At 56.5% G+C, this 226,237-nt stretch carries 203 protein-coding genes, 1 tRNA gene and 1 riboswitch (2 of these 205 only partly in view); of the genes, 121 read left to right on the top strand and 83 right to left on the bottom strand.

Annotated features, from left to right (window positions below; all coding sequences use genetic code 11):
- The 5 genes from ACZ46D_RS05625 to ACZ46D_RS05605 form a co-directional block, all read right to left on the bottom strand.
- Nucleotides 1-1,333, bottom strand: partial view of a sigma-54-dependent transcriptional regulator gene (locus ACZ46D_RS05625; protein ID WP_464929059.1) — the 5' portion only. The gene continues 53 nt to the left of window position 1, outside the view; 1,333 of the gene's 1,386 nt are visible here — the first part of the coding sequence; its start codon is at nucleotides 1,331-1,333; its stop codon lies off the left edge, out of view.
- A gap of 63 nt (nucleotides 1,334-1,396) precedes the next feature.
- Nucleotides 1,397-3,688 carry a chemotaxis protein CheA gene (locus tag ACZ46D_RS05620; protein WP_464929058.1) on the bottom strand — a complete coding sequence of 764 codons (2,292 nt, stop codon included), beginning with the start codon at nucleotides 3,686-3,688 and terminating at the stop codon, nucleotides 1,397-1,399.
- Nucleotide 3,689: 1 nt separating this feature from the next.
- The gene (locus ACZ46D_RS05615; RefSeq protein WP_464929057.1) at nucleotides 3,690-4,112 is read right to left on the bottom strand and encodes a response regulator; all 423 of its coding nucleotides are present in this window, start codon (nucleotides 4,110-4,112) and stop codon (nucleotides 3,690-3,692) included.
- A 171-nt stretch (nucleotides 4,113-4,283) separates the two neighbouring features.
- Nucleotides 4,284-5,045 carry a nucleotidyltransferase family protein gene (locus tag ACZ46D_RS05610; protein WP_464929056.1) on the bottom strand — a complete coding sequence of 254 codons (762 nt, stop codon included), beginning with the start codon at nucleotides 5,043-5,045 and terminating at the stop codon, nucleotides 4,284-4,286.
- Between the two features lie 201 nt (nucleotides 5,046-5,246).
- Entirely contained in the window at nucleotides 5,247-6,110 is an 864-nt protein-coding gene (locus ACZ46D_RS05605) for a PHP domain-containing protein (protein WP_464929055.1), read from the bottom strand.
- Between the two features lie 168 nt (nucleotides 6,111-6,278).
- Between ACZ46D_RS05605 and ACZ46D_RS05600 the strand changes: the two genes are divergently transcribed.
- Nucleotides 6,279-7,361, top strand: a complete 1,083-nt coding sequence (locus ACZ46D_RS05600) for a type IV pilus twitching motility protein PilT (RefSeq protein WP_464929054.1) — start codon at nucleotides 6,279-6,281, stop codon at nucleotides 7,359-7,361.
- 22 nt (nucleotides 7,362-7,383) lie between these two features.
- Here ACZ46D_RS05600 and ACZ46D_RS05595 read toward each other — a convergent pair whose 3' ends face one another.
- Entirely contained in the window at nucleotides 7,384-9,870 is a 2,487-nt protein-coding gene (locus ACZ46D_RS05595) for a DNA internalization-related competence protein ComEC/Rec2 (RefSeq protein ID WP_464929053.1), read from the bottom strand.
- A 107-nt stretch (nucleotides 9,871-9,977) separates the two neighbouring features.
- Nucleotides 9,978-11,330, bottom strand: coding sequence for a sigma-70 family RNA polymerase sigma factor (locus tag ACZ46D_RS05590; protein ID WP_464929052.1), 1,353 nt, complete (start codon nucleotides 11,328-11,330; stop codon nucleotides 9,978-9,980).
- Nucleotides 11,331-11,950: 620 nt separating this feature from the next.
- On the opposite strand from ACZ46D_RS05590, the gene rho reads away from it, so the two are divergent.
- The 5 genes from rho (at nucleotide 11,951) to murA (ending at nucleotide 16,940) form a co-directional block, all read left to right on the top strand.
- Complete coding sequence (gene rho / locus ACZ46D_RS05585; protein WP_464929051.1) at nucleotides 11,951-13,210, top strand: transcription termination factor Rho; 1,260 nt, start codon at nucleotides 11,951-11,953, stop codon at nucleotides 13,208-13,210.
- 141 nt (nucleotides 13,211-13,351) lie between these two features.
- The gene (gene rpmE, locus ACZ46D_RS05580; protein WP_464929050.1) at nucleotides 13,352-13,564 is read left to right on the top strand and encodes a 50S ribosomal protein L31; all 213 of its coding nucleotides are present in this window, start codon (nucleotides 13,352-13,354) and stop codon (nucleotides 13,562-13,564) included.
- 90 nt (nucleotides 13,565-13,654) lie between these two features.
- Entirely contained in the window at nucleotides 13,655-14,722 is a 1,068-nt protein-coding gene (gene prfA, locus ACZ46D_RS05575; RefSeq protein ID WP_464929255.1) for a peptide chain release factor 1, read from the top strand.
- A 54-nt stretch (nucleotides 14,723-14,776) separates the two neighbouring features.
- Nucleotides 14,777-15,634, top strand: coding sequence for a peptide chain release factor N(5)-glutamine methyltransferase (prmC, locus tag ACZ46D_RS05570; RefSeq protein ID WP_464929049.1), 858 nt, complete (start codon nucleotides 14,777-14,779; stop codon nucleotides 15,632-15,634).
- Nucleotides 15,635-15,683: 49 nt separating this feature from the next.
- Nucleotides 15,684-16,940, top strand: a complete 1,257-nt coding sequence (murA, locus tag ACZ46D_RS05565) for a UDP-N-acetylglucosamine 1-carboxyvinyltransferase (RefSeq protein WP_464929048.1) — start codon at nucleotides 15,684-15,686, stop codon at nucleotides 16,938-16,940.
- Nucleotides 16,941-17,133: 193 nt separating this feature from the next.
- Here murA and ACZ46D_RS05560 read toward each other — a convergent pair whose 3' ends face one another.
- A complete protein-coding gene (locus ACZ46D_RS05560) occupies nucleotides 17,134-18,930 on the bottom strand; it encodes an ATP-binding protein (RefSeq protein WP_464929047.1) in 1,797 nt (598 codons plus the stop codon).
- A gap of 398 nt (nucleotides 18,931-19,328) precedes the next feature.
- On the opposite strand from ACZ46D_RS05560, the gene ACZ46D_RS05555 reads away from it, so the two are divergent.
- A complete protein-coding gene (locus tag ACZ46D_RS05555) occupies nucleotides 19,329-19,754 on the top strand; it encodes a periplasmic heavy metal sensor (RefSeq protein WP_464929046.1) in 426 nt (141 codons plus the stop codon).
- A 127-nt stretch (nucleotides 19,755-19,881) separates the two neighbouring features.
- Here the strand turns inward: ACZ46D_RS05555 and ACZ46D_RS05550 are convergent, their stop codons facing one another.
- Complete coding sequence (locus ACZ46D_RS05550; protein ID WP_464929045.1) at nucleotides 19,882-20,232, bottom strand: hypothetical protein; 351 nt, start codon at nucleotides 20,230-20,232, stop codon at nucleotides 19,882-19,884.
- 120 nt (nucleotides 20,233-20,352) lie between these two features.
- On the opposite strand from ACZ46D_RS05550, the gene ACZ46D_RS05545 reads away from it, so the two are divergent.
- Nucleotides 20,353-21,345, top strand: coding sequence for a DUF3108 domain-containing protein (locus ACZ46D_RS05545; protein WP_464929044.1), 993 nt, complete (start codon nucleotides 20,353-20,355; stop codon nucleotides 21,343-21,345).
- Here the strand turns inward: ACZ46D_RS05545 and ACZ46D_RS05540 are convergent.
- The 4 genes from ACZ46D_RS05540 to tsaD are packed head-to-tail and all read right to left on the bottom strand — an operon-like array spanning nucleotide 21,293 to nucleotide 24,900.
- Entirely contained in the window at nucleotides 21,293-22,456 is a 1,164-nt protein-coding gene (locus ACZ46D_RS05540) for an iron-containing alcohol dehydrogenase (protein ID WP_464929043.1), read from the bottom strand. The two genes, ACZ46D_RS05545 and ACZ46D_RS05540, sit on opposite strands and share 53 nt — an antisense overlap.
- Nucleotides 22,457-22,462: 6 nt before the next feature.
- Nucleotides 22,463-23,332, bottom strand: a complete 870-nt coding sequence (gene rsmA / locus ACZ46D_RS05535; RefSeq protein ID WP_464929042.1) for a 16S rRNA (adenine(1518)-N(6)/adenine(1519)-N(6))-dimethyltransferase RsmA — start codon at nucleotides 23,330-23,332, stop codon at nucleotides 22,463-22,465.
- A gap of 6 nt (nucleotides 23,333-23,338) precedes the next feature.
- Nucleotides 23,339-23,839, bottom strand: a complete 501-nt coding sequence (locus ACZ46D_RS05530) for a DUF2062 domain-containing protein (protein WP_464929041.1) — start codon at nucleotides 23,837-23,839, stop codon at nucleotides 23,339-23,341.
- Nucleotides 23,836-24,900 (bottom strand): tRNA (adenosine(37)-N6)-threonylcarbamoyltransferase complex transferase subunit TsaD, encoded by a 1,065-nt coding sequence (gene tsaD / locus ACZ46D_RS05525; protein ID WP_464929040.1) that lies wholly within the window; start codon nucleotides 24,898-24,900, stop codon nucleotides 23,836-23,838. Before tsaD ends, ACZ46D_RS05530 begins: the two co-directional genes overlap by 4 nt.
- Nucleotides 24,901-25,132: 232 nt before the next feature.
- Here tsaD and moaA point away from each other — a divergent pair, with 232 nt between their 5' ends.
- Entirely contained in the window at nucleotides 25,133-26,218 is a 1,086-nt protein-coding gene (moaA, locus tag ACZ46D_RS05520; protein ID WP_464929039.1) for a GTP 3',8-cyclase MoaA, read from the top strand.
- A gap of 56 nt (nucleotides 26,219-26,274) precedes the next feature.
- Here the strand turns inward: moaA and pheA are convergent, their stop codons facing one another.
- Complete coding sequence (gene pheA / locus ACZ46D_RS05515) at nucleotides 26,275-27,363, bottom strand: prephenate dehydratase (RefSeq protein ID WP_464929038.1); 1,089 nt, start codon at nucleotides 27,361-27,363, stop codon at nucleotides 26,275-26,277.
- A 337-nt stretch (nucleotides 27,364-27,700) separates the two neighbouring features.
- Between pheA and ACZ46D_RS05510 the strand changes: the two genes are divergently transcribed.
- The 5 genes from ACZ46D_RS05510 (at nucleotide 27,701) to ACZ46D_RS05490 (ending at nucleotide 31,045) form a co-directional block, all read left to right on the top strand.
- Nucleotides 27,701-28,300: a CBS domain-containing protein gene (locus ACZ46D_RS05510; protein ID WP_464929037.1), complete on the top strand. Its 600-nt coding sequence runs from the start codon at nucleotides 27,701-27,703 to the stop codon at nucleotides 28,298-28,300.
- Nucleotides 28,301-28,345: 45 nt separating this feature from the next.
- Nucleotides 28,346-29,515, top strand: a complete 1,170-nt coding sequence (locus tag ACZ46D_RS05505) for a homocysteine biosynthesis protein (RefSeq protein ID WP_464929036.1) — start codon at nucleotides 28,346-28,348, stop codon at nucleotides 29,513-29,515.
- Nucleotides 29,516-29,526: 11 nt separating this feature from the next.
- The gene (larE, locus tag ACZ46D_RS05500; RefSeq protein WP_464929035.1) at nucleotides 29,527-30,318 is read left to right on the top strand and encodes an ATP-dependent sacrificial sulfur transferase LarE; all 792 of its coding nucleotides are present in this window, start codon (nucleotides 29,527-29,529) and stop codon (nucleotides 30,316-30,318) included.
- Between the two features lie 206 nt (nucleotides 30,319-30,524).
- Nucleotides 30,525-30,797, top strand: coding sequence for an HU family DNA-binding protein (locus tag ACZ46D_RS05495; protein WP_464929034.1), 273 nt, complete (start codon nucleotides 30,525-30,527; stop codon nucleotides 30,795-30,797).
- 171 nt (nucleotides 30,798-30,968) lie between these two features.
- Nucleotides 30,969-31,045, top strand: a tRNA-Pro gene (locus ACZ46D_RS05490).
- Nucleotides 31,046-31,132: 87 nt separating this feature from the next.
- On the opposite strand, the gene xseA is transcribed toward ACZ46D_RS05490, so the two are convergent.
- Entirely contained in the window at nucleotides 31,133-32,476 is a 1,344-nt protein-coding gene (gene xseA, locus ACZ46D_RS05485; protein ID WP_464929033.1) for an exodeoxyribonuclease VII large subunit, read from the bottom strand.
- A 203-nt stretch (nucleotides 32,477-32,679) separates the two neighbouring features.
- Here xseA and ACZ46D_RS05480 point away from each other — a divergent pair, with 203 nt between their 5' ends.
- The 15 genes from ACZ46D_RS05480 (at nucleotide 32,680) to ACZ46D_RS05410 (ending at nucleotide 45,513) form a co-directional block, all read left to right on the top strand.
- The gene (locus ACZ46D_RS05480) at nucleotides 32,680-33,354 is read left to right on the top strand and encodes a YfgM family protein (protein WP_464929032.1); all 675 of its coding nucleotides are present in this window, start codon (nucleotides 32,680-32,682) and stop codon (nucleotides 33,352-33,354) included.
- 54 nt (nucleotides 33,355-33,408) lie between these two features.
- Nucleotides 33,409-34,254 carry a pantoate--beta-alanine ligase gene (gene panC, locus ACZ46D_RS05475; protein ID WP_464929031.1) on the top strand — a complete coding sequence of 282 codons (846 nt, stop codon included), beginning with the start codon at nucleotides 33,409-33,411 and terminating at the stop codon, nucleotides 34,252-34,254.
- A 10-nt stretch (nucleotides 34,255-34,264) separates the two neighbouring features.
- Nucleotides 34,265-34,654 carry an aspartate 1-decarboxylase gene (gene panD, locus ACZ46D_RS05470; protein ID WP_464929030.1) on the top strand — a complete coding sequence of 130 codons (390 nt, stop codon included), beginning with the start codon at nucleotides 34,265-34,267 and terminating at the stop codon, nucleotides 34,652-34,654.
- Between the two features lie 93 nt (nucleotides 34,655-34,747).
- Entirely contained in the window at nucleotides 34,748-35,395 is a 648-nt protein-coding gene (gene mqnB / locus ACZ46D_RS05465; protein WP_464929029.1) for a futalosine hydrolase, read from the top strand.
- Nucleotides 35,396-35,410: 15 nt separating this feature from the next.
- Entirely contained in the window at nucleotides 35,411-36,286 is an 876-nt protein-coding gene (locus ACZ46D_RS05460) for a 1,4-dihydroxy-6-naphthoate synthase (protein ID WP_464929028.1), read from the top strand.
- Between the two features lie 224 nt (nucleotides 36,287-36,510).
- Nucleotides 36,511-38,211, top strand: a complete 1,701-nt coding sequence (gene ilvB, locus ACZ46D_RS05455) for a biosynthetic-type acetolactate synthase large subunit (RefSeq protein ID WP_464929027.1) — start codon at nucleotides 36,511-36,513, stop codon at nucleotides 38,209-38,211.
- 13 nt (nucleotides 38,212-38,224) lie between these two features.
- Nucleotides 38,225-38,707, top strand: coding sequence for an acetolactate synthase small subunit (gene ilvN / locus ACZ46D_RS05450; protein WP_464929026.1), 483 nt, complete (start codon nucleotides 38,225-38,227; stop codon nucleotides 38,705-38,707).
- Between the two features lie 128 nt (nucleotides 38,708-38,835).
- A complete protein-coding gene (locus tag ACZ46D_RS05445) occupies nucleotides 38,836-39,480 on the top strand; it encodes a phosphatidylserine decarboxylase family protein (protein WP_464929025.1) in 645 nt (214 codons plus the stop codon).
- A 94-nt stretch (nucleotides 39,481-39,574) separates the two neighbouring features.
- A complete protein-coding gene (pssA, locus tag ACZ46D_RS05440; protein ID WP_464929024.1) occupies nucleotides 39,575-40,348 on the top strand; it encodes a CDP-diacylglycerol--serine O-phosphatidyltransferase in 774 nt (257 codons plus the stop codon).
- A gap of 58 nt (nucleotides 40,349-40,406) precedes the next feature.
- Complete coding sequence (locus ACZ46D_RS05435; protein WP_464929023.1) at nucleotides 40,407-41,939, top strand: 2-isopropylmalate synthase; 1,533 nt, start codon at nucleotides 40,407-40,409, stop codon at nucleotides 41,937-41,939.
- Between the two features lie 85 nt (nucleotides 41,940-42,024).
- Complete coding sequence (locus ACZ46D_RS05430; RefSeq protein WP_464929022.1) at nucleotides 42,025-43,053, top strand: aspartate-semialdehyde dehydrogenase; 1,029 nt, start codon at nucleotides 42,025-42,027, stop codon at nucleotides 43,051-43,053.
- Nucleotides 43,054-43,635: a 16S rRNA (guanine(966)-N(2))-methyltransferase RsmD gene (gene rsmD, locus ACZ46D_RS05425; RefSeq protein WP_464929021.1), complete on the top strand. Its 582-nt coding sequence runs from the start codon at nucleotides 43,054-43,056 to the stop codon at nucleotides 43,633-43,635.
- Nucleotides 43,632-44,156 carry a pantetheine-phosphate adenylyltransferase gene (gene coaD / locus ACZ46D_RS05420; RefSeq protein ID WP_464929020.1) on the top strand — a complete coding sequence of 175 codons (525 nt, stop codon included), beginning with the start codon at nucleotides 43,632-43,634 and terminating at the stop codon, nucleotides 44,154-44,156. Before rsmD ends, coaD begins: the two co-directional genes overlap by 4 nt.
- 75 nt (nucleotides 44,157-44,231) lie before the next feature.
- Nucleotides 44,232-44,669, top strand: coding sequence for a Rieske 2Fe-2S domain-containing protein (locus ACZ46D_RS05415; protein ID WP_464929019.1), 438 nt, complete (start codon nucleotides 44,232-44,234; stop codon nucleotides 44,667-44,669).
- Nucleotides 44,656-45,513 (top strand): cytochrome b N-terminal domain-containing protein, encoded by an 858-nt coding sequence (locus ACZ46D_RS05410; protein WP_464929018.1) that lies wholly within the window; start codon nucleotides 44,656-44,658, stop codon nucleotides 45,511-45,513. Before ACZ46D_RS05415 ends, ACZ46D_RS05410 begins: the two co-directional genes overlap by 14 nt.
- Before the next feature lie 46 nt (nucleotides 45,514-45,559).
- Here ACZ46D_RS05410 and ACZ46D_RS05405 read toward each other — a convergent pair whose 3' ends face one another.
- From ACZ46D_RS05405 to ACZ46D_RS05380, 6 genes are all read right to left on the bottom strand, one after another.
- Nucleotides 45,560-47,215: a two-component system sensor histidine kinase NtrB gene (locus ACZ46D_RS05405; RefSeq protein ID WP_464929017.1), complete on the bottom strand. Its 1,656-nt coding sequence runs from the start codon at nucleotides 47,213-47,215 to the stop codon at nucleotides 45,560-45,562.
- Nucleotides 47,216-47,227: 12 nt separating this feature from the next.
- A complete protein-coding gene (locus ACZ46D_RS05400) occupies nucleotides 47,228-48,604 on the bottom strand; it encodes a sigma-54-dependent transcriptional regulator (RefSeq protein ID WP_464929016.1) in 1,377 nt (458 codons plus the stop codon).
- A 161-nt stretch (nucleotides 48,605-48,765) separates the two neighbouring features.
- Nucleotides 48,766-50,343 carry a solute symporter family protein gene (locus ACZ46D_RS05395; protein ID WP_464929015.1) on the bottom strand — a complete coding sequence of 526 codons (1,578 nt, stop codon included), beginning with the start codon at nucleotides 50,341-50,343 and terminating at the stop codon, nucleotides 48,766-48,768.
- Between the two features lie 42 nt (nucleotides 50,344-50,385).
- Nucleotides 50,386-50,697, bottom strand: a complete 312-nt coding sequence (locus tag ACZ46D_RS05390; RefSeq protein WP_464929014.1) for a DUF485 domain-containing protein — start codon at nucleotides 50,695-50,697, stop codon at nucleotides 50,386-50,388.
- Nucleotides 50,698-50,911: 214 nt separating this feature from the next.
- The gene (locus ACZ46D_RS05385) at nucleotides 50,912-51,622 is read right to left on the bottom strand and encodes a 3'-5' exonuclease (RefSeq protein WP_464929013.1); all 711 of its coding nucleotides are present in this window, start codon (nucleotides 51,620-51,622) and stop codon (nucleotides 50,912-50,914) included.
- Between the two features lie 2 nt (nucleotides 51,623-51,624).
- Entirely contained in the window at nucleotides 51,625-53,565 is a 1,941-nt protein-coding gene (locus ACZ46D_RS05380; protein WP_464929012.1) for a putative nucleotidyltransferase substrate binding domain-containing protein, read from the bottom strand.
- Between the two features lie 180 nt (nucleotides 53,566-53,745).
- Here ACZ46D_RS05380 and ACZ46D_RS05375 point away from each other — a divergent pair, with 180 nt between their 5' ends.
- The 11 genes from ACZ46D_RS05375 (at nucleotide 53,746) to ACZ46D_RS05325 (ending at nucleotide 64,724) form a co-directional block, all read left to right on the top strand.
- Nucleotides 53,746-55,173, top strand: coding sequence for a mannose-1-phosphate guanylyltransferase/mannose-6-phosphate isomerase (locus tag ACZ46D_RS05375; RefSeq protein ID WP_464929011.1), 1,428 nt, complete (start codon nucleotides 53,746-53,748; stop codon nucleotides 55,171-55,173).
- Nucleotides 55,174-55,404: 231 nt separating this feature from the next.
- Nucleotides 55,405-56,403 (top strand): NAD-dependent epimerase/dehydratase family protein, encoded by a 999-nt coding sequence (locus ACZ46D_RS05370; RefSeq protein WP_464929010.1) that lies wholly within the window; start codon nucleotides 55,405-55,407, stop codon nucleotides 56,401-56,403.
- A gap of 235 nt (nucleotides 56,404-56,638) precedes the next feature.
- Nucleotides 56,639-57,313 carry a TetR/AcrR family transcriptional regulator gene (locus ACZ46D_RS05365; protein WP_464929009.1) on the top strand — a complete coding sequence of 225 codons (675 nt, stop codon included), beginning with the start codon at nucleotides 56,639-56,641 and terminating at the stop codon, nucleotides 57,311-57,313.
- A complete protein-coding gene (gene mqnE / locus ACZ46D_RS05360) occupies nucleotides 57,313-58,407 on the top strand; it encodes an aminofutalosine synthase MqnE (protein ID WP_464929008.1) in 1,095 nt (364 codons plus the stop codon). Before ACZ46D_RS05365 ends, mqnE begins: the two co-directional genes overlap by 1 nt.
- A 5-nt stretch (nucleotides 58,408-58,412) precedes the next feature.
- Nucleotides 58,413-59,468, top strand: a complete 1,056-nt coding sequence (mqnC, locus tag ACZ46D_RS05355) for a cyclic dehypoxanthinyl futalosine synthase (protein WP_464929007.1) — start codon at nucleotides 58,413-58,415, stop codon at nucleotides 59,466-59,468.
- Nucleotide 59,469: 1 nt separating this feature from the next.
- Nucleotides 59,470-60,672: an amidohydrolase family protein gene (locus ACZ46D_RS05350; protein WP_464929006.1), complete on the top strand. Its 1,203-nt coding sequence runs from the start codon at nucleotides 59,470-59,472 to the stop codon at nucleotides 60,670-60,672.
- Nucleotides 60,647-61,516, top strand: coding sequence for a menaquinone biosynthetic enzyme MqnA/MqnD family protein (locus ACZ46D_RS05345; protein WP_464929005.1), 870 nt, complete (start codon nucleotides 60,647-60,649; stop codon nucleotides 61,514-61,516). The genes ACZ46D_RS05350 and ACZ46D_RS05345 overlap by 26 nt, the downstream gene beginning before the upstream one ends.
- A 4-nt stretch (nucleotides 61,517-61,520) precedes the next feature.
- Nucleotides 61,521-62,228 carry a bifunctional demethylmenaquinone methyltransferase/2-methoxy-6-polyprenyl-1,4-benzoquinol methylase UbiE gene (gene ubiE / locus ACZ46D_RS05340; protein WP_464929004.1) on the top strand — a complete coding sequence of 236 codons (708 nt, stop codon included), beginning with the start codon at nucleotides 61,521-61,523 and terminating at the stop codon, nucleotides 62,226-62,228.
- Nucleotides 62,225-62,800: a UbiX family flavin prenyltransferase gene (locus ACZ46D_RS05335; protein ID WP_464929003.1), complete on the top strand. Its 576-nt coding sequence runs from the start codon at nucleotides 62,225-62,227 to the stop codon at nucleotides 62,798-62,800. Before ubiE ends, ACZ46D_RS05335 begins: the two co-directional genes overlap by 4 nt.
- Before the next feature lie 40 nt (nucleotides 62,801-62,840).
- On the top strand, nucleotides 62,841-63,692 hold the full coding sequence (locus tag ACZ46D_RS05330; protein ID WP_464929002.1) for a UbiA-like polyprenyltransferase: 852 nt from the start codon (nucleotides 62,841-62,843) through the stop codon (nucleotides 63,690-63,692).
- 30 nt (nucleotides 63,693-63,722) lie between these two features.
- Entirely contained in the window at nucleotides 63,723-64,724 is a 1,002-nt protein-coding gene (locus tag ACZ46D_RS05325; protein ID WP_464929001.1) for a peptidylprolyl isomerase, read from the top strand.
- Between the two features lie 123 nt (nucleotides 64,725-64,847).
- On the opposite strand, the gene glgP is transcribed toward ACZ46D_RS05325, so the two are convergent.
- Complete coding sequence (glgP, locus tag ACZ46D_RS05320) at nucleotides 64,848-67,010, bottom strand: alpha-glucan family phosphorylase (RefSeq protein WP_464929000.1); 2,163 nt, start codon at nucleotides 67,008-67,010, stop codon at nucleotides 64,848-64,850.
- A 452-nt stretch (nucleotides 67,011-67,462) separates the two neighbouring features.
- Between glgP and pal the strand changes: the two genes are divergently transcribed.
- Together pal and ACZ46D_RS05310 are read left to right on the top strand one after the other, a co-directional pair.
- On the top strand, nucleotides 67,463-67,996 hold the full coding sequence (gene pal / locus ACZ46D_RS05315; RefSeq protein ID WP_464928999.1) for a peptidoglycan-associated lipoprotein Pal: 534 nt from the start codon (nucleotides 67,463-67,465) through the stop codon (nucleotides 67,994-67,996).
- A 136-nt stretch (nucleotides 67,997-68,132) separates the two neighbouring features.
- Entirely contained in the window at nucleotides 68,133-68,687 is a 555-nt protein-coding gene (locus ACZ46D_RS05310) for an OmpH/Skp family outer membrane protein (protein ID WP_464928998.1), read from the top strand.
- Nucleotides 68,688-68,735: 48 nt separating this feature from the next.
- Here the strand turns inward: ACZ46D_RS05310 and ACZ46D_RS05305 are convergent, their stop codons facing one another.
- Complete coding sequence (locus tag ACZ46D_RS05305; RefSeq protein WP_464928997.1) at nucleotides 68,736-70,256, bottom strand: MFS transporter; 1,521 nt, start codon at nucleotides 70,254-70,256, stop codon at nucleotides 68,736-68,738.
- A gap of 212 nt (nucleotides 70,257-70,468) precedes the next feature.
- Between ACZ46D_RS05305 and ACZ46D_RS05300 the strand changes: the two genes are divergently transcribed.
- Entirely contained in the window at nucleotides 70,469-71,224 is a 756-nt protein-coding gene (locus tag ACZ46D_RS05300) for a PilZ domain-containing protein (RefSeq protein WP_464928996.1), read from the top strand.
- 98 nt (nucleotides 71,225-71,322) lie between these two features.
- Here the strand turns inward: ACZ46D_RS05300 and dxs are convergent, their stop codons facing one another.
- From dxs to ACZ46D_RS05285, 3 genes are read right to left on the bottom strand one after another with little or no spacing between them, the layout of a single operon-like run.
- Entirely contained in the window at nucleotides 71,323-73,215 is a 1,893-nt protein-coding gene (dxs, locus tag ACZ46D_RS05295) for a 1-deoxy-D-xylulose-5-phosphate synthase (protein WP_464928995.1), read from the bottom strand.
- Between the two features lie 29 nt (nucleotides 73,216-73,244).
- On the bottom strand, nucleotides 73,245-74,135 hold the full coding sequence (locus tag ACZ46D_RS05290) for a polyprenyl synthetase family protein (RefSeq protein WP_464928994.1): 891 nt from the start codon (nucleotides 74,133-74,135) through the stop codon (nucleotides 73,245-73,247).
- Between the two features lie 38 nt (nucleotides 74,136-74,173).
- On the bottom strand, nucleotides 74,174-74,422 hold the full coding sequence (locus ACZ46D_RS05285; RefSeq protein ID WP_464928993.1) for an exodeoxyribonuclease VII small subunit: 249 nt from the start codon (nucleotides 74,420-74,422) through the stop codon (nucleotides 74,174-74,176).
- Between the two features lie 189 nt (nucleotides 74,423-74,611).
- Between ACZ46D_RS05285 and xerA the strand changes: the two genes are divergently transcribed.
- Both xerA and ACZ46D_RS05275 read left to right on the top strand, forming a co-directional pair.
- Entirely contained in the window at nucleotides 74,612-75,526 is a 915-nt protein-coding gene (xerA, locus tag ACZ46D_RS05280) for a site-specific tyrosine recombinase/integron integrase (protein WP_464928992.1), read from the top strand.
- A 168-nt stretch (nucleotides 75,527-75,694) separates the two neighbouring features.
- Nucleotides 75,695-76,213, top strand: coding sequence for a zinc ribbon-containing (seleno)protein DG (locus ACZ46D_RS05275; protein WP_464928991.1), 519 nt, complete (start codon nucleotides 75,695-75,697; stop codon nucleotides 76,211-76,213).
- A 9-nt stretch (nucleotides 76,214-76,222) separates the two neighbouring features.
- On the opposite strand, the gene ACZ46D_RS05270 is transcribed toward ACZ46D_RS05275, so the two are convergent.
- Together ACZ46D_RS05270 and ACZ46D_RS05265 are read right to left on the bottom strand one after the other, a co-directional pair.
- Entirely contained in the window at nucleotides 76,223-76,924 is a 702-nt protein-coding gene (locus tag ACZ46D_RS05270; protein ID WP_464928990.1) for a class I SAM-dependent methyltransferase, read from the bottom strand.
- Nucleotides 76,925-76,926: 2 nt separating this feature from the next.
- Nucleotides 76,927-77,691: an ATP-binding protein gene (locus tag ACZ46D_RS05265; RefSeq protein WP_464928989.1), complete on the bottom strand. Its 765-nt coding sequence runs from the start codon at nucleotides 77,689-77,691 to the stop codon at nucleotides 76,927-76,929.
- Between the two features lie 184 nt (nucleotides 77,692-77,875).
- Between ACZ46D_RS05265 and ACZ46D_RS05260 the strand changes: the two genes are divergently transcribed.
- The 7 genes from ACZ46D_RS05260 to ACZ46D_RS05230 all read left to right on the top strand — a co-directional run bounded on the left by ACZ46D_RS05260 (nucleotide 77,876) and on the right by ACZ46D_RS05230 (nucleotide 84,545).
- Entirely contained in the window at nucleotides 77,876-79,045 is a 1,170-nt protein-coding gene (locus ACZ46D_RS05260; protein WP_464928988.1) for an exo-beta-N-acetylmuramidase NamZ family protein, read from the top strand.
- 21 nt (nucleotides 79,046-79,066) lie between these two features.
- Nucleotides 79,067-79,795: an arginyltransferase gene (locus ACZ46D_RS05255; RefSeq protein WP_464928987.1), complete on the top strand. Its 729-nt coding sequence runs from the start codon at nucleotides 79,067-79,069 to the stop codon at nucleotides 79,793-79,795.
- A 25-nt stretch (nucleotides 79,796-79,820) separates the two neighbouring features.
- Nucleotides 79,821-80,588: a transcriptional repressor gene (locus ACZ46D_RS05250; RefSeq protein WP_464928986.1), complete on the top strand. Its 768-nt coding sequence runs from the start codon at nucleotides 79,821-79,823 to the stop codon at nucleotides 80,586-80,588.
- Nucleotides 80,589-80,721: 133 nt separating this feature from the next.
- Entirely contained in the window at nucleotides 80,722-80,907 is a 186-nt protein-coding gene (locus ACZ46D_RS05245; protein ID WP_464928985.1) for an ankyrin, read from the top strand.
- Nucleotides 80,908-80,954: 47 nt separating this feature from the next.
- A complete protein-coding gene (locus ACZ46D_RS05240; protein ID WP_464928984.1) occupies nucleotides 80,955-81,377 on the top strand; it encodes an Hsp20/alpha crystallin family protein in 423 nt (140 codons plus the stop codon).
- A 58-nt stretch (nucleotides 81,378-81,435) separates the two neighbouring features.
- Nucleotides 81,436-83,829 carry an endopeptidase La gene (gene lon, locus ACZ46D_RS05235; RefSeq protein WP_464928983.1) on the top strand — a complete coding sequence of 798 codons (2,394 nt, stop codon included), beginning with the start codon at nucleotides 81,436-81,438 and terminating at the stop codon, nucleotides 83,827-83,829.
- Nucleotides 83,830-83,951: 122 nt separating this feature from the next.
- On the top strand, nucleotides 83,952-84,545 hold the full coding sequence (locus tag ACZ46D_RS05230; RefSeq protein WP_464928982.1) for a hypothetical protein: 594 nt from the start codon (nucleotides 83,952-83,954) through the stop codon (nucleotides 84,543-84,545).
- Nucleotides 84,546-84,640: 95 nt separating this feature from the next.
- Here ACZ46D_RS05230 and ACZ46D_RS05225 read toward each other — a convergent pair whose 3' ends face one another.
- The gene (locus ACZ46D_RS05225; RefSeq protein ID WP_464928981.1) at nucleotides 84,641-85,534 is read right to left on the bottom strand and encodes a DUF2156 domain-containing protein; all 894 of its coding nucleotides are present in this window, start codon (nucleotides 85,532-85,534) and stop codon (nucleotides 84,641-84,643) included.
- A 192-nt stretch (nucleotides 85,535-85,726) separates the two neighbouring features.
- Here ACZ46D_RS05225 and ispH point away from each other — a divergent pair, with 192 nt between their 5' ends.
- The 4 genes from ispH to ACZ46D_RS05205 all read left to right on the top strand — a co-directional run bounded on the left by ispH (nucleotide 85,727) and on the right by ACZ46D_RS05205 (nucleotide 89,707).
- Nucleotides 85,727-86,575, top strand: coding sequence for a 4-hydroxy-3-methylbut-2-enyl diphosphate reductase (gene ispH, locus ACZ46D_RS05220; protein WP_464928980.1), 849 nt, complete (start codon nucleotides 85,727-85,729; stop codon nucleotides 86,573-86,575).
- A gap of 12 nt (nucleotides 86,576-86,587) precedes the next feature.
- Nucleotides 86,588-87,634, top strand: coding sequence for a signal recognition particle-docking protein FtsY (gene ftsY, locus ACZ46D_RS05215; protein WP_464928979.1), 1,047 nt, complete (start codon nucleotides 86,588-86,590; stop codon nucleotides 87,632-87,634).
- The gene (locus ACZ46D_RS05210; protein WP_464928978.1) at nucleotides 87,631-88,464 is read left to right on the top strand and encodes a DnaJ domain-containing protein; all 834 of its coding nucleotides are present in this window, start codon (nucleotides 87,631-87,633) and stop codon (nucleotides 88,462-88,464) included. The genes ftsY and ACZ46D_RS05210 overlap by 4 nt, the downstream gene beginning before the upstream one ends.
- A gap of 160 nt (nucleotides 88,465-88,624) precedes the next feature.
- Nucleotides 88,625-89,707 carry a tRNA-queuosine alpha-mannosyltransferase domain-containing protein gene (locus ACZ46D_RS05205; RefSeq protein ID WP_464928977.1) on the top strand — a complete coding sequence of 361 codons (1,083 nt, stop codon included), beginning with the start codon at nucleotides 88,625-88,627 and terminating at the stop codon, nucleotides 89,705-89,707.
- Nucleotides 89,708-89,722: 15 nt separating this feature from the next.
- Here ACZ46D_RS05205 and ACZ46D_RS05200 read toward each other — a convergent pair whose 3' ends face one another.
- Both ACZ46D_RS05200 and glgB read right to left on the bottom strand, forming a co-directional pair.
- Entirely contained in the window at nucleotides 89,723-89,917 is a 195-nt protein-coding gene (locus tag ACZ46D_RS05200) for a hypothetical protein (protein ID WP_464928976.1), read from the bottom strand.
- 12 nt (nucleotides 89,918-89,929) lie between these two features.
- Entirely contained in the window at nucleotides 89,930-92,125 is a 2,196-nt protein-coding gene (glgB, locus tag ACZ46D_RS05195) for a 1,4-alpha-glucan branching protein GlgB (protein ID WP_464928975.1), read from the bottom strand.
- A gap of 346 nt (nucleotides 92,126-92,471) precedes the next feature.
- Between glgB and ACZ46D_RS05190 the strand changes: the two genes are divergently transcribed.
- From ACZ46D_RS05190 to ACZ46D_RS05175, 4 genes are all read left to right on the top strand, one after another.
- Nucleotides 92,472-93,026, top strand: coding sequence for a YqgE/AlgH family protein (locus ACZ46D_RS05190; RefSeq protein WP_464928974.1), 555 nt, complete (start codon nucleotides 92,472-92,474; stop codon nucleotides 93,024-93,026).
- 56 nt (nucleotides 93,027-93,082) lie between these two features.
- Complete coding sequence (gene speB, locus ACZ46D_RS05185; RefSeq protein ID WP_464928973.1) at nucleotides 93,083-93,940, top strand: agmatinase; 858 nt, start codon at nucleotides 93,083-93,085, stop codon at nucleotides 93,938-93,940.
- Nucleotides 93,941-94,005: 65 nt separating this feature from the next.
- Nucleotides 94,006-94,404, top strand: a complete 399-nt coding sequence (locus ACZ46D_RS05180) for a YkgJ family cysteine cluster protein (protein ID WP_464928972.1) — start codon at nucleotides 94,006-94,008, stop codon at nucleotides 94,402-94,404.
- 11 nt (nucleotides 94,405-94,415) lie between these two features.
- A complete protein-coding gene (locus ACZ46D_RS05175; RefSeq protein WP_464928971.1) occupies nucleotides 94,416-94,886 on the top strand; it encodes a 23S rRNA (pseudouridine(1915)-N(3))-methyltransferase RlmH in 471 nt (156 codons plus the stop codon).
- 11 nt (nucleotides 94,887-94,897) lie between these two features.
- Here the strand turns inward: ACZ46D_RS05175 and ACZ46D_RS05170 are convergent, their stop codons facing one another.
- Nucleotides 94,898-95,119: a NifU family protein gene (locus ACZ46D_RS05170; RefSeq protein WP_307633590.1), complete on the bottom strand. Its 222-nt coding sequence runs from the start codon at nucleotides 95,117-95,119 to the stop codon at nucleotides 94,898-94,900.
- Nucleotides 95,120-95,413: 294 nt separating this feature from the next.
- Between ACZ46D_RS05170 and rsfS the strand changes: the two genes are divergently transcribed.
- From rsfS to ACZ46D_RS05140, 6 genes are all read left to right on the top strand, one after another.
- A complete protein-coding gene (gene rsfS / locus ACZ46D_RS05165) occupies nucleotides 95,414-95,797 on the top strand; it encodes a ribosome silencing factor (RefSeq protein ID WP_464928970.1) in 384 nt (127 codons plus the stop codon).
- Between the two features lie 26 nt (nucleotides 95,798-95,823).
- Nucleotides 95,824-97,380: a 2,3-bisphosphoglycerate-independent phosphoglycerate mutase gene (gene gpmI / locus ACZ46D_RS05160; protein ID WP_464928969.1), complete on the top strand. Its 1,557-nt coding sequence runs from the start codon at nucleotides 95,824-95,826 to the stop codon at nucleotides 97,378-97,380.
- A gap of 40 nt (nucleotides 97,381-97,420) precedes the next feature.
- Complete coding sequence (gene thrC, locus ACZ46D_RS05155) at nucleotides 97,421-98,812, top strand: threonine synthase (RefSeq protein ID WP_464928968.1); 1,392 nt, start codon at nucleotides 97,421-97,423, stop codon at nucleotides 98,810-98,812.
- A 132-nt stretch (nucleotides 98,813-98,944) separates the two neighbouring features.
- On the top strand, nucleotides 98,945-100,015 hold the full coding sequence (locus ACZ46D_RS05150) for an ATP-binding protein (protein ID WP_464928967.1): 1,071 nt from the start codon (nucleotides 98,945-98,947) through the stop codon (nucleotides 100,013-100,015).
- A 108-nt stretch (nucleotides 100,016-100,123) separates the two neighbouring features.
- The gene (locus ACZ46D_RS05145) at nucleotides 100,124-100,954 is read left to right on the top strand and encodes a purine-nucleoside phosphorylase (RefSeq protein ID WP_464928966.1); all 831 of its coding nucleotides are present in this window, start codon (nucleotides 100,124-100,126) and stop codon (nucleotides 100,952-100,954) included.
- Between the two features lie 12 nt (nucleotides 100,955-100,966).
- Complete coding sequence (locus ACZ46D_RS05140; protein WP_464928965.1) at nucleotides 100,967-102,298, top strand: amidohydrolase family protein; 1,332 nt, start codon at nucleotides 100,967-100,969, stop codon at nucleotides 102,296-102,298.
- A gap of 152 nt (nucleotides 102,299-102,450) precedes the next feature.
- Here ACZ46D_RS05140 and ACZ46D_RS05135 read toward each other — a convergent pair whose 3' ends face one another.
- The 3 genes from ACZ46D_RS05135 to ACZ46D_RS05125 are packed head-to-tail and all read right to left on the bottom strand — an operon-like array spanning nucleotide 102,451 to nucleotide 104,344.
- Complete coding sequence (locus tag ACZ46D_RS05135; RefSeq protein WP_464928964.1) at nucleotides 102,451-102,774, bottom strand: c-type cytochrome; 324 nt, start codon at nucleotides 102,772-102,774, stop codon at nucleotides 102,451-102,453.
- 26 nt (nucleotides 102,775-102,800) lie between these two features.
- Nucleotides 102,801-103,145, bottom strand: a complete 345-nt coding sequence (locus ACZ46D_RS05130; RefSeq protein WP_464928963.1) for a cytochrome c — start codon at nucleotides 103,143-103,145, stop codon at nucleotides 102,801-102,803.
- A gap of 8 nt (nucleotides 103,146-103,153) precedes the next feature.
- Entirely contained in the window at nucleotides 103,154-104,344 is a 1,191-nt protein-coding gene (locus ACZ46D_RS05125) for a molybdopterin-dependent oxidoreductase (protein ID WP_464928962.1), read from the bottom strand.
- A gap of 327 nt (nucleotides 104,345-104,671) precedes the next feature.
- Here ACZ46D_RS05125 and ACZ46D_RS05120 point away from each other — a divergent pair, with 327 nt between their 5' ends.
- From ACZ46D_RS05120 to ACZ46D_RS05105, 4 genes are all read left to right on the top strand, one after another.
- Nucleotides 104,672-105,526, top strand: a complete 855-nt coding sequence (locus ACZ46D_RS05120; protein ID WP_464928961.1) for a c-type cytochrome — start codon at nucleotides 104,672-104,674, stop codon at nucleotides 105,524-105,526.
- Nucleotides 105,527-105,544: 18 nt separating this feature from the next.
- A complete protein-coding gene (locus ACZ46D_RS05115; RefSeq protein ID WP_464928960.1) occupies nucleotides 105,545-106,912 on the top strand; it encodes a c-type cytochrome in 1,368 nt (455 codons plus the stop codon).
- A complete protein-coding gene (locus tag ACZ46D_RS05110; protein ID WP_464928959.1) occupies nucleotides 106,905-108,470 on the top strand; it encodes a cytochrome c in 1,566 nt (521 codons plus the stop codon). The genes ACZ46D_RS05115 and ACZ46D_RS05110 overlap by 8 nt, the downstream gene beginning before the upstream one ends.
- 342 nt (nucleotides 108,471-108,812) lie before the next feature.
- Complete coding sequence (locus ACZ46D_RS05105) at nucleotides 108,813-109,478, top strand: class I SAM-dependent methyltransferase (protein ID WP_464928958.1); 666 nt, start codon at nucleotides 108,813-108,815, stop codon at nucleotides 109,476-109,478.
- Between the two features lie 21 nt (nucleotides 109,479-109,499).
- Here the strand turns inward: ACZ46D_RS05105 and ACZ46D_RS05100 are convergent, their stop codons facing one another.
- The 4 genes from ACZ46D_RS05100 to ACZ46D_RS05085 form a co-directional block, all read right to left on the bottom strand.
- Nucleotides 109,500-110,345: a metal ABC transporter permease gene (locus ACZ46D_RS05100; protein ID WP_464928957.1), complete on the bottom strand. Its 846-nt coding sequence runs from the start codon at nucleotides 110,343-110,345 to the stop codon at nucleotides 109,500-109,502.
- The gene (locus ACZ46D_RS05095; RefSeq protein WP_464928956.1) at nucleotides 110,332-111,111 is read right to left on the bottom strand and encodes a metal ABC transporter ATP-binding protein; all 780 of its coding nucleotides are present in this window, start codon (nucleotides 111,109-111,111) and stop codon (nucleotides 110,332-110,334) included. Before ACZ46D_RS05095 ends, ACZ46D_RS05100 begins: the two co-directional genes overlap by 14 nt.
- Nucleotides 111,112-111,280: 169 nt before the next feature.
- Nucleotides 111,281-112,189: a metal ABC transporter solute-binding protein, Zn/Mn family gene (locus ACZ46D_RS05090; protein ID WP_464928955.1), complete on the bottom strand. Its 909-nt coding sequence runs from the start codon at nucleotides 112,187-112,189 to the stop codon at nucleotides 111,281-111,283.
- Nucleotides 112,177-112,452: a ribbon-helix-helix domain-containing protein gene (locus ACZ46D_RS05085; RefSeq protein ID WP_464928954.1), complete on the bottom strand. Its 276-nt coding sequence runs from the start codon at nucleotides 112,450-112,452 to the stop codon at nucleotides 112,177-112,179. The genes ACZ46D_RS05090 and ACZ46D_RS05085 overlap by 13 nt, the downstream gene beginning before the upstream one ends.
- A gap of 221 nt (nucleotides 112,453-112,673) precedes the next feature.
- Between ACZ46D_RS05085 and tatA (ACZ46D_RS05080) the strand changes: the two genes are divergently transcribed.
- From tatA (ACZ46D_RS05080) to ACZ46D_RS05070, 3 genes are all read left to right on the top strand, one after another.
- Nucleotides 112,674-112,868 (top strand): twin-arginine translocase TatA/TatE family subunit, encoded by a 195-nt coding sequence (gene tatA / locus ACZ46D_RS05080; protein WP_464928953.1) that lies wholly within the window; start codon nucleotides 112,674-112,676, stop codon nucleotides 112,866-112,868.
- 50 nt (nucleotides 112,869-112,918) lie between these two features.
- On the top strand, nucleotides 112,919-113,146 hold the full coding sequence (tatA, locus tag ACZ46D_RS05075; protein ID WP_464928952.1) for a twin-arginine translocase TatA/TatE family subunit: 228 nt from the start codon (nucleotides 112,919-112,921) through the stop codon (nucleotides 113,144-113,146).
- Between the two features lie 193 nt (nucleotides 113,147-113,339).
- Nucleotides 113,340-115,166 (top strand): eIF2A-related protein, encoded by a 1,827-nt coding sequence (locus ACZ46D_RS05070; protein WP_464928951.1) that lies wholly within the window; start codon nucleotides 113,340-113,342, stop codon nucleotides 115,164-115,166.
- Between the two features lie 93 nt (nucleotides 115,167-115,259).
- On the opposite strand, the gene ACZ46D_RS05065 is transcribed toward ACZ46D_RS05070, so the two are convergent.
- From ACZ46D_RS05065 to ACZ46D_RS05055, 3 genes are all read right to left on the bottom strand, one after another.
- Nucleotides 115,260-115,793: a peptidylprolyl isomerase gene (locus ACZ46D_RS05065; RefSeq protein ID WP_464928950.1), complete on the bottom strand. Its 534-nt coding sequence runs from the start codon at nucleotides 115,791-115,793 to the stop codon at nucleotides 115,260-115,262.
- A 77-nt stretch (nucleotides 115,794-115,870) separates the two neighbouring features.
- A complete protein-coding gene (leuB, locus tag ACZ46D_RS05060; RefSeq protein ID WP_464928949.1) occupies nucleotides 115,871-116,950 on the bottom strand; it encodes a 3-isopropylmalate dehydrogenase in 1,080 nt (359 codons plus the stop codon).
- A gap of 236 nt (nucleotides 116,951-117,186) precedes the next feature.
- On the bottom strand, nucleotides 117,187-117,666 hold the full coding sequence (locus ACZ46D_RS05055) for a QcrA and Rieske domain-containing protein (RefSeq protein WP_464928948.1): 480 nt from the start codon (nucleotides 117,664-117,666) through the stop codon (nucleotides 117,187-117,189).
- Between the two features lie 92 nt (nucleotides 117,667-117,758).
- Between ACZ46D_RS05055 and ACZ46D_RS05050 the strand changes: the two genes are divergently transcribed.
- Nucleotides 117,759-120,872 carry a PAS domain S-box protein gene (locus ACZ46D_RS05050; RefSeq protein ID WP_464928947.1) on the top strand — a complete coding sequence of 1,038 codons (3,114 nt, stop codon included), beginning with the start codon at nucleotides 117,759-117,761 and terminating at the stop codon, nucleotides 120,870-120,872.
- A 1-nt stretch (nucleotide 120,873) separates the two neighbouring features.
- Here the strand turns inward: ACZ46D_RS05050 and ACZ46D_RS05045 are convergent, their stop codons facing one another.
- The 3 genes from ACZ46D_RS05045 to ACZ46D_RS05035 form a co-directional block, all read right to left on the bottom strand.
- Nucleotides 120,874-121,287, bottom strand: coding sequence for a hypothetical protein (locus ACZ46D_RS05045; RefSeq protein ID WP_464928946.1), 414 nt, complete (start codon nucleotides 121,285-121,287; stop codon nucleotides 120,874-120,876).
- 21 nt (nucleotides 121,288-121,308) lie between these two features.
- Nucleotides 121,309-122,343 carry a helix-turn-helix transcriptional regulator gene (locus ACZ46D_RS05040; protein ID WP_464928945.1) on the bottom strand — a complete coding sequence of 345 codons (1,035 nt, stop codon included), beginning with the start codon at nucleotides 122,341-122,343 and terminating at the stop codon, nucleotides 121,309-121,311.
- A 96-nt stretch (nucleotides 122,344-122,439) separates the two neighbouring features.
- Nucleotides 122,440-122,943, bottom strand: a complete 504-nt coding sequence (locus tag ACZ46D_RS05035; RefSeq protein WP_464928944.1) for a Crp/Fnr family transcriptional regulator — start codon at nucleotides 122,941-122,943, stop codon at nucleotides 122,440-122,442.
- 145 nt (nucleotides 122,944-123,088) lie between these two features.
- Between ACZ46D_RS05035 and ACZ46D_RS05030 the strand changes: the two genes are divergently transcribed.
- Complete coding sequence (locus ACZ46D_RS05030; RefSeq protein WP_464928943.1) at nucleotides 123,089-124,972, top strand: YgiQ family radical SAM protein; 1,884 nt, start codon at nucleotides 123,089-123,091, stop codon at nucleotides 124,970-124,972.
- On the opposite strand, the gene ACZ46D_RS05025 is transcribed toward ACZ46D_RS05030, so the two are convergent.
- Nucleotides 124,886-125,782 (bottom strand): AEC family transporter, encoded by an 897-nt coding sequence (locus ACZ46D_RS05025; protein WP_464928942.1) that lies wholly within the window; start codon nucleotides 125,780-125,782, stop codon nucleotides 124,886-124,888. The genes ACZ46D_RS05030 and ACZ46D_RS05025 overlap by 87 nt on opposite strands.
- 122 nt (nucleotides 125,783-125,904) lie before the next feature.
- Here ACZ46D_RS05025 and ACZ46D_RS05020 point away from each other — a divergent pair, with 122 nt between their 5' ends.
- Nucleotides 125,905-127,074, top strand: coding sequence for an RtcB family protein (locus ACZ46D_RS05020; RefSeq protein ID WP_464928941.1), 1,170 nt, complete (start codon nucleotides 125,905-125,907; stop codon nucleotides 127,072-127,074).
- A 72-nt stretch (nucleotides 127,075-127,146) separates the two neighbouring features.
- Here the strand turns inward: ACZ46D_RS05020 and ACZ46D_RS05015 are convergent, their stop codons facing one another.
- The gene (locus tag ACZ46D_RS05015; protein ID WP_464928940.1) at nucleotides 127,147-127,326 is read right to left on the bottom strand and encodes an ATP-binding protein; all 180 of its coding nucleotides are present in this window, start codon (nucleotides 127,324-127,326) and stop codon (nucleotides 127,147-127,149) included.
- A 51-nt stretch (nucleotides 127,327-127,377) separates the two neighbouring features.
- A complete protein-coding gene (locus ACZ46D_RS05010) occupies nucleotides 127,378-130,242 on the bottom strand; it encodes an ATP-binding response regulator (protein WP_464928939.1) in 2,865 nt (954 codons plus the stop codon).
- 452 nt (nucleotides 130,243-130,694) lie between these two features.
- Here ACZ46D_RS05010 and ACZ46D_RS05005 point away from each other — a divergent pair, with 452 nt between their 5' ends.
- Complete coding sequence (locus ACZ46D_RS05005) at nucleotides 130,695-131,012, top strand: P-II family nitrogen regulator (RefSeq protein WP_464928938.1); 318 nt, start codon at nucleotides 130,695-130,697, stop codon at nucleotides 131,010-131,012.
- 41 nt (nucleotides 131,013-131,053) lie between these two features.
- A complete protein-coding gene (locus ACZ46D_RS05000; protein WP_464928937.1) occupies nucleotides 131,054-131,527 on the top strand; it encodes a hypothetical protein in 474 nt (157 codons plus the stop codon).
- Nucleotides 131,528-131,633: 106 nt separating this feature from the next.
- Here ACZ46D_RS05000 and ACZ46D_RS04995 read toward each other — a convergent pair whose 3' ends face one another.
- A complete protein-coding gene (locus ACZ46D_RS04995; RefSeq protein WP_464928936.1) occupies nucleotides 131,634-132,917 on the bottom strand; it encodes a class II fructose-bisphosphate aldolase in 1,284 nt (427 codons plus the stop codon).
- Between the two features lie 67 nt (nucleotides 132,918-132,984).
- Here ACZ46D_RS04995 and ACZ46D_RS04990 point away from each other — a divergent pair, with 67 nt between their 5' ends.
- Nucleotides 132,985-133,173, top strand: coding sequence for a hypothetical protein (locus ACZ46D_RS04990; RefSeq protein ID WP_464928935.1), 189 nt, complete (start codon nucleotides 132,985-132,987; stop codon nucleotides 133,171-133,173).
- 2 nt (nucleotides 133,174-133,175) lie between these two features.
- On the opposite strand, the gene ACZ46D_RS04985 is transcribed toward ACZ46D_RS04990, so the two are convergent.
- From ACZ46D_RS04985 to ACZ46D_RS04955, 7 genes are all read right to left on the bottom strand, one after another.
- Nucleotides 133,176-133,550 (bottom strand): response regulator, encoded by a 375-nt coding sequence (locus ACZ46D_RS04985; protein ID WP_464928934.1) that lies wholly within the window; start codon nucleotides 133,548-133,550, stop codon nucleotides 133,176-133,178.
- A 106-nt stretch (nucleotides 133,551-133,656) separates the two neighbouring features.
- Complete coding sequence (locus ACZ46D_RS04980; RefSeq protein WP_464928933.1) at nucleotides 133,657-134,082, bottom strand: response regulator; 426 nt, start codon at nucleotides 134,080-134,082, stop codon at nucleotides 133,657-133,659.
- Between the two features lie 72 nt (nucleotides 134,083-134,154).
- A complete protein-coding gene (locus ACZ46D_RS04975) occupies nucleotides 134,155-134,955 on the bottom strand; it encodes a response regulator (RefSeq protein WP_464928932.1) in 801 nt (266 codons plus the stop codon).
- A 49-nt stretch (nucleotides 134,956-135,004) separates the two neighbouring features.
- The gene (locus tag ACZ46D_RS04970; RefSeq protein ID WP_464928931.1) at nucleotides 135,005-136,876 is read right to left on the bottom strand and encodes a GNAT family N-acetyltransferase; all 1,872 of its coding nucleotides are present in this window, start codon (nucleotides 136,874-136,876) and stop codon (nucleotides 135,005-135,007) included.
- Nucleotides 136,873-138,978: an acetate--CoA ligase family protein gene (locus ACZ46D_RS04965; protein WP_464928930.1), complete on the bottom strand. Its 2,106-nt coding sequence runs from the start codon at nucleotides 138,976-138,978 to the stop codon at nucleotides 136,873-136,875. Before ACZ46D_RS04965 ends, ACZ46D_RS04970 begins: the two co-directional genes overlap by 4 nt.
- A gap of 26 nt (nucleotides 138,979-139,004) precedes the next feature.
- Nucleotides 139,005-139,670, bottom strand: a complete 666-nt coding sequence (locus tag ACZ46D_RS04960; RefSeq protein ID WP_464928929.1) for a CBS domain-containing protein — start codon at nucleotides 139,668-139,670, stop codon at nucleotides 139,005-139,007.
- 2 nt (nucleotides 139,671-139,672) lie between these two features.
- Nucleotides 139,673-140,647, bottom strand: a complete 975-nt coding sequence (locus ACZ46D_RS04955) for a histone deacetylase family protein (RefSeq protein ID WP_464928928.1) — start codon at nucleotides 140,645-140,647, stop codon at nucleotides 139,673-139,675.
- A gap of 319 nt (nucleotides 140,648-140,966) precedes the next feature.
- Here ACZ46D_RS04955 and ACZ46D_RS04950 point away from each other — a divergent pair, with 319 nt between their 5' ends.
- The 7 genes from ACZ46D_RS04950 (at nucleotide 140,967) to ACZ46D_RS04920 (ending at nucleotide 150,057) form a co-directional block, all read left to right on the top strand.
- Entirely contained in the window at nucleotides 140,967-142,136 is a 1,170-nt protein-coding gene (locus ACZ46D_RS04950) for a deoxyguanosinetriphosphate triphosphohydrolase family protein (protein WP_464928927.1), read from the top strand.
- The gene (locus ACZ46D_RS04945; protein WP_464928926.1) at nucleotides 142,133-143,914 is read left to right on the top strand and encodes a chloride channel protein; all 1,782 of its coding nucleotides are present in this window, start codon (nucleotides 142,133-142,135) and stop codon (nucleotides 143,912-143,914) included. The genes ACZ46D_RS04950 and ACZ46D_RS04945 overlap by 4 nt, the downstream gene beginning before the upstream one ends.
- 101 nt (nucleotides 143,915-144,015) lie before the next feature.
- Nucleotides 144,016-144,732, top strand: coding sequence for a hypothetical protein (locus ACZ46D_RS04940; protein ID WP_464928925.1), 717 nt, complete (start codon nucleotides 144,016-144,018; stop codon nucleotides 144,730-144,732).
- A gap of 229 nt (nucleotides 144,733-144,961) precedes the next feature.
- Nucleotides 144,962-147,025 carry a hybrid sensor histidine kinase/response regulator gene (locus tag ACZ46D_RS04935; protein ID WP_464928924.1) on the top strand — a complete coding sequence of 688 codons (2,064 nt, stop codon included), beginning with the start codon at nucleotides 144,962-144,964 and terminating at the stop codon, nucleotides 147,023-147,025.
- On the top strand, nucleotides 147,022-147,633 hold the full coding sequence (locus tag ACZ46D_RS04930; RefSeq protein ID WP_464928923.1) for a sigma-54-dependent transcriptional regulator: 612 nt from the start codon (nucleotides 147,022-147,024) through the stop codon (nucleotides 147,631-147,633). Before ACZ46D_RS04935 ends, ACZ46D_RS04930 begins: the two co-directional genes overlap by 4 nt.
- A 96-nt stretch (nucleotides 147,634-147,729) precedes the next feature.
- Nucleotides 147,730-147,948: a hypothetical protein gene (locus tag ACZ46D_RS04925; protein ID WP_464928922.1), complete on the top strand. Its 219-nt coding sequence runs from the start codon at nucleotides 147,730-147,732 to the stop codon at nucleotides 147,946-147,948.
- Nucleotides 147,949-148,692: 744 nt separating this feature from the next.
- Nucleotides 148,693-150,057 carry a sigma-54-dependent transcriptional regulator gene (locus tag ACZ46D_RS04920; RefSeq protein WP_464928921.1) on the top strand — a complete coding sequence of 455 codons (1,365 nt, stop codon included), beginning with the start codon at nucleotides 148,693-148,695 and terminating at the stop codon, nucleotides 150,055-150,057.
- 199 nt (nucleotides 150,058-150,256) lie between these two features.
- Here ACZ46D_RS04920 and ACZ46D_RS04915 read toward each other — a convergent pair whose 3' ends face one another.
- The gene (locus ACZ46D_RS04915; protein ID WP_464928920.1) at nucleotides 150,257-150,889 is read right to left on the bottom strand and encodes a hypothetical protein; all 633 of its coding nucleotides are present in this window, start codon (nucleotides 150,887-150,889) and stop codon (nucleotides 150,257-150,259) included.
- Between ACZ46D_RS04915 and ACZ46D_RS04910 the strand changes: the two genes are divergently transcribed.
- From ACZ46D_RS04910 to ACZ46D_RS04855, 12 genes are all read left to right on the top strand, one after another.
- Nucleotides 150,882-151,814 (top strand): sulfite exporter TauE/SafE family protein, encoded by a 933-nt coding sequence (locus ACZ46D_RS04910; protein WP_464928919.1) that lies wholly within the window; start codon nucleotides 150,882-150,884, stop codon nucleotides 151,812-151,814. The two genes, ACZ46D_RS04915 and ACZ46D_RS04910, sit on opposite strands and share 8 nt — an antisense overlap.
- A 1-nt stretch (nucleotide 151,815) precedes the next feature.
- Nucleotides 151,816-152,619, top strand: coding sequence for a TIGR02186 family protein (locus ACZ46D_RS04905; RefSeq protein WP_464928918.1), 804 nt, complete (start codon nucleotides 151,816-151,818; stop codon nucleotides 152,617-152,619).
- 93 nt (nucleotides 152,620-152,712) lie between these two features.
- Complete coding sequence (locus ACZ46D_RS04900; RefSeq protein WP_464928917.1) at nucleotides 152,713-155,307, top strand: PEP/pyruvate-binding domain-containing protein; 2,595 nt, start codon at nucleotides 152,713-152,715, stop codon at nucleotides 155,305-155,307.
- A 27-nt stretch (nucleotides 155,308-155,334) separates the two neighbouring features.
- A complete protein-coding gene (locus ACZ46D_RS04895; RefSeq protein WP_464928916.1) occupies nucleotides 155,335-155,733 on the top strand; it encodes a response regulator in 399 nt (132 codons plus the stop codon).
- Nucleotides 155,734-155,735: 2 nt separating this feature from the next.
- Nucleotides 155,736-157,244, top strand: coding sequence for a sensor histidine kinase (locus ACZ46D_RS04890; RefSeq protein ID WP_464928915.1), 1,509 nt, complete (start codon nucleotides 155,736-155,738; stop codon nucleotides 157,242-157,244).
- Nucleotides 157,241-159,790 carry a PEP/pyruvate-binding domain-containing protein gene (locus ACZ46D_RS04885; protein ID WP_464928914.1) on the top strand — a complete coding sequence of 850 codons (2,550 nt, stop codon included), beginning with the start codon at nucleotides 157,241-157,243 and terminating at the stop codon, nucleotides 159,788-159,790. Before ACZ46D_RS04890 ends, ACZ46D_RS04885 begins: the two co-directional genes overlap by 4 nt.
- A 5-nt stretch (nucleotides 159,791-159,795) precedes the next feature.
- Nucleotides 159,796-162,420: a PEP/pyruvate-binding domain-containing protein gene (locus ACZ46D_RS04880; protein WP_464929254.1), complete on the top strand. Its 2,625-nt coding sequence runs from the start codon at nucleotides 159,796-159,798 to the stop codon at nucleotides 162,418-162,420.
- A 1-nt stretch (nucleotide 162,421) separates the two neighbouring features.
- Nucleotides 162,422-163,951: a DUF202 domain-containing protein gene (locus ACZ46D_RS04875; protein WP_464928913.1), complete on the top strand. Its 1,530-nt coding sequence runs from the start codon at nucleotides 162,422-162,424 to the stop codon at nucleotides 163,949-163,951.
- On the top strand, nucleotides 163,938-165,164 hold the full coding sequence (locus ACZ46D_RS04870; protein WP_464928912.1) for a GspE/PulE/PilB domain-containing protein: 1,227 nt from the start codon (nucleotides 163,938-163,940) through the stop codon (nucleotides 165,162-165,164). Before ACZ46D_RS04875 ends, ACZ46D_RS04870 begins: the two co-directional genes overlap by 14 nt.
- Complete coding sequence (locus tag ACZ46D_RS04865; RefSeq protein ID WP_464928911.1) at nucleotides 165,161-166,582, top strand: ATP-binding protein; 1,422 nt, start codon at nucleotides 165,161-165,163, stop codon at nucleotides 166,580-166,582. The genes ACZ46D_RS04870 and ACZ46D_RS04865 overlap by 4 nt, the downstream gene beginning before the upstream one ends.
- Nucleotides 166,569-166,937, top strand: a complete 369-nt coding sequence (locus tag ACZ46D_RS04860) for a response regulator (protein ID WP_464928910.1) — start codon at nucleotides 166,569-166,571, stop codon at nucleotides 166,935-166,937. Before ACZ46D_RS04865 ends, ACZ46D_RS04860 begins: the two co-directional genes overlap by 14 nt.
- A gap of 36 nt (nucleotides 166,938-166,973) precedes the next feature.
- Entirely contained in the window at nucleotides 166,974-169,553 is a 2,580-nt protein-coding gene (locus ACZ46D_RS04855; protein WP_464928909.1) for a PEP/pyruvate-binding domain-containing protein, read from the top strand.
- A 13-nt stretch (nucleotides 169,554-169,566) separates the two neighbouring features.
- Here ACZ46D_RS04855 and ACZ46D_RS04850 read toward each other — a convergent pair whose 3' ends face one another.
- The 4 genes from ACZ46D_RS04850 to ACZ46D_RS04835 are packed head-to-tail and all read right to left on the bottom strand — an operon-like array spanning nucleotide 169,567 to nucleotide 172,099.
- Complete coding sequence (locus ACZ46D_RS04850) at nucleotides 169,567-170,223, bottom strand: metallophosphoesterase (protein WP_464928908.1); 657 nt, start codon at nucleotides 170,221-170,223, stop codon at nucleotides 169,567-169,569.
- Nucleotides 170,224-170,258: 35 nt separating this feature from the next.
- Nucleotides 170,259-170,651, bottom strand: coding sequence for a hypothetical protein (locus ACZ46D_RS04845; protein ID WP_464928907.1), 393 nt, complete (start codon nucleotides 170,649-170,651; stop codon nucleotides 170,259-170,261).
- Between the two features lie 36 nt (nucleotides 170,652-170,687).
- Nucleotides 170,688-171,434 carry a pirin family protein gene (locus ACZ46D_RS04840; RefSeq protein ID WP_464928906.1) on the bottom strand — a complete coding sequence of 249 codons (747 nt, stop codon included), beginning with the start codon at nucleotides 171,432-171,434 and terminating at the stop codon, nucleotides 170,688-170,690.
- Nucleotides 171,435-171,436: 2 nt separating this feature from the next.
- Nucleotides 171,437-172,099 carry a class I SAM-dependent methyltransferase gene (locus ACZ46D_RS04835; RefSeq protein WP_464928905.1) on the bottom strand — a complete coding sequence of 221 codons (663 nt, stop codon included), beginning with the start codon at nucleotides 172,097-172,099 and terminating at the stop codon, nucleotides 171,437-171,439.
- Nucleotides 172,100-172,322: 223 nt separating this feature from the next.
- Here ACZ46D_RS04835 and ACZ46D_RS04830 point away from each other — a divergent pair, with 223 nt between their 5' ends.
- The 3 genes from ACZ46D_RS04830 to ACZ46D_RS04820 all read left to right on the top strand — a co-directional run bounded on the left by ACZ46D_RS04830 (nucleotide 172,323) and on the right by ACZ46D_RS04820 (nucleotide 177,461).
- A complete protein-coding gene (locus tag ACZ46D_RS04830; protein ID WP_464928904.1) occupies nucleotides 172,323-174,416 on the top strand; it encodes a hypothetical protein in 2,094 nt (697 codons plus the stop codon).
- Nucleotides 174,417-174,580: 164 nt separating this feature from the next.
- Nucleotides 174,581-176,758 (top strand): thioredoxin domain-containing protein, encoded by a 2,178-nt coding sequence (locus ACZ46D_RS04825; protein ID WP_464928903.1) that lies wholly within the window; start codon nucleotides 174,581-174,583, stop codon nucleotides 176,756-176,758.
- Between the two features lie 232 nt (nucleotides 176,759-176,990).
- Nucleotides 176,991-177,461 (top strand): chemotaxis protein CheX, encoded by a 471-nt coding sequence (locus ACZ46D_RS04820; RefSeq protein WP_464928902.1) that lies wholly within the window; start codon nucleotides 176,991-176,993, stop codon nucleotides 177,459-177,461.
- Nucleotides 177,462-177,479: 18 nt separating this feature from the next.
- Here ACZ46D_RS04820 and ACZ46D_RS04815 read toward each other — a convergent pair whose 3' ends face one another.
- From ACZ46D_RS04815 to ACZ46D_RS04800, 4 genes are read right to left on the bottom strand one after another with little or no spacing between them, the layout of a single operon-like run.
- A complete protein-coding gene (locus ACZ46D_RS04815) occupies nucleotides 177,480-178,388 on the bottom strand; it encodes a TIGR01777 family oxidoreductase (protein WP_464928901.1) in 909 nt (302 codons plus the stop codon).
- A 42-nt stretch (nucleotides 178,389-178,430) separates the two neighbouring features.
- Complete coding sequence (locus tag ACZ46D_RS04810) at nucleotides 178,431-178,712, bottom strand: GIY-YIG nuclease family protein (RefSeq protein WP_464928900.1); 282 nt, start codon at nucleotides 178,710-178,712, stop codon at nucleotides 178,431-178,433.
- Nucleotides 178,712-179,083, bottom strand: a complete 372-nt coding sequence (locus ACZ46D_RS04805; protein WP_464929253.1) for a translation initiation factor Sui1 — start codon at nucleotides 179,081-179,083, stop codon at nucleotides 178,712-178,714. The genes ACZ46D_RS04810 and ACZ46D_RS04805 overlap by 1 nt, the downstream gene beginning before the upstream one ends.
- Nucleotides 179,083-180,855, bottom strand: coding sequence for a M3 family oligoendopeptidase (locus ACZ46D_RS04800; RefSeq protein WP_464928899.1), 1,773 nt, complete (start codon nucleotides 180,853-180,855; stop codon nucleotides 179,083-179,085). Before ACZ46D_RS04800 ends, ACZ46D_RS04805 begins: the two co-directional genes overlap by 1 nt.
- 221 nt (nucleotides 180,856-181,076) lie before the next feature.
- Here ACZ46D_RS04800 and ACZ46D_RS04795 point away from each other — a divergent pair, with 221 nt between their 5' ends.
- From ACZ46D_RS04795 to ACZ46D_RS04770, 6 genes are all read left to right on the top strand, one after another.
- Complete coding sequence (locus ACZ46D_RS04795) at nucleotides 181,077-182,915, top strand: DNA topoisomerase IV subunit B (protein WP_464928898.1); 1,839 nt, start codon at nucleotides 181,077-181,079, stop codon at nucleotides 182,913-182,915.
- A gap of 2 nt (nucleotides 182,916-182,917) precedes the next feature.
- Nucleotides 182,918-184,981, top strand: a complete 2,064-nt coding sequence (locus tag ACZ46D_RS04790; protein WP_464928897.1) for a DNA topoisomerase IV subunit A — start codon at nucleotides 182,918-182,920, stop codon at nucleotides 184,979-184,981.
- A 660-nt stretch (nucleotides 184,982-185,641) separates the two neighbouring features.
- On the top strand, nucleotides 185,642-186,664 hold the full coding sequence (locus ACZ46D_RS04785; protein WP_464928896.1) for a glucosaminidase domain-containing protein: 1,023 nt from the start codon (nucleotides 185,642-185,644) through the stop codon (nucleotides 186,662-186,664).
- A gap of 460 nt (nucleotides 186,665-187,124) precedes the next feature.
- Nucleotides 187,125-187,271: a hypothetical protein gene (locus ACZ46D_RS04780; protein ID WP_464928895.1), complete on the top strand. Its 147-nt coding sequence runs from the start codon at nucleotides 187,125-187,127 to the stop codon at nucleotides 187,269-187,271.
- 128 nt (nucleotides 187,272-187,399) lie between these two features.
- The gene (locus ACZ46D_RS04775) at nucleotides 187,400-187,930 is read left to right on the top strand and encodes a V4R domain-containing protein (RefSeq protein WP_464928894.1); all 531 of its coding nucleotides are present in this window, start codon (nucleotides 187,400-187,402) and stop codon (nucleotides 187,928-187,930) included.
- A gap of 32 nt (nucleotides 187,931-187,962) precedes the next feature.
- Nucleotides 187,963-188,877 carry a GGDEF domain-containing protein gene (locus tag ACZ46D_RS04770; RefSeq protein ID WP_464928893.1) on the top strand — a complete coding sequence of 305 codons (915 nt, stop codon included), beginning with the start codon at nucleotides 187,963-187,965 and terminating at the stop codon, nucleotides 188,875-188,877.
- 3 nt (nucleotides 188,878-188,880) lie between these two features.
- Here ACZ46D_RS04770 and ACZ46D_RS04765 read toward each other — a convergent pair whose 3' ends face one another.
- The 3 genes from ACZ46D_RS04765 to ACZ46D_RS04755 form a co-directional block, all read right to left on the bottom strand.
- Nucleotides 188,881-189,459 carry a class I SAM-dependent methyltransferase gene (locus ACZ46D_RS04765; protein ID WP_464928892.1) on the bottom strand — a complete coding sequence of 193 codons (579 nt, stop codon included), beginning with the start codon at nucleotides 189,457-189,459 and terminating at the stop codon, nucleotides 188,881-188,883.
- A 126-nt stretch (nucleotides 189,460-189,585) separates the two neighbouring features.
- A complete protein-coding gene (locus ACZ46D_RS04760; protein ID WP_464928891.1) occupies nucleotides 189,586-192,225 on the bottom strand; it encodes a bifunctional diguanylate cyclase/phosphodiesterase in 2,640 nt (879 codons plus the stop codon).
- Between the two features lie 256 nt (nucleotides 192,226-192,481).
- Nucleotides 192,482-193,681 carry a M20 metallopeptidase family protein gene (locus ACZ46D_RS04755; RefSeq protein ID WP_464928890.1) on the bottom strand — a complete coding sequence of 400 codons (1,200 nt, stop codon included), beginning with the start codon at nucleotides 193,679-193,681 and terminating at the stop codon, nucleotides 192,482-192,484.
- 189 nt (nucleotides 193,682-193,870) lie between these two features.
- On the opposite strand from ACZ46D_RS04755, the gene ACZ46D_RS04750 reads away from it, so the two are divergent.
- The 4 genes from ACZ46D_RS04750 to ACZ46D_RS04735 all read left to right on the top strand — a co-directional run bounded on the left by ACZ46D_RS04750 (nucleotide 193,871) and on the right by ACZ46D_RS04735 (nucleotide 196,885).
- Nucleotides 193,871-195,322 carry a tetratricopeptide repeat protein gene (locus tag ACZ46D_RS04750; protein WP_464928889.1) on the top strand — a complete coding sequence of 484 codons (1,452 nt, stop codon included), beginning with the start codon at nucleotides 193,871-193,873 and terminating at the stop codon, nucleotides 195,320-195,322.
- Nucleotides 195,323-195,509: 187 nt separating this feature from the next.
- On the top strand, nucleotides 195,510-195,878 hold the full coding sequence (locus tag ACZ46D_RS04745) for a TraR/DksA family transcriptional regulator (RefSeq protein ID WP_464928888.1): 369 nt from the start codon (nucleotides 195,510-195,512) through the stop codon (nucleotides 195,876-195,878).
- A 53-nt stretch (nucleotides 195,879-195,931) separates the two neighbouring features.
- Nucleotides 195,932-196,504, top strand: a complete 573-nt coding sequence (locus ACZ46D_RS04740) for an HPF/RaiA family ribosome-associated protein (protein WP_464928887.1) — start codon at nucleotides 195,932-195,934, stop codon at nucleotides 196,502-196,504.
- A gap of 66 nt (nucleotides 196,505-196,570) precedes the next feature.
- Nucleotides 196,571-196,885 carry a hypothetical protein gene (locus ACZ46D_RS04735; protein WP_464928886.1) on the top strand — a complete coding sequence of 105 codons (315 nt, stop codon included), beginning with the start codon at nucleotides 196,571-196,573 and terminating at the stop codon, nucleotides 196,883-196,885.
- A gap of 113 nt (nucleotides 196,886-196,998) precedes the next feature.
- On the opposite strand, the gene ACZ46D_RS04730 is transcribed toward ACZ46D_RS04735, so the two are convergent.
- Nucleotides 196,999-197,163: a hypothetical protein gene (locus ACZ46D_RS04730; RefSeq protein WP_464928885.1), complete on the bottom strand. Its 165-nt coding sequence runs from the start codon at nucleotides 197,161-197,163 to the stop codon at nucleotides 196,999-197,001.
- Between the two features lie 12 nt (nucleotides 197,164-197,175).
- Entirely contained in the window at nucleotides 197,176-198,990 is a 1,815-nt protein-coding gene (locus ACZ46D_RS04725) for a putative sulfate exporter family transporter (RefSeq protein WP_464928884.1), read from the bottom strand.
- Between the two features lie 379 nt (nucleotides 198,991-199,369).
- Between ACZ46D_RS04725 and ACZ46D_RS04720 the strand changes: the two genes are divergently transcribed.
- The 3 genes from ACZ46D_RS04720 to arfB are packed head-to-tail and all read left to right on the top strand — an operon-like array spanning nucleotide 199,370 to nucleotide 203,821.
- Complete coding sequence (locus ACZ46D_RS04720) at nucleotides 199,370-201,931, top strand: c-type heme family protein (RefSeq protein ID WP_464928883.1); 2,562 nt, start codon at nucleotides 199,370-199,372, stop codon at nucleotides 201,929-201,931.
- A 24-nt stretch (nucleotides 201,932-201,955) separates the two neighbouring features.
- A complete protein-coding gene (locus tag ACZ46D_RS04715) occupies nucleotides 201,956-203,389 on the top strand; it encodes a sigma-54-dependent transcriptional regulator (protein ID WP_464928882.1) in 1,434 nt (477 codons plus the stop codon).
- A gap of 18 nt (nucleotides 203,390-203,407) precedes the next feature.
- Nucleotides 203,408-203,821: an alternative ribosome rescue aminoacyl-tRNA hydrolase ArfB gene (gene arfB / locus ACZ46D_RS04710; RefSeq protein WP_464928881.1), complete on the top strand. Its 414-nt coding sequence runs from the start codon at nucleotides 203,408-203,410 to the stop codon at nucleotides 203,819-203,821.
- Nucleotides 203,822-203,824: 3 nt separating this feature from the next.
- On the opposite strand, the gene ACZ46D_RS04705 is transcribed toward arfB, so the two are convergent.
- The 11 genes from ACZ46D_RS04705 to ACZ46D_RS04655 all read right to left on the bottom strand — a co-directional run bounded on the left by ACZ46D_RS04705 (nucleotide 203,825) and on the right by ACZ46D_RS04655 (nucleotide 217,404).
- Nucleotides 203,825-204,850: a molybdopterin-binding protein gene (locus ACZ46D_RS04705; RefSeq protein WP_464928880.1), complete on the bottom strand. Its 1,026-nt coding sequence runs from the start codon at nucleotides 204,848-204,850 to the stop codon at nucleotides 203,825-203,827.
- 26 nt (nucleotides 204,851-204,876) lie between these two features.
- A complete protein-coding gene (locus ACZ46D_RS04700) occupies nucleotides 204,877-205,455 on the bottom strand; it encodes an FmdE family protein (RefSeq protein ID WP_464928879.1) in 579 nt (192 codons plus the stop codon).
- A gap of 155 nt (nucleotides 205,456-205,610) precedes the next feature.
- A complete protein-coding gene (locus ACZ46D_RS04695; protein ID WP_464928878.1) occupies nucleotides 205,611-206,408 on the bottom strand; it encodes a heme ABC transporter ATP-binding protein in 798 nt (265 codons plus the stop codon).
- A complete protein-coding gene (locus ACZ46D_RS04690; RefSeq protein WP_464928877.1) occupies nucleotides 206,399-207,409 on the bottom strand; it encodes a FecCD family ABC transporter permease in 1,011 nt (336 codons plus the stop codon). The genes ACZ46D_RS04695 and ACZ46D_RS04690 overlap by 10 nt, the downstream gene beginning before the upstream one ends.
- Nucleotides 207,399-208,304: an ABC transporter substrate-binding protein gene (locus tag ACZ46D_RS04685; protein WP_464928876.1), complete on the bottom strand. Its 906-nt coding sequence runs from the start codon at nucleotides 208,302-208,304 to the stop codon at nucleotides 207,399-207,401. The genes ACZ46D_RS04690 and ACZ46D_RS04685 overlap by 11 nt, the downstream gene beginning before the upstream one ends.
- Nucleotides 208,301-209,662, bottom strand: a complete 1,362-nt coding sequence (locus tag ACZ46D_RS04680) for a cobyrinate a,c-diamide synthase (RefSeq protein WP_464928875.1) — start codon at nucleotides 209,660-209,662, stop codon at nucleotides 208,301-208,303. Before ACZ46D_RS04680 ends, ACZ46D_RS04685 begins: the two co-directional genes overlap by 4 nt.
- A 5-nt stretch (nucleotides 209,663-209,667) precedes the next feature.
- Nucleotides 209,668-210,063, bottom strand: a complete 396-nt coding sequence (locus tag ACZ46D_RS04675; protein WP_464928874.1) for an energy transducer TonB — start codon at nucleotides 210,061-210,063, stop codon at nucleotides 209,668-209,670.
- Between the two features lie 419 nt (nucleotides 210,064-210,482).
- Nucleotides 210,483-212,480 (bottom strand): helical backbone metal receptor, encoded by a 1,998-nt coding sequence (locus tag ACZ46D_RS04670; RefSeq protein WP_464928873.1) that lies wholly within the window; start codon nucleotides 212,478-212,480, stop codon nucleotides 210,483-210,485.
- A gap of 8 nt (nucleotides 212,481-212,488) precedes the next feature.
- On the bottom strand, nucleotides 212,489-214,519 hold the full coding sequence (locus tag ACZ46D_RS04665) for a TonB-dependent receptor plug domain-containing protein (protein WP_464928872.1): 2,031 nt from the start codon (nucleotides 214,517-214,519) through the stop codon (nucleotides 212,489-212,491).
- A 156-nt stretch (nucleotides 214,520-214,675) separates the two neighbouring features.
- A riboswitch (cobalamin riboswitch) is annotated at nucleotides 214,676-214,857 on the bottom strand.
- A gap of 77 nt (nucleotides 214,858-214,934) precedes the next feature.
- Entirely contained in the window at nucleotides 214,935-216,128 is a 1,194-nt protein-coding gene (locus ACZ46D_RS04660; RefSeq protein ID WP_464928871.1) for an ABC transporter permease, read from the bottom strand.
- A 106-nt stretch (nucleotides 216,129-216,234) separates the two neighbouring features.
- A complete protein-coding gene (locus tag ACZ46D_RS04655) occupies nucleotides 216,235-217,404 on the bottom strand; it encodes a YncE family protein (RefSeq protein ID WP_464928870.1) in 1,170 nt (389 codons plus the stop codon).
- 322 nt (nucleotides 217,405-217,726) lie between these two features.
- On the opposite strand from ACZ46D_RS04655, the gene ACZ46D_RS04650 reads away from it, so the two are divergent.
- From ACZ46D_RS04650 to ACZ46D_RS04620, 7 genes are read left to right on the top strand one after another with little or no spacing between them, the layout of a single operon-like run.
- The gene (locus ACZ46D_RS04650) at nucleotides 217,727-218,404 is read left to right on the top strand and encodes an ABC transporter ATP-binding protein (protein WP_464928869.1); all 678 of its coding nucleotides are present in this window, start codon (nucleotides 217,727-217,729) and stop codon (nucleotides 218,402-218,404) included.
- 36 nt (nucleotides 218,405-218,440) lie between these two features.
- Nucleotides 218,441-218,968, top strand: coding sequence for a TlpA family protein disulfide reductase (locus tag ACZ46D_RS04645; RefSeq protein ID WP_464928868.1), 528 nt, complete (start codon nucleotides 218,441-218,443; stop codon nucleotides 218,966-218,968).
- A 41-nt stretch (nucleotides 218,969-219,009) separates the two neighbouring features.
- Complete coding sequence (locus tag ACZ46D_RS04640) at nucleotides 219,010-219,495, top strand: nitrous oxide reductase accessory protein NosL (RefSeq protein ID WP_464928867.1); 486 nt, start codon at nucleotides 219,010-219,012, stop codon at nucleotides 219,493-219,495.
- Nucleotides 219,496-219,502: 7 nt separating this feature from the next.
- A complete protein-coding gene (locus ACZ46D_RS04635; RefSeq protein ID WP_464928866.1) occupies nucleotides 219,503-219,784 on the top strand; it encodes a hypothetical protein in 282 nt (93 codons plus the stop codon).
- A 5-nt stretch (nucleotides 219,785-219,789) separates the two neighbouring features.
- A complete protein-coding gene (locus ACZ46D_RS04630) occupies nucleotides 219,790-220,992 on the top strand; it encodes an ABC transporter permease (protein WP_464928865.1) in 1,203 nt (400 codons plus the stop codon).
- Between the two features lie 4 nt (nucleotides 220,993-220,996).
- Nucleotides 220,997-221,674: an ABC transporter ATP-binding protein gene (locus ACZ46D_RS04625; RefSeq protein WP_464928864.1), complete on the top strand. Its 678-nt coding sequence runs from the start codon at nucleotides 220,997-220,999 to the stop codon at nucleotides 221,672-221,674.
- Nucleotides 221,664-222,671 (top strand): hypothetical protein, encoded by a 1,008-nt coding sequence (locus ACZ46D_RS04620; RefSeq protein WP_464928863.1) that lies wholly within the window; start codon nucleotides 221,664-221,666, stop codon nucleotides 222,669-222,671. Before ACZ46D_RS04625 ends, ACZ46D_RS04620 begins: the two co-directional genes overlap by 11 nt.
- Before the next feature lie 45 nt (nucleotides 222,672-222,716).
- Here ACZ46D_RS04620 and ACZ46D_RS04615 read toward each other — a convergent pair whose 3' ends face one another.
- Together ACZ46D_RS04615 and ACZ46D_RS04610 are read right to left on the bottom strand one after the other, a co-directional pair.
- Nucleotides 222,717-224,225: a CARDB domain-containing protein gene (locus ACZ46D_RS04615; RefSeq protein ID WP_464928862.1), complete on the bottom strand. Its 1,509-nt coding sequence runs from the start codon at nucleotides 224,223-224,225 to the stop codon at nucleotides 222,717-222,719.
- 80 nt (nucleotides 224,226-224,305) lie between these two features.
- A protein-coding gene (locus tag ACZ46D_RS04610; protein ID WP_464928861.1) for a fibronectin type III domain-containing protein crosses the window boundary here: on the bottom strand, nucleotides 224,306-226,237 show its 3' end. 3,357 nt of this gene lie beyond the right edge of the window; the window shows 1,932 of its 5,289 coding nt (coding positions 3,358-5,289); its start codon lies off the right edge, out of view — the gene reads right to left on this strand; it ends in the stop codon at nucleotides 224,306-224,308.

Raw genomic sequence — 226,237 nt, 5'->3', positions numbered from 1 at the left:
TGATCCCCAAAGCGTCCGCCGCTTTGGTCTGGACATAGTTTGCCTTCTTGAGGGCGGAAGAAACCATTTTCTTTTCAATGCCGTCAAGCACATCGGGCAGGGGGGTATTAGCCGGGATCGCCTGCTCCAGGTCGAAGCCATTCAGCCACTGCAGGGGTTCCTTGCCGGTCATGGTTTCGGGCTGGACATCTTCCGGGCGGATCAGGTTTCTGCTGCAGAGAATGGCCGCCCGTTCGATGGTGTTTTCCAGCTCCCGGATGTTGCCTTCCCAGGGCAGAGTCGTGAGAAAACGCACGGTTTCCGTGGCAATCTCCAGTTTGGGCTTGTTCAACTGCCCGGCGTATTTGCTGACGAAATGGGCGACCAGCATGGGGATGTCATCGGTGCGCTCCCGCAGGGGGGGGAGATGGATGTGGAGCACGTTGAGCCGGTAATAGAGATCTTCCCGGAAATGATTTTTGTCCACCTCATCCTTGAGATCCCGGTTGGTTGCGGCGATGATGCGGACATCAACCCGCAGGGTCTGACTGCCGCCGACCCGCTCAAAGTTCCGTTCCTGGAGAACGCGCAGCAGTTTGGCCTGGAGCGGCATGGGCATTTCGCCGACCTCGTCGAGGAAAAGGCTGCCGGTGTCGGCCAGTTCGAACCTTCCCTTGCGCAGGGCGATGGCCCCGGTGAAGGCCCCTTTTTCATGGCCAAAGAGTTCGCTTTCCAGGAGATTTTCCGGCAACCCCGCGCAGTTGAGGGAAATGAACGGCGCTTTTTCCCGTGGGCTGTGGCAATGGATGGCCCTGGCCACCAGTTCCTTGCCGGTGCCGGATTCGCCGGTGATCAGGACCGAGGTTGAGGTCGGGGCCACCTTTTCGATGAGGTTGAAGATGGCCTGCATCTTCTGGTTTTTGCCGACCATGTTGGCAAAGGAGGTGCGGGAACGCATTTCCTCCCGAAGCCGCATGTTCTCCCGGAGTACGGCGTAGTGCTCCAGGGCCTTGGTGGTGTTCAGCACCAGTTCATCGTTGTTAAAGGGTTTGGTGAGATAGTTGAAGGCCCCGGCTTTCATGGCAGCCACGGCCATTTCCACCTCGCCGAAGGCGGTGACCATGATCACGGGTAGATCCGGGTTGAGGGTTTTTGCCGCTTTGAGCAATCCCAGGCCATCAAGCCCGGGCATGCGCATATCGGTGATGATCAGGTCGATGTCGGTCTCGCCCAGGATTTTGAGGGCCTCTTCCCCGTTTCCGGCGGTAAAGATCCCGAGACCTTCTTCGCGGAGCAGTTCGGAGAGGACTATAAGATAGTTTGGCTCATCGTCAACAATCAGTACGGTGTTCATATGCAGGTAGCCTTGCAGCAGTGGAATTTCAGGGGAGACGTCCTGGGGGTGAAAACATGCCTGCTATGCGGCATGCTCGGCAATTTCCTTGATATCGGCAATGAGGATAATATCGTCGTTGCCCATGATGGTGTATCCGTAGATCCCATTGACTTTTTGAAGTTTTTTGTACCCGTCGCCAAATTCCTTGGCCACGATCTTTTGGTGGGACAGGATGCGGTCAACCAGCAGGCCGACCCCATGGAGTTTGCAGACCACAACAATTTTACTGCGCAGGTCAGCCAGGGTCGTGGAGGCTTTCGGGTAAAAGAAGGTGTTGAGCTCCACAAGCCGCAGAATTGCGCCATCATATGCGATGCAGTGGTTTTCCGCAAGAAGCGGGATGATGTTTTCGGTTTCGATGACCGTGGTGACCTCATCGGAGGGGATGGCATAGGTCTCTTCGCCGGATTGCGCGAGCATGGCCTCTTTGGTGACCAGCGTTTTGGTGAGCGGTACGGTAAGGGAAACCGTGGTGCCTTTGCCCACGATGGAATCAAGCTGGATGGAGCCGTTGCATTCCTTGAGGCCGGACATGACCACGTCCATGCCCACCCCGCGGCCGGAGACCTCGCTGACCTTCTCGGCGGAACTGAATCCCGGCTTGAAAACGAGGTTGATCAGCTCCCGATCACTCAAGCGCTCCAGCTCTTCAGCGGCCATGAACCCCTTGTTCAGGGCGACTTCCTTCATTTTTCGCGGATCGATGCCCATGCCGTCGTCTTCAATGATAATGTAGACATTGTTTTCATCGGCCCGCGCCTGCAAGGTAAGGCTGCCCTGTTCCGGTTTGCCCGCTTTTTTTCTTTCTTCCGGCCCCTGGAGCCCGTGGTCCAGGGAGTTGCGTAGGATGTGGACCAGTGGGTTTTCGATCTTCTCCAGCAGGTCTTTATCGATAACGGTCTCCTCACCGGTGATGGTGAAGTGGACCTCCTTGGAGAGCGAGGCGGACAGCTGGCGGACCACCTTGGGGAAGCGCTGGAACAGCGATTTGACCGGCACCCTGCGGATGCTCATGATGTTGGCGTGCAGTTTTTCGAGCTGTTCGTCAAGGGCATGGATGATGCCGTCGAATCTGGCCACGAGTCCGAACTCCGCCTGCTTTGTTTCCAGCTGTTTTTTGAGGAAATTGAGGGAATCGAGGCTGATGTACAGCCCGCCCACGGAGTTGGCGAAGTTGTCGAGCAGCGCCTGATCAATGCGGATGGTTTTTGTTTGCTCGGAGGTTTTTGTTTCCTTGATGTGGGCATCCAAGGTCCGTTTGTCTTGGATTGCCAGCGCTTTTTTCAGGTCGCCTTCCTGGATAACCCCCTGCTCGATGAGCAGCTCTCCGATCTTTTTTTGCTGGCCCAGGGCTGCGGAGATCTGTGCTTCGCTGACAAGCTGCTGCTCCACCAGAATCTCTCCCAGGCGGGCGCTGCCGCCCTTTGCCCGGGCCTCAAAACAGCCGATCACCGAGTTGAGCAGGTTGCGACAGAGGGTGTTGTATTCATCGCTGGCCACCATCAGAGCGTCATCCAGGAAGTTCCGCATGGCCACAAGCTCGCCAAGCTCTCCAGTAATGGCAGGGTTGCCTTGCAGGGCTTCGCTCACTTGGGCAAGGGCCTGGGCAAAGGTGAGCAGGAGGTCTTTGTCCGCAGCCTTTTTGGTTTCAAGAAGTTGGAGAATCAGGCCGAACTGGGCCAGCTGGCTGCTGAAATCCTTGTCGCCCAGAAAGTATTGGTTGTCTGGGGAAAAGGCGCTGCTCGGCCCTTTTTGTTTCTTTGCCGCGATAATTGACTGGAGGTCGATGTTAGCTTTTTCAATTTGATCCAGCAACCCAGGGATCAGGGGGTGGGTGTGGATATTCTGGCCAAGATCGAGGAATTCATGGAGGAGATTTTCCAGGGTGATGACACTCTGGATGGAGCCGGTTGCGGCAATGGGTTGGATTGCCTCCACCTGGGTGAGGAAGCTTTTTTCTTCCGGCAGGAAGGCTACTTCGGTAGGGTTTTTCTGGGCTCGGTCGAGCATGGCTTGCAGGTATTCGATCCCTTTGAGCAGGATGTCGATGATCTTTTTGTTGATCAGGACTTCGCCTTTGCGGCAGGCATCAAGGAGATTTTCGAGGCGGTGGGAGAACTTGTTGATGTTGGTGAGGCCAAAGAAACCGGAGTTGCCCTTGAGGCTGTGTACCGGGCGGAAGATCCTGTTGATGATCTCGGCGTTGCCAGGGTCCTCTTCCAGGGCGATGAAGTCCGCCTCGATTCCCTGGAGTGAATCGTTGGATTCATCGATAAAGCCTTGGAGTGCGTCAAGATCAACGTCGTACTGCATGTCAGTTTCCTTTTTCGCTGGCCAGCACTTTGAGAATCTCGTTGATGCGGTTCAGTTTCCTGGCCGCTGCATCCACGGCGTCAATGAGGTCCTGCATGTCCTTGAACGGTTTGAAAAAGATGTCGTTTGCCCCATAGCGAAAGGCGTTGAGGGTATTGTTGATCGTGATGTAGCCGGTAATCATGATTACCTGGATGGTGCCGTTGTAGTTCTTGATCTTGCGCAACAGGGAAAGGCCGTCCAACTCGGGCATCATGATGTCGCTGATCACGATGTCGAAATGTTCGTCCTCGATCATCTCGTAGGATTTGACGGGATCGTTGCAGGTCGTGACTTCGTAAGGGGTTTCGGCAAAGGCTCTGGCAAGAGCCTTCAGGACGCTGGTTGAGTCATCGACAATGAGGACTTTGTATTTTCTGGCCATGTGGCGCGTGTCCTTGCGGAAAATATTTCTGAAAAGATAACCGTTTGTCGGGAAAAATGGGCAAACGCTATGGATATCATAGGGGTATTTGGGAGAATGGATCAAGGGAAAAAAGAGGCCCCGGCGGGAGGGATGAGGCGGCAGGGAAAGCTTTTTGCAATGGCGGGGACGCTACCAGATAATATCTTCCCAGTGCTGTTGGGCTGCTGACTTTTTTGCCTGCTCAGCGATGGTTTTCTTTTCCTCTGCCGTTAAATCGTTGGACAGCACATTGTCAGGGTTGGCCGGGTCAACAATGCATGTTGTCTCCAGCGCTTCTCCTATCGAATCCAAGACATGCAGAAGGTTAAGGGCGAGAGAATCCGTGTCTCTTCCGGTCAGGGCGTTTATCACGAAGAGTTCAAGATACAAGGAGGGCCAGTCAAGTTGGTGGATGTGCCGCCATATTTTGATCGCCTGGATTTCCCCAAGGCGCTGTGATTTGACGACGGTCTCCACGTGGAGGTTCACGTTGGTTTGCCGCAGGGAATCGGACTTGAGCCAGTACAGGTCATGATAACTCTCATAGCCTGCTTGCGTCCGGCCGGGAATCAAGTCGAGATTCAGGCCGTTTATGGAAATACCGATGGAAACATTCTGACGGCGGGGATTCCAGCCATGCAATGCGGCCAGGGTAAACAGCTCGTCATAGATTTTTTTCAAGGTTCCCGGCATCTCGGGTTTTAAAGAGATAAAAAGATCCACCTCGGTTACGCCATGGACGGCTGTCTGCTTTGCGTAGGAGCCGGAATACGACAGGGATGCCAGCCACTCTCCCGCCCAGCGTTGTATCTTGGGGGCAATGCGTCTCGCTGCTTGTTCTGCCGCAGATTCAGGCCCGTGAGGAACTTCATATTTTTTGAGGATGGAGAGGCCATATTCGTCGCCTGTCATGCAATTACCCGTTTTTGCCTGTTAGCGGTTCCTAAGGTGTAATAAGCGAAAAACCTTCTGTTTCGAGCCAATGTTCCCCTTGGTCCATACCTGCGGGAACTTATTTGTAGTACTGTCGGCTGGGCAGGAAGTCAATCCTGTTTCTTGGCAAAAAAGGCGAGTCGGGTCTTGAAGAATAGGTTTTGCGCGGGCTGGGGCCGTTTACTTGTGGGCCCCAGCACTGGTTGCCAGCCTTTGCTTGATATCATGCAGGAGTTTGATGGGGACACGGATGGTTTTGGTGTTGCCGCCCAGGGGAGTGACCGAGTGCGTGTCGCCATGGTAATCCGTGCCGCCGCTGAGGAGCAGGCCGTGTTTTGCGGCAAGCGCCTGCAGGAGGCGGCATACCTTTTGGGAATGGGTGGGGTAGAAGGCTTCCAGCCCTGCCAATCCGGAATCTTTGAGCTGGGCAACAAGGGTGGTGATTTTTTCAAGGCCCGGGTCCGAGCAGGCCGGATGGGCGAGCACCGCCAGACCGTTGGCTTCGGTGATGTGGCTGATTACTTCGTCTGCCTGGGGTTTGACATGTTCGACAAAGGCCGGACAGCCGCGCTTGAGGAAACGGGCGAAGGCGTCCTGGCTATTTTTGGCCCGGCCTTTTCGGACAAGCAGGCGGGCGAAGTGGGGGCGGCCCACCTGGTCTCCGGCAATCCGGGTCAGCTCTTCGCTGGTTATGGAGATGCCCAGTGCTTGGAGACGCGCCAGCATCCCCTGGTTGCGGTTGTGTCGGGCCTGTTGTTGTTTTTTTAGAAAGGCGAGAAAGTCGGGGTGTTCGTGGTTGAAGCCGTAGCCCAGAATATGGAGGGAAACCCCGTCGAGGTCGCTACTTATCTCTATGCCCGTGACAACCTCAACCCCGGTGACTGTGCCGTGGGCAATAGCTTCGGGAAGCCCCGCGACGGTGTCATGGTCGGTGAGGGCGATGGCCGCAAGCCCTCGGCGGGCGGCAAGAGTCAGCAAGGCCGTTGGCGTCAGCAGCCCGTCCGAACAGGTTGAGTGGGTATGCAGATCGATGAATGGCGTCATTTTTCAGGGAGATTATTTGCCCATGGCCTTATTTTTTTGCGTGGAGTAATTTTGTACGAATCTATATACTAACACTACTGGTGCATAAATGCTGTACGGATGCGTCCTCCTTTCCCGGGCTTATCCCTCCAAGAGACCTTCAACCGGCTGATTACAGGAGTTTTTTGCATGGCTCAGATCGATGCTTTTTTTAAACTGATGAACGAACAGGGCGCTTCGGACCTGCATATGGTTTCCGGGCAGCAGCCTATCCTCCGTATCCGGGGCGAGATGGAGCGGGTCAAGTACAAGGTGCTTGGCAACGATGAGCTCAAGGCCATGCTCTATGAGATTGTTTCCGAGGAAAAGGTCAAGGTTTTCGAGGAGACCGGCGATGTGGATTTCGGTTATGAGATTGCCGGGCTTGCCCGTTACCGCGGCAACTTATTCATGCAGAAATACGGGATCGGCGCAGTGTTCCGTGAGATTCCCAGCAATATCCTGGGCTGCGATCAGTTGGGTCTGCCCCAGGTTGTTTCGCAGCTCGCCACCCTGCCCAAGGGAATGGTTCTGGTCACCGGCCCCACCGGCAGCGGCAAGTCGACCACCCTGGCCGCCATTGTCGATCAAGCCAACAAGCTCCGGAAAGACCATATCCTGACCATCGAAGATCCCATCGAGTTCGTGCACAAGAGCCAGAACTGCATCGTCAATCATCGGGAGGTGGGGCTGCACACCCAGTCTTTTTCCGCAGCCCTGCGCGGCGCACTCCGTGAAGACCCGGACATCATCATGGTCGGTGAAATGCGCGATCTGGAAACCATTGCCCTGGCCATGGAAGCGGCCATGACCGGCCATCTGGTCTTCGGCACCCTGCACACCCTGAACGCCAACAAGACCGTGGACAGGATCATCGAAATTTTCCCCTCCAGCCAGCAGGCCCAGGTCCGTTCCACCCTGGCCGATGCCTTGAAGGCCGTGGTTTCCCAGACCCTGTTCAAGCGGGTGGACATCAAGGGGCGCTGCGCCGCGCTGGAGATACTGATCTGCACCCCGGCGGTGCGGAACCTGATTCGCGAGGGCAAGACCTATCAGATCCCCTCTGCAATGCAGACCGGGAAAAAATTCGGGATGCAGACCCTGGATGACGCGATCATGGAGTTGATCAAAAAAGGCTGGATTTCCGGAGATGACGCCTACATAAACTGCATTGACAAGAGCAAGTTTGTCCAGTTTCTCAAAAAGCCCCCCACGGATTTCACCGATGCCTAAAGGCAGATTGCTGCTCGTCGGCTCACAAGGGTTCCGGCGAACCATTGGTGGTTCGGTACGGCTGGGCGGTTATGGTTTTGCCGTCAGAAAGGAAAAAGATACTGCCATGCCGGGCCGTGGAAAAGATGTCGGCCCTGGAGTCCCGATACTGCGCTGGGGGAAATGGTTCTTTTTTGCCCGTTGACACCACGCAGTAACGTGGCGTAACGGCCTCCATGAACCGGGGGCTGCCAGAGGAGCCAAGGCCATGGTGGGGCATCAGGAGAACATCGGCCTTGAGCAGGTTTTCCTTTGCTAAGATGTATTCTTCGTAGTCCTTTTCGATATCCCCAGGAAAAAGAAAGGTGTTGCCGCCGTTGTCCAGGCGCAGGACGAGCCCCCTGTTGTTCGGGTTGTCTGGCATTGCTTTCTTGCTCGCCATCTGGTCTTTGCCTTCGACAAGGGCCAGATTTGCCAGGCAGGTGATGGCAAAGCCATTGCTCCCGGTGGCAAGCACTTCCCCCGCTCTGGCAATCCGCACCTGGCAACCACTCTGTTCCGCTCCATGTAGAAAAGCGGCAAAGCCTGGTTCCTGGCCGCTGGTTTCGCTGAGCCAGAGAATCTTTGGCTGAAATCTTTTGATGACCCAGGGTAGGCCGTTAAAATGATCGGCATGGCTATGAGTGAGGATAATCTGTTCCACCCTTCTGATCTGTCGGTGCCATAAAAATGGTGCGATTACCCGTTCCCCTACATTGAAAAGTCCGGTGGGTGGGCCGCCGCCGTCGATGAGGATGACGCGGTGGTCGGGTTGTTCCACGACCGTGGCGCTACCGCTTCCCACGGCCAAAAAAGAGATCTGGGTCGAGTTGTTATGCCACTTCGGCAGCGACGGATAGCCGGAAAGTAGTAGGGAAAAACAGGCAAGCATGGCCAGAATGGGAAGCGTACGCCTGCTATGGAAAATCAGGAGAAGGAGCGCATAGGAAAGGATCAACAGGGGCATGGCCGGCGTGGGGAGCCAGAGGGAGGAGAATGGCAATCCGGCAAGAAAGGCGGTCAAGGCGTTGGAAATCTGGATGCCAAGGGCACCTGTTTTTAAAAGAAATACCGCGAGCGTGGGGACAAACGGCTGGGTGAGAATGGCCATCAGGCCCAAGGGCAGTGTCCAGAAGCAGAGAAAAGGTGTGACCAGCAGGGTGGTGATGGGGCCCAGCGGGGAAAGTCTGTTGAAGTGGAGCAGGGAGAGCGGGGCGGTGGCGAGAAAAGCGGCGCAGGAGATGAATAGCCCTGAAATGAGGAGGTAGCGCAGGGTTTGCCAGGGAGAGCGGTTGTCCTTCTGGGGGTGCCAGGCAGCGAGGCGGGGCATGGCGAGTACTATTGCCGCGGTGGCTGCAAAGGAGAGCTGGAAGGAGGCGGTGTGGATGCTGAGCGGGTTGAGCAGGAGGATGCAGAAAGCGGCAATGGCAAGGTTGTTCAGGCTTGACCACTGGCGATCCAGGAGAATGGCAGTGATGAAAACGGTGGTCATGATCAGGGATCGCGCCACCGGGGGCTGAAAACCGGCAAAGCCGGTGTAGAGAAAGAGCACGGGAAACGAGAGAGCCAAGGCGATCTTGTTTGCGGGCAAGCGGAGCAGCAGCCAAGGGAAGCGGTTGACCAGAAAACGGAAGAAAACCGTGGTCAGGAAAGCCACGACAACGAGATGGCTCCCTGAAATGGCCAGGATGTGCATGATGCCGGTTGCCCGGTACATCTCCGCGATCTCAGATGAAAGGCCGCTGCTGTCGCCAATGAGGAGCGCCTGGTACAGCCCGGCGGTGGCCGGGGCAAGGTTCGCATAAAGAAAGGCCTCGAATTGCTGCCGGCATCTCTCAAGAAAATAGGGGGCCGGCAGGGGAAGGCGGCTGGCGGCCAGGGGGGAGATGGGCTGGATGAAAATGGGGGTGGCAACCCAGCCTTTGACCATGATTTCTTCGGCGGCAAGATATCCGGCATAATCAAAGGCGCCAGGGGTTGCCAGCTTTTCCGGCAGGGAAAGCCGGGCGCGCACCAAATAATCCTGGCCGGGCACGAGCCCTTGGAGCAGCGGGGCGTTGATCGTGAGTGTAATGCGGCCTGTTGTTGCAAGGGGGGCTTGGGCCGAAGGGAGCAGGATGCTGTCCGTTTCGAGAATGAGATAGGTTTTTTCATTCTTGAAAACAGGTTTTTGGATCAATTTCCCAGTCAGGCTGGCATCCTGCTTCTCCGGGATAAGGCGCGTGAGATGATGGGGGGGGAATTTAGGTGAGAGAAACGATTCTGTGTACAGCAAGCCGCAGAGAAAGAACAGGGGGAGCAGCAGGGCCAGGAGCCAGGCTTGTGCCTGTGGCCATCGGAGCAGGATGAGGGCTGCCAAAGCTGCGATCAGGGCGGTCGGCAGCCAGAGAGAAGTGACGGTCGGCAGCCAGTCGGCTCCTGCGGTCATTGTTCCCGCGGCAAAGGCCAGGAGCGTCGGCAGGAGCGGGTTGCGGTCTGTCTGGGGCAGCATGTGTCTTGTCTGCGGCCTTCCGGCTGGAAAAAATTCAGCAAACGTTGGCTGGTCTCATTGTTCGGCGTGTTGTCGCAGTCGCCAAGTGAAAAATGAAACCGGTATTCTCAGTCGAGAAAATGTTTGAGTTTTTCCCGTCTACTTGAATGCCGCAACCGATTGAGCGCTTTTTTCTCGATCTGCCGGATGCGTTCCCGCGACACGTTGAACCGCTTGCCGATCTCTTCCAGGGTGTATTCCGCGTCTTCGCCAATGCCGAAGCGCAACCGGATGATCTTTTCTTCCCGGGTGCTCAGGGTATTGAGGATGCTGGTAACCCGATCGGAGAGTTGCTGGTTCTGCACAGCCTCGTAAGGCGAAACCGATTCCTGGTTTTCCAGGAAATCTCCCAGGGTGGAGTCGTCATCGCCCACCGGGGTTTCCAGAGAGATGGGTTCCCGGGAGGCCTCCAGGATGGCGAGGATCTTGTCCATCGGCAACCCGGTTTTCTCGGAAATTTCAATGGGGGTCGGCTCGCGGCCCAGCTCCTTGAGGAGCGAGTAAAACGCCTTGAAGAATTGACTCCTGAGCTCCAGGAAATGCACCGGCAGCCGGATGGTTCTGGTTTTGTCCAGGATGGCCCTGGTGATCGCCTGTCTGATCCACCAGCTGGCATAGGTGCTGAATTTGTTGCCCTTGGTGTAGTCAAAACGGAACACGGCCCGCATCAGGCCGAGATTGCCTTCCTGGATGAGGTCGGCCAGGGTGAGACCCTGGTGCATGTAGCGCTTGGCGATACTGACCACCAGGCGGAGATTGGCCTTGATCATGGCATCCTTGGCAATCTCGATGGAGCGGTGGAACATCTCCAGCTTGCAATGCATTTCCTGGAGTTTTTTGTTGGTAGGATGCATCTCGCAAGCCTTGACAATCGCGCGCATCATGAAGTTGAGATGCTGCTTTTTAGGCTTCAGGGTCGGGTCACGTTTTTCCCACAGGTCAATGCGTTCAACAAGTTGGATCAGCTCCTCGGTCCCATGCTGATCCTGGCGAACCGAACGGATTATCCCGTCAAATCCCTCGCGGATGGTTTTGCTGTATTTCTCTTCTTCCTGCGGGGTGAGCAGTTCGAACTTCCCCATCTCCCGGAGGTAGGTGGTGGTTGTTTCTTCCGGTTCCGGGCTATCCTCCTTGGAAACAAGGGCGGCGGCGTCCATGAGCTTGTCGTCGTCATCGTCAAGGGGGGGCTCTTCGTGCTGGCCATCCCCGCTACCTTCCCAGCTCTTGCCATCGAGGGTTTTTTTCTTGCCGGATTTCTCCTGGCTGACTATTTCGATATTATTCTCATTGAGAAAATCGAAAATACCGTCAATGGCATCAGCGTCTTTTCCTTCCGGAATCAGGTCGTTCAGGAAGCTGAGGGTTACGCATCCCTCATCTTTTCCGGCTTCGAGTAATCTGGCTTTTATATCGGCAGGCACGGGCTAACCTCTCCTGGTTTCAAAGTTTTCTTTCTGTTGCGGGCAAATACCGGTCCTCTATATGACCGGGGCAGAAAACTTGACAATATACAAATAGTATCAGAATATGGCAAGGAAAAGTGAGTAAAAAAATAATTACTGGTTTTTTTGTGGTGGGGCTAAATTTTCGAAAAAAATGTTGACACTGAGGAGATTAGCCAATAGTATTGCGCATCGCATACGAGAAAATCATGTGCATATTCCTTCCTTAAATTACATAAGACCAAAATAATCCGAGAATATATATCAGCCTCCTAATTCAAATTCTCGAAAAACAACCTGTTCAATTTCACATTCACATATTGCTCTCTGTAAAATTTCCGCATCGTCAAAAAACGCCAGGCATTTCCGTCCGCTAGATCGTGGCCGTTTTCCTGATATTATCGTAATTCTGCGGAAACATTTCAAGATTTTTCATTTCAGATTTTTTCTGTTGTGATGGGGCGGGCGTGAACATCCTGCTGTTCCCGTTTTCTCATCATGTCTGATTTGAATTCTTTTTTTAAGATTGCCTGGGGCCGTCGCGGTTCAAACTCTACATTATATCAGAGCAGTATACGGGAGATGGAGAAAGGGATTGTATGAACTTATCTGAACTTAAATTGATGAAAATCACCGAGCTGACCAAGCTCGCCAAGGATTACCGGATTGAAGAATACAGCGCCATGCGCAAGCAGGAGCTGATTTTCGCCATCCTGCAGGCCGCTGGCGGGCAGTCCGAAAAAAACGGCGAGAACTGGGGCAGCGGCGTGCTTGAGGTGCTGCCCGATGGGTTCGGTTTTCTGCGGGCGCCGTATTACAATTATCTGCCTGGGCCTGATGACATCTATGTTTCCCCTTCCCAAATCCGGCGGCTTAATCTTCGCACCGGTGATACCATTGAGGGTCCGGTCCGTACTCCCAAGGAAGGTGAGCGCTATTTTGCCCTGCTCAAGGTGGATAGTGTCAACTTTGATCCGCCGGAAAAGGCCCGGGACAAAACTCTGTTTTCCAACCTTACCCCGTTGCATCCCCAGGAGCGCATACATCTTGAACGGGAGTCGGACAATTACTCCATGCGAATCATGGACATCATGTCGCCCATTGGCAAGGGCCAGCGCGGCCTGATTGTCGCCCCGCCCAGAACCGGCAAGACCGTGTTGATCAAGGATATCGCCAACAGCATTACCAAAAACCACAAAGAGATCATCCTCATTGTTCTGCTCATCGACGAACGGCCTGAGGAAGTCACCGACATGGCAAGGGGTGTCGATGCCGAGGTGATCAGTTCCACCTTCGATGAGCCACCCCAGCGGCATATCCAGGTGGCCGAGATGGTCCTCGACAAGGCCCGCCGTCTGGTGGAGCACAAGAAGGATGTGGTTATCCTGCTGGACAGCATTACCCGTCTGGCCCGGGCTTACAACACGGTGGTGCCGCCCAGCGGTAAGATTCTTTCCGGCGGTGTTGATTCTAACGCCCTGCATCGCCCGAAGCGGTTTTTTGGTGCGGCGCGGAATATTGAAGAGGGGGGCAGTCTGACCATTCTTGCCTCGGCCCTGATCGAAACCGGTAGCCGGATGGATGAAGTTATTTTCGAGGAGTTCAAGGGCACCGGCAACATGGAGCTTGTCCTCGACCGGAAGATCGCGGACCGGAGAATATTTCCTGCCATCGATATGGCCAAATCCGGAACCCGGAAGGAAGAGCTCTTGCTTACGGCGGAAGAGTTGAACAAGGTTTGGATTTTGCGCAAACTCCTGGGTTCCATGAACCCCATCGATGCCATGGAGTTTTTCCGGGATAAGATGAAGGGAACCCGCTCCAACGCCGAATTTTTTGAGTCCATGAAAGGCGGTTGATTTTGGCTGTTCCGCAATTCAGGCTTGCAAAAAAAAGAATATAAAGATATAGTCCACTGTTTTTTACTCGTTTGGTCGAAAAATGAGCCCGTCAGGGCCGTGTATAATGGATTTTTGTTAATTTATTGGAGGGTTCTGTCCATGAAAGAAGGTGTACATCCCGAATATCATAAAATCGATGCCGTCTGTGCCTGTGGCAATGCAGTTGAACTTGGTTCGGTTCTTTCTGCAATAAAAGTGGAAATCTGTTCAGCCTGCCATCCGTTTTTCACCGGCAAGCAAAAGCTGATTGACTCTGCGGGCCGGATTGAGAAGTTCAATAAGAAATATGGCAAGCAGCAAGCAGCCGAATAAGAACAACGTTTTGTGGGTCTTGATAACGCCTTTGGACCATCCCTGTAAGGGGAGATGGCTCAGGGGCGTTCCTTTTTTGACGAGATGATCATGTTTGCCCAACTTGAAAATGTTGCAGAACGCAAGCTGGCTCTTGAGGCCAGACTTTCAGAGCCGCAGTTGGCAAGTGATCAAGCCGAATTTCGCCGGGTGGCCAAAGAGCATGCACATTTGGCAAAACTTGATGATCTGTACAACAACTACAAGAAGGTAAATAAGGAGATCGCGGAAAATCGTCTTCTGCTTCAGGAAGAAGACGACGGCGAGCTCCGCGAGCTTGTCCGGGCTGACCTTGCAGAGCTGGAAATCAGCCAGGAAGAATTGATCAAGGCGCTTCGGGTTGCCCTACTCCCCAAGGATCCCAATGACGATAAAAACACCCTTCTTGAGATCAGGGCCGGCACCGGTGGGGACGAGGCGGCGCTGTTTGTCAGCGACCTGTTCAGGATGTACAGCAGGTATGCCGAGCAACAGGGGTGGAAGGTTGAGGTGATGACCAGTAACCCCACCGGGATCGGGGGGTTCAAGGAAATCATCGCCTTGATCAGCGGCGAGCATGTCTACAGCAAATTAAAGTATGAATCCGGGGCCCATCGTGTCCAGCGTGTTCCCGAGACCGAAACCCAGGGACGGATTCATACCTCCGCCGTTACCGTGGCGGTTATGCCCGAGGCGGAAGAGGTTGAGCTTGATATCAGCCCCAATGACCTGCGGTTCGATGTCTACCGTTCCACCGGTTCCGGCGGGCAGAGCGTCAATACCACCGATTCGGCGGTGCGGGTCACCCATCTGCCCACCGGGCTGGTGGTGACCTGTCAGGATGAAAAATCCCAGCACAAAAACAAGGCCAAGGCCCTGCAGGTTCTCCGTGCCCGGCTTCTCGACAAGATGCAGCGCGAACAGGACGAGAAGATGTCTGCGGACCGCAAGAGCCAGGTGGGCAGCGGCGACCGGAGTGAACGCATTCGAACCTATAATTTCCCGCAGGGCAGGGTCAGCGATCACCGGATCAATCTCACCCTGTACCAGCTTGATGAAATCCTCACGGGAAAGCTTGACGACCTCATCGACCCCCTCATTGTCCATTTTCAAACAGAAGCCTTGCAGATCATGCAATAAAATGTGCTCCGTGGACCCAGTCTCCCGCTTTTCACCGGCTCGAAAAATCCGCCCATGATTCTCAAACAGGTATATCTTGAGAGCGTCCAGCGCCTCGCCGATACCGGCGTAGCAGAGCCGGAAGTCGAAGCAGCGCTTTTGCTGGGGCATGTCTTGAGTTATTCCCGAACCCAGTTTTTCCTTGCGTTGGCGCAAGAAATCTCTCCGCAGTACCTAGCCTTTTTTAATACCCTTCTTTCCCGGCGTCTCTTGAGGGAACCATTGGCCTACATCATTGGTGAGCAGGAATTCTGGTCGTTGCCCTTTGCGGTTTCTCGCCAGGTTCTCATTCCCCGTCCCGAGACCGAGGAGCTTTTGGGAAAAATTTTTGCCACCGCGCGCCAGGAGGGCCTGCCGCCGGGCCCGGTGCTGGATCTGGGCGTCGGCAGTGGCGCGATCACCGTTGTTCTGGCCCGCGAACTCCCGGAACGTCTGGTGTTTGGGGTTGATCTTTCTCTGGCCGCCCTGAAAGTTGCCAGGGAAAATAGCGTTCGGCATCAGGTACAGTCGAGAATTTTTTTAGTAAACAGCGACTGGTTGACCGCCATCAAGCAGGAAAGAAGGTTTGCCCTGGTTGTCTCCAATCCACCTTACATAGCCGCATCGGTATTGGACACTCTGGAGCCGGAGGTGCGGGATTTCGAGCCCCATCGTGCCCTGAATGGAGGGGCTGACGGTCTCTCCGATATCCGGGCGTTGGCGGCGCAAGTGCACCGCGTAATGCTGTCCGGCGGCTTGTTTTCCATGGAGATCGGTGCGGATCAGCAGGAGGCGGTGCTGAAAATCTTTTCTTCCTTTCCCGAATATGATAGGTTGCAGGTCCATCCTGATCTGGCTGGTTTGCCGCGTATTTTCCAGGCCCGTCGCTGCTGAGCCGTAACGCCGCATTTTTTCCGCGATTTTTTTAATAAGAGAGAACTTTATGGACAAGATAGTTATTGAAGGTGGATATCCCCTGCATGGTGAAATTGCGGTGAGCGGCGCCAAAAATGCGGCCCTGCCGCTGATGGCCGCCTGTCTGCTGAGCGCTGAACCGATCATCTTGCGCAATGTGCCGGATCTTCGGGATGTCCGGACCTTTCTTACCCTGCTCGAATCTTTCGGGGTCAAGTGGCAGAAAGACGGGACGGTGCTGGTACTGGATGCGGGCACCATCACCAGTTGCGAGGCCTCCTATGAGCTGGTCAAGACCATGCGAGCCTCGGTGTTGGTTTTGGGACCTCTTTTGGCCAGGATGGGTACGGCCCGGGTTTCCCTGCCCGGAGGCTGCGCCATCGGCGCCCGGCCCATCAATTTTCATCTCCAGGGCTTGGAAAAACTCGGTTCCCAATATGAATTGAGCCAGGGGTATGTCGAGGCCAAGGCGGTGGGCAGATTGCAGGGAGGCACCGTCTGTTTCGATATCCCTTCGGTCACCGGGACGGAGAATATCCTCATGGCCGCGACCCTGGCCGAGGGCGTCACCGTGATCAAGAACGCAGCCCGTGAGCCGGAGATCGGGAACCTTGTCGATCTGCTCATTGCCATGGGGGCGCGGATCAAGGGCAAGGATTCCGACACCCTGGTGGTGGAGGGGGTGAAGAAATTGCACGGCGCCGAGATGGAGGTCATCCCCGACCGCATCGAGGCCGGAACCTATCTTATCGCCGTCGGCGCGGTTGGTGGCGAGGCCACGGTGACGCAGTGCAACCCGCAGCATCTGCCGGCCTTGTTGGAAAAATTACGGGCCGCTGGGTTGTCGGTTCAGGAGGATCAGGACCGTATTCATGTCGCCCGTAAGGGGCCCCTTAGGAGCGTGGATATCAAGACCATGCCCTATCCCGGATTCCCAACCGATCTCCAGGCCCAGATCATGGCGTTGATGACCTTGAGCGATGGCCTGAGCGTGATTGCCGAGACTATCTTCGAGAACCGTTTTATGCATGTGGCCGAACTGCACCGCATGGGAGCGGACATCAAGGTGGATGGTCACAGCGCCATCGTCACCGGCACAGGCCGGTTGAGCGGGGCGCCGGTGATGGCCACGGATCTGCGGGCCAGCGCTTCTCTGGTGATCGCGGCCCTTGCTGCCGAGGGGGAAACACATATTTCCCGGGTCTATCATCTGGATCGGGGCTATGACAACCTGGTTGGCAAACTCTCTGCGGCCGGGGCTCGCATCCGGCGCGAAAAAGAGTGATTCATCTGTAAACGCGAAGCAGCACTGCATCTGCTTCGCAGTCTCGCTGTGCTCGCTTAGCTGTCATCGGCCTGCTCATGTGCGCTCGCACTCGTTGCGGGCCTCTTCCGCGCATCTGCGGCAGCAGCGAAGCGGCGCTGCTGCGCGTTTACAATTCAGGGATTGCGCCACGTTTTTTTCCCCTGGTGACCGCTTACCCCGGCAGGACAATGGTCACCGTAGTGCCGTCCCCTTCTGTGCTCGCGATTCTGATCGTGCCCCCGTGTTCGTCGATAATTTTGTAGACCATGGCCAATCCCAGGCCGGTACCCTCCGGTTTGGTCGTGAAATACGGATCCATGACCCGTTCCAGATTATCCGCCGCTATTCCGCAGCCCGTGTCCCGCACGCTTATCTCAATGGTGTCTGGCCGGGCTCCCTCCCGCACCGCCACTCGTAATTCCCCGCCGTGCTCCATGGCCTGCAGGCTGTTGAGATAGAGGTTCAGCAGCACCTGATTGAGGCGGTCCTTGTCCAGGCGCACTTGTTTGCGTGCCAGGGCTATCTCCTGGTGCACGGTAACGCCCAGTTCCTTGGCGTCACTCTGGATAAGCTTGAGGGATGCCGCGATAAACGGTTCGATCTCCACTTCGGCGATGGTCAGCGGGAGAGGGCGGGCGTAAGTGAGCAGTTCGGTGATGCTGCGGTTGAGCCGTTCCACCTCGTTGATCAACAATCTGGCAGCCTCCCCCTCCTCACTTTGAGCGGGAAAACGGGAGCCAAGCAGGGTGGCGAAACCCTTAATGGAACTCAGCGGGTTTCTCACCTCATGGGCAACGCCGGCGGCCATCTTGCCCAGGGCGACAAGGCGGTCATGCCGCCGGACCTGGGATTCGAGTTTTTTGATCTCCGTGACATCGTACATGAGCGTGACCCTGCCGATGGTATTGCTTTGCCCATCGGTGATGGGCACGGAGCTGATATGCAGGTGGTTGGGCGCGGGAGAATCCGGGGGCAGAAGGATCTCTCTGTCGAGGACCTCCTCGTCCTGGGCGATAACTTGCGGGATGTGCGGCAAGACTGCGGTCTGAAGATGGCCAATGGCCTGTTCCGGGGTTTTGCCGGTGAATTTTGCCGCGGTGCTGTTGAAGGTCTGGATATGTCCTTCGGCATTGGTGGCGATGATGCCCACGGGCAAACGGGAAATAAGCAAGTCGGTAAAGGCCCGCATATTCATGAGGGTTTTTTGGGATGACCGGTAGCTTTGCGCGGTGAGCAAGGCGATCCAGCCGCCAATCGCCACCAGCAGCATGGCGATGGACATGTATATCATGTGGTACCGGTCCTGCTGGATAATCTTATCCTGTTCCGTCATATCGAGGCCGACAACAATAGAGAGGTTTTCCCCGGGCAGCCAGGTGTCTTTGCCTGAAAAAGATTGGCAGGCCGCCGGGTTTTCCATGTTTTCCCTGACATGGCTGTCCGGTTGTCCTGCCTGCTGCATGGCCTGCATGTGTCTCTTGAAAAAATACCCGCGTCCGCGCATGAACGGTTTGAATGGCGCGACAACTTCAAAGACCTTCTGCTTCGTTCCCTGGTCGCTGATGATCTGGTATTTGCCGATGGGGGCAAGTTGGGTATCAGTGAGCAGGGGATGGTCGAGGTCGGTGTCCACCAGATCGGGGGTGCTGTGCGCCACGATCTTACCGGCACTGTTGGCCACGGCGATATAGAGAATACTCGATTCGCCCGCAGCCTGTTCGATCAGATGCTGAAATTGTTGGGCGTTGGGGGTGCCCATCATCATCGAGGCCCTGGTGCCTGCGCCGATAAAACGGATTATGGCTTGTCCTTTATTGAAAAGACTTTCAGTCATGATCCGTTTTTCCCGCTGCAGGTTATTGGCCGCGAAGAAAAAAACAATGGCAATGAGCATGCCTATGGCAGTGGCCAGAATCCAGGGGGAGGCATAGGCAAATGGGGAGGTAACTATTTTTGTCTTTTTTTTCATGACGCCTTATCCAGGGGAGAAATCTTTGTCGGCATGGAGAGTCTGCTCGTCTCTATGAAACCATTATTATGTTGCACAAGCAATTATTGTTCCTTGTCTGTTTCACTCCTGAAAATGCAGCCACCATGCCACATATTCATCTCCTTGGCCGGTGGAGAATTTCCAGTTGGGTAAAAAATAGCCAATCAGCCCCTTGGTGCTTGGATAAAAAGTATCCAGCCAGCATCATCAGACATGCTTCCCCAAGAGTCCCTATCTTTTTGTTTAAATAAAAACCTGTTATTTCGGGAAGTTGTATTTTGTTCGGTTGTTGGCATGGTTGTTGTAATAAGAACAGGATACACAGAGAAACCATTGCAACCCATTCAATTCAACACCAAATGTTCTGGAGGCACACAATGAAAAAGACACTACTTGCAGTTGCCGCAATTGCCCTGATTGGTTTGGCCGGATATCAGCTTGCCGAGGCGCAACCCTGGGGAGGCGGACCAGGCATGGGGCCAGGCTGTGCAATGATGGGCGGCCCTGGGCAAGGTCAAGGGCAGATGAGCGAAGAGACCTTGAAAGCCAGGGAGAAATTTTTTAACGAGACAACAGATCTGCGCAAGAAGATGTTTTCCAAGAAAACCGAGCTGGACGCGGTCATGAGCGGGGAAAAGCCGGACGAGAAAAAAGCGGCAAGACTCTCCGAGGAGTTGTTTGATCTCCGTGGCCAGATGCACAAGAAAGCTCAGGATGCAGGCCTGGCCCAAGCCGGTTTCGGGTGTGGCGGCCCTGGCATGGGTATGGGCTCCGGCCCCCATCATCGTTCCTGTCGCTGGTAAGATGCGCTGATCGTTTTTTTCTTTGGGTGTTTGGGTGGGCTTCCCTGTTGAAGCCCACCTATTTTTTTGACTGCGAGCCAGGGTGTTGCGCAAAACATGCCCTGCATGCCCTAATACGCAGGGCATGTCAGTTGATTTTTGTGGTTTGCCGCTCCAGATGGTATTCTGCTTCCCGCCTCATGTCGTTGAGCAATGCCAGCCTGGCGGATTCGACCTTTTCGTATGGAAGATCAAGCAACAGGGCGATGTCGGAGATTTCGATTCCTCCTCCGAAATGTTCTTCTGCGATGATGATTTTGAGAAAATCTTCTTTGACAAAAGACTGTATCTCCTGACTGATATCAACCATGGTATTGCAGGCATGGTCATATGTCCGGCCTTGGGACAGCTCTTCCCGCATTTTTTTCACAGCCCGTTCGTATTCCCTGTGCATGACGGCAGAAAATTGTCCATACTGTTTTCTGTTGGTAAAGGACATGATCTTTTCTCTGTTTTTTAGCGCTAAGGGCTGACTCTGCTTTGTTGGCTTGCTCTGGCAACGGTGTTATTATAATTGTGTATCACAGAAAAGTTAGGTGAAAACAGCAAAAAAACGAGGATGAACAATCACGCGGCTCGGTTGGCGCAACCGGGAAACCTTTTTGACGAGGCTTTCGTGCGGATAATGGCGACAAGGAATATTTGTAACCTTCAGGTGGGCATGGTTCTTTTTTGTATCGTATCTTGCTCGTTTTTTTCTTCCCTTTCCTGGGGCGAGGAACTTCTTGATGCCGAGGGTTTCCTTGTTGTGCGTGCTCTGTCCCCACGCGCAACCGAGATGGCAAATCCTGGAACCAAACCGGATGAGGCGCTGTTGCAAACCGCCTATGCTGGTGGAGAGACCTTGCGCTATAAGGTGAGTTGGCTTGGCATAACGGCGGGCGAACTCGTCATGCAAGTCAGCAAAATTGCCGACCGCCAGGAAACATTTGCCCTTGACGTGACTGCCAGGAGCGCTGGGCTGCTTGCGGTATTCTACCCGGTGGAGGATCAGTTCCGCACCATCGTGCAGGGGCCAATGCGCTTACCAATCCGTCATGAAATGCAGCAGAAGGAGGGGCGTCGCATTAACAGCAAGATTACCAAATATGACCAGGAGAAGTTTCGCGTGTCCCACCGTAAAAATGATGAGCCCGCTGATATATATCAGGTTGATGGCCCGATGCATAACGAGTTTTCCTCATTCTTCTTCATGCGGGCTTTGTCCTTTGTCGGGGAGGCCCCGATGGTCGTCCCTACTTTCGCCGATAAAAAGCGACATGAGGTGGTCGTCACCGTAGAGGGAAAGGAAGAGCAGGAAAGCGTGCTGGGAAAGAAAAATACCATCAAGGTTCAGCCGCATCTGAAATTCAAGGGGCTGTATGAAAAGATAGGCGATCCTCTTGTTTGGCTCACCGATGACGCCTGGCGGATTCCCACCAGGATTCAGGCGAAGATCGTCATCGGTTCCTTGACGGCGGAACTGGTTGAATACACAGGCCCGGCCGGAAAATTCGCCATCACAGACACTCCCAAAGAATTGCTTCGACAAGCTCCGGCGAATACCCCGTAAGTCGCCACAGGCGTGCCTGGGCCTGGGTGTTGGCGGCAAGGGCAGGGATATCTTGCTGCGAGAGGCCCAGGTCGGCAAGCGAGGTGGGGGCGGCAATTTTTTGCAACCATTGGCTGAAAAGACGTATCCCTTCCTGGGCCAGGAGCTGCTGGTCCGTCTTCTCCACCCCAAAAACATGGGTGGCAAACAGGGCCTGGCGGGCTGGGTTTTTCCTGGCGGCAAAGGCCATGGCTCCGGGCAGGATTGCCGCGAGTCCGGCGCCGTGGGGGATATCGTGCAGTCCGCTGAGGGAGTGTTCGATCAGGTGGCAGGGAAATCCGACCCGGCCCAGACCTGCGGCGCTGATGCCGTTTAAGGCCAGAGCGCTTGCCCACATGAGTTCGGCGCGGCTCTGATAATCCTCGGGGTTGGCCAAGGCTGCCTCGCAGGCGGCCATCAGGGTTTTCATGAGTCCGGCGCTGTAATGATCCTGCAAGGGGGAAAAGGACTCTTCCCGGTTCAAGTAAAACTCAAGCAGATGGCTGAAGGCGTCCACTGCCCCGAAGGCGGTGGTGGATGGCGGAACGCTGAAGGTGACGGTGGGGTCCAGGATGGCGATGCTGGGAAAAAGGTGTCGGTTGCCGATGCCGATCTTCTGACTGGTTGCTTCATTGGTGAGCACCATGCCGTTGTTTGTTTCCGACCCCGAGCCGGCGACCGTGGGCACGGCGACAACCGGCAGGGCTGCCTTGATGCTTTTTTTTCCCTTGAAAAAACCCCAGACATCATGATTTGCCAAGGTTCCGGCGGCAATGGCCTTGGCGCTGTCAATGACGCTGCCGCCTCCCACGGCGACAATAACCCCGACCCCGTTTTTTCGCACCAGGGTAATGCCTTGTTGGACGTGGCTTACAATGGGATTCGGCTGTACCCCCTCGTGTTCGATAACCTCAATTCCGGCCTGGCGCAAGGAATGAAGGACCGCCTGGTAAACGCCAATTTTCTTCAGGTTCTCTCTGCCGGTGACCAGCAAGGCCTTGGTGCCGACGGATGCGGTCTGCTCGCCTGTCTGGCCAAGGGCGCCTCGACCGAAGATGATCTTGGTCGGGTTGTGGAAAACAAAGTCGCGCATGGCGGATCAGCTTGGGGGGCAGCCGGTCACGGCGTTGGTCAGGCGGACAAAATCTTCAATGGTCAGTCGCTCCGCCCGGGTTTCCGGGTTGATCCCCGATTGCGTCAGCAGGGCGGAGATTTGCTCCCGGGACAACCCGTTGATCATGCCGGCGCTCAAGGAATTGCGCAGAGTCTTGCGCCGCTGGCCAAAGGCGGCATTGACGATGCGCCGGAGCAGTTTCCGGTCATGGGGAGGAATCTGCGCCACCCGTGGAGGCACCGGGCGGAAAGTGATCCGCACCACCACCGAATCAACCTTGGGACGCGGATGGAACTGGCCGGGTCCTACCTGCATGATGGTTTGCACCGAGGCGCAATCGGCGAGCAGGACGGAGAGCACCCCGTATTCCTTGGAGCCCACCGGGGCGGTGAGGCGCTGGCCTACCTCTTTTTGCAGCATGAGCACGGCCCAACTCAGGGATTCGTGGCTTTCGATGAGCTTGAAAAGAAGCAGGTTGGAGATGGAGTAGGGGAGGTTGGCCAGGATCTTCAGTGGGCCATTGGTCTGGGCGGCAAGTTCGGCAAAGTCGGCTTTGAGCAGATCTTGATGGATGAGGGTGACGTTGCCGGGCAGAGACTGGTGCTCCTGGTGGTAGGCAACGATCCCGGCATCAAGCTCCAGGCCGATTACCTGTCTGACCCGTTCGGCCAGGGGCAGGGTCAGGGATCCCAGGCCCACCCCAAGCTCCAGAACAGAATCTTCTTGGGTCACGCCCGAGAGCTCGACAATGCGTTCCGCTGTTTGGCGGTGGACCAGGAAATTCTGCCCCAGTTTTTTGCTGGGGGCCAGCTGGTGCGAGGTCAGGATTTTTTTTATGGGCAGATCGTTGCTCATGGGGTCTCATTTAAGGAAGTGTTTTTCCTGTCTCTTTTTGCGGAGAGCGCGGAAGAATTTGAAAGAAAGAAGGTAGCCGGCGCAGGTAAACGGGATTGCCAGCAGGATTCCGCCGACCAGCATGACCGCAACCGCCTCAAGACCCAGTTGTCCGAGGATGGCAAGGTTTTGGGTAAAGCCTGCGTCAGAGGCAAACAACCCCAGCAGACCATGTATCCGCTCCCAGGAAAGACGCCCGGGAAGCAGCCAGTTTCCCACCCGCCAGGAAAAATAATATTGTGGCAGCCAGGTGAGGGGATTGCTGATCGCCGTGGCCGCGATCAGGGCGGCAAGGATGTTTCCCCGGAGAATCCAGGCCAGGATGATGATCAGCGCGGTGTGCAGGGGGATGGTCGGGGTAATACCGACAAAGAGACCGATGGCCACACCCAGGGCCAGGGAATGCGGGTCGCCCTGCAGGCGGAGAAATTTCAGATAATAGTATTTTGCGGCGCGGTTGGGCTTCATGGTTCGGCACGGACTGCTGGCGGAGTCGGCGAACCTCCACCGGGAACAGGCCCAGGATGCAGGAACGGCGAGCGGGAATAGGCATCGGTGTCAAACGAGGTCGTGGCTTTTTCGGCAAAATGATAAAAGCCTGCCAGGGCGATCATCGCGGCATTATCGGTACACAGCTCCAGGGAGGGCATGAATATCCGGATGTTCTTTTCGGCGCCGAGGTTCTGGAGGGCGGCGCGCAATCGGGAGTTGGCTGCCACCCCCCCGGCTAGGGCGACGGTGGAGATTCCGTGCAGTTGCGCGGCCTTGAGCACTTTTTCGCACAGCACCTCCACCACCGCTTCCTGAAAAGAGGCGCAGACATCGGGGATGCTGAACGGTTCGTTTTTCTGCTGGCGCTGGTGGACATAATTGGCCACTGAGGTTTTTAGGCCGCTGAAACTGAAATCGAGACTGTCCGGAGCAAGCCAGGCGCGGGGGAAGGGGATCGCTGCGGGGTTTCCTTGCTCGGCCAACCGGCTGATCACCGGCCCGCCTGGATATTCCAGGCCAAGAATTTTGCCCACCTTGTCAAAGGCCTCCCCTGCCGCATCATCGCGGGTTCTGCCCAGGGGTTGGATGGCGGTGTGGCCCTGAACTAGGAAGATGCTGGAATGTCCGCCCGAGGCAACCAAGGCGATATAGGGAAATTCCGGCTGCTCCTTTTCCAGAAAAGGGGAGAGGAGATGGCCGACAATGTGGTCAACCCCCACATAGGGGATGCCTTTTACCGCGGAAATGGCTTTGGCAAAGGAAAGGCCGATGAGCAATGAGCCGACCAGGCCCGGCCCTTGGGTGACGGCCAGGCCATCCAGATCGTCCAGGGTTATCCCGGCCTGTTTCAGCGCCGTATCCACCACCGGATAGATGTTCTCCAGATGCTTCCGGGAGGCAAGCTCGGGAACCACCCCGCCGTAGGGGCTATGCACGGCCACCTGGGAGTTGATGATATTGCTCAGCAGGGTGTGGCCATCGCGCAGAACCGCTGCGGCGGTTTCATCGCAGGAGCTTTCAATGCCGAGGATGAGCATGAACGGTTTTTCCCAAGGTGAATTTTAAGAGGGGGAGTGCATAAATGACGATTGACGAATGCTTCCAGGCATCGTAGTCTGACGTCCTTCACTATGTAGCAGGAAAGCCGGAAAAAATCAAAGATTGATGCAGTCGGAGCGGACGATTTCAACCGGACAGCCGGGTGGGCGTCGGCCCAGGATGGTTTCCCCTGTTTGCATTTTCATTGTTAAAGATACACGTTATGAGAGCATGACGAGCATGACAACCAACCACGACCGATATGCAATAAAGCAACCGGCCGCTCCTGCCACTCCGTCGGAACCGGTTCTTTCCGGGCAAACCCAGGGCGAGCGTTTGACGGACATGTTTGCCCGTTCCATCAGTTATCTGCGGATTTCTCTTACCGACCACTGCAATCTTCGCTGTCAGTACTGCACGCCGCAGGAAGGGCAGATCAAGTTGGCCAACGAGGAGCTGCTCAGCTACGAGGAGATTCTCAGGGTCGTGCGCATTGCCGTTTCGCTTGGCATTGAGAAGGTCCGGCTGACCGGCGGTGAACCCCTGGTGCGGCGGGATGTGCTCTCCTTTATCAAGGCGCTGGCCAAAATTCCGGGCCTCACCGACATCCGTCTTACCACCAACGGTGTTTTGCTGGCCGATTATGCCGAGGCCTTGCAACAGGCCGGGATCAGCAAGCTGAATATTAGCCTCGACACCCTGCGTCCGGAGCGTTTCCAGCAGATTACCGGGGTTGACGCCTTTGCTCGGGTCTGGGCCGGGATCAGCAAGGCTAGAGAGCTTGGTTTTTCCCCGATCAAACTGAACGTCGTTGCCCTGAAGGGGATCAATGATGACGAGTTCATCGATTTTGCCCGACTGACCCTTACCGAGCCTCTCCAGATTCGTTTTATCGAGTTCATGCCCATTGGCGCTTCGGCCCTCTGTGACCAAGGAAAATACATCAGCTCCCAGGAAATCATGGAGCTTCTCAAGCCCTTGGGTCCACTTGCGCCGGTGGAGGCCAAGCGCATGGACGGGCCAGCTCGTATTTACCGGTTTGCCGGGGCTGTCGGCAGTGTCGGTTTTATCAGCCCCATCAGCCACCACTTCTGCGACCGGTGCAACCGCTTGCGGCTCACTTCGGAAGGCAGATTGCGGTCCTGTCTTTTATCCGACCAGGAAACCGATCTTAGGGAAAGGTTGCGCAGCGGGGCAGACGATGAAGAGATCAGGGAGCTTATTGTCGCAACTATCCTGAACAAGCCGAAAGGGCATTCCATTTCGGTGGATGACCGGGGAAGCTGCCATGGGCAGATGTCACGGATCGGGGGATAAATGAGGGGAGGAAGGGGTAAGGAATTGAGATGTTACCCCTTTGCTCTGTGCCTGCGTTACTCTTCCAGCCTGGGGTAGGACCCCAGCCATTCGAAATATGAGCAGATTTCTTTTAGTCTTTCGCAGCCATCCCTGACAATGTCATCCTCAAGATGGCCAAGCATGTCGATGAAAAACAGGTAACGGCCGGGTTCGTCCTTGACCGGACGGGATTCGATCCGGGTCAGGTTGATGGAGCGCTGGGCCAGGATGCTCAGGGCATCGTTTAAGGCGCCGGGCCGGTCTAGGAGGCTGACCAGGAGAGAGGTCTTGTCCTTGCCGCTTCGGGAGGGTGATTCCTTGCCGATGAGCAGGAAGCGGGTGGTGTTGCCCCGGTAATCCTCGATTCCCTTGACCACCGTCTGCAACTGGTAGGTCGTGATGGCCAGTGAGCTGGCAATGGCTGCCACGGTAGGGTCTTCCGCCGCCATTTTCGCGGCAACGCTGGTGGAAAAGACATCCTGGACCGTGACGTTGGGAAGATGTTTTTTCAGCCATTGCCGACACTGGGCAATGGGCTGCGGATGGGAAACCACCAGCTTGATGTCATCCATGTTGCCTGATTTATTGACCAGGTTCTGGATGATCGCCAGATTCAATTCCCCACAGATTTTGACATTATATTTGATGAAAGAATCCAGGGTCGAAGTGACCGCGCCTTCGATGGAGTTTTCCACCGGGACTATGCCGTATTGGGTTCTGCCCCGCTCAACCTCGTCGAATATGTCCTCAATGGTTTCCAGGGGGAGATACTTGGCGGAGTGTCCGAAGTATTTCACCCCGGCCAGATGGGAAAAGGTTGCTTCCGGCCCCAGGTAGGCGACTTCCACATTTTTTTGCGAGAGTCGGCAGGTGGTGATGATCTCGTGGAAGATGCTCAGGAGGGGTTGCTCGGGAAAGGCGCCGTTGTTTTCCGCGAGCAGACGTTCGAAAATCTGCCGCTCCCGCAACGGATCCCATTTGGCCTTGTTGTTCTGGTTCTTGAGCTCGCCGATTTTTTTGGCGCAGAGCAACCGTTTTTTGAGAAGCTCCAAGAACTGGCTGTCTATGGCGTCGATCTGTTGCCGGACATCGGCAAGGGTGAGGTCTTTTTTGTTTTTCATCATGAGATTGCCGGGCGTTGAGGGCTGTGTCTTGGGAACATATTTGCTGTATGCCCTATTCCGGGGCAAGGCTTTTGTGATTTCAGGCAATTGCCTTTGGGCACAGTGACTTTCTTAATCGTATCCAGGGAAAAATAAAAGGGAAAAAATTCTGCTTATCCACCAGGGGCTGTTTCTTCGCGGAAAGTCGCCAAGCAAGGGGATTAACTATTTGCTTCTCCGGGTGGATAATGTATAAACGTTTTAATGAGATATTCATGGCTTTGCTGTAACGGCAAGCCCTTATTGTGTCAGTCAGAGTGAGAGAAAATAAATTCGCAATCGCTTCCCAGGCCGAATTATGAAAGTAAAAAGCTGCATGCAAAAAGACCTGATCATCATCGGGAAAAATGCCTTGCTGCAAGAGGCCGGGGCGTTGATGAAAAAACATTCCATCCGTCATCTGCCGGTGGTGGAGGAGGAGCAGCTGGTCGGCTTTATAACGGAAAGCGATCTGCGGCAGTATTCGTTCCCTGCCCAAGAGAAAGATATCCAGGTGCATGAGGTGATGGTACTGAACCCCATTACCGTCAATATCAACGCCAGCATCGAAAAGGCCGCTCGCCTCATTCACGATTACAAGATCGGCGGGTTGCCGGTTCTTGATAAGAAAAAGCTGGTGGGGATCATCACCGCCATTGATTTGCTCTCGGCCTTCATCAACATGATGGGGTTGTTGCGGGACTCATCGCGGTTGGATGTTCTGGTCGGCAAGGTCGGCGGGGTCGAGGGCGTTACCAGGATCATTAAAGAGCACGGGTGTGAGATAATCAGCGTGGCAACGGAAAGCCATTCCTCCCGGCGGAAATTGTATTGCTTCAGGCTGGAGAAGGGTGAGTTGGATAAAGCGATTGAGGCCCTGGAAAATGCCGGCCACAAAGTTGTCTCGGTGGTGGATTAAGTCCCCTGGTCATGGCATGATTATTCCCGGGAAGGAGCGGGTTATATGAGCGAGTTCAAGGTTCAGAAAACATACGAAGAAATCAATGCCAAGATCAAGGCGGGGCAGGCCGTGGTGGTCACCGCCGAAGAGATGGTCGGCATTGTGAAAAAGCACGGCCCGGTGGAGGCGGCCAGAAAGGTGGACGTGGTCACCACCGGCACCTTCTCGCCCATGTGTTCTTCCGGGGCGTTTATCAATTTTGGCCACTCCAACCCCACCCACAAGGCGCTCAAGGTGTGGATGAACAATGTCCCTGCCTATGCCGGTCTTGCCGCCGTTGATGTCTATCTCGGGGCCACAGAGCCGACCGAGGATGATCCTTTGAATAAGGTTTTTCCTGGCGAATTTCTCTATGGCGGCGGCCATGTGCTTGAAGATTTGGTGGCCGGGAAAAAGGTGCTCCTGAAGTCGGTTGGCTATGGAACCGACTGCTATCCCAATAAAAATCTGGAAAAAGAGGTGACTCTTGCCGATTTGCCGTACGCGCTCCTGGTGAATCCCCGCAATTGTTATCAGAATTACAATTGCGCCATCAATCTTTCCGAGCGGACCATTTATACCTACATGGGCACCCTGAAACCCCAGGTTAAAAATGCGACTTTTTGCAGCGCCGGTGAGTTGAGCCCCCTGCATAACGATCCTTTTTATAAGACCATTGGTCTGGGAACGAGGATATTTTTAGGCGGCGGAATCGGTTATGTGACCTGGCACGGCAGTCAGCATAACCCCAAAGCCCTGCGTTCGGAAAACGGCACCACCAGAAGGGCGGCCGGCACCATGATGGTGCAGGGAGACATGAAGCAGATGTCTGCCCGCTGGCTCAAGGGCGTGAGTATGCAGGGCTACGGCAGTTCCCTGGCCGTGGGCATCGGGGTGCCGATTCCCATCCTCAATGAGGAGATGGCCGCCTATACCGGGGTTTCAGATGCGGAGATCTTTACCCAGATTGTTGATTATTCCTATGACTATTCCCATGGTGTGGCGCGCAACTATGGCGAGGTCAGCTATGCACAGCTGAAAAGCGGTCAGATCGAGGTGAATGGCAAGATGGTGCCCACCGCACCCCTCTCCAGTGTGGTGCGGGCTCGGGAAATTGCCGAGACTCTCAAGGAGTGGATAAAAGCAGGCAAGTTTTTTCTTGAAAAGCCGATCCAAACCATGCCGTCAGAGTAAGTGCGCGCAGGGTGGAAACTTCCCTATCCGAAAAATATTGGAAGCTGCAGGAAATATTTTCACAACATAAGGAGGTTGCTGTCGCCTTTTCCGGCGGGGTGGACAGTTCCTTTCTCCTGCATGCAGCCTGTGCAACGCTGGGACCCTCCTCGGTACATGCCTTCCATGCCAAGTCCGAACTTCTACCGCCCTTTGAATCAGAGCGGGTTGAGCGCGTTATCCGGGAGCGTGGTTGCGTCTTTCACCCCATTGAGATCAAGCCGTTCAGCTGGTCAGGGTTTCTAGTCAATGGTCCCGACCGCTGCTATCATTGCAAGAAGAAAATCTATCAAACATTTTTGGCCGATCCTTTTTTTATCAAAGGCGCAGTGCTGTTCGACGGCACCAACCGCGACGATATCGGGCAGGATCGACCAGGGTTGTTGGCTGCTTCCGAATTGAATGTGCAAACGCCCTTGGCTGATGTTGGTTTTACCAAAAAAGAAATCCGGTTGCTCAGTCGGGAGTTTTCCCTGGCAACCTGGGATGTCCATGCCTCCTCATGTTTGGCCACCAGAATAGCGAAGTGGGAACCCATCACCAGAGAGAAAATTTTACTAGTGTCCCAGTGTGAGGCGTTGTTGCAAAAAAGAGGGTTTAAGGGAGTGCGGGTGCGCCTTTCCGAAGAAAATGCAACCATTGCAGTTCTGCAAAAAGATTTGGCTGAACTGCAAAAAAAACGTGTATTTTCGGACATTAAGAAAGGCTTTATGTCCTTGGGGGTGCGTGGGGTGGTGCTTGATCTGCAAGGGAGATTGGGCTGATGAGGGTGATTCTCCGTCGTAGATCAGTCGAAAAAAAATGCATCGATATGTCATTTTTTTCTTATTTCATCACATTTTTTGTTTGACAGACGCTTTTTTTTGTTTGACAATCACCTCACATAAGTTTAAATCGCCCCTAAGGCAACTGTATTACGGTGCTTGTAGAAGGCAGAGAATCTCTAAATTCACGAGGAGGAAGGAGAGGAATGAACAAAAGTGAATTAGTCGAGAACATGGCAAAGGCTGGCGGTATCAGTAAGGCTGCAGCCGAGAAGACCCTTGGCGGCATGCTGGCCGCAGTTACCACCGCTTTGAAGAAGGGTGACAAGGTAACTTTGGTTGGGTTTGGCACATTTTCTGTGACCAAGAGGGCGGCCCGTCAGGGACGCAATCCTCAGACCGGAAAGGCCATCACCATCAAGGCCCGCAAAGTTGCTCGCTTTAAGCCCGGCAGCAAGCTTGCTGAAGCAGTAAAGTAAACTGATTTTCATCAGTCGCTGTATCTGTTCAACAGACAAGGCAGGTACTCCTTGAGAAGGGAGTTCCTGCCTTCTTTTTTGTTGACGCCTTAGAAAACTCTGGGTACATATGGTCCACAATTTTCCTACCGGAGAACAGCGGGGGAGAATATGGAAATATAATGATAATGTCGGGATGTGGCTCAGCCTGGTAGAGCACGTGCTTCGGGAGCACGGGGTCGGAGGTTCGAATCCTCTCATCCCGACCAGTTACAGCGACGGTTTGCGGGTAATCCTGCAAACCGTTTTTTTGTGCAAAATTGACAACGATTGACCCCGCATACTCACGGGCAGAATCATCCGGGCGGGAGTATTTTCGTCACTTCGCAGTCAATCCCTCCCTGGGACAGGGTGATGCTGAGATTTTGTCCCAGATGTACCTCTGCGTAGCTCCGAATAACATCTCCATTTTTCTGCTGCACAATGCTGTATCCTCTGGCGAGAACCGCCAATGGACTGATGGCATGCAGGAGGCTCGCGGTTTTTCCAAATGCTGCACGCTTGCGTTCCTGTCGGCGAAGCATAGCCTGGCCCAAGCGCCTGCGCAGTTCGTGGACCTCTTGCCGTTGATATTCGAGACGCTGTTGCGGGGTATGGCGGGCCAGGACCTGACTGAGTCTGGCCAGATCGAGCTGGCGCTGATGGATGGTGCCGGAAAAGGCGAATTGCAGAGAGGCCAGCGCATGGTCTGTTGTGAGGCGGAACTGGTCAAGCAGGGAGGTTGGATCGCCCAGTGCTCTCTTGTGGGCCTCAATGGTGCGGCGAGAAACTGCCAACCTGTCCATAACCGTTCTTGCCAACCGGCGGCTGAGATTGTGTAGTTGGGCGTCCAGTTGGGCGCGGTTGGGGACAACCGTTTCGGCTGCGGCGGTTGGGGTTGGCGCCCGGAAGTCCGCGACCAGGTCGGCAATGGTGATGTCAATCTCATGGCCGATGGCCGAGACAATCGGGATGTGCGAACCGGCAATGGCCCGGGCGAGTTTTTCCTCATTAAAGGTCCACAGATCTTCCAGGGAGCCGCCTCCCCGGCAGAGAACGATTACGTCATTACGCCCTCTTTCGTTACAGAGGGTGATGGCCTCGATGATATCTTCCATGGCCCCAGCCCCTTGCACCCTGACGGGGATAATCTCCACGGGAACAGCGGCGCATCTTTTTTGAGCCATGGCGAGAAAATCATGCACCGCAGCGCCGCTGGGCGAGGTGATGAGGGCTATTCTTTCGGGCAGCAGCGGCAGGGGTCTTTTGCGTTCCCCGGCAAAGAGACCTTCGGCAGCCAATTTGCGCTTGAGAAGATCGAAGGCAAGCTGCAATGCTCCCGCGCCTTTTGTTGCAAGGATGTCCACAATCAGCTGGTATTCGCCGCGGGCCTCATACAACGAGATCTTGCCCCGGCAGACTACCTCCATGCCGTCTTCGGGGGTGCAGGCGAGATAACGCTGCTGGGGCTTGAAGAGCACGGCTTTTATCTGGGCGGTTGTATCTTTAAGGGTGAAATAGAGATGGCCGGAGTAGGGACAGCGCAGGTTGGAGATCTCGCCAGCCACGGTCACAAAAGGAAAGGAAACCTCAAGCACCCCCCGGATCGACTGGGTAAGCTCGCTGACTGTTTGGATATGGTCGCTGGTCATGCTGTGCATGTTCACTACCTAGCATGACCGGCACGGCAGCGACAAGTATTTTGTTCCGTGGTCGTGGGCTGCGGCCGGGTCTGCACGGCTGGATGCAGCGAACAACAATTTAAAATGACGGATGCTTTTTTCGGGCGGAAAAGGTATAGTGTCGGCAAATTTCGTTGTTTCAGGGGAAAAACGTAAGCAGTGTAACGGCGAGGGGTTGAAGCATGTCTGAACAAAATACTTATTTTCAACAAGAGATACTGAACAAGCCTTTACAGAAACACGGATTGCTCGAAGAGTTCAATCTGCCTCCCAAGGCAATCCTGTTTATCCGCAACAACAAGCGAAATATAATAATCGCCCTGCTCTGCTGCGTGCTGGCAATTATGGGCTGGTCCTCTCTTCGCTATTACCTCGCCAAGCAAGATGATCGGGCCGCAGCCCTCCTGGCCGAGGCGGTTGACCAGGGTGCGGCTGAGCAACGCAAGGTGCTCTTGCAGAAAGTTGTTGATGAATACGGACGGACCGGCTCTGCCATGTGGGCAAAGGTTGAGCTGGGGCATCTTGCCTTTGATGCGCAGCAGTATGATGAGGCCATAAAGGTGTATCTGGGCGTTCGTGATGATCTGGCCAAGTCGAGTCCGGTGTTCCCCCTGGTGCAGCTGAATCTGGCTCAGGCCTATGAAAATAAGAATGCCCTGCCCGAGGCCCTTGCCGCCTACAAGGGCTTGGCGGAGATCAAGGGGTTTGCCGGGGAGGCTTACCTGGCCATGGGCAGGATTTATGAGTTGCAGAAAGCCGTGCCCCAGGCAAAAGAGATGTATGGCAAGGTGCTGACCGAGGAAACCGTTTCTCCGGCGGTTAAGGAAAAAGTGCAGGCTAAGCTCGATCGGCTTTAAATTTCTGCTGTTGCGGGATAGTCCGGAAAAACTTGATACGGTACAGATTGAGCAATGGAGATCATCCGCACGCCTGCCGAGATGACGGCCTGGGCAAATAGGGCGCTTGCCGACGGACAGACAATCGGGCTGGTGCCCACCATGGGTTTTTTTCATGAGGGGCATCTGCGTTTGATGCGCAAGGCCAGCGAGAAGGCCGGACGCACGGTGGTGAGTCTGTTTGTCAACCCGATTCAGTTTGGTGTCAACGAAGACCTTGGTCGGTATCCCCGCGATTTTTCCCGGGATTGTCAGCTTGCGGAGGCCGAAGGGGTGGATGTTCTTTTTGCCCCCGAGTCCCGCGACATGTATCCTCCGGAGGCCAGCACCCGAGTGATTGTCTCGGGATTGACGGATGTCCTCTGCGGTGCGAGTCGTCCGGGTCATTTTGCCGGAGTAACCACCGTTGTTGCCAAGCTTTTCCATCTTGTCAAACCGCATTGTGCTGTTTTCGGCAGAAAGGATTTCCAGCAGCTGGCGGTGATAGAAAGAATGGTGGCGGATCTCAATTGGGATGTGGAGATCATCGGCCACCCAATTGTCCGGGAAGCGGACGGCCTGGCCATGAGCTCCCGGAACACCTATCTTTCCGGCCCGGAGCGGCAGGCGGCCCTCTGTCTCTTCCGGGCCATTAGCCATGCGAGAAGACGGGTGCGCACCGGGCTTGTTGAGGCAACGGTGCTGCTGCGGGAGGTGGAGGAGTTGTTGCAGCAGGAGGCGGTGGTTATTGAGTATGTAAGCCTTGTTGATCAGGCGACTTTGCTGCCCCAAGCCGTCTTGCAAAAAGGCGCGGTGTTGGCCCTGGCCATAAAGGTCGGGGTTACACGTTTGATCGACAACGATAATCTTTTTGACGACTGAGAGAACGACAATGTTGCAATACATGTTAAAATCAAAGATACACCGGGCCACGGTGATTGAGGCTGATCTCAACTATGAGGGCAGCCTCACGGTGGACAGAAATCTGATGGACGCCGTTGGTCTGTATCCTTATGAACGGGTGCATATCTACAACATCAACAACGGCGAGCGCTTTGATACCTATGTGATCGAAGGGGCGGCCGGTTCCGGGATGATCGGCCTCAACGGCGCGGCTGCCCGCAAGGGGATGGTCGGCGATTTGGTGATTATTGTCAGCTATGCCTTGTATGGCCCGGAAGAACTCGCAGGATACAAGCCCAGGATCGTGGTGCTTGACAAGGGCAACCAGATCAAAAAGGTGATGCATGTCGAGGAAGCGCAACATCCGTATCGTGGATAGCGTCCCTCTCGGGAGCTGTTTCGACGCGTCCTGCCTGAGCGTCATCTGTTCCCTTGCCGCTGGTGTATGTCATTTTTCCCGCTATAAACATCCATGATTCTCCTTGTTGCCGCCACAGAGATGGAAGCCTTGCCCCTGGCCGAAAAAAAGACCGGTCAGCCCCGCGAGCTTTTTGTCGCGGGCGTTGGACCGATTGAAACAGCGGTTCGTCTTACCCGGCGGCTGTGCGGGGGGAGGGAGAATGTCTCCCTGGTCCTCAATTTCGGCGTGGCCGGGGCCTATGTCGGTTCCGGCGCGGGCCTGCTCGATATCTGTCTGGCTGAGAGCGAGGTTCTGGGTGATTTCGGCATCTGCCACGCAGAAAGCGTTGAGCCCTTGGGTGGTCAATTGGTAGGAAGAGCCGTTTTCCCCCTGGACCCACGGTATGTTGCCCAGGCCGGTAAAATCTTAGCAACGCACGATTGCGGTTGCAGGAAAGGCGTGTTCGTTACAGTCAATGGGGCCACTGCCACAGCCAAGCGTGGTGCCGTGTTGCATGCTGCCCATAATGGCCTCTGCGAGAACATGGAAGGCGGGGCAGTGGCCAGGGTCTGTGAAGAGTTTGCCGTCCCCTGTCTTGAGGTGCGCTGCGTCAGCAACATGGTGGAAGATCGCAACCTGGCGAATTGGCAGCTTGCCGCTGCCGTGCATACATGTGGACAGGCTGTTTCCCTGCTTGTCGATCATCTCGTCCTCAGCTGAATCAGGCCAAAATCCGTGCCGCTTCTTTCCGAAAAAAACAAGCTCTCTCTAGGCTTCTCTCCCTGTCCCAACGATACGTTCATTTTTCATGCCTTGGTGCATGGGCAGCATGGGCAGGCGTGCGGAAGCTCTCCGGCCTTTGGGGAAGCTGCGCTTGCCGATGTCGAAACTCTGAATGAATGGGCGCTTGCTGGCCGGCTTGATGTAACCAAATTGTCGTTTCATGCCTTGGGGCATGTCCTGGATCAATATATCCTGCTCATGGCCGGAAGCGCTCTTGGTCGCGGCTGCGGCCCGTTGTTGGTTGCCCGGGAAAATTTTGCCATGGCAACACTGCCCCGGCTGACCATCGCCATTCCAGGCAAACACACCACGGCGGCCCTGCTGCTGCGGATGTATTCCCCTGCCGCTCTCACGACCAGGGTGATGCGTTTTGACCAGATCATGCCGGCCATTGCGGCAGGTGAGATCGATGCCGGAGTGATCATCCACGAGAGCCGTTTCACCTTTCAGGAGCATGGCCTGTTGCTGCTCCAGGATCTTGGCGCTTGGTGGGAGCAGGAGACCGGCTTTCCCATCCCGTTGGGCGGCATCGTGGCAAAGCGCTCCTTGGGTAAGGAGAAAATCCAGGCCATCGACCGGTGTGTCCGGGCAAGTGTTGCCTCCGCCTTTGCCAGTCCCGAGGCGGGTATGCCCTATATCCGGCAACATGCCCAGGAGCTTGACGATAAGGTCATTAAGGCGCACATCGGGCTCTATGTAAATTCGTTTTCTCTTGATTTGGGAGGAGAAGGGGTTGGTGCGGTGCGGGAATTTCTGAAGCGAGGGCGGCAGCTCGGGATTTTTCCGGAGCAGTCATCCGCTCTGCCCTTAACCAGTATGGAATTATAACGCCAGAGACCTTTTGGTAAACGAACGGGGCTATTTTTTCTTTTGTGGTGCTCTTTCGGGCTTAAGCCAGAAACGTGCTTGACAAGAAATATATTCAGAATATATTTCAAAATTCGCTGTTTTGTAAGGTTTTGGCCAGTGCGCGACTGTGCACTCGATATTTCTAGTATATAAGCCGATCTCTATCGGAAGACGAGTTGAATTTAAAGGTAAGGAATAGAGCAATGAAACTCACAGGAGCACAGGCATTCCTCAAGTGCCTGGAAGAGCATGGCGTCGAGGTTATCTTCGGCTATCCCGGCGGGGCACTCATCGATGTCTATGACGAGTTGATGAAAAATGACAAAATCCACCACGTTCTAACCCGGCATGAGCAGGCCGCAGTCCATGCCGCCGATGCCTACGGGCGGATTAAGGGCGAAGTTGGGGTTGCCTTGGTGACCTCCGGACCCGGCGCCACCAATGCGGTTACCGGCATTGCCTCGGCATATCTGGACTCGATCCCCCTGGTCGTTTTCACCGGGCAGGTACCGACCAAGCTGATTGGTAACGATGCCTTCCAGGAGGTTGATATTGTCGGGATTACCCGGCCGATCACCAAGCATAACTATCTGGTGAAAGATGCCGAGGAGCTGGTTCCTATTATTCGGGAGGCTTTCCATCTGGCCAAAACCGGCCGTCCTGGCCCCGTGCTTATTGACATGCCCAAGGATGTTCTGGCTAACCGGATAACCTATCCCGAGCTGAAACCCATCAGCATGCGGACTTACAAGCCCACCTATGAGCCGCATCCAGGTCAGATCGAAAAGGCCTGCCAGGCAATGCTCAAGGCCAAAAAACCGGTGATCTATGCGGGTGGCGGCGTTATCCTTTCCGACTCCAATGAGGAGCTGACTGAACTTGCCAGAAGGCTTAATATTCCCGTCACCATGACCCTTATGGGGCTGGGCGGTTTTCCGGGGACGGATCCGTTGTCCATGGGCATGCTGGGGATGCACGGAACCTACTTTGCCAACATGGCTGTGGCCAACTGTGACCTGCTGATCGCGGTCGGTGCCCGTTTCGATGACCGGGTGACAGGCAGGGTGGACGCCTTTGCTCCCCACGCCGAGATCATCCATATCGATATCGATCCTTCCTCCATCAGCAAGAACGTCCGGGTGGACATCCCCATCGTAGCCGACTGCAAGCATGCGCTGGATGCCATCAATGCCTGGTTTGCTCGGAGCACGGAGTTCAAGGCCGAGGAGTGCGTGGAAAAAAATCGTCCCTGGCATGAGCAGATCCGGGAGTGGAAGAACAAGCATCCCCTGGGCTATGTCGAGGAAACCGATATCATCAAGCCCCAGTTTGTTATCCAGAAGCTGCATGAACTGACCGGCGGCGATGCGATCATTACCACCGAGGTCGGCCAGCACCAGATGTGGACCGCCCAGTTCTATCATTTTAACAAGCCCCGCCAATGGGCCACCTCCGGCGGTCTTGGTGTCATGGGCTATGGCTTTCCTGCGGCCATCGGCGCCCAGATGGCCGCCCCGGACAAGGTTGTTATCGACATTGCCGGGGATGGCTCCATCCAAATGAACATCCAGGAACTGGCCACCTGCAGGCAGGAAAAATTGCCGGTCAAGGTAGCCATTTTGAATAATGGCTATCTGGGCATGGTTCGCCAGTGGCAGGAGTTGTTTTATAATAAGCAGTACTCCTCGACCGTTATGGAGGTTGCCCCGGATTTTGTCAAAGTGGCCGAGGCCTATGGCGCGGTTGGCCTGCGGGCGACCAAGCCCAGCGAGGTCGAGCCGGTTATCAGGGAGGCCCTGAAGATTAACAACACTGTATTTATGGACTTTGTCATTGCCAGGGAAGAAGGTGTGTACCCCATGGTTCCTGCTGGTAAGGCCACAACCGAGATGCTGCTGGTTTAATAAGGATAGCGCGATGAAACATACCATTTCCGTACTGTTGCAGAATAAACCCGGAGTTCTCTCCCGGGTCACAGGCCTTTTCAGCGGCCGGGGATTCAACATCGAAAGCCTGTCCGTGGCCCAGACCCTTGAGCAGGATGTTTCCTGTCTGACCCTGGTGACCTCCGGCGAGGATACCATCATTGAGCAGATCACCAAGCAGCTCCACAAGCTCATTGACGTTATTAAAGTAACCGATATGTGTGAGCATGATAATGTGGAGCGGGAGATGGCCCTGATCCGGGTAAAGGCCGAGGCGCATACCAGGGCCGAGGTCTTGCGGATAATCGATATCTTCCGGGGCAAGGTTATTGATGTCGGCCCCAAGAGCTATGTCGTGGAAGTTACCGGCAAGGCAAGCAAGCTCCAGGCGGTGATTGATATCCTGCGGCCCATCGGCATCCAGGAGATTGTCCGTTCCGGGACCATTGCCATGACCCGGGCGCAAAAATCATAATGTTTTTTGGCAGACAGGGTTAGCAGATGAACTGACAGGCTGTGATCACGGTCTGTCAGTTCATTTTTATATGGGCCGAAATGATCCGGGCCTTTTAGGAAACAATTTTGCAGTGAGACAGGAAACCCATGAAAAAACCACAAGTTCCTGTGGCCCTCGAAGGATATCCGTTCATCGGTTTTACGGCCCTGACCACCCTGGTTCTTGCCATTCTGGGTCATGGTTTCAGTGCCCTGCTGGCCTTGTTCACCACGGCCTTTGTCCTGTACTTTTTCCGGGATCCGGAACGGATCTGCCCGGATGATGAGGATGTGCTGGTTTCTCCGGCAGACGGCAAGGTCATCCTTATCGAAAAGGTTTTTGACGATAAATTTGTGAAGGAGCATGTGTATAAGGTGAGCATCTTCATGAATGTCTTCAATGTGCATGTGAACAGGGCCCCCTGTCCGGGTACCGTGACCCAGGTCCAGTATTTTCCGGGGATGTTTTTTTCGGCCAATACCGAACGCGGGGCCCTGGAAAACGAGGCCTGCGCTCTTACCATTGAAACAAGGAGCAACCGCAAAATTGCGGTGGTGCAGGTGGCTGGCCTCATTGCCCGGCGGATTGTATGTTGGGCGGGAAAGGGGGATAGATTGATGCGTGGCGAGCGCTTCGGCCTGATTCGTTTCGGTTCACGGGTTGATCTCTATCTTCCACAGCAGATTCAATTGGAAGTCGCAATCGGCCAGAAAGTAAGGGCCGGAGAGACGGTTCTTGGCTATCTTCCTTGATACTCCTATGCAGAAACGCATTTTTTCAATATACTATCCAAGATTCGAGTGCGAACTTTGCGTTGTTTGCAAATAATATCGGAAGGAGGCGCACATGAGTAAGCACCATAAAGCCAAAGATGTGATTTCCGCAAAGGGCAAAATCTGCCTCTTGCCCAGCGTTATCACCACGGCAAGTCTCTTTAGTGGATTTTATGCCATAGTTGCGGCAATCAACGGCCAGTATTTTCACGCAGCCGTGGCGATTATTATCTCCGGGGTTTTTGATGGCTTGGACGGTAGGGTTGCCCGTCTTACCGGCACGACCAGCAAGTTTGGCATGGAGTACGATTCTCTCTGCGATCTGGTTGCCTTTGGCGTGGCTCCGGCGGTGCTGGCCTATGAGTGGGTGCTGCGGCCTTATGGACGTTATGGCTGGCTGGCAGCTTTTCTCTATGTGGCGACCACGGCCCTGCGTCTGGCCCGTTTCAATACCCAGGACACCACCTCGACCAAAAATGAATTTACGGGCTTGCCCTGTCCCGCAGCCGGAGGAATGATCGCCGCCTCCGTTATGTTCTGCACTTTTTTTGAGATCACCGGCACCCTGAGAAATTTCATTATGCTGGGAACCGTCTACGGTCTTTCCTATCTCATGGTTAGTTCCGTCAAATATCTGAGCTTCAAGCATGCACAAACCGATGGTGCCAAAAAGTTCCAGGTTCTGGTCGGGCTGGTCCTGCTCATCATGGTGCTGGCCACCGAACCTCAGGTTACTCTCTTTGTCCTGGGCGCAACCTACGTGCTATCCGGACCGCTGGCGGCGGGGTACCGTTTGGTGGTGAGGGGCAAGACTTCCGTCGAGGAAGAACAGGAACATTCGGTTTAAGCTTGGTTTAAGGCGGCATTCTTCTTGCGCTGCCTTGGCTGAGAGGAGTGACGTAGCGATGTCTAATAAAATAATTATTTTTGATACCACCTTGCGTGATGGCGAGCAGTCGCCCGGCGCAAGCATGAATATGCAGGAAAAATTCCGCTTGGCTCAGCAGCTGGTCAAGCTGAAGGTGGACGTGATTGAAGCCGGGTTTCCCGTGGCCTCGCCCGGGGATTTCGAGTGTGTGCGCAATATCGCCGAACATGTTCGGGGGGCGCAGATCGCGGCTCTCGCCCGCTGTAGCGTCAAGGATATCGACCGGGCCTGGGAGGCGCTTAAGGCTGGAGAAAATCCTCGAATCCACACCTTTTTGGCCACCTCAGACATCCATCTGAAGCACAAGCTGAAGATGAGCCGGGAGCAGGTGCTGGAACTGGCCGTGGCCTCGGTGAAACACGCCGCCAAATACACCAGCAACGTGGAGTTCTCCGCCGAGGATGCCTCGCGCAGCGACCTTGATTTTGTCTGCCAGGTCTTTGCCGCGGTAATCGACGCCGGGGCCACGACCCTGAATTTCCCGGATACCACCGGCTATGCCCTGCCCGATGAGTTTGGTCGTAAAATTGCCTATCTTATCGAGAACATCCCCAATATTCATAAGGCTGTTCTCAGTGTCCATTGCCACAACGATCTCGGTCTGGCCGTGGCCAATTCGCTGGCCGCCATCAACCATGGGGCCAGGCAGGTGGAGTCCACCATCAATGGTCTGGGGGAAAGGGCCGGCAATACGGCCATGGAAGAGCTGGTCATGGTCATCCGTACCCGCGCCGACCAGATGCAGGTGCACACCGATATTGTCACCGAGCACATCTATCCCACCAGCCGGCTGGTCACCACCATCACCGGGATGGCGGTGCAGGCCAACAAGGCCATTGTCGGTGCCAATGCCTTTGCCCATGAATCCGGGATCCACCAGGACGGGGTGCTCAAGGAACGAACCACCTACGAGATCATGAATCCGGTGGATATCGGGATCTCCACCGGCAACATTGTGCTCGGCAAGCATTCCGGCCGGCATGCCCTGAAGGATCGCATTGCGGCCATGGGCTACAGCCTCAAGGACGATGAACTGGAGCGGGTTTTTGCCCGGTTCAAGGAGGTGGCCGACGTCAAAAAGGAGATGTTTGACGAGGATCTCGAGGCCATCCTGATGGACGAGGTGCTGCGGATCACCGAGACCTTCTCCCTGGTGCATCTGGGGGCGATGAGCGGCAACAAGAGTCTGCCCACCGCAGCGGTGCGGCTGCTCATCGACGGCAAGGAGCAGGAGAAGGCCTGCATCGGTATCGGTCCCATTGATGCCTGTTTTCGGGCCATTGCCGATTTGACCCAGACCAAGAGCAAGCTCCTCTATTTCTCGGTCAGCTCCATCACCGGCGGCACCGATGCCCAGGGCGAGGTGCTGGTCCGCATTGAAGATGAGGGCAAGGTTGTGGTGGGGCAGGGGGCGGACCCGGATATCATCACCGCTGCGGCCAAGGCCTATCTCAACGGTCTGAACCGGTTGGTGTTTTTGAAAAGGGAAACCACGCGGCAGGGAAACTGACCAATCTGAGTATGTTTGTAACCTGCTGATATTTTTTATAATTGCCGGGTGATCCCCGGCTGCTGTCTGTTAAGGAATTGGGACAATGACTGCTGCAAAAAAGAAATTCAATGTTGCTGTTGCCGGCGCCACCGGGGCTGTCGGCGGTGCCATGCTCGATGTTTTGGCGCGAAGGGATTTTCCCCTGGACGAACTGCGCTTGCTTGCCTCGGAGCGGTCCGTGGGCAAAACCCTCACTTTTAAGGGAAAGGAGATTCCGGTTCAGCTCTTGAGCAAGGATGCCTTTGCCGGGATTGACATCGCTCTCTTTTCCGCCGGCGCGACCCGTTCCTTCGATTTTGCTCCGGCTGCCGTAGCGGCAGGGGCGGTGGTGATCGACAACTCCAGTGCCTACCGCATGGACCCGGAAATCCCTCTGGTGGTGCCCGAGGTCAATGCCCATGCCATTGCCCAGTATAAAAAACGGGGCATCATCGCCAACCCCAACTGCTCCACGATCCAGATGCTGGTGGCCCTGAAACCGATCCACGACAAGGTGCGGATCAAGCGTATTGTGGTTTCCACCTATCAGGCGGTTTCCGGCACCGGGGCCAAGGCCATTGAGGAGCTCAAACAGCAGATTCTCGATTATGCGGCGGGCAAGCCCATGGTGCATAACGTGTACCCGCACCAGATCGCCTTCAACTGCCTACCCCAGATCGACAGCTTCCTAGAGAACGGCTACACCAAGGAAGAGATGAAGATGGTCAACGAGACCCGCAAGATGTTTGAAGACCTCACCATCGGCGTTACCGCCACCACGGTGCGGGTGCCGGTTTTTTACGGCCACTCCGAGTCGGTCAACATCGAAACCGAAAAAAAGATCACGGTAGCCGAGGTCAAGGCTCTGTTGAAGAATGCCCCAGGCGTTAAGTTGGTTGATGAGCCGACCCTGGGCCAATATCCCATGGCCATTGATTGCACGGGCAAGTTCGAGACCCTGGTGGGGAGGATTCGCGAGGATGAGTCCATCGCCAACGGGATCAACCTCTGGGTGGTGTCCGACAATATCCTCAAGGGTGCGGCGCTCAATGCGGTGCAGATCGCCGAGGAACTCATCCGGGATTATCTGTAATTGCGGATCATCAGCGGCAGCGCCCGGGGGCGCAAGCTGCTTGCGCCGGGCCAGCGGTTCGGCAACCTGATTCGTCCCACCTCCGACCGGGCCAGGGAGGCGATTTTCAGCATTCTCGGCAACAAGGTCGTGGGCGCCCGGGTATTGGATCTTTTTGCCGGCACCGGCGCTCTGGGTCTTGAAGCCTTAAGTCGGAGTGCGCTCCTGGCGGTTTTCGTCGATGGCCAGCGCTCCGTCACCGAGTTGCTTGAGAAGAATATCGAGCTCTGTGGTTTTGCCGAGCGCGCTGCGGTGTTCCATAAGGATCTGGCCCGGGGGCTTGCTTTTTTGATGCCAAAGCAGCCAGCCGAGGGCTTTGACCTGGTTTTTCTCGATCCTCCCTATGGAAAGGGGCTTGCCCTGCAGAGCCTTGAATCTTTGGCAGCCGATGATTTTCTTGCTGCCGAGGGGATTGTCGTCCTCGAAGATGCGGCCACGGCGCAATACCCGGAAATCATGGGGCCGCTTGCCTGTTTTGACCGGCGCCGCTACGGAGAGGCCGGTTTCTGGCTCTACCAACACACTGAAGGCAGGGTGCCATGACAGACTACGAGCCGTTTGTCTCTGAAAACACATCCGAATCAATCGCCGTATATCCCGGCACCTTTGACCCCATAACCAACGGGCATCTCGATATCGTGCACCGGGGGCTGCACCTGTTTGACCGGATCATCATTGCCGTTGCCAGCAACCCCGCCAAGCAGCCGCTTTTTCCCCTGGAGGAACGGCGCAAGATGATCGAGGAGTGTTTTTCCGGGGAAGAAAACCGGGTTACGGTCGAGGATGTTTCCGGGCTGCTTGTTGATTTTGCTTACAAACGCGGGGCCAAGGCGATCATCCGCGGCCTGCGGGCTGTGTCGGATTTTGATTACGAGTTTCAGTTGGCCTTGATGAACCGCAGAATCGAGCGGGAGGTGGAAACGGTTTTTTTGATGACCGGTTTTCGCTGGATATTCATCAGTTCCAGCATCATCAAGGACGCGGCCAGGCATGGCGGGGATGTGAGTGGTCTGGTGCCGGATCATGTCTGCGAGAGGTTGCGGGCTCGGTACCTGCAGCCATGATCAGCGGCGGGCTGACTGTCCGGTCGGGAGCCTGTATCCTCCCGGCCCAGTGCCAGAAAAGGATGGTTTTCTGGTATGGCTGATGCGGAGCGAAAAGAAGCGCCCCTGACCCGGCGGATATTTCTGGCTGGTTCCTGGTCCTGGCTGCGCTGGGGTGCCGGTGTCCTGCTTTTGTATCCGGTGTTCCGCTTTCTCGGCTACCGCGCCCCCAAACAGCCACGCATAGTGAAGGTGAATAAGGTCGTGCCGGTGGGCGGCTTTGTCCTAGAACATGATTTTATCCTCTTTGTCGGGCAAACCGGTCCTTGGGCTGTCTCTCGGAAATGCACCCATCTGGGCTGTCGGCTTAACTACCAGGAAAAGGAAAGCATCCTGGCCTGCCCCTGTCATCGCAGCCGTTTTAACAAGGAAGGGGTCCGGCTGAGCGGCCCGGCCCAAAAGAATCTCCCCCGTTTCCAGGTGGCCACGGTGCGGGAGGACAAGGACGGCAAAGGGTATCTTGTTACCTATTAAGGCTATGAACATCCGCACCTTTATCATCGAGACGAAATGGGGGGGCATGAGCCTGGTCTCGCTCTACCTCTCGGTTTTATCCGGGATGGTAATAGCCCTCCAGTACGACCCAACCACTCCATTTTTCTCCGCCAGCTCCCTTGATTTGCTGGCGCCCTTCGGCCAATTCTTTCGGTCCTGTCATTTTTATTCCAGTCAGATGTTTTTTCTTTTTTCCCTTTGCCATCTGGCGGCGATTATCCTGGCAAAGGCTGATCAGCAGCTGCGTTTCGGCAAATGGCTTCTGCTGATCGGTTCCGTTCTTGCCGCGCTGTTGCTCCTTTTTACCGGCTATGTTCTGCGGGCGGATGCAACCGGCGAGGCCGCAGGGGTCATTGCCGAAAATATCACCCTTTCCATTCCCTATCTGGGAGCACCGCTGAACTCGTTGCTTTTTTCCATTGAGGCCGAGGGCATGAAGCGGGTCTACGCCAACCATCTCATCGGCCTGGGGCTTGTCTGGGGGGTCTGTTGCTGGGATCATCTGCGCCGCTACCGGGTGGGCTTTGGTCAACACAGTTTACTGTTGTTTGCCACGGTGGTGGTCAGTCTCTGTCTGGCAGCGCCCATGGAACCGACCCGCCTCGGGCTGTTCCATATCCAGGGGCCATGGTTTCTGCTCGGTTTGCAGGAGCTGTTGCGCTACATCCAGCCTTTCTGGGCGGGGGTGATCTTTCCGAGCACCGTGGTTGTCGCTTTGGCTTGCGTGGGCACGAAAACTCCGGGCCGGCGAAAGTCGTTGCTGTTTATCGCAGGCTGGCTCGGGGTCTATCTCATCCTTTCCATAATTGCTGCGTTGCGATAGAGAAAGTGGGAATGAAGACTGGCAGCTCTTTATTCCCCTTTTTCCTTCACGGCAAGGGCAGGCTGACAGAAAAAATTGTGCCCTGGGGCTGATAATCGCGCAGGGAAATTTTGCCGCCATGGCTGTGCACAATCTGGCGGACAATGGCCAGGCCAAGCCCGGTCCCTGTTTCCCGAGTTGTGAAAAAAGGCTCGAAAATTCTTTCCCGAATATTTTCCGGGATGCCGTGGCCGTTGTCAACGACCTCCAGAACAACAGCGGTTTCTGGTATTTCCTCGGCTCGGAGCAGTATCCTCCCACTTTCCATATTACGGCAGGCATTGGCGCTGTTTGCAATCAGGTTGAGAAGCACTTGCCTGACCAGCTGTCGATCTCCCCAGCAGTTAAGGTCTGGCGGAATCTCCAGAGCAAGGCTCAGGACAGGGTTCCAGCCTGGGTTTTGGCCCAGGGTTTCCAGGGCCTCCCGCGCCAGGGTGAGCAAGGAAAACCATTCTTTTTCCGGATTGACCGGTTTGGAGAAGAGAAGGAAGTCGTGAATTGTTGCATCGAGCCGGTCTGATTCCCGCATGATGATGTCAAACAGCCGTTTGTTGATGGATTTGTCCCGTGTTTCCTTCTCCAACAGTTGGACGGCCCCGGAGATGGCGGCCAGTGGGTTTCTGAGTTCATGGGCAATGCCCGCGGCCATTTCGCCGATGGTTGCCATTTTTTCGGCCTGCTGTACCTGGGCCTCCATCTTTTTTATCTGACTGAGATCCTGCAGGGTATAGACATAGCCGTTTTCCTTGTCGTCCGGGGCATTGAGCCTGGAGCAGGAATATCCCACCGGGATTGTTTCCCCGTTTTTGCGGGGGATGGCGGCCATGTGCCGTCGTTCGTCGTCGAGCAGGGGGGTTTCCAGGCTGGGAAACGCTTGGGAAAGTGCTTGGCCGAGGATCTCGCCGGGCCTGTAGCCGGTGATGAGTTCTGCCGCCCGGTTGAAGGAGGTTATCCGGTTCTCGGCGTCAACGGTGATAATGCCGGTATTGATGTCCTCAAAGATCTGTTTGTAGAGAAAGGAGAGTCGGTCATAGTCGCTTGCGGTCTGGAACAGTTCTGCTTCTGCCTTTTGCAGTCTGGTCGAGAGCATGGAGCTCAAGATGGCAACCAGGAAAAAGGTGAGACTGTAAATAGTAAAATAATGAAGAAGCATTTGAAGGTTGTTCAGCTGGCTGGGGTAGGTCTGGGCAAACCGGGAGGCATATCCGCCATACTCGACAAGGAGCAGCGCGCCGAATAGCAGGGTGCTCAATGAGGCAAAGAGCAGGCTTCCCCGTCGAAAAAGCATGAAGGCCCCCATGACAATGGGAAAAAAATACACCACCGTGAAAACAGACTGACTGCCGCCGGTGGAAAACACCAGAAGCGTCACCAGAAGGGTGTCAAGGGTGATCTGCATATAGCCGAAGCGGGAATAGCATTGGATCACCCTTACCACCAGGGCGGAGAAGATGGTGAACAGGTAAAGGCCGGCAATGAAATAGGCAAGATAGTGTAGGGGAGGAAGAAAGATGGACGGCGTCTTTGTCTGGAGAAGGACGCTGACTCCCAGCATCAGGGAAAGAAAAAGCACCCGGAAAAAGAGCAGCCACTGAATCTGCTTCTTGAGATGATCATTAGCGGCAGGCGAGCCGGTATGCGGGCAAAGAGCGGAAAATATCATATGGCCTTTTAATCAGATGTTATATTTTTTCGCCTTGTAGCGGAAGGACCGGAAGCTCATCTTTAGGAGATCCGCCGCTTTCATTCTGGAATTCTTGGTTCGGGCCAGGGCCGTTTGAATCAGCCTTTTTTCAATATCGGTGATGTACTGTTCAAGCCCCAGGTCAAAGGCGGCTTCCTCCGCGGCCCCGGAGTCATCCTGGCCCCCCAGCGCGGGGTCAGGGGGGCGGCTAGTTCGATGTCCTGACAGGGTGAGGCTTTCCGGCAGGATGATATTGGAAGATTCAAGGGCAACCCCGCGTTCAACGATATTTTCCAGTTCGCGGACATTGCCGGGGAAATCATAGTCCATCAAAACCTTCAGGGCATAGGACGAGATCTGCTGCACCTCCTTGTCGAACAGGGCCGAATATTTCTTCAGGAAATGCTCGACCAGGAGCGGCACATCCCCCTTGCGTTCACGGAGCGGCGGGATGCGGATGGGGACAACTGCCAGACGGTAAAAAAGATCCTCCCGGAAGCGACCGGCCATGACCTCCTCCTCCAGGTTCTTGTTGGTGGCGGAAATGATCCGAACCTTGACCTTGATGGTCTCGGTGCCGCCGACTTTCTTGAATTCCCGTTCCTGTAAGACCCGTAGGAGTTTGGTCTGGATAAGCGGGGAGAGTTCGCCGATTTCATCCAAAAAGGCGCTGCCATGGTTGGCCAGCTCGAACAGCCCGGTCTTGTTGGCAATCGCCCCGGTGAACGAACCCTTGGCATGGCCGAACAGTTCTGATTCGATGAGGTTTTCCGGGATGGCGCTGCAGGTGATGGGGACAAAGGCGTTTGCTGCGACCTTGCTGTGCTGGTGAATGGCCTGCGCCACCAGTTCCTTGCCGGTTCCGGATTCGCCATAGATGAGGATATTGGCCTGGGTCGGGCCGATGCGCTGGATGAGGTCGTAAATCTTGAGCATCTCGGGGCTGTTGCCGATGATTCCGGCAAAAGAATCATGGTCCTTGGCCGGGGGCTTCTCCTGCCGACTTCCCAGCGCTGCCGTGATGACCGAGAGAATGTCATCAACCTTGAACGGCTTGGTGATGTAATCGTAGGCGCCGTTTTTCATGGCCAGCACCGCATCTTCCGGCGAGGCGTAAGCGGTGATCAGCACCACGGGGATGGAGAGGTCCTGCTGTTTGATGTTTTCCAGAAGGGCGAGGCCGCTGAGATCCGGCATGCGGATGTCCGAGACGATCAGGTCGAAATGGCGTTGTTGCAGAAGGGCGAGAGCCTCGGCTCCGCTTGCCGCGGCATGGGTTGCATACCCGTTTTTCTCCAGGAGAATGGTGAGGAACTCCCGCATGCTGGGTTCATCGTCAACAACAAGAATCTCGGCTGTCTCGGCCATGGTTTGTGCTCAAGGCTGGGGTGGTCTTCCGGGGTGGGGAACGCGATCGAGCTTATCTTAACAGAAAATCCCCCCCCTGAAACAACAAAAACGCGTAGAGCTTGAAAGCCCTGCGCGTTTTTGGATGGTGCGAAAAAAGCCGGAAACCGGCGTTTAAAGAATTATTCGGCGCCGACGCCGAGATAGGTCCGGAGCTTTTCATCTTCGAAAAGCTTCTCGGCGGTTTCTTCCTTGGTCAGGAGGGAAACAATGTAGCCGACCAGGAAAGAGGCGGTCATGGAGACAATCGCCGGGTTCTTCAGGGCAAACAGCTCGGAGCCTTTAGGATTATGGAGAACATCCACCCAGACCGTGGGGCTGATGATGATGAGACCCACGGCCAGGAAAGCACCGGTCAGGATGGCCCAGACCGCGCCGGCGGTGGTGAATTTTTTCCAGAAGATCGACAGGATCAGAGCTGGAAAATTGGCGCTGCAGGCGATGGCAAAGGCAAGGCCCACCATGAAGGCGACGTTCTGCCCCTTAAAGAGGATGCCCAGCCCAACAGCGAATATGCCGAACAGCAGGGTGGCGATCTTGCTGGCCCGCACCTCTTCCTGCTCGGTGGCAGTGCCCTTCCTGATAACATGCACATAGATGTCATGGGAGAAGGAGGACGCTGCTGCCAGGGTGAGACCTGCCACAACCGCGAGAATGGTGGCGAAGGCCACGGCGGCGATGAAGCCCAGGAAAGGGGTGCCGCCGAGGAATTCGGCCAGGAGCGGGGCAGCCATGTTGCCGCCCTTGTCGATATTGGTGATGACTTCACGGCCGATAAGGGCAGCGGCGCCAAAACCGACAATGGGGATGATAATGTAGAAGTAGCCGATGAAGCCGGTGGCGAAGAGCACGGAGATCCGGGCGGCCTTGGCGTCGGGTACGGTGAAAAAGCGCTGCAGGATGTGGGGAAGTCCCAGCAGGCCGAACATCAGGGCCAGGCCGAGGGAGACTGCATCGATGGGGCTGGTGATCAGCCCGCCCGGCTCAAGTGCTGCCTGGCCATATTGGTTGGCCACTGCGGCATAGAGGTCTCCGGGGTTGAAGTTGAACTTGGCCAGCACCATGAGCATCATTACGGAGACACCGCAGAGCAGCATGACCGCCTTGATGATTTGTACCCAGGTGGTTGCCAGCATGCCGCCAAAGAGAACATAGGCCAGCATGATGCAGCCAACCATGATCTCCGCGTACTCATAAGGAATACCGAACATCAGTTTGATCAGGCTGCCGGAACCCACCATCTGGGCGATGGTGTAGAAGAGCACGGTGAGGATGCCGCCGATGGCCGAGGCAATGCGCACCGGGGTCTGTTTGAGGCGGAAGGCGACCACGTCGGCAAAGGTGAACTTGCCTAAGTTCCGCAGGGGTTCGGCGATGAGGAACATCAAGGCCGGCCAGCCAACCAGCCAGCCGACGGCGTAGATCATGCCATCATAGCCCTTGAGGGCAACCATACCGGCGATGCCCAGGAAGGAGGCGGCGGACATGTAGTCGCCCGACAGGGCCAGGCCATTCTGAAAGGCGCTGACGCTGCGGCCGGCGGCGTAAAACTCCTTTGTGGTCTTGGTGCGTTTGGCGGCCCAATAGGTAATCGCCAGGGTGATGGCGACGATGATCAAAAAGAAGACAATGGCAGGCATGGTGGGTGTTCCCAGGCTGGTCTGGATGGCGCCCGCCGCCTGTTCGGTTACTGGTGGCATGTGAACTCTCCTTGGCTGATGGTAAAGGGAAGGAAATAGTGTTTATTTTCCGAACAGCTTGGCCCGCAGTCTCTTGACCTCGGGGTCGTAGATGGCGTTGGCCCAGATAACATAGATCACGGTGAGCAGCCAGGAGGCGAGGATGACGGCGACGGCCAAGGGGATCCCCAGGGTGGTTGCCGTTGCCTCGTCGAGCTTTTGGGCCAGGAAGGGTTTATTGTAGCCGATCAGGAGAACGAAACCATAGTAGGATACGAAGAGCAGCATCGTCAGCAGTATTGAGATTTTTGCTCGTTTTGCCACGAGGGATTTAAATTCACTCGATTCGAGCAGACTGTGGACGTCTTTTTGCATTGCGGCCTCCTTGGGTTGATGGTCTGACTGCGGTGATGGATTTCATGCCTGAAAAAAAATAATATTTTCGGCAGGTTACTCGGTCGTGATGTCATGCTGCACCACGATGAAACTAGGTATAATTACCCTGGGTGTTGGTGGCTGTCAACTTTTTTGGGTATTTTTTTATGCGTTTGGGAAAGGGATATTGCCGGCAGCAGAAATGTTCGGTGGATTACAGTGCCCATCGTGAACCCTGGCCGGCCCGGAAGATTTCCCGCAGGGTGCGGTACCCTTCTCCTTGGAATTTCTTGATGAGAAAGAGAAAAAGGTAGGCGGTTTGCAGGGCATCCTGCAAGGCGTCGTGGGGGACAAAGGCGGGCAGCCCGTATTGACGGCTGAGTTCGGAGAGGTTGTAGGAATGGCCGCCGTCGATCTTGTTTCGGTAAGGGGCTCCAAAGCGTTCCATGTGAATCTGGGCAAGCCGTAGAGTGTCAACGCAGGGATTGTGGAGGGGAGAGCCGAAGATCCGCTTGCAGGCACGGTTCAGAAAGGCGAGATCCAGATCGACAAAATGCCCGACCAACAGGGCTTTGCCGCAATAAGCGATGAAGCTGGGCAGCACCTCGTGCAGCGGCGGGGCAGCCTCCAGCTGTTGCGGGGTGAGGCGGTGGACCAGGGTGCTGTTTTTGGGCAGCGGCTTGTCCGGTTTGACATGGGCGTAAAAGGTTTCTCCGGCTATGATTTGCAGGTGTTTGATGCGTACCGCCCCAATGGAGACGATTTCATCCTGCCGCTCATGGAGTCCGGTTAATTCGGTATCTAAAACCACGAATTCATATTCCTCCACCGGCTGGAACTGGTCGAGGGCCTTGAAATAGCGTTTGTTCTCGGCGAACATGGGGTGGGCTGGGTGGAACAGCTCAGAGATGGAGAAAAAGGACATTGCTACCCCTCGGTCAGTCGGTATTCCTGCCGGATATGGCTTTGCAGGCGGCGGACCACCTCGAAGGCCTCCTTGAGGGTCTGTTTTTCAAGTTCGGAAAGATCCGCCGGGTTGATGTGGTTGTCCGGGGGCTGTTGCTGCTCAATCATGCGCAGCTGGTGGATAAGCCGCATCTGCATGAGAAACTCGTAGGCCTTTACGGTTTCGCTGTACAACTCATGGGAAAGATGGCCGTCTTCGTGGAGAATCTGGAGGCGGCCCAGGGTATTGTTTTCCGGGATCCCGTGTTTCAGGGCAAAGAGCCGGGCGAAATCGACAAAAGGGACCAACCCTTTTTTCTTGAGATCCAGGGAGTTTTTGTGCTCCCCGTCCTTTTCCACGATGAGGTTGCGGAAAAAAGAAAGCGGCGGTCGCGCCTCCAAGGCGTTCTGGGCCAGGTGGAGGAGAAAAACCTCCTGCTGCGGCACGTTGCGCACCAGGTATTGCCGGAGGCCTTCCGCCAGGGTCGCATCGCCATATGCGGCCCGGAAGTCAAAGAAGATGGTGGAGTGCATGACCTCAAGCGGCTCGGGCCTGTGCAGCCACTGATCAAAGTACCCGCGCCAGCCGGTAATCGGCTGCCGCCATTTGGGGTTGGAGGCCATGATCTCCCCCGGGCACAGTGGATAGCCGCAACGGACCAGATGGTCGATCGACTTTTCCCCCAGAGCCTTGAAATATGCCGCCGCCAGTTCCCCCTGCGCCTCGCTTTCCGGCTGGGCGTAGAGCAGGGCGTTGTCCTGGTCGGTGATGAAGGTCTGTTCCCTGCGGCCCTCGCTGCCCATGACCAGCCAGCAAAAGGGCAGGGGCGGGGGGCCGAGTTCTTCAATAAGCAGGGTGAGCAACCGGTCAAGGATGTGGTCGTTCAAGACCGTGATCATCCGGGTGATGTTGTTGGCCTTGGCGCCTTCCTCAATGAGGGTGCGGATAACGGCCGGGATCTTCCTGGCCAGGGGGTAAAGCCCTTCGATGGTCCGCTGCGCCACGATTTCTCGGAAGAGGTAGAGGGGCGAGGTGCCCTGGAGGAGCATGATGTCGTGAGTGGTGATTACCCCGATGATGTTTCCCTGTTGTTCCACGGCCAGATGGTGGATGGAAAGGTGCATCATCTGCAGCATGGCATCGAAACACACCTGATGGGAGGGGATGGTTTGCAAGGGCGTCGCCATGATCTGGCTTACCGGGGTCTGGTAGTCGAGCCCGGCCGCGACCACCTTGGTCCGAAGATCCCGGTCGGTGATGATGCCGACGATTTTTTTCTCCTGGTCGTGGATCAGCAGGGAGCCGATATGCAGCTCCGCCATCCGGGCCGCCGCCATCTGGACGCTGTCCGTTGCGGCAATGGTTTTTGGGGCGCCTTTGACAATATCGCCGACCTGGGCTGAGAAAAGAAACAGGGCGCTTTCGGTGCGCGGGGCAATTTTATGTTGCCGCAGCTGGGCATATGCGGTTTTTACGAGTTTTTCGGACATGCTGCGCAGAAAGTAATGGGTGACCTTGGGGGATGACTGGATGAGGTTGAGAAACGCCTCCCGTGGGAAGAGAAAGCAGAAGGTGTCCTCAACGGTCTCGACGTTGAGGTTTGCCATGTTGGTCCCCTGGATAATGGGCAGGGCACCGAAATATTCTCCCTCGCCGCGAAAATCCTTGAGGGTTATGGTTCCCTCTTCGTCCTTGAGATAGATTTTGACCCCGCCTTTCTGGATGAGATAAAAATGCTGGACCTGGGTCTGGTCCTGCCGGAAGATAACGGTTCCTTTCGGGAAAAAATCGATGAGGCAGCTGGTGGCCAGATTTCTCAGCGTGTCCGTATCAAGTTCGTTAAAAGGGAGGGTGTGAGCCAGGAATTCAAGGACGATTTCCGGGGCCACGGCATGGATATTTTTATTAGAAGACGCGCGCATGGTTGCCTCATTCGGGGTTGTTTCCCTTAATTCAGGACTACACAAAGGTGTGCCTGCGGTCAAGGAATAATCGGAAATACTCCATGTCATGGTTCCTTGACATGGAGTATTGTAACATAGTAAAAACTCAAGAGAAAATCCTTGCGTAAACCATCAGGCCTTGAAGGGGAAACCAATTTCATGATGAGAGAACACGCGGTAATTATTCCGGTTATCCTTGCCGGAGGATCCGGCACCCGACTGTGGCCTTTGTCCCGGGAGTGCCATCCCAAGCAGCTTCTCCCCCTGGTCAACGACAAGACCATGCTTCAGAATACGCTGTTACGGGTCCAGGGATTGAAGGGGGTTTCCTCGCCCATCGTCGTCTGCACCGAAGAGCACCGGTTCTTGGTGGCCGAGCAGGTCCGCGCCATTGGCGGGGCAGCGACGATCATCATCGAACCTCTGGGGCGGGATACGGCCCCGGCAGTTGCCGTCGCCGCCCTGGAGGCGGTCCGGCAGGACGAAAATGCGGTTCTCCTTGTCCTGCCGGCAGACCATGTCATCGGCAACGAGGGAAATTTTGCCGAGGCCGTGGCCAGGGGGGTAACTTGTGCCGCGCAGGGGCATCCTGTTACCTTTGGTATTGTCCCACAGAGCCCGCATACCGGATACGGCTATATCAAAAAGGGGGAGGTGGTCGGCGGGGAGGAGCCGCCGGTTTTCGCGGTGGACTGCTTTGTGGAAAAGCCTTCCCTGGAAAAAGCCAGGCAGTATCTGGACCAAGGCTATCTCTGGAACAGCGGGATGTTTCTCTTTCAGGGTGCTGGATTTCTGGCGACTCTCAAAGAGTTTGAGCCGGTCATGGCCGATTGCGTGGCGCGGGCCTATACCGCCCGCACCCATGACCTGGATTTTATCCGCCTTGATTCCGAGGCCTTTTCCGCAAGCCCCGCCAACTCCGTGGACTATGCGGTGATGGAACGGGTCCGGGATACGGTGGTTGTGCCCCTGGATTGTTCCTGGAGCGATGTGGGTTCCTGGGAGGCACTCTGGGAGATCGGCGAACAGGACAAAAACGGCAATATCTTCATCGGCAACGTCCTGGCCGAGGAGGTGACGGGTTCTTATATCCATGCCGGAGAGAGTCTTGTCGCGGCAATTGGTCTCAGCAATCTTATCATTGTCGAGACCAAGGACGCGTTGCTGGTCGCTTCCAAGGACCGGACCCAGGAGGTGAAGACCATTGTCAAACGCCTGAAGCTGGAGAAGCGGGAGGAGGTTCGGCTGCACAAAAAGGTCTTTCGCCCCTGGGGGTCTTATGAATGTGTGGATTGCGGGGAACGTTTTCAGGCGAAACGGATCATGGTGAATCCCGGCGCCACCCTGTCGCTGCAACGGCATTTTCATCGGGCTGAACACTGGGTGGTGGTAAAAGGTACCGCCCATATCACCAATGGCGATCAGGCTATTATTTTAACGGAAAATCAGTCCACCTATATTCCCCTCGGAGCAAAACACCGACTGGAAAATCCCGGCACTATCCCCCTGGAGATCATCGAGATTCAGACCGGCAGCTATCTGGGGGAAGACGATATCGAGAGATTTGAGGATCTGTACGGCCGTTGAATCGAGGTGTTTGTCCCACAGGTCAGAAAAAACAGAGTGTGGCGAGGTGTTTTTATTGATCTGAAATCTGCCGCTCCCTTTTCGGGAAAAGAATTTAAAAAACAGCAAGTTGTCCACATTATTTTATTTGCACTTTACAAATAATAGGTATATCAACGTATGTGTTGCATGAGGAGGCGTTTGGGGAGCCGTGTAGCGGAAGTGTCCATCTCTGCGAAAAGGTGACAGGGGATGCAGCGTGTTTTGGTGCTTGGCGGGAGTGGTTTTGTCGGCAGGGCGCTGGTTCAAAGCCTTGTGGGCGATGGCTTTGAGACCGCCGTGGTTGCACGGAATGCTTTTCCTGAAGCAGAGGGGTTGGGCGTTCGGTTTCTTTCCGGTGATATCGGCGATGCGGATTTTCTGAAAAATTCCCTGGCCGGGTATGACACCGTATTTCATCTTGCCTCCAAAACAGGCATTTGGGGTGATAAAGAGGAGTTTTACCGAACCAATGTCGTCGGCACCCAGAATGTTTTAGACGCCTGTCGTGCAAATAACATCCACGCCCTCATCTATGCCAGCACGCCCGGGGTTGTTTACCAGAAAGACGACCTGTGCGGGGTGAACGAACGCACTCCCTACGCCCGGGATTTCCTCTGTGACTACGCCCAGAGCAAGGCCATTGCCGAGAAAATGGTTCTTGAGGCCAACTCCAACGCCCTGAAAACCATAGCCCTGCGTCCTCATCTTGTCTGGGGGCCGGGAGACACTAACCATATCCCTCGCCTTTTGGGCCAAGCCAGATGCCGACAGTTGAAACGGGTCGGGGATGGCCATAATCTCGTGGATGTCACCTATATTGATAATGCCGCGGACGCCTTTGTTTTGGCGGCGAAGAACTTGCATGGCTCGGCCTCTGGGGCCGGAAAGCCCTACTTTATCTCCCAGGGTGAGCCGGTCAATCTCTGGAATTGGCTCAACAAGTTTTTACGGCGGCTTGATATTCCCGTTGTCGAGGAAAGTATCTCTTTCCAAAAGGCATACCTGACGGGGATGTTCATGGAAAAGGCTTTTCCCCTTGCCCGGATAAAGCGGGAGCCCTGCATGACCCGTTTCCTTGCCGTGCAACTGGCGAAGTCCCATTGGTTCTCCATCGAGAATGCCAATCGCGATCTTGGCTATTTTCCCAAGGTTTCGACAGCGGAAGGCATCAATACCATCCTGCAATGGGTTAACAAGAGCGAACTTTGATTTTCCCCCTCCCTGCGCTTTTTCCCCTCTTATTTCGATCCCATCATTATTCTGAAAGTTGTTAAGACATTGTTTGAAAAAACTTGGGCCTTTCGTAGGGATAAAACGGCAGCAGCGCCGGCGGCGGAAGGAGCCGGAAAGGAACGTCCCGAATTGTACAGGTTATTTTTAATGGCTCCTAAAAATATCTTGCAGAGAATTTCTATTTTTCATAATGTGACCGCCTGGTCATAATATGGATACCCTTCTTGCTCAGCCAAAACAAACCTTCGTGAATCTGCCGCCGGAAAAGCGCGACAACATCGTGCGTGCGGCGGCTGCCGAGTTTGCCGCGCAGGGTTACCAACGGGCAAGCCTCAATAATATCGTCAAGCAGTTGGGGATATCCAAGGGCTCGCTCTACCAGTATTTCGACAACAAGGAAGCCCTGTTCCTGCATGTGTTCGATCATTTCACCCAGCAGGTGAAGCGGTATGTCAAGGCCTCGGTTGCGGGCAATGGCCAGGATGATTTCTTTGGTGTGGCCAGACAGGTATTGCTGGCAGGCATAGCCTTCATCGACAATCACCCGGAGTATTTTCAGGTGTATCTCAAGGTGCTGTTCGAACGGGATGTGCCCCGCCGGGAGGAACTGGTGGCCAGGGTCCGTCTCTTTTCCCTGGAATATTTCGGCCCCCTTGCGGACCGGGCCATGGGGCAGGGGGTGTTGCGCTGCGATATCCCTCCGCAGAAGGTGGTTTTTATTTTGGATGCGATGCTGGATCGCTTCCTGCAAGGATATGCCCAGCCGTACCTCGATGGAGGGCTGGCGCTGGCCGGGATGTCCGTCGGCCGGCTCCATGATGAAATTGACAGTATGGTTGCAGTGTTGCGTACCGGCTTGCAACCTTCAGGTAGAGGAGATAAGTAATGGAACAGATGGTGGTTGCGGCAGGACTTGGCGATATTCTGGAGAAGGTTAAGGGCAGGGAACGGCTCAGCGCCTCGGACGGGGTTCGACTGTATAAAAGCAACGATATCCTGGCGGTGGGCTATATGGCCAACCTGGTGCGGGAGCGGCTCAACGGTAACCGCGCTTATTTCATTTACAACCAGCACATCAACTACTCCAACATCTGCACCAATCTTTGCAAGTTCTGCGCCTTCGGCAAGGACAAGGAATCGTCCCAAGCCTATGAGATGACGGTGGATCAGGTCAAGGCCAAGGTGCGGGAGCGTCTGGCCGAACCCATCACCGAGGTGCATGTGGTGGGCGGCATTCACCCGGATCTGCCGTATCAATATTATCTGGACATGCTGCGCGGCATCAAGGAAGTGCGGCCGGAGATCCACATTCAGGCCTTTACCTGCGTGGAGATTGCCCATTTGGCAGGTCTCGCCGGAAAATCCGTGACCGAAACCCTCAAGGAATTGGTTGCTGCCGGGCTTGGCTCGATCCCCGGAGGCGGGGCTGAGGTGTTCAGCCCCCGGATCAGGCAGCGGACCTGCGAGAAGAAGCTTTCCGGTGAGGGGTGGCTTGAGGTTGCCAAGGCTGCCCATCGGATCGGGCTCAAGAGCAACGCCACCATGCTCTACGGCCATATCGAAACCATGGAGGAACGGGTCGAACACCTTGCCGCCCTCCGGGAGGCCCAGGATGAAACCGGCGGTTTCCTCACCTTCATCCCCCTGGCCTTCCATCCGAAGAACACCGAGCTGCATGAGCTGGCCAAGACCAGCGGCCTTGATGATCTCAAGAATATCGCAGTGGCCCGCTGTTTTCTCGACAATTTTCCGCATATCAAGGCCTACTGGGTGATGATCGGCCCCAAGCTGGCCCAGATTGCGCTTTCCTTCGGGGCGGACGATGTGGACGGCACGGTCAAGGAGGAGCTGATCACCCACATGGCCGGCGGTGAGGCTGGCGGAACCATGGCCGACACCGAGCTGATCCGGTTGATCCGCGATGCCGGGCGGCAACCGGTGGAGCGGGATACCCTGTATAACGTCATTCAAGAGTATTGAGCGTCATGGATATGAAGCGGATTACGGAAAAAGGGCTGGCGGGCGAGCGGATTACCGCGGAAGAGGGCGTGGCGCTTTTGGAACACGGTGATCTCTACCAGCTGGGATTTTTGGCCAACGCCATTCGTCGACGCAAACACCCGGAGTCGATGGTGACCTATGTGGTCGACCGCAACATCAACTACACCGATATCTGCGTCTCCGCCTGTAAGTTCTGCGCCTTTTTCAAGGCCCCGGAAGATCCGGCCGGCTCGGTGCTCTCCTTTGCTGAGCTTGGCGAAAAGATCGAGGAAACCAAGGCGCTGGGCGGCACCCAGATCCTCCTGCAGGGCGGGCTCCATCCGGACAAGCCTCTGGAGTTCTACGAGGAGATGCTCCGTTTCATCAAGGGGCATAACATCCATATTCACGGCTTCTCCCCGCCGGAGGTCTGCCATTTCGCCACCCTGTCCGGCCTGCCGGTGCGGGAGGTCTTGATCCGTCTGCAGCAGGCAGGCCTTGATTCCATCCCCGGCGGCGGGGCGGAGATCCTCTGCGACCGGGTGCGGCAGGAAACTGCGCCGCGCAAATGCTTAACCGACGCCTGGCTCGGGGTCATGGAAGAGGCGCACCACTTGGGGATGCGCACCACCGCGACCATGATGTTTGGGCATCTGGAAACCTTGGCCGAGCGGGTCGAGCACCTTGCCCGGGTGCGCGACCTGCAGGACAAGACCGGCGGCTTCACCGCCTTTATCCCCTGGCCCTTCCAGCCGGACAACACGGCGCTTTCCCATCTTCCCAAGACCACCGCCTTTGGCTATCTGAAGATGCTGGCCCTTTCCCGGATTTTTCTCGATAATATCGACAACATCCAAGCCTCTTGGGTGACCCAGGGACCCAAGATCGCCCAGCTCTCGCTCTTCTTTGGGGCCAATGATTTCGGCAGCACCATGATCGAGGAGAACGTGGTGGCTGCGGCCGGGGTGGGGTTCCGCCTCTCCGAGCAGGAGATCCGGGCTTTGGTGGAAGGCGCCGGCTGTGTGCCCAGGCAGCGCAGAATGGATTACTCTCTGGTGTAAGATGCAGGAATACCCTCGCTACCTCTACCGGGCGCCCTTTGTTGTGCCGGGCCATGGCCCGGTCATCGTTGACGGCGCGGTACTCACCGAAGACGGGCTGGTCGTGGCGGTGGGGTCGTATGCCGACCTGAAAGATGCTGATGCCCAGGGGAAAGACTATGACGGCCACGTCATTACGCCTCCCCTGGTCAACTGCCACGCCCATCTCGAACTTTCTTGCCTAGCGGGGCTGACCGGGGATCCCCCCACGCCCGGCGACATGACCGGCTGGATCAGGGGGCTGCTCGCCGCCCGGGCTGAAAATCCCGATCCGGAAACCGTGCAGGATGCCGCCCGTCTGGCCCTGGCCCGTCTCTATGCCGGAGGCTGCCGGGCCGTGGCTGATATCGGCAACCGGCAGGAAAGCTCTTTGCTGGGCGAGGGCTTCAAGACCGAGGTGCTCTTTTTTCTTGAGTTGCTTGGGTTGTGCGGGGCTGCCGAGGAAGCGGCCCTGGCCTCCTTGTCTGGCATCGACGCCGATGTCCGCTGTATCCCCCATGCCCCGTATTCGTCCGGGCCGGCGCTGATCCGGGCCTTGAAAAAGCGGGCCGGTGCTCGCCTGTTTCCCGTGCATGTGGCCGAGTCTGCCCAGGAGATTGAATTTTTGCGCACCGGCCACGGACCGTTTGTTGATTTTCTTGGGGAGCGGGGCGTGGAGGTTGCGGCCTTCACCCCGCCCCGCATGGGCGCGGTCCGGTATCTGGATTCTCTCGGGGTGCTGGATGCGCACACCCTCTGTGTCCATGGCGTGCATGTGGAGGATGAGGAGATCGCTCTTTTGGCCGAACGCGGGGCTGCGGTGTGCTTGTGTCCCGGCAGCAACCGGTTCATGGGGGTCGGTGTTGCCCCGGTGCAAAAAATGCTCGCCCAGTCCATCCCTCTGGTGCTGGGTACAGACAGTCTGGCCAGCAATCTCCATTTGAACCTCTGGCGGGAAATGCAGATCTTGCGGGAAGACCATCCCGATCTTCCGCCCGAAGCGGTCTTTGCCATGGCCTCGGCCAATGGCGCAGATCTTCTTGGCATAAGCGGAAAGCTCGGCACCGTGGTCCCCGGTGTTTCTTCCTCTCTTTTGGCGGTGCGCTGCCCGGCAAAGAGCGAGGCTGAGGTTTTTGAATTTCTCACCTCGGTCGGCACGGATGTCCAACTTGAGTGGCTTGAGTAGCGGCATGAAGATCACGGCCAGGATCGGGATGGTGAATTACATTAACACCGCGCCCTTGTATGAGGTGTGGCGGCAGACTGTGCATCGTGCGGACTGGCGGGTTGTCGAGGCGCCGCCTGCAGTGCTCAACCGCATGCTCCATGAAAACGAACTTGATCTCGGCTTTGTCTCCTCCCAGGAATATGCTCTGCATCCTGAGGAGTACCGGATAATGAGTGACCTGTCCATCTCGGCCACCGGACCGGTGGGCAGTGTTTTTCTCTTTTCGGAAGTGCCTATTTCCAGCCTGGATAACCAGCTGGTTTTGCTCAGCTCCCAGTCCCAGACTTCGGTGAGTCTGGTGAAGATCATTCTGGAAGAGTTCCACCGGCTCCGACCCCGCTATTGCAGCGGATTGGCCAGCGAGCTGGGGCCGGACGCGGAAAAGCCTGCAGCGGTGCTGGCCATAGGCGATGAGGCCTTGCGGCTGGCGGTGGCAGGCCGATATCCCCACCGGCTTGATCTCGGCGAGGCGTGGCAGGTTCGCACCGGCCTGCCCTTTGTTTTTGCGGTATGGGCCGTGCGGGAGGATTTCTGCCGCGAAGAGGCGGACACGGTCATGGCCATTTACCAGGAACTGCATCGTTGCCTGCGCCAGGGCAAAGAGCGGCTGCGGGAGATCAGCGCCACCGTGGCCGGACGGGTGCCCATGGACGAGGATGCCTGTTACCGCTATCTTCAAGGTATTGAATATGATCTGAGCAGCGAAAAGCAGGCGGCGCTGACGAAATTTTTCGAGTATCTTATTGCACGTGGCGAGGTCCCTGCTTCGGCGCTTCCCCTCAAGGTCTGCGGAAAACACTAATTACATGAAAAATCCAGACGAAAAGAAAAAATTTGTTCAGGAAAAATTCTCCTCCATCAGTGGGAAATACGATTTTCTCAACTCGGTGTTAAGCTTTCAGATCGACCGTTACTGGCGCTGGGTCACCACCCGGGAGTTGAAGGAATTTCCCCAGGGGGTGGTGCTCGACCTCTGTGCCGGCACTCTGCCCCTGTCCTTGGAGCTGACCCGGCAGGCCAGGCAACGTCGAGTGCTGGCGGTGGATTTTTGTGAAGACATGCTGCGGGCTGGGATGCAGCATCTTCCCGCCGATGACCGAAAAGGGAGGATCGGACCGGTATGCGGCGACGGGGAGCAGATTCCCGTGCAGACCGGCACGGTCTGGGGAGTTACTGTCGCCTTTGGGGTCAGGAATCTGGCGAGAACCCAGCAGGGATTGAATGAAATGCACCGGGTGCTCAAGCCGGGCGGCAAGCTGCTGATCCTCGAATTTTCCAGGCCGCAAAACCCGGTGGTCAAGCTGCTCTATAATTTTTATCTCAACCGGGTGTTGCCGAAGATTGCCGGGTTTGTTTCCGGCGACACCGAGGCCTACGAATATCTGGCCAGCTCCATTGCCGAATTTTATGCGCCCGAAGAACTGCTGGCCATGATGCAACAGGCCGGGTTTGCCAAAACCTACCATCGGCCGCTGACCTTCGGCGTGGTGACGGTCTATGTGGGGGTGAAATGAAAAAAATTGTCCTGGCCATAACCGGCGCCACCGGGGCGGTGTATGCTCTGGAGTTTCTCAAGATCTGTCAGCCCCTTGCGGTCGAGGTGCACGGGCTTTTGTCCGAGGCCGGTGAGCAGGTGCTGGGGCTGGAGCTTGGCCTGTCGCGCACGGATCTTGATCCTTATGTTGCCCGCTGGCATGATGTGCATGATTTTGCCGCGCCCATGTCCAGCGGCTCCAGCGATTTTTCCGGCATGGCCGTTCTGCCCTGCACCATGGGGAGCCTTGCCGCCATTGCCAACGGCGTCTGCGGCAACCTGATCCACCGGGCCGCGGACGTGATGCTCAAGGAGCGGCGCCCCCTGGTGCTGGCGGTTCGGGAAACCCCTTTGAATAGAACCCACCTCACCAATATGTTGAAGGCGCACGAGGCTGGAGCCATCATCTGCCCGCCCATGCCCGCCCTGTACCATCGGCCGCAAAGCATCGAAGAGATGGCCCGTCTGTTTGCCGGCCGGGTGGCGGGATTGCTTGGGCTCGAGGTTGACTTGCCGAGATGGCAGGGCATTGCCCCGGAGAAAAAGGCATGATAACGGGGCGCAACCGGCGCTTGGCCGGAGAGGGTTGGTGATGTTGCGCAAGGTGAAGGCCCTGCTTGAGATGATCAAGTTCGGGCATACTATTTTTGCCCTGCCCTTTGCCTTGATCGGGGCATTTTTGGCAAAACGCGGGGTTCCCGATGCTGTCACCTTTGGCTGGATCATTTTGGCCATGGTTGGGGCTCGGACCGCAGCCATGGGTTTTAACCGCATCGCTGACCGGAAATTTGACGCAGCCAACCCCCGCACCGCGAATCGGGCTATCCCGGCTGGCGCGGTGCGGCTGGTGGAAGCCTGGGCCATGGTTTTTCTCTTCACCCTGCTCTATTTTGTTGCCTGCTATCAGCTCAACCCCCTTACCCTGTTGTTGTCCCCCTTCGCGCTGGGGCTTACCTTCCTGTATTCCCTAACCAAGCGTTTTACCTGGCTGTGTCATGTGGTTCTCGGTGTTGCCCTGGCTTTTTCGCCTTTGGGCGGTTGGGTCGCAGTCAAGGGAACCTTACTCGATTTCCCCCTTGTGTTGTCGTTGGGAGTGCTTTTCTGGGTGGCGGGATTTGATACGGTGTATGCCTGTCTTGATGCCGATTTTGACCGGCAAGCAGGGCTTTATTCCCTGCCCTCACGGTTTGGTCGGGAAAAAGCTTTCCGGCTTGCGGTTTTTTTTCATGCTCTGGCCTTTCTTTTGTTTGTGCTCACGGGTATAGTGTCTGGGCTGAATTTTTATTATTACCTGGGAATTGCTCTCACGGCTGGAGCCCTTTTTTATCAGCATCTTGCTGTCAACCCGAAGGATTTGTCCCGTATTCAGCTTTCTTTTTTTGCCATGAACGGGCTTATTAGTCTTACCTTGTTTGTTGCGACCTGGCTTTCGTTGGTGGTTTGACCAGAAAAACTCATAATAAAAGGAACTGTCATGCAATTTGGAAAAATTCATAAAGCCGTTCTCGTTTCGTTTGCCCTTGGGGCCACCGTTATCTTTGCAACCAGCGTCTGGTCCAAGCCGGAAAAGAAGGCAGAGGAAGTAGCGGCCCTTGTCAATGGTCAGCCCATTGTTGCTGCGGCTGTGCAGGGAGAGATAAAGGGGATTTTAGGCCGTTTTCAGGAACAGGGTCGCAAACCCAGTGAGGCGGAGATGACCACGCTCCGTCAATCGGTTCTCGAAAAGATGATCAAGCTCGAGCTGTTGAGTCAGGAGAGCAAAAAAGCCGGGGTTGTTGTCAGCAACACCGATATCGACAACGAGCTGAAAGGATACAAGAAGGGTTTTGCCGATGACAAGGCTTTTGCCAAGGCACTTGGCGAGGCAGGCATCACCGAGGCGGAGTTGCGCAAGCAGATTGGTAAGAACCTGGCCATTCAGAAATTCATCGACACCAAGTTCAAGGGCAAGGTCCAGGTGACTGAGCAGGAAGCCAAGGATTTCTACAACAGCAATCAGGATAAATTTGCCCAGCCGGAAATGGCCCATGCCCGTCACATCCTGATTGCGGCTAAAGAAGCGGAGCCCAAGGCGGATAAGGATCGCAAGCGGGCAAAACTTGTCCAGATCAAAAAACAGCTGAAGGACGGCGCTGATTTTGCCGAGTTGGCCAAGCAGTCTTCAGATTGCCCGAGCAAGGAGCGGGGCGGTGATCTGGGATTTTTCCCCAGAGGCCAGATGGTGAAGGCGTTTGATCAGGCAGTATTCAAAATGACGCCCGGCGAGATCAGTGACATTGTGGAAACGGAATTCGGCTACCACCTGATTAAGCTGGAAGAGAAAAAGCCGGCCAAGACGGTGAGCTTTGACGAGGCAAAGGCCAAAATTACCGCCTATCTCACCCAGGAAAAGATTACTGCCAATATCGAGGCCTTTATTGCCGAGGCCAAAGGCAAGGCGACCATCAAGATCCTGAGCCCCCAGGCGAAAAAATAGATTTCTGAGGCAATTCAGTTGGAGTCGGGGCCATGGTTTGTTGCAAACCATGGCCCTTTTTGTTTGTCTTTTTCTCGCGCTAGGTGGAGTCCAGTCCGAGCTGATATTGTTCTGGGCAGTCTCTTAGAAAGAGGGGTCGCTACAGTAGAGCTTGCGAAATTTTTCCATTTCCTGCTGTACCGCCGGGGCAAGATCGAGGTCATAGCGGGCGACATATTCCGCCGCCATGCGGTGGGTGTTGAATATGGGGCAGTTGAGGGTGAGGTTGGCGATGCATTTGTCGATATATTGATTATGCAGGGCCGGGTCATAAAACCGCCGCAGCATTTCCGGGAAAATAGCATAGAATGAGGCAGAATCTTCATTGTAGAGAAGGGACGAGGGCTGTTCGCTGAAATGCTCCGAGGAAACGGAATCTTCATAGCCGAATTTCCAGCCGGTTTGGCCATCGTGATAGCCTTCAACCCACCAGCCATCCATGATACTGATGTTGGGTATGCCGTTCATGGCGGCTTTCATCCCGCTGGTACCACTGGCTTCCAGCGGGCGTTTGGGGCTGTTCAGCCAGGCGTGGGAACCGGCAACCATCATTTTGGCCAGGTGCATGTCGTAGCCCGGAATGAAGACCAGTTTGGCCAGGCCATGACTTTTTCGGTACAGCTCTTCCTGAACAGCCAGGATGTTTCTGATCAAGTCCTGCCCCGGCTCATCCGAGGGATGGGCCTTGCCCGCGTAGATAAAATTCACCGGCCAGTTATTTTCCGTAATCATTGCCGCCAAACGATCCAGATCTTCAAAAATCAGATCTGCCCGTTTGTAGGTGGAAAAGCGTCGGGCAAAACCCAGGGTGAAGGTCGTGTGCTCAAGGGGCGCTTCCCCCTCGCTCCGATAGGAAAGGTAGTTTGGCGGATCAATCCAGGTCGCCAGACGTTGGTTGCGATGGGTGATGAGCATCCGGTTCACATAATCCACCAGTATTTTGGTGTCCGTCTGCCAGGCCTGCTCAAAATAGGTGCGAAACTTGTTGTTCCGCTGTAGGGCCTCCGCCCCGGCAAAAACGCTGGGATCTCTCCGCCAGTTGTGCAACTCGGGAAAGGTGTCGTACAGTTCCGCCTTGGCATCGCTTGTCCAGGTGAGATGATGCACGCCGTTGGTGATCGCCGTAATTTTGTCGGCATACTGTGGGAACTGCTTCTGGGTCACCTCCTTGTGAAGGCGGCTCACGCTGTTGGTGGCCCGGTTGAGCTTCATGGCCATGGCGGTGAAGTTGTAGACCGAGGGGTTATGTTCGTCCAGGGCCAGAAGATTCAAGATGCGCTTGCAGAACGGGTTGATTAAGTCTTCATACACGGAAATGTTGAAGCGGTCATGTCCGGCCATGACCGGGGTATGGATGGTAAAGACAAGACGCTTGGCGACCTCTGCTGCAGCAGTGAGGATATCGTGGTCTGTGGTCTTTTTTTCGTACTTGGGTCCATGTTTTTTCTGGAGGAGCTGGGTGATCAGGGCGAGAACCACACTCACGCCGTGCTGTTCGTTTAAGTGAATAGTCCGGGAAGTAATGCCCAATGCTTCCATGACCGGCATCACTCCGGTGCCCAGGAGCCTGCGCTGGGTTGCTTTTACCTTTTCGGAGCTGCTGTCATACAGGTGTTGGGCAGCGTCCTGAATCCAGGGGGGGGATTGCGGCGTCTGGTAATCAAGAAGGATTTCCGGGACAAAGGAGTCGAGCCCTTCGCTTATTTCCATTTTGAGCCATAATTGGGCGTGGGCCACGGATCGTATCCCCTGAAGATCATAAAACGGAACCTCAATGGTGAGAGGTTGTGTGGGGTCTGCCGGATCGTGCAGCAGATAGAGTCCCGGGGTGTTTTCCGGTTCCCATTGGGAGGCCCAGGCCACCTGTCCTCTTTTTGAATCGACCATCTGGGAAAAATATCCCTTCCGGTACAGCAGGGAAATCCCGACCACCGGAATTTTGCAGTCCGCGAAACTTTTCAGGGTGTCTCCGGCAAGGATGCCGAGCCCGCCGCTGTAGTTGGGGATTTTGACTGGGCCCTGCAAGAACAACCGCACAAAACGGTTGATGGATTCGTCCGGATGTTCTGTTATCTCAAGTTGCTGGAGTCTGTTGCGAACCGGATGGAAAACATCCAGATCCGCCCCTATCTCCATGGAGATGTAGGTGACGGATTCGCCGGTCGGAGAGGTGATGGCTTGCCAGACCGAATCAAGAACCTTTTGGGAAACACCGAAAAAAGTGCCGAATCTGTTTGTGGAAAGCATGTCACGAAGGCGATGTTTCCCGTTTGTCGAAAGCGTGGCTTTCGCTGATTTTTTGGGATTGGTTTTGCTGTGTGTCGGAGGGGAAGATTTCATCGGTCCGCATGGTCTCGTGAGCATAAACGAGTAAAATTTTTTTGTTTGGAATGCACAGGAAAACAGAAAACTAAAAGATCACTGTGCATGTTTGATGAAGTATAATGATATATCGTGTTCTTCCGCCCATGCAAGCGAATTATATCGACCGGCCTAAAGGAGCTTTTTGGGGGAATCAAAAAGGCAGAAATATGCCTGTGTTACAGCCTTTCGCATCGCGAAAAAACATATAAAAAAACACGTTGAAATTTAACAAAGAGTTCTGTATGATCTTCATGATTATTTAATTATACTTAATTGTATAAGGGGTTGTTTTCATATAAAAATCTGTTACAAGACGTATCAGGAGGAAGGAGAGAATGAAAAGAGGAATTTTGCAGTATCTGGCAATGGCATGTGTTGTTGTTTCCCTTTCCCTTTTGGCTGGCGGTTGTGCCAAGCAAAAGGTGCAGAGCGATAAGGACATGGCTGGCGGCGCACCCGCTGTGGGCAAGGAAGAGTCTCTTGCTTCAAAGTGGATTGGTGGCGACAGTGGTGCGGTTCTGGAAGGACGGACCACCGCCCCGATGCTGCCCATCTATTTTGACTTCGACAAGTCCGATATCCGCGCAGACCAGAAGGATCGTATCAAGAAAAATGGCGATCTCCTGATCGGTTCCGCAAATGCCCGTGTTCGGGTGGAAGGCAACACCGATGAGCGTGGCACCAACGAGTACAATATGGCCCTCGGCGAGAGACGCGCCGTGACCGCCGTGAAGTATCTTGTCAATATGGGCGTTGCGGAAGCCCGCATTGACACCCTCAGCTTTGGTGAGGAAAAACCCCTCAACCTTGGTCATGATGAAATGGCTTGGTCGCAGAATCGTCGTGACGACTTTGTTATCGTTAAGTAAGCTTCTTTTCTAAGAAGATTGTTGTAATCTGAGATGGGAGCATGTTTATGTTCCCATCTCTTTTTTTTGTTTGTAGTACTGTAGATTATGACGCGACACCTGAAAATTTTCTGCTGATAACAAACCGGAGATATGTATGAAAATGAAATTCCTTAGGGGACTGTTTTTTGTGTGTGTGGCGTTGTGTGCCTCTTCGGCGCTTGCCCTTGCGGCTCCGGAACGGGGGAAAATCGCCACCGTTAGCATCCAAAAAATTCTTGGCAGTTCCAAGGCGGCGCTGGAGGCTCAAAAAATCTTGCAGGCGGAGGTTGATAAGTTCCAGTCAAAGTTCAAGGCGGATGAAGATGGTCTGACCGCTTTGAAAAATGATATCGAAAAGAAAAGTGCTGCTTGGAGCGAAGAGGTTCGCGCGGAAAAAGAGCGTGAGTACCAGAAGAAACTTCGTGATTACGGTCTGAAAACCGAGGATGCGAAACTTGAGATGCAGCAACTTGAGAAACGTCACATGGAGCCGATTTTGAAGCATCTCAATGATATTATTGCTGAGATCGGCAAGAAAAATGGCTACACGCTGATTCTTGAGAATACCATGAAGGGGTTGCGCAACCGGACAGGGTTGCTTTATGCCGATGATACCCTTGATATCAGCGATCAGGTTCAGAAGGAGCTTGATAACCGTTTGAAGAAATAAAAATAATTTCCAAGAAGTTGCCAGCAAAAAAGAGGCGTTACGGAGGGTCTACCGTAACGCCTCTTTTTGTTGATTTTCTGCCAGTGGAATAAAAAAGATCAACCCCATACCGGGAAGCGAGAGCAGGAAGCTGATTCCGAAAAAATAACCATACCCGGCCCAAGCGGCGAGAAAGCCGCTCAATACCCCGGCATACAGGCCGCTGAAACTCATCAACGCTGTGCCGATTGCATAATGCGCCGCCTTGAACCGCGGCTTGCATAAACGCATGAGGAAGACCATGAGCACCGCGGTTCCAAGTCCTCCGGCAAACTGATCAAAGGCATGCACGCAGACAACGGCAAGAAGGTTGTTCCCGCCGATTGCGGCGGGAAGAGGACTACCGGTATTGAGCAGGACAAAGTCATTAAGTTTCAGGGCCAGAAGCATATAGGCCAGATTCGTAAGATTCTGGGCTAATAACAACGGCCAGATCATTCTTTTAAATGAATATTTCGAGATAAGCCAGCCGCCGAGCATGGCGCCGATTATGGAGAATGGCAGGCCAATCCCACCGGTAATCCAGCCGTAGTGCTGTTTTATGCCCAGATCGACCATGAACGGCGCAACCATGCTGGAGAGCATGTATTCTCCTGTTCTGATCAGAGCGATAAATGCCAGGATGGGGCCAATTTTTTCACGATCCATGAAGGAAAAAAAGGCTTCACTGAAAAAGGCGTTCCCTTTGTGCCGCAGCCATTTTCTGATTTCTTTTCGCTTGAAACCGATAACGATCAGTGCGGTGACCAGGAATATGCTGATCAGGGGGGCCGGATCGATATTGAGCAAAAAAACATGGCGCGGCAGCAGGCCTTGCTTGGGAATGGTCTGGCTCAGCAGGCGCAAGGCGAGTAAGGCAAGTGCGGCGCCAATGGCAAGTTTGAACAGGCGACCTGCTTTGGGTCTCGGCAGCAACAGATTTAGGGGAAGGGCGGCTGTTTCGTTGTGGGGCAAATACCGGAGATGGTAGGCGAAAAAAAGTGCCAGAATGAGGGCCGATGCCCCAAAGGCAACAGGCCACCCAGAGGTTGTCCCAATGGTTGCAATAATTCCGGCGCCGGCCATCATGGCAATGCGATAGGCCATGACCCGATAACCGACAAAACGAGCCTGTTCCGGAGTGTCCAAGGTCTCCAGATAAAAGCCGTCAATGGCGATATCGTGGGTGGCGGCCAGGAAGCTCCCGATAAAAAAGGCTATACCGATGAGGGGCGTGGCCTGGGGCAGGGGGGCAAGGGCAGCGGCGAGCAGCAGAAGTCCCGCCAGGAGAATCTGCATGACGAGCAGCCACTGACGTTTGGTGCCGTAACGGTCAAGATGCGGTGCCCAAAAAAATTTTAAAGCCCAGGGCAAACCGAAAAGGGAAGTAAGGCCGATGCCTTCAAGGCTTACGCCGTTGTCCCGGAAAAACACAGTGGAGACAGTGCGAATGATTGAATAGGGCAATCCTTCGCAGAAGTAGGTGGTAAAGGTCCATGCCTGGGGGAGGGCTGGTTTTGGGCCGGAGCTCTTTTTTTCTGTTGCTGTCATGGTGAAGGATACATGTGCTCGAGGAAAATATTTTCTGTCATACGGCTCGTTTTCTGTATATAGTTTTAAATAAGGTGCTGCGCCAGGGAATAACAATCCATTGCCCGTATGAAGACCTTACTTGATTGCTTACAGCGTTGAAAGGGAATGGGGGAAAATTGGCTGAGTCTTTGGCTTTTCATATGGGGATTAAATTTTTCAAGGAGTGATTTATGGCCAGAAATATCATCATCATGGACAGCTCAGCCAGCATGCGGCGCATCATCCGGACCATGATTCAGGCCACGGTAAATGACGCGGTTGTCTCCGAGGCTGTTGATGCCGAGGAGGCACAGGGCCTCATTGAAGACGCCCATTACCATCTGGTAATTTTTTCCAGGGAATCCTCCGATAAAAAATGGCTCGAATTTGCCCAAAAACGGCTTGCCTTGCCAGAGGCACAAAGAACAAATTTTATCCTGTTTACCTCAAGTAAAAAGCAAGATTATTTTCAAGAGATCAAGCGTTATGGCATTAAAGAGCATATTGTCATTCCCTGCGCACCCGATGCACTTGGTGAGCTGATTACCAGAACCTGCACCCACTTCGCCATGCGGGAGACTCGGCGTTACAGTATTCATGACGCCAGCGCCAGTCTGGCGCAGGGGAATAACAGTTTTCCCGCCGAGATCATCAATTTCAGTGAGGGTGGGGCGCTGTGCGAACTCGATGCCCCTGCGCAGTTAAACTGGTTTATGCCTGCAATGATCAGTATGGAGTTTAACCTTGATGGCGCTACGTTGAAAGTCGCGGGGCTGTATTCCGTGGCCCGGCGTCTGATGGTGGTTGAAGCGAATCCGGATTACTCACCACGACGTATCCGTCTCGCCTACCGGTTTATCAGTGTCCCTGAGGAAAGTAAAAAACAATTGACCCAGGTTTTTGGGGTGATTGAGAAATTGGAAGGTTTGCTCGGGTACGAAGATTAAGAACCGTTACGAAAGGTTTCGGCTTCGTTACAGCCCCGTTATGCCTTTTTGGTTCTGGGGTCTCCTCCAGATGGCGAGATTGTTTTGTCTCAGCGGTTCTAGCGCTGCTTTCCACAGAGGGCGAGGGCTTCGACAATGATTGCCGGGACATCGATATTTCCCTTATGACGAAGCTGGGCCTGGGTGCCGTGCTCCATGAATTTATCCGGCAACCCCAGCACCTTGGTGTGAATGCCCCAGAGATTTTTCTGGGCAAAAAGTTCAAGAATGGCGCTGCCAAAGCCGCCTTTTTTCACGTTGTCCTCGATGGTTATCACCTTGCCGGTCCGACTGGCCCACGCACAGATCAGCACATCATCCAGGGGCCTGACAAAGCGTGGGTTGATCACCGCCGCCTCAATCCCAAGTTTTTTTAGCCCTGTTGCTGCCTCCAGAGCAGCAGCAACCCTGTTGCCAATGGGGAGCAAAAGGATGTCCTTTCCTTCCCGCAGCAGTTCGCCTGTTCCCAGAGGGATGCGTTGCAGCACCTCGTCCAGGGCAACGCCTTCCCCGTTTCCCCGCGGATAGCGGACAGCCGCGGGACCTGGGTGCAGGATGGCTGTGTGGAGCATGTGCCGCAGTTCATTTTCATCCTTGGGGGCCATGATCACCAGATTGGGGATGAAGCGCAGGAAGGAAAGGTCGAACACCCCGTGGTGGGTGGGCCCGTCATCGCCGACCAGGCCGCCCCGGTCAATGGCCAGGGTAACGGGCAGATTGGGCAGGCAGACGTCGTGGATAATTTGGTCAAGGGCGCGCTGGAAGAAGGTGGAGTAGATGGCCACCACCGGCAGCAGTCCTTCCGTGGCCATGCCTGCCGCATAGGTGACGGCATGTTGTTCGGCAATTCCCACATCAAAAAAGCGCTCAGGAAACCGTTGGGAAAAATCGCTCAAGCCTGTACCTGCAGGCATGGCGGCAGTGATGGCGACCACCCGAGGGTCCTGTTCCGCGATCTGCACCAAGGTTTCACCAAAAATCTTGGTGTAGCTGGGCGGAGCAGGAGGGGAGGGCACGGGCAGGCCGGTTTCAATGCAAAATGGACCGACCCCGTGAAAATCGCCCGGATTTTTTTCCGCTGGTTCGTAGCCCTTGCCCTTGGTGGTCAGCACATGGATGAGCGTGGGGCCGGTGCTGAAATCGCGGACATTGCTCAGTGCTTCAATGAGGTTTTCCAGCTTGTGGCCGGGGATGGGGCCGATGTATTCAAATTTGAGGGCCTCGAAGAGCATGCCGGGTGTAAAAAAGCCCTTGAAGCTCTCCTCGCTTTTCTTGAGCACAGAGAGGATGTTCTCCCCCACGTTGGAAAAGGACTTGAGGAAATGTTCCATCTCCTTCTTGACCCGCACCGCGGTCTTGCTGGTCAGTTTCCTGCTTAGGAAGCTGGAAAGCGCTCCCACATTGGGGGAAATGGACATCTCGTTGTCATTGAGGATGACAATGAGATTCTTGTGGAGATGGCCTGCCTGATTGAGGGCCTCAAAGGCCATGCCGCCGGTCATGGAGCCATCGCCGATCACGGCGATGCTCTTGTGGAGATCGCCTTTCAGATCCTTGGCCGTGGCAATGCCCAGGCTGGCCGAGATCGAGGTGCTGCTGTGGCCGGTATCAAAGGCGTCAAAGGGGCTTTCCGCTCTTTTGGGAAAGCCGCTGATCCCCTGGTACTGACGCAGGGTGTGGAACTGTTTCCTCCTGCCGGTGATCAGCTTGTGGGTATAGCTCTGATGGCCCACGTCCCAGACCACCTTGTCTTCCGGGGTATCGAAAACATAATGAATGGCCAGGGTGAGTTCGACCACCCCCAGACAGGGCGCCAGATGTCCGCCGGTCTGGGAAACGGTCTGGATGATCGTCTCTCTGATTTCCGCAGCCAGCGTCCCGAGTTGTTCCACAGAGAGCTTCCTGAGGTCAACCGGGGAATTGATGGTGTCAAGTAACGGGGTATGGCTCATTGTGGCCTTTTCCTCCGGGGGTTACCCGGTTAGTTGTTCCGTTCGTAAATATACCGGGCAAGGGCGCGGAGCGGCTCGGCTTGGGCGTCAAAGATTTCCAGAGTGGAAATGGCCTCATCAACGGCCTCCTTGGCCATGATCTTTGTTTTGGCAACCCCGAAGAAGGCCGGGTAGGTGGCTTTGTTCCTTTCTGCATCGGCTCCGGCGGTCTTGCCGAGATTCTCCGTGGTTCCTTCCACATCCAGCAGGTCGTCAACTATCTGGAAGGCCAGGCCGATCTGCACCCCGTATCGGCTCAGGGCGGCAAACTGTTGGTCGTTGGCCTGGCCGAAAATCGCCCCGGCCTGCACGGAGGCGGTAATAAGGGCGCCGGTTTTGTAACCATGGATCAGCCGCAGGTGCTCAAAGGAGATTGCCTGGCCTTCCGCGGCAAGGTCCAAGGACTGACCGCCCACCATGCCCTTTGGACCGATGGCGTGAGCGATGATGTTGATCATCTTAAGCTGCGCGGCCGGGGAGATGGTCTGCTGGGCATCCGGATGGCTCAGCAGTTCAAAGGCGAAGCTGAGCAGGCCGTCTCCGGCCAGGATGGCCTCTGCTTCACCGAAGACCACGTGGCAGGTCGGTTTGCCGCGGCGGAGGGCATCATCGTCCATGGCCGGCAGATCGTCATGGATCAGGGAATAGGTGTGGATGCATTCCAGGGCGCAGGCAACGGGTAAAAGATGTTCGGTTGGGGCATGCAAAGCCTCTGCCGCAGCCAGGGCCAGGATGGGCCGGATCCTTTTGCCCCCGGCGAAAAGGCTGTAGCGCATGGCCTTGATATGGTTGGCAAGCGGCCCCTCTTCTGTAAGCATATAGCGCGTCAGAGCCTGTTCGACAACCGCGCATTGCTCTTTCAGGTATTTTTTAAATTCCATGGTTGGGAAATTCCCGATGGTCGCAAGCGAGGCAGAGGTTAGGCGTCGTCTTCATCAGAAGCCGCGCCAGAGGAGATAAAGGGAACGCTCACGAGTTTGCCGTCTTTTTTTAAGAGGAGATCAACTCTCTGCTGTGCTTCCTCCAGCTTGTGGTTGCACAACTCGGCCAGTTTGATTCCCTCGTCAAATTTTTTCAGGGATTTTTCCAGGCTCAGGTCGCCGTTTTCCAGCTCCTGGGTAATCTGTTCAAGCGACTCCAGGGCTTCTTCAAAAGATTTTTTGGACATGATCCCTCCCGAGGTTTCTCAAAAAAAGATTGGTCCTCGTCTAACGGCAGTATGAATAGAATTGTTTAAAATAAATGAAGTTGCGCTTCTGGGCAATGTCTTTCCAAAAAAACATGAGTATGGTAGGTTGCTAGGCATCGTCTTATCATGTCTGCCTGGCTCAAAACGTTTTTTTGAAGAAAGACCTTCATGCCATACTCCTTGCCGAATCTTCTCCCCCAATTCAGTCGCTGGCTTGCCGTGGAAAAGGGCTATTCCCCAAAAACTGTTGAAAGTTATGGCCGGGATCTTGCCGAATTTGCTTCGTTTGTCGAGCCTGGGCAGGATGTCCGCCAGATCGAACCCCGCGCCGTTCGTTCCTATGTCTATGCCTTAAACGGCAAGAACAAGGGCAGCTCCGTGGCCAGAAAGCTCTCGACGCTGCGCACCTTCTTCCGTCATCTTCTCCGCGAGGGCGTTATCACCCATGACCCTGTCGCGCCCATTGCCACGCCGAAACAGGAAAAACACATGCCTGTTTTTCTCACGGTGGACGAGGTTTTTACCCTGTTGGAGATGCCGGGCGGTGGCGATGCCTTTGCCTTTCGTGACCGGGCGATTCTTGAGATTCTTTATTCCACAGGTCTGCGGGTTGCCGAGCTTGCCTCCCTCGACCTGGAGCGCCTTGACGCCGAAGAAGGCATGCTCCGGGTCACCGGCAAGGGCAACCGGGAACGTCTGGTGCCGGTGGGCAACCCGGCCCTGGAAGCCCTGAACCAGTATCTGCCCCAGCGGACGCTGCTGATCCGCGAACGGATCAGTCGTGGGGATGCACCGGAAAACAAGGCGGTTTTTCTCAACCACCGCGGGTTGCGGCTCACCACCCGTAGCATCGAACGGCTGGTGAAGCTCTATGCCCTGCGGGCCGGGATCGCCGCCCGGGTAACGCCCCATGCCCTGCGCCATTCCTTTGCCACCCATCTTCTGGAAATGGGAGCGGATCTGCGAACGGTGCAGGAACTGCTGGGGCATGTCAGCCTGTCAACCACCCAGCGCTATACCCATCTGAATATGGATCATTTGAATGAGGTCTATGATCGGGCCCATCCAAAGGCGAGAATGTAAAAGGGAATGGCTGTTGGGTGTAGCCAGTAGCTGATCGTTTGCAATTTTTTTTAACGAGGCCATCATGATTGTTGAAATCGCAACTAACCGCGATTACAACGGTTATTGCTCTGTTGCTTGTTGAGTGTGTTGAGGATCTGTGCCCTTTCCTTTTTTTAGGTGACCATTTTGATTGAATACGATTTGAAGTATTGCCCGAAGTGCCGCGACGAGTATCGGTCGGAGATTGAAAAATGCGCAACCTGCGCAGTCGAGCTTGTCTGGGGGGCGGAGTTGTCGGTAATGGAAAAAAACAAAGGCGGCTCTCGCCAGAAGCGGAAAGGACCGTTGACTCCTGATGACCATCTGGCCGTCATTTTCCAGGCTCCCATGGCGGACCTCAAACATCTTAAGGCTCTGCTTGAGGCCGAACAGATCGGCGCTATGATCAGTAAGGAAGGCGGGGGTTGCGCCAGTGGCGGCTGTGCCCCCAAGTTTCAGCTTCAGGTACGGCAGGAAGAGGTGCAGGATGCTTTGCAGGTGCTCGCCCAAGAGCATCGTCGGGCAACCGCCCTGGCCGAACATGACGATACCCATGCCGGGGCGGTTTTTAACCCGGAGGCCGAGGAGGCTGTCTGCCCTGCCTGCGGCTTTTCCTTTGCGACCACTACCACGACCTGTCCGGACTGTGGGCTCTGTTTCGGTTGAGGAAGCGTATTACAAGGGCGGGCCTTTGCAGCCCTCGCCCTTTTGCCCGGAAAAGACAGCGAAGCGGTGGTGCTGGTACCAGCAATGCACCGAACTGAAACCTGCCTGTTGTAACCAGATCAACTGGGAGTCCAGGGGAGACATCCGGTCCGCCTTCATCCGTTCCAGAGCGGCATTGAGGTCGACGTCGGAGACCCCGAGGTCTTGAATCTGCCGAAGCCAGGTTTCCTGGTACACCTGTTCGATCTGCGGTGTTGGTCCCAGAATCTGCTCGGCGTTGATGAAGATACCGCCATCAGGTAACGCATCATAGATGTTCTTGAACAGCTTGATTTTGCGTGCGTCTGTGAGGTGGTGGATTGACAGGGCAGAGATGATTACCTCAAATTTCCCCCCAAAGCCGTCGGCGTAATCCCCAGCGACAAATTCCAGGCGCTCCTCCATCCCGGCAAATCGTTCCCGAGCCTTGCTCAGCATCTCTTGGGAGATGTCCATCAGGGTGATCCTGGCCTTGGCAAACTTTTTGGCGACCAGGAACGAGAGCAATCCCGTACCCGCGCCGAGGTCAAGCACCCGGAAGTTGGCTGTGGGTTGATGTGGGATCAGCGCCAGCGCCGTGCCGTAAAAATCATCGAAACAGGGGATCAGTTGTCGGCGGGCGCGGTCATAAGTCTGCGCTGCCTTGTCGAAAGCGGTTTTAATCTCGGCCATGCTCATTGTTGCGCTATGCCGAGGACGCTGTCGATGACTTGCCCTGCCGCCTCTTCGACCTCCCCCAACGCCCCGGTAATCGGTAACCCAGCCCGTTCTGTTTTCCGGATCGCGCTTGAGTCGGGGAAGCAGGCAAGGGGGGGCTGGCCAAGGGCTTCGGTCAGAAAACCCCGGTCGTCGTCATCCGTCACCAGATTGCCGACAAAGGAGATGCGGGGGATGCCTGATTCCTCGGCGAGCTTCTTGATCTTCAGCGCCGTGCGCACCCCGGACTTTGAGGGGATCACCACGATGAGCAGATGATCCACCCCGGCGATGGTGCCCCTCCCCAGGTGTTCCACCCCCGCCTCCATGTCGAGCAGCACCACCTGGGAGGGGGAGAGGAGCAGCTTGGTGAGCATTCTTTTCAGTACGTTGCTTTCCGGGCAGGCGCAGCCGCCCTTGGCGGTCTGGATGGCTCCGAGGACCATGAGCTTGATGCCGTCCTTTTCCACGATGAAGCGGGCCAGCAGATCATCCACCTGGGGGTTGATGTTGTAGAAAGGCGAGCCGTCCACCTTGCCGGAGCGCTCCACCAGCAGATCCTTCATCTCGGCGATGGGGGTGATTTTTTCGTCCTCGGCAAAGCCAAGGCTCTGGGCCATGTGCGGGCTGGGGTCCGCGTCGATAACCAGCACCTCCCTGCCGTGTTTTTGGAGATATTTTGCCAGCATGGCCATGATCGTGGTCTTGCCCACGCCGCCCTTGCCGCTGATTGCAATCTTCATCTCAAAATCCTCTGTAATTCAGTTCATGTTGCACGCCTGTCTCCTTTTTGATGCACGAAGGCGGCAGGTTCGATTATATTCCATTGACTCCCAAGGCTAAGCCTAATCAGCCGGGGGCAAAGTGCAAAGAAAAAAATACCGTCTCTTGCCGGTTATTCCATCCCTAGCCTGAAACTGGAGAACCATGGTTACCCTTGGAATTGAGAATCTCTTAGCTTCCCCCCCTGCCTCTCTTGCCGGCAAACGGCTGGCCCTGCTCTGCAATCAGGCCTCCACCGACCACCATCTCCGCCACAGCCGGGATCTGATTATAGCCGCCTTTCCGGGCCAGCTCACCTGCCTGTTCACCCCCCAGCACGGATTCTTTGCGGAAAAGCAGGACAACATGATCGAATCGGCCCATATGACCGATCCGGTCAGCGGCCTGCCGGTGTTCAGCCTCTACGGCGAGGTGCGTCGGCCCACCGCAGCCATGTACGACCATTTTGATGTGCTGCTCGTGGACATTGTCGATGTGGGGACCAGGGTCTATACCTTCCTCTACACCCTGGCCTACTGTCTTGAGGTGGCCAGGGAGTGCGGGAAAAAGGTGGTGGTGCTTGACCGGCCCAATCCCGTGGGCGGGGAGGCCATCGAGGGCAATCTGTTGCAGGATGATTGCCGCTCCTTTGTCGGGTTGTATCCTCTGCCCATGCGCCACGGTCTCACCTTTGGCGAGCTGGCCCGGCTGCTCAACGAAGAGTACGGAATCGGGGCGGATCTTGAGGTGGTGGCCATGCCCGGCTGGCAACGGCGGATGCTTTTCACCGATACCGGCCTGCCTTGGGTGTTCCCTTCGCCCAACATGCCGAATCCGACCACAGCCCTGGTTTATCCGGGCCAGGTGATCTTTGAAGGCACCAACATCTCCGAAGGCAGGGGCACCTCCTTGCCCTTTGAGCTGTTCGGCGCTCCGTTTCTTGACTGGCAGACGGTTCTGGACAGCATGCAGGGGTTGCCTCTGCCCGGTTGTTTTCTCCGCCCCCTGGCCTTTGAGCCCACGGCCAACAAATGGGCCGGGCAGCCTTGCAAGGGCTTCCAGCTTCATGTCACCAACCCACGGACCTTTTTGCCCTATCGCACCTCGCTGGCCCTGCTTCAGGCTTTTCTGCGCTGTTATCCGGAGCAGTTCGCCCTCAAAGCTCCGCCCTACGAGTACGAATTTGAGCGGACCCCCCTTGATCTGATCCTGGGCGACAGTAATCTCAGGCACCAACTGGCGGCAGGCGCGGACATCCGTGAGCTTGAGTTGGCCTGGCAGCCGGGGCTTGACGGTTTTAGCGAGATTCGGCAAAAATATTTTCTCTACCAATAGGGGGCTGCCCGCCAGCAAACCATGACCTCCGTGGATGTGAGTGATACCAGCCGGTTCATCGCCAAGCTGGCTCCATATTTTGTGGACACCCCGGCAGAGTGCCCGTACGGCCTTGACCGTTTGGCGGTCTACCACCAGGCGGGTTTCAATTTTCTGCCCCCGGCCATGCTGGAGGAGTTTCTCGCCGCCGGATACCGGCGCAACGGCAACACCATCTACGCCATGCGCTGTCCGGACTGTACGGCCTGTGTGCCCATCCGACTTGCGACGCAAACCTTTCTTCCCTCCCGGAACATGCGGCGCGTTCGGGAGCGGAATCAGGATTTGGATATCAGCGTGGGGCCGCTTGAGGTGACGCCGGAAAAGCTGCAGCTGCTGGATTGCTTTTTGAACAGCCGCTATCCTGGCCGGGCCAGCACGGCACTGGATTATTACAGCGGTTTTTTTGTCAACTCCCTGGCCCCGAGCATGGAAATTTCCTTCCGGCTCTCCGGGCAGCTGTTGGGGGTGTCCATTGTCGATCTGGCAGAACGCAGCCTGAGCGCGGTGTATTTCTATTTTGACCCGGCGTTTGAGAAAAGAAGCCTGGGAACCTTCAATATTTTGTATCTGGCCGAGCTTGCCGGGCGGGAGGACTGTGACTATCTCTATCTTGGCTACTGGATAGAACCGGTCCCGGCCATGGCGTACAAGGCCCGTTTTCGGCCCCATTATCTGTTGATAAACGGAGACTGGATACAGGTGGATTGAGGTACAGCAAAAGGAGCAGAAGATAATGTTTGGTTTTTTGTTTCGGTCCGGAAAAAGCAAAGCAGGGCATGTCCCTGGTCAGCAAGGGCTTGATCCCCAGACCCAGCACCAGCAGGAGCGGGAACAGTTCCAGGAGGTGCTGCAATCCTTCAATGCCTCCCGCATCGAAGAGCGGCTGAAGGTGCTGGATATTTTTCTCTCCGTGGAAGAGCATCTTACCCTGACCGGGCTCGAGGGTATCATCAGGGAAAAAAGGCCGGAGCTGCTGGATCGGGAGTTTCTCAAGGAAACCATGGAGATGTTCTGCCAGTTCGGTTTTGCCCAGAAACAGCTGTTTGAAACCCAGGAACCGGTCTACGAACACCACCACCTCGGCATGCACCACGACCATTTCATCTGCACCCGCTGCGGCAAGATCCAGGAGTTTGCCAACCACGACCTTGAAAGGCTCCAGCACGAAATAGCCGAGCAGTTCCAGTTCCACCCCCTTCAGCACAAGATGGAGATATACGGACTGTGCGCTTCCTGCATGGCCCAGCGGGAACCGGCCTTGTCCCTGCAGTATGCCGCCAATGGCGAACGGGTGCGGATTGTCACAATCCTGGGCGGCCGGGAGGCGCAGGCCAGGCTGAGCGATATGGGTCTTACGGTGGGGTCATGTCTTGAGATTGTCAGCAATCATTCCTCTGGGCCTCTCATCGTGGCAAGCAAGGGGACGCGTCTGGCCATCAATGCCGGTCTGGCCAAAAAGGTCATGGTGGCCCACGCCTGCCGCCATGCCGACGAATTGTAGAGGATTGTTGATCCTCTTTCCCATCCCCTTGACATCCCCCTTGACCTGTCCCATACTTTTTATATGAGGAGTGAGGAATCATGGGCCTGTGAATCTGGCAGGGCTGTCTCTAATTTCCAAGACAGGGAGGGGTATGATGAACGATACGGATAAGAAGGTGTGTCCCGAATGCAACGGCGAGAAGGTGATTCGGGGAACCTGCGAATGCAGTAGCGAGTGGCGTGGGTCCAAGGTCGGCGATGACTGGAACGATTGCCAGTGCGTGCCGCAGGTGACCTGCCCCATGTGCAAGGGGACCGGGTTTGTTGAAAGTCTCTAGCCGGGGTTGGCTTCCGAAAAAGTTGGGCGGGTAAGGGAAGAAAAGCCATGGATCAGTCCAGAAAGAAACATCCTCCTGACAGAGTGCCCGGCGGACTGCCGCGGAGCATGGTGTTGCAAGGCGTGGGCTCCATGTTTCATGCCGGAAACTGGTTTCCGGCTGCGGATGTGTATGAGACCGCATCGGCGATCATCGTTTGTATGGATATCTCCGGCATAGCGCCGGATACCCTTGCCGTAATGGTCGAGGAGTCGCGGGTTACTGTTTCCGGAAGGCGGGGATACGAGCCGCAGGAAATGGTGTCGCGCATTCACCAGCTGGAGATTGACCGCGGTTTTTTCGAGCGGTCCATCTCCTTGCCTAAAACCGTTGATGTTTCCAAGGCGGTCTCGGAAAGCAGAAACGGTTTTTTGCAGATTAACCTGCCCTTGCGGCGCAACACTGGAAAAATCAAGATCACCGTTAGGTGAGTCTAGGAATCGGCGGGTTTTCTTTTACCTGAACAAAAAACGATGCAGGTTGAAAATCATGAGCGAAGACGACAGGCAAAAAGAAACAGAGATTTCGGCCCAAAAAGCTGAACATCACGGGAATCCCACCGAGTTGCCTGTGCCGGAGATCCTGCCGGTGCTGCCCCTGCACGGCTTCGTCTTTTTTCCCGGCATGGGTTTTCCGATGAATATCCTGCATCCTGCCTCCCAAAAGCTTATCGACGAGGCGGTTCTGAAAGATCGGTTGATCGCCATTGTCAGTCACAAGGAGCCTGCCGAGGAGAAACAGGAGCGAGTTGAGCCCGAGCACCTGCACAGAATAGGGGTGTTGGGCTATATCCACAAGCTGGTCAAGGTCAGGGAGGGCGGCGGGTATCAGGTTTTGATCAGCGCCATCAAAAAGCTGGAGCTGGTTGAATTTGTCCAGAAAGAACCCTACCTGACAGCCCGGGTCGCCGTTATCCCCATGGAGGTCGAAGAGGATAAAGAGGTCGAGGCGTTGGTGCTCAATCTTCGGACCCAGTTTAAAAAAATGGCGGAGTTGCTGTCGCTTCCGGTTGAACTCATCACCACCATCGAATCCCTGTCCGACCCTTTCTATATCTCCTATCTGGTGATTTCCCAGCTCAATCTCACGCCGGTCGAGGAACAGGAACTCCTTGAGATTCAGCCGGGCAAGGCCCTGATGCACCGAACCGCCCGCGAACTCAACAAGCGCCTGGAAACGGCCCAGATGAGCCAGGATATCCAGAAAAGCATCAAGGAAGACACGGATCACAAGCAGCGGGATTTCTTTCTGCGCCAACAGCTCAACGCCATCCGCAAGGAGCTTGGCGAAGATGAGGATAATCTCGATCTCAAGGAGCTACGCGAAAAGTTTGCCAAAACCGAACTGCCCCCGGAGGCCAAGAAGACTGCGGAAAAGGAACTCGACCGGCTGGCCCGCATCTCGCCCTCCTCGCCGGAATACACGGTTTCTCGGACCTATCTCGATTGGCTCCTTGATCTGCCCTGGCTGACCTCCACCCCCGATTCCCTGGACATCGTCAAGGCCCAGCAGGTGATGGACGAAGACCATTACGGTCTGGCGGAGATCAAGAAACGGATCATCGAGTTTCTCGCGGTGCGCAAGCTCAAGCAGGACATGCACGGGCCGATTCTTTGTTTTGTCGGCCCGCCGGGCGTGGGCAAGACCTCGCTCGGCCAATCCATCGCCCGGTCCATGGGCCGAAAGTTCATCCGCATCTCCCTGGGCGGCGTGCGGGACGAGGCGGAGATCCGCGGGCACCGGCGCACCTACATCGGCGCCCTGCCTGGCCGCATTATCCAGAGTCTGCGCAAGGCCGGGGCCAACAACCCGCTTTTCATGCTGGACGAGATCGACAAGCTGGGCATGGATTTTCGGGGCGATCCCTCCTCGGCCCTGCTGGAGGTTCTTGATCCGGAACAGAATTTCACCTTTGCCGACCACTACCTGGAGATTCCCTTTGATCTCTCCAAGGTGATGTTCATCACCACGGCCAATCTGCTCGACAATATTCCCGGCCCGTTGCGCGACCGGATGGAGGTCATCGAGCTCTCCGGCTATACCCAGGATGAAAAGCTCAACATCGCCAAGCGGCACCTCCTGCCCAAGCAACTGGAGGCCCACGCCATCAGCGAGGACGACCTGAAGATCGACGACCAGGCAATCAAGATGGTGATCCGCTCGCACACCCGAGAGGCCGGGGTCAGAAACCTGGAACGGAAACTGGCCGCGATCTGTCGGGGGGTGGCCAAGGAGATTGTCACCGGCAAGACCGGCACGACCCTGATCGATGCAACCAATCTTGCCACCTATCTCGGCCCCATCCAGTTTTTTCCGGAGACCAAGGCCCGGTCTTGGGGGCCTGGCCTGGCCACCGGCCTAGCCTGGACTCCGGTGGGCGGGGAGCTGCTCTTCATCGAGGCCGCCAAGATGAAGGGCAAGGGCAATCTCACCATGACCGGCAAGCTGGGGGATGTGATGAAGGAGTCAGCCACTGCCGCGCTCACCTACATTCGCTCCCATGCCAAGGAACTGGGGGTGGACGAAGCAATTTTTGCCAAGATCGACCTGCACATCCATGTGCCCGAGGGCGCCATCCCCAAGGACGGGCCTTCGGCCGGGGTGGCCATGGTCACCGCCCTGACCTCGCTGCTCACCGGGCGCACGGTGAGCAAGGACATGGCCATGACCGGCGAGATCACCCTGCGCGGCGACGTGCTGCCGGTGGGCGGGATCAAGGAAAAGGTGCTGGCTGCGGTGCGGGCCGGGATCAAGGAGATTGTTTTGCCTGCGCTCAATGAGAAGGATGTGGTGGAGATTCCGGATAATGTGAAAGAGGATGTCCGGTTTCATCTGGTGCAGGATATCAAGGAAGCGCTTGGTTTGTTGTTGGCCAAGGAGTGACGAAGCCGTTATTGTATGAGGTAAATTTGGTATACTGTCCCCGGAATTCCTTCGGAATTTCTTGGGATGAAGATAGTTTCTTGGGAATCGGCTAGAGTCAATTCATAGTCGAGGGAGGTAATATGGTCAATGCTGTTCTTAAAGAGCAAGGTTCAGCGAGAGAAGATGTACAGAAATTAGAGCCGCTAGTTGTAATCAGGCCAAAAAACGGTACGTATATAACTATTTTATTAACAGTGATTGCTGTAACACTATTTGCTGTTTTTTTCGTCTTGATACCTGTTGTGGCACATATGGATTTTGCTGCAGTATGGCCTGTAAGTGATAACAGATACCCTGTCAAGGTGGTAATATTTTTTTCTTCTCTGGTGTGGATATATTATTTGCCGCGTAATATCCCATGGATAAATACTAAAGAAATATTGTTTTTATCTAACATGGTGATTGTTTATAGATTTATCCCTGGTAGTAATTTCTCAATTAAATACGATGAGATGTGTGTAGATGAGTATTCTGGGAATAGAGTTGGGTACGTGTTAACACGCAGTGAGAAATTCATTAAATCATCAATTAACTATAGTATTTTTTTTACAAGTAAATATTTAAATTGTATTTCGTTAAGCTTAAAAAATAAATATAATTTGTACGATCTTGGCAATATAAATAAAGCAATGAAAATTATAAAAAATAATGTGTCAGAATATAATCTGCACTAGTGGACATTGTTGATTTGTCGACTAACCTACCATAAGTCTTGGGTTATTAAGAGCACGAAGAGTAAAAGAAGGTAGGCTACTTTTTAGTTGTCGATTTACTGGTCGTTTGCCTTTCCCGTGCTCGTCCCACCCAGAACAATGCGAACCTTTTTCACTAGGTGCTCCGGAGAGTAGCTTTCCTTGGCCTGGCGCAGGCCGGGAATGCCCAAATCCTGCTCCCGGTTGACATACTCAAAATCACTAAGATTCTCTCTGGCAAACCATTGGTTGATCAACTGGGCCAACCCTTGGAACTGAGGCATGGCCTTCTCGAAATGGGTGACTGCGGTTGAGGGGCTGAGCCTCTCACCCACGGTGAACGCCTCAATCCTTCCCGCAATCCGGATGGCGCCGCCGGTCAGGGGCAATTTTTCGTAGTGGTGCAGGGTTTCTTCTATCGCCTGATCTTCTCCGCGCAATCCCGGCTCGATCTTGCACTCTCGGTCGGTGCACCAGCGGTCTTGCATGGCCAGGCATTCTGGAACTGTTTCCGGGGTGATCATCTCGTACTGGCAGTCGTACGCGGCCAGGCATTGGTTAATGTGGTTTCTTTTCTTGGTGAAATGCCTGCCCGCCAGGAAGGCAAGGTCTTCCCTGCGGTAGACATAGTCGGCATTGTCCCGATCCTCGACCACCACTGTCCCAGGCGGTAGGGCTGTCTCCGTGAGTTTTTCCTTGGGGAAGCGAGTCGCTTCCGAAATCCTGCTGCCGTATGCATCGAAAACCTCGGCCAGTGAGACCGGGCCCACGGGGTTTCCCAGGAGAACCATCCCCGTCTTTGTCTTGGCAAAAAAGAGGAGGGATTCCTTGAACTCGTCGATCCAGATCGGCCGGGTGTGCCGCCAGGCAAAGAGATTGGTGAAGGTCAGCTCGGAGATCACCGGAGGAAACTGCCGGAGATATTCGGTAACAGGCTGTCGGTCATCGAGGGTAAGCGGGCGCAGGGTCATGGGGCTCCTGTGAGAGGGTGTAGGGTAGGATCAGTATAGAGGCGTCGCAGGATTCTCGCAATTGATTCCCTTGCCAAGGGCGCGTTGCTTTTCTTGCAAATACGGAGAAATCCGTATAGATTGTCTGGTTTGTTGGCGGTTGGCGCAAGACAGGAAAATTCGGGGGTAGCCCCTCTAAGAAAAGGTGAACAGATGGAAGTGGTGCTTGCCAAGAATGCAGGCTTTTGCATGGGGGTGCGGAGGGCTGTTGAGACCACCCTCGGCATGGTCCAGAAGGGCGAGACCACCATTGCCACCTTTGGGCCCTTGATCCACAATCCGCAAGTTCTGAAACTGCTTGAGGAGCAAGGGGTGAAAATCCTTACCGAGATTCCGGCCCAGGCCACCGGCGCCATAATTATCCGGGCCCACGGCATTCCCCCGGAAGAGAAGAAAAAGCTTGAAGCCACCGGTGCTCGGGTCGAGGATGCCACCTGTCCCCGGGTGCTCAAGGTGCAGGCCATTATTGCCAGATACAAAAAAGAGGGCTACTCCACGGTGATCATCGGCGACCGTGACCACGCCGAGGTGGAAGGGCTCATGGGCTATGCCGACAACACCGGGCAGGTGGTGAACAGCGAGGAGGATGTCGCGGCCCTGCGGCTTGACGGGCCGTACATCATTGTCAGCCAGACCACCCAGAACGAGCATCTTTTTGAAAGGCTCAAAGAGATGATCCTGCAAAAATATCCTGGGGGCGAGGTGTTCAACACCATCTGCGATTCCACCCATAAACGGCAGGAGGAGGTGCGCCAGCTCTGCCAGGAGGTGGAAGCCTTGGTAGTGGTGGGTGGGAAGACCAGCGCCAACACCAAGCGGCTGGGAGAGATTGCCGAAAGCCTGGGCTGCCCGGTGTTCATGGTGGAGTCGGAAACGGATCTTGAGCCGCAGGCCTTGGCGCGCTATGGCCGGGTAGGGGTTACGGCTGGGGCCTCCACCCCGAATTGGGTGATCAGCCGGATTGTTGAAGTGTTGGAGAATATAACGGCGAAGACGCCTTGAGGGGAAAGAAGAATGCTGAGTTGGTTTAAGAAGAAAATCGGCGGCGCGCAGGCACTGCCGCCGGAGCAGGGTCCTGGAGCAGAGGTCGTCGCCCCTGCCGCAGAAGCCTCGGGGCAAGAGGAGAATGGGGCCAGTTTTTTTCTGCGGCTTAAGGATGGCCTGTCCAGAACCCGAAAAACCTTTGTCCGCCAGATTGACGCGCTTTTTCTCGGCAAGAAGCAGATCGATGCCGAGCTGCTCGATGATCTGGAAGAGATTCTGATCATGGCGGATATCGGCGCCAACACCACTCAGGAACTCCTTGAGAAGACCAGGGAGCAGGTGCGGCGCAACGAATTGGCGGATGGGCAGGCTCTTAAAAAAGCACTCAAGGAGATGATCCTCGGCTATCTGCGCAATGCGGACCGGCCTGCGGATTTTGCCCTGCCGACACAGGGGCCCTTTGTCGTCATGGTGCTGGGGGTCAACGGAGTGGGCAAGACCACCACCATCGGCAAGCTGGCCTATAAGTTCACCCAAGCAGGGCAGAAGGTGCTGCTGGTGGCCGCCGATACCTTTCGGGCCGCAGCCAGCGAGCAGTTGCAGATCTGGGGCAAGCGGGTCGGGGTGGAGCTTGTGGCCCAGCAGGCCGGGGCGGACCCATCCTCCGTGGTCTTCGATGCCTTGGATTATGCCAAGCCGCGCAATTTTGACGTGGTGCTGGTGGACACAGCCGGCCGCTTGCACACCAAGGTCAACCTCATGGAAGAGCTGAAAAAGATCAAGCGGGTCATGGATAAGAAGATCCCCGGCGCGCCCCATGAGATCCTGCTGGTGCTCGACGCCACCACCGGCCAGAATGCCATCTCCCAGGCGCGGCTGTTCAACGAGGCCGTGGATGTCACCGGCCTGGCCCTGACCAAGCTTGACGGGACTGCCAAGGGCGGCATTGTGATCAATATCTGCCACGAGTTCAACATCCCCATCCGCTTCATCGGCATCGGGGAACAGATGGAGGATCTGCGCGATTTCGAGCCGGGCGAGTTTGTCGAGGCCCTGTTTGCCGAGGGTGAGGCATGATCGTCTATCGTCGGCATAAGCCGCCGGGCTGCGGCGGGTTTTTACTGGTTGTGGCCCTGCTCCTGTTCGCCATGGGCGGCGCCCCGCTTATCCTTGACGTGTTGGGGTTTCTCTTTTTCACCGGGGTCTTTTTGGTTCTCATGGTTTTTGTCGGAATCTGGGGGTTTTCCCAGTATATCCGGAGGATGGCGGTTCGCTATGAGCGTTCCCAAACCGAAAGCCACAACCAGTTTGTCTTTCTGCTGATCAATATCCTGATCCGCATTGCCCAGGCGGACGGGGTTGTCACCAAGGCAGAGCTTGCCCCCATCGAGAATTTTTTTCGTGTGCATCTGCGCTACAACCAGAGCCAGATGTACTGGGTGCGCGACCTGATCCAGGACGCCCTTGCCTCCCAGGCCTCCCTTGAAGCCATGCTCGCCGAGTTCAAGAGCCATTTCGCATACGAGCCCCGGCTTATCCTGGTGGAGCTCATCTATCAGGTGCTCTACACCAATGCCCAGGTTTCCGCCCAGGAACTGGCCATGGTGCAGACCATTGCCGATTTCCTCGGGATTACCGCCTATGACCACCACGCCATCCGCAGCAAATATGTGAGCGGCAGCGGTGGTCGGGCCTTCCCCGGCCAGGGGAAGAGCGAGGCCCAGTACTATGAAATTCTTGGGCTGGCGCCGGGGGCAACGCCTGAACAGATCAAAAGCGCCTACCGGAAATTGAGCATGCAGTATCATCCGGACAAGGTGGCGCATCTGGGCGAGGAGTTTCGCCGGGTGGCTGAGGAGAAGATGAAGGAGCTGAATGAGGCCTATCAGCACTTAAAAAAACTGTAAACGCTCAGCAGCACCGCATCTGCTTTGTCATCGGTCTGCTTATGTGCAATAGCACACTTCGCAGGCCTCTTTCGCACATCTGCGGCACTGTTGAACGTTTACATGTCAGCTTCGAACGGTTTTGTGATTATAAATAAACAGTATAAACAGGGTGGCGGGCATGAACATCCTTGTCCTTGAGCCCTATTACGGCGGCTCGCACAAAGCGTTTCTTGCCGGTCTGACTCGGAATCTCCCCTATACCTTTGATCTGCTGACCCTGCCAGCGCACAGCTGGAAATGGCGGATGCGCCTTGCAGCCCCGCATTTCGCCGGGGTTCTTGCTGCTGATCCGCGTTACAAAGCCAAGACCTTTGACCGGATTTTCTGCTCCTCCCTGGTCGATGTCGCTGCTCTGCGCGGCCTGTTGCCGCCACACCTCCGCACCGTCCCGCTTCTGACCTACTTCCACGAGAATCAGTTCGCTTACCCGGTGCAGATTTCCGAGGCGCGGGATGTGCATTTTGGCCTGACCAATCTCACCACGGCTCTGGCGTCCGACAGGCTTGCCTTTAACTCACAGTATAATTTGGATTCTTTTCTGGCGGGCTGTCGGGAGCTTTTGGCCAAGATGCCGGACATGTCTTTACCAGGCTATGAGGAGGCGATCCGTGCCAAGGCGACTATCCTCCCTCCGGGCCTGGATTTTAGCGGGATTGACGGTTGCTCGGAGGAGAAGCAGACAGGCAGACCGCCGGTTCTTGTCTGGAACCACCGTTGGGAGCACGATAAGAACCCGGAGTTGTTCTTCAACACCCTGTACGGGTTTGCGGAGCAAGGGGTTCCCTTTGGTCTGATCGTGCTGGGAGAATCCTTCCGGAATCAGCCGCCGGTCTTTGCCCAGGCAACGCAGAGGCTTGCCCCGCATATTGTTCATTTCGGCTATGCGGAAGATCGGCAGGAGTATTGCAGGCTGCTCTGCCAGGGGGATGTCGTCGTTTCCACGGCTAACCATGAGTTTTACGGCATGGCGGTTCTTGAGGCGGTGCGTGGCGGCTGCCGGCCATTGGTGCCGGATCGCCTATCGTATCGGGAGCTTTTTGCTCCAGCCTTTCGCTACGAGGATGTGGCTTTTGCCCAGAAACTGTTGGCGAGCATGGAGACAGGAAGGCTTACGGCCCATGAGGCGCACACCCTGACCAGTCGGTTTTCCTGGCCGGAACTGGCCCGCAGTTATCAGCAATGGTTTGAAACGCAGGGATAACCGGCGGTAGGCGGATCAGCAGGGGGCGGATTCGCTAAAGTTTTTCGTCAGAAATTCGCATTCTGCCGGGGAAAGATCAAAGCGAATCTCCGCTTCCTTGATCACCGTCCCCCTTTTTTTCTGCGGATTATGGAGCAACTCTTCGCTCATCCAGCATATGGCCTTTTTCATCTTGTCGCTGCCGGTTGGCAGCCTTCCGGCACCGTCCATCTGCGTCCTCCTTTATACCGGCTTTACCATGATGCCGCCAAGGGGCGGAACCGAGACCAGGATATGGAACGGGGCCTCGCCCAAGGGCTCGGCAATGGCCTGCTTGCGATCCGGGTTGGACACATTGCTGCCGCCGAATTCAGTGTTGTCGGTGGAGAGGATTTCCTGGTACCAGCCCGCGGTCGGCACCCCGAGTTTGTAGTCGTGCAGAACCTGGGGAGTGAAGTTGAGCAGGCAGACCACATGGTCTTTGGCCTTTTTGCCCTGGCGGCAGAAGGCGATGATGCTGTTGTCCACATCCTTGAAATCCATCCATCTGAAGCCGTCGTAGGAAAAATCGATCTCCCAGAGGGGGCGGGTGTCCTTGTAGACCGCATTCAGCTGCTGGACGAATTTCTGCAGCTGCTGGTGCATGGTGTTCTGTTCGGTCAGATGCCAGTCCAGGCTCACCTTGCAGTACCATTCGGAGATTTGGCCGAACTCTCCTCCCATGAACAGGAGCTTCTTGCCCGGATGGGTCCAGAGGAAAAAGAAGAGCAACCGCAGGTTGGCGAATTTCTGCCACATGTCGCCGGGCATCTTGAAGAGCAGGGAGCGCTTGCCATGCACCACCTCGTCGTGGGACATGGGCAGGATGAAGTTTTCGGTGAAGGCGTAGAGCAGGGAGAAGGTGAGGGCGTTGTGGTGGTATTTGCGGAAGATCGGCTCCTTGCTGAAATAGCCCAGAATGTCGTTCATCCAGCCCATGTTCCACTTGTAGCCAAAACCCAGGCCTCCCCAGTCCAGGGGCTTGGAAACCCCGTAGAAGCTGGTCGATTCCTCGGCGATCATCAGGGTGTCTGGATAGCGGCTGTAGATGATGGCGTTCATGTGCTTGATGAATTCGATGGCGTCGATGTTTTCCTTGCCGCCGTAGATGTTGGGCACCCAGTCTCCGTCATTGCGGGCATAGTCTAGGTAGAGCATGGAGGCCACCGCATCGACCCGCAGGCCGTCGATGTGGAATTTGTCCATCCAGAAGAGGGCGTTGGCAATGAGGAAGTTCTGCACCTCCTTGCGGCCGTAGTTGAAGATCAGGGTGCCCCACTCGGGATGCGCCCCCTGCCTGGGGTCTTCGTGCTCGTAGAGGGCGGTGCCATCAAAGCGGCTTAAGGCATGGCCATCGGAGGGAAAGTGGGACGGCACCCAGTCGAGGATCACGCCGATCCCGTTTTGATGACACTGGTCCACGAAGTACATGAAATCCTGGGGCGTGCCGTGGCGGCTGGTCACGGCAAAGTAGCCGGTGACCTGATATCCCCAGGATTCGTCCAATGGATGCTCCATGATGGGCATCAGCTCGATATGGGTGAAACCCATCTCCTTGACGTACGGGATCAGGGAACCGGCCAGCTCCTGATAGGAGAGCAATCGTGCTGGGTCTGCCGGGTCGCGCCGCCAGGAGGCCAGATGGACCTCGTAGGTGGACATGGGTTGCTCGTAGCTTCTCCGGCTTTTTCGCTCCTTGATCCAGGCCGCGTCGTTCCAGGCGTAGCCGTTCAGCCCCCAGACAATCGAGGCGGTTTTTGGCCGAATCTCGGCGAAGAACTGGAAGGGGTCGGCCTTTTCGAGCAGCGCGTCGTGCTGGGTTTTGACCTCGTACTTGTACGGCTCTCCCTGGCCGATGTCCGGGATAAACAGCTCCCAGATGCCGGACTGGCCCAAAACCCGCATTTGATGCACCCTGCCGTCCCAGTAATTGAAGTTACCCAGGACACTGACCCTCTTAGCGCTTGGAGCCCAGACCCGGAAGATGGTGCCGCTGACGCCGTCAATGGTGACGAGCTGTGCGCCGAGAGTGTTGTAAATTTCGTAGTTGGTGCCGTTGTTGAAGAGATAGCGGTCATACTCGGACATCTGGGGCAGGAACCGGTACGGATCCTTGAAAACATGGTGGTTCTCATCGTAAAAGACAGCTTCAAATTCATAGGGGAAAGGCTCGGTGCAATCGGTAATGACAATCTCGAAAAAACCTTCCGATCTTGTCTTGTACATCTCTTTTTTTTCCCCTTTGGCCATCAGCCAGCAGGCGGTGGCGTTGGGCTGGAAGGTTCTGATAACCGAAGAGGCGGCATCGTGGTCCAGAACGTGGAAGCCCAGAACCTGAAAGGGGTCATGGTGTTCGGAGGCAATGATCCGGTTGATTTCGGAATTTATATCAGAGGTCATATGCGCGGTTTCTGCCTGGTGTGGGTTGTTGAGGCCTTTGCACGCTGTTGCAAGAGTGGATAAAGAGCCGTTTGTAATAAAAATAATGCCGTCATCTTAATTAACCAAACGGCATAAAAATCCGTAACGAAAAGGTCAAAAAGGCGCAGACCCTTTCGTAACGGTTTCTAAATTCTAGCACGGAACAGAGAGGAAACTCCAACTCTTTTCCGGTACAGGGCTAAATTTGTTGCATGTGCAGGATTTCTTGACTGACAGCCAAGACAAATGCTAAGTTGCAGGCGGATTTGCATCGGTCGCCCGTGGCGATCAACAACACAGAACCAGACATGGGGCTTTCTTCCGGATGATCGAAACCCTGCAAGGCTATTTCCTCATTGCCACCCCCCAGATGCCGGACCCCCGTTTTGCCGGGAAGGTTGTCTATCTCTGCGCCCACAACGACGAGGGGGCCATGGGGCTGGTGGTGAACGAACCCATTGTCGGTATCAGCCTGGCGGATGTTTTCAAAAGCGCCGATATTCCGCTACCGCCGGGGCTGTTGCCGACGGTGTATATGGGTGGGCCGGTGGAGGTGGCAAACGCCTTTTTTCTGTACAGCTCCGAGTACAAGGCGCCGCATTTCCTTGAGGTGAGCAAGAGTGTCCATTTGACGAGCGACCCGCAGTTGCTCTACGATCTCGCCTCGGGTCAGGGGCCGAAAAATCTGCTGGTGGCCTTGGGCTATTCCGGCTGGGGACCGGGACAGCTGGAGGCAGAGCTCACCGTGGACGGCTGGCTCACCCTGCCCGCGGATGACGACATCATCTTCCATACCCCGGACAGGTTGCGCTGGCAGAAGGCGGCGCAGCGGCACGGCATTGATATCGCCCTGTTCGGCGATGTGGTGGGTACGGCCTGAGTGGCCGGTGGGATGAAAAATACGGGCTGGTCCCGTGATTGGATACAGGAAAAACAATGACGCACATCTCGCAGTTTCTTGGGGAAGAGGCCGATCTCGGCCCGGAAAAACGCATCGCCATCCTCTCTGCGCCGCTGGCCTCTTCGGTGAGCTGGCTGGGCGGCACCGAGCTTGGGCCGCAGGCGATCATCGATGCTTCCCCGGCCTTGGAGGTGTTTGATGACGAGCTTTTGTCCGAGACCGTGCGGCTCGGTATTGCCACCAGACCGGTGCCGAATTTTACGGCAATAACCGCAAGAGAGGCCTGTCGACAGATAGAGGCAACCGTGGCCGCGGAGCTGGCCGGGGGGATGTTTCCGGTGCTGCTCGGGGGCGAGCATACCGTAACCGTGCCTGCGGTACAGGCCTGTCTGGCGCAATACCCCGATCTGCATGTGGTGCAGATCGACGCCCATCTTGACCTGCGTGACCAATATGAAGACAACCCCAACAGCCATGCTTGCGTGATGCGGCGGCTTGCCGACTTGGGGGTTCCCTTTACCCAGATCGGCATCCGCTCCTTTTCTAAGGAAGAATACGAACTTGTCCAAGCCAAGGGGTGGCACCCATTCTTTATGCATCGGATTCACACCGAACCGGATTGGATTGCCCAGGTCTGCGCCGGGATCAAGGGGCCGGTCTATCTTACCTGTGATGTGGATGGGCTGGATCCCACGATCGTGCCGGCCACCGGCACTCCGGAGCCGGACGGTCTGACCTGGCACCAAACCATCGACCTGTTGCGGGAGCTTGCCGCCAAGCACCGCATCGTGGGTATGGATTTTGTCGAATTTTCTCCGCGTGTTGGCGCGGAACATGCGGCCTTTACCGTGGCCAAACTGATCTATCGGACGCTCGGCTATATCTTTCGTTGAGGGGTGGCGGGAAAGCGCTTGAACGCGGGTGTTGCAACAAATAAGTCAAGGATTGGTGATTGAATATGTCTGAGGAACAGGAAATATTTCAGTGTCGGCAATGCGGCCATTGCTGCCAGGGCGAAACCACGGTTTCTCTCGACCCCGAGGATGTCGCCCGGCTGGTCGCCTATCTGCATCTGCCCATTGCCGAGGTGCAGGAGAAATATCTGCGCCTTACCGGCAAGGTGGTGCAGATGAAGATCGTGGACGGCCACTGCATCTTTTTTAACGAGGGCTGCACGGTGCATGAAGGCAAACCCTGGCGCTGTAGGCAATGGCCCCTGCATCCCAGCATGCTCACCGATCAGAACAATTTCGAGGCCATCCGCCAATCCTGCCCCGGCATTAAAGGGGAGCTCGGCTATGAGGAATTCCGCTCCCGGCTGGCGGAGCTTCTCAATCAGCAGGACCCAGGCAAGTAGGGGGAAAGGCGGTGAAGATCATCCTCCCGCTCCTGGGCAAAACCAAGGAACAGTACCTTGCCGCCGGAATCGATGATTTTGCCGGGCGGCTCAGACGTTTTGTCCCGCTTGATTTGCCGGTGCTCAAAGAAAAGAAGAATGCCACCAAGGAAGATGCGGCGCGGTTGCAAAATGAGGAGGGGCAGATACTTCTCGCTAGCGTACCGCAGTCCGCCAGGGTAGTGGCCCTGGCTCCGGCAGGCCAGCAACTCAGTTCGGAAGAACTGGCTGATCTGCTAAGCCGTTGGGAGGATCAGGGGGTTCGGGAGATTGCCTTTTTGATCGGCGGCCCCACGGGCCTTGCGCCGGAGCTGGTCCGGCAGGCGGATTATGTGTTGTCGCTCTCGCGGATGACCTTTACCCACGAGATGGCCCGACTGCTGGTACTCGAACAGCTGTACCGGGCTTTTTCCATCAAGGCCGGGACCGGGTACCATAAATAAACAAGGGCGGGTTAAACGGATTCCACGGAGCGGACCTCCGGAACCTCCCCTTTTAAGAATTTTTCAATCCCGTTCTTGAGCGTATTTCTGGACATGGGGCATTCCTTGCAGGCGCCGGTCAGCTGGACCGTGACCACCCCGTCCTTGCTCACATCCACCAGGGCCACATCGCCTCCGTCTGCCTGTAATGTTGGGCGAATCTTTGCCAGAGCCGCCAGAATCCTGTCGCGCATTGTTAATCCTCAAGCTGGGTTGTCAGGGTGAAAAGGTACTGCAATCTAACACAGCTCCGCTCCGCCGACAACCTTTGCCAGCAACCGGGTCAGAACTAACCGATTGCCAGATTGCCCGTTGTTGTAGTATGATAGCGCTCCCATTTTGTTCATTGCGCACAATGATGACTTCGCAAAAAGGGAAAAGGTCACAGGTTCGTGACACAATGTCAAGAAGTCACAAAGTTATACCCGTTGTTGAAATCGCGCTTTTTGCGATTTCAACAACGGGTTTTATCCCAACAAGGAGTCATAATGAAAAAGGTCCATAAGGATTTTCAGGATGCGTCAAGTCTGGAGCTGGCCCGTTTTGCCGCCCTGGCAGCCCTGGATAAAAAAGCGGAGGACCTGGTCGTTCTTGATGTGCGGGGCCTGTCTTCCTTTACCGATTTTTTTGTCATCATGAGCGGGCGTTCCACCAGGCATGTGCAGGGTCTGGCCCAGGCGGTGGATGCGGCCCTGCGTCATAAAAACGTCAAGGACGGCAACACCGAGGGCCTCAACGAGGGGCATTGGGTTCTCCTCGATTATAACGATGTGATCGTGCATGTCTTTTACAGCGAAGACCGCAGCTTTTACGACATTGAAGGCTTGTGGCACGACGCCCCCAGAGTGGAAATAGCCCCGGAAGCATCCTGAACAGGCTCTAAGACTCTGGAGAAACGATGAAGAAGATCACGCCGGTATTGCTGGCCATCCTCGATGGTTGGGGAATTGGGGAACCGTGGGAAGGCAACGCCATCCATCTTGCCCGTACACCCAACATGGACCGCTGGCAGGCACACCAGCCCGCCACGACCCTGGTTGCCCACAACGGCGCGGTGGGGCTGCCCGAAGGGCAGATGGGCAATTCCGAGGTGGGGCATCTCAATATCGGCGCCGGTCGCATTGTCTACCAGGATTTCACCCGGATCAACCGAGCCATTGAAACCGGGGATTTCTTCAAAAACGAAGCGTTGGCCGGGGTTTTTGGCCGCGCCGCCGCCCAGGGCACCGCGGTGCATCTGCTGGGGCTCGTTTCCGACGGCGGGGTGCACAGCCATATCCGCCATCTCATCGCCCTGCTGGAAATGGCTAAAAAAATGGGGCTGGTCAAGGTCTATATCCATGCCTTCATGGATGGCCGCGACACCCCGCCCCGGAGCGGGGAAGGGTACATGGCCGAGCTTGCCGAAGCCATTGCCAGGATCGGTGTGGGCCAGGTCGCCTCGGTCTGTGGCCGTTATTATGCCATGGACCGCGACAACCGTTGGGATCGGGTTTCCTTGGCCTGGCAGGCCATGGTGGATGGCCGGGGCCAATATGCGGCCACCGAGGCAGGCGAGGCAATGGCTGCGGCCTATGGGCGCGGCGAAAACGATGAGTTCATCAAGCCCACGGTGATCACGAGCAACGGGCAGCCGGTGGCCACCATCAACGATGGGGATTCGCTTATTTTCTTCAATTTCCGGGCCGACCGGGCCAGGCAGATGACCCATGCCTTTATCGACCAAGGATTTACCGGTTTTCCCGTGCAGCACCGCCCCAAACTGGCCGACTATCTTACCTTCACGGTGTATGAGAAGGATTTTCATCTGGCCGTGGCTTTTCCGCCGGTGGCCCTCACCCATATCCTGGGGGAAGAGGTCAGCAGTCACGGCTTACGGCAGCTGCGCATCGCCGAAACGGAAAAATACGCCCACGTCACCTATTTTTTCAATGGCGGCCGTGAAGCCCCCTATCCTCTGGAAGACAGAGCCCTGCTCCCGTCCCCGCGCGAGGTGGCCACCTACGACTTGAAGCCGGAGATGAGCGCGGATGCGGTAACCGAAGAGTTGCTGCGTCGCCTTGCGGACAATCCCTACAGCCTGGTGGTGCTCAACTTCGCCAACTGCGACATGGTGGGGCATAGCGGAATCATGGCCGCAGCCATCACTGCGGTGGAGACCGTGGACCGGTGCATCGGTCGGGTGGTCGAACGCTTTACCGAACTCGGCGGGGTGGTGCTGATCACCGCGGACCACGGCAATGCCGAGGTCATGATCGATAAAAAAACCTGCGGCCCGGTGACGGCGCATTCCACCAACCCGGTGCCCCTGGTGATGGTCGGCGCCCAGCCCGGCCTTGGCCTTCAGGATGGCGGCACCCTGACCAACATCGCCCCCACCATTCTTGCGCTGATGGGGTTGCCCATTCCGGCGGAGATGGAAAGCGCCAGCCTGCTGGTGCGGCATGAAAAATAAAGCTGTCAGCTGATAGCGAACAAGCAAAGGGTAATCAGTGATGCAATACATCAGCACCCGGGGCGGTATCGCCCCCATATCCTTCAAGCAGGCCGTGATGATGGGCCTTGCCACCGACGGCGGCCTGCTGCTGCCTGTGTCTATCCCCGAAATCCCAGCCGAGACCCTGACCCAGTGGCGGCAGCTCAGTTATCCGGAGCTGGCAACCGCTGTGCTCAGCTGTTTTATCGACGATATTCCGACCGACGACCTGCGTGGGTTGGTGGAAAAATCGTATAGCACCTTCAACCACCCGGAGATCACCCCGCTGGTCAAGCAGGGCGACTGTTACATCCTTGAGCTGTTCCACGGGCCGACCCTGGCCTTCAAGGACGTGGCCCTGCAGTTTCTGGGCAATGTTTTTGAGTATCTGCTCAAGGAATCCGGCGGCAGAATGAACATCCTCGGCGCCACCTCCGGCGATACCGGGAGCGCCGCGATCTACGGGGTGCGGGGCAAGGAACGGATCAACATCTTCATCCTCCACCCCCACAAGCGGGTCAGCCCCATCCAGGAATTGCAGATGACCACCGTCACCGATGCCAATGTCTTCAATCTGGCGGTGCGCGGCACCTTTGACGACGGGCAAGCAATAGTCAAGACCATCTTCAACGATCTGGCTTTCAAGGAAAAGCACCAGCTGGGCGCGGTCAATTCCATCAACTGGGCCCGGATTGTGGCCCAGGTTGTCTATTATATCTATGCCGCCCTCAAGGTTACCGCAAGCGAAGGGGTGCCCCAGGTTGATTTTTCCGTGCCCACCGGTAACTTCGGCGATATCTTTGCCGGGTATGTGGCCCGCCGCATGCTGCCTCAGCAAATCCGCCGCCTGATTTTGGCCACCAACGAGAACAACCTGCTGACCCGTTTTATCCTAAACGGCGATTATTCCCTGGGCGCTGTGGCGCAAACCTCAAGCCCCTCCATGGACATCCAGGTGGCCAGCAATTTTGAGCGCTATCTCTACTACCTTAACGGCGAGGATGCCGACCGAACCCGTCGGGATATGGACCGTTTCGGTGCCCGCGGCAGCCTTCAGTTTGACGAACTTGCCCAGGAACGGGTGCGGGCGGATTTTGCCTCGCGCAGCGTGAACGAAGAGCAAACCATCGCCACCATCCGTGATTTTTACGAGCAGCATGGCTATGTGCTTGATCCGCATACCGCCGTGGGGGTCAAGGCCGGCCTGGCGGGCAGGGAGGTGGGGGTGCCGATGATCTGCCTGGCCACCGCCCATCCGGCCAAGTTCGGCGCGGCAGTCCGGCGTGCCATCGGCCATGAGCCTGAACTGCCGGAAAGCCTTGCCGCGCTGGCCGACCAGGAAACGCGCTGTGAGGTGATACCGGCCGAGGTTGGGGCTGTGCAGGCGTTTGTCGAGCAGCATGCCCTATAGCTTTCCGGGGACGGATTTTTTTGTCGGGGTTGAGGTTGGTGTATTTTTCTGTTTTTCTCTGTTACACTGTTAGGTGCCGATGGAGTGGTCACTGCAAGAAAAACAGTTGGAAATCCATTGAACGAGGCCTCCGTGAACCAAACCGAACTCCTGCAATTCCTGAGCAAGATAGACCTGTTTCATTTCTTCCCCCCCGAAGAGCTTGCGGATTTTTTGAAAAAGGCCACGGAAGTGCCGGTCGCCAAGGGCGTCATTCTCTTTCGCGAGGGAGAACCCGGCCAGGAGATGTATATCGTGTTGCGGGGGATGCTCAAGGTCTTTAGTGGCAACCGGGTGATTGCCATCATTAAACCCGGCGAATATTTCGGCGAAATGGCCATCATTGAAAATCAGCCCCGCTCCGCCAGCGTGGCAGTCCTGGAAGATTCCCTTCTCCTGCAGGTTCCCTACGCCGTATTTCAAGAGTATTTTTCCCGACAGCCCAAATCGCTGGTCGCCATGATGCGGACCCTGAGCCAGCGGGTCCGGCGTGATCTCGAAATTCTCGGGCAAGAGTATGAGCAGATCAATATCATGGTCCATGATATGAAAAATCTGCTCACCCCCTTTCATCTTTTGGAGGTCCTGGAACGAACCGTGCCAGGTCTTGCCGGGAACAGATACCTCGCCTGCATGGTCAAGGCGCGGGGGGATCTTCTCATTCTCATGGAAAATGCCCTGGCCCAGGCGAAACGACTCCACATCGAAACCCCGATCCATACCGACTCTCTGGACCAACTGCTCGTTGATCTTCAAGAATCGTCCTGGCTGGTTCATCCGGAGATTGGTGGTCGAGGCCTTCGGGTAGAGGTCACCGGCACTCTGCCGGAATTCCCCTTTTCTTCCCTCGGCCTCTGTCGGGTGTTTTCAAACCTCGTGGTCAATGCCGCCCAGGCCAGTGAAGCAGGGGGCCTCATTACCCTTGCCCTTTCCTGTGAGGAGGGCGAAGCGGTGGTCAAGGTTATTGACCACGGTCACGGCATTCCCGAGGAGGTGCAGGAAAAAATATTCCAGCCCCATTTTACCACCAAGACCGACGGCAATGGGATCGGCCTCCTCTCCTGCAAGCAGATCATCGAAGAAACCCATCACGGCAGCCTCACCTTTACCTCCACGCCCGGCCAGGGCACGACCTTCACCATCCGTCTTCCCTTCTCTGTCTGAATCGGGTAAACATCTGCAGGCAATCGCTGTCGGCCATGGCGCGGATTTCCGCCGTGGCCTCGTATTCTGTCGAATTTTTGCTAATCAGAAATCAGCCAGCAGAGGCGGATGGTGATGGAAATTTTCAAGCAGAGGGTTGATGAGGCGGTCGGGTTTTTGCAGGAGACCATGCCGGAGCTGCCGGAGATTGTCTTGGTGCTCGGTACCGGCTTGAGCGGCTTGGGGGAAAGGATCGAATCGCCGCTTGTCCTGCCCTATGCGGAGATTCCCAACTTCCCCACAACAACCGTGGCCAGCCATGCAGGAAACCTTATCTTTGGCAGGCTCTGCGGCAGGCCGGTGGCGGTATTGCAGGGCAGGTTCCATTATTACGAAGGGTATTCCGCCCGCGAGCTGACCATGCCGATCCGGGTCCTTGCTCTGCTCGGCGCAAAAAACCTCATCGTGTGCAACTCGGCAGGCGGCCTCAACCCAGCCTTCGCGGCCGGCACCGTGATGGTACTGCGCGACCATCTGAATTTTATCCCGGACAACCCCCTGCGGGGGCCCAATGTTGATGCCTGGGGCCCTCGCTTTCCCGACCTCTCCGCCCCCTATAACCAGCGTTTTATCGACACGGCCCTGGCCTGCGCGGCCAGGGAGCAGATCGCCCAGGTCGCCACCGGCGTCTATGTGGCCATCCCCGGACCCAGCTTGGAAACCCCGGCGGAAACCCGGTATCTTAGGCAATGCGGCGCCGATGTCGTGGGCATGTCCACCGTGCCCGAGGTGATCGTGGCCATCCACGCCGGGATGCGGGTCTTGGGGCTATCGGTGGTGGCAAACGTCAATGATCCTGACAACCTCAAGCCCATCATTTTGGAAGAGATCATCGAGGAAACCAGAAGGGCGGAAGACCGTTTGGCTCGCCTGCTCCTCGCTGTGCTGCCAGAGATTTAAAAGAGGAAACCCATGAACGCCAAAGCAACTCTGCTGGTCTGTGGCCAGATTCTGACCCTGGATCCCCACAACACCGTGATCGAAGACGGCGTTGTGGTTATTGCCGGAGACACCATTGTCGAGGTGGGGGAGCGGACAGCCCTGCTGGGCAAGTACCCCGGGGTGGAGCAGCTTGTCCAGCCCCATGGCCTGGTGATGCCGGGGTTGGTCAACAGCCACACCCACGCGGCCATGGCCTGTTTCCGGGGATTGGCCGATGATCTGCCCCTGATGACCTGGCTCACCGAGTACATCTTTCCGGTGGAGGGGAATCTCAACCCCGAGATGGTGTATCAATCCTCCTTGCTCTCCATGGGTGAGATGATCAAGTCCGGCACCACCAGTTTCTGCGATATGTATCTCTTTGCCAAGGAGGTGGCCCGGGCCACGGCGGACTCCGGGATGCGCGGCTGGCTGGGCGAGGTGCTGTACGATTTCCCCTCGCCCAACTACGGCGCGCCGGAAAACGGCATCGTGTATCTGGAGGAGCTGATGGCTGAATACCGCAACCATCCGCTCATCTCCATCACCGTTGATCCCCATGCCGTGTACACCTGCTCCCCGGATCTGCTCAAGCGGCTCAAGACCGTGGCGGAAAAGCACGGGGGTGCCTATGTGATCCACCTCTCCGAAACCAGGGACGAGGTGGAGGGGTGCCGGGCCAAATACGGGCATACCCCGGTCATGCACCTTGATGCCCTGGGGATTCTCGACAGCCAGGTGGTGGCGGACCATTGCGTGGTATTGACCGAACCGGAGATCGACCTCCTCGCCGAGCGGGGCGTTAAGGTGGCCCATTGCCCGGAAAGCAACATGAAGCTTGCCTCGGGCGTGGCTCCGGTGGTGGAGCTGCTGGCGGCCGGGGTCACGGTGGGACTGGGCACCGATGGCGCGGCCAGCAACAACGATGTGGACATGTTCGGCGAGATGGACTCTGCCGCCAAGTTGCACAAGGTGCATCGCCTCGACCCCACGGTGATGAGCGCCGAAACCACCCTGCGCATGGCTACCCTGGGCGGCGCCAAGCTGCTGGGCGTGGAGAGCCGGATCGGCAGCCTGGAGGTGGGGAAAAAGGGTGATCTCATTGTGCTGGATATGAACAAGCCGCACCTGACCCCGATGTACAACATTCCTTCCCATCTGGTCTATGCGGCAACCGGTTCGGATGTGGCGCATTCGGTGATCAACGGGAAGGTGGTGATGCGAGACAGGCGGCTGCTTACCATGGACGAGGATGCGGTGCTGGACAGGTTGCGCGAAATCGGCGCGCAGATCGCCGGGATGGTCAGGCCTGGGCGCAGTTGAGCCGTCTCCGGGGAAATTGAGAGGGAGGCCGGGTCGCGATGGGGGAGAACTCTCTTTGGATAGGGCCTGCCGAGTTGTTTGCCTACGATGACGACCCGGGCGAGTTGTATGGCGAAGGGTATTTCTTTTCAGAAAATACCCTTCGCCGCGTTTTAAAACGTGTTCAGGATATACTCGGCGATCGTCTTGGCGTCGCGGTCGGGCAGGAAATTGGTGTCGAACTTCGACATGCCCGGCCCGGGATTGCGCATCTTATCGATGATCGCCTCCACGGTGTTGACCTTATTGGCCTCCCGATTTGCTTTGTGCAGAGATTTTTGAGGGTTGATGATGTTGCCGCCGTTCGGATGGCAGGCACTGCAGCGCTGTGCAAAGAGCTCTTCCCCATTGGTCGCCGCCGCCTGCGCGGTATTCGCCGTTGGTATCCACAGGCAAGCGGCTGACAGGGCAAGAGTAAGGGTAACAACTTTCTTCATTTTCAGGGGCCTCATCTGTCAAAGGTTTATTTCTCGCCGGTCCCATATTGTGCGGCAAGATAGCTGCTGATGGTTTTGGCGTCCTCCTCGTTGATCGGCGCGCCAAACACCTTGATCATCTTATGGACTTCGTTATCCCAGGTTTTCGCGGGCAGGCGGGGCTGCATGGTAATGTAATCGGGGGAGTGGCAGATGGCGCAGAAGATCATCACCTTGTCTTTGCCGGCGCCCTCTTTCAGCTCAGGCGGAATTGTCGGCAGGGTGATCGAGTGAACAGTGCCCGTTTCCTCGGCCCGCGCCATCGGGACATGATGCTGCACAAGGTACACGGCGGCTGCTACCAGCATGGCGAATACGATGATTTTTTTCATATTCCCTCCTATCCGACGGTGATGTCGACTTTTTCGATATTATTCCGCATGTAGCCGGCCGGATTCCACAGACTGTCAAGAGGCTGGGACTCGCCGATGCTGTCGGTCGCGCGCGCCATCAGGGTATATTTTCCTTTCTGCGACGGCTTCCAGGGCAGCGACCACAAGACCCAGGAATACTTACCGAGATCCTTGCCTAATCTGGCCTCTTTCCAGGTCTTGCCGCCATCCACCGAAACAACGACATCCTTGATGCCGTAGCCGCCGGAAAAGGCGAGGCCGGAGATGGTCACCTCCTTGCCCATTGGCAAACGGTTGCCCTGGGAGGGCTCGATGATAAGCGAGCGGGTATCCATCCGGTTGATGGGAACGGTCTTGTCAGGGTTGGTGCCGGGGGGGACGCAGGCACAGGGATTGGCCGGAATGCGATAGGCCGGATTCATCCAGAAAGTCTCCAGCGGTTTCGACAACACGGTCACATCGCTGAGCGCCTTTACCCAGTATGATGCATACCAGCCCGGCACCACCAATCGGGCGGGGAAGCCGTTGAGCATGGTCAGCGGCTTCCCGTTCATCTCGTAGGCGATGATGATATCTTCCTCCAGAGCCTTATCCACTGGTAACGCCTTGACCAGGTCAGGTACGGTGGGAAGCGGCCCGGAATCAAGGCCATTAAAGGACACCTCCACCGAATCGCCTTTGACTCCGGCCTTGGCCAGGATGTCCTTCAAGCGAGCGCCACCCCAGGTGACGTTGCCCATGGCGCCGTTGCCCCACTGCCCACCGGGAACACGCGGCTCAAAAAGGCTGCGGCCATTACCGGCGCATTGGATGACCGCAGTATAGCTAACCTTGGGAAGTCCTTTCAGATCGTCCATGGAAAGCTCAAACGACCGCTCGGTATTGCCGCCGACCTTGATCCGCCAGGTCCGCAGATCAACCGAGGTGGGAATGTTGGCGATATGCCAGCGGACAAAGAGCGCCTCGTTCGGGGTAATCAGCTCCTTGAAAAAATGTTTGGGTGTTTCCAGCTGCGGTGGCCGTGAGGTGAGGAGGATCAAGTCCGTCTTTTCCGGGAAACGGACTAATTTTCCCTCACTGGCAAAAAGATCAGTTGGTATCCCCCCAAAGGCGGTCACCATACCGATGGAACTTGCGGTCTTTAGAAAATCCCGACGTGAAAAAAATCTACTTTTCATGGCCCCCTCCCATAGGATTGTTTTGAAAAAGAGTACCGGCTTCAGCTCGTTACCGTAATGACGATCCGAAAAGAAAAGAGATGACCTCCTGTCGTTGCTGTGAAAAACATAGGTCGAAAACCTTGATGTACGATCCTGCGGCAATTGAATATTTATACCACGCAGGAAGCCGATAATTACAGCATTTTATTTTCTCGGCAACTCGAAATGCAGAAAGGGGAAATCCATGATACATATACTGAGGTAGGCGAGAAAAATGGACCACCAACACACCATTTTTTATCAAAATTTTTGAGATATCCTCCCGGCATGAGCAGGTGAAAGGAAATGAAAAATAACAGATTGGCTTTTGTTTTGGTCACCACTGTCGCCATCGCCATTGTCGGCGCCGGCCTGTCCCTCTTTTTTGGCAGGTTTCTCAACCTTGCCGGTGTCGGAGGCGAGACGATGCCACTGTCGCTTCCTTCGACCGTCCCCCGGCAGGAGGCGACAGCGGCAATCACCTTTGCCCCTCCCTCTCCTCAGGATGCCCCGGCATCCATCAAAGAAGCGGTGCTGCTCGGCGCCAACATCCTCACGGAAACCGGTAAATATGCCGCTCCATATGTGGGCAACAAGCTCTCTTGCACCAATTGCCACTTCAAGGCCGGCATCACCCAGGGCGGGAAAAATGGCGGCCTGTCATTGGTCGGGGTGGGAGCCGCCTATCCCCAATACCGTAAAAGGCAAGATTATGCCGTTGATCTGGTAACCCGCACCAACGACTGTTTTAAAAGAAGCATGAACGGCAAGCCATTGCCTGAAGAAAGCAAGGAAATGGCCGCCATTGTCACCTACTACCAGTGGATATCAAAGGGATTGCCGGTGTACGCGGAAATACCCTGGCTGGGCCTGCCGCATCTCAAGAGCACCCATGTCCCGGACAAGAACAATGGCGGGCAGGTTTTTGACGCCAAATGCACCGTCTGCCACGGGAAGAACGGCGAAGGCACCAACGCCGCTCCTCCTCTGTGGGGCGACACCTCCTTCAACGACGGGGCAGGCATGCATAAGTCGGCAAACCTTGCCTCCTTTGCCCACCTCAACATGCCGTTGGGCAACCCGAATCTTTCCGTTGAGGATGCCCTGGATGTGGCGGAGTATGTTGCCGCCCAGCCGCGACCCCATTTCAGCAATAAGTAATCGTCAGGAGTGTAGCGCATGGAGTTTCCAATCTTTCAGGTTCCCTATCTGGGAAACGGCATGACCATTGCGCTTGATGCCGTGCTGCATGTCATTATCAGCCACGGCCTGGCCATTGGCGCGGTTTCCATGGTGGTGGTCAGCGAATATCTCGGACAGCGCCGGGTATCCCGGGATTGGGAATGCTTTGCCAGGGATTTTCTTCGCGTTATCGTTTTTCTGACCACCAGCGTCGGCGCTGTAACCGGAGTCGGCATCTGGCTCATCACCAGCGCTCTGGCCCCGCGCGGGATCGGTTCGCTGCTCAGGGTTTTTTTCTGGCCCTGGTTTATGGAATGGGGTGTTTTTACCGCCGAGGTGGTCATCGTCCTTATTTACTACTACACTTGGCAGAGCTGGACCGGGGAGAGGAAAAAACACCACCTGCGGCTCGGCCTCGGCTATGTTGCGGCGGCCCTCTGCTCGGCTCTGCTGATCACCGGCATTCTCGGCTTCATGCTCACCCCGGACGGCTGGCCGTGGAACAAGAGCCTCTGGTCGGCATTTTTCAATGCCAGCTACTTGCCGCAACTTGTCCTGCGCCTCGGCATCGCCTATTCCCTGGGCACCCTCTTTTCCGTCGGCTACCTTGTCTTTACCCGCCGGGAAGGTAATTTTCGCAAAGAGGGTCTTGCTGTTTTCGCTAAAATCGCCCTTTTTAGCCTAACGCTTACGATTCTCAGCGCCGTCTGGTATTTCAAGGTGGTCCCCTCCACCTTCAAGACCCATTCGCTCTATGCGGTCATGACCTCCCGCTTTTCCCAGCAGCCCGAACTGTTTTGGAAGATCACCGTCGGCGGCGCGGTTTTCTTGCTGTTTTTCTGGCTTGTGGCCCTGCGCAGGTCAGTCATCGCCGTTCGAATCCTTGTGGTTCCGGCGATTGTTGTCTCGATTCTTTTTGTGGCCCAGTTTGAACGGGTGCGGGAGTTTATCCGCGGCCCGTATCTGATGCCCGGTTATATGTATGCCAACCAGGTGCTGCTTGCGGAAACGCCTCTCTTTGCCAAACAGGGCATGCTCCCGAGCTCTTACTGGTATAAGGCCACAGCCAGGCAGGGCGATCCGGTGGGCCAGGGCGCCTATCTCTTTGCCCAAAACTGTTCCGCCTGCCATACCATCGGGGGGATCAACGATATCGTTGCCCGGGTGCAGGGCAGGACAGCGGACGGCCTCTACGTCATCCTCGGCCATACCCAGGAAATGGTGCCCTTCATGCCCCCTTTTTCAGGCACCGATCAAGAGCGGCGGACCATGGCCGATTTTCTCTTTCGCCTCGGGGACGGCGCCATCAAACTTGGCGCTCCCTCTCGCTTTACCCCGCTCAACGGAGGGGCGGCACATGAATAACCTTCTTGATCTCCTTCTGCAAAAGCCCATGCCCGATCCATGGCTGCAGGGCCTTCTTTTTGTCTCCTTTGCCCTGCATCTGCTCTTTGTCCTGTTCACGCTCGGCACGGCGATCCTTGCTTTTTTCTACCTGCTGAGCGGCCATTGGGGCGGCAAGCCTCAATCCCTTCGCCTGGCAGGCCGGATTACCAAAGCCTTCATGAGCCACAAAAGTCTTGCCGTGGTGTTGGGCGTGGCCCCCTTGCTTTTGATCCAGGTTGCCTTTACCATTCCCTTTTTTACCGGGGTCAATCTCTTTGCCCCGTACTGGCTTGCCATCATCGCGCTGCTCATCGTTGCCTTCCTTGCTTTCGACGTACTGGCCCATCACCTTGACAGCCACCGTCTTATCCCGCTGATCTTGGGAATCACCGGCCTGCTCACCCTGTTGGCGGTCCCGGGAATCTTCGTCCTGATCCTGACCGCCTCCGAACATCCTGCTCGCTGGATTACCATCATTGAGCAAGGGTACCGCCTGAACGGGTCGTTGGCTGTTCACTGGTTGTTCAGATATCTGCATGTCCTGGGGGCTGCGGTGGTGTTCGGGGCGGCGTTTCATTATTTTTTCGCCGCTGAGAACAAGGAGGAGCGAAAATCCCTGCTGCACCTTCTCGTGGCCGCCACCTTGCTGCAGATTTTCCTCGGCATCCTGCTCTATGCATCACTGCCGGACAAGCCGGGGATGATTGTCAATCTCGCCCTTTTTATCGGGGTAGGCGGTGTTGCTCTTTTTCTTTGGTACCTATTCACCATCGGCAGCAAAGAGGATACGCTCCTCTCATTACAAATTACCGTTCCCGCGATGATCTGTATCCTGATCTCGATGTTACTGGGCCGCCAGCTGATTCAGAACCGGACATATCTGCCCCTCACGGTAGCGCTGCAGGAAAATACCCGGGCGCACAGCCGGGAAACCGGTGCTTTCACCCAGGAAAGCCTTGCTCGGTATCAGGCAAAGCTCAACGTTGTCTACGACAACGGCGCCACCATCTATGCCAAGAGCTGCGCCTTCTGTCATGGCGAGCTGGCGGACGGCGCGGGCCCAGAGGCGAAGAATCTGGGGGTGCAGCCGGAAAACATTGCCGCCGTGCGGACTACCGCACCCTATCTCCACAAAATTCTTACCGAGGGGGTCCCCGGCTCGGCCATGCCGTACTTCACCTTTCTGGATCGGAACAAGCTTGATGCCCTGGCCGAATATCTCAACGCCAGCCATCATCTGATAGAAAAACCAGGGCCTCCTCCGGTTGTCATTTCTGCGGCAACGCTTCAGCAGGCCGAGCAGATATATGCCCAGACCTGCACGCCGTGTCACGGCAATGACGGCAAGGGTACGGAACAATCCCGCGGCTACCGTCCGCCACCGCCTGATTTTACAGCGTATAGCCTCACCCCCCAGCGGATGTTCGAGGTGATCAGCAACGGCTACAACGGCACGTTAATGCCTGGTTTTGGAAACTTGCCAGAAATGGTCCGGTGGGGGCTAGTAGAAGTCGTCACAGCCAAACGTGATCGGTAAACAGAGGGGAAAAGATAGGTGTGACAACGGCGGAAAAAGGTTCATGATCCGGAAAATTCGCAAAGGCCTTTGTTTTCGCTCATTTCGAAGAAATCAGGCCCTGGCGGTTGTAGTTGGATAATATTTCCGCCCCTCTGGTGTATGCTGCCAGGGGGAGCGAGGCGGCGCACTCCGTGATCAATGGTCGGATTGGTGATGCGGGACCGGAAACCGCTCACCATGAATGAGGATGCAGTGCTGGATAATCTGCGCGAGATCGGCGTACGGATCTCAGGGTTGGTCAGGCCGGGGCGGCGATAACAGCCGGATCAGGGAAAAAGAATTGGGCTATTAGGGGAATTAATGACTCTGCTGACAAATATCTGGTTGCATTTGCAAGAAAAAGGAATCTCCCGCACCCTGAGCATCATGCTGAACAGGATGTTTGATTTTCATTTTGACTGGAAATACAAGACCGACACGAGGAATAAAATCAGCCTGCACGATCTCACCGTTACGGGAGAGAACAAGGAGCACGGTTCTTTTTATCAGCCGACCATGGCCCTGTCGTTTAACCGGTTGCTGGATACGATTCCCCTGCCGCCGGAAAGTGTTCTAGTGGATTTCGGCTGCGGCAAAGGGCGGGTCTTGCTGCTTGCGGTGTTGCGGGGGATTAAAAAGGCGGTGGGGATTGAATTCTCCCCGGAACTCTGCGCGATAGCGAGAAATAATGTCAGGATTGTCGAGCAGGCAACAGGCTCGCGATTGGACATTGCGGTGGTCGAAGGCGATGTCACCCATTACGAGATCGAAGACGATCAGAATGTATTTTTCTTCTTCAATCCCTTTGACGATGTTGTTTTGCAGGCGGTGGTGAAAAATATTAAGAAATCGCTGCAAAAAAAACCAAGGCAGATTGCCATCATCTATTACAATCCGGTCCACTCGCATATCCTCGATAATTCTTTTCTGCCCAAGAGCGGTTATCTCATCGGCGGTGAAGAGTACATGCTCTATGTGAATTGTTGATCCGCAGTTGCTGTGATCCGGTTAGCTTTTTCGTGTCGAAAACTGGCGCAAGCCGGTTGCCCCCAAATAGGTAATCCCTGCAATGACAATGATGGTCGGGCCGCTGGGCAGATCGTTGCTGTAGCTGATCGCCAGGCCCGAGCCGATGAAGGCGATGCAGAACAGGGTGGCCAGCACCATCATCTGCCAGAGGCCCTTGGCAAAATTGCTCGCCACCGCGGCGGGCAGGGTCAGCAGGGCAATGACCATCACGATTCCCACCACCCGAACCAGCAGCACCACGGTCAGGGCAGTCAGGCAGAGGAGCAGCAGGTAGTACAGGTCTGTGCGGACCCCGCGTAGCCTGGCATACTCCTCGTCAAAACAGACGGCCAAAAATTTGTGGTAAAACAGGGTGGCTGTTCCCACCACCAGGACGTCCAGTACCAGCACCATCCAGAGATCAAATTTTGAGATCAGCAGGATATTGCCGAACAGATAGCTCATCGGCTCGATATAGCCCGGGGTTTTGGCGATGAACAGCAAGCCGACGGCCATGCCGATGGCCCAGAGGGCGCCGATGGCCGTGTCTTCCCGCTGGTTGGCGTGGAGGCTCACCAGACCGATGATGATGGCCGCTAAAAGCGCCGCCACGATGGCCCCGGAGAGAGGCCCGAACCAGGTAAGCCCCAGCTTGTACTGGCAGTAAAGCCCAGCCCCGATGCCGCCCAGCACGCAATGGGCGATGGCCCCGGCAATGTAGGTGATGCGGCGGGCCACCACGTAGGTGCCGATGATGCCGAAGGAGAGGCTGGCCAGGATGCCGGCACCGAAGGCGTAGCGCAGGAAGGGAATGGCCGGATCGGCCAGGGCCTCAAGAAATTCCATGGTTGCAATGTCCTTCCGGGGAGCAGCGGTGATCATGGCGGATCATGCGGATATCGCCGCCGTACATGTTGCGGATCAGCTCGCCGGTCAGTTCGCTGGTGGGGTGGAGCACGACCTGGCGGTTGACGCAGACGATACTCTTGAAGAACTTCGAGGCAAAGCCGACATCGTGGGTGACCAGCATGACGGTGAGCCGTTCGTTGAGCTTGGTGAGGAGCTTGAAGAGCTGTTCCTCCGAGGCGGCGTCGATGTTGGCCGTGGGTTCGTCCAGGATCAGCAGTTCGCCTTCGGCGGCCAAGGCCCTGGCAATGAGAACCCGCTGTCTTTGCCCGCCGGAGATCTCGGCAAACAGACGGCCGGCCAGATCCGCCAACCCCATATCCGCCAAGGCTGATTGGGCAGCCTCATGGTCGGCCTTGGCGTAGGCGCCGCAGAAAATTCGATCCAGTCGGCCCATGAGCACCACATCGAGGACGGTTACGGGAAACTGCGGGTCGTAGCGGGCATACTGCGGAACATAGCCGATGCGTAAACGGCTTTTCTCCGGCGTTTGCCCCAGCACCTCAATTTCGCCCCGATTCGGTTTGAGCAACCCGAGGATGAGCTTGAGCAGGGTAGTCTTGCCGCCGCCGTTGGGGCCCACGATGCAGAGGGAATCACGGGCCATGATCTCCAGGCTGACGCTTTCGAGAATGGGCGTGCCATTGTAGGCAAAATCAAGATCCCGGATGCGGATGGCTGTTTCCTGTGTGCTGCTGGCGCTCATGGTTGTTCCTTCATTGTTTGTAACTATCCAGCTTGGGGCCGGAAAGGATCGTAAACCAAGAAACGAAACTGTTCAATAGTGCCGCAGATGCGCGAAAGAGGTCTGCGAGCTATAGCCGGCCTATGTGAGCAGGCCGATGACAAAGCAGATGCGGTGCTATTGGGCAGTTTCACTGTTGCAGCGATTGTTCGATGGCCCCGGCGATGGTGGCGAGATTGCGCAGCACCTCCTTGTCCAGCGGGTCGATGGGGACCACGGCCCCGTTGATGGCCTGGGCCACGGTGTCGGCGCTCTTGCTGTCGAATTGCGGCTGGACAAAGATGGTGCGCACCCGATCCTCCCGGGCCTGGCGGATAAGGGCGGTGAGCTGCCTCGGGGTGGGGGATTTGCCGCTGATTTCCACCGCTTTTTGTTGCAGGCCGTAGGCCTGGGCAAAATAACCGAAGGCCGGATGGAAGACATAAAAGGTCTTGCCCCGGTGCGGGGCCAGGGTGGCGGTCAACCGTTTGTCCAGAGCGCTGATCTCGCGTTGAAGGGAGGTGAGGTTTTTTTGCAAAAGCTCTTTGCGCTCCGGCATGGTGGTGCTCAGGGCACCGGCCATGTTGTCGGCCATGATTCGCAGGTTGTCCGTGGCCAGCCAGAGATGGGGGTCTGCCTCGTTGCCGGGGTGATCGTCCTTGGCGTGCGTTTCGCGGTGGGCTTCCGTGAGCGGCAAGCGGACGATCCCCCGGGTGGAATCCACGATCCGTAGATTGCGATTGCTGGCTGCTACCTTGGCTGCCAGCTGCTTCTCAAAGGGGATGTCCACCGTGAAAAACAGGCTGGCTCCGGCCAGGGCCGCTGCCTGGCGGGGGGTTGGTTCAAAAGTGTGCGGATCTTGGCCTTTTCCCACCAGGGTGTGCACCTCCACCGCCTCGCCGCCGATTTTTTCGGCAAGATATGCCTGGGGCGGCACGGTGACAAAAATCCGTACCTTCGCTGCCGCCGCTGGCGCTGCGAGGGGGCTAGTTGTCCAGCAGGTGATGACCAGCACAAGAACAATGGCTGGAAAGAGTTTGGAAAGGTTCAATGTTGGCATGGGGTTTCGTTGCTTCCGCAGACAAGATGGACGGCCTTGCACTCATCGCATTTTTGCAGGGAATGGGTGTTGAGAAATTTGGCCCAGTGGGTGCGTTGTTCCGAGGTCAAAATGCCGGTGCCCTGACAAAGGGGGCAGCCGTTTTCCAGGGCGTTTAAAATGGCGTTTCTGATAAATTCGGATTTGTTGGGTACCTTGTGTAAGGCTTTGGCCAGGGTTTCATCGGCCTTGAAGGTGATGGTTTCCGGTTTTTTGTTGCGCATGTTTTTCCCCCTGGTCGTGTAAATGCATCGTCTAATCGTAATACAAAGTATTACCTGTGTAAACGGGAATATCAGTAGGTCTCTGCATACTGGGGGGCATCCGGAATGAAAAGGGGGGTTGCTTCTTCGCCTCCGTATGGTATATATAAGCAATTGCTTTTTTTCTGGTTGTTTTGTCGGGCTAATCCATCATAAACGCCGTCAGCTGAAAGGGGTTTCTCATGTTTGGACTTGGAATGCCGGAGCTCATCGTTATTCTGGTGATAATCGTCATCATCTTCGGCGCGGGCAAGCTGCCTGAGATCGGTTCGGGGATCGGGCAGGGCATCAAAAACTTTAAAAAAGCAACCCGCGATGCTGACAAGCAGGAAAAAATCGAAGAAAAAGACAAAGAAGGGGGCTCCGGCTCCGCTTGACGAAGATATTGCACGTTTGCTTGTAACAATTTTATACAAGGAGGATGGACATGTTTGGCTTGGGTACTCCGGAATTGGTTGTTATCTTGGGAATCGCTTTTTTGGTCTTTGGCGGGAAAAAGCTGCCGGAAATCGGCTCCGGCCTTGGCAAGGCCATCTCCTCCTTTAAAAAAGGATTGCGCGAGGCGGAAGAAACCGTTCCCGGCGTGAAAGAAGTTGCTTCTCTCAAGGAGGAAGTCGGTAAAGTCAAGGAAATGGCCAGTCCATTTGCTAAATAAGAGCGGGCGTTTTTTGATTACATAGGGCAGGCGGATACCATGGTATCTGTCTGCCTTTTTTTATGCCTAATATCCTGCTTGTATTCCTGGGTGTTCTGTATATAGAATGATGCGTTGTTGGCAGAGGTTACAAGCCGTCGCAGTAGTCAATTTTTTCCTGATCCGTGTTACAAAAAAATTCGATGGAGGGGGCATGACAGTGTTGCATCGCATTTTTTCGCGCTCAAAGAATGAACCGGGTTATCAGAGGATGGTCTGTGCCTTTCTGCTGGGCTGCGTTTTCCTTGCTGTTTTTGCCCCTCCCTCTGATGCCTCGGGCAACCCTGATCTTGTGAAAACCATTCAGGGACAAAAGACGGATATCATCAATGGAGTGGCCTGTTCTGCCGACGGCAAAAAAATCGCTTCTGCCGGAGATGATGGGACCGTCAAGGTTTGGGATTTTAATTCGGGCAAGGTTATCCTCACCCTGGGCAAGGACTTGCAAAGCGCCGATGCCGTGGCCTTTTCCCCTGATGGTAAGTTGCTTGCCGCCGCTGTAATGGCGGGAGGGCGTCGTGGCAACGCCGTGCAGATATGGGATCTGGCAAACGGGCAACTTGTGCAGGACATGCGGGAGCACTCCCAGCAAATCAACGATCTGGCTTTTTCGCCGGACGGCAATCGTATTGCCTCGGTGAGCAACGACAACACCCTCCGGATCTGGAACGTTAAGTATGGGACTCTTGAGACCACCCAGAAGGAGACCAAGAATAATCTTCTGGCTCTAGCCTATTCGCCGGATGGCAAAAAGATTGTCGCCACCGAGAACTGGGACGGGAAGATCGAGATGTGGGATGCCATCAATGTGCGCCTGATTCGCTCAATCCAGGGGCATGCCGATTGGGTGCTGTGTGTGGCCTATTCCCCTGATGGTAAGGAGTTTGTCACCGGCAGCCGGGACGGATCGGTCTATGCCTGGGACGCTGAGTCCGGTGCCCGCTTAAGGGTTTTGCGCGACCCGGAACTGGACCCGGTGAACAGCGTGGCCTATTCCCCTGACGGCCGTTATGTCATGGCTGCCACCCAAAGCAGGCATATTCTGTCCTGGCAAAAAAATGGGGGCAAGCTGTTCAATTTTTATGAAGGACATGATCTTTCCGTGACCTCCCTGGCCTTTCTGTCTTCCGGCAAACATCTTGTTTCCGCTGGCTTGGATGGCACCATCCGGATATGGAACGGTCCCGGCCAGGGCGGCCCGGACTCTCTTCTTGCCCAGGGTATGAAATATGAGACAGGGACAGACCCCATGGAGCAGGACCTGGGGCAGGCCGCAAAGCTCTATCAGCAGGCAGCGGAAAATGGCCAGGTCGAAGCCATGTCCCGGCTCGGCACCCTGTACAGTCAGGGCAAGGGAGTAGCCCGGAATCCGGATGAGGCCAGAAAATGGTGGACCCTTGCTGCGGAAAAGGGAAGTGCCTCGGCCAGGGCCCAATTGCAGGCGGGGCAAAAGGTTGCCCTGGCTGTGTCGCCGCCGTCTCAAGCAAAGGTCGAAGAGGTGCGTGTTCAGGCGGAACCCAAGGCCTTGGAGCCGGAGGAGAAAAAGATCAAGGCGGTAGTGAAGGAGCAGCCAAAGCCGGAGCAGGTTGCCAAGGTTGCTCAACCGCCGATTTTCAGGGATAAAAACAGTCTGTACGAAGAAGGTCTGCGGTTCTTTAAGGGCGAAGGGGTGACTCGGGATTATGCCCAGGCCCACAAGCTCTTTGTCGAGGCTGCGGAGATGGGCCAGGCCAAGGCGCAGTACCGACTTGGCTTCATGTACAGCCTCGGTAAGGGGGTGAAGAAGAGTGACCAAGAAGCGGTCGGCTGGTGGCAGAAGGCCGCGAAACAGAACGACCCGGATGCCCAGTACTATCTTGGCTACATGTACGAGATCGGGGGCGGGGTGAAGCAGGATGTGGGCGAGGCCAAGAAGTGGTACCAGAAGGCGGCGGCCAATGGCAATGTCAATGCCGCGCAAAGCTTAAAGATGCTGCCCTGATCGGATGGTGTTGCTGAGATAATAAAAAAAGGCGGGGTTTTCCCCGCCTTTTTTTATGCCTGGAGCCGGAAGCAAACGCTCCCGGCCTCTGCCTTATTCCGCAGGGGCAAGATTGGGAAACCGCTGGCTGATCGCGAGATTCCAGGTCTTGAGCTGGTCTTTGGCTTTTTCGAAAATCTCGGTTACATCGCCTTCGATAGTCACGGTGGTAATGGTGTCGCCCTGTTTGATGCTGTCGATCACCTCCTGATCCTTGTCGCCGGCGACTTCTCCGAAAACCGTGTGTTTGCCGTCCAGCCAGGGGCAGGGGACATGGGTGATGAAGAACTGGCTGCCGTTGGTGCCAGGTCCGGCGTTGGCCATGGAGAGGATACCCGGCTTGGTGTGCCCGAGGCTTGCGTCGAATTCGTCGGCAAAGTCATAGCCGGGGCCGCTGGTGCCGGTGCCCTTGGGGCAGCCGCCCTGCACCATGAAATCCGGGATAACCCGGTGGAATTTGAGGCCGTTGTAAAAGCCGCGCCGGGCGAGGTTGGCAAAGTTCGCCACGGTTAAGGGGGTTTTCTCGGCGAACAGCCTGAGGGTGATGGTGCCTTTGCTCGTTGTCATTGTGGCGGTCAAGTCGCTCATGGTGATCCTCTTTCGTTACGAAATTCATAAAAAAATACGGAGGCCCAGAGTATTGGGCCAGTGGGTTTTTCTGCGCTTTACTGCTGCAATTCCTTGACGATGGCATCGCCCATGGCGGCGGTGCCCACGGCGCGGCTTTTGTCCACGGCAATGTCCGGGGTATGCACGCCTTTGTCGAGCACCGCGGCAACGGCCTTTTCAATGGCGTCCGCGGCCGCACCCTGATCCAGGCTGAAGCGCAGCATCATCGCGGCGGAGAGGATCTGGGCGATGGGGTTGGCGATGCCTTTGCCGGCAATGTCCGGGGCGGAGCCGCCCGCAGGCTCGTAGAGGCCGAAGCCTTTTTCGTTGAGGCTGGCCGAGGCGAGTAACCCCATGGAGCCGGTGATCATGGCGCATTCGTCGGAGATGATGTCGCCGAACATGTTGCCGCAGAGCATGACGTCGAACTGGTGGGGATTTCTGACCAGCTGCATGGTGGCGTTGTCCACGTAGATGTGGTTTAGGGTGACATCCGGGTATTCCTTGGCGATCTCGATGACCACCTCCCGCCAGAGCACCATGGTGGTCAGCACATTGGCCTTGTCCACCGAGGTGACGATCTTGCGGCGCAGCCGGGCCGCCGCAAAGGCGCGGCGGGCGATGCGCTCGATCTCCCAGCGATGGTAGATCATGGTGTCGTAGGCTTTTTCGTCGGGGCCGGAACCTTCCCTGCCCTTGGGCTGGCCGAAGTAGATATCGCCGGTGAGTTCCCGCACGCAGAGGATGTCAAAGCCGTCCCCCACGATATCGGCCCGTAGCGGGCTGGCAGCAGCCAGGGATTTGAAGATCTTGGCCGGGCGGAAGTTGCAGAAGAGCTCGAAATGTTTCCGCAGCGGCAGCAGGGCGGCGCGTTCCGGTTGTTGGGCCGGGGGCAGGGATTCCCACTTGGGGCCGCCCACCGAGCCGAAGAGGATGGCGTCGCTGGCCTCGCACACCGCTAGGGTCGAGGCGGGCAGGGCCTCGCCGTGGTGGTCGATGGCGCAGCCGCCCACATCCGCATGTTCGTAGGCAAGGCGGAAATCGAATTTCTGCTGGACCGCATCCAGAACTTTGATCGCTTCCTGCATGACTTCCGGGCCGATGCCGTCACCGGCTAAGACTGCTATCTTTTTCATCTGGCGTATCCTTGGTGTATTTAGGAGCCGTTACGAAATAACCAACGCTTCCTTGGTCATTGCGTTACGGCTCTTTATGCCGTTTCGGTCATCTGGGCGACGACATTGTTTTGTGACAACGGCTTGATTGAAAAGGCAACTCCCTCGCAAGGGAAGTACGGGGCAACACCATACCTGATCAGGGCAAAGATGCGCAAGATCAATGTGGTTGTTCCCTCTCCCCCTTTTTTACGCGATCAGCCAAAAGGGTAGGCGACATAAATCCGGTTGGCGATCAGTTGGGCGGGGTAGCTTTGCAGATTGCTCGTGGGTGGCCCCGACAGCACCCGGCCCTCCAGGTTAAAGGCTCCGCCGTGGCCGCTGGAGCAGGCCAGGATTCCCTGTTCCGGCAGGAGGATTTCGTAGCCGGCATGGGTGCATTGCGAGGAAAAGGCAGCGACCCGGGTCTCGGAAATCCTGGTGATGAGAAGCGGTTTTTCCTGACGGGTAATCTCGATTTTCAGACCGTTGCCAATGGTGTTGAGCGTACGGTAGCGGCTTTCGCCCAGGTCGAGAACCATCCTGCCTTGTTCAACCACCAGTTCGGCGAGCCGGCTTTTCCCATCGTGCTCATTGGTGCAGGCGCAGGCCAGGGCGCTGAAGGAGGAGAGCATTACCAGCAGTCTGCCGGAGTCGGAAAGAAATTTTCGGCGGTTCAGCAGATTCTCAGGCGCCATATTGTGCATTTTTCCTTAATCTCCCAAGGGGTAACGGCGTGTTTTGCCCTTGACATTGGCGGGCGGATTGTATGCAATGAAAGTGCTGAATCATGCCCGCGCTCCACACGGATACTATCAATAATACCATGGTCCACATGCAGAAAAACAAAGAAAGTATCACCCGGCCGCTGGTTTTGCCCCTGGCCTTCGCCCTTGTTCTTAGCCTTGCCGCCTCGTTGTACGGGATGCGTTGGGTGCAGCAGCAGAACACCAATCAGCGCTTATATGATGAGGCGCACCGCGGGCAGCAGCTGTTTCAATCCCTGTTGGCAACGGAAGCGAGGCAGTTGCAGAAGCGGATCGAGATCCTCCAGGCGGATAAGGCTTTGCAGGATGCCTTTCTTGCCAGGGATGGTTCCCGGCTCAAGGGGAGCATTTTCCGTTTTGAGCCCCAGGCGGCAGAACCATCCGGCATGGTGCAGCTGTTGCTTGCCGATGCGGAGAAGAAACTTGTTTTTCCCGCGGATAATCGAGCGGCCTCGGACGTGATGCTTGAGCACCAGACCCTTCGCCAGGTTTCTCTGCTGCAGGGCATGGTCCAGGGCCTGGAGCTCGACAGAAATGGCCGCTTCTTTCTACGGGTGGTTGTTCCCTGGGTCATTGCAGGGGATGGCGCGGGCTATGTGGAGATGAGTCAGGATATAGGCTTTTTGGCCCCCAGGTTGAAAGAGGCTCTTGGCGCTGAGATATTCATCACGGCGCGAAAGGCAGGGATCGACCAGAAAAAGTGGGAGGCGGAGGCGGCGGCAGGCCGAAGGGTCGGAAGCTGGGAGGGGTTGGCCCAGTGTGTGGTCTTGGCGAGGACCATGCCGACCTTACCAGAGGCGCTATGCCAGGCTCTCATGTCCGGGGCGCCACAGGGATTTGTCAGAACCCTTGATTTTACGGAGGGGGAAAGACATTTTCGGGGCGGTTTCATCGACCTTCTCGATCCCTCCCAGCAGACCATCGGCGCCCTGGTGATGTTGCAGGACGTTACCAGCGAGGTGGTTTCCCTCTGGGCCATGGCTCTCTATCTCGGGGGGGTCGGCCTTGCCATCGCGCTCTTGCTTTTTTTGTTTTTTTACCTCTACCTTGCCCGGCTGGACCGCAGGCTGGCCACGAACCAGGCAACTCTCCGGGATGCCATCGCCGGCAAGGATGTCGCCCTGTCCCAAACCTCGACTCTGCTCCAGCAAGATATTGCCCGGCGCGAAAAGGTGGAACGCGAGTTTCAGATGCTCTTTAGGCAAAACCAGCTGATCCTCGACGCCGTGGGCGAGGGAATCTTCGGTCTTGATGTCCGGGGCAATCATACCTTTGTCAACCCGCAGGCCGCCAGGATGCTGGGCTATGAACCCGGGGAGCTTGTCGGTCAGCCGAGCCACATCATCTGGCATCACAGCCGCCAGGACGGCACCTATTTTCCGGATGTCGAGTGTCCGATTTACCAGACCCTGCGCGACGGCAAGACCTATCACCTTGAGGATGATTTTTTCTGGCGCAAGAATGGCACCGGTTTTTCCGTTGCATACACCAGCACCCCCATCCTGGAAGAAGGACAGCTGGCCGGGGCCGTGGTCAGTTTTAAGGATATCTCCGAGAAGAAGAAGGCCAGGCGCGATCTTGTCGCCAGTGAACAACGCTATCGAACCATTACCAGCACGGCGCAGGACGCCATCATTCTCATGGACAACCGAGGCCGGATTGCTTACTGGAATCCGGCTGCCGAGCGGATTTTTGGGTATACCGAGGGTGAGGTGCTGGGCCGCGATCTCCATGAGTTGCTCGTGCCGACCGGGCTTGCTCCTCAGTTTAAAGAAGGACTGTCGCGGTTTTGGGCCAGTGGCGAGGGCAACGCCATTGGAAAAATCTTGGCGATGACCGCCCTCCGCAAGGGAGGCAAAGAGTTTCCGGTGGAACTCGCCCTGTCCGCCTTGCAACAGGACGATGGGTGGTGGGCCGTCGGTATTATCCGTGACATTTCAGATCGGGAGCGGGAAAGAACGGAGCGGGAGGATTTGCAGGCCCAGCTGCGCCACTCCCAGAAAATGGAGGCCATCGGCACCCTGGCCGGCGGGATTGCCCACGATTTCAACAATATCCTCGCCGCCATTATGGGCTACACGGAACTGGCCCTGCTTGAGGTGGGAGAAGGAAGCCTGCGGGCTACTCTCACCGAAGTGCGCAGGGCCAGCGGCAGGGCCAAGGATCTGGTCGCTCACATCCTTGCCTTCAGCAGACAGGGGGAGATGGCTAGGACGCCGGTCAATGTCGCGCCCATCATCAAGGAGACCCTCAAAATGCTGCGGGCCTCCCTGCCGACGACCATTGAGATCAGGCAAACCATGGGCCAGGATCTCGGCAAGATTATGGCCGACCCCACCCAGATCCATCAGGTGCTGATGAATCTCTGCACCAACGCGGCCCATGCCATGCGGGAAACCGGGGGCGTGCTTGAAGTCGAGCTTGCCCAGAAATATCTGCGGGAAGAGCCGGTCCTGCGCACCTTTGCCCTGGAACCCGGCAATTACCTCCGGCTGACGGTGCGCGACACCGGGCAAGGCATTGAACCGGCCATCCTGGAGAGAATTTTTGATCCGTTTTTCACCACCAAGAACCGGGGCGAGGGTACCGGCTTGGGGCTATCCGTGGTCCACGGTATCGTCACCAGTCATGGCGGAGGTATCGAGGTCCGGAGCGCACCGGGGCAGGGGACGATTTTCTCGCTCTATTTTCCCGTGTTGGAAAGCGTTACCGAAACCGTTGAAGCTGTGGTGGCGGATGCTCCGCCGACCGGCAAGGAGCGGGTGTTGTTTGTTGATGACGAGAGTTCCCTCATCGAACTGGGGGAAAGGATTCTTGTCTACCTCGGGTATCAGGTGACCACGCGCACCAGCAGTATCGAGGCGTTGGAGCTGTTCCGGGCCAAGCCGGATGATTTTGATCTGGTTGTCACCGATTACACCATGCCCAACATGACCGGCGGTGAATTGGCCAAGCACATCCTGGCCATCCGGCCGGAAATGCCGATTGTTCTCTGCACCGGTTTCAGCGAGGTGTTCACCGAGGACAAGGCCAGGGCCTTGGGGATTCAGGGCTATGTGATGAAGCCCATTTCCATCCATGATCTTGCCAAAATTTGCCGCAGCGTGCTTGATCAGGCGCAGGCAAATGGGCTTTAGTTTACGGTTTGACCTGTAACTGTATCAGGCGAGCGCTGGCCGGGTCCTTGTAGCGGATCTCTCCGCGGACAGCGCCGGAAGCCACGGGGTGCACCAGGTGCAGGCTTAATGTATACCTGCCTGGGCTGATATTGGTCAGCAGCCATTTCACCTCGCCTTTGCTTGCATCGTACTGGTGGAACGCCGGCGTTGCGGCTTCGATCACCGTGCCCACCGGCAGATTCTGGCTCACAATCAGGGTGCTGGGGGCTGGGCGGGAAACCGTGATTTGGAGCTGGATATCCTGGCCTGCACTGCTCAGGTACTGGCCGCTGACCTGGGCCTCGTCGGCTTGCAGGGCTGTCGGCAGGGAAAGATGCACCAGCAGCGCCAACAGCAGGCCCGACGCCAGAGTATGGATTTTTTTTGGCATCATTTTCCGTCCCCCCTTTGGTGGTTACTGGAGAATTTCATAGCTGCGCGTCTCCGGATTCCAGAGGTAGCCCTTGGCCGCCCAGATCTCCTCAATCAGCTTCTTGCCGAAATGAAGGCCTTCAATTCCCCCGTAGGTTTCGTACACCGAAAGCAGCTCCTCATCGTCTATCCTGCCATCGCTGTTGCTGTCCGCCCAATGGAAGGGGCTTACCTGCAGGGAGTCGTTCCCGGATAAGGGGATGCTGGGGTTGTCATCCGAGCGGACGGTGATGCCGCCGGCGAATTTATGCACGGTTGCCATCTTCGCCTCGGGTTTAAGCTTGGCGAGGTAGCTGTACACCGCATGTTCGTTGGTGATTTTGCCGATCCACTTGAGCACCGGGGGATCGCTTTCCTGGAAGACAAATTGCGGTTTGCCCTGCGCCGGTATGCAGTCCGGGGGGAGGGTTTCCTTGAGGATCAGGGAAAACGGGCTGGAACCGCTGGTGGTCACTTCGATGACCACCGGAAAGGGGATGCCGGGAGTCGCATGGGCGGGCAGGGTTCTGACGGCCGTCACCTGGCCTTCTCCATTGTTTGCGGTGCGCCACCAGAGCAGGGCGAGACCGACAAGGACAAACAGCAGGACGGTGGCGGAAAGAAGGACGGTTTGCGAGGCAAGGCGTTGCTTGGGTGCTGGGGCTGTGGCTGAGGCGGTTAGTGGCGGGGCTGGTTCGGGCGCGGGCGAGGCTTCCGGACCGGCAGCCGGCTCGGTTGTTTTATCTGACGGCACCGTCTGGTCTGCCGGTTTGGGTGGCTCACCGGCCTGGGCGGGCTGACCGTGATCAATAATATCCGCCATCTGGGCTTCCAGCGCTTCTGCCAGTTTGATGGCGTTTTCTTTTTTGATGTTGGGATAGCGGCGGTTTTCCCAGCGGGAAATGGTGTCGGTGGTGACCCCCACCACCGTGGCGACATAGAGTTGGGTCAACCCTTTTTCTTCCCTGATCCGGCGAATTTTGGCGCCGTCTATGTTGACCATGGGAATGCCGCCAGCCAAGGGCTTTTCTGAATCCATACCGGGTATCCTGCGGGTTGAGTTTCGGGCGTTACGCGTGAAGCGGCATACTACCAAATCCTGTGGGAAAGGAACAGGCCCTTGTGGCGTGGGGGGTCATCTCTGGTTTCGTTTCAGCTGGTCAAGCTCGGAACGCACCCTGACCAGTTCCTCGTTTGAGGCGCGCAGGCGCTGGGCGATGACCTCGGTGAACAGGCGGTACATGACCGAGACAAAAAGGGCTTGGTCCAGAGGTTCGGCCGCCTCGCTCATGAAGGAGGCGTCAATGGCCAAACAGACCGTGGGGCCGAGGGCCTGCACCGAGGCGGATCTGGACTTGCCGTCGATGGCGGCAAGCTCGCCGAAAGCGCCGCCGATATCTTCGATCCTGGCGATTTCCTTGCCGTGTTTGACAATCCGCACCGCCCCGGAAAAAAGGATGTAGACCCAGTTGTCATAAGCCCCTTCCGGGGTGAGGATTTCGCCATCCTCAAAGGTTCTGATCTTGCTGAGGCGCAGGATCTGTTTGATATACTTATCGCTCAGCGAGTCGAGAAAGGGGAGCCGGTGCAGCTTGTTGACAAGAAAGCCCTGGCCTTCCAGATATGGTGATTCCTGCATGGGGAGGACTCCGGTGCGTATGCTGGTTGGCGGAAAAGGCGAAATCCGCCTGGTCCACAGTGTCTTCTTTATATCATAACGGAATTGGATTATAAACAGGAGGTATCCCGGTCCCTCCAATTTTCCGGGAAGAGGAGAACAGACCTTGGCCCACGAAAAAACAGGACACTTTCTCCCGGCCTCCGGGGCGGAGATGGCAGCACGAGGCTGGAAATATGTTGATGTGGTGCTGGTCACCGGGGACGCCTATGTGGATCATCCCTCCTTTGGCGTGGCCCTGATCGGCCGACTGCTCGAGGCCAACGGCTACCGGGTTGCCGTGCTCTCCCAGCCCCGCCACCATGCCCCCGATGACTTCCGGCAATTCGGCAAGCCGCGCCTTTTTTTTGGTATCACCGCAGGCAACCTGGACTCCATCGTGGCCAATTACAGCGGCAACGCCAAGGTCCGTGACCGGGACGATTATTCCCCCGGCGGTAATCCCTATTTCGGCGACAAGGCGGAAAAAAAGCTGCGGCGGCGGCCGGATCGGGCCACCATCCTCTACAGCAATCTTGCGCACGCAGCCTACCCCGAGGTGCCCGTGGTTTTGGGCGGTCTGGAAGCGTCGTTGCGCCGCTTCGTGCATTATGATTACCAGCAGCAGCGGTTGCGGGGTTCGGTCCTCACCGACGCCAAGGGTGATCTTCTGGTCTACGGCATGGGGGAGCGTGCGGTGCTGGAAGTGGCGGCCCGGCTTGCCGAGGGTCGGGATCTGGCCGATATCCCCGGCACCTGCGAACGGTTGACGGAAAAGGAGCTGGAGGCGCGTGGGATTGCCGCGCCCAAGGTGCTGCCTTCCTGGGCGGAGATTCAGGCTGATCTGCCCCTGTTTCTTGAGGCCGAGCTTACTGTGGACCGTCAAGCCAGGGCCTATGCCGACGAGCCTTTGTTGCAGTACCAACAGGCCGCCTGGGTTGTGCAGCACCATCCCGCCGCGCCGCTGGACACAGCGGAGTTGGATGCCCTGTACAGCCTGCCTTTTACCCGCAGACCCCATCCAGCCTGCGGTGATGTTCCGGCCTGCCGGATGATCCGGGATTCGATCACCATTGTCCGCGGTTGTTGCGGCAATTGTTCTTTTTGCGCCATCTCCCGGCACCAGGGGCCGAAGATCATCAGCCGGAGCCGGGATTCCGTGGTGCAGGAGGCGAGGCGGCTTGCCGCACAGCAGGATTTCTCCGGCACCATCAGCGATCTGGGCGGCCCCACCGCCAACCTGTACGGCACCGGCTGTGCCAGTCCCCAGCCCTGCAAACGCCATGATTGCCTGTATCCCAAGGTGTGCAAATTTTTCAAGATCGACGAGCAGGCCATGCTCGGCCTGCTGAGCGCAGTGGCGGATTGCGAGGGGGTCAAGCATCTGTTCGTTTCCTCCGGGCTGCGGATGGAGCTGCTGCTCAAAACCCCGCGTCTGTTGCAAAAGCTGTTGCTGGAGCACACCCCCGGCGCGATGAAGATTGCGCCGGAACATACGGAGGACGCGGTGCTCCGCCTCATGCACAAGCCGAGCGTGGCGGTGCTGGAGGAATTTCTCGCCCTGTGCCGGGAGATCGGCAAAAAAGCGGGGAAGAATTTTCATTTCACCCCCTATCTGATTGCCTCCCATCCGGGCTGTACCCTAGCGGATACGGAAAGAATGGCGGCGCGCCTTGGTAATCTCGGTCTTGCGGTTCGGCAGTTTCAGGATTTCACCCCCACGCCGGGGACGATCTCCACGGCCATGTATGTCACCGGACTTGATTGCGAGAAAAAGACCCCGCTTCCCGTGGCCAAGAAGGACAGCGACCGCCGCGCCCAGCGTCAGGCCCTGGATTTCAGGGGCGCGGACTCTGAAGCGGAGAGGCGGAGGGGCAAGGCGCCAGGCGCGGGCCTAGCGCGGAAAGGCGCGGGGCGAATCCGGTCAGAGAAGGTGGGAGAGCAGCGGCAGGGTAATAAAGGAAAGCATGATGCCAAGGCCAATCAGGGCCGAGGTAAGCTGCGGCGATAGTCCGGCCATGATGGCCAGGGCGCCCGCGGAAACCATGGGCGGCATCCCAGCCTCCAATATAGCCACCTGGGCGGCAAGGGAGCCGAGGCCAAGAAAGCGGCAGAAAAGCAGGGCGATGAGCGGGGCAACGGCCAGCTTGATAATGAGGCCTGCGCCCAGAGGCTTCAAGACCTCCGGGCTGAGGCGTAGGGTTAGCTGAAAACCAACTGCGACCATGACCACCGGGACAAGGGTCGCAGCCAGAGCATTGAGCAAGGCCAGCAGTGGCGCGGGAAAGGTCAGCGAGCGGCAGGCCAAGGCCAGAAGCAGGGCGATGAAGGGCGGGAAGCTGGCAACCCGGCTGAGCACCGAGGCCGTGGTCGGTTTGCCCCCGCTGCCGTAGAGGGCAAGGATTACGGCCCCATAGGTGGCCAGGGCCAGGAACGAACCCAGCTGGTCGTAGAGCACTGCGTAGGGGATGCCGCTCTCTCCGAAAAAAGCCTGCACCATGGGGATGCCGAAAAATGAGGTGTTGCCCAGGGGGATCAAGAGCAGCAGGACGCCGACGATCTCTTTTTGCCAGCCAAGGAGCTTGCCCAGCAGGATGATCATCATCGCGGAAATCGCGAGCATGGCCCAGGGCATGATGACCGGCACCAGGATGTCGGAGGAAAAATGCAGTTGCGGCACCTTAAGCAGGACCAGGGCCGGGAGGGAAAGGGTCATGGCAAACAGGTTGAGGACCTGGGCGGTATCCTTGGGGAAGAGGGGAAGACGGCGCAACCCCATGCCCATAAGGAGAAAGGAGATGGTGAGGATGAAGTTTTCCATTTTTTCCGGCAAAGATATGTGTGCGTCGTTGTCAGGATTTTGAGACAATGGCTTTGAGGGCGTTTGAGCAATCTGCTAATCGATCATAACCATATGTTGAAAATTGGCCGGTGTCAATTCTGATGAAACAGATAATCACCACCGAAAAACAGCCGATCAAGCTCTGGCTTGACGATATTGAAGCCGGGGCCTTTGCCCAGGCCAGAAATCTCGCCAATCTCCCCTTTGTCTTCAAACATGTAGCGGTGATGCCCGATGCCCATCTGGGGTACGGCATGCCCATCGGCGGGGTGATGGCCTCGGAAGAGGTGGTGATCCCCAATGCGGTTGGCGTTGACATCGGCTGCGGCATGTGCGCCGTCCGGACCTCCCTGACCACCATCTCCCCGGAGAAGTTGAAATCGGTGCTCAGTGAGATTAGAAGAACCGTTCCCCTTGGTTTCAAGCACCACCAGCAGAGGCAACCGGCAAGCCTTATGCCGCAGACGGATGTTCCTTTGGCCGATTTGCCCATCGTTGCCAGTCAATATCAAAGCGCCCTTACCCAGCTTGGCACCTTGGGGGGAGGGAACCATTTTATCGAGATCCAGAAGGGCAATGACGGCCATGTCTGGCTGATGGTCCATTCGGGTAGCCGCAATATCGGCTTCAAGGTTGCCAATTATTATAATCGTCTGGCCATGGAGCTGAATAAGCGGTGGGGGTCAAAGATTCCCTCGAACTGGCAATTGGCCTATTTGCCCATTGACAGCCAAGCCGGGCAGACCTACCTCCAGGAGATGCGCTACTGCGTCGATTTTGCCTATGCCAACCGGAAGATGATGATGGAACGGATCAAGGATGCCCTGCTGGCGGTGACGCCGCCTGTATTTTTTGAGCCGATGATCAACATTGCCCACAACTATGCGGCTATGGAAGTGCATTTTAAAAAGAATGTCATGGTCCATCGTAAGGGGGCAACCCGCGCCCAGGAAGGGGAGATCGGCATTATCCCGGGCTCCCAGGGAACCCCCAGCTATATCGTGCGGGGCAAGGGCAACCGGGAGAGTTTTGAATCGTGCGCCCATGGCGCCGGCAGGAAGATGGGACGCAAACAGGCCCAGCGGCAGCTGAACCTGGATCAGGAAAAAAAACGGCTGGACGACCAGGGGATCATCCATGCCCTTCGTTCGGTGGGGGATCTGGAAGAGGCTGCTGGCGCCTACAAGGATATAGATGAGGTGATCGACAACCAACTGGATCTGGTGGAGGTACTGGTGGAGCTGCGCCCCCTGGCGGTGATCAAAGGGTGAGCGGGTTTGGAGGGGGATAAGTATGATACCCCCCCCTTATTTCGCTTCAACCTCCCTCACAACGGCAGGGAGTTAGATATGAAAGGTGGTTCCTTTGCCCGGTTCCGACTCCACCGTAATCGCTCCGCCGTACTTCCTGATGATTGTGTCGCACAGGGTGAGCCCTAGCCCCATGCCCTTCTGGGAGTCAAGTTGTTCGGTGGGAAAATAGGGGTCGAAGATGGGGGCAGGTTCTCTCTGCTGATGCCACACCCATGGTCCTGGATTGAAATCCTCACATAGCTGCCAGGGGAAGGGTAGCAGTTATTTTTTCTCCAAGGCTTTCCTTGCTGTCTCAAGGAGGACTTCCATCAGGATCGGTTTATTCAAATAATCGTGAATCCCCATGGCCAAGGCCTTTTCTTTGTTGATGAGTTCACTCTGGCCGGTGCAGAGAATGATAGGGATCTGAGGACGTAAGGTCAGGATTTTTTGCGCCAGTTCGGCCCCGGTCATGGAAGGCATGGTCATATCAGTGATCACCAGATCAAACCGGTCCGGTTCTTTTTGGAATTCCGCCAAGGCCTCCGTCCCATCGGCAAAGGTTGTCACCTGATAGCCGTTTTTTGACAAAATCGCGTCAATGACCGCACGAATTTGCTCTTCATCATCAACAAAGAGAATCCGTTCCCCGTGCCCCTGAAGCTCTTTTGGGGCGGTTTTGTCCGGCAAGGTTATGGCAACCTGTTCGGTCAGCGGCAGATAGACATGGAAGCTGGTGCCTTTTCCCGGTTCGCTGTACACCGTAATATGGCCATGGTGGCTTTTTACAATGCCGTGCACCACGGCAAGCCCCATTCCGGTTCCTTCCCCTGGCTTCTTGGTCGTGAAGTAGGGCTCAAAGATCTTTTCCAGTATTTCCGGCGCAATGCCGCAGCCTGTATCGCTCACCTCGAGTTTCAGATAGCCCCCTGGCGCTAAATCGGCATACCCGTAATCTTCCGTCCCTATTGCCACCTCGTCGAGAGAAATGGCAAGGGTTCCTCCTGTTTCTCGCATGGCGTGGTAGGCGTTGGTGCAGAGATTCATGATAACCTGATGGATCTGGGTGGGATCGGCCAAAATCAGGCTATTGGAGGCGATGTTCTGCCTGATTTCGATGGTGGTCGGGATGGAGGCGCGCAGCATCTTGAGCGCTTCCTTGATGATCAGCGATACCTGCAAGGGCTGTTGCTCCTGTTCCGCCTTGCGGCTGAAAGCCAGGATCTGTTTTACAAGCTCCCTGGCCCTTTCTGCGCCTTTTTTGAGTTCCTCAAGATGGCGCTGCCGATTTTCCGGGTCTTTTTCCTCCATGGCCAACTCGTTATAGCCAAAGATGATGGAGAGAATATTGTTAAAATCATGGGCAATGCCGCCGGCCAGGGTGCCGATGGCCTCCATCTTCTGGGCCTGGCGCAGCTGGGATTCAAGTTTTTGTTTTTCCTCTTCCGCGAGTTTTTGCTCGGTAATATCGGTGACCGTGCCAATCCAGTGCAGGGGGATTCCCTCCGGTGTTCTGAGGACAGCACCTCGCGCCGACCACCAATGGTAGGCATCGTCTTTACTGCGGATGCGATATTCAGCAGCAAAGGGGGCCCGTCCTTCCAGATGGGTCTGCACTGCGGCCATAACTCGAGCCTGGTCCTCTGGATGCAGGGATTCCCTCCAGCCCTCGAGGGTTCGTGGAAACTCTCCCACCTCATAGCCAAGCATTGCGTCAATCCTTCCAGACCACACTATGTTCTCCTGCAAGTCCCATTCATATACCAGATCATTTGCCGTTTCGGCGGCAACGCGAAAACGTTCCTCACTTTCGCGCAAGGCGACAGCCGATCTTTGGTTCTCGGCATCCAGATAATACTCCCGCCGATAAAAAAGCAGTAGACCTGAGATGCCGAGAAGCCAGATCACGCTGTAGGACACCGCCAGTTCGAGGCTGCTTGCCCGGGTACGCGCCAGAAAAGGGGCCAGGGGGATGGAGGTATCGATTCCGCCGCGGACATCACCCAGCTTGTAGCCCTGTTGGGCATGGCATTTGAGGCAGCCGGTCTCCACAAAAACAGGCTGCATCAGCCTCAGATGGGGCTGGCCGTCCAAATACTGCATTTCCAGAAACTCCTTACCGCCTCGCACAACGCTGGACAATGCCTTGACTTGCCAGGCATCGGGGGCGTTTGCCGGGTTGAGGACCTTCAGACTGGTGAGGCGGCTTCTGGTGCCGTATTCGTCGCCAAAATCTTGCTGCATCTCACGCAACATGTAGGCCGGGTTCATCAGGGTGAGGGGTTTGCCGGTGGTGGTTACCACATCGCGGTGAGGAACTTTGAGATAGGGGTTGGGTGGGGTGTGTTCGGTGGGGGGAACATAGACGCCTCCATGGGAGGTTGCCCACCTGCGGAAACTGAGATCCTTGTTGATGTTGACCCGAGCGGCGACGATGACTGACTCCAGAAGATGGTGTCCTTGTTGGTGCAGGCTCCAGGTGAGCGACAGGCTGAGCATTATGCTCCAGAGGGCAAATCCCAGCGTGGTTTTTCCATTGAGGGACCAGAGAGAGATGTCTTCCGGCCAGGCAGACAGAACAATCGCCGTGCTCAAGAGGGCAAACAGCGTCGCGGAGGGAAAGGACATGAGGGGCAGGCCCCAAGAGCCAAAAGCACCGCTGGTCTCCGTACAGTAGGAGAGGAAGGCTGCCAGGGACACGGTCATGGTCAGCGAGCCGAGAATCGTCGTGAGCCAGAATCTCATCAGCGTCTTGCGCGTATCGCAGGCAAGCATCAGCCCTGCCGCCAGCAGGACAAAACAGGTCGCAGTGTCAGGCGTCATGCGGCCTGGATGCGAGATGCCCACCGTGTTGCTCGGCTCGGTAAACAACCACTGGTCAAATTCTGGATTCCAAGCAAAGAGATATTCGCCCAGGGTCAGTAGGCCGATCAGGCAGCAGAGCAGCGCGCAGAGCCGTGCCAGGTGGGCCGTCCGGGTGGAGGAGGACAGAGAGAATGCCAGCAACGCCGCACCTGCCAGAATGAAACCCAGAGCGGTATTTGCCTGCATGGAAACCCAGCCGGGGAGGATGCTCTTAAAAGCAGTGATATGAAAAGCCCAGCCCACGAGAACAAGCCCCCCGGTAAAGACGGATAACGTCGCCACCAGTAAGGGAATGGCCTTCAACGCTCGACCAGAATGGCCAAGAGATTGCTGCCGTTTCTCCGGTGGAGCAGGGTTAATCGTTGGGACGTTCATACTTTAAGGCTAGCAGAAGCCATTTGGAAAATCTAACACAATATTTCTGGGTCTTTCTGGTTCTGGCGGCAGGTTGCGCTTGCTGAAATCCGACCGCAGGGATGCCGTGAGGGCAATTCTTTGACAGGTACAGGCCGAGCAGTGTCACCGGCGACGGAACTTGTCTTAACGTCTTGATGTTTTGTTGGTGTTTGGCCATCCGAAGCGCCTGTTTGCAGCAAATTTTGAGTTGTTAGGAGTCCGCCACCATTGAATGCTTGACAATATACAGCCCCGGCTTGATAATTCCTTTAAGGGCGCCACATGATAAAGCCTGGGGTTGCCGGATGACGTTTCAGTTCATAAGGAAGGGGGAGTGTATGGAAAATGTGAATCCGAATCTGATAACCTGTATCGTTCAGCGCGGCGAGGCAGACCGGGTGGTGCAAGCGGCGATGCAGGCCGGGGCGGAAGGGGCAACCCTGTATTATGGCCGGGGCACCGGCATCCGCGAAAAACTTGGGTTTGCCGGGATGTTCATCAAACCGGAAAAGGAGATCATTCTGATCATCACCAAGAATGAACAGACGGACGCAGTGTTTGATGCGGTGGTCAAGGCAGCCGGGCTTGAGAAAAAGGGGCAGGGCTTCGCTTTTCTCCATAAACTTGACCGCGCCATCGGCTTTGTGACCAAGTGACCTCCTGGTTGACGGAATCTTCGCATATGGGATCTGCATAGATGGGCCGATATTTCTTCATTTCCGGCTGCACGGTTGCGGTCTTCCATCTTGTCGGGTTTACCTCCGGAGAGGTGCTTGCCGCGGTGGTCGGCTTTCTTGCCGCCAACCGGACGGCGCTTCTGGCTTCAGGCCTGGGCGGGGCCTTCGCCTTGGTCTGCGCTTCGCTGCTGTTTGGCGGGATTGGCTTTTTTAATATCCTCTATGTGATGGCCAAGGCTGTTTATGAGCTGGTTCAACTGCTTCTTTGCGCCATGGTTGTCGGCTCTCTTGTGTTCTGGTTCGATCTCGGTGTCAATCTCTGGCTGGAGGGCGGAGGAACCCTGGTGGTTGTTCTTTACGCCTGGCTTTATGGCGCAGCCTTTAGTCTGCGCGTCTTTGATTTCAACTATCCGATCAAGGATGTGCTCCTTTCTTACAGCGCTCTTCCCTTTGTCTGTATGGCGGTGTTCTGGCTCAGCGGCCTGATCCGGTAGAGAGCCGGCCCGCAAAAAAAACGCCGTCGGTCACAAGACCAACGGCGCTCTCAATTACAAGCAACGGCGGAAAAAATAGGGGCTGGAAAAAAACGGCCCTGGCTGTTCAATCGTCAAAATCACCTTCCGGGCCTTTGTCGCCGCCGAGGCTGGCCGCCCTCCGGGCGATCTTTTCCCCGGTCCATTGGGCAGGATCCTCAATGCGGCCGACCTTGGGTCCCATGTCGTAGGATCCTTTCTCCAGGATGGCTTTGATCCCCAAGGGCGCGCTGTCCTGGGCGTTGAACACCGTGACCAGCAGGTTGTAGACAAAATCCTCCACCCGTTTCACCATCCGTTCCCGGATCGCTTTGGGCTGCCCCATCAGTTTCGGCTCAAAGGGCAGGTTCAGGCTCTTGTAGTTGCCCTTTTTCCAGCCGTTGGCCTCGGCGTAGGCAACCATCTGCTGCCACATGTTTTCGGTTACTCCCGCATCTTTCACCTTGATGAAATTGCCGTCTGCGTCCAGGATGGCGTTGCCGTAGTCGTTTACCTGCAAGCCCCAGGAAACCATCTGCAGGGCCGTGGCCACATTGGCCTTGGTGGTGGAGGTCTTGGCGGCGATCTCCCGCAATCGTTCCGAGCTGTTGCCCGAGGTGCCGTGCTGGGCGCCGGAGACATGGTATCGCGCCAGGCCGGCGTGGACTTCGGTGGTGAGCCCCACCTGGATACCCTGGCCGCTTTCTTCAATGCCGTGGGTGGTGCCGTTGTTCAAGGCGATCCAGTCGGGGAAGATGTTGTGGGCATTGAGGCCTTGGATGAGGAAGAGCGCTTCCGCCGGGGTGGAAAGCCCCTGGTCGCCCTTGATCTCGCCGATTTCGGTTTCCAGCCCGGCCCAAGCGGGCACCAGTTGTGTCAGGGCCAGGTTGGTTAAAAGATTCTTGTCGTCGGGCAGATGGGAGGCATCGATGGCAATGGAGGTGATCCCCGCCTCGAAAATGGTGGGAATCTCCACCTTGGCGAAATCGAGATCCGTTTCCTTCTTGATCCCGTAATGGTCGGCATGGATAGCCACCGGCACGGTGATACCCAGCTCGTTCATGGCTTGGTCCACCTGCATGGCCATGTTCCAGTAATTCACCGGGCAGTAGGCGCTTGCCCCGCCCTCGGAGCGGGCGATCTCGATGATGATCGCGGCATTGGCCCGCTGCGCGGCGAGCAGGGCCCCGCGGATGATGAAGTTGTTGCGGCCGTTGGCGGCGATGGTCATGGCCTTGCCCTTGGCCATGAGCGCCCGGTCGATTACCTTGCCGCTGACGATCAGGGCCTTGGAGTTTGGGAAAAGCTTGACAATATTGGGCGGTCGGCCGACGGCGAGAGCCTGTGTAAAATCTGCCTGGGAGACAGACATAATGGAACCTCCTTGAAGTGCGGATAATCTGTTGGGTTGTCTGGCGCTATTATAGTGGATACCAGGAATGAGTCATCAAAAAAAACAAGAGAGGGCGATTGGGAACGAAAATCCTGCAACAGGAAATTTGGGCATGAAAATAAAGGGCGTAGGCGGGTCGCTGATTTTTGCTGAGAATATTCTTTTGCCGGCACCACTCTTCCTGATTCCTGGGGCATTTCTCCATCCGGTGAAAAGGCGACAAGGAAGCGGGTAGCCTCAGAGCAGGGTTTTCAGCCGTTCGATGGTGGCCTGGGTGATGGGCTTGGGGATGACCGTTTCCACCGATGGCCTGCCTGACACCTCAAGAAGTTTGCCGGGATCGTCAAAACTGGTGATGACGATGACTTTTGGTTCTTTCTTGAGGAACCCCTTTTGAAAAGCATCTTCGATGATGGTGAGAAAGGTCTCGCCATCCACCACCGGCATGACAAGATCGAGAAGAACGACATCCGGCTGGTATTTCAGGTAGCGGAAAATAGCCTCGGTGCCGTTTGCCGCTTCAAAGAGCTCACATCCCGGCACATTTCGCAGCAGATGATTTTTGAGAATGGTTCTGGCGGTCGTTTCATCATCGACAATGAGTATCTTCATCCATTTCCCCCCTAAGGGAATTGCAATCAGTGGTGTGGGCACGCGGAAATTCGAGTCGTTTAGCTCGCACTATAATGCATATCGGCAGTTTTTCAAATGAGCAGTGTTATTTTTGTTGCAGGGACAAGTTGATGGCCAGCTCTGGAAACCAGGCGCTGATGGTGTTTGTCTGGGTCCAGCTTTCCCTGAGCCTGGTTTTGGGAACAACCGGGATATTCAGCCCGGTTTCGGCCAGCGCTGCCGTGATCTTTGCCAGGGGGGTGCCGCTGAACAGGATAAAGCGGAGATCCCTCCGCTGCTCCACAATGAGGAGCTTGGTTGCAAGCTCTATTCCATCCATAACCTCCATTTCATAATCGCACAGGATGTTGGGTATTCCTTTGGCGACCAGAAGATCGTAGGCCTCCTGCCCGTTTTCCGCCTCGTGGATATTTCTGGGCGGCACTCCGGCCCCCTCCAAGCGCAAGCGGACAACCATGCGGATGAATTCCGCATTATCGACAATCAGGATGGTTGAGTAGTCTGGATGCATACACGCTTTTAGGATTCTTCCGTTGCGGGAAGCAAGAAAATATTGGTTGAAACCGGAGCTGGCTGTTGCGGTCTATTCGTTTTGCAGCGCCAGGTTGAGTCGGCTTGCCACCGATTGGCGCAGCGACTCATGGGCGGCCAACACCCTGTGCCAGGCGGAATCGGCCTCATTCATTTTTCCCTGGCGGATACAGGCATCCAGCTCTTGCGCGGCCATGCCCAATTTTTTTGCGGTGAAGATCGCGGATGAGCCTCTGAGGCTGTGGCAGCAGGCCAGTATCCCTGCTTGATCGCCCACGGCCATTGCCTCGCCCAGCAGGGTCAGCTGTTTGTTGGTATCGGCAAAGAAGGCCGTGGCTATCCGGCAGAGGGTCGTTTCGTCGGTGTAGGTGGCAAGCAGGGCCTTGAAATCCAGGTCGAGATGTTCTTCTGAAGCTGCCGAGGTTGGCCCGGCTGCTTGTTGATTTGTGCAGCCAGGGACGAGATGTTTTTCAATGGCGGCGAAAAGTTGGTCCGGGTCAAAGTTTTTCTCGGCATATCCGTCGAGGCCCGCAGCTAAAAGACGGCCCCGTTCGGCTGCGGTCTCGGCCGTAAGAGCGATGACCGGAATGGCGCGGATTGCCGGGTTTTCCTTGATTTTGCGGGTGGTTTCCACCCCATCCATCCCGGGCAGGCCGATATCCATCAGAATAATCTGAAAATCGGGATCTTCAGCAAGGATGTCCAGCGCTGCTTCGCCGCTGGTGGCGGGAACGGTCTGCCAGCCCCGTTCGGCAAGGATGGAGGTGAGGATGTCCAGATTGAAATCCACATCCTCGACCACCATGATTTTGATAGCTTTTTGGGTAACATCGTCCGCGATTGGGGAAACCATCTGTCCCTCCGTAGCCTGATATTTTACCCCCCGCCAACATGATAGCCGATCAGAAATCAATCTGGAAGCTGTAAACGTCCTCCTCCAGGCTGCTTTTTACGGTGAAGCCGCAATGGAGGAAGATGGCCTGCATGCGTTTGTTCTCCCGCAGCACCTCGGCGGAAAAACCGGCGATGCCGTTTCGCTTGGCGATGGTGACCAGATGCCGGAAAAGAAAAGTGCCGATCTGCTTGTTCTGCCATTCGTCGCGGACAATAAAGGCCACTTCGGCCCGGTTGGTTTTTTCGTCCAGGTAGTAGCGGCCGATGGCGATGATTTTCTCGCCGTGCGCTTCGGGCACGGTGCCGACAATGGCCGCGTCCTTGCGGTGATCGACGTAGACGAAGTTTTGGATTTGCTTATGGCCGAAGCGCTGGCTGTGGGTCATAAAGCGGTAGTAGAGGGTTTCCTGGGAAAGGGCGTAGAGGATGTCCCGCATCCGGGGCTCATCGGTGAGATGCACCGGCCGGAAATTGATCTGGGTGCCGTCTTCGAGCAGCATGGTGGTGTTCATCTCCTGGGAGGCGATCATGAAGCGGCCCTCCACATCGCCGAGGTCCTGGCGGAGATATTTGGCCTCGATGGCCTCCTTGAACAGCTGCTCCCTGAACTTGGGATGGGCGATGCTGATCAGGGCCAGGGCCCGTTCCTGCACACTCTTGCCGTGCAGGTAGGCAACGCCGTACTCGGTGGCCACGTAATGCACCTCGCCCCGGGTGGTGACCACGCCGGCCCCAGGGGTGAGACGGGTGACGATGCGGGAGATGGTTTTGTCCTTGGCCGTTGACTCCATGGCGATGATGGGCTTGCCCCCGATGGAGCGGGCCGCGCCCCGGTTGAAATCCACCTGGCCGCCGATGCCGGAATAGAAGAGAGAGCCCAGGGAGTCGGCGCAGACCTGACCGGTAAGGTCGATTTCCAGAGCCATGTTGATGGCCACCATCTTGTGCTGCCTGCCGATGATGTGGGTATCGTTCACGTATTCTGTGGGCCTGAAGCAGAAGAGGGGGTTGTTGTCGATGTAGTCGTAGAGCCGCTGGGTACCCATACAAAAACTGGCCACGATCCGGCCCTTGTCCGTGGTTTTTCGGCTGCCGGTGACGGCGCCCGATTCCACCAGGTCGATGATGGAGTCGGTGAGCATCTCGGTGTGGATGCCGAGATTTTTTTTGTAGCGGAGGAATTCCACCAGGGCGTGGGGGATGCGGCCGATGCCGAATTCGATCGTTGATTCGTCTTCGATCAGGGCGGCGATATGCTCCCCGATGCGGCGGGTATCCTCGGAGACCGGGGTGGATTCCCGTTCGATGATGGGGCTTGCCGCCGGCACCAGAATATCGAGGTCGTAGATGTCAAGAAAGCTGTCGCCCAGGGTTTTGGGCATCAGGGGGTTTACCTGGGCGATCACCAGCGAGGCGTTTTCCGCAGCACTCTTCACGATGTCCACCGAAACCCCCAGACTCACTTTGCCCCGTTCGTCGGGGGGGGTTACCTGGATGAGGGCCACGTCGATGGGGAGCTGGCCGGAGTTGAAGAGCATGGGGATGTCGGAGAGCAGGGTAGGGGTGTAGTTGCCCAGCCCCTGCTGGATATGCTCCCTTATGTTGGCGCCGATGAAAAAACTGTTTACCGAGAAGCAGTCGGTCAGGTTAATGCTGGCGTAAGGGGCATCGCCCTTGGTGAGCAGCTGGATGATCTCCACGTCGGCCAGCTCGCCGGCCCGCTCGGTCAGGGCTGTGACCAGCAGTACCGGCTCGGCGCAGGCCGTGCCGATGAAGACCCGCTGGCCCGGCTTGATTTTGGCTACAGCCTGGTATGGTGTGGCAATCATGTCGCTGTACTTTTCTTGCCAATCGGGATCGTAATTCTTTGGGCTGGTCATCGCACTACCTCAAAGCTCTGCAAGGTCATTCTCGCATCCGCCACCACCGGCTCGGTGCCTATCTCCCCGACGATGAAGGGATTGATGTCCAGCTCAGCAATCTGCGGGAAATCGGTGGTCAACTGGCTGATCCGCTGCAACCCGTTGGCAATGCCCGCCAGATCGACGCCTTTGTGCCCCCGTTTTCCTTTAAGGATTTCGTAGGAGCGGGTACTCATCAGCATCTGGATGGCCTCTTCGTTGGTAATGGGCGCCAGGTAGAAGGTGACGTCCTTCATGACCTCAACAAAGATGCCGCCCAGGCCGAACATGAGCATGGGGCCAAACTGTGGATCGCGGTTCATGCCGATGATCACTTCCAGGCCGCGGGAGAGCATTTTTTCCACATAGATTCCTTCAATCCAGGCTTCCGGCGCTCGTTGGGCGGTGCGGAGCATCATGAGGTCGTAGGCATCCGCCACCGCCTCGGAGCTGGTCACGTTGAGCCTCACCCCGCCGAGTTCGGACTTGTGGATAATGTCCGGGGAGACGATCTTCATGGCCACCGGATAGCCGATGCGTTCGGCGATCTCCATGGCCTCGCCGACATTGGTGGCCAGATACCCCTGGGGGATCTGAAACCCGTAGGCCTGGAGGATGCTTTTTGCCTTGACCTCGCCGATCTGCAACCGGCTGGTCCGCAACCGTCTGGTGATGATGCGTTCCACCCGCCGCCGGTTCACCGGGAAGCGGGCCACCATTCGGGGCGGGCGCTTGCGCCAGGCGGCGTATTCCACCAGGGCCTTGAGCGCGGCCACGGCCCGTTCCGGGGAAGGATAATCGGGCAGCCCCGCAGCCACCAGCTCATCCCGGCCCGGCATGACATCGGTCCCGCCCATGAAGGCGACAACCACGGGCTTTTCGCCCTTGTTGGAGGCGGCAATGGCTCGGGCGGTTTCCGCCGGTTTGGTCATGGCCTGCGGGGTGAGGATCACCACGATGGCGTCCACGGCCTCATCTTCCTGGGCTGCTTCCAAAGCGGCCACATAGCGCTCCGGTTCCGCGTCGCCCAGGACGTCAATGGGGTTGCCGACGCTGGCCGCAATGGGCAGTTTTTGGCGCAGGGCCGAGGCGGTGTTGCGGTTCAGGGTGGCCACGGTCATGCCGGATTTTTCCACGGCATCGGCGGCCATGGTGCCGGGGCCGCCGGCATTGGTGATGATCAGCACCCGTTTGCCCTTGGGCAGGGGCTGCATGGCAAAGAGGGCGGCATAGTCGGCCAGGGCCTCGAAATTGTCGGCCCGGATGACGCCCGAGCGCATGAACGCCGCGCCGTAGGCGATTTCCGCGCCCGCCAGCACCCCGGTATGGGAGGAAGCCGCCTTTTGTCCGGCCACGGTGGTGCCGGCTTTAAGGATGATCACCGGCTTTTTCGTCGAGGCCTCGGTGGCCGCCTTGACAAACTCGTCTCCGCAGGCAATGTCTTCGAGATAAGCGACAATCACCTTGGTCTGCGTGTCGGCGGCCAGGGCGATCAAGAGATCCCCTTCGTTGAGGTCCGCCTTGTTGCCCATGCTCACCATCTTGGCGATGCCGGTGTGGCGGGCGGCGGCAAGGTCAAGCAAGGCGGTGCAGATGGCCCCGGACTGGGAGATCACCGAGATGCAACCCGGTTGCGGCATGCGGCTGGCAAAGGAGGCGTTCATGAGGTTTTCGGTGTTGATCAGCCCCAGGCAGTTGGGGCCGAGCAGGGGGACCTTGTGGCTCTGGCAGAGCTCGGCGATCCGGTGTTGCAGCTCAGCACCCTCCTCCCCCGTTTCTTTGAAGCCGGAGCTGATAACGGTGATTGCCTTGGTCTGGGCTTCGAGGCAATCCCGCACCGCCTCCAGAACCAAGGGGCTGGGCAGGGCGATGATGCAGAGATCGATTTTTTCTTTCGTCTTTTTGATCTCGGCCAGGCAGGGCAACCCCAGCATCTCCGGGGCCGCTGGATTCACCGGGATGATCCGCCCGGCATAGCCGCTGGCCAGGAGGTTGGCGACAATATCGTGACCGACCTTGCCCGGGGTGCGGGAAGCGCCGAGCACGGCGATGGAATCCGGATAAAAAAGCGGCTTGAGCATGGTGTTTTCCTGTAGGGAAGGGTTCGCTACACAACAAATTCTGGAATTTCCGGCAGAACAAGGGCAAAGCCTGCCTCTCTGAGGGCCTGGTGTACGGCGCTGATATTGTAGGTGTTGACCCGCAGGTAGATCCGCTCCGGCGCGGCCTCCTCCGCCTCGGTGCGGATAAGGCGGGTGAAGCGGATGTTGTGCTCTTCGAGCACCTTGGCGATGCGGGAAAGCGGCTTGCGCTTGCCGTCATGCTCCACCACGATCATGGCGCTCCCCCGTTCGCCAAGGCCGAAAAGCCGGCGGTAGGCGGCCATGAGGTCGCGCATGGAAAACATGCCGATGACCCGCTGTTCCTGATCCACCACGGGCAGGGCTCCGATCTTCTCCCGGTCCAGGAGGATCAGGGCGTCGTCTAGGGTGGACATGGGGTTTAAGGTGAAAAAGGCGCGGCTCATGATGGCGCTGACCGGGGTCTGGTCGAAATCCGCATGGCAGGCCTTGACCCGTTCTTCGGAGAGCACCGAAGAAGGAGAGGCCGAGCGCAGATCCCGGTCGGTGACAATGCCGACCAGGTGGTTTTCTCCATCCACCACCGGCAGGTGGCGGAATTTGCCGTTTTGGAGAATTTTCTGCACGGCGGGGAGGGTGGTTTCAGGGGAAACGGTCACCGGGTTTCTGGTCATGTGCTGGGTGATGAACATAATTATTCCTCTGTACTATTGTGGTTGCATAAGGCGGTGAGATAGGCGGTCGCGCTCTCGGCCAGGCTTTCCAGGTGATAGCCGCCTTCGAGTATCGACAACAGCTTTCCTTGGCAGAATTTTTTCGCCCAACCAGCCAGGTGTTCGCCGAACTTGGTGTAGAGCTCTGTGGAATAGGCAAGGCCGGACATGTCATCGTCGCGGTGTCCGTCAAAGCCTGCGGCGACAATGATCCGTTCCGGCGCGAAGGCGGCAAGGGCCGGCTCCACTCTTTTGAGCAAGGCATTGAGCACCATCTGGTCGTTGGTTCCCGGGGGCAAGGGGATATTCAGGGTGGTTCCGCGTCCTGGACCGGTGCCGATCTCTTCCGCATAGCCGCTGCCGGGAAAACTGAAGGTGGGATGCTCGTGCAGGCTGAGGTAAAAAACCTCCGGGTCTTCCTCAAAGGCGCTTTGGATGCCGTTGCCGTGGTGGGCGTCGAAATCGAGAACCAGAATCCTTTTCCGCCCATACTGCTGCTGCCAGTACCGGGCGGCCAGCACGCAGTTGTTCAAGAAACAAAAACCTAGGGCCAGGTTGCTTTCGGCATGGTGCCCCGGCGGCCGCACCGCGCAGAACACCAGATTTTCTTCGCCTTCCAGCAGGTCGATGCCGGTGAGCCCTGCGCCTGCCGAGAGCAGGGCCGCCTCGTAGGATTCGAAACAGAGCTGGTTGTCCGGATGGTCGAGATGGGTCTTGCCGGAAAGGGCGCACTCTTCCAGGCGGAAGAGGTAGTGCTCCTCATGGAAGGTGGTCAGCCAGCGTCGTTCCGCCTTGCGGGGTTCGATAAAGTTGAGCCTATCCTTGAGCGGCGAGGCCTCGAGCCTTGTCAGCAACGCGGTGAGGCGGTCCGGCGCTTCCGGGTGCTCACCGCCGCCGGTGTCATGGGCAAGACAGTGGGGATGGGTAATAATGGTTATCGGGCGGGAGACGGGCACCGGGCATCCTTTCAAAAAATCCCTCTCCCCTGCGGGGGAGGGTTAGGGTGAGGGGGAGTTGGCAGATGTGATGGTGTCGCCACTTTCACCCACCCCCCTGACCCCCTCCCGTCGAGGGAGGGGGAGCCTTATGCGCAAAGTAACCGGATAAAATCTCTAGGTATTGTTACCTAATTATTTAAAAATCGCACGGGGAAAATGCTAAAGTGGATATGAGCTGAATGATTCTGGTGGAAAAACGACAAGACATTGTGTGGATGGGATTGCTGGGCTATACTTTATACTCTCTCCATCCACGACACAAACGGACCATACCGCCATGCGCCATGCGACACCCCCCCATTTGCTTGCCTTGAAAAACCAGCTGGATGCCCTGGAGGCCGAGCGTTTGTCGCCCCTTGCCAGCTTAAGCAGGGAAGGGGTTCGGCGGCATGCCGAGGAAGGAGAGGATGAGGACCACCGCCAACCCTTTGCCGTGGACGGCGACCGGATTCTGCATTCCCGGGCCTATACGCGCTACATCGACAAAACCCAGGTGTTTTATATGGTGGCAAACGACCATATCACCCACCGGGTTTTGCATGTGCAGCTGGTGGCCAAGATCGCCCGGACCATTGGCCGCTATCTGCGGCTGAACGAGGACCTCATCGAGGCCATCGCCCTGGGCCATGACATCGGCCACCCGCCCTTTGGCCATGACGGGGAAAAAATTCTGGACGGACTCTGCCGCGAGCATGGGCTGCCTTCGTTTCAGCATAACCTGCAGAGTGTCCAGTTTCTGGAGCGCATCGAACGGCAGGGGAGGGGCTGGAACCTGACCCTGCAAACCCTGGACGGCATCATGTGCCACGACGGGGAGATCCACAACCGCCGACTTGCGCCCCAGCCCGGCAAGACCTTTGCCGACTTCGACGCACAGGGGGCGGCCAAGGCCCAGGACCCTCGCCGGGAATTGGTCCCCATGACCTTGGAGGGCTGCGTGGTCCGTTTTGCGGACACCATTGCCTACATCGGCAGGGATATCGAGGATGCCATCGAGCTGAAGCTCATCAGCCGGGACGATATCCCCCCTCGTTGTCAGGAACTTTTTGGCCGCACCAACGGCAGTATGGTCTACCGTCTGGTGACGGACCTGATCACCAATGGTCTTGAAGGTGGGGCCATTGCCTTTAGCGAGGAGGTTTCCGAAGGGCTGCAGACGTTGAAGGTCTTCAACTATGAGCGGATATATCTGAACCCGGCCATCAAGAAGGGGCTGGCCAAGATCACCGCTTGCTATCGGGCGTTGTTTGCCTCCTGTCTTGAGCAGTTTGCCAGGCAGGAGCCCCAGGCGGAAATGTATGCAAATTTTGTGCAGGAACAAGGCAGGGAATACGTCGAGAGTCAGCACCCTCCGGCCATGGTGCGAGATTTTATCGCCGGGATGACCGATGCCTATTTTCTGCGCCAGGCAAGGCTGCTTGGGTGTGTGACCCCGGAGAAGATATGAAGACTAAGATCGGAAGAATCCTGCCGGGGGAGAGTTTCCGGGTGATCGCCATCGCCGCCTGTATCGGCCTGATGGCTGGGGCGGTGAATATTCTTTTCCGCGCCACCGTCGATTTGGTCCACGCATCTCTCTTTGTGCGCGGCTCCGCGTTTCTCGGTCTGGCCCAGGGTGGGCTGCATCTCCTGCTCCTGCCCTTGATTCCCCTCTGCGGCATGGTATTGCTCATCCCCCTTTCCCTGCTTTTTCCCGGCGAGGTCAACGGCTACGGCTTTCCAAAATTCTTGCGCCAGGTTAATTTGGAAGGCGGGATTGTCCGGTTTCGGACCATCTTTCTTAAGATCGTTTCCTGCGCCCTGACCATCGGCACCGGCGGCTCTGCCGGGGTCGAGGGGCCCATTGCCCAGGTGGGCGGGGCCGTTGGCTCGCAGATCGGGCAGTTCTTCCGGGTTTCCGGCATAAGGATGAAGGTGTTTATCGCCGCCGGGTGCGCCGGCGGGGTGGCGGCCATGTTCAACGCCCCCATTGCCGGGGTCTTTTTCGCCGCCGAGATCGTCCTGCTGGGCACCTATGAAATTGGCTCCTTTGCCGCGTTGGTGGTCTCCTCGGCTATGGCCACCGTGGTTTCCCGTTGGTACTATGGCGCTTCTCCAGCCTTTCCCATCCCGGCCTACGAGATGGTCAATTCCCTGGTCGAGATTCCCCTCTATTCGTTGATGGGTGTGATCATGGGGTTGGTGGCGGTCTTGCACATCTATGTGTTCTATACGATCCGCGATCGCTTTGCCGCGCTTCGCCTGCCTGCGCAGCTTAAGCCCCTGCTCGGCGCCCTGGCTCTCGGCGTGCTGGCCATGGGCTTTCCCCAGATCATGGGCGACGGCTATCATTATCTGGAAGAGGTGTTGGCCGGGCATGGCGTGCTCTGGGTGATGGTCGCGCTGATCTTTTTTAAGATTGCGGCAACCGCCATTACTTTAGGTTCCGGCGGTGCGGGTGGGGTGTTTGCCCCGGCGCTCTTCATCGGCGCTGTGACCGGCGGCGCCTTCGGCTTCGTGGCCCATAGCCTGTTGCCCTCGTATACCGCCAATCCCGGCGCCTATGCCGCCGTAGGCATCGGCGCTTTTTTGGCCGCGGCCACCCATGCGCCCCTCACCGCCATCTTTTTGCTTTTTGAGATGACCGGCAATTATCTCATCATCGTGCCCATCATGCTGGCAAGCATCATCGGCACGGTGGTGGCGTCTCGCTTGAATCCGGATTCCATCGATACCGTGGATTTTAGCCGCGACGGCATCGATCTCCATGAAGGGAGGGAGATCTCGGTGATGAAGTCCATCAAGGTCGGCAGGGTTATCAGCGAGGATGTGGATTTTGTCAGCGAGCAGGCCAACGTGGATCAGCTGCTCACCATCTTCAGCATGGCCAGGGACAGCTTCTATTTTCCGGTGGTTGATGAAAGCGGCCGAATGACCGGGGTCGTCTCCCTGCAGGACGTGAAAAGCATTCTCCATGACGAGGAACTGCGGCTCTCCGCCCGGGTGGGGAACATCTGTACCCGCAAGGTCGTGGTGCTCACCCCGGAAGATAACCTCCACACCGCCATGGCCCTTTTTGATGCCAAGGGGTTGGAAGAGATTCCGGTGGTGGAGGCCGAGGACAATCGCTGGGTGGTGGGGATGCTCAAGCGCCGCGAGGCTATTGCCGCCTACAACAAGGAGGTGCTCCGGAGGGGGATCAGCGAGCGGGCTGCCCCGGTTTTTGCTGCCTCCGGGGAACAATGATGTCCGGGGAGGCGTTTTTCGGGTGATTTAACTATCCGGGAAAAAAGTCTTCATCCATAATAAGGTCCATTCAACTTTTACAGGACGAGGAAGCAGGCTATATGCCCGATGAAGAACTCGATAACTTGCTCAAGGAAAACCGTGCACTCATCGATACTCTTAGCGAAGTGGCAATCCAACAGGGCAAGGAGAAGAAAGGTGGGCTGAAGGTGCTGTTCACGCTTATCCATCGAGATATTACGCAAGAAATCATTCGCGCGGTGGGTCTGGATGCGTTCGATAATCCCAAATCTCTGCTCAAATTCAACAAACATTTCACTAGTGCTTACCTGCAAGCGGTCAAGAATCCAGCATCCTCTCCAAAATGGAAAAAAGCGTTCGAAGAATGTGAGCTTCAGAGTGAGATAGTGAGTCAGGCCTTGGCAGATGTGATGCCGAAAGACCCGTTGTCGCCGTCTCCGCTTATGACACAGATGCTCGCTCAGCGGCGATGCACCGAAGCAGAAGGTGATGTTCATATCAACAACGATATGATGGAAGCGCTCATCGCGACACGCGAAGAGGGCAATTACCCTGTGTCGATGCGTGACTTCGGGAACATGCTTGAACTCGTGCAACGTGGCACAAAGAGTGGCATTAAAGAAGTGGTGCCGTCCGTCCTCGGCCATTTTGAGGCCTTTGTGAAGCAGTACTTACTGCCCTGTGTCGAGGAAACGTGGCGGAACAATGTGTTCAAGCAAGTCTGTGGTGAGGACGTTAGAAAGCCCGATAAACAGTTCAAGAGAACGATTGAGCAGACGAACACGACGAGGAAATGACGAACGATGCGGCGTGGCGCACAGGGAATGACCTTCGTCTTTGGCGGCAAGGATTCACTATCGATATTTCTTCCGCCATTGAGACCTTACGGAGCGCCCGGGTTTCTCTGCCTCTGGGGAGTTGCACTTTAATCTTGAATCTGCGATAAAATAAAGACGCTCTTCATCCTCTTATTTTCCAGAGAGGGAAGGTTATCCTCCGGCGTTTGTCACAGTGAGGGAAGCGCCCATGTCCAAAAAGATTCTGGTGGTGGACAACCATCCGCTCATCCTTGAACTTATCTCCAGCTTTTTGGAAAAGGAGGGGCATGAGGTACGGGTGGCCCAGGATGGTCTTTCGGCTCTTGATGTCCTGGAAGGGTTTGTCCCGGATATCATGTTTATCGATCTGATCATGCCCAACATCAGCGGTGACAAGCTGTGCCGCATTGTTCGCAGTATGCCCCACCTGCGCGATGTTTTTGTGGTAATCCTTTCCGCCGTTGTCAGCGAAGGCGAACAGGATTTTCTTTCCTACGGCGCCGATGCTTGCATTGCCAAGGGGTCATTCAAGAATATTTTTTTCCATGTCCAAGAGCTCATCGTCGATTCCGACAAACGGGCAACACGCAATTGGGAACCACGGATTCTTGGGCTTGACGGTATCTGCCAGCGTGAAATTACCAAAGAGCTGTTGTACTCGCAAAAACATCTGGAGCTGGTTCTTGACCACATGTTCGAAGGGGTGATCCGTTTTACCCGCGAGCAAAAAATCATCTATGTGAATGCCAGTGCCATCGCCTTGTTTGGCCAGCCCGAGGAAAAACTTTTGGGCGCCAATCTTTTCGGCTTTTTCCATGAGCCGTATGCCGCCGCAGTGCGCCTTCTTGTTGAGTCGGTGAACCAGCAGCCGGTGTGCGCGGGGGAAGATGAGGAAATTTTTCTTGGCGAAAGGCGGCTGTCGCTCAATTTCCTCGCCATCCCCGAGGACGAGAGCGGCGTGATTCTTGCCTTGATGCGTGATATCACCAAGCGCAAGGAGGATGAGGCGCGAATGCGGGAGTACGGCGAACGTCTCTCCAAGATCGTCGAAGAACGGACCCAGAGCCTGATACAGACAAACGGGCAGTTGCACAAGGAAATCGCCGAGCGGGCCAAGGTAGAAAAGGGCCTGGCCAAGGCGCACCGGCGCCTGCTCACCGTGCTCGACAGCCTTGACGCGATTATTTATGTGGTCGACATGACCAGTTACGAGATTCTCTTTATGAATCGTCACGCCCGGGAGGTTTTTGGGGAAGGCATCGGCCGGATATGCTGGACGGTCATGCAGTGTGGACAGGATGGCCCCTGTCCTTTCTGTAGCAACGAAAAAGTGATGGCCATCAATGGCCACAAACGGGGGCGAGGCGGGGTGTTCGTCTGGGAAGATCAGAACACCGTGACCCAGCGTTGGTACGAGCATCATGATCGATCCATCAAGTGGATGGGGGAAATCCGGGCAAAAATCAGTATCGGGACGGATATAACGGAACGTAAAAACGAGGAAACACGGGAGCGGGAAGCGCGGGAACTGCTGGAGCTGCGGGTCAGTCAGCGTACGGAGGAACTGGAAAAGATTCACCGGCAGCTGTTGCATTCGGAAAAATTGAGCGCGGTGGGCAAGTTGGCCGCTTCCATCGCCCATGAATTCAATAACCCGATCTGCGGCATCCGCAATGTGTTGGATGGGCTAAAACGGCGGGCTATTTTGGGGGGCGAGGATCTCCAGATGGTCGAGCTCGCCATTCGGGAGTGCGAGCGCGTTGCCAGGCTTACCAAGGATCTGCAGAGTTTTAATCGTCCGACCACAGGGAGAGAGACCCGGGTGGATGTGCATGCCGCCTTGGAGGATATTCTGCTGCTCTGCCGAAAGAATCTGAAGAATAAAAGGATTTCCTTGAGCAAGGAATTCGCCCCGTCATTGCCGGAAATACAGGCGGTGGAGGACCAGCTCAAGCAGGTTTTCCTCAATCTACTCGCGAACGCCGAGGAGGCTATTACCGCGGAGACCGGCGCAATAACCGTGCGGACGGAGTTGAGGCCGGGCTATGTCGCGGTGCAGTTTCAAGACAGCGGCCATGGGATTGCCCCGGAGGACCAGGAGCGAATTTTTGAGCCGTTTTTTTCCACAAAATCAGCGGCCAAGGGCACTGGTCTTGGCCTGTCGGTAAGTTATGGTATCGTGACCAGGCATGGCGGAACAATCGAGGTGGAGAGCACTCCCGGCATCGGCTCCACCTTTACGGTTCTTTTGCCGGTGGGGGGGCAGGCATGATGGCAGAAGCGGGTCAGTGGCGTAAAAATATCCTGCTGGTTGATGATGAAGAGATCATCCGTCGCACCCTGAGCCGGGATATCGAGGAAATCGGGTATGGCGCCACCGCTGTCGCCGATGGGGAAACAGCGCTTGCCGTTTTGCAGAAGCATTATTACGATTTGGTGCTGACAGACCTGCGCATGGAAGGGATTTCCGGAATAGAAGTACTTAAAGGGGTAAAGGCGAGGAGTCCTGATATCGGGGTGATCATCCTCACCGGATTCGGCGATATCTCTTCTGCCATTGAGGCCTTGCGGAGCGGGGCGGATGATTATCTGCTCAAGCCCTATGCCTATGAGGACCTGGCCCTGCGTCTCCGGAATTGTTTTGAAAAGCAGGAGATGAAAAAACGGTTAAAGGTGTATGAGGATATTCTGGCCATCTGCTCGGTATGTAAAAAAATTAGAAACGACAAAGGGCAAGAGCCTGGCAGCGGCGATTGGCTGAGCATTGATGAATATATGCGCAAGGAGGCAGGGTTGCGGCTGTCGCACGGCTATTGTCCGGACTGTTATAGGAAGTTTATGCAGGAGATGGAAGAGTTCAATCCTGCGAGCAAAAAATAGATCGCACGTAGCCCCGTATTTTTTCCGTATTGTGGTTTGTGCCTGCTATATGATAGGGTTCGCAAAATTTATAACCCTTGTGGCAGGAAATGCGCTATGACTAACAAGAAGAAAACCCTGGCCCCGCTGTGCAAAAGGGCCTATGCCTGCCGAGAGGAGCATACCTATTGCCGGCCGGCTTTTCCCATTGATGGGAATAATTTTTATTTCGTCGGCCACGGGGATGATGAGTGTCCTTACAAGAAAAAATACGGCAGCTTGCACACCTGTGATTGCCCGGTAAGACTGGAGATTTATCAGCGGTATAAAATCTGACCTTTCCCGCCGAGTCCTGCTTCGTCACTTTTTTAGTCCAAATTGAGTTCGAAAAAATATCCCTCAATTCTCGCACAGGTCGTTAGCCCCGCCTATGGTTCCCCTCTGTGGTTCAGGCAGCGGCAGATGTTCTCCTGCCAGTGTTCGATCTGTACCCGATAGGGTTCCACCGAAGATTCCATTCCGCACACCGTGCAGAGTACTGTGGCATTGTGTCAGCGTCCGGAAAGGACCGCCTCGCCTCCGCAGAAGAGGCAGGCAAGACGCAGTTCCGGATAATCGGTTACGGTTGGCGTTGTGGTGGGCATTGTTTCAGTGTAGTCGGTTTTTTTTGTGGCTGCGCATGTATGGTGAGGGAATATGGAACTTTCAGGAAAGATCGTCAACCCTCAAAGTCTGTCCAGGGATTTTTTCGTGGGGTTCAGGGGAGGGTGGTTCGTTTGTTGCCCTGACTGCAAAGAAAAAAAGTAACCATCCATCCCAAGGCAAAAAACTAAAGATACTCTGGTGCCGGAACTGCTCAGCAGTGCCGCAGATGCGCGAAAGAGGTCTGTGAAGTGTGCATGTGCACACAAGCAGGCCGATGACAGCTAAGCGGGCGTAGCGAGACTGCGAAGCAGATGCGGTGCTGCTGACCAGTTCCGAAAAAATCAATTTGCAAGGTGATGGGGAGCGTGCTAGGTTGGCGTGGTCATCTCCGGGAAGAAGATTCCCGTCCCAACATTTTTTCGGAATATTTTTACCATGTCAGATAGTGCCCAGCCAAAGCCCCGCATCTATATCCTTGACGATGAAATCGTCACAGTCCGTCGCCTTGTCCAGGCCCTGGCCAAGGATGGCTACGAGACGGAAGGCTTTATCTCCGCGGGTGAAGCAATGTCCCGGATTGCCGAACATCCGCCCGAGGTGCTGGTCACCGATGTCCGGCTTACCGATGCGGACGGCATGGAAATCCTCCAACGGGTCACCATGCTGGCTCCCCAGACCAAGGTCATCCTGATGACCGGTTATGCCGCTGTTGACCATGCGGTCCAGGCCATGAAGGCCGGAGCTTTCCACTACCTGGCCAAGCCGTTCAAGCTTGAGGAGTTGCGCAACACCATCAGTGACGCTTTGCGCCATCCCGGCAAATCCGTCCCTGATCTTGCAGACCCAGGCCCAGTCGACCGTTTTGCCGGGATCATCGGGCGTTCCCCGGCCATGCAGGAGATATTCAAGACCATCCGCCAGATTGCCCCGCTCAACTGCAACGTCCTCATCCAGGGCGAAAGCGGTACCGGCAAGGAGCTTGTCGCCCGCGCACTCCACCACACCAGCGACCGCGCCCAGCATCCGTTCATCCCCTTCAATTGCGGGGCGTTCAGCGAAGAGTTGGTGGCCAATGAACTCTTTGGTCACGAAAAGGGGGCCTTCACCGGTGCGGTCAGCACCAAGCTGGGGTTGCTGGAGGCGGCGCAGGGCGGCACGGTTTTCCTCGATGAGGTCGGCGAAATGCCCATCCCCATGCAGATCAAGCTGCTGCGGGTCATCCAGGAGCGGACCTTGCTCCGGGTGGGCGGGGTCGCCCCGGTCAGCATTAATGTGCGGCTCATTGCCGCCACCAACCGGGATATCGACAAGATGATCGCTGCCGGCGAGTTCCGGCAGGATCTTTTTTACCGGTTGAAGGTGGTGATGATCAATATTCCTCCTCTGCGCAAGCGGCAGGAGGATATACCCCTGCTGGTCGATCATTTCGTCACCCTCATTGCCACGCAATTCGGCAAACCCGTGCCGGAGATTGCCGCCGATTTTTCCGGGATGCTCTCCGCCTATACCTTTCCCGGCAACGTCCGGGAATTGCAGAATATCGTCGAACGCGCCATCGCCCTTTCCCGGGAACCGGTTCTTACCGCCAGGGATCTTCCGCCTGATATCTTTTTTGCCGAAACCCAGCCCATCCCTCCGGAAAAAGCCGCCAGCCACCTGAAGGTGCTGGAGCAGGAACATATTATCGATATGTACCGGCGCACCGGCTTCAACCAGACGGAAACCGCACGCCTACTCGGCATCTCCCGCACCACCTTGTGGCGGCGCCTCAAAGACCTCAATCTGCTTTCCGAGAAATAGCCGGTTCTTCACCCAGTTTTTTCAGGGTGCCCAGCCTGATTGTTTCAATTGGAAACAGTTGTTTCAACTGTAATAAACCATTTTATTACAGTGAGTTACGAAAAGAGTGTTTCAATGGTGAACAGTCTAACCATTGTCCTCCTCCCTGTAAATCCTGGAAAACAACCTGTAGACAGCAAGATAGGTTCAGTGGCACGGTTCATGCTAAATGCTCCGGCAGTGATTGCCCGAACAGGGCAGCCGAGGAGCATTCATGGAAGCTGGTATTGCCCTTCTTTTGACCGGCGCCTGTGCCGATCTCCCAGCCATTGTTCATACCATTGACCTTGCCAAGCGGACCACCGGAATCGTCCATGCCGTTTTCAGGACTGAGCGTAAGGCGGACAAAAAAAGCAAGGCATTTTGGGAGATACGGGGAGACCTTATCTCGCTGGCGACTGCGCTTGGCCACCAGGAGGGGGTCAGCATCCACACCCACATCCTGGAAAGGATGGAGGGGGAGCCTCTGGTCCGGTTTCTCTGCGCCCAGCGTATTTTTTGCCTTGTTCTTGGGGTCGGTGATCAACAGGCGTTCGCGCGGAAGACTGCTTGGGTAGACCTGCTCCGCAAACAGCTTGTGGCTCGGGATAACTGGTATCTGCCGGTCTTCTGGTCTGTGATCATAACGCCTTGGGACGATCCCGCCCTTGAACACATTATTGCCCGATGTAAACAGTTGGCCCCCAGCAGTTCTGTCGTGGGAATGCTTATTGACAGTCTGCGCAAGGGCCGATACAACTTTAATGGTATTGAAACAAAACAAGAGAGTGTAAAGGAGGAGCACAATGTACATGTATCTGCCAATAGCCCTCGCCAGTGTTAATTATCTGGTGGTGGTGGGGTTGGGACTCGCGGTCGGGCTGTTATCCGGCCTCTTCGGCGTGGGAGGGGGCTTTCTCATGACCCCGCTGTTGATGATGATCGGCATTCCGCCGACCATTGCCGCGGCCACGGACGCCAACCAGATCGTGGCCGCTTCCGCCTCGGGAACCTTTTCCCACTGGCGTCTCGGTAATGTCGATTTCAAGATGGGCCTTTTTCTTTTGATCGGCGGTTTTGTCGGCGGGGCTTTCGGAGTACAGATCATCAAGATTCTCCGTGCCACCGGCGGGGCGGATTTCATGATCAAGATGACCTATGTGGTCATGCTGGGGTTGGTTGGCAGCTTCATGTTCGTGGAAAGCCTGAATGCCTTGCAGAAAAGTAAAAAGGCTGCCGAGACTGCCTCCCCTGCCAAGCCCAAGGCGGCCAAAAAGTCGGGTGGTTTTTTCGCCGCCTTGCCCATGCAGACCTATTTCGTGAAATCAGGCGTCACCCATTCGGCCCTGGTGCCCATCGTCCTTGGCACCTTTGTCGGAATCCTCGCCGCCATCATGGGTGTGGGCGGCGGTTTTCTCATGGTGCCGGTGATGATTTACATGCTGCGCATGCCGATGCATGTGGTGGTCGGCACCAGCCTTTTTCAGATTCTCTTCACCTGCATCGAAGTAACCTATCTCCAAGCCTACTCCAACCACACCGTTGATTTCGTTCTTGCTCTGCTCCTGCTGGTGGGTTCCGTGTTCGGCGCCCAGATCGGTACGGTGCTCGGCCGGAAGCTGCACGGCGATCAGTTGAAGATCCTGCTTTCCATCATCGTCCTTGCCGTCACGGTCAAGATTGTTCTGGAACTGGTGATGGAGCCTTCCATTCTTCTTTCCTATGCGGGAGGCCATTAAGATGAAGACCTTGAAACGAACCGTTATTTTTTCTCTCCGCTGCCTTGTTCTTTGTGGCGCGGCCTTTTTCGGACTCACCCCCTTGTCGGCTTCCGCGGATCAGGCCCTGACCTGTGCGGTGACTCCGGGCAATATCCCGATAACCTTCACCTATCACGGCGCGCAATTAACCGTTACCGGCCAGAGTGCGAGCAGTGATGATCTGATCGTCACCATCAGCACCGAACCGGAAGATGCGGTGCTGAAGTACAAGGCCAAGGTCGGCGGCCTGGTCTGGATGAAAAAAGGGGACCTTGAGTTCAAGGGGGTGCCTGCGATCTATCTGTTGCACAGCACCGCTGAGCTGGTCCGGATTCTGAACGAGGCGGAGCGTAACCAGTACCAGTTCGGTTATGACGCCCTCCGGCAGAGGGTTGTGATTGAAGACAGCCAGGGAAATCCGGCGGAAGGCAAGTGGTTTGACGAATACCTCAAGTTCAAAAAGAAGGAGATGGTCTACGACATCCAGGAGGGGACGGTCATCCGCCAGCACGGGGAGAAGGGCAATACCTATCAGGTGAACATTGCCTGGCCCTACCAGGCGCCCCCCGGGACCTACACGGTTAAGGTCTTCGCGGTCAGGGATGGCAAGGTTGTTGCCCAGGCCGCTGATCAGTTCGAAGTCCAGCGGGTCGGCATTACCGCAGCTCTGTCGAAAATGGCCTTTGAACATGCCGCCTGGTATGGGATAATGGCCGTGGTCATCGCCCTGCTCGCCGGCTTGGCCGTGGGCGCAATCTTCAAGAAAGGTGGCGGCAGCCACTGATTTCATTTTGCAATTTTTTTTACGAGGCGCGGGGCAGAAAAGGGTAACCTGATCTGTCCCCTCGCCGATTCTTTTTTTGTAGGACCGCAGCGTATGGCCCTCCGTGATCTCCTGAAAGGATTTTCCGTCCAACGCTGGTTCACGCCCAAGGCCTGTCGGCCTCTGCCCCTGATATTCTCCCAGTTCCGCGAGGTGCTCAAGGCAAACAACCAGGCCCTGGAGATCATCGCCGACATGGGGGAGAAGCTGAGCGGCGAGTATCTTTTTGATCTTCGTTATGTGGAAGCCACGGTTGAGGAGATGATCGCGGCCATGCATCGTGCCATTGCCGCAATCAACATCCTGACCCAGGACCAGTGCGCGGCGCTGCATGAGGTCTTTATCCCCATGGAGACCAGGGTCCGGGCGATCCTCAACAAACGGGATGACCGGGAAGGCCCCCCCCTGCTCTGGCTTACGGAAGTCGAGACCCGGCATTGGCCGCTGGTGGGCGGCAAGGCCGCGCATCTTTCCGAGCTGCTCCACAACCCCAAGGTCCGGGTGCCGGAAGGGTTTGTCATCACCACCCGGCTGTTTCACGATCTCTTGGATTTGAACGGCATACGGCCGGAGTTCGATCGGTTTGAGCAGCTGCTGTCCGAGCACCTTCCCGATGAAGAGGGGCTTGAGGCATTGCGCCGTCTTTTGCAGGAAAAGGTACTCCGCGCCGCGCCGCCCTCCGGCTTTCTTGAGACGTTGGCCGAGGCTCTTACGCGGCTTGCAATCAGTAGCGAACCCCCTCTTTTTCTCGCGGTCCGCAGCAGCGCCCAGGAAGAGGACATGGATTTTTCCTTTGCCGGGCAGTTTCATTCCGAGTTGCAGGTTCCTCCCCAGGCCGAGGCGGTGTATCGCGCCTACCTGCAGGTGGCGGCCAGTCTTTTTGGCGCCAAGGCCATCCATTACCGCAGGCAGGTCTTTCCCGAAGGCAGCCCCATGTCCATTGCCGCCTGTTGCCAGCGCATGATCCGGGCTCTTGCCAGCGGCATCATCTATTCCATGGATCCCATGGAGCCCGGTTCACAGAGCATGGTAGCGGTCGGCGCCCTGGGACAGGGGCAGGCGGTGGTCGAGGGACAGGTGCCCACGGATTTTTTCCGAATCAGCAAGGGGGAACCGCCGCAGGTTGTCGAGCGGGTAATCGCCGCAAAACATGAAGCCCTGCGGTCAACAGGGGAGGCTGATGGCGGGCTTGCGATGCGAGCGGTGCCGGATTTACAGGTTGAGGCTCCCTGCCTTGACGAACAGACACTTTTGGAGCTTGCCGGAGTCGCCATTCATTTGGAAACTTTTTTCAAGCGTCCCCAGGACATCGAATGGACCGTGAACCCGCAGGGGGCCCTCTACATCCTGCAATCCAGACCCCTGTTGATCACGGAGAGCGAAAGGGGCAAACCAAAGCTTTCCGAACAACTCGAAGGCTATGAGCTTATTGCGGTGGATGCCGGACGGGTGGCCCAGCAGGGCATCGGCGCCGGGCCAGCCTTTTGGGTGGAAACCCTGGCCGATCTCAAGGAGTTCCCCGAGGGCGCGGTGCTCATCAGCCACCGCGATTCCTCCCAATTCGTCCAGGTCATGCACCGGGCCGCGGCCATTGTCACCGAGGTGGGCAGCCCCACCAGCCATATGGCCACGCTGTGCCGTGAGTTGCGGGTTCCCTGTCTGGTCGGGGTTGCGGACATCATGGCCAAAGTGTCGGACGGTGAGGAAATAACCGTGGACGCCGAGGACCGCCGGATTTACCGGGGCAGGGTAGTGGAACTGCTCACTTATCAGGCGACCACCACCATGGACCTGCACATGGCCCCGGAGTTCCGCATGCTGCGCCGCATTCTCCGGGAGGTTTCCCGGCTGAACCTGGTTGACCCGCTGATGCAGGAATTCAGGCCCGAAGGCTGCCGGACTTTCCACGACGTGCTCCGCTTCATCCATGAAACCGCGGTGCTGCATCTGGTGGAGCTGGGCCGGGACGACCGTTGCCTGCCCGGCGGCCTGGCAAGACGGCTGGACCTGCCCATTCAGGCAGGCATCCTTGCCATCGACATCGGCGGTGGCATTGCCCCGGACGCCCCGCGTGACCAGATTCCCTTTGCCGCCATCCGTTCGATCCCCTTTCGGGCCATCCTCCAGGGCATGCTCTTTCCCGGGGCCTGGCATCAGGAGGCCATGCCGGTGAGTTTCCGGGACATGATGCACAGCATGATGACCACCCCCCAAGACACCCTTTCCGGGCAGTACACCGGGCACAACATCGCCATCATCAGCGAAACCTATGTGAACCTCTGCTTTCGGTTCGGGTATCATTTCAATATCATCGACGCCTTCTGCCATGACGTGGAGCGCGACAATCATATTTATTTCCGCTTCTTGGGCGGGGCCACCGATATTGCCAAGCGTTCGCGGCGGGCAACCCTCATCGCCACCATCCTGGAGGCCTTTGATTTCAGCATCCAGACCAAGGGGGATCTGGTCATCGCCCGGACCAGCAATCTGGCCCAGCCGGAAATGGAACGCACCCTGGATATTCTCGGCCGGTTGATCGGCTTTACCCGGCAACTGGACGTGCAGATGACGGATGACGAAACAGTGGCCCGGTATGCCGAAGCGTTTCTCATGGGTGATTACGGCATTGTCGCCCGACAAGGTCGGTAAGATATGAAATATTAAGGAGGGAGTCCAATGAGCGATAATGATCCCGGCGCAATCCGCCGCTTGCTGGTTGTGGATGACGAGCCCATCGTGGGCAAGCGTCTCCATCAGGTCTTCACCAAAATCGGTTTTGAGATAGAGACTTACACCGACTCCGCTTCGGCCCTGGTGGCCATAGCCGAAAGGGACTTTGATATCGTGGTGACCGATCTGAAGATGGAGGGGATCGACGGCATCGAGGTGCTGAAACGGGTCCGGCGCCAGAACCCCGCCACCCAGGTGATTATCATTACCGGATATGCCTCGCCGGATACCGCCGAATTGGCGCAACAGGAGGGGGTCTTTGCCTTTCTGGCCAAGCCCTTTCGCCTCGATGAGCTGAAGCAGGTGATCTTCCGTGCCATTGAGATGCAGAGCCAAGGGAAATAATCATGGAAGACACCCGCATTCCCGCCCAAGAGCCGCCGATCAGGCGGGAAGAGATGGAACCCTCCAGGCCGTTGCCCTGCCGTTTCTTATTTCCGGCCATCCGTTCCATCCGGGGCAAGCTCCTGATGACCATCGGCATTGTCGCCGGTCTCGGCGTCATTGCCACGCTGACTGCCAGCTATGCCTTGTGGCGCATTGAGGACAAGATCCGGATCATCGAGTCGTTTTATGAACTGAACCAGAATGTCCTGGAAATCAGGCGTTACGAAAAGAATTATCTTCTGTTCAACGACAAAAAGGATCTGTTGAGCGCCCTGGACTATGTCGATCAGGTCAGGGCCGCAATTGTCGGGGTAAAGGCGGCCCTGCCGGGCAATCAGAACGAACTGCAATCCTTTTATGACAAGGAGCTTAGCCGCTACGAATTCCTTTCCCGGCAATTGATGGAGGCGGATCTTGCCCCGCGCAACAAAAAATCCCTGGAGAGCGCCTTGCGCAAACATGGTCAGGACCTCACTAAGATTATTTTCGATATGGACGCCAGGGCAAGGCTCCAGGTGGAGCGTGAGGTCGCCAACTACCAAAAATCAGCGGTTTTTATCCTGGCTCTGGCCGTGTTGCTTGGTGCGATGCTCATCTTTTACATGATGCGCTGGATCATGCGCCCTCTCACCGCCATCCGTGAGGCCTCGGCCAGGATCATGCAGGGCGAGATGAACTCCATTCCGGTGGGGGAGGAGATCAGATGTTCGGTGGAGGGCATCGAACTGGTCAATTCCCTGAATCTGATGCTTAAGGCCCTCAATGCCAAGCAGGTCCAGCTGGTCCAGTCGGAAAAACTGGCGGCCATCGGTAAGTTAACGGCGGGCATCGCCCACGAGATCAACAATCCGCTCAACAATATCTCCCTCACCGCCGAGGTGTTGCTGGAAGACCTGCCGAATCTGGCGTGCAGTGAACGGCTGGACATGGTGCGGGATATCCTGGTCCAGTCTGACAGGGCCAGGGAGGTGGTACACCATCTGCTTGAGTTTTCCCGTACTCACAAGGCCAACACCATGGAGCCGGTTGATCTTGTCGCGCTGGTGGAAAGCTCCATTACCCTGGTGAAGAATCAGTTTCGCCTGGGCGGCATCGCTTACCATTACGCCCATCCCGAGCAGCCAGTGCTGGTCAGCGGCAACCCCAACCACTTGCAACAGGTGCTGGTCAATCTGATGCTCAATGCGGTCCAGGCCATGCCGCCCGAAGGCCGTCTTGATCTTGCCGTGCAGGCGGCTGGAAAAGAAGCGTGGATTGAGGTAAGGGATACCGGCGCCGGCATGACGCCGGAGACCAAGTCCCATATCTTCGATCCTTTTTTCACCACCAAGAACGAAGGCACCGGCCTTGGCCTGTCGCTGAGTTACGCCATTGTCAAGGACCACCACGGTGAGATAGAGGTGGAAAGCGAACAGGGCAGGGGCACGACCTTTAAGATCAGGCTGCCCCGTATGGATACCGAAGCATGATTTCCTCCCCCGAACTGCCAGAACGTATGGGAAAAACCGCGGCTTTTGCCGGAATTTTCCAACTGTTTCGTCGGCTGCTTTCCTTGAACAACGCGGTGCTGGAGAAGATTTCCACCATGGAAAGCGCCCTGGCCGGTGAATATGTTTTTGATAAAAAATTTCTGGCCGAGGTGGTGAATGATCTCAACGATCTGGTGCGCGAGGTAATCTATTGTCTTAACAATCTGACCGGCAATGGCTACCTTGGCCTCTATGACCGTTATGAAGAGATTGCCGGCAAGCTTTCCGTGCTGGCGGTCGGCTATGCCGGACCCTACGACCATAGTCTTACCCTGCCCTACGCCCTGATAACCAGCGATTTTGACGGACTGGTCGGCAACAAGAACGCCACCTTAAGCGAGATCCATAACCATCTCCATCTCCGGGTTCCCTCCGGTTTCGCCATCACCGTGGCAGCCTATCGGTTGTTCATGGAGGAAAACGATCTTTTTGCCCGGATCGATGCCATCTGCGCGGCCGATATGCCCAGGAAAAAGCAGGTGCGCCGGATCGAACTGCTCTTCAGCAAGGCCCGCTTGCCCCACGGACTTGCCGTGGCCGTGCAGGAGGAGCTGGCCCTGCTTCTTGCCGAGTGCGGGCCTGATCCGCTTCTCGCCGTGCGCAGCAGCGCGGTGGGCGAGGATGGGGAAACCAGGAGTTTTGCCGGGCAATTCCGTTCGGTTCTTGAGGTTGCCCCCGATCTCCCCGCAGTGCTGGACGCGTATCGGCAGGTGCTCGCTTCCCGTTTTTCCCTCGCCGCCTTGGAATACCTTGGGCCGGATAGCGACAGCCGCGCAGTTCCCATGGCGGTCGGGGTTCAGCTGATGAGTCCCTCTCGGGTTGCCGGGGTGACCTACAGCCGCACCCCTAATGCCCCGGAAGAAAACAGCCTGCTCATCACCTCGGTCCGGGGCGCGGCCAGGGGATTGGTTGCCGGACGCACCACCGCGGACCGTTTCACCGTAAGCCGCACCTGGCCTTTCCCCCTGCTGGAAAGTGAACTTTTCACCCCCATGGCCCCGCCGGCGGACCGGGAAAATCCTCTGGCCGTTCAGGCCAACGGCCTGCGGCGCGGCTCAAGCTCTCTCCTTCCGGAGGAAATCAGAAAGCTGGCCGAACAGGCCCTGCTTCTGGAAAAAGCTTTTGATGGCCCCCAGGATATCGAATGGGCCCTGGGCAAGGAGCTGGTTATTCTCCAGAGCAGGCCGTTTACCCTGCCGGTAAAGCCCCTGCCTCTGCCGAGCGAGATTGCCGCCGAATTGCAAGCCTCCGAGTCGATCATGGAAAACAGAGGGCAGATCGCCCAGCTTGGCATCGGCGCAGGCCTGGTCGTGCATGTGGACCAGGAAACCGATCCCGAGCAGTTCCCCATGGGCGCCGTGGCCGTGGCCCGGTTTCCCGATCCCCGGCTCAGCCCCATTGTCTGGAAGGCTTCCGCCATCATTACGGACATCGGTGGCCCCACCGGCCACCTGGCCACCATTGCCCGCGAATACCGGACCCCGGCCCTGTTCGGCACCGGCGAGGCCACCACCTTGCTGCCCGAAGGTGAGGAAGTAACCATCGATGTGGAAAACAAGAAGGTCTACCGGGGCATCATCCACGGCCTGCTCCGGTTGCAGACCACGGAAGATTCCGCCTACCGGAGCTCCCCGGAGCTGCGGATTCTCCGGAAACTTCTGCGTTGGATAGCGCCGATCACCCTTGCCAACCCCGCAGCCGCTGATTTTATCCCGGAAAACTGCCGGACCTTTCACGATATCCTGCGTTTCAGTCACGAAAAGGCCATCGACGGCCTCATTCATTTCCATGCCGAGTACCCCGGGCGTTCGGGGTTGCCGAGTTACCCGGTGCGCCTGCCAGCCCCGCTTAAATTACGGGTTATTGATCTCGGCTCTGGAATCAAGGGGGAAGCGCCCCGGAAAGGCGAGGAACTCACGCTGGAAATGCTGAATTGCCGCCCGCTCGCCGCCATTCTTGCCGGTTTTTTCAGCGATGCGGCCCAGGTGAGGAAACCGGTCCCCCTGGGGCTGAGGGAAATACTTTCCGGGCTTGGTAAGCCGCTGGTCGTGCTGGCCAACCCGTCCTCCTATCCGGGCGACAATCTCGCGATTATCGCTGATAATTACTGCAATCTCTTTTTGCGCCTTGGCTATCACTTCAATGTGGTGGATGCCTTTTTCTCTCCGGAGCCGGATAATAATTACATCTATTTCCGTTTTGTCGGCGGCATTGCCAACCAGACAAAGCGGAAACGACGCGCTCAACTGATCAGCGCCATTTTGACGGGCCTCTATTTCAAGGTGGACCGCACCGGAGACCTGGTGATCGCCAAGGCCAGGAACCTCGACGCCCCGCGGATGGAGATGGTTCTTACCCGATTGGGCGAGCTGATCTCCTTTACCCGTCAGCTTGACGTGCAGATGCGCGACGAGGCGGCCATCGAACGGTTTTTTGAGCAGTTTCTCGCCTCGGTCAAGCAGGACCAGGCCGGGAGCGAAAGGTGAGCCCCATGCTGCGCTGGTTTAAAAAACAAAGCGCCAGGTTGCAGGCAAACCGGCGCCAGCGGCAGGATGAGGCGCACGATCTCCTCACCGCCCGCTACCAGATATTTCGCTCCCTGCTTGCCAGCAACAACCGGGCGGTTGACCGCCTCACCGAAATCGGTATCCACCTTCGCTTGCAGGGCGATCATTCAGGTCTGGCCCGGCTCACGGAAAAGCTTATCGAGGAAACCGAGGAGATGGTGGCCCGGCTGGAGCATCTGGCCGTGGGCCGGTACCGGGCGCTCTGGGGCGTGCAGCATAGCCTGGCTACGACCATTCGGGAAAAGTTGGCGCCCCTTTCCCGTCCTGAAGCTATTCCCTTTTCCTTGTCCTTTGCCGCCTTGGCGCCCGAACACCGGCCTCTGACTGGCAACAAGGCGGCAGCCTTGGCCGACCTCAAGCAGAAGGGGTTCAGGGTGCCGGACGGTTTTGTGGTTACCCTGCCCGGTTGTCGCTTCTTTCTGGAGCATCAAGGACTCTCCTTGCAGCTGGTCCATTTGCTGGCAACGCACGGGGCAGGGACCGACAAGGCTATCCCCCCGGAAACGGCGCACCGGGTTCAGGAGCTCATTCGGAATGCTCCGCTTCCCCCATCCTTGGCCGAGGAGATTCTCGCCCTGGCCCGCCCCTTTTTTCAAGCCGGCAAGGCCCTGGCCGTGCGCAGCAGCAGCATCAGCGAGGATGGGGAGCGCCATTCCTTTGCCGGCCAGTTCAGTTCGGTGCTCAATGTTCGGGAGGAGACCCGGTTTCTCAAGGCCTTCACCGAGGTGGTGGCCAGCAACTTCAATGTGCGCAGCCTTGCCTACCGGCTGCATGCCGGTCTTGATCCCTTAAGCTTTGAGATGGCCGTACTCTGTCTTGAGATGGTGGATGCCCGTGCCGCAGGCATCCTGCTCACCCGCTCCCCGCAGGAGCCGGAAAGCGGGATGATGCTGATCAGCGCGGTGCCGGGCTTGGGCGAGGCCGCGGTTTCCGGCAGCGTGGCAACGGATCTCTATCTGGTCGGACAAGACGGTGCAGTGGACTGGCAGCGTTCCAGCATCGCCGACAAGGAGAGGTTTCTGGTCGGTGCTGCCGAGGGCGGGGTGCACTGGCAGGATCTTGCGCCGGAGGAGCGTTGTAAACCGGTGCTCAACGAAGAGGAGCTAAGGTTTCTCGCCGCCTGGGGCAAGGCCCTGGAAGAGCGGGAAGGGATAGCGCAGGATATTGAATGGGCGGTGGACAGGGAGGGACAGGCGATTATCCTCCAGGTGCGGCCCCTTACCACCATGGGCGTGCAGAGTGGGGAGGAATGGCAGGGCAAGGCCCCGCCCCTTGTCCAGGGGATCATGGCTTCGGGGGGGAGGGCCACCGGCCGGGTGCTGCTGGTAAAAAGCCGCAGGGATCTGGAAAAGATTCCGCAAGAGCCGGTGGTGCTGGTCATGCCCCAGAGTTTTGTCGATGCGGCAAACCTTCTGGGGCTGGTGGCTGCCGTGCTGGTGGATCTCGGCAGCCCGGCCGATCACCTGGCCTGCGTGGCCCGCGAGCAGGGAACCCCCCTGATCTGCGGGCTGACGGATGCGGGGAGTCGGCTGAACGCCGGGCAGTGGCTCACCGTGGACGGGAGCCATGGCCGGGTGTACGCGGCCACCGGTGAGGAAATCAGCGCGGCCCTGGAAGCCTGGGGAAAAAGTCCGCCCGTCGCCCGCCCTGTGCTCACCAGCCTCCCACCCCTCTACCAGGAACTGCGGGAGCTGATCACGGCCCTGCATCTTACCGATGCCTACGGCCCGACCTTTTCCATCATGGAATGCAAGTCGCTCCACGATATCGTTCGTTTTGTCCATGAAAAGGCGGTGCTTTCCATGTTCGAGGCCGGGGACGAGGTTCTGGAGGGGAATCTGGGCGTTGTGCATGCCATCGATGCGCCGGTTCCTTTTTTTGTCAGTGTCATCGACATGGGAGGGGGGCTGGCCTTGACCGGGCCGAAAAAGAGAAGAATCCCGCCGGAGATGGTCATCTCCCGGCCCTTTCAGGCCCTGTGGCGCGGCATCACCACCCCTGGCCTGCACTGGGGCCCGCCGCCGGGCGGGACGCCCATGGGTTCAGTGATGTCCTCCTTTCTCACCGACCAGAAGTCGGAGCGGCCCATCGGCATGCCCAACTATTGCCTGGTCAGCCGGGATTACTGCAACATGAACGCGCGCATGGATTTTCACTTTATCATGATCGACGCGGTTTGCTCCCCGGAGGCGCGGAGCAACCATATTCGGTTCCGCTTCAAGGGCGGGGGCACCTCCCTGGAACGGCGGCGGCGGCGCGCCCTGTGCATCGGGGAGATCTTCGAGCATTACGGGTTTCTGGTCGATGTCAAGGAGGATCTGGTCAATGCCTCGCTCCAGGGGGCGACCAGGGAGGCCATTGAGGAGAAACTGGTGGTGGTGGGCAGGATCCTGGGTTTTACCCGACTGCTTGACGCAGCCATGGCCACCGACTCGATGATCCCCGTGGTTGCCCAGGCCTTTCTGGATGGCGACTATGCCTTGAGCCGTCTGGAAAAGAAAACTGAAACCGAGGGGGCTGGCCTGGCTCACAAGACAGGGACATCGTAATATGGAAAGAGGTCTTGAAAAATTTCAAAGGCTGGCAGCGCTTGGGGAGCAGTATGGCTGCCCGTGGGTGGAGTATCAGGAGTCGGTGACCGGCCCCCAGTTCCTGCTATGGCGCTTGGACATGGAGCAGCTCCGGGCCGAGGGCTGGTTTCCGCGGGCAATTGCCGACGGACGGGCGACGGTGATCGCCACCGCGCCCAGTTCCGACTTGGCCGTTCAGCTCCGCAAGACCCTTGGCGTGGGGGAGATCGAGTTCCAAGTCACCCTGCCGACCGATCTCATCCGCATCATCGAACACAACTGGGATCTTAATCCGGCCTTCCCGCCCATTGCCGGGCGCACCCCGTTGGCAAAGGTTCGTACCTATCTGGCTGGGAGGCGGTCCCTTTTCGCCCATTATCGGACCCTGCTGGCCAAGAGCCGTACCGGACTGGCCTTCATCCGTACCGGGCTTTCCTTTATCACCATTGCCTTGCTTTTTCTCCGCCTGATCGGGGGGGGGTATTACCTGTTCCTGGAGGTGCCCCTCCTGATAAGCGGCATCATCATGGTCTATGACGGCCTCAAATGGTACCTCCCAGCCCGGGCGATTTACGCAACTCTTCCTCCCTGCGTCGATACCGGCGCCACCGGTGGGACTAGCGTGCTTGCGGTGGACAACGAGGAGATGGCCCCGGAATTTCGCCGCAGTGGGGTGGTTCCTGGCGCGGCTGAGCTGCGGGTTGGTTGGGCCAGCATGTCGCCGGTGATGCGGCGTCGCTATCTGGCCAGCGACCGAACCGATCTGGCCGAGGAACGTACGGTGCTCGGCTGTTTTAGAACCAGAATGGCCAAGGTCCGCACCGGCCTGGCCTTCACCCGCACCGGCTTTGCCTTTGTCAGCCTCGGCCTTGGCCTGCTGCGCCAGTTTCAGGCCAGCCGCTGGCTGGCCTTCGACCTCGGACTCATCGGGGTCGGCGCCCTCATGGCCCTGGAGGGTTTTTTCTGGTATTTCCGCGGCCGCCAGGCAGGGGTGGAGGGGCTGGCTGCAGTGCGGGAAAAGACGAAGATGTCCACTATTTGGGATTATTATTTCCCCCACCGCCATGTTTTGCCCGGCCCGGACAGGAATCCCATGACCCTGCCGGTCCGCAGCTCCCATGCGCCGGGAATTTGGGCCACCACCGGCGTTGCCTTGGAGCGCACAGTGTTGGCTGAGCGCCGTAACGTCATGGCTCGGTTGCGGACGGTGATGGCCAGGTCCCGTACCGGTTTTGCCTTTATCCGCACCGGCTTGAGCCTCTTTTCCATCGGGGTGGCCTTTGTGCTTTTTTTTGACGATACCGGCAGCATCGGTTGGGCCGTGTTCAATTATGCGATGATGACGGCCGGAATTTTCCTGGTAGCGGACGGCTTTGTCTGGAGTATTCCGGCCGAGTGGATGCGCCGTCAGTTTCCTTACTGTTACGGTGATATGGAGATCCCCATCCCTGATTACGGTGCGTCAGCCCGATTCTGGAAAAAAGTGGTGTTCAGCAATGATGAAGGTTGAGACAGAGAGATTGATGCAGCCCTTCGCCGGGATCGGTATGTCCCGGCCTGGGCTGCTTGCGGAAGCGGCCCAGGGTGCCGTGCTGCGCAGGGTACCGTTGGCCCGGATTCTCCATGCCGAGTACGGCGTGCCGCGGGAGGTTCTCCTTGCGGCCCTGACCAGTTATTACCAGTGCGCCGCCATTGAATACGATGAGCGTCTGCCTATCCCGCCCGAACTGCTCACCGGCCTGGACAGCAGCAAGTTGGCGCAAAGTGGCTGGTTTCCGGTGATCAAGGACGGTGACGGCACCATCGTCATCGCCGCCAGCGATCCGTCGGATGCTGTCATGCGCGCGGAGGTGGAGGAAATTTTTGGTCCGGGCCTCTATGAGTTCCGGGTGGGGTTGCCCGATGAGATTTCCTGGTTTACCCAAGAGTACCTCCATGACAAGCCGGGCCTGCTCATCGGCACCGAACGGACCGGCTTGGCCTTTTGGCGCAATACCATGGCCCAGTGGCGGACCCGGCTGGCCTGCTACCGTACCGATCTGGCCAAGGCCCGCACCGCCCTGGCCTTTGTCCGGACCGGCCTCGCTCTCGGCGCCATTTCCCGGACCCTCCTGAGCAGTGAACGTTTTGCCGCCCATCCTTCCCTGGCTTATGGTGTCCTGGCCCTCGGCCTGCTCCTTTTCTTCAGCGCCCTGCCCACCTACCTCCGGGTAAGGCGCTCACGGCTGACCCCGCCGCGGCATCAGACCTTGGTGGAGGTGACCGGTGCCACCTTGAGTTTTCTTGAAAACTATCAGCACCTGGAACAGGTCGGGAGGGAAAAGCAGACCAAGGAAACCATGCTGGCCCGGCTTGGCGATCTGCTTGGTGACTACTGCACCATTTTGTTCCCTGTCCCTGCCAGCCGGGAACGCACCCATCTGGCCCGGGAACGGAACGTGCTCGCCGCCCAGCGCACCATTGCCGGCTGCTACCGGACCATCTATGCACGGGCCCGCACCGGTCTGGCCTTTATCCGCACCGGCGTTTCTTTTGTGAGCATCGGCATCGGCCTGATCGGTTACTATGGCCTGGGCTTCAAGACCTTCTTTGATGGGATGCTGATCGTGGCAGGCGTGCTGATGATTATCGACGGGGGGCTTTGGTATCTGCCGGTGCGTAAGGAACAGGCGGAGCTGCCCAGAACCCGGAGCGCCGTGTTGGCAGGAGGAGAAATCGGATGAAAATCGAGCATAAAATCTATCTTTCCAACGCGGTCCATATCCTGCTCATCGTCCTGATCGGCATGTTTGCCTTGCAGAACCTCAACGAGATATTGACCAAGTTCCGCTTCACCGTGATCGCCGAGGGGCTCAACGCCAACTTTCTTGAAATGCGATTGGCGGAAAAAAATTACTTTCTCTATGGCGATGACGAAGCGTTCAACAATATCAAGACCAGGATCGACCAGACCAGCCAGACCCTCCAGCAGGTCCAGCCTGACATCATCAAGGCCGTAGGTTCCGAGAAATACAAGACGCTTCAAGACCATCTCCATGTGTATGCGCAGCTGGTCGATTCGATCAGCAAGGCCCGCCATCGGGACGTGGAGACCCAGCAGAAGCTGCGGGAGGCGGGCCAGAGCCTCAAGGGATTTTCCGAAAACATTACCGCCCTTGAGAGTGAGAGTATCGGGGCGATCATTGTCCGCTCCAAGAACATCCTGCTCTATTCCTTCTGGGCCGTGGTGCTTTTTGCCTTTCTCTTCAGCAATCTTATTGTCCGGAACATCGGCCAGTCGCTGCGCAAGGTCGTCGAACTGACCCGTTCGATTTCCCGGGGCAACTACCCGAAGATCGAGGAAAAGCCTTCCAACGACGAGATGGGGGCGGTGATCAGCGCCATCAATGCCATGGCAGAGGAACTCCATCATCGGGAAAAGGAGATTGTCCAGTCCAAGCGGCTCGCCTCTATCGGTGTGCTGGTGGCAGGTGTTGCCCATGAACTCAATAATCCGCTCAACAATATCTCCATGCTCGCCCAGACCTATGCCGAGGTGTATGACGGGCTCAGCAAGGAGGATCGGATCAGTTTCATGGAGCGGGTTGATGAAGAGACCGAGCGACTCCGGGTGATCATCCACAACCTGCTTGATTACGCGAAGCCCAAGGAGCAGCATCTGGCCAAGGCGGCCACCAACCAGGTCATCCAGAAGATTCTGTCCCTGGTGCAGAACATGCTTGATATCTCCAACATCAAAATCAAGCTCGCCCTGGCCGAGGAGCTGCCGGATATCTACATCGACGAGCATCAGATTCAGCAGGTATTGGTCAATATGGCCACCAATGCCATCCAGGCCATGGACAAAGGCGGCGAGCTGCGGATTGCCTCCCGCTATCTGCCGGACAATGACGAAATAGAAATAGAGATCGGCGACAACGGCAAGGGCATTGCCCCGGAATTTCTCGAGCACATCTTTGATCCGTTTTTCACCACCAAGGAGGAAAGCGGCACCGGCCTCGGCCTGTGGGTCAGTTACGGGATCATCAAGAACCATCAGGGAAACATCCGGGTGACAAGCCAGGCCGGAGTCGGCACAACCTTTATCATAACCCTACCCAGTTGCAAAAAGTTAAAGAGGTGCAGTGATGGCGAAGCATAGCATTATGGTCATTGATGATGAGAAGATCGTGGGGGATATGGCAAAACTCTCCTTCGAACAGGACGGTTACGAGGTGGAGACCTTCCTCAATGGTGAATCGGCCCTGAAGCGGCTTCAGGAAAAACGATTCGATGTGGTGGTCACCGACCTGAAGATGAAGGGGGTGGACGGCCTTGAGGTGCTGCGCACAGTCAAGAAGCTCTATCCTGGCATTAAGGTGATCATGATCACCGCTTTTGCCAACCTGGATGTGGCCATCGAGGCCTTGCGGGACGATGTGCACGACTTCTTCCCGAAGCCGGTCAAGATCAAGGAATTGAAGGCCTCCGTCAAGAGAGCCCTGGGGGAGGAATGATCCCGGTCGGGTAATCCCTCTGCGGAATCGATTATAATGCAAAAGTCTTTTTTCCGCAGGCTCATAGAGGTGCTGCAACGGGAAGTCGGCATTGCGCCCGACCTGGCGGCGCGGTTCCGCGCCTTCCAGGCGATGCTGGACGGTAACAACCGCACCCTGGAAGCCATGACCGAGATGGGGGAAAAGCTCGGGGGCGATTATCTTTTTGACGTCAATTATACACGAAGTGCTTATGCCCATCTTTTTACGGCGATCTCGGACTCGCTTGGCAACTTCAAGCTGTTGACCGACAACCAGTATCCCCAACTGGAAGAAACCCTGGCCCGCATCGACGGCCTGGTGCAGCGGATGCTGACCAGCGCCGGGCCGCTTTCCGACCTCTTGCTGGTTTTCTACCCGGAGATCACCTGGGATCTGGCCGAGGATGTGGGCGGCAAGAATTATCATCTGGCTGAAATGGCCAACAGCCTCCATCTCCGGGTCCCTGAAGCCTTTGCCCTGACCACCGCAGCCTTTGCCGCCTTTCTGCGCCACAACGGCCTGGAAGAGCGGCTGGTCGGGCTGGGCAACGCCGACAACGCCATCCTGGCCGAGTTGCGCGCCGCCATTCTCGCCGGGGATTTCCCCGATGATTTCAGGGCTTCGCTCACCATTGCTCTGGGAAAGATGCGGACCCGGCTCGGCGAGAGGGCAACCCTGGCGATCCGCAGCAGCGCCGAGGAGGAGGACGGCGATTTTTCCTTTGCCGGCCAGTTCGAGACGGTGCTTAACGTCCCCTGCAGGGTTGATGAGGTTTTGGCCGCTTATAAAGAGGTGGTGGCCAGCCTTTTTCAGGTCAACGCCACCGCCTATCAGCGTCAGCTTGGTTACGATCTCGGGAAGCTGAGGATGGCGGTGGGCTGTGTAGCGATGATCGAGGCGAGAACCAGCGGGGTCATCTATACCGTCGCTTCGGGCAAGGATCGGGGCAGGATGGCGATCAGCGCCGCCTGGGGCCTGGGCAAGGGGGTGGTGGACGGCTTGATCGATGCCGATCTCTACACCGTGGCCAAGGGGGAGACGCCGCAACTTGTCGAGCGCCGAATCGGCGGCAAGGCGCTAATGGTGGTCAACCGGGGCAAAGAAGGCATCGAGACCCTGGAAACCCCGGTGGACCGAAGGCAAATGGCGTGCCTCAATGAGGCGGAGGTTCTTGCTCTGGCCCGGCAAGCCCAGGCCATCGAGGCCCATTTCAAAACCCCCCAGGATATCGAATGGGCCATTGATACGGCCGGTCGTTGCTATATTCTCCAGGCTCGGGCCCTGCGGGTGGAAGAATCGACGGAGGAGACGGCGCAAAGCCCCAAGCCGGTCGAGCCGACAGGCTATCCTGTGTTGCTGCGCAACCAAGGGGTAGTGGTGCAGCGGGGGGCCACGGCGGGCAAAGTCTTTCTCCTGCAGCATCTGGATGAACTCGAAAAGATTCCCAAGGGTTGCGTGTTGGTAGCCAAGCATGATTCCCCCCTTTTTGTGCAGGCCATTCCCTTTTTAAACGCCATCATCACCGATATCGGCGCCTCAACCAGCCACATGGCCTCCATCTGCCGCGAGTTTAATATCCCCACCGTGGTCAATACCGGCCAGGCCACCGTCCTACTCAGGCATGGTCAGGAAATTACCTTGCAGGCAGGGGAGGGTGGCGAATTTGTCGTTTATGAAGGGATTGTCCAAAGCCTGCTCCGGCAGGAGCGACAGACCGGGGCCAAGCTCCGGGAGCTCTATGAGTTTAGGCGGCAGAAATACATCATGCGTTATATCGCGCCGCTCAACTTGGTTAATCCCCTGGAACAGGAATTTGCCCAGGAAAAATGTAAGACCGTGCATGATCTTGTTCGTTTCATGCACGAGAAAGCGGTGCAGGCCCTGGTTGCCAATGCCGAACGGCAGGGGCGGGGGCGTGGCCTGGGCAGGTTTTTCGGAGGAAAGAGCGCCCTGCGCCGGTTGGCCCTGCCCATTCCGGTCCAGCTTCTGGTGATCGATTTGGGCGGCGGTTTGCGCAGCGGGACGGGCAACAAGGAGGCGGATTTTGCCCAGGTGGCTTCAGTACCGCTGCGGGCAGTGCTTCAAGGCATGCTCTTTCCTGGAGTCTGGCAAAATGAGGGGGCAGCCCTGCGCGGCGCCGATCTGCTCGCCGGCATGACCAGGGCGGCGGATCTTACCGGTGGGGATGGGTTGGCCGGTTATAACCTGGCTTTGGCCGGCAAGGAGTATGTGAACATGAGCCTGCGCTTCGGTTACCACTTCAATATGCTGGACTGCTATTGCAGCGAGACCTCGCGCAACAACCATATCTACTTTCGTTTTGTGGGCGGAGCCGCCGCCATTACCAATCGCTCCCGCCGCATCAAGCTCATGGCCCAAGTGCTGGCGGAATACGGTTTTGCTCTCAAAGCCACGGGCGATTTGTTGGTTGGCCGCCTCTCCGGCCTGAGTCGGCAGGAAATCGAGAAGATCCTCAACCAGATAGGCCGACTGATCGGTTATACCCGGCAGCTCGACGCCCGCCTTGATTCCGATGCGGCGGTGACCATCCTTGCCCGCCGTTTCTTGGCCGGGGATTATCGTCTCGATTTTTGATCTGGGCGCGTGGTTAGGCTGCGTGATGGAAGCGGAGGTCGGGCAGTTCCACGGCGGTGAGGAGATTGCCGTAGACCGCGCCGGTGTCGATGCCGATTCTAAACGGGGTGACGAGGGGAGTGGCAAAGGAGTTGTGCCCGAAGATCACCCGCTTGCCGTAGTCGAGGTCGGCGCTCAGGAACGGTTCGCGGATCTCGCAGAGATCGGAAATATCCTGGTCGGCCAAGGGCTGGTCATGCCGCAGACCGGCATGGACAAAAATATACTTCTCTGTTTCCCAGTAAGGCAGCAGGGAATCGAGAAAGGCCCGGTGCTCGTGGGGCAGAAAGGCAAGGGAGGTGAGCTGGGCGAGACTGGCGCCGCCGTAACTTTCCAGGGTGTTTTCCAGGCCAAGCCCCCGCAGATAGGGAAGGAGGGCCTGATCCCCGGTCCGGTGGTATTCGAGGAGCAGGTATTCATGGTTGCCCATGAGGGGCACAACGCGCACCCCGTCCTGGCGTAAACGGCAGATCTGGTCCAGTACCTCTTTGACCTGCGGGCCGCGGTCAAGATAATCGCCGAGAAAAACCAGGGTGTCCTGCCCTGGATCAAAGGGCAGCCGTTGCAGCAGCAGGGAAAGCTTTGCCGCGCAGCCGTGGATGTCACCAATGGCGAAAATCTTACCGTTCATGTGCGCTGTCCCGTGAAGAGGTATGGAAAGTCAGCTCAGGCGCAGTTCTTGTACCAAAAAGAGGCCACTATCCCATAAATGAAGTTCAGGAGCAGCACGAGAAGCGGGGTCAGGAGCCCGGCCTTGAGGCCCAGCAGACCCATGCCCATTTCCGGAAAGACCATGACCAGCATCATGGTGGTGGGCACCAGGCTCATGAGGATGCCGCGCAGGGCGGTTTTCTGTCGAAAAAACGGCAGGATCAACAGCATGGCCCAGAGTCCGCCCCAGACCAGGCGGGGATAGAGCCAGGGACCGGTGAATTGCGGGCGCAACCCGATGCCGAGCATGGCCGTAATGCCGGCTTGCCCCAATATCCAAATATTGAGGCTGTCGATGAAGGCGCCGATGGCTCCGCCGGTGAAGGCGCCGCTGATTTTACGTACCATGGAGATCTCCTTTTTTAAACAGATTCAGGCAGACGGTTAGAAGCGCCCGCCTTTCAGGGTATTTTTGTCGTATCCCCAGCCCCGGCAGGTGGGCAGGTCGATGAGGATGAAATCTGATTTTTTCCCCGCCTGCAGCACGAGGTTTTTTTCCATGTCTATTCTGGCTTGGTATTTTGGCAGCATCCGGGTTCGATTGACCACCAGCTCACCTGCGGTGAGATAGAGGAAAATACAACGGTCTTCGCTGGTGTCGTAGCTGATGGCCCGGCCGGGATCAAGCTCACCCCGGTAGATCGTGGCGCCGCTATGAAAACGCACCACGTTCTTGTGCCGCTGGCCCGAGGCGATGGGCAGCAGCTGGTTATGCCAATCCTCTTTATTGAAACTGCGCTGGTCATAGGAAGGGCGCAGCCCGTGTTTGTCCGGATAGATCCAGATCTGATAAAAATGGACCGGCGCCTTGCCGCTATTGTATTCCGAGTGGGTAATCCCGGTGCCTGCGGACATGCGCTGGACATCGCCGGCCTTGATGACGTTGGTGTTGTTCATGCTGTCTTTGTGGGTTATTTCGCCGTCAAGGACAATGGTGATGATCTCCATTTCCTCGTGGGGATGGGTGGGAAAGCCCGTGCCGGGAACCACCACGTCATCGTTGAACACCCGGAGAGGGCCAAACTGGATGTTGTCCGGGGCGTAATAGTCTGCAAAGGAAAAGAGCCAGTAGGTTTTAAGCCAGCCAAAATCGCTGAAGTGGCGGGCATCGCCGGCAATGGTTGTAATCATCTTTATTTCCCCTTCCGGCACCAGGCAAGAAAGATTGGATATCTCTTTATTTTTGCGCTGTTTTCCTGCTGTTTTTCAATGGTGTGGATCTCTTGCACTCCGATGTCCTGGCCGCCGTTTTTCGCTAGTATTGCCCGGACTGTCTCCGGATTGATTCCGTGGTGAGCGACCCCGCTGTTGTCTTCATGAAAAGAGCCGTCTTCCGTGACCAGATCGGCCACGGCCAGATAGCCCCCCGGTTTTAGGGTGGCGAAAAACCGGTGCAACAGGGTTTCGATGTCGGGGATGTGGTGCAGGGTCATGCTGCTCATTACGAGATCAAAATTGTTGTCTGGTAAGGGCTTCTGGGTAAGGTCATGGGCAAGGGTCTCAATGTTGCCGATTTTTTCTTCCCCGGCCTTCTGCTGAAGAACTTCCAGCATCTGTGGCGAGGTGTCAACGGCCATAATTTTTTTGACATGCGGACTCAACGTCCTGGAAACCATGCCGGTGCCGCACCCGTATTCGAGGACTTGCATGGTGCTGGCGAGGGGAATCGCCTGCTGTATGGCTTCGGCAACCTTGCGGGCAAGGGCGACGCGTTGCGGTTTGTCTTCCCAGTCCGCGGCAGCGTCATCAAATCGTTTTACATTGTCGGCGGAGAGGTGTTTCGGGTCGGAGATCATTGCTGTCGGTCCCAGTGTGTTACTGTGAAAATGCTGGGCAGGGGGAATGAACAGGCTGCCCATGTTTGATTTTTTCGCAAGGTACCCATTGTTTGGAATCTCGGCCAGCTTTTTTCCATCCGGCGAAAAACTGGTGTGGTGGAGAGGGTGGAAAAAACGTACAATAGCCCAATGGCGACAGTACGGTCATGGGAAAAAAAGCGTTCAGGCAAAGAAACACACTATGAAAGAGATCGATCATTCCTCCCTGCTGGCCATTCGCCCCTTGTCCTATCAGGGGAAACAGGCTCTTCAGGATCGTTGGCCCGCGTTTTTGCAAGAGTTGCGTAATCTTCTTATTCAGGTGGGGATCGAGGCCCCGGAAAGCACTGCGGATCTCTGGCTCATTTATTATGACGAGCCCTTTGCCGCCCTGAGCACCTTTTCCGAAAGTCTGGAGTCTCTCAAGAAAGAGCAGTGGCAAGCAGCCTGGGGCGCGGTTCCCATCCAGGTTATTTTGCATCTGCACCGGAAAAAAGATCCGCCTGTCGATTTTGGCGAGGCCGCAGCCCCGATTTGGGGGGTGGTGCAGCAGGAAATTCTCTATGTGACCCGGGCCTTGAAGCTGCAGTGGAATCAGCTTTTTGCCGGCAAAAAGCTGCCTGCCCATCAATTTGTGGATGCCGGAGACGGTTTGTTTCAGCTGATTTTTTCCGGCGATCTCAGTGAGCTCAAACGCGAACGTCTTTTCACCGGGCGGTTTCTGGCCACCAAAGGCGCCTGCTCGGAGTGCTTTTACTGCGGCATGGCCAATCATGCCCCAGCCCATTGTCCCAGCAAACAGCTGACCATGGACACCCGCGGCCTCAATCTGGTTGGCTACCTGTCCCTCCCGGAAATCGACAGCCTGTTTAGCCGGGTTATGGGCGAACAGAAAAAAATGGCGGAGCTGTTGGCCACACATATCGACGCTGCCCAGATTCGCAACGATCCAGCCTTGCAGGTGTACGTCGCTTATTTCGACATGTATCTTATTTACCAGCCACGTTTTCTGGCCTACTCCGCTTTTTCCCTGCTTTCGACCTGGGACGGCAGCGGGAAAACCAGCCGGGTCAATGTGGACAGCCGTAATCTGCTTACCGGCTTCGATTGTCTGCGGGTTGGCCAGTACAAGCAGGCCTTTGACTTCATGAAGGGAGAAAGCCACGCCCTGGGAGGCAAGCAGTTCTACGCCACCCTTGGTCAGGCCTTTATCGCCCTGGAGCGAGGCCGGATGGGGGATATGGCTCATTTTCTGGAAATGGCCAACAGCACTGCCAGCACGGAAAAAGAAAAAATCTATATCACGCTTCTCTTTTCCAGATTTCACAGACTGACCGGCCAGCATTGGAAGTCGGAACAACTGGTGAGCTCGGTGGCCAATCTCTATGTCGATTGCCCGGAGATTCAATACAGTCTCATTCAGGCGAAGATTCAGGATGGTCTGGGACAGCAGCAGATGCAGCTGCTCCGCAAGCTGGCTGCCGGCGACCGCCGCTATTTCATGATCGCTCTCATGGACCCGGCCCTGCTGGCAGCTAACAGTATGGTGGAAAACGTCCTGTCCGGGCTGCTCGAACAGAAAAACAAAGAAGCAGGGGAGAACCTGGCCGAGGCGAAAGAAGCTGTGGCGCAGTTGCAGGCTTGGTTCGGCGAGGTGGAAGATGAGGAACTGCGGACCAATCTTACCATGCTGACCAATATGGAAGTGCAGTTCCGGCGGCACGGTGTCTACGATATTCTTGATGTTGCGGATCGGGCCAAATCCTTGAGCCTGGCCTGCCCCCGGTTGCGCGAGATAAGGCTTGAGGAGTTGAACGTCAAGGTGGATGCGGCGGCCATTGCCTGGGTGGATTATAATGTTTTCTGGCAGGAATATCCCTACCAGTCTTTTTTTCGGGATTTTAGAAACCTGCTCTTTGCCGGCAAGAGAAAGTTTGTCGAAGCCAGGAGCATTGCCGGAGAGAGTCTGGCAAAGGCCAGGGAGCGTTTACAGGCAGGCCAGGGCCAAGTCGCGCTTTTGACCGGGATGGTCGACCGCATGCTGAAGGTGAAGCTGGCCCTGGATACCCTGGTAATATTTTTTAAAAAATTGATGGTGGCGGAGCTGGTGTCCAGCGTGGTTGCCTTTCTTTTGCTGCCGCTCATCACCATCGCGCTCTCAGGTGTGGTTGATCCGGATCTTGTCCGTCTGGTGAAAAATCCCCAGTTCCAGAAGAGCTGCATGGTTGTCCTCACCCTGTTTTTGGCGCCGTTTTTTGCCTTGGCTCTTACCATCCGTTCGATGTCCGAACGGTGATGACGGCCATCTTCCACGGCACGATGAACTTGCAAAGATATCTGTCCGCCGGGTGGGGCAGGATTTCCAGAAAACTTGCAGGAACCGTCGGGCTTGTCTGTCTGCTGCTCCTGTCAGCATCATGTTCCAGGCCGGAGCTTCTTGTCCGGCAAGGGGGAATACCAATGGCAACCACCTCGACCATGCAGACCTTTATCGACCAGCAATTGGCCCAGGGCAAAAAGCCCAACCGACTCGTCACCGAAAAAAGTCCCTATCTCCTCCAGCATGCCTTCAACCCCGTGGCCTGGTTCCCCTGGGGAGAGGAGGCCTTTGCCCTGGCGCGCAAGGAAAACAAGCCGATTTTCCTTTCCATCGGCTATTCCACCTGCCACTGGTGCCACGTCATGGCCCATGAATCCTTTGAAAACCCGGAAGTGGCCAGGCTCCTCAACGAATACTTCGTCTGCATCAAGGTGGATCGGGAAGAACGGCCCGATCTGGATCAGCTTTACATGGCCGCGGTGCAGGCGCTGACCGGCCATGGCGGCTGGCCCATGTCGGTGTTTCTTACCCCGGATTTGCAGCCCTTTTATGGGGGCACCTATTTCCCGCCCGAGGGTCGGCACGGCTTGCCCGGTTTTGTCGAGGTTTTGGAGGCGGTGCACGATGCCTGGCGCAACCGGCCCGAGAAGATTTTTGAGTCGGCGGCCAAGATTACCGGCCATCTCCGCGAGAAGGCCACGGATTCCGGGGCAGGGAAGATCGACCCGGAGATTTTCGCCAAGGCTTTCCGGCAAATCGGCGCGGAATACGACTCTGAATTCGGCGGGTTTGGCCGGGCGCCCAAGTTCCCTCGGCCCGTGCTCTTTAATTTTTTGCTGCGCCATGCCGCGCGCACCGGCGAACCCCAGGCCCTGAACATGACCTATGTCACCCTGCGCAAGATGGCGGCCGGCGGGATGTACGACCATCTCGGCGGCGGCTTTCACCGCTATTCGGTGGATGGGCAGTGGCGGGTGCCCCATTTTGAAAAGATGCTCTACGACCAGGGCCAACTCGCGGTCAGTTATCTCGAGGCCTTCCAGGTGGGGCAGGACCCTTTTTATGCCAATGTGGCCCAGGATATTCTCGATTATGTCCTGCGGGACATGACCAGCCCGGAAGGGGGCTTTTATTCGGCAGAGGATGCCGACAGCGTCCAGGCGGGAAATCCCGAGGTGCATGGCGAAGGTCTGTTTTATCTGTGGACCAAGGCGGAGATTGTCTCCATCCTCGGCCCGGAGCACGGGGAGATCTTCTCTTTTCATTACGGGGTGCTTGAGGCGGGCAATGCCCTTGAAGATCCCCAGGAGGAGTTTGCCGGAAAGAATATCCTCTATGTCGCCCACCCCCTTGGCGAGACCGCCGAACGCTTCCGCCTCCCGGAGGAAGAACTGTCCCGGCTGCTCGAACGTTCCCGGCAGAAGCTCCAGGCGGCGCGGGAGCAAAGGCCCAGGCCGCATCTCGACGACAAGATCATCACCTCCTGGAACGGCCACATGATCAGCGCCCTTGCCCGTGCAGCTCAGGTGCTGGGCGAGAAGCGCTATCTGGTCGCGGCCGAACGAGCGGCTGATTTTATCCGGGCTAGGCTGTATGACTCGGAATCCGGCACGCTTTTCCGGCGCTATCGGGACGGGGAGGGTGGTCTTGCCGGGCAGCTCGACGACTATGCCTTTCTGGTTAACGGCCTTCTCGACCTCTATGAGGCCTCCTTCGACATTACCTGGTTGCAGCTGGCCATGGCCTTGACGGAAAAACAGATTGCCCTGTTCGGAGATGAGGCCCAAGGCGGCTTTTTTGAAACCTCCGGAGCGGACCGTTCCGTGCTGGTCCGCCTCAAGGCCGATTATGACGGGGCCGAGCCCACGGGTAACTCGGTGAGCGCCCTCAACCTCCTCCGGCTTGCCTGGATAACCGACAAGGAAGAGTGGCGCAAAAGAGGTGGGGCGACCATCGAGGCCTTTGGCAACAGGCTCAACGAATATCCGCCCATCCTGCCCCAGATGCTGGTGGCCCATGATTTTGAGGGGAGCAAGCCGAGGCAGTTCGTGGTTGTCGGCAAGCTTGGCCGACCCGATACCGAAATCATGCTCGCCATGATCCGCAAACGGTTTTTGCCCGGCAAGATCGTGTTGCTGGCCGATGGCGGTCCAGGTCAGGAATTTCTCAGACAATACCAACCGATTCTGGCGGAGCTGCCCCCGCAGGAGAACAAAACCACCGTGTATCTGTGTGAAAACTTCAGCTGTCAGCTGCCTACCTCTGATCTGGCTGAATTGGCAAAACGGCTTGAGACCTTGGAAAAAACGCCCCTTTGAACCAGGCAATGCCATGTTGGGAATCACAATTCTGCCCAGGGGGAGCGCTTGCCTGTCCCGGTTTCGCAACCTGCCGAAAAACCTTCTGTTTTTCTTGACTTTTTTTTAGGATCACGCCTAATAATGGTGTAGGATGTTCAAGAGATGGTCCACATCTCAGGGTGTTCCGCAGGAATAAAAATTACGTGCAGATTTTTTGCCGGATGTTTGAACGAGACTTGACAGGGGAATTATGAAGGCTGAATATCTGAATCCTTTCGTGCATGCCACCAGAAATGTTCTGGAGACCATGGCCCAGACCAAACTGACCGGGCAGAAGCCGCATCTTAAGGAAGGCGTGTCCACCTATGGCGATGTGACCGGCATTATCGGCATGGCCTCCGAGACCGTGGAGGGCAGCATGACCATCAGTTTCCCGGCTGCCTGCATCCTGCAGATTGTTTCCAGGATGCTCATGGAAGAGCCCAAGACCACGATTGATAATGACATTGTCGATGCGGTGGGTGAGATCACCAACATGATCTGCGGCGGCGCCAAGGCGGAATTCGGCAAGCTTGGCATGAGCTTTAACCTTGCCACCCCGACCATGGTCACCGGCAAGGGGGTGGAAATCCACCATCACTCCGACGTGCCGATCATCGTGCTCCCGTTTGAAACAGACTGCGGCACCTTTGTGCTGGAGGCTAATCTGGCCAGCAAGTGAAAAGGGATAGACAAAAGGTTACAAGTCCGACAAGAGATCCTCAATGGCGGGCCGAACTTCGGGGAAGCGGAAGCTGAAACCGTTTTCAAGCAGTACGCCCGGCATCATCCTGCATCCCTCAAGCACCACCGAACTCATTTCCCCCAAAGCCAAACGAATCATAAATCGCGGCACCGGCAGAAAATTCGGCCTGTGGAGGGTTTGCCCCAGGCAGTTGGTAAACTCTCCGTTGCGGACAGGCCTGGGGGCGCTCAGGTTCACTGGGCCGTGAATCCCGTTGTTTTCCATGAGAAAAATGATGGCGCTTGTCAGATCATCCAGGTGAATCCAAGGGAACCATTGCCGGCCATGCCCGAGTTTTCCCCCGATCCCGAGGCGGAAAGCGGGCAGCATGGCACCAAGCGCGCCGCCGTTTTTGCCCAGCACGACCCCGGTTCGCATGAGGATAACCCTGGCTTTGTCCTGGGCCTGTTTCGCCTCATTTTCCCAAGTCTGGCAGACCGAGGCCAGAAAATCCGCGCCGGACGGGTCTGCCTCATATTTTTCCTCATCCTGACAAGGGCCATAAAACCCAGAAGCGCTGGCATTGATCAGGGTGAGGTGGGAGTCGGTTTGGGCCGGGATGGCCTCGACAATGTTTCTGGTCGCCGCTACCCGGCTCTCCAGGATCATCTGTTTTGCCGCTGGCGTCCAACGGGTGAAGATACTCGCGCCGGTAAGGTTGATGATTACCTCATGGCTGGCCAATTCCTGTTGCCATGAGCCGGCAATGAGCGGTGAACCTGGAACCAGGCGAAGTTGCGGGGAGAGATCGCCGAGTTTGGCCGGGTTTCTGGCCAGCGCGGTTACGGCATACCCTTGCTGGATAAGTTTGCGGATAAGAGCCTGGCCGATAAAACCGGTGCCGCCTGCGATGAATACTTTCATGGATTTCTCCGATGTGTGGCGTTCCGTTTTTGCGTTGCGCTCCTAACCGGCGATATTGGTCTGGATGAGTCCCATTTTTTGTGCCCAGCTCATTCTCTTGATCCGGCCTTCCCGTTTAGTTGCTTGTGCCCGGGAGGCTACCTCTTCCGCGTGGACCAGCTGCACCGGTCGTCGCCCTCGGGTGTATTTTGCCCCTTTGTCCGCGGAGTTATGTTCCGCCAGCCTGCGGGCCAGGTCTGTGGCTATCCCGCAATAGAGGGAGTCATCCTGGCAGCGAACCAGATAGACAAACCAGGCGGGCTGGCTGGGGGGAGAGGCCGCCATCAGCCGCCGGCCTTTTTTGCCTGATAACCAAGGCGGATAAGTTCCGCCAGCACCACCTCCCGATGGTCGCCCTGGACCTCGATAACCCCGTTTTTCACGGTGCCGCCGCTGCCGCAGCGCTGTTTGAGCTGTTTGGCCAGGGCGGCAAGCTCGGTCTCGGCGAGCGGCAGGCCGGTGATCAGCGTCACGCCGCTGCCCTTGCGGCCCTTGGTTTCCCGCGAGACCCGGACGATGCCGTCGCCCTTTGCCGGGGGGGGGGTCTTGCCACAGCTGCACTGAGCTGCGGGGGTGTTGCACTCCGGGCAGGTGCGGCCATGTTCCGTTGAGTAGACCAAGCCAGAACTATTGGCTGATTTCTTGTGCATCCCCATCATTCTACCATCTTTAACATTCCGTCAATGGTGGTGAGCCCGCCGAGCCAGAAGGCCGGGTCATCCAGATCGACGCCAAAGGGCTTGAGCAGCTCCGCCGGGGTATTGCTGCCTCCGGCGCGCAACAGGTCGAGGTATTTGGGGACAAAGGAGGACGGGTCTTCCTGATAGAGATTGTAGAGGGCCAGGACCAACAACTCGCCAAAGGCGTAGGAATAGACATAGCCCGGGGTGCTCAGGAAATGGGGGATGTACGACCACCAGATGCCGTAATCGTCCCGCAGGTTGACCGAGTCGGCGAACATGGCCTGCTGGGTGGTGAGCCAATGGCTGGCCAGCTGCTCCGGGGAGAGTTCGCCGCTCTCTCTTCTCGCGTTATGCACTGCATGCTCGAAGCGGTTCATGGAGACCTGGCGGAAGACGGTGGCGAAGATGGATTCGAGCTTCTGGCAGATAAAGGCCCGCCGTTCCTCCGGGTTGGTCAGGAGCTTGACCTGGGAGTTGAACAGGAGCAGCTCGGCAAACACCGAGGCGGTTTCGGCCAGGACCAGGGTAGTGGAGGAGTTGTAATAGCCGTTCTTGGCGGCCAGGTACTGGTGCACCCCGTGCCCCAACTCGTGGGCCACCGTAGAGATGTCGCGCAGGCTGCCGGTGTAGTTCACCATCACGTAGGGATGCACCTCGGGCACGCAGGGGTGGGCAAAGGCCCCGCCCCGTTTGCCGTCGAGGATCGGGGCGTGGATCCAGCGCTTATCAAAGAAGTGGGCGGCGATATTCCCCATTTCCGGTGCAAAGTCGTGGAAGGCAGTAAGTACCATCTCCTTGCAGGTATTCCAATCCACCAGGGTTGTGGGCAGGCGGGGCAGGGGAGCGTAGCGGTCATAGTCGCACAGCTGATCCAGACCGAGGATGCCCTTCTTGAGGCGGTAGTAGCGCTGGACAATATCGTAACGGCTGGTGACCGCCTCGACCAGCACCGAAACGGTCCGGTCTTCCAGTTCGTTGTACAGGTTCATGGAGCTGACCCAGGAGTCGTACTTGCGGAGCCGGTCGTCGATCATCTTCTCGGCCAGCAGGGTGTTGAAGATATGGGTGAGGACATGCAGCTGGCTGGTGAGCCCGGCGGTGAGCTCATCCGCCGCCTGGGCCCGCACCGCGCGCTCCGGGCTGTAGAGATCGGTCAGAACTTCTTCTTCGCTGCGCTGCTTTTCCCCGAATTTGAGATGGCCCATGACCTTTTCAAAGAGGTTGGTCCAGGAGGAGCGGCCCACCGGCGCCTTTTCGATGAGCAGGGTTTCCTCGGCCATGGACAAGAGATGCCTGGCATAGCGCCGCATGCTCTCCAGGTGATGGCGATACTGGGCCAGGGTCTTATCGGCCAGCAGGGCGCTGGCTGCGGAGTCCTCGACCTTGCTCCATTCCAGCTCAAAGAACACGGTCTCCCTGCCGATCCGGCTTCCCGCCTCCTTGATCTTTTGCAGGAACGCGCCGGCCGGGGCGTTCTGAATCTGGGTGGTGAAATTGAGAAAGGCAAAGGTGGCGATTCTGCCCATCATGGTTTCGAGCGTTTCCAGGCGCAAGACCAGGGCGAGAAGCTCTTTCGCCGCAAGGCTTGCGACCCTGCCCGCGAATTGCTCCTTGATGGCCTTGGCCTCCTGTTCGCACCAGGCGATGTCGGTTTCGACTTTTGGGTCATCAACGCCCTGGTAGAGATCGGTCAGTTGCCAGAGAATCTCGGCGGTGCCGAGCTGTTCGTTCAGGTTGGTGCTCATGGTCTTGCTCCTGTATTCATTATCTTGTACCCACTTTCTTTACCCTATTTCAATACCTGACAATACCCATCTTTTCAATGCATTATCCGTTTATTCCCGGATGGGACGGGCATCCGGCAAAATATCATTGCGGCCAAAGTCAAAGAGCGATATACAAATGGAAATTCATTTTCCGCTGTTTAATCCGATCATTAAATCCTAACCTTGCAGCCAATTACCCGATGAGCGCACCCAGTTCCGATTCCGCATCCGTCTACGACGAAAGCAAGATCAAGACCCTCAGTTCCCTGGAGCATATCCGGCTGCGGCCCGGCATGTACATCGGCCGGCTCGGCAACGGGAGCCATCCGGACGACGGCATCTACATCCTCCTCAAAGAGGTGGTGGACAATGCGGTGGACGAGTTCATCATGGGGGTGGGCAAGCGGGTCAATGTGGATATCGGCGCGGACGGCGTGGTCAAGGTGCGGGATTTCGGGCGCGGCATCCCCCTGGGCAAGCTGGTTGAGTGCGTGAGCGTGATCAACACCGGGGCCAAGTACAACACCGAGGTGTTCCAGTTTTCTGTGGGATTGAACGGGGTGGGCACCAAGGCGGTCAACGCCCTGTCCGACCGTTTCGAGGTAACCTCCTTCCGCGACGGTAAGTTTGCCAGGGCCACCTTTGCCAACGGCGAGCTGATCGCGGAAGAACAGGGCGACACCAACGAAAAGAACGGCACCCTGGTCTCCTTTCATCCCGACCCCAATGCCTTTGAAGGCTATTACTACATGCGGGAGTTCGTGCGCAAGCGGTTCTGGCGCTATGCCTACCTGAACGCCGGGCTCAAGATCTACTATGAAGGCGAGTGCTTTCATTCGGTCAATGGGTTGCTTGACCTGCTGGACAAGGAGATCGCCGAAACCCAGCTCTACCCGCCCATCCATGCCAAGGACCCCACCCTGGAGTTCGCCTTTTCCCATACCGAAGGCTATGGCGAGACCTATTTCTCCTTTGTCAACGGCACCTATACCAACGAGGGCGGCACCCATCTTTCCGCCTTCCGCGAGGGGATACTCAAGGGGATCAACGATTTTTCCGGCAAGAAGTTTTCCGGCGAGGATGTGCGGGAAGGGGTGGTGGGGGCCATCGCGGTCAAGGTGAAGGACCCGATCTTCGAGTCGCAGACCAAGAACAAACTGGGCAACACCGAGGTTCGGGGTGATATCGTTAACAAGGTCAAGGACTTTGTCTGCGATTTCTTCTACAAGAACACCGAGCTGGCCGAGATCATCATCGATAAGATCCAGCAGAGCGCCAAGATCCGCAAGGAGCTCCAGCACGTGCGCAAGGAGGCCAAGGCCAAGGCCAAGAAGGTGGCGCTCAAGATTCCCCAGCTCAAGGATTGCAAGTACCATCCCAGCGCGGAAAAGCCCTCGGGCCCGGACCGCCAGAACATGCTCTTTCTCACCGAGGGCCAATCCGCCTCCGGCTCCATCGTCAGCTCCCGCGACCCCATGACCCAGGCGGTGTTTTCCCTCAAGGGCAAGCCGATGAACGTCTACGGTCAGCCCCTGACCCTGTTGTACAAGAACGACGAGATGTACAACATGATGCGGGCCCTGGATATCGAGGATTCGGTGGACGCGCTGCGTTACGACAAGGTGATCATGGCCACGGATGCCGATGTGGACGGGTTGCATATCAGAAATCTGCTGCTTACCTACTTTTTGCATTTCTTTGAGGCCCTGGTCAAGCGGGGGCATGTTTACATCCTGGAAACCCCCATCTTCCGGGTGCGGACCAAGGAGGAAACCATCTACTGCTATTCGGAAAAGGAGCGGCAGGCGGCGGAAAAGAAGCTGGGCGGCAAGGGCAAGAAAGCGGTGGAGATCACCCGCTTCAAGGGGTTGGGCGAAATCTCCCCCAAGGAGTTCAAGCAGTTCATCGGCCCGGACATGCGGCTGCAGCAGGTGAATATCGACACCTTGAGCGAGGTGCCCAAGCTGCTCTCCTTTTACATGGGCAAGAACACCCCCGAGCGAAAGGATTATATCATGGATCATCTGGTGGTCGTGTAATCATGGATACCTCCCATTACGGCGAGCTGCACAAGCTCTTTGACACCAATTTTCTCGATTACACCTCCTACGTCATCCGGGAGCGGGCCATTCCCGACGTGGCCGATGGCTTAAAACCCGTGCAGCGCCGCATCCTCCAGACCCTGTTCAACATGGACGACGGCCGCTTCCACAAGGTGGCCAACGTGGTGGGCGACTGCATGAAGCTCCACCCCCACGGCGACGCCTCGATCTTTTCCGCCCTGGTCAATCTGGCCAACAAGGGCTATCTTATCGATCGGCAGGGCAACTTCGGCAACATCTTCACCGGCGACCAGGCCTCGGCGGCCCGGTACATCGAGTGCCGCCTCTCGCCCCTGGCCCGCGAGACCATGTTCAACAAGGATCTCACCGAGTTCACCGACTCCTACGACGGCCGGATGCTCGAACCCGTTGCCTTGCCGGCCAAGATTCCCCTCCTGCTGATGCAGGGGGCGGAAGGGATCGCCGTGGGCATGGCTACCAAGATCATGCCCCATAACTTCTGCGAGCTGCTCGAAGCCCAGAAGAATATTCTCCGGGATGAGACCTTTGTTCTCTATCCGGATTTTCTCCTCGGCGGGGCCATCGACGTTTCCGGCTACGAGGACGGCAATGGCCGCTTGCGCTGCCGGGCTCGCATCGAAGAGAAGAACGAAAAGACCATCACCATCAAGGATATCCCCTACGGCACCACCACCCAGTCCCTGATCGAGAGCGTGGAAAAGGCGGCCCGGTCCAACAAGCTCAAGATTTTAAGCATCAACGACTACACCGCCGAAGAGGTGGAGATCGAGATCAAACTGGTGCGCGGCATCTACGCGGCAGACACCATCAAGGCCCTGTACGCCTTTACCGACTGCGAGATGCCGATCAGCCCCAACCTGACTGTGATTCTGGACAACAATCCTGCGGTGCTCACGGTGAGCGAGGTGCTGCGCCAGAATACCAAGAAATTGGTCCTCGACCTGGAAAAGGAGCTGACCATCGAGCATGGTCGGCTCAAGGAAAAGCTCCACGCCCATCTGCTGGAGCAGATCTTCATCGAAGAGCGGCTTTACAAAGAGATCGAGGAGTGCAAAACCTACAAGGCGGTGGTCGAGACCATTGGCGCAGCCCTGCTGCCCTACCGGGACAAGCTGGTCCGGGAAGTGACCACCGAGGACATCGAACGGCTGCTGGAGATACGGATCAAGCGCATCTCCCGCTACGACCTGGACAAAAAGAAGAAGGATATCAAGGAGGTCCGGGACAACATCAAGGCGGTGGAGAACCATCTTAAGGACATGGTGGTGTATACCATCAATTATCTGGACGATCTCCTGAACCGCTACGGCCATCTCTACCCGCGCCGCACCGAGATCGCCACCTTTGGCGAGGTGGAGGTGCGCAAGGTGGCGCTCTCCAACCTGACCATGGGGTATGACCGGGAAACCGGCTTTGTCGGCCACCAGGTCAAGGCCAAGCCCGAGGATAGTTTCCCCTGTTCCGAGTACGACAAGCTGTTGCTTATTTACCAGAACGGCATGTACAAGGTGATCAACGTGACCGACAAGCTCTTTGTCGGCCATGACGTGCTCTGGTTCGGCAAGGTCGAGGAAAAACGGGTGTTCAATATCCTCTACCGCGAGGGCAGCCAGAATTTTTGCTATGTCAAACGGTTCCAGAGCCCGAAATTTATCCTGGAAAAAGAATACCATCTCTTCCCGGAACACAAGAATTCCGCCATACTCTTCCTGAGCACCGGAGACGGGGGCAGGGTGCGGGTGCATCTCGCCCCGTCCAAGCGGGCCCGCCATAACTACGTGGATTGCAGCTTCAGCGAGGTTCTGATCAAGGGAGCCTCCGCGCTTGGCAAACGGGTTTCCGACCGGCCGGTACGGCGGATCGCCGAACTGACTGCCGAGAAGGAGCCTGCCGGAGTGGGGGAGGTGCAACCGACCCTTTTCCAGGTCAAGGAGGGTGAGGGTGCACCGCCGACAGCCAAAGAACCGGTCGAGGTTCCGGCGCCTGCGGAAGACGATGCCCCGGAGACCGAGGTAGAATAATCCCCACCGAAGTGCGGTAGGGTGCGGCCTCGGCATTTCCGGCGCGACGCCCTGCCGATATTCCCCATTCAGTCCTCTCTCGTTAAACAGATTCTTTCGTAGGAGCGGCTTCAGCCGCGATCTGATCGCGGCTGAAGCCGCTCCTGCGGGATGCAATAATTATTTGCATTCCCATGTATTCCTCAGTAAATAGCAGTTATTTTAATGTGTTGTCTCTTTTTTCTGCCTTTTTGCCATGCTCCGGAGGCGCGGCTCTGCCGAAAGGGGATTGCAAGTACCTCTCATTGTCCGTAACAAAAAAACATAAAAAAATATGGGAGAAAACCGTTGGATATTGTTGGATAATTTCCGGTGATTAGGTATTATTTTAAATACTATATTTCAACTATCTGTTGTGTTTTTTCTTTTTTCCTATACAACATGAAGTATACAAAGGAGGCGTTGGGGGGTGCCTTCAGGATGTTTGACTTGCCTTTTTGAGACACATCTGGTATGTTCGCCCACCTCTTCGAAACAGAAAGAGGGGATATAACGGCAACGGTCAGGGAAGAGCGCTTGCTCTCTTATCATGTGTTTGCACAGGTGGAGGACATATATATGGACTACCTTGCAGCGAACCGTCCCCAGGACGTAACCCCAGAGCAGGACAAAGTTGTGGTAGTGAAACATAAAGTTGTGGCAGTAAAACACGATGAAACCCCGATGTATTTCGGCAAAAAAACGGTCGATTCCGGGATGGTGCGGATGGTTTCCGGATTATCCCTGGTCATGCTTTTCTTTCTTGTCGCCCTGTTGCTCCAGCCTTCTTCCGTATTCATCCGTTTCCCCCAACGGTTTCAGGCCATTCCCACCATTGAAGTCCATTCCGCTGAGGATCTGCTGAGGCAGCTCAAGGCCAATAATTTATGGGAAGTGGAGTCATTCTCAGAGGTTCCCGCCGTTTTGGTCAGCAAATTCCCTGGGGACATGCCGTCCCTTGATGCGGCCACCCAGAAAAAAGCTTTTCTGCATGTCCTCCTTCCCGCGGCAATGATTGCCCTGTCCGAGGTGGAGGAAGAACGGGCCGCCTTTGAAAAGATTCTGGCGAAATTTGCGCACCCCCCCAAACGTCTGGACTTTGGACTGAGAGCGGAAGATTACGAACGACTTGTGGGGTTGACTCAGAACGAGATTTTTTTCTTGCAGAATCTCTGTCGTAAATATCGGGCCTATGAAGTCGCCGACCTACGTCGCCGCATCAGTCCGGTACCGGTGAGCCTGATCATGGCCCAGGGCGCCCTCGAATCATCATGGGGCGGTTCCCGTTTTTCCTTGGAGAGAAACAACCTCTTCGGGGTTTTGACCTGGAACAAGGCGGCGCATCTATCTGACGGGCACGAGGATGGCAAGGCCTACTCTGGCGCGGCCTACGCCTCCCTGCTCGATTCCGTTCGTGCCTATATCTTGATGATCAACCGGGTTCCGGCTTATAAGGAGTTACGGGAGATCAGGGAAGAAACCATGGATTCCCTTGCCCTGGCCAAGGGCCTGCACCAGTATTCCAACCGGGGAACCGATTACGTTGCCGATTTATCTCAGCTCATTAAAAGCAATGACCTGCAGATTTACGACCAGTGCGTTCTTGCCAACAAAGGTGGCCTGTTGGGCGGGGTACGGCTTGCCAGCCTGGAAGATCTCCGGTAAAGAGAGATTCTGGGCTTTTTCCCTCGGGTTGCTTGTTCTGCTGAGGAAGAGATTATTCTTCATGCTTTGCAAGTCCTGGCAGCGTTTTCCCTTTCTGGAAAAATCACGACCCGATCGGGAAATTTTATCATCTTCCTCTCCCCTCATTTTCGGCGAAAAGGCTATTTCTCACTGGAGGTGCTCTTTTGCCGACAACAAGTCCCATCCTCCCCTGCAGCACACCGGTGGCGCACCGGTAATGAGCGCAGGCCCGCTCACCCCGCTGTCTCCAGCGAACCATGATCAACGCCAGGGGAACTATGCATATTTCCAGTATTTTTCCCGTATTGTGCAACGCTCTGTTTCTGGGCTATAATCATAAAAATTCCCCAAACCAGCTTTGGAGATCAACTTGGCACATACACATGGAAAAAATTTAGGCTGTGAATTTTTAATAACCTGTGAATTCTTTGTGACCATCATGGCAAGTGTTCCTCAACTTGCCACGAAGATACAGGAGCGATACTGCCTTGACGATTTCCACAATTGCGCCAGATATGCCTACGCCAAACAGCATGGCAATGGAAACATCCCCGAAGATCTTTTTCCCAACGCCTCGTATTTCTAGCCTCTCACCGTAGAACCTTCTTCTTTCCGTCCGTTGGCCCATTGCCTTTTGTCCGCGGGATATGCTAGCATTGTCACATGCGGCGCAGGAGCGTTTGGGCTATAACCAGAGGCAAAAGAGGCTCGAAGATGTTCAAGGAAGAGCGGAAATCCCTGCGGTTTGACTGGTCGCAACTTGGCGATATCGCATGGGGGCGTCCCAATCTTGGCCCCCAGACCACAGTAGCTGTTTACCGACTGATGCAGTTCACCCTGCGCGATGCGATTATCGCCCATACCGATGTGGCAACGGCCAACCGGATATTCTATGACGCCGGGCAGAGCGCGGGAAAGGCGATTTACGAACATCTGCTTCACGATACCCAAGACTTTGACGGGTTCATTGCTGAGTTTCAGGAAACATTGCGCAATCTTTCCATCGGCATCCTGCGGGTTGAGGCATCAGACCTGCTTACGCACCGTTTTGTCCTCACCGTGGCGGAAGACCTTGACTGCTCTGGCCTGCCCATGAGCGAAGAATTGGTCTGCACCTTTGACGAAGGCTTTATCGCCGCTCTGTTTTCCGCCCATTTCGGCAAGCAATTCACGGCAAGGGAGACGGACTGCTGGTGCAGCGGCGATCGGGTTTGTCGCTTCGAGGTTATGCTTGCGGAAGGGTAAGACCTCCACAAAAAAACAGGCCTGGGAATTTCATGGATCATAAGGACATCGATAGGCTGGACAAAATCAGCGCCCATCTCCACGCGCTGCTGCATAATGAACAGCCTGTGGTCCTTGATCTCACAGGAGAGCAAGAGGACGAAATTCGTCAGGTGGGCGAATTTGTCAACACCCTCACCGAGGCCTTGTCTGGCCTGACCAAGGCCGCCCATCATCTTTCCATCGGCGACATGGATGTTCCGATCATCGCCAAGCTTCCGGCCGGCCATCATCTCAAGAACCTACAGGCTACTCTCCGGCATCTGACCTGGCAGACAGGGCAGATCGCCAAGGGGGATTTTTCCCAGCGGGTGGATTTTTTAGGAGAGTTTTCCCTGTCCTTCAACCGGATGGTGGAGCAGCTTGAGGCCTATCGACAAAGGATTCTCGGCCAGAACCGGGAGCTTGAGCGGTTGGCAACCACCGATCCGCTCACCGGGGTCTATAACCGCCGCTATCTCATGGACTTCGCCACCAAGGAGTTTTTGCGTTCGCAACGCTATGCCCACGTATTTTCCGCGATCCAAATGGATATCGATCATTTTAAGAAAATAAACGATGCCCATGGCCATGCGGTTGGCGACGAGGTGCTCAAGGCCTTTACCGTTAATTGTCTGGAGGTTCTTCGGGAAAGCGACGTGTTGGGGCGGATCGGCGGCGAGGAATTTTCCATTATCCTGCCGGAAACCGATTCGGCAGGGGCGTTGATCGTTGCGGAACGGTTTCGTCAGACCACCGCCGACCTGAAGGTGTATGCGGACGAGCAGATTGTTCACTTTACGGTCAGTATCGGCGTCACCTGTCTCCGGCAAGACGATGTCGGCATTGAGGCTGTACTGAGAAGGGCGGACGAAGCCCTGTATCTGGCCAAGAACGGCGGGCGGAACAAGGTGGTTTCCGCCGGATAGACGTTATGCGGCCCGGATTTTTCGCCAAATTGGCAGGGAGGGACTGAGCCTCTCAAAGCGGTGATCTTGGTCAATGGCGTCGCTGTTTTTGTGGTTGGCGATGAGGATTCCCCCTGGCTCCATGGTGTCTTCAATGAGTCTTTCAAAGCGCAGTTGCTGTTCGCGGCCGGAAAAAGGCCGGTAGTAGTAGATTACCTCGTAGTCGCCATATCCCTCGTATGTCCAGATATCAGCCTGGGCAATCCGTTCCTCGCCAATGAGCTTGGCCGCCACCCGGAACGGGTATTCATCCTTTTCAATGCCGTACACCTCAAAGCCGAACTGCTCGGCAATGAGCAGCACGTTGCCGATCCCGCAGCCCACATCGAGGAGACGGGGGGGCTGCTTGGGCGGGGCATCCGGATCAAGTTCCAGATACCGACCGACAAACTCAAGCTGCGCAAAGACCTGTCTGGTGTCCATGGCCACGAAGGGGTACTCGCAGTCCGTATCGTTGCCGGTGTTTCGGGCGGCGTCCTGGCTGTAAAACCCGACAAAGCGGTTGATGATGTTGAAAAAGATGTCGTTCTGTTGTTCGTGCATGATATTCCGGTGAAAAAGGTCTGTGTTTGGCTGGTCAGCGTATTACCGCTTTCCTGTTTGCCGGGATTATAGCGCGGTCACAGGTGATTGGGGAGCAATTTATGACCGTTGGCTCAGGGAAAAGATTTAGCTGGGTTTTTTCGGGCAAGAACTTGATGACGGCTCAAGACTCTGTTTTTTCAGTAGCATGGTGGAAAAGGCGTCTGCCGGAACCGGCGGGCTGAACAGATATCCCTGAATCTCGCTACAGTCGCGGTTTCGCAGGAAATCAAGTTGCGCGGCGGTCTCCACCCCTTCCGCCACCACTTCCATCCCAAGGCTGTGGGCCAGGGTGAGGATGGTGATGGCGATGGCCGCGCTGCTCCGGTCGTCCGGCAGGTCTTTCACAAAGGAGCGGTCCATTTTGATGGTATCGAAGGGCAGCTTGCGCAGGTAGTGCAGTGAGGAATACCCTGTCCCGAAATCGTCCAGAGCCAGACGTACGCCCAATTCCTTGAGTTTCAGCAGTAAGGTGATGGCCGCCTGTTCGTTGGCCATGACCGAGCTCTCGGTGATCTCCAGCTCAAGCCTTTCGGGCGGGAACTCCGTTTCCCGCAGAATGGCGGTTACGGTGGTGAGCAAGTTGTCCTGCATGAACTGCTTGGGGGAGAGGTTCACAGACACGGTAAGGCGGTCGTCGTGGGCCAAGAGCCAGCTCTTGGCGTCCAAGCAAGCCTGCCGCAGCACTTGTTCCCCGATGGGGATGATGAGCCCGGTTTCTTCGGACAGGGGGATAAAGTCCAGCGGAGAAATCAGCCGCCCGTCTGCAGTCCTCCAACGTGCCAGTGCCTCCATGCCGACAATGCGGCCGGTGGCCAGTGACACCTTGGGCTGGTAGTAGACCAGAAATTCCCGCCGCTCCAAGGCCTTGCGCAGGTTGTTTTCCAAAGAGAGGCGGTGTACCACTTTGGCGTTCATGGCTGCGGTGAACAACTGGTACTTGTTCTTGCCTTCTTCCTTGGCCCGGTACATGGCCAGCTCCGCGTTCTTCAACAGGTTGCCGGCATCACTGCCGTCAGTGGGGAAGAAGGTGATGCCGATACTGACCGTGATCACGGTTTCATAGATGGAGAGATTAAAGGGTTTGGCAAAGGCGGCGATGACCGTTTCCGCCACAGGTATGGCTTCCTGTTCATCGGAAAGCTGTTCAAGGAGAACGGCGAAATCGTCTCCACCCAGCCGGGCTATGGTGGTGTCTGGGGGGAGGCAGGCGTGGAGTCGTTCAGCCACCTGTTGGAGCAGAAGATCTCCCACGGTGTGTCCCAGGCTGTCGTTGACATGCTTGAAGTTGTCCAGGTCGATGGCGAGAACGGCAACCTGTTTCATGGTTCGCTGGGCGTGGCCGATGGCCACGGTAAGACGGTCAAGCAATAGGGTCCGGTTGGGAAGGCTGGTCAGGCCGTCGTGTTGAGCCTGAAAGCGGAGCTGTTCCTCGAACCCTCGCACCTCGCTCATGTCGTGGAATACTGCGACATGGTGAGAAATTTGCCCAAAATCATCGGTGATGGCGGTGATGGTCAGCCACTCCGGGTAGACCTCCCCGTTCTTTTTGCGGTTCCAGATCTCCCCCTCCCAGCGGCCCTTGGCAAACAAGGTCTGCCACATGGCGTGATAAAAGGCGGGATCGTGACGGTCGGACTTGAGTATGCTCGGCTTGTGGCCCACCGCCTCCTCCGGACTGTAGCCGGTGATGTGGGTGAAGGCCCGGTTGACCGATTGGATTATCCCGTTGGCGTCGGTGATAGTGATCCCCTCGATGCTGCTGTCAAATACCCTGGCCGCCAGAGAGAGCTGCTGCTCGCTGTGCTTGAGCAGGGTAATGTCCTGCATCGTCCCGAACATCCGCACCGGCTTGCCGCTGGCGTCAAACTCCACCTCGCCCTGTTCATGCACCACCCGAAGCGCTTCGTCAGGCCGAATGATGCGATGCTCGATGTTGTATGGTGCCTTGGTGGTCAGACTCTGTCCTACCGCTTCCTCCACCCTGGCGCGGTCATCCGGATGCACAAGGCGGAGAAAATTGTCATAGGTGGATGAGATCGCTGTGGGGGCGAGACCGAAGATTCGATACACTTCGTCGGACCAGAACAGGGTATTCTCGGGGATATGCCAGTCCCAGTAGCCGAGCTGTGCGATCTGCTCCGCCTTGGCCAGGTTGGCTTCACTGATCCGCAGCCGGTCTGCCACCTGTTGTCGTTCGATGAGCAGGGCTAAAGTATTGGCTACCGTCTCCAAAAAACTTTGTTTCGCTGGGCTGGAGGGCTGGCCTGCCTCAGCGTAGAGCATCAGGATGCCCAGCAGAGCCTTCCCCTGGAGAACGGGGAGGATGTAGTGTCCATGATCCATTTTCTTGTTGGCGGGACAGTCCGGGTGGTGTTGGGTGAAGATGAATATTCTTTCCTGGGCTGCCTTGCCGCACAGACATTCGCCAAAGCGGATAGTGGCGCATTGGCCCTGCTGGGAGGGGTCCATATTCTTCTGCACCAGAAGGGTAAGGGTTTCATGGTGTAGCCGATCCACCAGAAAGATGCCGCCCTTGGCCATCAGCGGCAGCCAAGGCACTTTGGTGATGATATCCAAAGCGCTGGCAAGTTGGGTCTCCAGCGGGGCGTCGGTAAAGCTGAGCCGGAGCAGTTGTTCGATGATCTCCTGTTGGCGCCGGAGCTGCTCCAGTTTTACCGTGGAAATATCAGGAGAAGGAGGCTGGAAGTTTTTTTGTGGCGGCAATGAAATATCCTGCAAGAGAAGTGATCACAATCATCAAATTTGCCGTCATGAAACAGGACAAATTTTATCTTATTTAATTTCTTTATTTAATGGTTTTTTTGAAAAAAGTCAAAATTTTTTTAAAGGCAGGTATTTCATTCATGCCGATTTTGCACGCAAAGCATGGATGGAATACGTTTTCCCCGCCCAACAACACCTGTTTTCATACTGAATGAGTGTTGAGAGGATGGACTGAAAAAAACCAGGGATGGGTAGGCTATTGCGTTGAAAAACGGAATTCTTCCCTGCGTTCCAAAGCGGCGCAGGCTGTCCGCGCCAGAAACAGAGCGCCGATGGGCAGAATTTCTTCGTCAAAATCGAAGAGGGGACTGTGGGCCGGCGCATCGCGGCCATCGATGCGCCTGGCGCCAAAGCGCACCAGGCAGCCCGGAATCTTTTGCAGAAAAAAGGAGAAATCCTCCCCACCGAGGCTGGGTAGGGGCTGGCCCTTTACCTTGTCCTGGCCCACAATTCCTGCGGCCACCTCCGTGGCGATGCGGCTAGCCACAGGATCGTTGATCACCGGCGGATAGCCCTCCACCAAGGTGAAGGAGGTCTCCACCCGGTGCAGTTGTTCCATGGCCTTGGTCATCCGTTTCAGGCTGGCGAGGCAGACGGATCTGGTCTCCGGGCCGGTGGTGCGGACGGTGCCCTCAAGAATCACCTGGGAGGCGATGACATTGGGTGCGCTGCCGCCATGGATGGCGCCTACGGTGATCACGGCGGGCAGGCAGGGATGGACCTCGCGGGCGACAATGGATTGGATGCCGGTGATGAGCTGGCCTGCCGCCAGGATGGAGTCCGCGGTTTCGTGGGGTTTGGCAGCATGCCCGCCCTGGCTGCGGATCTCAATGGAGAATTCATCGGTAAAGGCGGAGATCAACCCGGGTTGGACCACAAGCTCTCCCAGTGGGTAATTGCGGTCGATATGGCCGGCAAAGATGGCCCCGACCCCGTCCAGGGCGCCTTCGGAGATCATGCCCTGCGCACCGCCGTCGCCTTCTTCGGCGGGCTGGAAGATGAGGACCACCCGACCGGGAAGTTCCGCCTCCTTTTCCTTGAGCAGCGCGGCCGCGCCGAGGAGCATGGCCACATGCCCGTCGTGGCCGCAGGCATGCATTACCCCCACCGTTTCCGAGGCAAAGGGCAGGCCGGTTTGTTCGGTGATGGGCAGGGCATCCATGTCTGCCCGCAGGGCAACGCAGGGCGCGCCCGTTTCCCTGCGCCCCAGGCTGGCGACGATGCCTGTTCGGCCCACCTGTTCCCGGCAGGGGATGCCCAATTCCCCCAATTGCTCGGCAATAAAGCGGGCGGTGGCGAATTCCGCAAAGGCAAGCTCCGGATACCGGTGGAGATGGCGGCGAATGTCCCGCATCCAGGCGATTTGCTGAGTATTGGGCATGGACAGGGTTTTCATGGGGAATTTATCCTGAAACTTAAAAAATGAAGCGGCTCGGTTTGGTCGGCCTTGCGTGGTCGAAATCAATAACAACGATTTTTTTTTACTTGCTACTTTGCGCCGTTGCGTTATTTTCTCGTCGTTACGAAATCATCATAATTCGAACTGGACCGCTGTACATCATTAAATTTCATCTTTTTGATGCCGATGAACACAGACTCAAGCCCTGTGCAAACAGACAGGCAGGCTGCCGAAAATGGCTGGCCATGCCCCAGCAATGCGGACGAATTTTTCCACCGGGCCCTTGACCTGCACCGGCAGGGAGAGACCGAGTCGGCGGCGTCCCTCTATCAGCAGGCCATTTCCCTGTGTCCGGAGCATGTGGATGCCTGTTTCTACCTGGCCCTTCTCCACCGCGCCATGGGGGCGGCGGAAGAGGCCGCCTTCTGGTTTGGTTGCGCCCATACCTTGTTGCCCGAAGAGGCGACAATTGCCTATGAACTTGGCATAACCCGTTATTCCCTGGGACAGCAACAGATGGCCATCGAGCATTTCCACAAGGTTCTTGCTCTGGACGACACGCACTGGCAGGCGGCCTACAATCTGGGCACCGCCCATCTGGCCCAGGGCAACACCAGCGAGGCGATCAAGGCCTATCACCGGGCCGCGCAACTCAATCCCCAGGATGCCGATATCCATTTCAACCTCGGCCTGGCCTGCAAGAGGGCGGGGCGGCTGGACGAGGCCAAGCAGTCTTATCTCTGTGCCATGGAGATTGCCCCGGATGACGCGGAGGTGCATTATAACCTGGCCCTGGTCTATAAGGCGCTGGGCTGCAAGGACGAGGCCATTACCTCCCTTGAGATCGCCGTTGCCCTGCACCCTGGTTACGGCGCGGCTCACGGCAACCTCGGGGTTCTCTATCTTGACCAGGACAGGGTGGACGAGGCCATTGCCTGTTACCGCAGGCTCATCGAGCTGGATCATAACGTGGCCTCGGCCCGGCATATCCTGGCGGCCCTCACCGGTGAAACAACCGCCGTTGCCCCCTCTTCCTATATTGCCGAGTTGTTTGACAGTTTTTCCGGTCATTTTGAGGAGCGGTTGCTGGTTGATCTGGAATACCGGACCCCGTGGGAACTCAAAAGCCTGTTGCTTGCCGACCCTGATGGGCCTTCGCATTTTGCGCGACTCCTGGACCTGGGCTGCGGCACCGGTCTGGTGGGGCAGATTTTTCAGGAGATCAGCGGTTACCGGGTCGGCGTTGACCTTTCCCCGAAGATGGTTAAGTCTGCTGCTGCCAAGAAGGTGTATGATGAACTGGTGGTTGGAGAGATCGTCACTTTTCTTGAGCAGGATCAGGAGCCGTTCGACTTGATTGTCGCGGCGGATGTTTTGATCTATGTGGGCGAGTTGGACCGAATTTTTGCCACCTTGGCCAAAGGTCTTGCCTCAGGCGGCAGGGTTCTTTTTTCCACCGAACAGATGGCAGGGCAGGGCTACCAGTTGCGGCAGTCCGGACGCTATGCCCACTCCTTATCGTACATCGAGGCCATGGCCGCTTGCCATGGCTTTCGCCTGCTCAGCACCCAGTCCGCCAAGATTCGCAAGGAAAAAGGCAAGTGGATCATGGGGGAGCTTTTCCTCCTCGGCTTCTGAACCTCTTTCGTTATTCCTCCTCCCGCTTCATCCTTGTCCGCAAGGGTTTCCCAGCTCCCCGGTGTCCTCTTGGGTCTTCCCTGGTCACACATCCCATGAAAATAAGGTTGAGTTATTGCCCCCCCTCGGCTGTATAATTAAAAAAAAGAATCTCCATGCCGTTTGACATTAGAGAGGGGGACCTGCCATGTCTGCACAGGAACTGGACCAGCTGAAAGAAAAACTCCTCGCCATGCGGCAGGATATCTTTCAACGCCTGCAGCATCTCGACGACGGTTGGCAGGAGCTTGCCGAGAAGGATATCGAGTTTGAGGAGGAGGCACAGAAGGCAGAGCTCTCCGAGTTGTATGCCCGCCTCGATGAGCAGGAAAAGGAGGAGATCGAGGCAATCGATCATGCTCTGGATAAGATGGACACCTTGCAGTATGGAAAATGTGAAGGGTGCGCCCAGCAGATTTCCTTGCCGCGGTTGCAGGTATTGCCGGCTACGCGTTTTTGTCTTGCCTGCAGCGCCAAGGCTGAGGAGAAAAACAGGATACCGCCCGCACTTCCCTGAGGGCAAGAAGGAGTTCCCATTCAGACAAGCATTTTTCATTGGGAGGAATAAACATGCAGGTACCTCTAAAGATTACCTTTCGTAACATGGAAACCTCCGAGGCGCTGGAGGCCTATATCCGCGAGAGAGCGGAAAAACTGGACAGCATCTGTGGAAATATGGTTAGCTGCCGGGTTGTGGTCGAGGCTCCCCATAAGCACCAGCACAAAGGCGGCCTCTTTCATGCCAGTATCGATATCACTCTGCCCAAGGAAACCATCGTGATCAATCGGGAGCCTGATCTGCACAAGGCTTACCATGATGCGCATGTGGTGGTGCGGGATGTCTTTGATTCGGCCCAGCGGAAACTGCGGGATCTCGTCAGCCGGCAGAAAGGCGAGGTGAAGGTGCATGAGGAGATGCCCCAGGGAAAAATCACGGAGCTTTTTCCCCATGAAGATTACGGCCGGATTCTCACCGCTGCTGGGGATGATATCTACTTCCACCGCAACAGCCTTATCAACGCGGATTTCGACGATCTTGTGTCCGGTGCCGAGGTGCGGTTTGTCGAGGAGCAGGGGGACAATGGCCCCCAGGCAACCAGTGTACGCGTTGTCGGTAAACCCCAGCCCGGCACAGAGCCTTGATGGAAAAATGAACCGATTGGTTGCGCGAGAGGCACGATCACGGTCAGCCCGGTTGTCCAGGCGAGCATGAAACTCCGTCAGGAAGGGCGGGTGGGAAAGGTGAGCAGAATGCATGATGACTTGCAGACCGATGAGTACTGTATATCCATCTCTCGGGAGATTACTGTTTGCAGAAACATGGTCGACCGGCAAAAAAAAGAGCTCACCCAGTTCGAGAAGCAATACGGTATTTCCACGGAACAGCTGATCGCCGGGGAACTGCCGGAAATTGTGGGTGCAGCGCGGGATATGGAGACGTGGCGCAATGGCTATGCCGGGCTGCTTGCCTGGCAGCAGCGGTTGCGGGAGTATGAAGAGGCATACAATGCTTTGAGGCGTTAAGGCGCTGGGAATCGGTGGTAATGAATAAACGCCGTCCCCTTGTGGAGACGGCGTTTATTTAACTGAAGATAAATATGGCGGACTTTAGGCAAAGCCTAAAGTCCGCCATATTGTTAGTGGCCGCCGGGAAAGAGCCACTGGCTCAGTAGATAGAACATGATCAGAAGCCCGACCCCAAGGCAAATACTCCATTTGACAAGAGTTATTTCCGCCGGCAGGATCGGTTCGTATTCCATTTTTTTCATCTCATCGGCAATCTTTGATTTTTCGTCACTCATGTGCGATCTCCATTAGAGAATTGGTGGTTTGACTCCGTGGAAAAACAACCACGAAATAGCGAGTCCGACCCAGATGATAAAGCCGAAAAGGGAGATGCAATATACAGCGGCGAGCTTGCCGATCCCTTCCTGCGCCAGCTTCTTGAAGTTTGAAACCACCCCGATGGTGAAGAAACAGAGGAGAAAGAATATCTTTCGGAACACATCGCCTTGATCCGTTGCTGCTTTGGCTTTGGAGATCAGCTTGTTGGGTTCCTTGGTTGAATCTTTCAGCTCTTTTTCCCGGGCTTTGGCCCCTTGCAGCGTTGCCTGCAAGGGCGCGACAGATGCAGGATCTTTGCTGGCGCTGATCTGTTTTTCCAGCGAGGTAATCTGCACCTTCAGACCCGTAAGTTCATGTTCCGCCGGGGCAATCGCCTTGACCGATGGCCAGCAGATGAGAAGCAGAATAATAAAGGTGAGAATATAGCCGAGTACGAATTTGGGGAAACGGTTCCAGATCTCAATGAGGCGCACTTTTTGCCCAGGTTTGCATTCGATCTTGGCGCACCAGATGTAGGCAAGGATAACAGCCCAGACACCGATGAAGATATCGATGAACATTTTCACCGTGGTGGCGGTCATGGTAATCCAGCCCTCGGCGTAGTTGATGCCTTCCATATCCATGGCCTGCGCTCGGATCAGGGCGTCGGTCACCGCACCGCTTGCAATGGCTCCGCCATCGGATTTGACGGCCAAGCCCATCCAGGCCCCGGCGACCAGCGGTTCCTGCCAGAGGAAAAGTTTTGCCGCAAAGGGAAGAAGGACCATTTCCACAGCCACAAAGATTACGACCAGTGAGGAAACCATGATGGGAATAATCGGACGGGCGCGGATGGCGCCACCGGTGGCAATGGCTGCGGAAACCCCGCAGATGGAAATACCCGACGCAAGAGGCGCCGACCACTCACGGCTGAACTTGAAGTATCTGCGCGAAATCCAGTAGACCGTTGCCCAGTAGATCAGATAGGCCTCGACAATGGCGCAGAATCCCCGGAACATGATATTGCTCGCCAGCCCGAAAGATTGGGCGGCCTTTACCCCGAGCCCCGCGCCCATGATGACAATGGCGGTTTTGATATACAGCTCGGGTCGGGCCGCTTCCTTCATGGCTGAGGCCAGACCGGGAAAGAGATTGCCGACCATGAGTCCGGCAATCAAGGCGATGATGAAGCCGAACTCGCCGGTCATGCTGAGCGTCCAGTTGAGACCGAACTTCGCCATTTCGTTCTTGGTCGCGGCGATATTGGCAAAGTGTCCCATGAGCCAGCAGAGATAACTGAGCCAGAAAATCAGGGTGAAACCGATGGCGAATTTTTTAAAGTTCGCCCCGATCATCGTCGAGCCCAACCCCATGATCACAAGCATTACAACGTAGGTGAGAAACAAGGAAGCCGTGGCCGAAAGGCCTTTTTGCTCGTATGTCTGCCCCACCGCAAGGGTGGAACTATCGGTTTTCACAGTGATTCCGACCTCTTTTCCGTCGGCTTTCTTGAGAGTTACCTTTGCTCCGTCAATTTTGGTAATTTCACCCATGACGGTCTGGTAGGCGATTGACACGGGCTTGGTGGATTTGGCGATGTCGTTCCAGACGCTCGTTGATGCGCCCCAGCCCAGAATGTCGGCCCCTTGAAATGCCCCGAGGGAAAGGACGAAAATAAACAGGCCCAGCCAGAGCGAAAGCCAGTCTTCGCTCAGCCAGCCCTTTTTCCCCTCGATTTTGCAGGTTTCTTCTGAATCACAATGCCCCTCTGCCAGTTTGTCTTCATTAATTTTCTTCTCGTCCATATTTTCTCCCCTTTGTTTTGACCATGCACGGGATGGTCATACAGTTTATCCAAACACGCGAGCCTGATATCCTGTGGGTGCGCTCTTCCTCCTTTGGGTGAAGGTGGCTGTTGCTGTAAATGGGTACTCGGTGCCGTATCTTTGCAAGGAGGGTGCCGCGGTGTATGGACGATGTGGAAAAAAATAAAAAAGAATAAAAAACAACAAGTTGGCAGCATAATCATGTCTTGACTTTGGCGAAAAAAACGGGAAACAAGCACACAAACTGCATCTTTTGGTATCCAGTGATGCCTTCAGTTGACACCCAGCATAATTGTATGATTACATGAAACCATGCTGGCAACAGGTTGCTAAAAAAACTTCTTGGTCATCACAGGGGATGAAAAAAATGGTGCTTGGCAAGAAATCAAAGGAACTGCTGAGTAACATCAAGCCACCAGGGGCGCAGGGAAAATTCTTGATTGGCCTTGCCGTCATTCTTTTTCTTTTTTGTCTTTTCTGGTCCGCCATTATTTATACGCATCAGAAAAAACGTTTGCAGGAGGAGGCCCTGCACAAGACCGAGCTTGTTATGGCGGCGGTGGATGCCAATCGCGCCTATGTTCAGGAAGTCCTCCGACCTAAGATGTATGACTTGGTGGGTCATGACAGTTTTGTCATCGAGGCCATGTCCACTTCCTACATAAGCCGTGTGGTCATGGAAAAATTCAAGGAAGACCTGCCAGATATTTCCTACCGCCGGGTCGACATCAATGCCAAGAACCCGGAATTTGAGGCAAACCAGCGGGAAAAGGAAATGATCCGCTATTTCAATGATCACCCCCAGGCTGAATCCTGGCAGGGAATCCGCACGGTTGCTGGAGAACCGTATTTTGTGAGATTCAGCCCGGTCCGCTATGAGGCATCTTGTCTTCACTGCCATGGCAGGCCGGAGGACGCACCCGGGAGCATTGTTGAAAAATATGGCAGGACAGGGGGATTTTTCAAGAAGACAGATCAGGTAAGCAGCGTGGTCAGCGTCGGCATTCCCGTGGGAGAAGGGTTGCGCCGCATCGGTGAATTTGCCCTTTCCGTATTCAGCACCGTGTTCCTCTCTTTTTTCGTCCTGTACGCCATCATTGCTTTTTTCTTCAACAAGCTCATCATCCAGAACATCCGCACCCTGCTGGATATCTTCCGAATGAATCTCACCGACCAGAAAGGCGAGCAGCTCTACCGTCAAGCCCGGAGCATGGATGAAATCGGGGAGCTGAATGCAACCGCCACCCTCATTGCCAGGCATTTGGAGGAAAACCGACGGCAACTCACTGATTACGCCGAAAACCTTGAGGGAAAGGTTGAGGAAAGAACCGAGGCGCTGCAAAAGTCCCAGGACCAGCTGCATCGGCAGATGCAGGAACGGAACCGGGAACTTCAAACCTTGAACATCATCGCCGAACTCATCACCCAGGCCGTGGATCTCCGCTCCATTCTCCCCAAGGTTTTGCGGCAAACCCTGGAGGTGATCCCGGCAAAAGGCGCGGGCATTTACCTGTTTCGCCCGAACAGCCAGGGGCTTTCCCTCCAGTGTCAGGATAATGCCCCGGAACTTGCCGAATCCCTTTCTTGCGATATGATTTCCCACCAGATTCTTTCGGATACGGACACCAATGCCCCCGCTTCTTCGACGATCTGTGAAACGGTCTGCGGAGAGCTTAATTTTTTCACCTCCGACTCCGCCAGGGGAAAATGCCTCAATATCCCGCTCTGCTGCCGGAACAGGATTCTCGGGATCATGACCTTCACCGGCTATGATGTCGGCGAGATTGACCCCAGACACCGGGAGCTTCTTCTCTCCATCGGCCGGCAGGTTGGCGTGACCATGGAAAGCTTGCAGAACATGGCAAGCCTCATGCAGAGCAAGGAGCTTCTCCAGTCGGTTTTTGATGCCATCGCCGACCTGGTCGTGCTTGTTTCTCCGGATGGTTTTCTCCGCATGGTGAACAAGGCTTTTCTTGCCAAATATAATCTCGGTCCGGATACGGTTCTCAACCTTCACATCGACGAACTGGCGGCGATGCACCCGGTTCCCTTTGTGCTGTTCAGCCATATTTCCCAGGTCAAGCTGCTGGAGCCTGTTTCCGATTTCAACCAGCTTCCCAACGGCCAGCTTTTTGAGACCCATTTCTACCCGGCTTTTGATGATCTCGGTGAGCTGAAAAACATCGTCTGTTATGCCAAAGACGTCACCCAGCAAAAACAGGTGGAACACCGGATGCAGCAGACGGAAAAGCTTGTTGCCCTTGGGCAGCTGGCAGCCGGAGTCGCCCATGAAATCAACAATCCCCTGGGGATTATTCTTTGCTACACCGATTTACTGAAAGAGGACTTTGGCAGCTTGCCTGACAAGGTCGAAGACTTGAGCATCATCGAAAAACATGTGAAAAACTGCCAGCGCATCGTCCACGACCTGTTGAGCTTCGCCCGGAACCAAGAGACAACCCGGGCGCCCGGCTCCCTCAATGCCGCCATCGAACAGGTGGTTTTCATGGTTGCCAGTCAACTGGCCAAGCAGGGCATAACCGTGGCGCAGAACTTGGACCCCGACATCCCGCTCCTTGAAATGGACACGGAAAAAATGAAGCAGGTTTTCATGAATTTGTTCATCAATGCTGCCCAGGCCATCGGGGAACATGGGGAGATCACTGTTGAATCCCGCCGTCTGCGGAACAAGGGGCAGGTGGAGATCGTGGTGCGTGATACTGGCCCGGGCATTGCCCCGGAAATCCAGGACAAGATCTTTGACCCTTTTTTTACCACCAAGGGACCGAGGGACGGTACTGGCCTCGGGCTCTCCCTCAGTTACGGAATTATTCGTGACCATGGCGGGGAGATCTATGTGCAGAGCAAACCAGGGAAGGGCGCTGCTTTTACCATTATTTTTCCGCTCCATGGCGCATAAAAGAGATGACGGGAGACAGGGCCAATGTCGGTTGATCGGCTTTTGATCGTTGATGATGAAGAGGACATGCTCACTGGTTTGCAAAGAACCATTGAGCGCAATATCCCAGGACTGGAGGTGGTTACTTCCACCAGGGCCAGCGAGGCCCTGCGTCTGATGGCCGAGCAATCCTTCGATCTTGCCTTGCTGGATGTGATGATGCCGGAGATGAACGGCATCACCCTGCTTGAAAAATTGCGGACCAAGGACCCGGAACTCTCCGTGGTCATGATGACCGCTTTTGCCAGCATTGATCTGGCGGTGGATGCCATCAAGAAGGGCGCTTACGACTTTATCACCAAGCCCTTTGACAAGGAGACCATCCTGCGCGTGATCCACAAGGGGCTGGAAAGAAACCGGTTGGTTCGGGAGAATGTCACCTTAAAGGAACAGGTCTGTCAGAAGCAGGCCTTTGCCTCCTTTATTGGGCAGAGTCCGGCAATGAGCCAGTTTTGTGAGCGCCTCAAGACCGTGGCCTTGTCCGATTATACCGTGTTGATTCGCGGCGAATCCGGCACGGGCAAGGAGCTTGCAGCCCGGGCGGTGCATAACTTGAGCAAGCGGCGCAATCGTCCGCTGATCATGGTCAATTGCCCGGCCATTCCGGAGCAACTTTTGGAGAGCGAGTTGTTCGGCCATAAGCGGGGCGCTTTCACCGGAGCGGAGCGGGATTATCCCGGGCTTTTCGTGGAGGCCGACGGCGGCAGCCTGTGTCTTGACGAGATCGGCGATATCCCGGTTTCGGTTCAGACCAAACTGCTCCGGGTTTTGCAGGAGCAGGAGATAAAACCCCTGGGAGACACCAAAACCCGCAGGATCAATGTCCGAATTATCGCTATAACCAACCAGGATCTTGAGAAAAAGATCGTCGACCGCTCCTTTCGCGAGGATCTTTTTTACCGCTTAAACGTGGTGACCCTCACCCCTCCCAAACTGCTGCAAATCCGGGGGGATATTCCCCTGTTGGCGGAGTATTTTTGCAGGCAGGTCTGCTGTGAACTCGGCATTGGCGGGAAACATTTCTCCCCGGAGGCCATCACCGCCCTCATGGGGAGAGCCTGGCCCGGTAATGTCCGGGAGCTGCAGAATGTGGTCCGGCAGGCGGTACTGTTTAGCGCAGAGTCCATCATCTCGGCTAACGATCTTGGCGCCATTATCCCGTCGGAAAACAGGTTGCCCGATGAGAGTGCCGCCTGGCTGTCTGCTTCTGCCGGCAACGAAAGAGTGGTGGCCTACAAGGAGGCCAAGGAGGATCTGCTGCAGAAATTCATGAGTCAGTATGTGGTGCGGTTGCTACAGGACACCGGGGGCAATGTGAGCCGGGCCGCGGAGATCTCCGGTCTGACCAGGGCGGCGCTGCAAAAGATCATGCGGCGCACCGCCATCCAGGCGAACAGTTTCCGCCACCAGGCCTCCTGAACAGAGCGGGACGAAATAATGCTGCACATCTCAAACACCATCGAAATTCCAGAGGGCGAAATCGAGTTGACCGCTATCCGGGCCCAGGGTTCCGGGGGCCAGAATGTCAACAAGGTCTCCTCTGCCGTGCACCTGCGCTTTGATATCCGGGCCTCGTCGCTGCCGGATTTTTACAAGGAGAGACTGCTGGCATTGAGCGATCAGCGGTTGACCAAGGACGGCGAGATCGTCATCAAGGCGCAGCAGTTTCGCAGCCTGGAGAAGAACCGGGCCGACGCCCTGGAACGGCTGGGGGAACTCATCAAGGGCGCAGTCAAACAGGAGCGCAAGCGCAGGCCCACCAAGCCTTCGCGCAGCGCTAAGGAAAAGCGGTTGGAAGGCAAGGAGAAGCGGGGCAGGGTGAAGGCCATGCGCGGGAAGGTTTCGGAGTAAGGCTTACTTGCCGAAGCCGCAAATAGGATAGGCGCATGACTTGCACTGTCGGCACAGGCCGCCGTGCCCCAGTTGGGCAACATCCTGCCGGGTGATTTTCTCGCCGCACAGCACTCTGGGCAGGATCAGGTCAAAAACGGTGATCTTGTGGAACATGCCGCAGGCAGGTAGCCCCAGCACCGGCACCGCTCCGATGTACCCCACCAGAAACATGGCTCCGGGCAGAACCGGGGTGCCGTAGACGATCTCCTTGGCGCCGGCCTTGGCAATGCCCTGCCGGGTCACATCGTCGGGGTCCACCGACATGCCGCCGCTGGTGACGATGAGGTCCGCGCCCGCGTCCAGGCAGGCCTTGATCTCCGCGGCAATGGTCTCGATATCGTCCGGGGCGAAGCGGACCGCAACCACCTCCGAGCCGAGTTTTTCCAGTTTTTTGCGCAGGACCGGTTCAAAGGCATCCTTGATCCGGCCATGGAACACCTCGTTGCCGGTGATAATCAACCCGGCCTTGGCCTGTTTCAGTTGGGCAACTTTGAGGATTCCCTTGGCCTTGTCGGCGATGGCAACCGCAGCGTTCACGACCCCTCTTTTGGAAACCAAGGGGATGAGCCTGGTCCCGGCCAGTTGTTCGCCTTTCTTGACCGGGGTATTGTTGTGCAGGGTGGCGCACATGACCTCGCCCAACAGGTTGAATTGGTACAGGGCCTCCACCTCAACCTTGAGCAGCCCGTCATGGGCCGCGACGATGTTGAGCTTGCCTTCCACCGGTTCTCCGGAAACCGAGGTGCCCAGCCCGGCCAGGGCATTCGCCATCAGTTCGGCAGCCTCGTTTTCGTGGATATCGTCGGACCCCAGCTCCAGGACATAGATGTTGTCCTTGCCAAGCCGCTTCAAGCGTTCGATATCCTCCGCCTGGATGATGTGGCCTTTACGGAAAGCGCGGCCCTTGAATTCTTCGCTGCGGATTTCGGTGATGTCGTGGGGCAGGACCATGCCGACGGCCTGCTCAACCGGGATTGTTTTTGTCATATTGTGCTCCAGTAGCCCGACCAGGCTCAGATGATTTCGTAGTAACGTCCCAAAGCGCAGGGCTTGCATAAAGGCTTGCCGTCTTGCATTACCTCGCGGCAGTCCTGCACCCAATCCCCGCAGCGCTCGCACTGCACCCGCCGTTTGGGCCGGCCCGGCATGTCCTCTTCGGGCACGGTCATCTTGACCGGTTGCACCTTGAACAGCTCCGCCTCGGGCATGATCCGGTAGGCCTCCAATTGCTGCTTGTATTTGTCACCGATTTCCGGGCAGTATTTTTTCGAGATCTCCCGCGATTCCTCCAGAGCCGTGATCCGTACCGCTTTGCCGGTTTTAAGATTGACAAAGGTCGCGGCCATTATCCCGTAGTCCAGCCATTTCAGGGAGCGCTTGCCCAGGGAACAGCCGGTGACAGTTTGGATGGCGTCGGTGGCGCAGCGGTCGATTTCAACCAAAACGTAGAAATCCTTGCGCTGAGCCTTGGGATCGTCGATGCCGATTTCCCGCAGGCCGATCATGGACATGCGCACCCCGATGACCTGGCCCGCGCAGATGTGACCATGTATTTTGGTCGATTTTTCAAGAAGTTGCTCGAATGTTTCCATGTAATTTCTCCGGTAGTTACAACGGCGCTGGGACCGACGCAAGCGCATGTATACGAATGTAGGCGAAAGGGGAAAATTTTACCAGAGAAAGTCACGGCGGCAGGAAAATGGCGATGGTCTGGCACAACAAGGCAGGAACGGCGCGTGGCCCGGCCTTACACAACCTGAGAGTATTTCTGAGGAATCGGCGTTACGCGGGGCATCTGGCCCAGGGAATTTTTCTCGACCAGCATGGCGCAGCCATAACAGACACCAAGACGCTCGGCAGTGAGCACCTCGTCGGGTGAACCCACCATTTCCACTCTGCCGTTATGGAGCAGCAGCAGGCGATCACCGTAGAGGGAGGCCAGATTGAGATCGTGGGACACCATGATGACCGTGGTGCCTTTTTCCACCCGGAATCGCTCCATGAGATCCATGATCTGGATCTGGTGGGCCGGGTCCAGGGAGGCGGTCGGCTCGTCGAGCAGGATGATCTCAGGCTGCTGGCAGAGCGCCCGGGCAATAATCACCCGCTGCCTCTCGCCGCCGCTTAACTGGTCAAGAGGCCGATCGGCAAGATGGGCCACATCGGTAAAATGCATGGCCTCATGGGCAAAGGCAAGGTCTGCTGTCCCCTCAATTCCCATGAGGCCAAGATGCGGGGCCCGTCCCATGAGCACGGTTTCCGCCACGGAAAAGGGGAAGTCCAGGGAAATCTGTTGGGGCACCACGGCAAGCTTACGTGCCAATTGCCGCCTGGTGTAGCTGGCTAATGATTTTCCGAGGATATCTATCCTCCCTTGGGCAACGGGGAGAAGATTGGCCAGACCCTTGAGCAGGCTGGTTTTGCCGCTGCCGTTTGGCCCGATGATGAGATAGAACTCCCCACGGTGCACCTGCATGGCAATATCCTGCAGCACCTGCCGCTTGCCGTACGAGAGGTCAAGCCCCGTGACAGAGATCACTGGCATCGGCGTGACCTCCACAGCAAGACGATGAAAAGCGGGGCCCCGATGAGGGCCGTGACAATACCCACCGGCATCTCGCCAGAGGTAGGCAGGGTGCGGGCCAGGAGATCGCAGAGGATCAGGTAGGAAGCGCCGCCCAGGATGCAGGCCGGTACGAGAAGCCGGTGGTCCGGCCCCAGCAGCAAGCGAAGGACATGGGGGATAACCAGACCGACAAAACCGATCAACCCGGACTGGCACACCACCAGGCTTACCATGCAGGTGGTGACCAGCAACAGCAGCATGGTGAGCCGTCGCACGTTGATCCCCAGGCTGGCCGCGGATTCCCGTCCGGACAGCAGCAGATTCAAGGGTTTTGCCAGCGCGAAAACCACGGCGAAACAGGGCAATAGGGTAAGCAACACCGGCAAGCGGTCGAGGCCGGACATGGAAAGGTCGCCCATGAGCCAGAAGAGGATTTGGTGGACCTCCGAAGTCTGGGTAATGGAAATGAGAAACATGATGATCGCCCCGCAGAAGGCATTCATCATTACCCCGCCCAAAAGGAGGGAATCCCGGCCCATGGAGGTGTTGCCGGAGATCAGGCCGACCACCAGGACAAGAATCAAGAGGCTGCCTGCAAAGGCGGCCAGGGCCATGCCGGGAAAGGGGGAAAAACCCAGGAGCATGCCGCCGATTGCCCCCACCGCCGAGCCGCCCGAGATTCCGAGGATGTACGGTTCGGCAAGCGGATTGCGGAGCAGGGCCTGAAACACCAGCCCGCCCAAGGAGAGGGTGGAACCCACTGCGGCGGCCAGGATAACCCGGGGCAACCGGATCTTCCAGACAATAACACTGAAGACCGATTGCGGGTCACCGCTGCCGAAAACCGCGGCCAGCAGCTCGGAAATCCCGTTGCCGGACGGGCCGATGCCCATGCCGAGCAAGAAGCTTATTGCCAGCAGCCCGGCCAGCACGGTGGTCACCAGGGTGAGGCGGACGCCCAGACGAAGGTTATTGAACATGCGCGGCTCCGGACAACTCGGGATGGAGGATGCGAAGCAGCGCCTCCAACCCGTTAATGAGGCGCGGGGTAGGCCGGTCGAAAAAGTTGTCGTTCACCACATGCACCCGGCCTGAACGCACCGCGGAGAGCTGCGGCCACTGCTGCCACTGCGCCTTAAGCTGCTCCGGCTTCTGTTTGCCGCCCATGGCGGTGACCACCACTACATCCGGATCAAGGGAGAGCACCTTTTCCCAACTGAAGCGCGGATAGTCAACAGCTCCGGCCCCCAGATTGACGCCGCCGGCGATGGTGATCAATTCGTGGATAAAGGTTTTGCTGCCGGCGGTGACGATGGGCGGGGAGTAGAGCTGAAAAAAGACCCGTGGCCGGGATTGGGTTGTTGCCACCTGTTGCCGCACGTGCGCGATGCGGCCGGACATCTCGGCAACAAGCGCCTCGGCCCGTGCCGGCACGCCAAGCACCCCGCCTACCCCCTGGATGGCTTCCATGATCCCCTTGATATCGCGCGGGTCGATGATGTAAACCGGAATCCCGGCAGCTTCGATCTTCTCCACCTGATGCTTGGGATTGCCGTCCCGGATGCCGAGGCAGAGGTCCGGCTTGAGGGCCACGATCCGTTCAAGGTCCAGCCGCACATAGGAGCCGACCTGGGGGAGACTCTTGGCCTCGGCCGGAAAGTCGCTGAACTGGGTGACCCCCACCAGCCTGGCCTCTTGGCCCAGATCAAAGACGATCTCGGCCAGACTGGGAGCGAGGGCCACGATGCGCTTGGGCGCATTGGGGATCGACACCGTCCGGCCGGCCTGATCCACCACGGTGGCCGCAGAGCTCAGTCCCGGAAAAAGCAGGGCAACAAGGAGGATGAGGGGAAAAATGGTGTTTCTTTGTATCACTGTGCCTCCCGGCCGTGCGTGCGGCAAAACTCGATGAGATGGGAGGTCGCCTCGGGGGTGGACCCCAGATGCAGATGCATGTAGCCGGCCAGGGTATTGTTCAGGCAAAAGCCTTCAAGCCGGCCGTCATCAAGGCGATACATCCTCTCAACCCAATCGGGCATGGGGTCTGTCTCCGAATAGTGAAACTCATGGCCGCCAAGGCGGGCACCTTCTGGCCACAGGGTGTTTTTCGTAACCGTGGCCGTGCGGTAGCCGAGCCGCACCAGCCGTTTGTGCATCCGGGCTTTTACCGGGAATACCCCGGCCATGGGATATTCCGCGCCCTCCGCCGTGACCAGCGCCTCGCACAGATACATGAAGCCGCCGCATTCGCCATAGATCGGCAGCCCAGCCTTGGCCAGCCCACAAATCTCCTCCCGGAGGGAACGGTTGGCCGCCAGGGTCTCCGCGTGGAGTTCCGGGTAGCCGCCGCCCAGGTACAATCCGTCCAGATCGTCCGGCAACTGCGAGTCGGCCAGGGGGCTGAAGGGAATCAACTCCGCGCCTGCCGCCCGCAGCAGGTCGAGGTTGTCCTCGTAATAAAAACAAAAAGCCGCATCCCTGGCAATGCCGAGGCGAACGCACGGCGCTGTTTTGCGTACTTCCGCCGTCCCCTGAATCTTGGGCAGGACCGCGCCCTTCTCCCGCAACAGCGTGAGATCGATATGTTGGGCCATGACATCGGCGATCCTGTTGATCCTTTCCGAGGAAAGCGGTTCGTCGTGGTCCATGTGGAGACCGAGATGACGGCCGGAAACCAGAAAATCATCATGCCGGGGAACCCCGCCCAGCACTTCGGCCCGGCAATGTTCGTGCACAGCCTGGGCAAGCAGCCGGTAATGGCTCTCGCTGCCAACCCGGTTGAAGATGACTCCGGCAATGGTGATCTGCGGGTCAAAGGACTCAAAGCCATGCACCAGAGCCGCGATGCTCTCGGCGCAGGACGAAGCGTCCACCACCAGCACCACCGGCAGCGCCAGGGTTCTGGCCAAGGCCGCGGTGCTGGCCTCTCCGCCGTCGAAGAGCCCCATCACCCCTTCGACAATGACGAAATCCGCAGTGCAGTGTTGGGCATAGCTCTGCCGCACAAAGGCTGGGCCGCACATCTGCAGATCCAGGTTGCGCGACACCCGGCCGCTCACCAGCCGGTGCAGGGTGGGATCAATGAAATCCGGGCCGCACTTGAAATACTGCACCGATAAGCCTTCCCGTACCAGGGCCGCGCCCAGGCCCAGGCTCACCAGGGTCTTGCCGCTGTCACTGGACGGGGCTGCCAGCACGATGCCGCGCCCGGTTTTTCTCAAGGTTTCTTGCACTGTTTTCAGCTCCCCGCCCGCAGGCTGAAACGCACCGGCACCCGAACCCGCATGGCCACGGGCTGCCCGTTGCGCTGGCCCGCGGAAAACCGCCAGGAACGCACTGCCTCCAGGGCTGCAGCGTCCAGGGATTCATGGCCGCTGCCCACGGCAATCCGCAGATCATCCACCCGGCCGGCAACGGAGATCAGCGCTTCAAGCTGCACAACTCCTTCGTGGCCAAGTTTCCGGGCCAGCCTGGGGTAGGGCGGCGGCGGATTGGTTGTGTAGAGTGGGCGGGCCAGCACCTCGCTGGTTGTCGTGCCTTCGCCTGTCCCACCGACCGGAGTGGTGTTGGGAGCGGTGCTGCCTAAGCCATCCCCTTGGCGAGCAGTGGCGGGCGTCGGTGGCTCTGATGCCATGACGCGTCCAGGTTCGGGCCTGGCAGACTGGGAAGATGCGGGCGAAGGAACGATTTCTTGCCTCACCTCTTTATGGTCGTGTATCCCCTTGGCAACAGGTTCTTTTATCTGTTTAACCGTGGGTGCATTTTTAGAACGCGCTACACAAGGTGTTTCCGGTTCACCTTCCTGCTGCAGGGTAAACACCGAAATCACCGAGGGGGGGGCTTGCTCCATGGGCAACAGGCGCCAGCCGACCAGAGAGATAAGCAGCAGGGCCCCGTGCAATAGCAGCGTATACAGCAGGGCCTGCACGGGTCCTCCATGCAAAACGGCAGAGGCAAGCCAAGGGAGAGATACCCGGGTGGCCCGGATTCCGGGCGTGACCTGCCTGTCCGATTGCCCGGCGGTATACAGCTCCAGTGCCCTCGAATCCGTCTTCAATCCGCGCTCCCTTTTTCCCTGGCGCATACCCCATTGACCAGCGCCTCCATGGCCTTCGCCACCAGCGGGGGCAACTGGCCCTCGGGGAAGCGCTGGTGCCAGGGTGCAACCGCATGGCCAGCCAGGCGTGCAGCCACCGCCCTGGCCCAGGATTCATGTCCTTGCGGATCGGCAAGACCTGCTTGGGCCGCATCGCTCATGGCCAGCGAACCTGCCATGAACCCGGCATATTCCGGCTGCATGAGCGCATCCTCCACGGCGGCAACCAGCTGCCGGCGATCCAGGGAGCATTCCTCGGGCTCAAGGGGCAGCAGCGAGGCAAGATGTATCCGCCGCTCCTCCAGCCGGGCAAAGATGGAGCGTTCGGCGGTTATCCTGTTCTGTCCGGCGATGGCCCGGCGTACACCATCATACACTGCGGCGGCAATGAGTTCCCCCATTTTGGTGTGTCCGCCCGCGCCGTTGATCCCGGGGCCCTCTCCCTGCACCACCAGAAGGTTGTCGGTGCCAGTGCCCGTGGCGGCATAGTTCGGACTGTAGGTGCTGCGGATGTCCAGGTCGGTCAAGGCCGCGCTCTTGGCCTCGGTGGCGGTGATGATCGCCCGGCTCATGGCCTGGTCGCTCATTCGGGCGTTGGCGAGCAAGACGATATTGATGGTGCCGGGCTCATAGAAGTTGCCGCTGTCTTTGGCCATGCGCATGGCATTGGTTTTGACCCCGGCGGTGACCAGGGCATACACGGTGAGGTCGCGAAACGATTTTTCAGCCACGACCAGATGGTCCATGTCCGCCCCGGTGAACAGCAGGCTGGTCTGGGCGGCTGGCCTGGCCAGGGCTGCAGTCACCGTCTGGCGCAAGCCGTCCAAGCCGCTGGTGTGCCCAAGCCCCCAGGAAGGCGGGGGATAGTAATGATTGCCCACGGCAAGAATACCCTCCCGCATCCCCTCCAGGGTGGAGAGTATGCGTTGCGGCTTGGTGAAATCCACCACCAGGGTTTTGTTGATGAAATCCCGGACTCGGCTTTTCTGCACCAGCGCCTGCCGGACATAGGGAAGGGGCAGCGCAACCGGCTGCGCCTCGAGCATTTGGTCTGGATACGCCTGGTGCGATGGATCGGAAAATTCCTGTTCGTACACCCGTGCCGCCAGCCAGGAAACAAAGCCGCCCATGTTGACCCCAGCCCGGCAGGTGAACTCGCAGGGGAAGGAGAAGACTTTTTTGTGTTTGACCGCCTCGATTTTTTGCAGGGCCGGGTTGGCCAGCACCGCCTCGGCGGCGGAATCCCCGCACACATAGATGGCCTGCGGATTGAACCGGACAATCTCCGCCGGGCTCACCACGATGGACTCCCCATTTCTGCCAAAACGGGGAGGGATTCCGCCAGCGCTCCGGATAAAGTCGTTCTGGAAGGAGTCGTCCCCCGGCGTTCTAATCGGCGCCTCTCCCATCAGCCTCATCACCCGCAGACGCTTGGTAGCGGGGATGGGCTCCACCTTGGCCCGGATCAGCGCCAACTCTGCGCGGATACCCTCGGCCAGGGCATCCGCCTCCTGTCCCCGGTCAAGCAGAGTGCCAAGATCGTGGAGCCGTTCAAGAGCCTGCTCCACCGAATGAACCGGCGGAAGCTCCACCACGGCGCACTGGTCTTGAAAACGTTTTTTCACCTTGTCGTGCAGGCTGGAGACCAGGATCAGATCGGGGTGGAGCGCCGCGATCCTCTCAAGGGAGGGGGCAACAAAACCGCCCACGATCTCTTTTTTTCCTTGGTCCACCGGCAGGGTATCGTGACTGGTCACCCCAACAACTGCGTCGCCAGCGCCCACGGCCACCAGCATCTCGGTGGCGGCAGGCACCAGCGACACCACCCGTCGGGGAGGATGATCCGCAGGGAACCTCTCCTGCGCATCCCGCAGCGGATCCGCCCAGGCCGGGGCAGTTGCCCCAGTCCAGAGCAGCACGAGCACAACAATAATAAAAACAGGTTTATTCCGCATAGCTCTTCTCAAAACTCGTAGGACAGAGAGGCAAAGGCCGAGCGGCCCGCGCCAGGGTAGCCCTGGCGGGTGGTGCTCCCCAGGCTTTCATCGCGGAAATTGGCCATGTAGGTGTCATACCCTGCATCAAAGATATTGTTGCAATTGATGGCTGCCAGCCAGTGTTCCTTGAAACGCTGGCTTATCCGCAGATCGGTGGTTATGTATGAATCCAGGGTGTGCTGGGGTTCGGTGGCTGTGTCCGAGACATAGACAGCGGGTCGATCGCCCACATAGCGGACCACCACGGTGGTGGTAAGCCCGGAAGGCAGAAAATAGTCGACTTGCCCCTTAAACAGATTGCGTGGGGTGTATTGGGCCTGCCGCCACATCCCGACAGCCTGCTCTTCCTCGGCATTGGTCCGGGTATAGCCTAAGCCCACCCTTACGGAATCCAGGGGCTTGGCCGTCACCCCCAATTCCCAGCCAGTAGCCTCGTAGGAATTGGTGTTTGACGGAGTATATTTGTCCCCCCACGGGCCAGGGAAGGCCGGATTTTGGGCCCAGTCGATCTTGTCATCGATGTTCCATTGAAAATAAGTTGCCGAGGCGGTCAGTTTCTTTTTCAAAAAAGATTGTTCCACAGTGAGGTCGCTGTGCCAGCCGGTTTCCGGTTTCAGATTGGGGTTCCCTCGCACATACGCGCTTTCCGGCCAGTAGAGGTCGTTCATGGTGGGCGCCTTGAAGTGCTTGCCATGACCGAGCTTGATGGTGGTCGTCTCCTGGGGGGTCACCACGACGCCGAAACGGGGCAGGGTTTCGTGGCCGAACATGGAGTGTTCCTCATAGCGCAACCCCGCAAGCAGTTTCAGGTACCGGTTTGCTTGCCACTGTGCCTCGCCGTAGTTGCCTTGGGTAAAGACATCATGCTCTGCCTCGGTGGTGGCGCCACCCACCGCCACCCCATAGGCATCCAAGGTGCCGACCTCGTTGGTGTAATCGTAATTGCGGTACTGACTGCCCGCCAGCAGGGTAACCCCTTCCGGCAACCGCATCTCCACCGTGGCCTCCAGCCCTAGAATCTCGTTGGTGACCCAGGTTTCCTGACCGGCACCGGTTGCGTTGTAGCGCTGATAAAAATAATTTTCCATGTTCACCGCATCGCCGCGCAGGGAAAGGGTCAGCCAGGAAAGCGGCTGGCTTTTCAACTCCAGGGCAGAATAAAAGTTCCGGTCACTGCCCTCGTTCACCAGGCTTGCGGCATCAGCGTTGTACATCCGGGTTCCGTTGACAACATGCTCTTGGGTGGTGTCGGGCGGCTTCACCCCCGGCACCCCGTATTCCCGGTCGATCCAGGCGCCATAGAGGCTGGCGGAGAGCAGCTTGTTCTTGTCGTGGACCATCTTGAGGGAGGCGTCGTTATGGCGGAGGTCGCTGTTGTCGCGAAAGCCGTCGCTTTCCCGGCGGGAAGCGGTGAGATAGTAGCCCAGGCCGTCGGCAACATACATGCCCTGCTCTGCGGCTAACTCCATCGCCCCCTCGGTGCCGAAACCGCTTTTCACCTTAAAGTCGGTCTTGTCATGCTCGGGGCTCTTGGTGAGGATGTTCACCGTGCCGGCCATGGCGCCGGTGCCGTACAACAGGGAGCCAGGCCCCTTGACCACCTCAACCCGGTCGATGCTTCCCATGGGCAGCAGGCCCAAATCGGCAGTGCCCAAGGAAGGAGAATTGATATTGATGCCGTTCAGAAATACCTGGGTGGCGTCACCGCCCATGCCCCGAATGTGGATCTCTTCGGTGGCCCCGCCGTAGTCGCCCCTGGTGCGCCAATCAAGTCCAGGTTCGTTGGCCAGCAGTTCGCCGAGACTCCTGGCCGGCGCGTCTTCGATATCCCCGGCGTTTTTCAGAACCACGGCATTGGGCACATCATGGACACTTTCTGCTGTCTTGGTCGCCGTCACCACCACCTCATCCATGGTGGCCACAGGCTCGGCACTGCGGGCGTAACCGGGCCAGGCAACCGTCATGGCCAGCACGGCGGCATACATCTTCTTGTTCATTTTTCTAATCCCTCCAACCAAAAATTTTCTTTTTGATCCGGGGGCATCCACGAAAGCGGATAAAAAAAATCCCCGGACCGATGATTATCGATCAGGGGATTTCCCAAAATATCCACTGGACCAGCGCCGCACCTCCCTGTCCACGAGAGGTGTGCGATACATATACTATCTCTGGCAGGTCTTCTGACTTCCGGTTCGTCCTTGTTTCGCGCCTTCCCGTTCAAAAACAGTGGCTTTATTGCGAAACTCGTCCCCGGTTACAGCGGCGGGCCCGTCCCGGATTTACACCGGGTTCCCTTTTAAGCTCTCTTCAGAGCACCTGAGATATGAGGGTCAAACTTAGCCAATATCGGGCTAATGTCAAGAATTTTATTGGTAACCTCGACAGGCCTGCGCTCAAGGCAAAAGCTGGTGGCTATGCTTCTTTGATCGCCAGCAGCGGTTCCATCCGGGCCAGGCGGAGGATGGGGAAGGCTGCGCCGATAAGACAAATGGCGATGCCGACCCCCATGGCGATGAGTCCGATGGTGATGTTGCCTGTGGTAAAGGTCGAAACTGCCCCAAGGGTGCGGAGCAGGGTGAAGTCCTTGGCCAGATAATGGATCAGAGAATGGCCCATGATCACCCCGGCAACACCGCCCATCCCACTGATCAGCAACGCCTCGGCCAGGAAGATCTTCATGATGTGAATCTGGTGGGCGCCGATGGCCCTCAGGATACCGACCTCACGCCGCCGTTCGTTGGCCAGCACGGTGAAGGTTGACCAGGCGAGGAGCAGGGCGAGAAGCGAAGAAATAAGAATGGTTATGGAAAATACCCGGAGGATGTCCTTAAGGGTATTCCGAACGTCGGCGCCGATATCGCCCCTGGTCATCACGCCAACGGTTGGGTTGACCTTGCGGATCTCTGCCACTACCTTGGACGGCAGCACCCCATCCTTGACCTTGATGAAGATAATGGAAATTTTCCCCGGTTTATACCCCCCCGTTGCCTCGGGAGAGATCTTGTTCAGGTCGTCCATGCGCATGAACACCCCATGGTCAAGTCCGGTGCTGGTCTGTTTGAGATGCCCCACCACCTTGACCCCTTTTCCAAAGAGACTGGCCGTGTTGATCAAGCCGAGATACTCGTTGACATAGCTCCCCACATAGACCTGTCCTGGTTCCAGACGCTTGGGCCCGACTTCCAGCCAGGGAGCGATCACAAAATCCTTGTCCTGATCGAAGACGATGACCTGGCCCTCATCGATACTGCAACAACCGGAAGAGAGGGTATTGAGGTAGATATGGTAGGTCGCCTGCTTGATGTCCGGCAACTCGCTGATGTCGTCGAAAACGAATTTATCCATGTAAAAGCTCTTGACCTTGCTTTCCAGGATGAATTCCTCGGCGCTGCCCTTCGCCTCGACGGGCACGATAACAATATCCGCTCCCAGCCGTTTGCTTGCTGACTCGATATCATCTTCCACCGCCTTGTTAAAGAGCATGGCAAAGGTCAGCAGGGCGACGAGCAGGGAAACCGCCAGCATCAGGACAAGGTTGCGGAACAATTTTCGGGTGACGCCTTTCCAGGCAATGGCGATGATGGTGTGTGCGTTGCGAGTTTTCATAGGTATTTAGGCTGTTGAGGAAAAATTTCTTGATCATTAAACAGGAAAACCGGAGGGCTGATTGCCCCCCGGTTTTCTATAAAACTAAAAAGCTAACGAAGGAAGCTTATTTTTTCTTCGCTGCCTTTTTTGCCCAGTTCACATCAAGACCGCAGAGTACGGCATGGGGCGCATCATCGCCGGTGCCGAGCTGCTCGTCATGACATTTCAGACAGGTGGAGGTCGGCTTGCCAACCAGTTTCTTGGCAGCAACGTCAAAGAGACGAACCTGACCGTCCATGCGCCACTCGGTATCAGAAGGCTTGGTGGGATCAACACAGCCAGGCAGGATGGTCTTGGTGCGGGTGGTGATCAGCACGTACTTGCTGTCCGGAGTGAAGATGGCGTCGTGGGTCTCTTCCATCTTGTCCATGGTCAGAGAAGCAACGGTCTTCAAGGTTTTAGCATCGATCAGGAAAAGGATGTCGCCGGTGGCGTTGGCGATGTACTTGCCATCCGGAGAATAGTACTGACGGAAGCTGACGGTGGACTTGAAGTTGCCATCAGCAACGCCTTTGCGCAGAACCTTGATCTTGCCCTGCTCAAGCGCTTTGGCATCGAGAATGAACATGTGCATCTTGCCGATAACCTCGCCCATCTCCTTGTTGGTCGGAGCGGAGTTGGACTCGTTCATGGTGATCAGGATTTCTTTCATGTCCGGAGAGTTGACGCCATGGGTGTACTTAACGCCGCCCTTGACATCGGCTTCGCTACCATCAAAGAAGAGGTTGTGCTTGATCTTCATGGTCTTCTTGTCGATGATGGTGATGTAGCCCGGCTTGTTCATGGAGATGGGCATGTAAAAGTCTTTGGTCTGGGCGGATGCGCAGTAGCCCGACTTGGTGTTCATAACCTCTTTAGGAACCGGGAAGGTGTTGTCAACCAGAACCTTCTCGGTTTTCAGGTCGCTTTTGCCATAGTGGTAGGACTCGTTGGCATGATCCGGCTTGTAGGTGGACCAGTAGATGATGTTACGGTCCTTGTTGTCAATACGGGCATCATGGAAAGCATGGCTCTTAGCCTCGCCAATGTCGACCTTGTCCAGAGAATCAAGGGTGATGGGGGTCTCTGCCTTGGGGTCGATCTTGAACACGGCCTTGGCAAAATGACCGCCCATGCCGGCGATGTAAGCGGTGCCAGCATAGTCAGCCGCGTTGGCGGTTGCTGCGCCCAACAGGCCAAGGGCGAGGGTGCCGGTGATCAGAGAGTTGCGCCAGGTAGCTTTGGTGAATCGCATTGTTTTCTCCTCATTGTAAATGTCTACAGATCGTGGGATCATGCCGACATCCGACAGCTGGTGGCTGTCTGTTCACTTATAATAACCTTGACCAAGGCGGCCAGTTCACCGATCTTGGTCAAGGCTGATTTCGCTGGTGCGACAAATTGCCATGCGACAAAATGCCGCATTGAGGTTTACGATATTACCACTCGGTGGTATATTGGCAACCTCATTTTTATGTAGAGGCAAATAATTTTGCAGGAGATTATACTTAGGGGCTTTTTGGGCTTGTTTGACCTCCTGCCCTGACCGCATACTCAATTTTACAATGGGGAAAAACGTGATCATCGAATGCAAGGATCTCACCAAGACCTACCCGGTGGAAAATACCATGGTTCATGCCGTCAACACGGTGAATCTTTCCGTGAACAAAGGGGATTTTCTTGTTATTCTGGGCCATTCCGGTTCAGGAAAAACAACGCTTTTGAGTCTGATTGGCGGCTTGACCGCTCCGGACCAAGGGCAGGTGTATATTGATGGCGTGGAAAACTGGCAGCAATCCGACCGGGCTCTTTCCACCATGCGCAACAGCAAGATCGGTTTTATCTTTCAGTTCGCCAGCCTGATTCCCACCCTCTCGGTCATGGAAAACATCCTGCTGCCCTTGAGTTTCGGGCAAAATCCCGCAGGCAGCCGCGAGCTTGCCCTGGATATTCTCGATCAGGTCGGCCTGGCGGACAAGGCCAATGCCTTTCCCTCCCAGCTTTCCGGCGGCCAGCAACGCAGGGTTGCCATTGCCCGTTCCTTTATCAATTGTCCGGATATTATTCTAGCCGACGAACCTACCGGGGATCTCGATGAAGAAACAGAAAAGGATATCCTGGCACTGTTTAGAAGATACAACGAACAGGGAACAACCTTTGTGGTGGTGACCCACAACAGCGATCTTGCCGCCACCCAAAAGGGCGCCAGGGTTTTCTCCATGCGCCAGGGCGTTCTCACTCCACAGGCTGGATGAAATTCAAAAGCTAATAGGGCACTACTGAGTAGTATTATGTTAAAAAAAATCCTCCCGATATTTCTACTCTGCACTGTTTTGCTTGTCCTTACCGCCTGTTCCGGCGGTGACCAGGCTGCCAAGAAACTAAAAATCGGCGATCCGGCCCCTGCGTTTTCCGGAACCGATCTGAGCGGGCAGCCGGTGTCGCTGACCGGATACCAAGGGCAGCCGGTCATTCTCCGTTTCTGGTCCACGGATTGCAAATTCTGCCGGGCCGATACCCCGATCTTCAACCAGTATTTTGAAAAGTACAAGGAAGCAGGGCTGCGGGTGGTCTATATCAACCGCAATTCCGACGAGGCGACGGTGCGCCAGTTCGTGGCGGACCTGGAGATCGGTTTTCCGGTGCTCATGGACAAGGACGGGACGATTTCAAAGCGGTACAATATCAAGGTGGAGCCGCAGACCATTATCATCAGCCCGGACCACCGGATTCTCGCCGCAATCCTCGGAGGGGTCAGCGAGGCTGAGCTGAAGAACCTCCTGGGTGGATACTTGAGTGAAACCGCAGAAAAACAATAGGTTATTTTATAATGGCAAGCCTGGTTCTTAAGAAAAATTTTATGAAAAAATGTGTGCAGCTCGCATGTTTTGCTTCCTTTTTCTTGCTGGCAAATCCGCTTCTGGCCGAGCCCAACAAGGATATCTCCCCCCAGGAGCGCTGTCCGGTCTGCGGGATGTTTGTGGCCAAATATCCGGACTGGATAACCCAGGTCCGGATGAACAACACCACAGTGAAGTATTTTGACGGGGTAAAGGATATGATGGCCTTTGCCCACAATCCGGCCTCCTTCGGCGCTGCCGGGCAGACCCTCAAGGAAATCTGGGTGAAAGACTACTACACCCTTGCCTGGCTCGATGGCCGTTCGGCCTGGTATGTTATCGGCAGTGATGTTTACGGACCCATGGGCCACGAGTTCATTCCCTTCAGCTCCGCCGCGGCGGCGGAAAATTTTCGCAAGGATCACAAGGGGACCAAGGTTATCCGTTTTGAAGAAATAACCGAACCGTTGGTGCAGTCCATGCGCCACGGTCAGAAGATGCGCTGAGACTCCCATGCGGCCGGCTCTTGTTTTCTCCATGCTCCTGGGCCTGCTCCTGGCCCTTGATGGTGTACTGTTTCTTGATGGCCTAGTCAGGCGCAAGGCTCAGGATGCGACCCTGGCCCAACTGGAGGTGGCCACCAGCGGCTTGGGGCTTACCGACCTGGCCGTGGCCACCGAGGCCCGCTACACCCGACATCCTGCGGTGAGCGACCCCGTGGTCCCATTTATGGATCATCCCGGAGCCATCGAACATTTTCCCACCGGCGCCTTCTGGCTGCCGCCGCAACGCTGACCGCCATGGCCCAACACAACCTCGAAAAACAGCTCAACATCCTCGATTATGCCCTCTCTTCCCTGTGGCGGCACCGCATGAAAAGCCTCAGCGTACTGCTGGTCTTTGCCGCGGTCATCTTCCTGCTCGCCTCCTTCCAGATGGTGACCCAGGCCTTATCGGACAAAGCGAAGCAGGTACTGGTCCATACCCCGGAGATCACCCTGCAAAAGATGTCTGCCGGCCGGCAGGAAGCTATTCCCTTGGTCTACCGTGACAAGCTGGCCGGGATTTTCGGCATCCGGCGGGTGGTGCCCCGGATTTGGGGCTATTATTTCGATGAGGTCCGCTTGGCCAATTACACGGTCATGGGCATGGCGGTGGATGAGATGCCCGAGGGCGCTCGTCTTGATACGACCCTGGCCAGCGGCACCATGCCGGGGCCTGGGGATGATGCGCAGGGCAGGGTGGTTATCGGCCATTCCATCACCAAAGCCCTGGACCTTGCAGGCCGCAACACCTTCTCCCTGTTTCGGCCCGATCTTTCCCTGAAAGCCTTTACGGTCAGCGGGGAGTTTTCCCGGGACACCGATATCCTGACCAACGACCTCATCGTCATGAACCTGGCCGACGCCCGCGATCTCTTCGCTATTCCCGCCGGGCTGGTGAGCGATCTTTGCGTGTACGTGGCCAACCCCAAGGAGATTGAGACCATTGCCAAAAAAATCTCCGAGGCGTTGCCTGGGGTTCGGGTGCTGACCCGGCCGCAGATTCAGAAGACCTATCAGGTCGTCTTCGGCTGGCGCAGCGGCTTCGGCTCCATCTGCCTGCTTTCTGCCCTGGCAGCCTTTGTCATCCTGGCCTGGGACAAGGCCTCCGGCCTTTCCCCGGAAGAGCGGCGGGAGATCGCCATCCTCAAGGTGCTGGGCTGGGAAACCAGCGATATCCTGGCGGTGCGCTTCTGGGAATCGGTGATTGTTTCCGGCCTGGCCTGCATTCTCGGCATAACCGCAGCCTACATCCATGTGGTCTACTTTGCCGCCTCGCTCTTCAGACCGGTGCTCATGGGCTGGTCCGTGCTTCGGCCTGACCTGCATCTTTTGCCCAGGATGGCGGCGGGGGACATCCTGCTGATCTTGGCATTCACTGTGATTCCCTATCTGGCAGCCACGGTGATTCCGGCCTGGCGCAGCGCCACGGTTCCCGCCGATTCGGCGCTGGGAGGCTGATGAGATGCTGATCGAACTTTCCGGGGTGAGCAAGATATACAATCAGGGACGGGCCAACGAGGTGCGGGCCTTGAGCGACATCGACCTTGGGGTGGAGCAGGGGAGCATGGTCTGCCTCAAGGGGCCCAGCGGCTCGGGCAAGTCCACCCTGCTTGCCATCATCGGTTGCATCTTCCCGCCTACCAGCGGCAAGGCCGCCATTGCCGAGCGGCAGCTGGCCCGGCTGCCGGACCGTTTTCTCACCCTGCACCGGCGGGAAACCATTGGCTTTATCTTCCAGCGCTTTAATATCCTCCCGGAGCTGACGGTGCTGGAGAACATCACCCTGCCCCTGCTGCCGCTGGGCGTACCGCCCAAGGAACGGAAGCTCCGGGCTCAGCAGCTTTTGGAGCGTTTTGCTATCAGCCACCGGGCCCAGTTTCCGGCCGGGCAGATCTCCGGCGGCGAGCTGCAGCGGGTGGCCATTGCGAGGGCGCTGATCAACAACCAGCCCATTATCTTGGCCGACGAACCCACGGCCCATCTCGACACCACCCTGAGCCGTGAATTCATGGAGATCATGCAGCAGTTGAAGGCAACGGGTAAGACCATTGTCATCGCCTCCCACGACCCGCTGGTCTTCGAGCATCCGGCCATCGACCGGACCGTCACCATCAAGGACGGCAGAATCCATGTTCCTTAACCCCTGGAGTCTGGCCCTCAGCCTCTGTAGCCTGGTGGTGCTCATGCTTGGCGCGGTGGCCGGGAAAACAGCGGTGCGGGTCCTGCGTTTCTGGGAGCCCGGCAGCGACAGCAACCGGCAGATCCGGCTGGAAAACGAGATCTGGCTTTCCTCAACCCTGGTTGCCTACGGTCTGGGCTTCCAGATCATCACCCTGATCCTCTTCGTCCTTGCAGCCGATCAGTTCTGCCAGGTCATCGTCGGGGCCATGTGCGCCACCGGCGCCCTGCTGGCAAATCCCTTTGGCATGCCCGCGCTGCTGGTCAAGCTGTTTGGCGTCTTTTTTTACGGCTTCTGGATCCTTCTCCATCAACTGGACATCCGTTCGGAGCACTACCCCCTGGTGCGGATCAAGTACCTGGCCCTGCTCCTGCTTCTGCCTCTGCTCGTCCTCGATGCCACCCTGCAAACCCTCTATATCGCCGGGATCAAGCCGGACATCATCACCTCCTGCTGCGCCGTGGTCTTTGGCGAGAGCACCGGCGGCTCCACCAATCTCATAACCGGTTATTCGCAACAGGGATTGCTGCTGGCCTTTATCGGTTTCATTGTCGGACTTGTGCTTCTGGGGTGGGGATTGTTGCGGCGGTGGCATTCTTGGTTGGCTGGGCTCTATGCCGCGGGCTGGCTCTGGTTTTTCGTCCTTTCCCTGGTGGTGATCACCACGGTGGTTTCATCCTATGTCTACGCCATGCCCTACCATAAATGCCCGTTTTGTATCCTCAAGCCGGAGTATCATTATTTCGGTTTTGCTCTGTATGGCGCTTTGATTCCGGCAACGTTTTTCGGGGTAAGCGCACCGCTGGCTGGTCTGGTGCGGAGAAAGGGAGGGTTGGCTGGGGTGGTTGATCGCTATCAGCGACTGGCGGTAAAACTTTCCCTGGTTTTGTTGGTGATTTTTTCAGGGTTGTCGTTCTATCACTATCTCAAATATCTGATCAGCGGCGGGGAAGGGTAGGGGACTGTAGCTAATACAGGGCGGTGTCCTATTTGTGCAGCAGCATTATTTTTTCTGGGTGGTTATTTCCACCATCCGGCTTATCACCGTCTCCACTCCGGCAATATCGGTCACTTTCACTTCGAGAGGTTGCTTTCCGAACTCGAAAGCCAAGTCAAAGGCGACTGCCTTTTGCCCGTCAAGGTCAATTGTCTTCCAGGCGCCGTCCGCAGCGCGAGCTTCCATGGTTCTTATCATTTCAGGGTTTTCCAGCGCTACCTTCACCTTCACCATGTTCTGCGCAAAAACCTCCCCCTCCGCAGGAGATTCGATGGTTAGGGAAGGTCTCTTGCACTCCACGTTTATCTTGCGGGAAGCCTCTGTTTGATTGCCGGAGCAATCTACAGCGCGGAAGTAAACAACATGCTCGCCGGGCTGAATGATGATCTCCTCGGCAATTTTGTCATCCCCCTTCCTCTGGGTCCATAGCCCTCCGTCTATCCTGTATTCCATGAGCGATATGCCTGATTCGTCGATGCCGCGCGCCTCCAGTTTTACTTTCGGGCTGTCAAATTTCTTCCCCTCTTCCGGCAGAGTGATCTCAATCTGCGGGGGGTTGTCCTTCCCTGATACCTTGACGATGAGAAGCGCCTCGTTATTGAAACGCGAATTTTCCTCCAGTGTTTTATCGGGGTCGATGACGACCCGCAGAGCCTGCTCGCCCGGCACCGCCGTCCAAGAGAACCTGACCTGTTGCGCCCCGTAAAGCGGTACTTCCGGAAGGGTCATGCGGCCCACCTCGATGGAATTTGCGCTGCCAACCGGTGATTGCAACAGGGCCACAGTGATGTCCTTGCCGGGATCCATGCCGAGGTTATGTATATTGGCGGTGATCTCCACCCTTTCGCCGGGGGGCAACTCGCCCTGCTTCGAGATAGTTATATCGTTGGAGTTGACCCCCAGATCCATGCCCTTAAAACGGAAACCTGGGGTGTCATAGACTTTCTTCTCCGCAGCCCCTCGCGATTCTGCTATGACAAAGGTATCAACCACGGTGAGCCTGTACAGAATCTGGAAATCACTGGTTACGACATAATGACCGCCGCGCAGGTGTTCGGATTTAACCTCAATCCTGTTTTCGTTTTCCGGACTGCCGGGATAACGGATCGCACGCGGAGGGATAGGAAAGGAGTAATGGCCTTCCGGCATGGAATCAACAAACGAGGCGATCTTGACATCATTGAAATTGATGTCTGCATTATAAGGCACATATGCGCTCCTGGCCCACGGGAGGGAGAAGTTGATTTCCAGCCACGCCTCCACCAGATTCGTGGTCATCCACGCTCCGTCTTGCATGAATGCCGAGAAATCTATCATGCCGTTGCCCGTGGTGTCGGCATGAATAAAATCTACCACCCCGTCTCCGTCAGTATCTTCGCCGATCACCATCACCCGTCGGCTGTCATGTACTGTTCTTAAAAGCCACCAGTCTGTGCGTTCCTTTGAATAACGTGAAGCCTTCACCTCGGCCTTGGCCCAGCAGTCTAAGGGGAGAATGTTTAGAAGTTGCAGCATACTATCTCCTTTCTTTAGCGTTCCACCCGTCCGAATGCAGTTACTTTGAAAGAACGAATAAGTAACCGGCAAGCGCTTCCTTATTTGGAAGGGGTGTTGTCACCGTACTCCTTTACAGTTTTGTCCACCCAATCAAGAAATTTTTTTGTCATTTCAGTAGCATACTTATCTGTGAGATTTTTATCATAACTCCCCATTATTCCCAGTCTCTTCTTGCTAAAGGCGTTAGCAAACTTTGTTACTTCATCCTTCATCTTGTCGAATTCTGGTGCTTGAGATTTTGAAGGCGAATCGGGTTTGAGGTTATAACCCTCCTTAAACTTCGCAAGCGCTTCTTTCCGGTTGCTGGCGATGTTTGAACTACTATAATAGTCATTCAAGAGTACAGAAATGTTCAAATATTTATGAGTTAAACGCTTTTCGTTCAAACCCCATGAATCAATAGTAGCGAGTGACTGACTATCCGGGACCCTAGTCTGAAAATAGAACTCAACCTTCTTGCTAAAAGATGCGTTAGAATTATGTTTTTCCCATTCGTTGGCTTTGCCTATCGTTGCATCCAGCGCGGCTGATCCTAGGTCACCCGACCATAAACATGCCGAATAGTTACGCCCCACGTTATATCCCCAATATGTCTGATCCTCAATCTTGTTTGACAACACATCAAGGCCCACAAGGACATGATACATATTCACCACCTTACCATCCGGCATCCTTACATCATTATAGTCTGTGAATAATTGCCAATTAGACTGATCGAACGGCAAGTCATCCAAGTAAATGTTCCCTGGGGTTTTCCCTATGATATCGTCAAACGGGAGGTCTTTGTTATGAGCCATCTGCCGGAGTTTGGTTATACGTTCATCAATAACAAGAGTATTATTTTCAACCTCAATACTCTTTAATTGTTTTAGGAAAAAATCGAAGTCAGGGACAATGTTGATTGCGTCTCCTGTTATCCAACCTTCCTCCTTACTATTTATAAATTTTATTTTGTAAAAAATTAAGTCCCCGACCTTTCTTTTGCTAATGATCTCAATATCATCCACTGTGCCTTGCTGTTCTCTGATTTTTTCAGAAGCTAATAAGTTTGGCGATTTACGGAGAGTAAAAAAGGAGGGACGGGTCTGCCCCTTATGCCGAGGTAAACCTAAACCCCAAGCTTCCTTTATTGCCTTGAAAAATTCTTCAAGGTCTTTCGGCCTGACTGGAATGTAATCAAGCACCTCACCTATGCTGAGACGCTCCAGATAACTAAAAATACATAAAACTAATTGGATAACTGGTTTGTTGGTGCAAAACCAGGAGCTAATCGCATCAAGCGATGTCGGATCCACTGTCACCTTATACACCTGCATTCCCTCCGGCACGGCGCAATCCAGCTTATGGCTGAAAGTTTTGCCGAAGGTCTCGATCTTCACTTCCCCGTTTACATTTTTGAACCCTTCAAACAAAATAGGATCGGCCCACAGCTCCAACGATGCGTTCGCCTGCAGTAATGCGTGCTCAACGGTGGGTCTGAGGCGGAACGCGCCCGCCGGCGCAATGCGAACAGTCAGGTCGGTCAGGGCATCCCCTTTGTTCACTAACCGCAGCTTCTTGCCGAGGGTATCGGGATTCGCCTCCAACTCTTCCCATTGGAGATCGACTTTCGGGATATTGACCCGGACCTCCACTTCGGCCTGATCACCGTAACCGTCCTTTGAACGTATCCGCACCAGGAACCGGTGCAGTTCGTGAATACAATCCTGGGCAGAAAGCGAAAGACAGTACTGCCTGATCTCCCCGGGCGGCAGATGGACCGGTCTGTCTTCCGAACCTTCGCCCACGAACCCGACAAGCAATTCTTTATCATCCGGCGGCAGGCACTCCAGAACTACCGCCAAGGGATGGTCGGAGTTGTTCCGCACTGTGACGGGCATGACCTGGCCGTATTCGCGGGGGATGGTCACGCCGTAACGCGGTCTCTCAAAGGAAAGACCTTTTTGCAGGGTGAAGAATCGCGTTTCGCT

The sequence above is a fragment of the Thiovibrio sp. Mzg5 genome (assembly GCF_055379285.1).
This window is presented reverse-complemented; position numbering and strand designations above follow the sequence as displayed.

What these genes read in the sequence shown, in the direction of transcription:
- ACZ46D_RS05205 (WP_464928977.1), top strand. Translation starts at nt 88,625, where the DNA reads ATGAACATCCTTGTCCTTGAGCCCTATTACGGCGGCTCGCACAAAGCG.
- ACZ46D_RS05530 (WP_464929041.1), bottom strand. Translation starts at nt 23,839, where the DNA reads ATGAAGCCCAACCGCGCCGCAAAATACTATTATCTGAAATTTCTCCGC.
- ACZ46D_RS05435 (WP_464929023.1), top strand. Translation starts at nt 40,407, where the DNA reads ATGTCTAATAAAATAATTATTTTTGATACCACCTTGCGTGATGGCGAG.
- ACZ46D_RS04765 (WP_464928892.1), bottom strand. Translation starts at nt 189,459, where the DNA reads ATGCACGAACAACAGAACGACATCTTTTTCAACATCATCAACCGCTTT.
- ACZ46D_RS05090 (WP_464928955.1), bottom strand. Translation starts at nt 112,189, where the DNA reads ATGCCAACATTGAACCTTTCCAAACTCTTTCCAGCCATTGTTCTTGTG.
- ACZ46D_RS05110 (WP_464928959.1), top strand. Translation starts at nt 106,905, where the DNA reads ATGAATAACCTTCTTGATCTCCTTCTGCAAAAGCCCATGCCCGATCCA.
- ACZ46D_RS05070 (WP_464928951.1), top strand. Translation starts at nt 113,340, where the DNA reads ATGACAGTGTTGCATCGCATTTTTTCGCGCTCAAAGAATGAACCGGGT.
- prmC (WP_464929049.1), top strand. Translation starts at nt 14,777, where the DNA reads ATGATTCTCAAACAGGTATATCTTGAGAGCGTCCAGCGCCTCGCCGAT.
- ACZ46D_RS04945 (WP_464928926.1), top strand. Translation starts at nt 142,133, where the DNA reads ATGAAGACTAAGATCGGAAGAATCCTGCCGGGGGAGAGTTTCCGGGTG.
- ACZ46D_RS05560 (WP_464929047.1), bottom strand. Translation starts at nt 18,930, where the DNA reads ATGAAAAAAAAGACAAAAATAGTTACCTCCCCATTTGCCTATGCCTCC.
- ACZ46D_RS04720 (WP_464928883.1), top strand. Translation starts at nt 199,370, where the DNA reads ATGAAAAAAATGGTGCTTGGCAAGAAATCAAAGGAACTGCTGAGTAAC.
- ACZ46D_RS05385 (WP_464929013.1), bottom strand. Translation starts at nt 51,622, where the DNA reads ATGTCCTTTTTCTCCATCTCTGAGCTGTTCCACCCAGCCCACCCCATG.
- moaA (WP_464929039.1), top strand. Translation starts at nt 25,133, where the DNA reads ATGACGAGCATGACAACCAACCACGACCGATATGCAATAAAGCAACCG.
- ACZ46D_RS04900 (WP_464928917.1), top strand. Translation starts at nt 152,713, where the DNA reads ATGGCCCTCCGTGATCTCCTGAAAGGATTTTCCGTCCAACGCTGGTTC.
- ACZ46D_RS04825 (WP_464928903.1), top strand. Translation starts at nt 174,581, where the DNA reads ATGGCAACCACCTCGACCATGCAGACCTTTATCGACCAGCAATTGGCC.
- ACZ46D_RS05370 (WP_464929010.1), top strand. Translation starts at nt 55,405, where the DNA reads ATGCAGCGTGTTTTGGTGCTTGGCGGGAGTGGTTTTGTCGGCAGGGCG.
- ACZ46D_RS05125 (WP_464928962.1), bottom strand. Translation starts at nt 104,344, where the DNA reads ATGAAAAGTAGATTTTTTTCACGTCGGGATTTTCTAAAGACCGCAAGT.
- glgB (WP_464928975.1), bottom strand. Translation starts at nt 92,125, where the DNA reads ATGACCTCTGATATAAATTCCGAAATCAACCGGATCATTGCCTCCGAA.
- ACZ46D_RS05265 (WP_464928989.1), bottom strand. Translation starts at nt 77,691, where the DNA reads ATGAAGATTGCAATCAGCGGCAAGGGCGGCGTGGGCAAGACCACGATC.
- xseA (WP_464929033.1), bottom strand. Translation starts at nt 32,476, where the DNA reads ATGCACAGCATGACCAGCGACCATATCCAAACAGTCAGCGAGCTTACC.
- ACZ46D_RS04735 (WP_464928886.1), top strand. Translation starts at nt 196,571, where the DNA reads ATGAAACTCCGTCAGGAAGGGCGGGTGGGAAAGGTGAGCAGAATGCAT.
- xerA (WP_464928992.1), top strand. Translation starts at nt 74,612, where the DNA reads ATGCCATACTCCTTGCCGAATCTTCTCCCCCAATTCAGTCGCTGGCTT.
- ACZ46D_RS05100 (WP_464928957.1), bottom strand. Translation starts at nt 110,345, where the DNA reads ATGGAATTTCTTGAGGCCCTGGCCGATCCGGCCATTCCCTTCCTGCGC.
- ACZ46D_RS04855 (WP_464928909.1), top strand. Translation starts at nt 166,974, where the DNA reads ATGCAAAAGTCTTTTTTCCGCAGGCTCATAGAGGTGCTGCAACGGGAA.
- ACZ46D_RS05325 (WP_464929001.1), top strand. Translation starts at nt 63,723, where the DNA reads ATGCAATTTGGAAAAATTCATAAAGCCGTTCTCGTTTCGTTTGCCCTT.
- mqnB (WP_464929029.1), top strand. Translation starts at nt 34,748, where the DNA reads ATGATTCTCCTTGTTGCCGCCACAGAGATGGAAGCCTTGCCCCTGGCC.
- ACZ46D_RS05305 (WP_464928997.1), bottom strand. Translation starts at nt 70,256, where the DNA reads ATGACAGCAACAGAAAAAAAGAGCTCCGGCCCAAAACCAGCCCTCCCC.
- panD (WP_464929030.1), top strand. Translation starts at nt 34,265, where the DNA reads ATGTTGCAATACATGTTAAAATCAAAGATACACCGGGCCACGGTGATT.
- ACZ46D_RS05020 (WP_464928941.1), top strand. Translation starts at nt 125,905, where the DNA reads ATGAAACAGATAATCACCACCGAAAAACAGCCGATCAAGCTCTGGCTT.
- ACZ46D_RS05260 (WP_464928988.1), top strand. Translation starts at nt 77,876, where the DNA reads ATGGTTACCCTTGGAATTGAGAATCTCTTAGCTTCCCCCCCTGCCTCT.
- ACZ46D_RS04775 (WP_464928894.1), top strand. Translation starts at nt 187,400, where the DNA reads ATGTTCAAGGAAGAGCGGAAATCCCTGCGGTTTGACTGGTCGCAACTT.
- ACZ46D_RS05210 (WP_464928978.1), top strand. Translation starts at nt 87,631, where the DNA reads ATGATCGTCTATCGTCGGCATAAGCCGCCGGGCTGCGGCGGGTTTTTA.
- ACZ46D_RS04905 (WP_464928918.1), top strand. Translation starts at nt 151,816, where the DNA reads ATGAAGACCTTGAAACGAACCGTTATTTTTTCTCTCCGCTGCCTTGTT.
- mqnE (WP_464929008.1), top strand. Translation starts at nt 57,313, where the DNA reads ATGGAACAGATGGTGGTTGCGGCAGGACTTGGCGATATTCTGGAGAAG.
- ACZ46D_RS05250 (WP_464928986.1), top strand. Translation starts at nt 79,821, where the DNA reads ATGTTTGGTTTTTTGTTTCGGTCCGGAAAAAGCAAAGCAGGGCATGTC.
- rsfS (WP_464928970.1), top strand. Translation starts at nt 95,414, where the DNA reads ATGAAAAAGGTCCATAAGGATTTTCAGGATGCGTCAAGTCTGGAGCTG.
- ACZ46D_RS05095 (WP_464928956.1), bottom strand. Translation starts at nt 111,111, where the DNA reads ATGAGCGCCAGCAGCACACAGGAAACAGCCATCCGCATCCGGGATCTT.
- ACZ46D_RS04990 (WP_464928935.1), top strand. Translation starts at nt 132,985, where the DNA reads ATGAGTCATCAAAAAAAACAAGAGAGGGCGATTGGGAACGAAAATCCT.
- ACZ46D_RS04985 (WP_464928934.1), bottom strand. Translation starts at nt 133,550, where the DNA reads ATGAAGATACTCATTGTCGATGATGAAACGACCGCCAGAACCATTCTC.
- ACZ46D_RS04615 (WP_464928862.1), bottom strand. Translation starts at nt 224,225, where the DNA reads ATGCTGCAACTTCTAAACATTCTCCCCTTAGACTGCTGGGCCAAGGCC.
- ACZ46D_RS05595 (WP_464929053.1), bottom strand. Translation starts at nt 9,870, where the DNA reads ATGCTGCCCCAGACAGACCGCAACCCGCTCCTGCCGACGCTCCTGGCC.
- ACZ46D_RS04725 (WP_464928884.1), bottom strand. Translation starts at nt 198,990, where the DNA reads ATGGACGAGAAGAAAATTAATGAAGACAAACTGGCAGAGGGGCATTGT.
- murA (WP_464929048.1), top strand. Translation starts at nt 15,684, where the DNA reads ATGGACAAGATAGTTATTGAAGGTGGATATCCCCTGCATGGTGAAATT.
- rho (WP_464929051.1), top strand. Translation starts at nt 11,951, where the DNA reads ATGAACTTATCTGAACTTAAATTGATGAAAATCACCGAGCTGACCAAG.
- ACZ46D_RS05610 (WP_464929056.1), bottom strand. Translation starts at nt 5,045, where the DNA reads ATGACAGGCGACGAATATGGCCTCTCCATCCTCAAAAAATATGAAGTT.
- thrC (WP_464928968.1), top strand. Translation starts at nt 97,421, where the DNA reads ATGCAATACATCAGCACCCGGGGCGGTATCGCCCCCATATCCTTCAAG.
- ACZ46D_RS04675 (WP_464928874.1), bottom strand. Translation starts at nt 210,063, where the DNA reads ATGGCATCAGAGCCACCGACGCCCGCCACTGCTCGCCAAGGGGATGGC.
- ACZ46D_RS04640 (WP_464928867.1), top strand. Translation starts at nt 219,010, where the DNA reads ATGAAAAAATGTGTGCAGCTCGCATGTTTTGCTTCCTTTTTCTTGCTG.
- rsmA (WP_464929042.1), bottom strand. Translation starts at nt 23,332, where the DNA reads ATGAGCAACGATCTGCCCATAAAAAAAATCCTGACCTCGCACCAGCTG.
- ACZ46D_RS04690 (WP_464928877.1), bottom strand. Translation starts at nt 207,409, where the DNA reads ATGTTCAATAACCTTCGTCTGGGCGTCCGCCTCACCCTGGTGACCACC.
- ilvB (WP_464929027.1), top strand. Translation starts at nt 36,511, where the DNA reads ATGAAACTCACAGGAGCACAGGCATTCCTCAAGTGCCTGGAAGAGCAT.
- ACZ46D_RS05330 (WP_464929002.1), top strand. Translation starts at nt 62,841, where the DNA reads ATGTTGCGCAAGGTGAAGGCCCTGCTTGAGATGATCAAGTTCGGGCAT.
- ACZ46D_RS04850 (WP_464928908.1), bottom strand. Translation starts at nt 170,223, where the DNA reads ATGAACGGTAAGATTTTCGCCATTGGTGACATCCACGGCTGCGCGGCA.
- ACZ46D_RS04920 (WP_464928921.1), top strand. Translation starts at nt 148,693, where the DNA reads ATGTCAGATAGTGCCCAGCCAAAGCCCCGCATCTATATCCTTGACGAT.
- ACZ46D_RS05365 (WP_464929009.1), top strand. Translation starts at nt 56,639, where the DNA reads ATGGATACCCTTCTTGCTCAGCCAAAACAAACCTTCGTGAATCTGCCG.
- glgP (WP_464929000.1), bottom strand. Translation starts at nt 67,010, where the DNA reads ATGCTTTCCACAAACAGATTCGGCACTTTTTTCGGTGTTTCCCAAAAG.
- ACZ46D_RS05135 (WP_464928964.1), bottom strand. Translation starts at nt 102,774, where the DNA reads ATGAAGAAAGTTGTTACCCTTACTCTTGCCCTGTCAGCCGCTTGCCTG.
- ACZ46D_RS05415 (WP_464929019.1), top strand. Translation starts at nt 44,232, where the DNA reads ATGGCTGATGCGGAGCGAAAAGAAGCGCCCCTGACCCGGCGGATATTT.
- ACZ46D_RS04965 (WP_464928930.1), bottom strand. Translation starts at nt 138,978, where the DNA reads ATGCTCAAGCCGCTTTTTTATCCGGATTCCATCGCCGTGCTCGGCGCT.
- ACZ46D_RS04810 (WP_464928900.1), bottom strand. Translation starts at nt 178,712, where the DNA reads ATGGCGGCCTCTCCCCCCAGCCAGCCCGCCTGGTTTGTCTATCTGGTT.
- ACZ46D_RS05105 (WP_464928958.1), top strand. Translation starts at nt 108,813, where the DNA reads ATGACTCTGCTGACAAATATCTGGTTGCATTTGCAAGAAAAAGGAATC.
- ACZ46D_RS04915 (WP_464928920.1), bottom strand. Translation starts at nt 150,889, where the DNA reads ATGTACATTGTGCTCCTCCTTTACACTCTCTTGTTTTGTTTCAATACC.
- ACZ46D_RS04715 (WP_464928882.1), top strand. Translation starts at nt 201,956, where the DNA reads ATGTCGGTTGATCGGCTTTTGATCGTTGATGATGAAGAGGACATGCTC.
- ACZ46D_RS04950 (WP_464928927.1), top strand. Translation starts at nt 140,967, where the DNA reads ATGCGCCATGCGACACCCCCCCATTTGCTTGCCTTGAAAAACCAGCTG.
- ACZ46D_RS05600 (WP_464929054.1), top strand. Translation starts at nt 6,279, where the DNA reads ATGGCTCAGATCGATGCTTTTTTTAAACTGATGAACGAACAGGGCGCT.
- ACZ46D_RS05380 (WP_464929012.1), bottom strand. Translation starts at nt 53,565, where the DNA reads ATGCGCGCGTCTTCTAATAAAAATATCCATGCCGTGGCCCCGGAAATC.
- ACZ46D_RS04670 (WP_464928873.1), bottom strand. Translation starts at nt 212,480, where the DNA reads ATGCGGAATAAACCTGTTTTTATTATTGTTGTGCTCGTGCTGCTCTGG.
- ACZ46D_RS04770 (WP_464928893.1), top strand. Translation starts at nt 187,963, where the DNA reads ATGGATCATAAGGACATCGATAGGCTGGACAAAATCAGCGCCCATCTC.
- ACZ46D_RS04645 (WP_464928868.1), top strand. Translation starts at nt 218,441, where the DNA reads ATGTTAAAAAAAATCCTCCCGATATTTCTACTCTGCACTGTTTTGCTT.
- ACZ46D_RS05445 (WP_464929025.1), top strand. Translation starts at nt 38,836, where the DNA reads ATGAAAAAACCACAAGTTCCTGTGGCCCTCGAAGGATATCCGTTCATC.
- ACZ46D_RS05120 (WP_464928961.1), top strand. Translation starts at nt 104,672, where the DNA reads ATGAAAAATAACAGATTGGCTTTTGTTTTGGTCACCACTGTCGCCATC.
- ACZ46D_RS04635 (WP_464928866.1), top strand. Translation starts at nt 219,503, where the DNA reads ATGCGGCCGGCTCTTGTTTTCTCCATGCTCCTGGGCCTGCTCCTGGCC.
- ACZ46D_RS04925 (WP_464928922.1), top strand. Translation starts at nt 147,730, where the DNA reads ATGACTAACAAGAAGAAAACCCTGGCCCCGCTGTGCAAAAGGGCCTAT.
- ACZ46D_RS04895 (WP_464928916.1), top strand. Translation starts at nt 155,335, where the DNA reads ATGAGCGATAATGATCCCGGCGCAATCCGCCGCTTGCTGGTTGTGGAT.
- ACZ46D_RS04630 (WP_464928865.1), top strand. Translation starts at nt 219,790, where the DNA reads ATGGCCCAACACAACCTCGAAAAACAGCTCAACATCCTCGATTATGCC.
- pheA (WP_464929038.1), bottom strand. Translation starts at nt 27,363, where the DNA reads ATGATGAAAAACAAAAAAGACCTCACCCTTGCCGATGTCCGGCAACAG.
- ACZ46D_RS04800 (WP_464928899.1), bottom strand. Translation starts at nt 180,855, where the DNA reads ATGAGCACCAACCTGAACGAACAGCTCGGCACCGCCGAGATTCTCTGG.
- ACZ46D_RS04625 (WP_464928864.1), top strand. Translation starts at nt 220,997, where the DNA reads ATGCTGATCGAACTTTCCGGGGTGAGCAAGATATACAATCAGGGACGG.
- ACZ46D_RS04890 (WP_464928915.1), top strand. Translation starts at nt 155,736, where the DNA reads ATGGAAGACACCCGCATTCCCGCCCAAGAGCCGCCGATCAGGCGGGAA.
- ubiE (WP_464929004.1), top strand. Translation starts at nt 61,521, where the DNA reads ATGAAAAATCCAGACGAAAAGAAAAAATTTGTTCAGGAAAAATTCTCC.
- dxs (WP_464928995.1), bottom strand. Translation starts at nt 73,215, where the DNA reads ATGAGCCATACCCCGTTACTTGACACCATCAATTCCCCGGTTGACCTC.
- lon (WP_464928983.1), top strand. Translation starts at nt 81,436, where the DNA reads ATGAGCGAAGACGACAGGCAAAAAGAAACAGAGATTTCGGCCCAAAAA.
- ACZ46D_RS05510 (WP_464929037.1), top strand. Translation starts at nt 27,701, where the DNA reads ATGAAAGTAAAAAGCTGCATGCAAAAAGACCTGATCATCATCGGGAAA.
- ACZ46D_RS04845 (WP_464928907.1), bottom strand. Translation starts at nt 170,651, where the DNA reads ATGGTACGTAAAATCAGCGGCGCCTTCACCGGCGGAGCCATCGGCGCC.
- ACZ46D_RS05115 (WP_464928960.1), top strand. Translation starts at nt 105,545, where the DNA reads ATGGAGTTTCCAATCTTTCAGGTTCCCTATCTGGGAAACGGCATGACC.
- ACZ46D_RS04620 (WP_464928863.1), top strand. Translation starts at nt 221,664, where the DNA reads ATGTTCCTTAACCCCTGGAGTCTGGCCCTCAGCCTCTGTAGCCTGGTG.
- ACZ46D_RS05345 (WP_464929005.1), top strand. Translation starts at nt 60,647, where the DNA reads ATGTCCAACTTGAGTGGCTTGAGTAGCGGCATGAAGATCACGGCCAGG.
- ACZ46D_RS04870 (WP_464928912.1), top strand. Translation starts at nt 163,938, where the DNA reads ATGATGAAGGTTGAGACAGAGAGATTGATGCAGCCCTTCGCCGGGATC.
- ACZ46D_RS05045 (WP_464928946.1), bottom strand. Translation starts at nt 121,287, where the DNA reads ATGATGCCAAAAAAAATCCATACTCTGGCGTCGGGCCTGCTGTTGGCG.
- ACZ46D_RS04780 (WP_464928895.1), top strand. Translation starts at nt 187,125, where the DNA reads ATGGCAAGTGTTCCTCAACTTGCCACGAAGATACAGGAGCGATACTGC.
- ACZ46D_RS05495 (WP_464929034.1), top strand. Translation starts at nt 30,525, where the DNA reads ATGAACAAAAGTGAATTAGTCGAGAACATGGCAAAGGCTGGCGGTATC.
- ACZ46D_RS04655 (WP_464928870.1), bottom strand. Translation starts at nt 217,404, where the DNA reads ATGCGATTCACCAAAGCTACCTGGCGCAACTCTCTGATCACCGGCACC.
- ACZ46D_RS05555 (WP_464929046.1), top strand. Translation starts at nt 19,329, where the DNA reads ATGAAAAAGACACTACTTGCAGTTGCCGCAATTGCCCTGATTGGTTTG.
- ACZ46D_RS05615 (WP_464929057.1), bottom strand. Translation starts at nt 4,112, where the DNA reads ATGGCCAGAAAATACAAAGTCCTCATTGTCGATGACTCAACCAGCGTC.
- ACZ46D_RS04930 (WP_464928923.1), top strand. Translation starts at nt 147,022, where the DNA reads ATGATGGCAGAAGCGGGTCAGTGGCGTAAAAATATCCTGCTGGTTGAT.
- tatA (WP_464928952.1), top strand. Translation starts at nt 112,919, where the DNA reads ATGTTTGGCTTGGGTACTCCGGAATTGGTTGTTATCTTGGGAATCGCT.
- ACZ46D_RS05225 (WP_464928981.1), bottom strand. Translation starts at nt 85,534, where the DNA reads ATGACCCTGCGCCCGCTTACCCTCGATGACCGACAGCCTGTTACCGAA.
- ACZ46D_RS05170 (WP_307633590.1), bottom strand. Translation starts at nt 95,119, where the DNA reads ATGCGCGACAGGATTCTGGCGGCTCTGGCAAAGATTCGCCCAACATTA.
- ACZ46D_RS04935 (WP_464928924.1), top strand. Translation starts at nt 144,962, where the DNA reads ATGTCCAAAAAGATTCTGGTGGTGGACAACCATCCGCTCATCCTTGAA.
- ACZ46D_RS04880 (WP_464929254.1), top strand. Translation starts at nt 159,796, where the DNA reads ATGCTGCGCTGGTTTAAAAAACAAAGCGCCAGGTTGCAGGCAAACCGG.
- ACZ46D_RS05285 (WP_464928993.1), bottom strand. Translation starts at nt 74,422, where the DNA reads ATGTCCAAAAAATCTTTTGAAGAAGCCCTGGAGTCGCTTGAACAGATT.
- ACZ46D_RS04700 (WP_464928879.1), bottom strand. Translation starts at nt 205,455, where the DNA reads ATGGAAACATTCGAGCAACTTCTTGAAAAATCGACCAAAATACATGGT.
- ACZ46D_RS05430 (WP_464929022.1), top strand. Translation starts at nt 42,025, where the DNA reads ATGACTGCTGCAAAAAAGAAATTCAATGTTGCTGTTGCCGGCGCCACC.
- ACZ46D_RS05300 (WP_464928996.1), top strand. Translation starts at nt 70,469, where the DNA reads ATGGCCAGAAATATCATCATCATGGACAGCTCAGCCAGCATGCGGCGC.
- ACZ46D_RS05040 (WP_464928945.1), bottom strand. Translation starts at nt 122,343, where the DNA reads ATGGATTCAGAAAAGCCCTTGGCTGGCGGCATTCCCATGGTCAACATA.
- ispH (WP_464928980.1), top strand. Translation starts at nt 85,727, where the DNA reads ATGGAAGTGGTGCTTGCCAAGAATGCAGGCTTTTGCATGGGGGTGCGG.
- ACZ46D_RS04805 (WP_464929253.1), bottom strand. Translation starts at nt 179,083, where the DNA reads ATGGGGATGCACAAGAAATCAGCCAATAGTTCTGGCTTGGTCTACTCA.
- ACZ46D_RS05245 (WP_464928985.1), top strand. Translation starts at nt 80,722, where the DNA reads ATGATGAACGATACGGATAAGAAGGTGTGTCCCGAATGCAACGGCGAG.
- ACZ46D_RS05350 (WP_464929006.1), top strand. Translation starts at nt 59,470, where the DNA reads ATGCAGGAATACCCTCGCTACCTCTACCGGGCGCCCTTTGTTGTGCCG.
- ACZ46D_RS05035 (WP_464928944.1), bottom strand. Translation starts at nt 122,943, where the DNA reads ATGCAGGAATCACCATATCTGGAAGGCCAGGGCTTTCTTGTCAACAAG.
- ACZ46D_RS05405 (WP_464929017.1), bottom strand. Translation starts at nt 47,215, where the DNA reads ATGATATTTTCCGCTCTTTGCCCGCATACCGGCTCGCCTGCCGCTAAT.
- ACZ46D_RS04960 (WP_464928929.1), bottom strand. Translation starts at nt 139,670, where the DNA reads ATGTTCATCACCCAGCACATGACCAGAAACCCGGTGACCGTTTCCCCT.
- ACZ46D_RS05335 (WP_464929003.1), top strand. Translation starts at nt 62,225, where the DNA reads ATGAAAAAAATTGTCCTGGCCATAACCGGCGCCACCGGGGCGGTGTAT.
- ACZ46D_RS05130 (WP_464928963.1), bottom strand. Translation starts at nt 103,145, where the DNA reads ATGAAAAAAATCATCGTATTCGCCATGCTGGTAGCAGCCGCCGTGTAC.
- ACZ46D_RS05050 (WP_464928947.1), top strand. Translation starts at nt 117,759, where the DNA reads ATGCCCGCGCTCCACACGGATACTATCAATAATACCATGGTCCACATG.
- ACZ46D_RS05140 (WP_464928965.1), top strand. Translation starts at nt 100,967, where the DNA reads ATGAACGCCAAAGCAACTCTGCTGGTCTGTGGCCAGATTCTGACCCTG.
- ACZ46D_RS04665 (WP_464928872.1), bottom strand. Translation starts at nt 214,519, where the DNA reads ATGAACAAGAAGATGTATGCCGCCGTGCTGGCCATGACGGTTGCCTGG.
- ACZ46D_RS05025 (WP_464928942.1), bottom strand. Translation starts at nt 125,782, where the DNA reads ATGGAAAACTTCATCCTCACCATCTCCTTTCTCCTTATGGGCATGGGG.
- ACZ46D_RS05480 (WP_464929032.1), top strand. Translation starts at nt 32,680, where the DNA reads ATGTCTGAACAAAATACTTATTTTCAACAAGAGATACTGAACAAGCCT.
- ACZ46D_RS04750 (WP_464928889.1), top strand. Translation starts at nt 193,871, where the DNA reads ATGAACACAGACTCAAGCCCTGTGCAAACAGACAGGCAGGCTGCCGAA.
- ACZ46D_RS04795 (WP_464928898.1), top strand. Translation starts at nt 181,077, where the DNA reads ATGAGCGCACCCAGTTCCGATTCCGCATCCGTCTACGACGAAAGCAAG.
- ACZ46D_RS05605 (WP_464929055.1), bottom strand. Translation starts at nt 6,110, where the DNA reads ATGACGCCATTCATCGATCTGCATACCCACTCAACCTGTTCGGACGGG.
- speB (WP_464928973.1), top strand. Translation starts at nt 93,083, where the DNA reads ATGACGCACATCTCGCAGTTTCTTGGGGAAGAGGCCGATCTCGGCCCG.
- ACZ46D_RS04980 (WP_464928933.1), bottom strand. Translation starts at nt 134,082, where the DNA reads ATGCATCCAGACTACTCAACCATCCTGATTGTCGATAATGCGGAATTC.
- gpmI (WP_464928969.1), top strand. Translation starts at nt 95,824, where the DNA reads ATGAAGAAGATCACGCCGGTATTGCTGGCCATCCTCGATGGTTGGGGA.
- rpmE (WP_464929050.1), top strand. Translation starts at nt 13,352, where the DNA reads ATGAAAGAAGGTGTACATCCCGAATATCATAAAATCGATGCCGTCTGT.
- ACZ46D_RS04995 (WP_464928936.1), bottom strand. Translation starts at nt 132,917, where the DNA reads ATGTCTGTCTCCCAGGCAGATTTTACACAGGCTCTCGCCGTCGGCCGA.
- ACZ46D_RS04975 (WP_464928932.1), bottom strand. Translation starts at nt 134,955, where the DNA reads ATGGTTTCCCCAATCGCGGACGATGTTACCCAAAAAGCTATCAAAATC.
- arfB (WP_464928881.1), top strand. Translation starts at nt 203,408, where the DNA reads ATGCTGCACATCTCAAACACCATCGAAATTCCAGAGGGCGAAATCGAG.
- ACZ46D_RS04840 (WP_464928906.1), bottom strand. Translation starts at nt 171,434, where the DNA reads ATGATTACAACCATTGCCGGCGATGCCCGCCACTTCAGCGATTTTGGC.
- ACZ46D_RS05255 (WP_464928987.1), top strand. Translation starts at nt 79,067, where the DNA reads ATGACCTCCGTGGATGTGAGTGATACCAGCCGGTTCATCGCCAAGCTG.
- ACZ46D_RS04820 (WP_464928902.1), top strand. Translation starts at nt 176,991, where the DNA reads ATGAAGGCTGAATATCTGAATCCTTTCGTGCATGCCACCAGAAATGTT.
- ACZ46D_RS05290 (WP_464928994.1), bottom strand. Translation starts at nt 74,135, where the DNA reads ATGGAATTTAAAAAATACCTGAAAGAGCAATGCGCGGTTGTCGAACAG.
- ACZ46D_RS05240 (WP_464928984.1), top strand. Translation starts at nt 80,955, where the DNA reads ATGGATCAGTCCAGAAAGAAACATCCTCCTGACAGAGTGCCCGGCGGA.
- ACZ46D_RS04695 (WP_464928878.1), bottom strand. Translation starts at nt 206,408, where the DNA reads ATGCCAGTGATCTCTGTCACGGGGCTTGACCTCTCGTACGGCAAGCGG.
- ACZ46D_RS04740 (WP_464928887.1), top strand. Translation starts at nt 195,932, where the DNA reads ATGCAGGTACCTCTAAAGATTACCTTTCGTAACATGGAAACCTCCGAG.
- ACZ46D_RS04835 (WP_464928905.1), bottom strand. Translation starts at nt 172,099, where the DNA reads ATGATCTCCGACCCGAAACACCTCTCCGCCGACAATGTAAAACGATTT.
- ACZ46D_RS04755 (WP_464928890.1), bottom strand. Translation starts at nt 193,681, where the DNA reads ATGAAAACCCTGTCCATGCCCAATACTCAGCAAATCGCCTGGATGCGG.
- ACZ46D_RS04790 (WP_464928897.1), top strand. Translation starts at nt 182,918, where the DNA reads ATGGATACCTCCCATTACGGCGAGCTGCACAAGCTCTTTGACACCAAT.
- tatA (WP_464928953.1), top strand. Translation starts at nt 112,674, where the DNA reads ATGTTTGGACTTGGAATGCCGGAGCTCATCGTTATTCTGGTGATAATC.
- prfA (WP_464929255.1), top strand. Translation starts at nt 13,655, where the DNA reads ATGTTTGCCCAACTTGAAAATGTTGCAGAACGCAAGCTGGCTCTTGAG.
- ilvN (WP_464929026.1), top strand. Translation starts at nt 38,225, where the DNA reads ATGAAACATACCATTTCCGTACTGTTGCAGAATAAACCCGGAGTTCTC.
- ACZ46D_RS04865 (WP_464928911.1), top strand. Translation starts at nt 165,161, where the DNA reads ATGAAAATCGAGCATAAAATCTATCTTTCCAACGCGGTCCATATCCTG.
- ACZ46D_RS05270 (WP_464928990.1), bottom strand. Translation starts at nt 76,924, where the DNA reads ATGGCCGAGATTAAAACCGCTTTCGACAAGGCAGCGCAGACTTATGAC.
- ACZ46D_RS05005 (WP_464928938.1), top strand. Translation starts at nt 130,695, where the DNA reads ATGGAAAATGTGAATCCGAATCTGATAACCTGTATCGTTCAGCGCGGC.
- ACZ46D_RS05065 (WP_464928950.1), bottom strand. Translation starts at nt 115,793, where the DNA reads ATGAGCGACTTGACCGCCACAATGACAACGAGCAAAGGCACCATCACC.
- pssA (WP_464929024.1), top strand. Translation starts at nt 39,575, where the DNA reads ATGAGTAAGCACCATAAAGCCAAAGATGTGATTTCCGCAAAGGGCAAA.
- ACZ46D_RS04940 (WP_464928925.1), top strand. Translation starts at nt 144,016, where the DNA reads ATGCCCGATGAAGAACTCGATAACTTGCTCAAGGAAAACCGTGCACTC.
- panC (WP_464929031.1), top strand. Translation starts at nt 33,409, where the DNA reads ATGGAGATCATCCGCACGCCTGCCGAGATGACGGCCTGGGCAAATAGG.
- ACZ46D_RS04830 (WP_464928904.1), top strand. Translation starts at nt 172,323, where the DNA reads ATGAAAGAGATCGATCATTCCTCCCTGCTGGCCATTCGCCCCTTGTCC.
- ACZ46D_RS05400 (WP_464929016.1), bottom strand. Translation starts at nt 48,604, where the DNA reads ATGGCCGAGACAGCCGAGATTCTTGTTGTTGACGATGAACCCAGCATG.
- ACZ46D_RS05545 (WP_464929044.1), top strand. Translation starts at nt 20,353, where the DNA reads ATGAACAATCACGCGGCTCGGTTGGCGCAACCGGGAAACCTTTTTGAC.
- ACZ46D_RS05180 (WP_464928972.1), top strand. Translation starts at nt 94,006, where the DNA reads ATGTCTGAGGAACAGGAAATATTTCAGTGTCGGCAATGCGGCCATTGC.
- ACZ46D_RS05000 (WP_464928937.1), top strand. Translation starts at nt 131,054, where the DNA reads ATGGGCCGATATTTCTTCATTTCCGGCTGCACGGTTGCGGTCTTCCAT.
- ACZ46D_RS04875 (WP_464928913.1), top strand. Translation starts at nt 162,422, where the DNA reads ATGGAAAGAGGTCTTGAAAAATTTCAAAGGCTGGCAGCGCTTGGGGAG.
- ACZ46D_RS04745 (WP_464928888.1), top strand. Translation starts at nt 195,510, where the DNA reads ATGTCTGCACAGGAACTGGACCAGCTGAAAGAAAAACTCCTCGCCATG.
- ACZ46D_RS05190 (WP_464928974.1), top strand. Translation starts at nt 92,472, where the DNA reads ATGATCGAAACCCTGCAAGGCTATTTCCTCATTGCCACCCCCCAGATG.
- coaD (WP_464929020.1), top strand. Translation starts at nt 43,632, where the DNA reads ATGACAGACTACGAGCCGTTTGTCTCTGAAAACACATCCGAATCAATC.
- ACZ46D_RS05550 (WP_464929045.1), bottom strand. Translation starts at nt 20,232, where the DNA reads ATGTCCTTTACCAACAGAAAACAGTATGGACAATTTTCTGCCGTCATG.
- ACZ46D_RS05395 (WP_464929015.1), bottom strand. Translation starts at nt 50,343, where the DNA reads ATGCCACCAGTAACCGAACAGGCGGCGGGCGCCATCCAGACCAGCCTG.
- leuB (WP_464928949.1), bottom strand. Translation starts at nt 116,950, where the DNA reads ATGAAAAAGATAGCAGTCTTAGCCGGTGACGGCATCGGCCCGGAAGTC.
- ACZ46D_RS04730 (WP_464928885.1), bottom strand. Translation starts at nt 197,163, where the DNA reads ATGAGTGACGAAAAATCAAAGATTGCCGATGAGATGAAAAAAATGGAA.
- ACZ46D_RS05230 (WP_464928982.1), top strand. Translation starts at nt 83,952, where the DNA reads ATGGTCAATGCTGTTCTTAAAGAGCAAGGTTCAGCGAGAGAAGATGTA.
- tsaD (WP_464929040.1), bottom strand. Translation starts at nt 24,900, where the DNA reads ATGCTCATCCTCGGCATTGAAAGCTCCTGCGATGAAACCGCCGCAGCG.
- ACZ46D_RS05145 (WP_464928966.1), top strand. Translation starts at nt 100,124, where the DNA reads ATGGTGATGGAAATTTTCAAGCAGAGGGTTGATGAGGCGGTCGGGTTT.
- ACZ46D_RS04885 (WP_464928914.1), top strand. Translation starts at nt 157,241, where the DNA reads ATGATTTCCTCCCCCGAACTGCCAGAACGTATGGGAAAAACCGCGGCT.
- ACZ46D_RS05505 (WP_464929036.1), top strand. Translation starts at nt 28,346, where the DNA reads ATGAGCGAGTTCAAGGTTCAGAAAACATACGAAGAAATCAATGCCAAG.
- ACZ46D_RS05085 (WP_464928954.1), bottom strand. Translation starts at nt 112,452, where the DNA reads ATGCGCAACAAAAAACCGGAAACCATCACCTTCAAGGCCGATGAAACC.
- ACZ46D_RS05390 (WP_464929014.1), bottom strand. Translation starts at nt 50,697, where the DNA reads ATGCAAAAAGACGTCCACAGTCTGCTCGAATCGAGTGAATTTAAATCC.
- ACZ46D_RS04910 (WP_464928919.1), top strand. Translation starts at nt 150,882, where the DNA reads ATGTACATGTATCTGCCAATAGCCCTCGCCAGTGTTAATTATCTGGTG.
- ftsY (WP_464928979.1), top strand. Translation starts at nt 86,588, where the DNA reads ATGCTGAGTTGGTTTAAGAAGAAAATCGGCGGCGCGCAGGCACTGCCG.
- ACZ46D_RS04970 (WP_464928931.1), bottom strand. Translation starts at nt 136,876, where the DNA reads ATGACCAGCCCAAAGAATTACGATCCCGATTGGCAAGAAAAGTACAGC.
- mqnC (WP_464929007.1), top strand. Translation starts at nt 58,413, where the DNA reads ATGGATATGAAGCGGATTACGGAAAAAGGGCTGGCGGGCGAGCGGATT.
- ACZ46D_RS05375 (WP_464929011.1), top strand. Translation starts at nt 53,746, where the DNA reads ATGATGAGAGAACACGCGGTAATTATTCCGGTTATCCTTGCCGGAGGA.
- ACZ46D_RS05200 (WP_464928976.1), bottom strand. Translation starts at nt 89,917, where the DNA reads ATGGACGGTGCCGGAAGGCTGCCAACCGGCAGCGACAAGATGAAAAAG.
- ACZ46D_RS04705 (WP_464928880.1), bottom strand. Translation starts at nt 204,850, where the DNA reads ATGACAAAAACAATCCCGGTTGAGCAGGCCGTCGGCATGGTCCTGCCC.
- ACZ46D_RS05620 (WP_464929058.1), bottom strand. Translation starts at nt 3,688, where the DNA reads ATGCAGTACGACGTTGATCTTGACGCACTCCAAGGCTTTATCGATGAA.
- ACZ46D_RS05055 (WP_464928948.1), bottom strand. Translation starts at nt 117,666, where the DNA reads ATGGCGCCTGAGAATCTGCTGAACCGCCGAAAATTTCTTTCCGACTCC.
- ACZ46D_RS04660 (WP_464928871.1), bottom strand. Translation starts at nt 216,128, where the DNA reads ATGAAAACTCGCAACGCACACACCATCATCGCCATTGCCTGGAAAGGC.
- ACZ46D_RS05540 (WP_464929043.1), bottom strand. Translation starts at nt 22,456, where the DNA reads ATGCGCGACTTTGTTTTCCACAACCCGACCAAGATCATCTTCGGTCGA.
- pal (WP_464928999.1), top strand. Translation starts at nt 67,463, where the DNA reads ATGAAAAGAGGAATTTTGCAGTATCTGGCAATGGCATGTGTTGTTGTT.
- ACZ46D_RS04860 (WP_464928910.1), top strand. Translation starts at nt 166,569, where the DNA reads ATGGCGAAGCATAGCATTATGGTCATTGATGATGAGAAGATCGTGGGG.
- ACZ46D_RS04815 (WP_464928901.1), bottom strand. Translation starts at nt 178,388, where the DNA reads ATGAAAGTATTCATCGCAGGCGGCACCGGTTTTATCGGCCAGGCTCTT.
- ACZ46D_RS05310 (WP_464928998.1), top strand. Translation starts at nt 68,133, where the DNA reads ATGAAAATGAAATTCCTTAGGGGACTGTTTTTTGTGTGTGTGGCGTTG.